General features: G+C 54.7%; 220 protein-coding genes, 7 tRNA genes, 3 rRNA genes and 3 pseudogenes (2 of these 233 only partly in view). 71 read left to right on the top strand and 162 right to left on the bottom strand.

Annotated elements, in window-relative coordinates; genetic code table 11:
• The 6 genes from ACNQFG_RS03995 to ACNQFG_RS03970 all read left to right on the top strand — a co-directional run.
• Positions 1–386, top strand: partial view of an ammonium transporter gene (locus tag ACNQFG_RS03995; protein ID WP_423406089.1) — the 3' end only. The gene continues 1,360 nt to the left of window position 1, outside the view; the window shows 386 of its 1,746 coding nt (coding positions 1,361–1,746); its start codon lies off the left edge, out of view; its stop codon occupies positions 384–386.
• A gap of 254 nt (positions 387–640) precedes the next feature.
• On the top strand, positions 641–1,918 hold the full coding sequence (locus ACNQFG_RS03990) for a chloride channel protein (protein ID WP_423406088.1): 1,278 nt from the start codon (positions 641–643) through the stop codon (positions 1,916–1,918).
• Complete coding sequence (locus tag ACNQFG_RS03985; RefSeq protein WP_423406087.1) at positions 1,915–2,295, top strand: hypothetical protein; 381 nt, start codon at positions 1,915–1,917, stop codon at positions 2,293–2,295. Before ACNQFG_RS03990 ends, ACNQFG_RS03985 begins: the two co-directional genes overlap by 4 nt.
• On the top strand, positions 2,279–4,069 hold the full coding sequence (gene thrS / locus ACNQFG_RS03980; RefSeq protein WP_423406086.1) for a threonine--tRNA ligase: 1,791 nt from the start codon (positions 2,279–2,281) through the stop codon (positions 4,067–4,069). Before ACNQFG_RS03985 ends, thrS begins: the two co-directional genes overlap by 17 nt.
• Positions 4,070–4,209: 140 nt before the next feature.
• Complete coding sequence (locus tag ACNQFG_RS03975) at positions 4,210–4,482, top strand: type II toxin-antitoxin system RelB/DinJ family antitoxin (protein WP_097793033.1); 273 nt, start codon at positions 4,210–4,212, stop codon at positions 4,480–4,482.
• A complete protein-coding gene (locus tag ACNQFG_RS03970; protein ID WP_423406085.1) occupies positions 4,479–4,760 on the top strand; it encodes a type II toxin-antitoxin system YafQ family toxin in 282 nt (93 codons plus the stop codon). Before ACNQFG_RS03975 ends, ACNQFG_RS03970 begins: the two co-directional genes overlap by 4 nt.
• Positions 4,761–4,820: 60 nt before the next feature.
• On the opposite strand, the gene ACNQFG_RS03965 is transcribed toward ACNQFG_RS03970, so the two are convergent.
• The 5 genes and pseudogenes from ACNQFG_RS03965 to ACNQFG_RS03945 form a co-directional block, all read right to left on the bottom strand.
• Entirely contained in the window at positions 4,821–5,384 is a 564-nt protein-coding gene (locus ACNQFG_RS03965; protein WP_423406084.1) for a hypothetical protein, read from the bottom strand.
• A 68-nt stretch (positions 5,385–5,452) separates the two neighbouring features.
• A pseudogene (trpS, locus tag ACNQFG_RS03960) lies at positions 5,453–6,516 on the bottom strand (tryptophan--tRNA ligase).
• 259 nt (positions 6,517–6,775) lie between these two features.
• Positions 6,776–6,852 (bottom strand) — tRNA-Asn (locus tag ACNQFG_RS03955).
• A 41-nt stretch (positions 6,853–6,893) separates the two neighbouring features.
• Positions 6,894–6,968 (bottom strand) — tRNA-Glu (locus tag ACNQFG_RS03950).
• Between the two features lie 96 nt (positions 6,969–7,064).
• The gene (locus ACNQFG_RS03945; RefSeq protein ID WP_423406083.1) at positions 7,065–7,688 is read right to left on the bottom strand and encodes a hypothetical protein; all 624 of its coding nucleotides are present in this window, start codon (positions 7,686–7,688) and stop codon (positions 7,065–7,067) included.
• A 526-nt stretch (positions 7,689–8,214) separates the two neighbouring features.
• On the opposite strand from ACNQFG_RS03945, the gene pckA reads away from it, so the two are divergent.
• Both pckA and ACNQFG_RS03935 read left to right on the top strand, forming a co-directional pair.
• Entirely contained in the window at positions 8,215–9,819 is a 1,605-nt protein-coding gene (gene pckA / locus ACNQFG_RS03940; RefSeq protein WP_423406082.1) for a phosphoenolpyruvate carboxykinase (ATP), read from the top strand.
• 168 nt (positions 9,820–9,987) lie between these two features.
• On the top strand, positions 9,988–10,653 hold the full coding sequence (locus tag ACNQFG_RS03935) for a helix-turn-helix domain-containing protein (RefSeq protein ID WP_423406081.1): 666 nt from the start codon (positions 9,988–9,990) through the stop codon (positions 10,651–10,653).
• Between the two features lie 416 nt (positions 10,654–11,069).
• On the opposite strand, the gene ACNQFG_RS03930 is transcribed toward ACNQFG_RS03935, so the two are convergent.
• From ACNQFG_RS03930 to ACNQFG_RS03880, 11 genes are all read right to left on the bottom strand, one after another.
• A complete protein-coding gene (locus tag ACNQFG_RS03930; protein ID WP_423406080.1) occupies positions 11,070–12,587 on the bottom strand; it encodes a sodium/proline symporter in 1,518 nt (505 codons plus the stop codon).
• Positions 12,588–12,874: 287 nt separating this feature from the next.
• Complete coding sequence (locus ACNQFG_RS03925) at positions 12,875–13,429, bottom strand: GtrA family protein (RefSeq protein ID WP_097793042.1); 555 nt, start codon at positions 13,427–13,429, stop codon at positions 12,875–12,877.
• A gap of 15 nt (positions 13,430–13,444) precedes the next feature.
• Positions 13,445–15,862, bottom strand: a complete 2,418-nt coding sequence (locus ACNQFG_RS03920) for a glycoside hydrolase family 3 C-terminal domain-containing protein (protein WP_423406079.1) — start codon at positions 15,860–15,862, stop codon at positions 13,445–13,447.
• A gap of 73 nt (positions 15,863–15,935) precedes the next feature.
• A complete protein-coding gene (locus ACNQFG_RS03915) occupies positions 15,936–19,010 on the bottom strand; it encodes a glycoside hydrolase family 3 N-terminal domain-containing protein (protein ID WP_423406078.1) in 3,075 nt (1,024 codons plus the stop codon).
• 354 nt (positions 19,011–19,364) lie between these two features.
• Entirely contained in the window at positions 19,365–20,648 is a 1,284-nt protein-coding gene (locus tag ACNQFG_RS03910; protein WP_423406077.1) for an ATP-binding protein, read from the bottom strand.
• Positions 20,645–21,355, bottom strand: coding sequence for a LytR/AlgR family response regulator transcription factor (locus ACNQFG_RS03905; RefSeq protein WP_423406076.1), 711 nt, complete (start codon positions 21,353–21,355; stop codon positions 20,645–20,647). The genes ACNQFG_RS03910 and ACNQFG_RS03905 overlap by 4 nt, the downstream gene beginning before the upstream one ends.
• Before the next feature lie 459 nt (positions 21,356–21,814).
• Positions 21,815–23,068 (bottom strand): hypothetical protein, encoded by a 1,254-nt coding sequence (locus ACNQFG_RS03900; RefSeq protein WP_423406075.1) that lies wholly within the window; start codon positions 23,066–23,068, stop codon positions 21,815–21,817.
• The gene (locus ACNQFG_RS03895) at positions 23,065–23,946 is read right to left on the bottom strand and encodes an ABC transporter ATP-binding protein (protein ID WP_423406074.1); all 882 of its coding nucleotides are present in this window, start codon (positions 23,944–23,946) and stop codon (positions 23,065–23,067) included. The genes ACNQFG_RS03900 and ACNQFG_RS03895 overlap by 4 nt, the downstream gene beginning before the upstream one ends.
• 12 nt (positions 23,947–23,958) lie before the next feature.
• The gene (locus tag ACNQFG_RS03890; RefSeq protein ID WP_423406073.1) at positions 23,959–24,690 is read right to left on the bottom strand and encodes a hypothetical protein; all 732 of its coding nucleotides are present in this window, start codon (positions 24,688–24,690) and stop codon (positions 23,959–23,961) included.
• Positions 24,687–25,229 carry an RNA polymerase sigma factor gene (locus ACNQFG_RS03885; RefSeq protein WP_423406072.1) on the bottom strand — a complete coding sequence of 181 codons (543 nt, stop codon included), beginning with the start codon at positions 25,227–25,229 and terminating at the stop codon, positions 24,687–24,689. The genes ACNQFG_RS03890 and ACNQFG_RS03885 overlap by 4 nt, the downstream gene beginning before the upstream one ends.
• 78 nt (positions 25,230–25,307) lie before the next feature.
• A complete protein-coding gene (locus ACNQFG_RS03880; protein ID WP_423406071.1) occupies positions 25,308–25,463 on the bottom strand; it encodes a hypothetical protein in 156 nt (51 codons plus the stop codon).
• A 399-nt stretch (positions 25,464–25,862) separates the two neighbouring features.
• On the opposite strand from ACNQFG_RS03880, the gene ACNQFG_RS03875 reads away from it, so the two are divergent.
• The 5 genes from ACNQFG_RS03875 (at position 25,863) to ACNQFG_RS03855 (ending at position 30,727) form a co-directional block, all read left to right on the top strand.
• Positions 25,863–27,182, top strand: coding sequence for a DNA primase family protein (locus ACNQFG_RS03875; protein ID WP_423406070.1), 1,320 nt, complete (start codon positions 25,863–25,865; stop codon positions 27,180–27,182).
• 400 nt (positions 27,183–27,582) lie between these two features.
• Positions 27,583–27,828: a hypothetical protein gene (locus ACNQFG_RS03870; protein WP_423406069.1), complete on the top strand. Its 246-nt coding sequence runs from the start codon at positions 27,583–27,585 to the stop codon at positions 27,826–27,828.
• Between the two features lie 180 nt (positions 27,829–28,008).
• Positions 28,009–28,923 (top strand): hypothetical protein, encoded by a 915-nt coding sequence (locus ACNQFG_RS03865; RefSeq protein WP_423406068.1) that lies wholly within the window; start codon positions 28,009–28,011, stop codon positions 28,921–28,923.
• Positions 28,924–29,002: 79 nt separating this feature from the next.
• Complete coding sequence (locus ACNQFG_RS03860) at positions 29,003–29,317, top strand: helix-turn-helix domain-containing protein (RefSeq protein ID WP_423406067.1); 315 nt, start codon at positions 29,003–29,005, stop codon at positions 29,315–29,317.
• A gap of 12 nt (positions 29,318–29,329) precedes the next feature.
• Positions 29,330–30,727 carry a site-specific integrase gene (locus ACNQFG_RS03855; RefSeq protein WP_423406066.1) on the top strand — a complete coding sequence of 466 codons (1,398 nt, stop codon included), beginning with the start codon at positions 29,330–29,332 and terminating at the stop codon, positions 30,725–30,727.
• Positions 30,728–30,829: 102 nt separating this feature from the next.
• On the opposite strand, the gene ACNQFG_RS03850 is transcribed toward ACNQFG_RS03855, so the two are convergent.
• The 15 genes and pseudogenes from ACNQFG_RS03850 to ACNQFG_RS03780 all read right to left on the bottom strand — a co-directional run bounded on the left by ACNQFG_RS03850 (position 30,830) and on the right by ACNQFG_RS03780 (position 45,148).
• On the bottom strand, positions 30,830–32,440 hold the full coding sequence (locus ACNQFG_RS03850; RefSeq protein ID WP_423406065.1) for a recombinase family protein: 1,611 nt from the start codon (positions 32,438–32,440) through the stop codon (positions 30,830–30,832).
• A 129-nt stretch (positions 32,441–32,569) separates the two neighbouring features.
• On the bottom strand, positions 32,570–34,297 hold the full coding sequence (locus ACNQFG_RS03845) for an ABC transporter ATP-binding protein (protein WP_423406064.1): 1,728 nt from the start codon (positions 34,295–34,297) through the stop codon (positions 32,570–32,572).
• A 3-nt stretch (positions 34,298–34,300) separates the two neighbouring features.
• Positions 34,301–36,070: an ABC transporter ATP-binding protein gene (locus tag ACNQFG_RS03840; RefSeq protein ID WP_179859046.1), complete on the bottom strand. Its 1,770-nt coding sequence runs from the start codon at positions 36,068–36,070 to the stop codon at positions 34,301–34,303.
• A gap of 74 nt (positions 36,071–36,144) precedes the next feature.
• Positions 36,145–36,921, bottom strand: a complete 777-nt coding sequence (locus tag ACNQFG_RS03835) for a hypothetical protein (protein WP_242651892.1) — start codon at positions 36,919–36,921, stop codon at positions 36,145–36,147.
• A 106-nt stretch (positions 36,922–37,027) separates the two neighbouring features.
• On the bottom strand, positions 37,028–37,882 hold the full coding sequence (locus tag ACNQFG_RS03830) for a helix-turn-helix domain-containing protein (protein ID WP_418265632.1): 855 nt from the start codon (positions 37,880–37,882) through the stop codon (positions 37,028–37,030).
• A gap of 566 nt (positions 37,883–38,448) precedes the next feature.
• Positions 38,449–38,883 (bottom strand): L-2-amino-thiazoline-4-carboxylic acid hydrolase, encoded by a 435-nt coding sequence (locus tag ACNQFG_RS03825; RefSeq protein WP_423406063.1) that lies wholly within the window; start codon positions 38,881–38,883, stop codon positions 38,449–38,451.
• 162 nt (positions 38,884–39,045) lie between these two features.
• The gene (locus ACNQFG_RS03820; RefSeq protein ID WP_423406062.1) at positions 39,046–39,708 is read right to left on the bottom strand and encodes an L-2-amino-thiazoline-4-carboxylic acid hydrolase; all 663 of its coding nucleotides are present in this window, start codon (positions 39,706–39,708) and stop codon (positions 39,046–39,048) included.
• Positions 39,705–40,631, bottom strand: a complete 927-nt coding sequence (locus tag ACNQFG_RS03815) for a ketopantoate reductase family protein (protein ID WP_423406061.1) — start codon at positions 40,629–40,631, stop codon at positions 39,705–39,707. The genes ACNQFG_RS03820 and ACNQFG_RS03815 overlap by 4 nt, the downstream gene beginning before the upstream one ends.
• A pseudogene (locus ACNQFG_RS03810) lies at positions 40,628–40,741 on the bottom strand (class I SAM-dependent methyltransferase); the annotation flags it as partial. The gene ACNQFG_RS03815 and the pseudogene ACNQFG_RS03810, both read right to left, overlap by 4 nt.
• Positions 40,734–41,219, bottom strand: a complete 486-nt coding sequence (locus tag ACNQFG_RS03805; protein ID WP_423406060.1) for a hypothetical protein — start codon at positions 41,217–41,219, stop codon at positions 40,734–40,736. The gene ACNQFG_RS03805 and the pseudogene ACNQFG_RS03810, both read right to left, overlap by 8 nt.
• A gap of 118 nt (positions 41,220–41,337) precedes the next feature.
• A complete protein-coding gene (locus ACNQFG_RS03800; RefSeq protein WP_291018872.1) occupies positions 41,338–41,832 on the bottom strand; it encodes an ABC transporter permease in 495 nt (164 codons plus the stop codon).
• Positions 41,833–41,894: 62 nt separating this feature from the next.
• Positions 41,895–42,692: an alpha/beta fold hydrolase gene (locus ACNQFG_RS03795; RefSeq protein ID WP_423406059.1), complete on the bottom strand. Its 798-nt coding sequence runs from the start codon at positions 42,690–42,692 to the stop codon at positions 41,895–41,897.
• A gap of 90 nt (positions 42,693–42,782) precedes the next feature.
• Positions 42,783–43,646 (bottom strand): MBL fold metallo-hydrolase, encoded by an 864-nt coding sequence (locus ACNQFG_RS03790; RefSeq protein ID WP_423406058.1) that lies wholly within the window; start codon positions 43,644–43,646, stop codon positions 42,783–42,785.
• Between the two features lie 101 nt (positions 43,647–43,747).
• Positions 43,748–44,515, bottom strand: coding sequence for an alpha/beta fold hydrolase (locus ACNQFG_RS03785; protein WP_423406057.1), 768 nt, complete (start codon positions 44,513–44,515; stop codon positions 43,748–43,750).
• A gap of 477 nt (positions 44,516–44,992) precedes the next feature.
• Positions 44,993–45,148 carry a hypothetical protein gene (locus ACNQFG_RS03780; protein WP_423406056.1) on the bottom strand — a complete coding sequence of 52 codons (156 nt, stop codon included), beginning with the start codon at positions 45,146–45,148 and terminating at the stop codon, positions 44,993–44,995.
• A gap of 586 nt (positions 45,149–45,734) precedes the next feature.
• Here ACNQFG_RS03780 and ACNQFG_RS03775 point away from each other — a divergent pair.
• The 3 genes from ACNQFG_RS03775 to ACNQFG_RS03765 are packed head-to-tail and all read left to right on the top strand — an operon-like array spanning position 45,735 to position 48,594.
• On the top strand, positions 45,735–46,190 hold the full coding sequence (locus ACNQFG_RS03775) for a plasmid mobilization protein (RefSeq protein ID WP_423406545.1): 456 nt from the start codon (positions 45,735–45,737) through the stop codon (positions 46,188–46,190).
• Positions 46,162–47,697 (top strand): relaxase/mobilization nuclease domain-containing protein, encoded by a 1,536-nt coding sequence (locus ACNQFG_RS03770; RefSeq protein ID WP_423406055.1) that lies wholly within the window; start codon positions 46,162–46,164, stop codon positions 47,695–47,697. The genes ACNQFG_RS03775 and ACNQFG_RS03770 overlap by 29 nt, the downstream gene beginning before the upstream one ends.
• 12 nt (positions 47,698–47,709) lie before the next feature.
• Positions 47,710–48,594, top strand: a complete 885-nt coding sequence (locus tag ACNQFG_RS03765) for a hypothetical protein (RefSeq protein ID WP_423406054.1) — start codon at positions 47,710–47,712, stop codon at positions 48,592–48,594.
• A gap of 410 nt (positions 48,595–49,004) precedes the next feature.
• On the opposite strand, the gene ACNQFG_RS03760 is transcribed toward ACNQFG_RS03765, so the two are convergent.
• On the bottom strand, positions 49,005–51,128 hold the full coding sequence (locus ACNQFG_RS03760; RefSeq protein ID WP_423406053.1) for a heavy metal translocating P-type ATPase: 2,124 nt from the start codon (positions 51,126–51,128) through the stop codon (positions 49,005–49,007).
• 73 nt (positions 51,129–51,201) lie between these two features.
• Complete coding sequence (locus tag ACNQFG_RS03755) at positions 51,202–51,558, bottom strand: ArsR/SmtB family transcription factor (protein ID WP_015536701.1); 357 nt, start codon at positions 51,556–51,558, stop codon at positions 51,202–51,204.
• 232 nt (positions 51,559–51,790) lie between these two features.
• Between ACNQFG_RS03755 and ACNQFG_RS03750 the strand changes: the two genes are divergently transcribed.
• The 4 genes and pseudogenes from ACNQFG_RS03750 to ACNQFG_RS03735 all read left to right on the top strand — a co-directional run bounded on the left by ACNQFG_RS03750 (position 51,791) and on the right by ACNQFG_RS03735 (position 55,092).
• Entirely contained in the window at positions 51,791–52,318 is a 528-nt protein-coding gene (locus ACNQFG_RS03750) for a DUF6921 family protein (protein WP_005935827.1), read from the top strand.
• The gene (locus ACNQFG_RS03745) at positions 52,306–52,845 is read left to right on the top strand and encodes a hypothetical protein (RefSeq protein WP_005935830.1); all 540 of its coding nucleotides are present in this window, start codon (positions 52,306–52,308) and stop codon (positions 52,843–52,845) included. Before ACNQFG_RS03750 ends, ACNQFG_RS03745 begins: the two co-directional genes overlap by 13 nt.
• Positions 52,842–54,394: pseudogene (locus ACNQFG_RS03740) on the top strand (FAD-binding protein). Before ACNQFG_RS03745 ends, ACNQFG_RS03740 begins: the two are co-directional and overlap by 4 nt.
• Positions 54,391–55,092, top strand: coding sequence for a succinate dehydrogenase/fumarate reductase iron-sulfur subunit (locus ACNQFG_RS03735; protein WP_015536699.1), 702 nt, complete (start codon positions 54,391–54,393; stop codon positions 55,090–55,092). Before ACNQFG_RS03740 ends, ACNQFG_RS03735 begins: the two are co-directional and overlap by 4 nt.
• A 44-nt stretch (positions 55,093–55,136) precedes the next feature.
• On the opposite strand, the gene ACNQFG_RS03730 is transcribed toward ACNQFG_RS03735, so the two are convergent.
• Positions 55,137–55,388: a DUF6061 family protein gene (locus ACNQFG_RS03730; protein ID WP_227613483.1), complete on the bottom strand. Its 252-nt coding sequence runs from the start codon at positions 55,386–55,388 to the stop codon at positions 55,137–55,139.
• 482 nt (positions 55,389–55,870) lie between these two features.
• Here ACNQFG_RS03730 and ACNQFG_RS03725 point away from each other — a divergent pair, with 482 nt between their 5' ends.
• The gene (locus tag ACNQFG_RS03725; protein WP_423406052.1) at positions 55,871–56,119 is read left to right on the top strand and encodes a DUF6061 family protein; all 249 of its coding nucleotides are present in this window, start codon (positions 55,871–55,873) and stop codon (positions 56,117–56,119) included.
• A gap of 83 nt (positions 56,120–56,202) precedes the next feature.
• On the opposite strand, the gene ACNQFG_RS03720 is transcribed toward ACNQFG_RS03725, so the two are convergent.
• The 7 genes from ACNQFG_RS03720 to ACNQFG_RS03690 form a co-directional block, all read right to left on the bottom strand.
• Entirely contained in the window at positions 56,203–56,742 is a 540-nt protein-coding gene (locus tag ACNQFG_RS03720) for a hypothetical protein (protein WP_412590688.1), read from the bottom strand.
• 9 nt (positions 56,743–56,751) lie between these two features.
• Entirely contained in the window at positions 56,752–57,150 is a 399-nt protein-coding gene (locus tag ACNQFG_RS03715) for a hypothetical protein (RefSeq protein WP_423406051.1), read from the bottom strand.
• A 2-nt stretch (positions 57,151–57,152) separates the two neighbouring features.
• Positions 57,153–58,136 carry a hypothetical protein gene (locus ACNQFG_RS03710; protein ID WP_423406050.1) on the bottom strand — a complete coding sequence of 328 codons (984 nt, stop codon included), beginning with the start codon at positions 58,134–58,136 and terminating at the stop codon, positions 57,153–57,155.
• Positions 58,137–58,283: 147 nt separating this feature from the next.
• Positions 58,284–58,973: a DUF4367 domain-containing protein gene (locus tag ACNQFG_RS03705; RefSeq protein ID WP_423406049.1), complete on the bottom strand. Its 690-nt coding sequence runs from the start codon at positions 58,971–58,973 to the stop codon at positions 58,284–58,286.
• A complete protein-coding gene (locus tag ACNQFG_RS03700) occupies positions 58,966–59,496 on the bottom strand; it encodes an RNA polymerase sigma factor (protein ID WP_423406048.1) in 531 nt (176 codons plus the stop codon). The genes ACNQFG_RS03705 and ACNQFG_RS03700 overlap by 8 nt, the downstream gene beginning before the upstream one ends.
• Before the next feature lie 64 nt (positions 59,497–59,560).
• A complete protein-coding gene (locus tag ACNQFG_RS03695; protein ID WP_423406047.1) occupies positions 59,561–60,226 on the bottom strand; it encodes a sigma-70 family RNA polymerase sigma factor in 666 nt (221 codons plus the stop codon).
• Positions 60,210–61,040, bottom strand: coding sequence for a helix-turn-helix domain-containing protein (locus ACNQFG_RS03690; protein ID WP_423406046.1), 831 nt, complete (start codon positions 61,038–61,040; stop codon positions 60,210–60,212). The genes ACNQFG_RS03695 and ACNQFG_RS03690 overlap by 17 nt, the downstream gene beginning before the upstream one ends.
• Positions 61,041–61,725: 685 nt before the next feature.
• Between ACNQFG_RS03690 and ACNQFG_RS03685 the strand changes: the two genes are divergently transcribed.
• The 3 genes from ACNQFG_RS03685 to ACNQFG_RS03675 are packed head-to-tail and all read left to right on the top strand — an operon-like array spanning position 61,726 to position 64,753.
• Positions 61,726–62,991, top strand: a complete 1,266-nt coding sequence (locus ACNQFG_RS03685) for a plasmid recombination protein (RefSeq protein ID WP_423406045.1) — start codon at positions 61,726–61,728, stop codon at positions 62,989–62,991.
• Positions 62,992–63,033: 42 nt separating this feature from the next.
• Positions 63,034–63,348, top strand: coding sequence for a helix-turn-helix domain-containing protein (locus tag ACNQFG_RS03680; protein ID WP_423406044.1), 315 nt, complete (start codon positions 63,034–63,036; stop codon positions 63,346–63,348).
• A 16-nt stretch (positions 63,349–63,364) separates the two neighbouring features.
• Positions 63,365–64,753, top strand: coding sequence for a site-specific integrase (locus tag ACNQFG_RS03675; RefSeq protein WP_423406043.1), 1,389 nt, complete (start codon positions 63,365–63,367; stop codon positions 64,751–64,753).
• Between the two features lie 162 nt (positions 64,754–64,915).
• Here ACNQFG_RS03675 and ACNQFG_RS03670 read toward each other — a convergent pair.
• The 4 genes from ACNQFG_RS03670 to ACNQFG_RS03655 form a co-directional block, all read right to left on the bottom strand.
• Positions 64,916–64,991 (bottom strand) — tRNA-Lys (locus ACNQFG_RS03670).
• Between the two features lie 38 nt (positions 64,992–65,029).
• Positions 65,030–65,146: ribosomal RNA gene (gene rrf, locus ACNQFG_RS03665) — 5S ribosomal RNA — on the bottom strand.
• A 123-nt stretch (positions 65,147–65,269) separates the two neighbouring features.
• Positions 65,270–68,104: ribosomal RNA gene (locus tag ACNQFG_RS03660) — 23S ribosomal RNA — on the bottom strand.
• Between the two features lie 267 nt (positions 68,105–68,371).
• Positions 68,372–69,884: ribosomal RNA gene (locus ACNQFG_RS03655) — 16S ribosomal RNA — on the bottom strand.
• The 16S, 23S and 5S rRNA genes sit together here with 1 tRNA gene alongside, the layout of an rRNA operon.
• Before the next feature lie 582 nt (positions 69,885–70,466).
• Between ACNQFG_RS03655 and ACNQFG_RS03650 the strand changes: the two genes are divergently transcribed.
• Positions 70,467–71,243, top strand: coding sequence for a type III pantothenate kinase (locus ACNQFG_RS03650; protein ID WP_423406042.1), 777 nt, complete (start codon positions 70,467–70,469; stop codon positions 71,241–71,243).
• Positions 71,244–71,300: 57 nt separating this feature from the next.
• On the opposite strand, the gene ACNQFG_RS03645 is transcribed toward ACNQFG_RS03650, so the two are convergent.
• Positions 71,301–72,248: a helix-turn-helix domain-containing protein gene (locus tag ACNQFG_RS03645; protein WP_423406041.1), complete on the bottom strand. Its 948-nt coding sequence runs from the start codon at positions 72,246–72,248 to the stop codon at positions 71,301–71,303.
• Between the two features lie 178 nt (positions 72,249–72,426).
• Between ACNQFG_RS03645 and ACNQFG_RS03640 the strand changes: the two genes are divergently transcribed.
• Positions 72,427–73,824 carry a S41 family peptidase gene (locus ACNQFG_RS03640; RefSeq protein ID WP_423406040.1) on the top strand — a complete coding sequence of 466 codons (1,398 nt, stop codon included), beginning with the start codon at positions 72,427–72,429 and terminating at the stop codon, positions 73,822–73,824.
• Positions 73,825–74,013: 189 nt separating this feature from the next.
• On the opposite strand, the gene ACNQFG_RS03635 is transcribed toward ACNQFG_RS03640, so the two are convergent.
• A tRNA-Arg gene (locus tag ACNQFG_RS03635) sits at positions 74,014–74,087 on the bottom strand.
• A 255-nt stretch (positions 74,088–74,342) separates the two neighbouring features.
• Here ACNQFG_RS03635 and ACNQFG_RS03630 point away from each other — a divergent pair.
• Positions 74,343–75,710 (top strand): MATE family efflux transporter, encoded by a 1,368-nt coding sequence (locus tag ACNQFG_RS03630; RefSeq protein ID WP_423406039.1) that lies wholly within the window; start codon positions 74,343–74,345, stop codon positions 75,708–75,710.
• Between the two features lie 61 nt (positions 75,711–75,771).
• Here the strand turns inward: ACNQFG_RS03630 and ACNQFG_RS03625 are convergent, their stop codons facing one another.
• The 5 genes from ACNQFG_RS03625 to ACNQFG_RS03605 form a co-directional block, all read right to left on the bottom strand.
• A complete protein-coding gene (locus ACNQFG_RS03625) occupies positions 75,772–76,800 on the bottom strand; it encodes an aldo/keto reductase (RefSeq protein ID WP_423406038.1) in 1,029 nt (342 codons plus the stop codon).
• Between the two features lie 123 nt (positions 76,801–76,923).
• Positions 76,924–77,949, bottom strand: a complete 1,026-nt coding sequence (locus ACNQFG_RS03620; RefSeq protein WP_423406037.1) for an ATPase P — start codon at positions 77,947–77,949, stop codon at positions 76,924–76,926.
• Between the two features lie 157 nt (positions 77,950–78,106).
• Complete coding sequence (locus tag ACNQFG_RS03615; RefSeq protein ID WP_423406544.1) at positions 78,107–79,612, bottom strand: carbon starvation protein A; 1,506 nt, start codon at positions 79,610–79,612, stop codon at positions 78,107–78,109.
• A gap of 437 nt (positions 79,613–80,049) precedes the next feature.
• Positions 80,050–81,555 (bottom strand): carbon starvation protein A, encoded by a 1,506-nt coding sequence (locus tag ACNQFG_RS03610; RefSeq protein WP_423406036.1) that lies wholly within the window; start codon positions 81,553–81,555, stop codon positions 80,050–80,052.
• Positions 81,556–81,852: 297 nt separating this feature from the next.
• Positions 81,853–82,773 carry a LysR family transcriptional regulator gene (locus tag ACNQFG_RS03605; RefSeq protein WP_423406035.1) on the bottom strand — a complete coding sequence of 307 codons (921 nt, stop codon included), beginning with the start codon at positions 82,771–82,773 and terminating at the stop codon, positions 81,853–81,855.
• 176 nt (positions 82,774–82,949) lie between these two features.
• Here ACNQFG_RS03605 and ACNQFG_RS03600 point away from each other — a divergent pair, with 176 nt between their 5' ends.
• Positions 82,950–83,156, top strand: a complete 207-nt coding sequence (locus ACNQFG_RS03600) for a hypothetical protein (RefSeq protein ID WP_423406034.1) — start codon at positions 82,950–82,952, stop codon at positions 83,154–83,156.
• 10 nt (positions 83,157–83,166) lie between these two features.
• Positions 83,167–83,706: a histidine phosphatase family protein gene (locus ACNQFG_RS03595; protein ID WP_423406033.1), complete on the top strand. Its 540-nt coding sequence runs from the start codon at positions 83,167–83,169 to the stop codon at positions 83,704–83,706.
• A 47-nt stretch (positions 83,707–83,753) separates the two neighbouring features.
• On the opposite strand, the gene ACNQFG_RS03590 is transcribed toward ACNQFG_RS03595, so the two are convergent.
• The 6 genes from ACNQFG_RS03590 to ACNQFG_RS03565 all read right to left on the bottom strand — a co-directional run bounded on the left by ACNQFG_RS03590 (position 83,754) and on the right by ACNQFG_RS03565 (position 92,620).
• Positions 83,754–85,103, bottom strand: coding sequence for an MATE family efflux transporter (locus ACNQFG_RS03590; protein ID WP_423406032.1), 1,350 nt, complete (start codon positions 85,101–85,103; stop codon positions 83,754–83,756).
• Positions 85,104–85,116: 13 nt separating this feature from the next.
• Complete coding sequence (locus ACNQFG_RS03585; RefSeq protein WP_097791306.1) at positions 85,117–85,356, bottom strand: hypothetical protein; 240 nt, start codon at positions 85,354–85,356, stop codon at positions 85,117–85,119.
• Positions 85,353–88,685 (bottom strand): ATP-binding protein, encoded by a 3,333-nt coding sequence (locus ACNQFG_RS03580; RefSeq protein ID WP_423406031.1) that lies wholly within the window; start codon positions 88,683–88,685, stop codon positions 85,353–85,355. Before ACNQFG_RS03580 ends, ACNQFG_RS03585 begins: the two co-directional genes overlap by 4 nt.
• On the bottom strand, positions 88,682–89,281 hold the full coding sequence (locus tag ACNQFG_RS03575) for a DUF4194 domain-containing protein (RefSeq protein ID WP_423406030.1): 600 nt from the start codon (positions 89,279–89,281) through the stop codon (positions 88,682–88,684). The genes ACNQFG_RS03580 and ACNQFG_RS03575 overlap by 4 nt, the downstream gene beginning before the upstream one ends.
• Positions 89,265–90,695, bottom strand: a complete 1,431-nt coding sequence (locus ACNQFG_RS03570; RefSeq protein ID WP_423406029.1) for a Wadjet anti-phage system protein JetA family protein — start codon at positions 90,693–90,695, stop codon at positions 89,265–89,267. The genes ACNQFG_RS03575 and ACNQFG_RS03570 overlap by 17 nt, the downstream gene beginning before the upstream one ends.
• Before the next feature lie 269 nt (positions 90,696–90,964).
• The gene (locus ACNQFG_RS03565; protein WP_423406028.1) at positions 90,965–92,620 is read right to left on the bottom strand and encodes a putative manganese-dependent inorganic diphosphatase; all 1,656 of its coding nucleotides are present in this window, start codon (positions 92,618–92,620) and stop codon (positions 90,965–90,967) included.
• Positions 92,621–92,840: 220 nt separating this feature from the next.
• On the opposite strand from ACNQFG_RS03565, the gene ACNQFG_RS03560 reads away from it, so the two are divergent.
• The 3 genes from ACNQFG_RS03560 (at position 92,841) to ACNQFG_RS03550 (ending at position 95,984) form a co-directional block, all read left to right on the top strand.
• Complete coding sequence (locus tag ACNQFG_RS03560) at positions 92,841–94,196, top strand: MATE family efflux transporter (RefSeq protein ID WP_423406027.1); 1,356 nt, start codon at positions 92,841–92,843, stop codon at positions 94,194–94,196.
• An 83-nt stretch (positions 94,197–94,279) separates the two neighbouring features.
• Positions 94,280–95,056 carry a hypothetical protein gene (locus ACNQFG_RS03555; protein WP_423406026.1) on the top strand — a complete coding sequence of 259 codons (777 nt, stop codon included), beginning with the start codon at positions 94,280–94,282 and terminating at the stop codon, positions 95,054–95,056.
• Between the two features lie 274 nt (positions 95,057–95,330).
• Positions 95,331–95,984, top strand: a complete 654-nt coding sequence (locus tag ACNQFG_RS03550) for a hypothetical protein (protein WP_423406025.1) — start codon at positions 95,331–95,333, stop codon at positions 95,982–95,984.
• 51 nt (positions 95,985–96,035) lie between these two features.
• Here ACNQFG_RS03550 and gluQRS read toward each other — a convergent pair whose 3' ends face one another.
• The 3 genes from gluQRS to ACNQFG_RS03535 form a co-directional block, all read right to left on the bottom strand.
• The gene (gene gluQRS / locus ACNQFG_RS03545) at positions 96,036–96,980 is read right to left on the bottom strand and encodes a tRNA glutamyl-Q(34) synthetase GluQRS (RefSeq protein ID WP_423406024.1); all 945 of its coding nucleotides are present in this window, start codon (positions 96,978–96,980) and stop codon (positions 96,036–96,038) included.
• On the bottom strand, positions 96,977–98,287 hold the full coding sequence (locus ACNQFG_RS03540; RefSeq protein ID WP_423406023.1) for a M18 family aminopeptidase: 1,311 nt from the start codon (positions 98,285–98,287) through the stop codon (positions 96,977–96,979). The genes gluQRS and ACNQFG_RS03540 overlap by 4 nt, the downstream gene beginning before the upstream one ends.
• 115 nt (positions 98,288–98,402) lie before the next feature.
• Positions 98,403–99,944 (bottom strand): PTS transporter subunit EIIC, encoded by a 1,542-nt coding sequence (locus tag ACNQFG_RS03535; RefSeq protein WP_423406022.1) that lies wholly within the window; start codon positions 99,942–99,944, stop codon positions 98,403–98,405.
• A gap of 256 nt (positions 99,945–100,200) precedes the next feature.
• Between ACNQFG_RS03535 and ACNQFG_RS03530 the strand changes: the two genes are divergently transcribed.
• Positions 100,201–100,803: a hypothetical protein gene (locus tag ACNQFG_RS03530; RefSeq protein ID WP_423406021.1), complete on the top strand. Its 603-nt coding sequence runs from the start codon at positions 100,201–100,203 to the stop codon at positions 100,801–100,803.
• A 53-nt stretch (positions 100,804–100,856) separates the two neighbouring features.
• On the opposite strand, the gene ACNQFG_RS03525 is transcribed toward ACNQFG_RS03530, so the two are convergent.
• The 3 genes from ACNQFG_RS03525 to ACNQFG_RS03515 form a co-directional block, all read right to left on the bottom strand.
• Complete coding sequence (locus ACNQFG_RS03525; RefSeq protein ID WP_423406020.1) at positions 100,857–101,981, bottom strand: DUF362 domain-containing protein; 1,125 nt, start codon at positions 101,979–101,981, stop codon at positions 100,857–100,859.
• A 173-nt stretch (positions 101,982–102,154) separates the two neighbouring features.
• Entirely contained in the window at positions 102,155–102,823 is a 669-nt protein-coding gene (locus ACNQFG_RS03520; RefSeq protein WP_423406019.1) for a hypothetical protein, read from the bottom strand.
• A gap of 36 nt (positions 102,824–102,859) precedes the next feature.
• Positions 102,860–103,690: an undecaprenyl-diphosphate phosphatase gene (locus ACNQFG_RS03515; protein WP_423406018.1), complete on the bottom strand. Its 831-nt coding sequence runs from the start codon at positions 103,688–103,690 to the stop codon at positions 102,860–102,862.
• 248 nt (positions 103,691–103,938) lie between these two features.
• Between ACNQFG_RS03515 and ACNQFG_RS03510 the strand changes: the two genes are divergently transcribed.
• The 8 genes from ACNQFG_RS03510 to ACNQFG_RS03475 all read left to right on the top strand — a co-directional run bounded on the left by ACNQFG_RS03510 (position 103,939) and on the right by ACNQFG_RS03475 (position 108,723).
• Positions 103,939–104,352, top strand: a complete 414-nt coding sequence (locus ACNQFG_RS03510; RefSeq protein ID WP_423406017.1) for a potassium channel family protein — start codon at positions 103,939–103,941, stop codon at positions 104,350–104,352.
• Positions 104,353–104,413: 61 nt separating this feature from the next.
• Positions 104,414–105,079 (top strand): potassium channel family protein, encoded by a 666-nt coding sequence (locus ACNQFG_RS03505; protein WP_423406016.1) that lies wholly within the window; start codon positions 104,414–104,416, stop codon positions 105,077–105,079.
• Positions 105,076–105,507 (top strand): PH domain-containing protein, encoded by a 432-nt coding sequence (locus tag ACNQFG_RS03500; RefSeq protein WP_423406015.1) that lies wholly within the window; start codon positions 105,076–105,078, stop codon positions 105,505–105,507. The genes ACNQFG_RS03505 and ACNQFG_RS03500 overlap by 4 nt, the downstream gene beginning before the upstream one ends.
• Complete coding sequence (locus ACNQFG_RS03495; protein WP_423406014.1) at positions 105,504–106,883, top strand: PH domain-containing protein; 1,380 nt, start codon at positions 105,504–105,506, stop codon at positions 106,881–106,883. Before ACNQFG_RS03500 ends, ACNQFG_RS03495 begins: the two co-directional genes overlap by 4 nt.
• On the top strand, positions 106,880–107,536 hold the full coding sequence (locus ACNQFG_RS03490) for an HAD family hydrolase (RefSeq protein WP_423406013.1): 657 nt from the start codon (positions 106,880–106,882) through the stop codon (positions 107,534–107,536). The genes ACNQFG_RS03495 and ACNQFG_RS03490 overlap by 4 nt, the downstream gene beginning before the upstream one ends.
• Positions 107,537–107,644: 108 nt before the next feature.
• On the top strand, positions 107,645–108,313 hold the full coding sequence (locus tag ACNQFG_RS03485) for a hydrolase (protein WP_423406012.1): 669 nt from the start codon (positions 107,645–107,647) through the stop codon (positions 108,311–108,313).
• A gap of 169 nt (positions 108,314–108,482) precedes the next feature.
• A tRNA-Met gene (locus tag ACNQFG_RS03480) sits at positions 108,483–108,559 on the top strand.
• 92 nt (positions 108,560–108,651) lie between these two features.
• Positions 108,652–108,723: transfer RNA gene (locus tag ACNQFG_RS03475), tRNA-Glu, on the top strand.
• Positions 108,724–109,002: 279 nt separating this feature from the next.
• Here ACNQFG_RS03475 and serS read toward each other — a convergent pair.
• From serS to ACNQFG_RS03155, 64 genes are all read right to left on the bottom strand, one after another.
• The gene (gene serS / locus ACNQFG_RS03470; protein ID WP_005937144.1) at positions 109,003–110,334 is read right to left on the bottom strand and encodes a serine--tRNA ligase; all 1,332 of its coding nucleotides are present in this window, start codon (positions 110,332–110,334) and stop codon (positions 109,003–109,005) included.
• Between the two features lie 86 nt (positions 110,335–110,420).
• Entirely contained in the window at positions 110,421–111,293 is an 873-nt protein-coding gene (locus ACNQFG_RS03465) for a ParB/RepB/Spo0J family partition protein (RefSeq protein ID WP_423406011.1), read from the bottom strand.
• 4 nt (positions 111,294–111,297) lie between these two features.
• Positions 111,298–112,149 carry a ParA family protein gene (locus ACNQFG_RS03460; RefSeq protein WP_423406010.1) on the bottom strand — a complete coding sequence of 284 codons (852 nt, stop codon included), beginning with the start codon at positions 112,147–112,149 and terminating at the stop codon, positions 111,298–111,300.
• 275 nt (positions 112,150–112,424) lie between these two features.
• Complete coding sequence (locus ACNQFG_RS03455) at positions 112,425–113,219, bottom strand: ParB/RepB/Spo0J family partition protein (protein ID WP_423406009.1); 795 nt, start codon at positions 113,217–113,219, stop codon at positions 112,425–112,427.
• 157 nt (positions 113,220–113,376) lie between these two features.
• The gene (gene rsmG, locus ACNQFG_RS03450; RefSeq protein ID WP_423406008.1) at positions 113,377–114,084 is read right to left on the bottom strand and encodes a 16S rRNA (guanine(527)-N(7))-methyltransferase RsmG; all 708 of its coding nucleotides are present in this window, start codon (positions 114,082–114,084) and stop codon (positions 113,377–113,379) included.
• Positions 114,085–114,202: 118 nt separating this feature from the next.
• A complete protein-coding gene (gene mnmG, locus ACNQFG_RS03445; protein ID WP_423406007.1) occupies positions 114,203–116,080 on the bottom strand; it encodes a tRNA uridine-5-carboxymethylaminomethyl(34) synthesis enzyme MnmG in 1,878 nt (625 codons plus the stop codon).
• 2 nt (positions 116,081–116,082) lie between these two features.
• Positions 116,083–117,453: a tRNA uridine-5-carboxymethylaminomethyl(34) synthesis GTPase MnmE gene (mnmE, locus tag ACNQFG_RS03440; RefSeq protein ID WP_423406006.1), complete on the bottom strand. Its 1,371-nt coding sequence runs from the start codon at positions 117,451–117,453 to the stop codon at positions 116,083–116,085.
• Positions 117,454–117,633: 180 nt separating this feature from the next.
• Positions 117,634–117,885 (bottom strand): phage holin, encoded by a 252-nt coding sequence (locus ACNQFG_RS03435; RefSeq protein WP_423406005.1) that lies wholly within the window; start codon positions 117,883–117,885, stop codon positions 117,634–117,636.
• Between the two features lie 19 nt (positions 117,886–117,904).
• Positions 117,905–118,675 (bottom strand): peptidoglycan recognition protein family protein, encoded by a 771-nt coding sequence (locus tag ACNQFG_RS03430; protein ID WP_423406004.1) that lies wholly within the window; start codon positions 118,673–118,675, stop codon positions 117,905–117,907.
• Between the two features lies 1 nt (position 118,676).
• Complete coding sequence (locus ACNQFG_RS03425; RefSeq protein ID WP_423406543.1) at positions 118,677–119,084, bottom strand: phage holin family protein; 408 nt, start codon at positions 119,082–119,084, stop codon at positions 118,677–118,679.
• A gap of 178 nt (positions 119,085–119,262) precedes the next feature.
• Positions 119,263–119,388: a CD1375 family protein gene (locus ACNQFG_RS03420; protein WP_423406003.1), complete on the bottom strand. Its 126-nt coding sequence runs from the start codon at positions 119,386–119,388 to the stop codon at positions 119,263–119,265.
• A 50-nt stretch (positions 119,389–119,438) separates the two neighbouring features.
• Positions 119,439–119,546, bottom strand: a complete 108-nt coding sequence (locus tag ACNQFG_RS03415) for a CD1375 family protein (protein ID WP_423406002.1) — start codon at positions 119,544–119,546, stop codon at positions 119,439–119,441.
• Positions 119,547–119,569: 23 nt separating this feature from the next.
• Entirely contained in the window at positions 119,570–119,806 is a 237-nt protein-coding gene (locus tag ACNQFG_RS03410; protein WP_423406001.1) for a hypothetical protein, read from the bottom strand.
• Positions 119,796–120,986, bottom strand: coding sequence for an RNA-directed DNA polymerase (locus ACNQFG_RS03405; RefSeq protein WP_423406000.1), 1,191 nt, complete (start codon positions 120,984–120,986; stop codon positions 119,796–119,798). The genes ACNQFG_RS03410 and ACNQFG_RS03405 overlap by 11 nt, the downstream gene beginning before the upstream one ends.
• Before the next feature lie 428 nt (positions 120,987–121,414).
• Complete coding sequence (locus ACNQFG_RS03400; RefSeq protein ID WP_423405999.1) at positions 121,415–123,241, bottom strand: phage tail protein; 1,827 nt, start codon at positions 123,239–123,241, stop codon at positions 121,415–121,417.
• Between the two features lie 30 nt (positions 123,242–123,271).
• Positions 123,272–123,973 carry a putative phage tail protein gene (locus ACNQFG_RS03395; RefSeq protein ID WP_423405998.1) on the bottom strand — a complete coding sequence of 234 codons (702 nt, stop codon included), beginning with the start codon at positions 123,971–123,973 and terminating at the stop codon, positions 123,272–123,274.
• Positions 123,970–125,193 carry a baseplate J/gp47 family protein gene (locus tag ACNQFG_RS03390; RefSeq protein ID WP_423405997.1) on the bottom strand — a complete coding sequence of 408 codons (1,224 nt, stop codon included), beginning with the start codon at positions 125,191–125,193 and terminating at the stop codon, positions 123,970–123,972. Before ACNQFG_RS03390 ends, ACNQFG_RS03395 begins: the two co-directional genes overlap by 4 nt.
• Positions 125,193–125,525 carry a DUF2634 domain-containing protein gene (locus ACNQFG_RS03385; RefSeq protein ID WP_423405996.1) on the bottom strand — a complete coding sequence of 111 codons (333 nt, stop codon included), beginning with the start codon at positions 125,523–125,525 and terminating at the stop codon, positions 125,193–125,195. Before ACNQFG_RS03385 ends, ACNQFG_RS03390 begins: the two co-directional genes overlap by 1 nt.
• A 68-nt stretch (positions 125,526–125,593) precedes the next feature.
• Positions 125,594–126,025: a DUF2577 domain-containing protein gene (locus tag ACNQFG_RS03380; RefSeq protein WP_423405995.1), complete on the bottom strand. Its 432-nt coding sequence runs from the start codon at positions 126,023–126,025 to the stop codon at positions 125,594–125,596.
• Complete coding sequence (locus ACNQFG_RS03375) at positions 126,018–126,998, bottom strand: XkdQ/YqbQ family protein (RefSeq protein ID WP_423405994.1); 981 nt, start codon at positions 126,996–126,998, stop codon at positions 126,018–126,020. Before ACNQFG_RS03375 ends, ACNQFG_RS03380 begins: the two co-directional genes overlap by 8 nt.
• 14 nt (positions 126,999–127,012) lie before the next feature.
• Entirely contained in the window at positions 127,013–127,693 is a 681-nt protein-coding gene (locus tag ACNQFG_RS03370) for a LysM peptidoglycan-binding domain-containing protein (protein ID WP_423405993.1), read from the bottom strand.
• Positions 127,693–131,220 (bottom strand): tape measure protein, encoded by a 3,528-nt coding sequence (locus ACNQFG_RS03365; RefSeq protein ID WP_423405992.1) that lies wholly within the window; start codon positions 131,218–131,220, stop codon positions 127,693–127,695. Before ACNQFG_RS03365 ends, ACNQFG_RS03370 begins: the two co-directional genes overlap by 1 nt.
• A gap of 194 nt (positions 131,221–131,414) precedes the next feature.
• Positions 131,415–131,825 carry a phage tail assembly chaperone gene (locus ACNQFG_RS03360; protein WP_423405991.1) on the bottom strand — a complete coding sequence of 137 codons (411 nt, stop codon included), beginning with the start codon at positions 131,823–131,825 and terminating at the stop codon, positions 131,415–131,417.
• Between the two features lie 127 nt (positions 131,826–131,952).
• A complete protein-coding gene (locus tag ACNQFG_RS03355; protein ID WP_423405990.1) occupies positions 131,953–132,432 on the bottom strand; it encodes a phage tail tube protein in 480 nt (159 codons plus the stop codon).
• Positions 132,433–132,459: 27 nt separating this feature from the next.
• The gene (locus tag ACNQFG_RS03350; RefSeq protein WP_423405989.1) at positions 132,460–133,767 is read right to left on the bottom strand and encodes a phage tail sheath family protein; all 1,308 of its coding nucleotides are present in this window, start codon (positions 133,765–133,767) and stop codon (positions 132,460–132,462) included.
• Positions 133,767–134,018 carry a hypothetical protein gene (locus ACNQFG_RS03345; protein WP_423405988.1) on the bottom strand — a complete coding sequence of 84 codons (252 nt, stop codon included), beginning with the start codon at positions 134,016–134,018 and terminating at the stop codon, positions 133,767–133,769. The genes ACNQFG_RS03350 and ACNQFG_RS03345 overlap by 1 nt, the downstream gene beginning before the upstream one ends.
• A gap of 2 nt (positions 134,019–134,020) precedes the next feature.
• Entirely contained in the window at positions 134,021–134,467 is a 447-nt protein-coding gene (locus ACNQFG_RS03340; protein WP_423405987.1) for a phage tail terminator family protein, read from the bottom strand.
• The gene (locus ACNQFG_RS03335; RefSeq protein ID WP_423405986.1) at positions 134,464–134,925 is read right to left on the bottom strand and encodes an HK97 gp10 family phage protein; all 462 of its coding nucleotides are present in this window, start codon (positions 134,923–134,925) and stop codon (positions 134,464–134,466) included. Before ACNQFG_RS03335 ends, ACNQFG_RS03340 begins: the two co-directional genes overlap by 4 nt.
• Complete coding sequence (locus ACNQFG_RS03330; protein WP_423405985.1) at positions 134,925–135,314, bottom strand: hypothetical protein; 390 nt, start codon at positions 135,312–135,314, stop codon at positions 134,925–134,927. The genes ACNQFG_RS03335 and ACNQFG_RS03330 overlap by 1 nt, the downstream gene beginning before the upstream one ends.
• A complete protein-coding gene (locus ACNQFG_RS03325) occupies positions 135,308–135,724 on the bottom strand; it encodes a hypothetical protein (RefSeq protein ID WP_423405984.1) in 417 nt (138 codons plus the stop codon). Before ACNQFG_RS03325 ends, ACNQFG_RS03330 begins: the two co-directional genes overlap by 7 nt.
• A 20-nt stretch (positions 135,725–135,744) precedes the next feature.
• Positions 135,745–136,755: a major capsid protein gene (locus tag ACNQFG_RS03320; protein WP_423405983.1), complete on the bottom strand. Its 1,011-nt coding sequence runs from the start codon at positions 136,753–136,755 to the stop codon at positions 135,745–135,747.
• Positions 136,756–136,782: 27 nt separating this feature from the next.
• Positions 136,783–137,403 (bottom strand): phage scaffolding protein, encoded by a 621-nt coding sequence (locus ACNQFG_RS03315; RefSeq protein ID WP_423405982.1) that lies wholly within the window; start codon positions 137,401–137,403, stop codon positions 136,783–136,785.
• A 150-nt stretch (positions 137,404–137,553) separates the two neighbouring features.
• Positions 137,554–137,862 (bottom strand): hypothetical protein, encoded by a 309-nt coding sequence (locus ACNQFG_RS03310; RefSeq protein ID WP_423405981.1) that lies wholly within the window; start codon positions 137,860–137,862, stop codon positions 137,554–137,556.
• 68 nt (positions 137,863–137,930) lie between these two features.
• The gene (locus tag ACNQFG_RS03305) at positions 137,931–138,149 is read right to left on the bottom strand and encodes a hypothetical protein (RefSeq protein ID WP_423405980.1); all 219 of its coding nucleotides are present in this window, start codon (positions 138,147–138,149) and stop codon (positions 137,931–137,933) included.
• A gap of 14 nt (positions 138,150–138,163) precedes the next feature.
• Complete coding sequence (locus tag ACNQFG_RS03300) at positions 138,164–139,876, bottom strand: minor capsid protein (RefSeq protein WP_423405979.1); 1,713 nt, start codon at positions 139,874–139,876, stop codon at positions 138,164–138,166.
• Entirely contained in the window at positions 139,876–141,363 is a 1,488-nt protein-coding gene (locus ACNQFG_RS03295) for a phage portal protein (RefSeq protein WP_423405978.1), read from the bottom strand. The genes ACNQFG_RS03300 and ACNQFG_RS03295 overlap by 1 nt, the downstream gene beginning before the upstream one ends.
• Positions 141,364–141,373: 10 nt before the next feature.
• Positions 141,374–142,651, bottom strand: a complete 1,278-nt coding sequence (locus ACNQFG_RS03290) for a PBSX family phage terminase large subunit (protein ID WP_423405977.1) — start codon at positions 142,649–142,651, stop codon at positions 141,374–141,376.
• Positions 142,632–143,525 (bottom strand): terminase small subunit, encoded by an 894-nt coding sequence (locus ACNQFG_RS03285; protein WP_423405976.1) that lies wholly within the window; start codon positions 143,523–143,525, stop codon positions 142,632–142,634. The genes ACNQFG_RS03290 and ACNQFG_RS03285 overlap by 20 nt, the downstream gene beginning before the upstream one ends.
• Before the next feature lie 117 nt (positions 143,526–143,642).
• Positions 143,643–144,065, bottom strand: coding sequence for a hypothetical protein (locus ACNQFG_RS03280; RefSeq protein WP_423405975.1), 423 nt, complete (start codon positions 144,063–144,065; stop codon positions 143,643–143,645).
• Positions 144,066–144,393: 328 nt separating this feature from the next.
• A complete protein-coding gene (locus ACNQFG_RS03275) occupies positions 144,394–144,567 on the bottom strand; it encodes a hypothetical protein (protein ID WP_423405974.1) in 174 nt (57 codons plus the stop codon).
• Entirely contained in the window at positions 144,527–144,847 is a 321-nt protein-coding gene (locus ACNQFG_RS03270) for a DNA N-6-adenine-methyltransferase (protein WP_423405973.1), read from the bottom strand. The genes ACNQFG_RS03275 and ACNQFG_RS03270 overlap by 41 nt, the downstream gene beginning before the upstream one ends.
• A 5-nt stretch (positions 144,848–144,852) precedes the next feature.
• Positions 144,853–145,050 carry a hypothetical protein gene (locus ACNQFG_RS03265; RefSeq protein ID WP_423405972.1) on the bottom strand — a complete coding sequence of 66 codons (198 nt, stop codon included), beginning with the start codon at positions 145,048–145,050 and terminating at the stop codon, positions 144,853–144,855.
• Positions 145,043–145,333 carry a hypothetical protein gene (locus ACNQFG_RS03260; protein ID WP_423405971.1) on the bottom strand — a complete coding sequence of 97 codons (291 nt, stop codon included), beginning with the start codon at positions 145,331–145,333 and terminating at the stop codon, positions 145,043–145,045. Before ACNQFG_RS03260 ends, ACNQFG_RS03265 begins: the two co-directional genes overlap by 8 nt.
• An 18-nt stretch (positions 145,334–145,351) precedes the next feature.
• Positions 145,352–145,612, bottom strand: a complete 261-nt coding sequence (locus ACNQFG_RS03255) for a hypothetical protein (RefSeq protein WP_423405970.1) — start codon at positions 145,610–145,612, stop codon at positions 145,352–145,354.
• Positions 145,613–145,663: 51 nt separating this feature from the next.
• Positions 145,664–145,834, bottom strand: coding sequence for a hypothetical protein (locus ACNQFG_RS03250; RefSeq protein WP_423405969.1), 171 nt, complete (start codon positions 145,832–145,834; stop codon positions 145,664–145,666).
• Positions 145,835–145,959: 125 nt separating this feature from the next.
• Positions 145,960–146,178 (bottom strand): hypothetical protein, encoded by a 219-nt coding sequence (locus ACNQFG_RS03245; RefSeq protein ID WP_423405968.1) that lies wholly within the window; start codon positions 146,176–146,178, stop codon positions 145,960–145,962.
• A 71-nt stretch (positions 146,179–146,249) separates the two neighbouring features.
• The gene (locus tag ACNQFG_RS03240) at positions 146,250–148,130 is read right to left on the bottom strand and encodes a phage/plasmid primase, P4 family (protein ID WP_423405967.1); all 1,881 of its coding nucleotides are present in this window, start codon (positions 148,128–148,130) and stop codon (positions 146,250–146,252) included.
• 12 nt (positions 148,131–148,142) lie between these two features.
• Positions 148,143–148,673 carry a hypothetical protein gene (locus ACNQFG_RS03235; protein WP_423405966.1) on the bottom strand — a complete coding sequence of 177 codons (531 nt, stop codon included), beginning with the start codon at positions 148,671–148,673 and terminating at the stop codon, positions 148,143–148,145.
• Between the two features lie 19 nt (positions 148,674–148,692).
• Positions 148,693–150,633 (bottom strand): hypothetical protein, encoded by a 1,941-nt coding sequence (locus tag ACNQFG_RS03230; RefSeq protein WP_423405965.1) that lies wholly within the window; start codon positions 150,631–150,633, stop codon positions 148,693–148,695.
• 80 nt (positions 150,634–150,713) lie between these two features.
• Positions 150,714–151,190, bottom strand: coding sequence for a DUF669 domain-containing protein (locus tag ACNQFG_RS03225; RefSeq protein ID WP_423405964.1), 477 nt, complete (start codon positions 151,188–151,190; stop codon positions 150,714–150,716).
• 34 nt (positions 151,191–151,224) lie between these two features.
• Positions 151,225–152,421, bottom strand: coding sequence for a hypothetical protein (locus ACNQFG_RS03220; RefSeq protein WP_423405963.1), 1,197 nt, complete (start codon positions 152,419–152,421; stop codon positions 151,225–151,227).
• A 21-nt stretch (positions 152,422–152,442) separates the two neighbouring features.
• Positions 152,443–152,730 (bottom strand): VVA0879 family protein, encoded by a 288-nt coding sequence (locus ACNQFG_RS03215; RefSeq protein ID WP_423405962.1) that lies wholly within the window; start codon positions 152,728–152,730, stop codon positions 152,443–152,445.
• A 4-nt stretch (positions 152,731–152,734) separates the two neighbouring features.
• On the bottom strand, positions 152,735–153,562 hold the full coding sequence (locus ACNQFG_RS03210; RefSeq protein ID WP_423405961.1) for a hypothetical protein: 828 nt from the start codon (positions 153,560–153,562) through the stop codon (positions 152,735–152,737).
• A complete protein-coding gene (locus ACNQFG_RS03205) occupies positions 153,538–153,894 on the bottom strand; it encodes a VRR-NUC domain-containing protein (protein WP_423405960.1) in 357 nt (118 codons plus the stop codon). The genes ACNQFG_RS03210 and ACNQFG_RS03205 overlap by 25 nt, the downstream gene beginning before the upstream one ends.
• A gap of 4 nt (positions 153,895–153,898) precedes the next feature.
• Positions 153,899–154,102 carry a hypothetical protein gene (locus ACNQFG_RS03200; protein WP_423405959.1) on the bottom strand — a complete coding sequence of 68 codons (204 nt, stop codon included), beginning with the start codon at positions 154,100–154,102 and terminating at the stop codon, positions 153,899–153,901.
• A complete protein-coding gene (locus ACNQFG_RS03195; RefSeq protein ID WP_423405958.1) occupies positions 154,092–154,310 on the bottom strand; it encodes a hypothetical protein in 219 nt (72 codons plus the stop codon). Before ACNQFG_RS03195 ends, ACNQFG_RS03200 begins: the two co-directional genes overlap by 11 nt.
• A 2-nt stretch (positions 154,311–154,312) precedes the next feature.
• Positions 154,313–155,065, bottom strand: coding sequence for a transglycosylase SLT domain-containing protein (locus ACNQFG_RS03190; protein ID WP_423405957.1), 753 nt, complete (start codon positions 155,063–155,065; stop codon positions 154,313–154,315).
• Positions 155,028–156,392, bottom strand: coding sequence for an SNF2-related protein (locus ACNQFG_RS03185; RefSeq protein ID WP_423405956.1), 1,365 nt, complete (start codon positions 156,390–156,392; stop codon positions 155,028–155,030). Before ACNQFG_RS03185 ends, ACNQFG_RS03190 begins: the two co-directional genes overlap by 38 nt.
• Entirely contained in the window at positions 156,385–157,422 is a 1,038-nt protein-coding gene (locus tag ACNQFG_RS03180) for a pentapeptide repeat-containing protein (protein WP_423405955.1), read from the bottom strand. Before ACNQFG_RS03180 ends, ACNQFG_RS03185 begins: the two co-directional genes overlap by 8 nt.
• Positions 157,423–157,426: 4 nt before the next feature.
• Positions 157,427–158,755, bottom strand: a complete 1,329-nt coding sequence (locus ACNQFG_RS03175) for a DNA cytosine methyltransferase (protein WP_423405954.1) — start codon at positions 158,753–158,755, stop codon at positions 157,427–157,429.
• The gene (locus tag ACNQFG_RS03170) at positions 158,752–159,174 is read right to left on the bottom strand and encodes a helix-turn-helix domain-containing protein (protein ID WP_423405953.1); all 423 of its coding nucleotides are present in this window, start codon (positions 159,172–159,174) and stop codon (positions 158,752–158,754) included. Before ACNQFG_RS03170 ends, ACNQFG_RS03175 begins: the two co-directional genes overlap by 4 nt.
• A gap of 32 nt (positions 159,175–159,206) precedes the next feature.
• The gene (locus ACNQFG_RS03165) at positions 159,207–159,422 is read right to left on the bottom strand and encodes a toxin-antitoxin system, antitoxin component, Xre family protein (RefSeq protein WP_423405952.1); all 216 of its coding nucleotides are present in this window, start codon (positions 159,420–159,422) and stop codon (positions 159,207–159,209) included.
• Between the two features lie 4 nt (positions 159,423–159,426).
• Positions 159,427–159,627, bottom strand: a complete 201-nt coding sequence (locus ACNQFG_RS03160; protein WP_423405951.1) for a hypothetical protein — start codon at positions 159,625–159,627, stop codon at positions 159,427–159,429.
• A 16-nt stretch (positions 159,628–159,643) separates the two neighbouring features.
• The gene (locus tag ACNQFG_RS03155) at positions 159,644–160,600 is read right to left on the bottom strand and encodes a hypothetical protein (protein ID WP_423405950.1); all 957 of its coding nucleotides are present in this window, start codon (positions 160,598–160,600) and stop codon (positions 159,644–159,646) included.
• Positions 160,601–160,795: 195 nt separating this feature from the next.
• Here ACNQFG_RS03155 and ACNQFG_RS03150 point away from each other — a divergent pair, with 195 nt between their 5' ends.
• Positions 160,796–161,194 (top strand): helix-turn-helix domain-containing protein, encoded by a 399-nt coding sequence (locus tag ACNQFG_RS03150; protein ID WP_423405949.1) that lies wholly within the window; start codon positions 160,796–160,798, stop codon positions 161,192–161,194.
• 533 nt (positions 161,195–161,727) lie between these two features.
• Positions 161,728–162,711 carry a tyrosine-type recombinase/integrase gene (locus ACNQFG_RS03145; protein ID WP_423405948.1) on the top strand — a complete coding sequence of 328 codons (984 nt, stop codon included), beginning with the start codon at positions 161,728–161,730 and terminating at the stop codon, positions 162,709–162,711.
• 211 nt (positions 162,712–162,922) lie between these two features.
• Here ACNQFG_RS03145 and jag read toward each other — a convergent pair whose 3' ends face one another.
• The 5 genes from jag to rpmH form a co-directional block, all read right to left on the bottom strand.
• Positions 162,923–164,065, bottom strand: coding sequence for an RNA-binding cell elongation regulator Jag/EloR (jag, locus tag ACNQFG_RS03140; protein ID WP_423405947.1), 1,143 nt, complete (start codon positions 164,063–164,065; stop codon positions 162,923–162,925).
• Positions 164,062–165,153 (bottom strand): YidC/Oxa1 family membrane protein insertase, encoded by a 1,092-nt coding sequence (locus ACNQFG_RS03135; RefSeq protein WP_423405946.1) that lies wholly within the window; start codon positions 165,151–165,153, stop codon positions 164,062–164,064. The genes jag and ACNQFG_RS03135 overlap by 4 nt, the downstream gene beginning before the upstream one ends.
• Before the next feature lie 152 nt (positions 165,154–165,305).
• Entirely contained in the window at positions 165,306–165,611 is a 306-nt protein-coding gene (gene yidD, locus ACNQFG_RS03130) for a membrane protein insertion efficiency factor YidD (RefSeq protein WP_423405945.1), read from the bottom strand.
• Complete coding sequence (gene rnpA / locus ACNQFG_RS03125) at positions 165,608–166,009, bottom strand: ribonuclease P protein component (protein WP_423405944.1); 402 nt, start codon at positions 166,007–166,009, stop codon at positions 165,608–165,610. The genes yidD and rnpA overlap by 4 nt, the downstream gene beginning before the upstream one ends.
• Before the next feature lie 213 nt (positions 166,010–166,222).
• On the bottom strand, positions 166,223–166,357 hold the full coding sequence (gene rpmH / locus ACNQFG_RS03120; protein WP_005924258.1) for a 50S ribosomal protein L34: 135 nt from the start codon (positions 166,355–166,357) through the stop codon (positions 166,223–166,225).
• A 378-nt stretch (positions 166,358–166,735) separates the two neighbouring features.
• Between rpmH and dnaA the strand changes: the two genes are divergently transcribed.
• The 9 genes from dnaA (at position 166,736) to ACNQFG_RS03075 (ending at position 177,933) form a co-directional block, all read left to right on the top strand.
• The gene (gene dnaA / locus ACNQFG_RS03115; protein WP_005937115.1) at positions 166,736–168,058 is read left to right on the top strand and encodes a chromosomal replication initiator protein DnaA; all 1,323 of its coding nucleotides are present in this window, start codon (positions 166,736–166,738) and stop codon (positions 168,056–168,058) included.
• Between the two features lie 396 nt (positions 168,059–168,454).
• A complete protein-coding gene (gene dnaN / locus ACNQFG_RS03110; protein ID WP_097776786.1) occupies positions 168,455–169,561 on the top strand; it encodes a DNA polymerase III subunit beta in 1,107 nt (368 codons plus the stop codon).
• Positions 169,562–169,572: 11 nt separating this feature from the next.
• A complete protein-coding gene (locus tag ACNQFG_RS03105) occupies positions 169,573–169,788 on the top strand; it encodes an RNA-binding S4 domain-containing protein (protein ID WP_423405943.1) in 216 nt (71 codons plus the stop codon).
• A gap of 3 nt (positions 169,789–169,791) precedes the next feature.
• Positions 169,792–170,913 (top strand): DNA replication/repair protein RecF, encoded by a 1,122-nt coding sequence (gene recF, locus ACNQFG_RS03100; protein ID WP_423405942.1) that lies wholly within the window; start codon positions 169,792–169,794, stop codon positions 170,911–170,913.
• A 45-nt stretch (positions 170,914–170,958) separates the two neighbouring features.
• Positions 170,959–171,210 (top strand): extracellular matrix regulator RemB, encoded by a 252-nt coding sequence (remB, locus tag ACNQFG_RS03095; RefSeq protein ID WP_423405941.1) that lies wholly within the window; start codon positions 170,959–170,961, stop codon positions 171,208–171,210.
• 144 nt (positions 171,211–171,354) lie between these two features.
• Positions 171,355–173,349 (top strand): DNA topoisomerase (ATP-hydrolyzing) subunit B, encoded by a 1,995-nt coding sequence (gyrB, locus tag ACNQFG_RS03090; RefSeq protein WP_097774101.1) that lies wholly within the window; start codon positions 171,355–171,357, stop codon positions 173,347–173,349.
• A gap of 164 nt (positions 173,350–173,513) precedes the next feature.
• Positions 173,514–176,114: a DNA gyrase subunit A gene (gyrA, locus tag ACNQFG_RS03085; RefSeq protein WP_423405940.1), complete on the top strand. Its 2,601-nt coding sequence runs from the start codon at positions 173,514–173,516 to the stop codon at positions 176,112–176,114.
• A 297-nt stretch (positions 176,115–176,411) separates the two neighbouring features.
• Positions 176,412–176,993, top strand: a complete 582-nt coding sequence (locus tag ACNQFG_RS03080) for a manganese efflux pump MntP family protein (protein WP_423405939.1) — start codon at positions 176,412–176,414, stop codon at positions 176,991–176,993.
• A gap of 340 nt (positions 176,994–177,333) precedes the next feature.
• Entirely contained in the window at positions 177,334–177,933 is a 600-nt protein-coding gene (locus tag ACNQFG_RS03075) for a hypothetical protein (protein WP_423405938.1), read from the top strand.
• Positions 177,934–178,051: 118 nt separating this feature from the next.
• Here ACNQFG_RS03075 and ACNQFG_RS03070 read toward each other — a convergent pair whose 3' ends face one another.
• From ACNQFG_RS03070 to ACNQFG_RS03060, 3 genes are all read right to left on the bottom strand, one after another.
• Entirely contained in the window at positions 178,052–178,735 is a 684-nt protein-coding gene (locus ACNQFG_RS03070) for a GntR family transcriptional regulator (RefSeq protein ID WP_423405937.1), read from the bottom strand.
• 85 nt (positions 178,736–178,820) lie between these two features.
• Positions 178,821–179,507 (bottom strand): RluA family pseudouridine synthase, encoded by a 687-nt coding sequence (locus ACNQFG_RS03065; protein WP_423405936.1) that lies wholly within the window; start codon positions 179,505–179,507, stop codon positions 178,821–178,823.
• On the bottom strand, positions 179,504–180,055 hold the full coding sequence (locus ACNQFG_RS03060; RefSeq protein ID WP_423405935.1) for an NUDIX domain-containing protein: 552 nt from the start codon (positions 180,053–180,055) through the stop codon (positions 179,504–179,506). The genes ACNQFG_RS03065 and ACNQFG_RS03060 overlap by 4 nt, the downstream gene beginning before the upstream one ends.
• 368 nt (positions 180,056–180,423) lie before the next feature.
• Between ACNQFG_RS03060 and nifJ the strand changes: the two genes are divergently transcribed.
• From nifJ to ACNQFG_RS03030, 6 genes are all read left to right on the top strand, one after another.
• Positions 180,424–183,969, top strand: coding sequence for a pyruvate:ferredoxin (flavodoxin) oxidoreductase (gene nifJ, locus ACNQFG_RS03055; protein WP_423405934.1), 3,546 nt, complete (start codon positions 180,424–180,426; stop codon positions 183,967–183,969).
• Between the two features lie 957 nt (positions 183,970–184,926).
• The gene (gene mgtE / locus ACNQFG_RS03050; protein ID WP_423405933.1) at positions 184,927–186,498 is read left to right on the top strand and encodes a magnesium transporter; all 1,572 of its coding nucleotides are present in this window, start codon (positions 184,927–184,929) and stop codon (positions 186,496–186,498) included.
• A gap of 210 nt (positions 186,499–186,708) precedes the next feature.
• Positions 186,709–186,900: a hypothetical protein gene (locus tag ACNQFG_RS03045; RefSeq protein ID WP_423405932.1), complete on the top strand. Its 192-nt coding sequence runs from the start codon at positions 186,709–186,711 to the stop codon at positions 186,898–186,900.
• The gene (locus tag ACNQFG_RS03040; RefSeq protein ID WP_423405931.1) at positions 186,857–187,108 is read left to right on the top strand and encodes a hypothetical protein; all 252 of its coding nucleotides are present in this window, start codon (positions 186,857–186,859) and stop codon (positions 187,106–187,108) included. The genes ACNQFG_RS03045 and ACNQFG_RS03040 overlap by 44 nt, the downstream gene beginning before the upstream one ends.
• A gap of 64 nt (positions 187,109–187,172) precedes the next feature.
• A complete protein-coding gene (locus tag ACNQFG_RS03035; RefSeq protein WP_423405930.1) occupies positions 187,173–187,811 on the top strand; it encodes a rhomboid family intramembrane serine protease in 639 nt (212 codons plus the stop codon).
• Positions 187,812–187,844: 33 nt separating this feature from the next.
• Positions 187,845–188,807, top strand: a complete 963-nt coding sequence (locus ACNQFG_RS03030) for a hypothetical protein (protein WP_423405929.1) — start codon at positions 187,845–187,847, stop codon at positions 188,805–188,807.
• 42 nt (positions 188,808–188,849) lie between these two features.
• Here ACNQFG_RS03030 and ACNQFG_RS03025 read toward each other — a convergent pair whose 3' ends face one another.
• Together ACNQFG_RS03025 and ACNQFG_RS03020 are read right to left on the bottom strand one after the other, a co-directional pair.
• Positions 188,850–190,136 carry a D-alanyl-D-alanine carboxypeptidase family protein gene (locus tag ACNQFG_RS03025; protein ID WP_423405928.1) on the bottom strand — a complete coding sequence of 429 codons (1,287 nt, stop codon included), beginning with the start codon at positions 190,134–190,136 and terminating at the stop codon, positions 188,850–188,852.
• A 25-nt stretch (positions 190,137–190,161) separates the two neighbouring features.
• The gene (locus ACNQFG_RS03020) at positions 190,162–191,136 is read right to left on the bottom strand and encodes a D-alanyl-D-alanine carboxypeptidase family protein (RefSeq protein WP_423405927.1); all 975 of its coding nucleotides are present in this window, start codon (positions 191,134–191,136) and stop codon (positions 190,162–190,164) included.
• A gap of 108 nt (positions 191,137–191,244) precedes the next feature.
• On the opposite strand from ACNQFG_RS03020, the gene ACNQFG_RS03015 reads away from it, so the two are divergent.
• A complete protein-coding gene (locus tag ACNQFG_RS03015) occupies positions 191,245–191,793 on the top strand; it encodes a gamma carbonic anhydrase family protein (RefSeq protein WP_423405926.1) in 549 nt (182 codons plus the stop codon).
• A gap of 301 nt (positions 191,794–192,094) precedes the next feature.
• Here the strand turns inward: ACNQFG_RS03015 and ACNQFG_RS03010 are convergent, their stop codons facing one another.
• Genes ACNQFG_RS03010 through ACNQFG_RS02995 form a run of 4 tightly spaced genes read right to left on the bottom strand, consistent with a single transcriptional unit; the run spans position 192,095 to position 194,596 of the window.
• Positions 192,095–192,862 carry a biotin--[acetyl-CoA-carboxylase] ligase gene (locus tag ACNQFG_RS03010; RefSeq protein WP_332375770.1) on the bottom strand — a complete coding sequence of 256 codons (768 nt, stop codon included), beginning with the start codon at positions 192,860–192,862 and terminating at the stop codon, positions 192,095–192,097.
• Positions 192,859–193,347, bottom strand: coding sequence for a YfcE family phosphodiesterase (locus tag ACNQFG_RS03005; protein WP_423405925.1), 489 nt, complete (start codon positions 193,345–193,347; stop codon positions 192,859–192,861). The genes ACNQFG_RS03010 and ACNQFG_RS03005 overlap by 4 nt, the downstream gene beginning before the upstream one ends.
• Positions 193,348–193,369: 22 nt before the next feature.
• Positions 193,370–194,221 (bottom strand): 16S rRNA (cytidine(1402)-2'-O)-methyltransferase, encoded by an 852-nt coding sequence (gene rsmI, locus ACNQFG_RS03000; protein ID WP_423405924.1) that lies wholly within the window; start codon positions 194,219–194,221, stop codon positions 193,370–193,372.
• Between the two features lie 18 nt (positions 194,222–194,239).
• Positions 194,240–194,596, bottom strand: a complete 357-nt coding sequence (locus ACNQFG_RS02995) for a hypothetical protein (RefSeq protein WP_423405923.1) — start codon at positions 194,594–194,596, stop codon at positions 194,240–194,242.
• Between the two features lie 56 nt (positions 194,597–194,652).
• On the opposite strand from ACNQFG_RS02995, the gene ACNQFG_RS02990 reads away from it, so the two are divergent.
• The gene (locus tag ACNQFG_RS02990; protein ID WP_423405922.1) at positions 194,653–194,847 is read left to right on the top strand and encodes a hypothetical protein; all 195 of its coding nucleotides are present in this window, start codon (positions 194,653–194,655) and stop codon (positions 194,845–194,847) included.
• 195 nt (positions 194,848–195,042) lie between these two features.
• Here the strand turns inward: ACNQFG_RS02990 and ACNQFG_RS02985 are convergent, their stop codons facing one another.
• Entirely contained in the window at positions 195,043–195,210 is a 168-nt protein-coding gene (locus ACNQFG_RS02985) for a DUF362 domain-containing protein (RefSeq protein ID WP_005937576.1), read from the bottom strand.
• 286 nt (positions 195,211–195,496) lie between these two features.
• Entirely contained in the window at positions 195,497–196,435 is a 939-nt protein-coding gene (locus tag ACNQFG_RS02980) for a PSP1 domain-containing protein (RefSeq protein ID WP_423405921.1), read from the bottom strand.
• A 291-nt stretch (positions 196,436–196,726) separates the two neighbouring features.
• Between ACNQFG_RS02980 and ACNQFG_RS02975 the strand changes: the two genes are divergently transcribed.
• The 6 genes from ACNQFG_RS02975 (at position 196,727) to ACNQFG_RS02950 (ending at position 207,140) form a co-directional block, all read left to right on the top strand.
• Positions 196,727–200,662, top strand: coding sequence for an efflux RND transporter permease subunit (locus ACNQFG_RS02975; RefSeq protein WP_423405920.1), 3,936 nt, complete (start codon positions 196,727–196,729; stop codon positions 200,660–200,662).
• A 254-nt stretch (positions 200,663–200,916) separates the two neighbouring features.
• A complete protein-coding gene (locus ACNQFG_RS02970; RefSeq protein WP_423405919.1) occupies positions 200,917–201,990 on the top strand; it encodes an aldose epimerase family protein in 1,074 nt (357 codons plus the stop codon).
• A 261-nt stretch (positions 201,991–202,251) separates the two neighbouring features.
• Complete coding sequence (galE, locus tag ACNQFG_RS02965; protein WP_005937424.1) at positions 202,252–203,277, top strand: UDP-glucose 4-epimerase GalE; 1,026 nt, start codon at positions 202,252–202,254, stop codon at positions 203,275–203,277.
• Between the two features lie 153 nt (positions 203,278–203,430).
• Positions 203,431–205,776 (top strand): ferrous iron transport protein B, encoded by a 2,346-nt coding sequence (gene feoB / locus ACNQFG_RS02960; RefSeq protein ID WP_423405918.1) that lies wholly within the window; start codon positions 203,431–203,433, stop codon positions 205,774–205,776.
• A gap of 139 nt (positions 205,777–205,915) precedes the next feature.
• Positions 205,916–206,359, top strand: coding sequence for a MarR family winged helix-turn-helix transcriptional regulator (locus tag ACNQFG_RS02955; protein ID WP_423405917.1), 444 nt, complete (start codon positions 205,916–205,918; stop codon positions 206,357–206,359).
• 1 nt (position 206,360) lies between these two features.
• Complete coding sequence (locus ACNQFG_RS02950; RefSeq protein WP_423405916.1) at positions 206,361–207,140, top strand: sulfite exporter TauE/SafE family protein; 780 nt, start codon at positions 206,361–206,363, stop codon at positions 207,138–207,140.
• A gap of 75 nt (positions 207,141–207,215) precedes the next feature.
• On the opposite strand, the gene tig is transcribed toward ACNQFG_RS02950, so the two are convergent.
• Positions 207,216–208,517, bottom strand: coding sequence for a trigger factor (gene tig / locus ACNQFG_RS02945; protein WP_423405915.1), 1,302 nt, complete (start codon positions 208,515–208,517; stop codon positions 207,216–207,218).
• Between the two features lie 184 nt (positions 208,518–208,701).
• Between tig and sdaAB the strand changes: the two genes are divergently transcribed.
• The 3 genes from sdaAB (at position 208,702) to ACNQFG_RS02930 (ending at position 210,468) form a co-directional block, all read left to right on the top strand.
• Positions 208,702–209,385: an L-serine ammonia-lyase, iron-sulfur-dependent subunit beta gene (sdaAB, locus tag ACNQFG_RS02940; RefSeq protein WP_423405914.1), complete on the top strand. Its 684-nt coding sequence runs from the start codon at positions 208,702–208,704 to the stop codon at positions 209,383–209,385.
• 3 nt (positions 209,386–209,388) lie between these two features.
• Complete coding sequence (sdaAA, locus tag ACNQFG_RS02935) at positions 209,389–210,264, top strand: L-serine ammonia-lyase, iron-sulfur-dependent, subunit alpha (RefSeq protein WP_423405913.1); 876 nt, start codon at positions 209,389–209,391, stop codon at positions 210,262–210,264.
• A gap of 127 nt (positions 210,265–210,391) precedes the next feature.
• Positions 210,392–210,468, top strand: a tRNA-Arg gene (locus ACNQFG_RS02930).
• A gap of 298 nt (positions 210,469–210,766) precedes the next feature.
• On the opposite strand, the gene ACNQFG_RS02925 is transcribed toward ACNQFG_RS02930, so the two are convergent.
• The 5 genes from ACNQFG_RS02925 to ACNQFG_RS02905 form a co-directional block, all read right to left on the bottom strand.
• A complete protein-coding gene (locus tag ACNQFG_RS02925) occupies positions 210,767–212,155 on the bottom strand; it encodes a site-specific integrase (protein ID WP_423405912.1) in 1,389 nt (462 codons plus the stop codon).
• A 15-nt stretch (positions 212,156–212,170) separates the two neighbouring features.
• Complete coding sequence (locus ACNQFG_RS02920) at positions 212,171–212,464, bottom strand: helix-turn-helix domain-containing protein (RefSeq protein WP_112091502.1); 294 nt, start codon at positions 212,462–212,464, stop codon at positions 212,171–212,173.
• A 24-nt stretch (positions 212,465–212,488) separates the two neighbouring features.
• Entirely contained in the window at positions 212,489–213,463 is a 975-nt protein-coding gene (gene mobV, locus ACNQFG_RS02915) for a MobV family relaxase (RefSeq protein ID WP_423405911.1), read from the bottom strand.
• A 190-nt stretch (positions 213,464–213,653) separates the two neighbouring features.
• Positions 213,654–214,970 carry a DNA primase family protein gene (locus ACNQFG_RS02910; RefSeq protein ID WP_423405910.1) on the bottom strand — a complete coding sequence of 439 codons (1,317 nt, stop codon included), beginning with the start codon at positions 214,968–214,970 and terminating at the stop codon, positions 213,654–213,656.
• 73 nt (positions 214,971–215,043) lie between these two features.
• Complete coding sequence (locus tag ACNQFG_RS02905; protein WP_423405909.1) at positions 215,044–215,646, bottom strand: CHC2 zinc finger domain-containing protein; 603 nt, start codon at positions 215,644–215,646, stop codon at positions 215,044–215,046.
• 416 nt (positions 215,647–216,062) lie between these two features.
• Between ACNQFG_RS02905 and ACNQFG_RS02900 the strand changes: the two genes are divergently transcribed.
• Positions 216,063–216,878 carry a helix-turn-helix domain-containing protein gene (locus ACNQFG_RS02900; RefSeq protein ID WP_423405908.1) on the top strand — a complete coding sequence of 272 codons (816 nt, stop codon included), beginning with the start codon at positions 216,063–216,065 and terminating at the stop codon, positions 216,876–216,878.
• A gap of 460 nt (positions 216,879–217,338) precedes the next feature.
• On the opposite strand, the gene ACNQFG_RS02895 is transcribed toward ACNQFG_RS02900, so the two are convergent.
• The 8 genes from ACNQFG_RS02895 to ACNQFG_RS02860 form a co-directional block, all read right to left on the bottom strand.
• Positions 217,339–218,217, bottom strand: coding sequence for a radical SAM protein (locus tag ACNQFG_RS02895; protein ID WP_423405907.1), 879 nt, complete (start codon positions 218,215–218,217; stop codon positions 217,339–217,341).
• A 31-nt stretch (positions 218,218–218,248) separates the two neighbouring features.
• Entirely contained in the window at positions 218,249–219,445 is a 1,197-nt protein-coding gene (locus tag ACNQFG_RS02890; protein ID WP_097778984.1) for an MFS transporter, read from the bottom strand.
• A gap of 394 nt (positions 219,446–219,839) precedes the next feature.
• On the bottom strand, positions 219,840–220,166 hold the full coding sequence (locus ACNQFG_RS02885) for a hypothetical protein (RefSeq protein WP_178513311.1): 327 nt from the start codon (positions 220,164–220,166) through the stop codon (positions 219,840–219,842).
• The gene (locus ACNQFG_RS02880; RefSeq protein WP_178513315.1) at positions 220,163–220,411 is read right to left on the bottom strand and encodes a DUF6061 family protein; all 249 of its coding nucleotides are present in this window, start codon (positions 220,409–220,411) and stop codon (positions 220,163–220,165) included. The genes ACNQFG_RS02885 and ACNQFG_RS02880 overlap by 4 nt, the downstream gene beginning before the upstream one ends.
• A 372-nt stretch (positions 220,412–220,783) precedes the next feature.
• Entirely contained in the window at positions 220,784–222,493 is a 1,710-nt protein-coding gene (locus ACNQFG_RS02875) for a DUF4368 domain-containing protein (protein ID WP_423405906.1), read from the bottom strand.
• A gap of 98 nt (positions 222,494–222,591) precedes the next feature.
• The gene (locus ACNQFG_RS02870) at positions 222,592–222,771 is read right to left on the bottom strand and encodes a hypothetical protein (protein ID WP_005927535.1); all 180 of its coding nucleotides are present in this window, start codon (positions 222,769–222,771) and stop codon (positions 222,592–222,594) included.
• A 386-nt stretch (positions 222,772–223,157) separates the two neighbouring features.
• Entirely contained in the window at positions 223,158–223,400 is a 243-nt protein-coding gene (locus ACNQFG_RS02865) for a helix-turn-helix domain-containing protein (RefSeq protein WP_020990051.1), read from the bottom strand.
• Complete coding sequence (locus ACNQFG_RS02860; protein ID WP_423405905.1) at positions 223,393–223,941, bottom strand: RNA polymerase sigma factor; 549 nt, start codon at positions 223,939–223,941, stop codon at positions 223,393–223,395. Before ACNQFG_RS02860 ends, ACNQFG_RS02865 begins: the two co-directional genes overlap by 8 nt.
• A gap of 373 nt (positions 223,942–224,314) precedes the next feature.
• Here ACNQFG_RS02860 and ACNQFG_RS02855 point away from each other — a divergent pair, with 373 nt between their 5' ends.
• Positions 224,315–224,644 (top strand): helix-turn-helix domain-containing protein, encoded by a 330-nt coding sequence (locus tag ACNQFG_RS02855; RefSeq protein ID WP_020990050.1) that lies wholly within the window; start codon positions 224,315–224,317, stop codon positions 224,642–224,644.
• A gap of 61 nt (positions 224,645–224,705) precedes the next feature.
• Here the strand turns inward: ACNQFG_RS02855 and ACNQFG_RS02850 are convergent, their stop codons facing one another.
• The 4 genes from ACNQFG_RS02850 to ACNQFG_RS02835 all read right to left on the bottom strand — a co-directional run.
• Positions 224,706–225,077, bottom strand: a complete 372-nt coding sequence (locus ACNQFG_RS02850) for a metal-dependent transcriptional regulator (protein ID WP_008982736.1) — start codon at positions 225,075–225,077, stop codon at positions 224,706–224,708.
• A gap of 11 nt (positions 225,078–225,088) precedes the next feature.
• Positions 225,089–226,837 (bottom strand): ABC transporter ATP-binding protein, encoded by a 1,749-nt coding sequence (locus tag ACNQFG_RS02845; RefSeq protein WP_020990049.1) that lies wholly within the window; start codon positions 226,835–226,837, stop codon positions 225,089–225,091.
• On the bottom strand, positions 226,830–228,611 hold the full coding sequence (locus ACNQFG_RS02840) for an ABC transporter ATP-binding protein (RefSeq protein ID WP_008982738.1): 1,782 nt from the start codon (positions 228,609–228,611) through the stop codon (positions 226,830–226,832). The genes ACNQFG_RS02845 and ACNQFG_RS02840 overlap by 8 nt, the downstream gene beginning before the upstream one ends.
• Before the next feature lie 125 nt (positions 228,612–228,736).
• Positions 228,737–229,573: the 3' portion of a helix-turn-helix domain-containing protein gene (locus ACNQFG_RS02835; protein ID WP_008982739.1), read on the bottom strand. It continues 123 nt past the right edge of the window; the window shows 837 of its 960 coding nt (coding positions 124–960); its start codon lies beyond the right edge, outside the window — the gene reads right to left on this strand; its stop codon occupies positions 228,737–228,739.

Genomic DNA, 229,573 nt, shown 5'->3' with positions numbered 1-229,573 from the left:
CGCCCGTGATCCACGATGGCGTGTACGACACCGGTATGCACAAGGTGTCCATCATTGCAAAGCTTTCCAAGTTCGATCAGCTCAAGACTGCCCTCAACGATCTGGGCGTTACCGGCATGACCGTCACGCAGGTGATGGGCTGCGGCATCCAGAAGGGCACTTCCGAAAAGTACCGCGGCGTGCCTGTGGATACCACCCTGCTGCCCAAGATCAAGGTGGAGGTGATCGTCTCCAAGATCAGCGTGGACGCTGTGGTGGAAGCCGCCAAGAAGGCACTGTACACCGGACACATCGGCGACGGCAAGATCTTTGTTTACAATGTGACCCGCGTGGTCAAGATCCGCACCGGCGAAGAGGACTTTGCCGCCCTGCAGGATGTGGAGTAAGTTCCACGCTCTCTTTTCTCCGCTGTCCCCGCTTTTTGAAAGCGTGTGATAGATAATTGTTCTCCTTTTTCTCCTTTTCCTTTTTTCTGATCCAAACAGCAAAAACGATCCCCGGTTCCTTCCGCACAAGGGAGCCGGGGACCGTTTTCGTCTGCGCCGCTTTTTGGGTTGACAACCCCGTCCCGCTGTGTTATGTTGGAGCGGTCTCGAAACACATCATGGACCAGACGTCAACGATACAGGAGTTTTCTTCTATGAACAATTTTGATACGTTCCAACGCGAAGCCAAAGCCGCCCTCCGGGTGGCGCTGCAATGGTTTTTTCTGGCGATCCCCACGGGCCTGGTCTGCGGGCTGGTGGGCACCCTGTTCCACCTTTCCGTCGAGTGCGTCACCGAGCTGCGGGCCGCACAGCCCTGGCTGCTCTTCCTGCTGCCCGCAGCGGGCCTGCTCATCACCGCACTGTACAAGATCACGAAGTGCGAGGGCGTGGGCACCAACAATGTCATCCGCGCCGTGCAGAGCGGCGAACCGGTCAGCATCCTGCTGGTCCCGGCCATCTTTCTGGGCACTGTGCTCACCCATCTGTGCGGCGGCTCGGCCGGCCGCGAGGGCGCAGCGCTGCAGATGGGCGGCAGCATCGGCTGGAACCTCGGCACCCTGCTGCACCTCAAAGACTACGACCGCCGCACCGCCACCATCAGCGGCATGGCCGCGTTCTTCTCGGCCCTGTTCGGCACCCCGCTGGCCGCGGCCCTCTTTGCCATGACCATCGAGGATGTGGGCCTGACCTTCACCTCTGCTTTTGTCCCGGCCTTCACCTCAGCCCTCATCGCCTACGGCTGCTCGCTGACCTTCGGCATCGCGCCCACCCGCTTTGCGCTCACCGCACCGGAACTGACGGTCTGGAATGCCTTCCTCATCATCCTGCTGGGCGTGGCCTGCGCGGCCGTCTCCCGGCTCTTCTGCGGCACGCTCCACTTCATGGAGCACACCGTGCCCAAGCGCATCCCGAACCCCTGGGTGCGGGTCCTGGCCGGCAGTGTGCTGGTCATTGGCTTCTCGTATCTCTTCGGCGTGGGGCGCTACAACGGCGCCGGCATGAACGTCATCACCGCTGCCGTGGAGCAGGGCCAGGCCCTGCCCTGGGATTTTCTGTGCAAGATCTTCCTCACCGCGCTGACCCTCTCCTGCGGGTTCAAGGGCGGCGAGGTCGTGCCCAGCTTCTTTGTAGGGGCCACCTTTGGCTGCGCATTCGGCCCGCTGCTGGGCCTGCCCGCCGGGTTCGCGGCCGCCGTGGGCCTCGTGTCCGTCTTCTGCGGTGCCACCAACGCCCTCATTCCCTCCATCCTGCTGGGCTTTGAGCTGTTCGGCGGGGCCGGGCTGGAGCTCATCGCGCTGGGCTGCGGCATCTGCTACATGCTCTCCGGCCACCACGGCCTTTACAGCAGCCAGACCTTCGTCACCAACAAGCTTCGCGCGGAGTATATGTCCCATAAGTGGCGTGTACGAGTGAAAAAAGGGGAAGAATGATCTTCCAGCCCTTGATTTTTCCCGAACGTCGTGCTACAATCAGCGTAGTTTCATCCTGTAAAAGCGATGATGCGGACAAACCGAAGTCCCGCCCCCTGCGTTGCAGAGAAGGCCGCCGCTCTGTTCAGAGTGTGCTGCAAGCGGCCCAGCGCACCCGGAGCTTCTACCACCGCAGAGCGCAGAGGAGAACCTCTGCCGGGTGCGCCCGTTACAGCACAGCGAGTGGCGTGCAGAAAAGCACGCAATTCGGGTGGAACCGTGGAACGTTTCTGATTTTTTCAGGCGCTTCATCCCGTGTATTGCTGCGGGGTGAAGCGCTTTTTGTTTTTCATTCTTTTCAGGTTCAAAAGGAGATTCATTATGAAGATCATCTATAAGGACGGTCATGTGGACGAGTGCCCGCAGGATCAGGAACTGCACGTTATCCGCCACACCGCAGCCCACATCATGGCGCAGGCCATCAAGCGCCTGTATCCGCAGGCTGATTTCGCCTTCGGCCCTGCCACCGAGAACGGCTTCTACTACGACGTCGATCTGGGCGACCAGAAGCTCAGCGACGAGGATCTGGCAAACATCGAGAAAGAGATGCGCAAGATCGTCAAGGAGAACCTGCCCATCAAGCCCTTCATCCTGCCCCGCGCCGAGGCCGTGAAGCTGATGGAAGAGCGCAAGGAAAACTACAAGATCGAGCACATGGCGGATCTGGCCGATGAGACCGAGTTCAGCTTCTTCCAGCAGGGCGAGTACGTGGATATGTGCATCGGACCCCACCTGACCTACACCAAGGCGCTGAAGGCCTTCAAGATCACCCAGCAGTCCGGCGCATACTGGAAGAACGACAAGGAAAACAAGATGCTCACCCGCATCAATGGCGTGGCCTTCCGCAATCAGGAAGAGCTGGACGCATGGGAGAAGGAGCAGCAGGAGGCCCGTGAGCGCGATCACCGCAAGATCGGCAAGGAAATGGGCCTGTTCATGACCGACGATCTGGTTGGCCGCGGCCTGCCCATGTTCCTGCCCGCAGGCTACACCGTCTGGCAGGAGCTGGAGAACTATATCAAGGAGAAGGAGCGTGCACGCGGCTACCTGCACGTTATGACTCCCTGCATCGGCACTGTGAACCTGTATAAGACCTCCGGTCACTGGGATCACTACCGTGAGAACATGTTCCCCGCCATGGAGATGGAGGGCGAGAGCTATGTTCTGCGCCCGATGAACTGCCCCCACCACATGATGATCTACGCAAATCGTCCCCATTCTTACCGTGACCTGCCCATGCGCATCGGTGAGATCGCCCACGATTTCCGTTACGAGTCCTCCGGCACCCTGAAGGGCATCGAGCGCGGCCGTCACTTCTGCCAGAACGATGCTCACCTGTTCTGCACCCCGGAGCAGATCAAGAGCGAGGTCGCAAACGTGTGCGACCTGATCTTTGAGGTGTACAAGGACTTCAACATTACCGATTACCGCTGCGTGCTGAGCCTGCGTGATCCTGCCGATAAGAAGAAGTACCACGACGATGATGCCATGTGGAACCATGCAGAGCAGGCCCTGCGCGAAGTGCTGACCGAGCTGGGCATCCACTTCACCGAGGAGATCGGCGAGGCTGCCTTCTACGGCCCCAAGCTGGACGTGAACGTCAAGCCCGCCGTGGGTGCCGAGTACACCCTGTCCACCTGCCAGCTGGACTTCTGCCTGCCCGCAAAGTTCCACCTGACCTACGTGGACAAGGACGGCACCGAAAAGACCCCCGTGGTGCTGCACCGCGCCATCCTGGGCTCTCTGGACCGCTTCATGGCTTACCTGATCGAAGAGACCAAGGGCAAGTTCCCCACCTGGCTGGCTCCCACGCAGGTCAAGGTGCTGCCCGTCTCCGAAAAGACGCTGGACTACGCCGAGGGCGTGACCGAAAAGCTGGTGGAAGCCGGTGTCCGTGTTGTGCTGGACGACGACAACCAGAAGATCGGCTACAAGATCCGCGAGGCACAGCAGGTGGACCGTGTGCCTTATATGCTGGTTCTGGGTGCCAAGGAAGCCGAGGCAGGCAACATCTCGGTGCGTGACCGCAAGGGCGAGACCACCACGATGGAGCTGGATGCATTCATCGCAAAGGTGACCGACGAAATCAAGAACCGCACCTACAATGCCTGAGTTCTGAACAAAACCTATAAAGGGAGACCGCTTCTAGCCGGAGGCGGGCTCCCTTTTTGTTTCGAAGCTATTCTTTTTTCGTGCATTGTATTGCATTTTTCGTGCAAAGCACTATAATAATGGTGAAGGAGATGATTTGTATGGCAACAACTAATATCAGCATTCGGATGGACTCCGACTTGAAAGCACAGGCCGATGCCCTGTTCTCGGAGCTCGGCATGAACCTTTCGACGGCATTCAACATCTTCGTCCGGCAGTCCCTGCGGGATGGCGGCATTCCCTTTGAAATCAAAATGGATCAACCCAACAAAGAGACCATGGCCGCCATGCTGGAGGCAGAAAGGATTGCAAAGGACCCGAACGTAAAACATTATTCTGATGTAGAAGAGGCTCTTCGGGAGTTGAAGCGATGAACCGCGATATCGTCTGGACGAACCAATTCAAGAAGGACTACAAACTTGCTCTAAAACGGCATCTCGACGTTGATCTTCTGGATAATATCATCCGCACCTTATCGCGTGGGGAACCGCTCCCGGAGAAAAACAGAGACCATGCTTTGACTGGCGATTGGAGCGGCCATCGTGAATGTCACATCCAGCCAGACTGGCTGCTCATCTACCGCATCGAAGACAATGTGCTCGTTTTGACTTTGGCCCGTACCGGCAGCCACAGCGATTTATTCAACAAATAATGCGAAACGAACAGCGCCGCTTTCCCATGACCGGGAGAGCGGCGCTGTTGTACTTCGAAATTAGGACATCGTTTTGGTCTTCTCGTCAATCAGCGAGAAAACCTTATCATATACATTGTTCGAAACTGTCTGACGCGGCATCCAGAAATCAACCAGTTTTTTTAGTCCTACCGAATCCCCGCAGATTTTCCGGGCCTGTTCATAGGCGAATCTATTTGCATCGACCTCATGCGGTTGGCCAAGATACAAATTGTTGAAATATTCTTCGTCTCCTTTTAATCTGCACTTCAAATAGCGATTTCCTACCAACTTGTAACACGTCCCGTCGAACATTATAATGTACTGAATGCTTCGTTTTATTGTTTCATTAAATCGTCCCGGTTCAAGATATTGAGACGCATGACGCAGTTCATGAAAAAGGTAAAACAGCTTGCTGTATTCAGGCTCTTTATTCAGCTTCTCCGCATTTATAAAAACAGTCCTGCTTGAAACATCAAATGTTCCGTTTGCGGTTTCGTATCCAACAGGCATCTCAGAAGATAACCGCAACTCTAAGTCGTGCTCTTGGCAATACGCTTCAAAATATTTTTTGTATTCCGACATTCTCTCACCGCCAGTTTCCAATCGTACGAAAAATGCCCCTACTAAAGTCATTTTTGAGCTTTCAGCAGAGGCATCATGTTTACAATTTGTTACTTCAGCAGATTGTTATCCGTAAAGTAATCGATCCGCATGGACTTGCGCACCTCGGCCAGCGTGGCGGCGGCAGTCTTTTCCGCGTAGGCGCTGCCCTCTTTCAGGATCTCCACCACCTCGGGCAGGCGCTGCTCCCACTCCTTGCGGCGGGTGCGGATGGGCTCCAGCTCGGCCTGCATGACGCTGTTCAGGAACTTTTTCACCTTCACGTCGCCCAGACCGCCGCGCTGGTAGTGTGCCTTCACCTCGTCGAGGTTCTGGTATTCCGGCCAGAACTCGGCAAAGTGCTCCGGGCGGCAGAAGGCGTCCAGATAGATGAACACCGGGTTGCCCTCCACCTTGCCGGGGTCCTGCACCCGCAGGTGATTGGGGTCGGTGTACATGGACATGACCTTCTTTTTGATGTCCTCCGGTTCCTCGGACAGGTAGATGCAGTTGCCGAGGCTCTTGCTCATCTTGGCCTTGCCGTCGGTGCCGGGCAGGCGCAGGCAGGCGGCGTTCTCTGGGGCAGCACGATCTCCGGCTCGGTCAGGGTATCGCCGTAAACGGCGTTGAATTTGCGCACGATCTCACAGCACTGCTCGATCATGGGCTTCTGGTCCTCACCGGCAGGCACGGTGGTGGCGTGGAAGGCGGTGATGTCCGCCGCCTGACTGATGGGGTAGCAGAAGAAGCCCACCGGGATGCTGGTCTCAAAGTTGCGCATATGGATCTCGCTCTTGACGGTGGGGTTGCGCTGCAGGCGGCTCACGGTGACGAGGTTCATATAGTAGAAGCTCAGCTCAGTCAATTCCGGCACCATGGACTGGATGAAAATATGGGTCTTGGCGGGGTCGATGCCGCAGGCCAGATAATCCAGCGCCACCTGCAGGATGTTCTGGCGCACCTTTTCCGGGTTGTCGGCGTTATCGGTCAGGGCCTGTGCATCGGCGATCATAACGTAGATCTCATCGTACTCGCCGGAGTTCTGCAGGCGCACCCGCTCCTTCAGGGAACCGACATAGTGGCCCACATGCAGGCGGCCGGTGGGACGGTCGCCGGTCAGAATGATCTGTTTCATAACTAGTCTCCTTCTTTTTCAGGCCCGCCTTTGTACAACCTCTCCGTCAATGCTTCGCATTGCCACCTCCCCTGGTAGGGGAGGCTCTGGCGTATCCAGATCATTCCCGATTTTGCCAAGGGCACCCTGTCCGGGGAACTGGACGCCGCAGGCAGCCTGAGCGGTTCATCTTTTTATAAGTATATCCCCTGTGCATTTTTCTGTCAACAAAAGGGTCAAAACAAAAAGAAAAAGCGATGGAAAACTTCCATCGCTTTGCTGGCGCCTCTTGCCTGACTCGAACAGGCGACACCCTGATTAACAGTCAGGTGCTCTAACCGACTGAGCTAAAGAGGCATCTATATAAAACGGCACATGACCGTTTTACTACTATAAAATGGTGACCCGTACCGGAATCGAACCGATGTTAAAGGCGTGAGAGGCCTCTGTCTTAACCGCTTGACCAACGGGCCATACGTCCATTTTGCATCGGGTGTTCGCTCCCGACTTGGCTATTTTAGCATAGCACGCCTGCTTTGTCAACACAAAAATTCAATTTTTTCAAAAAATCAGAAAAACCTCCGGGCGCTCGTCTTCACGGCTCCCAGCAGCACATCCAGATACAGCCCGACGACGCTTTCCACCTCGCCCATCTCCATGCTCTGGCGCTGGGGCAGACCGGCCAGCCGCCCGCTGTACAGACACTTGAGCTGGGGCATGGCCGCGTAATCGTTGGGGCGCATGAGGGTGCTGTGCCGGGGCAGATCCAGCGAGCCGCTCTTTTCCAGCACCTCGCTGACGAACTGGGAGCAGAAATAGTGCCGGCGGCGCTTCCAGCGGATATGCATCCCGCAGAGCAGCAGCCCCACCGAGTTGAAGCGGTAAAGCTCGCCGTGGTTCATCATGTGGTCGGCGCGGCGCTTGGCGCGGGCATAGGCCTCATCCGTCACCTCCAGCGCATAGAGCGCACAGGGGATATTCTCCCGCAGACGGAACACACCCCGGTTCAGGTATTCCCTGCTGGGCCCTGCCGGGAACATGGTATAGCCGTTTTTGCGGGTAGAGCTGTACAGGGTGGTCAGGTCCTCATCAAAGGCGAGGGAGATATGGGTATACTCCGCCCCGGTCAGTGCGTACACCAGATTCGAAACCAGCGTTCCCGAACGGGTCAGAAAGATATAAAGCGTTTTCATAGATGTACCGGTTCTCCCCCAAAAATTCCAGACTGCGGATGTGTTGATTTACGTCGTTTTTACAGTATAACATAAACTAAGTTTCTTTGCCAGTGAAAAACGCGAAAAGTCGGCGAAAATTTTTCTTTCACCGTTTGGAGGAGCCTTTCTATCTGGAATACGGTTCCGCGTTTGATTTTATTGCATTTACCGGCGCACTTTCCGGCGGCATCCCCTGCCGCCCGGCCGCCTCCATTTGTTAAAGTTTTATCAAAATTTCGTTTTTGGAAAAATCTCTTTATTTTCTTTACCGGGAAGGGACTGTTTTTTCATGAAATGTCTGCAATTCCATCCGATTCTTAATGAAATTTGTTGTTTCTAACCGAAGGATTTGTCCTATTTGGTTGATTTTGGAGTCAGTTTATGTATAATGGTACACAGGAGAATACGCATCTGTATTTCTTCATCGCCCGCGCTGCCTTTTGGCTGAGGTGCGCGCGACGCGCGATCAGAATTTGATCTGAACGAAAGAAGAGGTATAAGTATCATGGCAAAGGTAGATCTGAGCAAGTATGGCATTACCGGCACGACTGAGATCGTGTACAACCCCTCCTACGAGCAGCTGTTCGAGGAAGAGACCAAGCCCGGTCTGGAAGGCTACGAAAAGGGCCAGGTCAGCGAGCTGGGTGCTGTGAACGTTATGACCGGCATCTACACCGGCCGTTCTCCCAAGGACAAGTTCATCGTTATGGACGAGAACTCCAAGGACACCGTGTGGTGGACTTCCGACGAGTACAAGAACGACAACCACCCCGCTTCTCAGGAAGCATGGGCTGCTGTGAAGGCCATCGCTCAGAAGGAGCTGTCCAACAAGCGCCTGTACGTGGTGGATGCATTCTGCGGTGCCAACAAGGATACCCGCATGGCCATCCGCTTTGTCATGGAAGTTGCATGGCAGGCACACTTCGTCACCAACATGTTCATCAAGCCCACCGCTGAGGAGCTGGAGAACTTTGAGCCCGATTTCGTTGTCTACAACGCATCCAAGGCCAAGGTTGAGAACTACAAGGAGCTGGGCCTGAACTCTGAGACTGCTGTTGTGTTCAACATCACCAGCAAGGAGCAGGTCATCGTGAACACCTGGTACGGCGGCGAGATGAAGAAGGGCATGTTCTCCATGATGAACTACTTCCTGCCGCTGAAGGGCATGGCTTCCATGCACTGCTCTGCCAACACCGACCTGAACGGCGAGAACACCGCTATCTTCTTCGGTCTGTCCGGCACCGGCAAGACCACCCTGTCCACCGATCCCAAGCGTCTGCTGATCGGCGATGACGAGCACGGCTGGGACGACAATGGCGTGTTCAACTTCGAGGGCGGCTGCTACGCAAAGGTCATCAACCTGGATAAGGACTCCGAGCCCGATATCTACAACGCCATCAAGCGCAACGCTCTGCTGGAGAACGTCACTCTGGATGCCGAGGGCCACATCGATTTCGCTGATAAGAGCGTTACCGAGAACACCCGTGTGTCCTACCCCATCAACCACATCAAGAACATCGTCCGTCCCATTTCTTCTGCACCCGCTGCAAAGAATGTCATCTTCCTGTCTGCTGACGCATTCGGCGTTCTGCCCCCGGTCTCCATCCTGAGCCCCGAGCAGACCCAGTACTACTTCCTGTCCGGCTTCACTGCAAAGCTGGCAGGCACCGAGCGCGGCATCACCGAGCCCACCCCCACCTTCTCCGCATGCTTCGGCCAGGCCTTCCTGGAGCTGCACCCCACCAAGTATGCTGAGGAGCTGGTCAAGAAGATGCAGAAGAGCGGCGCTAAGGCTTATCTGGTCAACACCGGCTGGAACGGCACCGGCAAGCGCATCTCCATCAAGGATACCCGCGGCATCATCGACGCCATCCTGAACGGCGACATCAACAATGTGCCCACCAAGAAGATCCCCTACTTCGACTTCGAAGTTCCCACCGTGCTGAACGGCGTGGACACCGGCATTCTGGATCCTCGCGACACCTATGCTGACGCTTCCCAGTGGGAAGAGAAGGCCAAGGATCTGGCAAGCCGCTTCATCAAGAACTTCAAGAAGTACGAGGGCAACGAGCACGGCAAGGCTCTGGTCTCTGCCGGCCCCCAGCTGTAAGCGCTGACCCCCGCATTTTTCTTCTGAACTCCATATAAATGAGACCCCCGCCGCGTGTTCATTGACCGAGCACACGGCGGGGGTTTTGCGTTCCAGCGCGGGTAAACGAAGCGTCGGTTGCGTTTTGGAGCCGGGTATGCTATCCTGTCCTCAAAGGATGTGAACCGTATGAACGCCAAAGATTTTGGGGCCTTTCTGGCCCAGACCCGCAAGGCCTGCGGGCTGACGCAGGCCGACCTGGCCGCACAGCTGCATGTGACCGACAAGGCCGTCAGCCGCTGGGAACGCGGCATCGGGCTGCCAGACATCAACACGCTGGAGCCGCTGGCCGATGTACTGGGCCTGACCCTCGCTGACCTGATGCACTGCCGCGACCCGCAGGAGGCTCCTCTGCCAAACGCCGAACCCACACTGGAAGATTTCCTGACCATGCTCCGCCGTCCGCACAGCATCGACTGGCACTCCGTCCGGGCCGCGCTGCTCTGCCTGAGCATTCTGCTGGCCGTCTGGGGCGTATGCTTCCACCCCGGTGTTCTTGCCGTTCACTGGCACGGCCTTGGCAATGGAGATTTCCGAGCGGACGGCTGGATGCAGTCTATCCTGATCTTTCCGTTGCTTCTGGCACTGGAGTGTTTCTTCCTGAACCTTTGGCGTCTCTTTGAGCAGACCGGATATTTTCGCCACTGGGGCGAGTCGGATACAGTCCTTACAAATTCGCTGGCTCTTCTCTCCCCCGGTGTCCGCCTTGTAAAGTTCGCACTGGATTATTTCTTCTTTTTCTGCTGTGGACTGACGGTGCCGTTTTGTGAGTTCCTCCTGATCGTGATGAATTGATCTTCCAGATACAAAATGAGCCTTTGCGTTTTCTGCAAAGGCTCATTTCTTATTGCGTTCTGTCGGATTTTATGTTACTCTATCATTGCTGTTCAACAGCAGCAGGCACTGTGCTGTAAAATGCAGGTGGTCAAGCTCCCTCCCGGTGTCAAGTCCGGAGGAGTTCAATTTTTTGTCATCCTCCGGACGGTACGAATGTTTTTACATCAACGGCCCAAAGGAGGAGTCCATTATGGATGTGTTGAATATTGTTTTTAGTGTGCTGAATCTTCTGGCTACGGTCATCATCGGTGTCATTCAGGTGACATGGATGATCTCCAAGGATGTCTTTCGGGACAGACCCCGCGCAAAACATTATTCCTGCAATCAAAACGCCTGCCGAAAGCTCCGGCAGGCGCTTCTTTGTCTTTTCCTCTTTACTTCGCTGCCTCGAACTCGGCTTCGATCTCCGCCGAGGGAGCCGGGGTGACCAGGCTGACGACAACGCAGACGACGAGCGAGGTCAGGAAGGCAGGCAGCAGCTCGTAGATGCCAAACACGCCGCCCAGCGGGCTGATGATGTACTTCCATACAAAGACCATCAGGCCGCCGGAGAGCATACCGGCCAGTGCGCCCTGCCAGTTGCAGCGCTTCCAGAACAGGGAGCACAGCACCACTGCGCCAAAGGAGCCGCCAAAGCCGGCCCATGCAAAGCTGACGATGCCGAACACGCTGGAGTTGGGGTCGCGGGCCAGCACCACGCCCACCACGCTGATGCAGATGATGGTCAGGCGGGCAGCGAACAGGCTCTGCTTCTCGGTCAGCTTCATGTGGCCGAACTCCTGCAGGATGTTCTGGGATACGCTGGAGGCTGCTGCCAGCATCTGGCTGTCGGCGGTGGACATGGTAGCGGCAAGGATGCCGGCAAGGATGAGGCCCGCCAGCACGGCGGCCAGTGCGCCGTGGGCGCTGATGAGGCTGGCAATGCGGACGATCAGGGTCTCGCTGGAAGAGCCGCTCAGGAACTCCAGCGCGCCCGCCTTGGTCATGCCCAGGCCCACCATGCCGATGACGATGGAAGCGGTCATGGCAATGACCACCCACACGCTTGCAATGCGGCGGCTGAGCACCAGCTTCTTTTCGTCCTCAATGGCCATGAAGCGCAGCAGGATGTGGGGCATGCCGAAGTAGCCCAGACCCCATGCCAGCGTGGACGCGATGTCCAGCAGACTGTAGGAGGTAGCGGTGTTGTCTGCCGCATTGTGGCTTGCAGCCATGGTCAGGTAGCCGGGCAGGCTGCGGGCGTTGTCCAGAACCACGTCCCAGCCGCCTGCCACGCTGACACCATACACCAGCACTGCGATCAGCGCCATGCTCATGACAACGGACTGGATCAGGTCGGTGGTAGACACCGCGCGGAAGCCGCCCATGATGGTGTAGCCCACAATGACCACAGCGGACAGAATCATGGCCGCCATGTAATCCACGCCAAACAGGCTGTTGAACAGCTTGCCGCAGGCGGCAAAGCCGGAAGCGGTGTACGGGATGAAGAACACGATGATAATGACCGCGCCCAGCGCGTTGAGCAGGTTGCGCTGGTCATGGAACCGCAGGGAAAGGAACTGCGGCACTGTGATGGCATCCAGATTGGCCGAGTAGCGGCGCAGGCGGCGGGCCACGATGAGCCAGTTGAGCCATGTGCCCACAGCAAGGCCGATGGCCGTCCAGCCCGGCGACGCGATGCCGGTGAGATATGCAAGGCCCGGCATACCCATCAGCAGCCAGCTGGACATATCGCTGGCTTCGGCGCTCATAGCCGTGACCAGCGGGCCCATCGTACGGCCGCCGAGGTAGAAATCGCTGCTGTCCTCGTTGGATTTGCTGTAGACAAAGCCAACCAGCAGCATCGCTGCCAGATAGACAACGATGGTAACAATGATACAGAGATTGCTCATATTCCTTTCCTCCTCTACTTTCCCATTTGGAAGGATGCTCTGATTTTACCACAGTAAAGCATCAAAGTGCAAGGTTTTTTGAAAACTTCGGCCCTATTGGCAAAAAGTCCGCGTCCGGCGCACAGAAAACCCGCAAAACGACCACAAAGCGCCCGCCGTTCCCTTCTGCCCGTGCGCTCCTTCTGAGGGGCGGAACGGCCCGGCATAACAAAACGCCCGGTTCCTGTACGGCACCGGGCGTTTTGTCTTTATGGAGAAATGAAAATGATGAAGGTGGATGGCTGTTTTCAGTTCTTCTTGGCTTCGCCTTCGGGGAAGATGATCTTGTTGACGAAGAAGAAGATGATCATCGAGATACCGCCGTTGAGCACGGTGGTGCCGATGTTGTAGATGAAGTCGGGCACCAGCAGACCGGCCACCGCGACCCAGATGCAGTTGATGGAGTTGACGATGCAGGTGATGACGCAGAAGGCCAGCACGTACCAGCCGATCTGCTTGGCCAGATTGCCCTTGCTGCGGAACACAAAGCTGCGCTGGATGGGGAAGTTGATGCACTCGCCCACGATCATGGCGACCATGTAGGCGCAGAAGTAGGGCAGGCCGCCGTGGGCAGCGTCATAGCCGAGGATGTTCCACTTGAAGGTCTCGCCGAAGAGGGTGATGTCGATGCCCGGCCAGCCGAAGTCCACCACCGGCAGGCTTGCAAACGCCTTGGGCAGGAATTGCAGCAGCAGGTACTTGAACACCGTGATGAGGTTGGAGACGATGACGAACAGACCGCCCTCCCGCACCCACTTGGCAGCGGCGGGGTGCTTGGCCGCAAAGTTGTTCCAGAAATTCATAGCAGTTCTTCCCTTTCAGCTGTTTTTCAGGCGTTTTTCCATCGCGCCGTTCTGGGCGATGTTCTTCACAGCCTCCACGATGACCCGCAGCAGACCGATGATCCAGAAGCCCTGCGCTTCCATCACGATGCCGTCCACCATGCCCATGCTGATGGCGCCGTTGGTCATCTTGGCCAGCGCGCGCAGCGGCATATTGTACTGGAACAGGATGTTCAGGTCCGGCTTGCCGCGCTGGATGCTCCGCTTGAGCAGCAGGCCCAGCACCGCCGCCACGAGCCAGCCCAGCGGGCTGCGGCCGTGGCCCAGCTCGCCCAGCGTCATGTTGCGGTCGATCCGGATCTTGTCCTCCGGGATGGGACGGCCCAGCAGGGCGGCGAACTCGGCATCCGGAACGCTGGTGATCTCGCCCGTCCTGTAATGAGGCAGATCCACGCTCTGGTAGGGGTCCGGCGCATCGGAACCCAGCACCACGACCTCCGCCGTCAGGCGGATGTCGGCGCTGGAAGCGCCCACGCGGAGCTGATAGCTGCCGCCTTCGACCTCCCAGCTGTCGGTGGCCATGTTCCAGTAGCGGTAGGCCTTGTCGTCCAGCGGGATGGAGACGGTCTTGCTCTCGCCCGCTTCCAGCCAGACCTTGGCAAAGCCCTTGAGCTCCTGTGCGGGGCGGAAAACTTTGGCGTCGGGCTTGGCGACGTAGAGCTGGACGACCTCGGCACCGGCGCACTTGCCAGTGTTGGTCACGGTCAGGGTCACGCCTTCCGGTGCGGCCTTGAGGTCTTTGTAAGCAAAGGTGGTGTAGCTCAGGCCATAGCCGAAGGGGAAGGCCACGGGTCTGCCCGCCGTCTCAAAGTAGCGGTAGCCCACATACAGGCCCTCGCGGTACTGGACGGTGCGGCCCTCGCCCGCGAAGTGGTCTTTCACCGGGGAATCGCTGTAAGCATTGGCCCAGGTCTCGGCCAGCTTGCCGCCGGGGCAGACCGTGCCGGTCAGCACGTCCACCAGAGCGCCCGCACCAGCCTGACCGCCCAGGCAGCCGTAGACCAGCGCCTTGCAGTCTTTGAGCCACGGGGTCTCCAGCGAGGAGCCTGCGCTGAGCAGGACGACCACGTTGGGGTTGACGGCAGCGACCGCAGCCAGCAGATCCAGCTGGTTCTGCGCCAGCTTCATGTCCATCCGGTCGAGGCCTTCGCTCTCCTTGATCTCGTCCAGACCCATGCAGAGCAGGACGACGTTGGCGTTTTGCGCCAGCGCGACGGCTTCCTTCTTCAGATCCTCGTCGGCCTTGCCCTGGCGGTCAAAGCCCTGGGCATAGCCGACATTGGTCAGGCCGCTCTCGGTCAGGCAGTCCAGGAAGGAATCCACCTGGATGGAGTTGACGGCGCTGGAACCGGCGCCCTGATAGCGGGGCGTCCTGGCAAAGTCACCGAGGACAGCGATTTTCTCGCCTTTCTTCAGCGGCAGCAGCGCGCCCTCGTTCCGGAGCAGAACGATGCTCTGGGCGGCGGCGCGGCGGGCCAGCGCATGATGCGCAGCGGCGTCAAAGGTGCGGGGCGCCTTTTCGACGGCGGCCTTGGTGTCGAGCACCAGTTCCAGCAGCTCGTCCAGCCGGGCGTCCACATCGTGTTCCGAGATCTTGCCGCTCTCCACAGCCTTCATCAGTTCGCGGACGGAATCGTCGCCGGGGAACGGCATCTCCAGCGTGGAGCCGTTCTTCACGCCCAGTGCGTGGTCGTTGGAACCGCCCCAGTCGGTGACGACTGCGCCGTCGAAGCCCCAGTCCCGGCGCAGGATATCCTGTAACAGGTGGGCGTTCTCATTGGCGTAGGTGCCGTTGACGAGGTTGTAGGAGGACATGATGGTCTTGGGCTTTGCCTCTTTGACCACGATCTCAAAGCCGGTCAGGTACAGCTCGCGCAGGGTGCGTTCATCCACGATGGAGTCGCTGGCCATGCGGCGCAGCTCCTGGCTGTTGACGGCAAAGTGCTTGGGGCAGGCCGCGATGCCGTTCTTCTGGATGCCGCGGACGTAGCCTGCGGCCATCTTGCCCGCCAGATAGGGGTCCTCCGAGAAATACTCAAAGTTGCGGCCGCACAGCGGGCTGCGCTTGATGTTCAGGCCGGGGCCCAGCAGCACCGAGACCTCCTGTGCTGCGGCCTCTTCGCCCATGGCCTCGCCGACGGCCTCGCCCAAGGCGGGGTCCCAGCTGTTGGCCACGGTGGCCGAAGTCGGGAAGCAGGTGGCCGGCACACTGGGGTTCAGGCCCAGGTGGTCTGCCGCACCGGCCTGCTTGCGCACACCGTTGGGGCCGTCCGACAGGGTGATGGACGGGATGCCCTTGCCCGGCAGGGCGCGGGTGTCGAACACCGTGCCGCCGGACAGCAGCGCACATTTCTGCTCCAGATCCAGTGTTTGAATGATGTCTGCGTGTTTCATAAAATACTGCTCCTGCTCCAAAAAGAAGGGGGCGGGCGTTCTGCCCGCCGCCCCCTTCTGGCTTTAGTTTTGCTTAAGCGTTTTCGATGTTGTTTTCTTTCTTTTTGCGGAAGCGGAAGATGGTCAAGATGACCAGAACTGCAATCAGACTGCCGCAGATGCCATCCACCGCGTAGATGACCTTCTGGTAAGGCTCAATCTTTGCCAGATAGCGGCTGCCCGGCATACCGCCGTTCATTGCCTTGGAGTTTGCAACAGTGTACAGAATGTTGTGGATCGCTTCGCGGCCATAGTGATAATCCGAAACATCATCCTTGTTGAAGGTATAGCGTGCACCAGAGGGCAGATTCGTGAGCTTGCCGTCTGCGCCTGCCTGAATCATCTGGCCTGCGTCCATGAAGACACCGGTGTTTGCATTATCGGTGATGATGAAGCCGTGGAAGCCCCACTCATTGCGGAGGACACCGGTAACAAGGTTGTAGTCGCCGCCGGCCCATGTATAGCCAATGCGGTTGAAGGAAGTCATAACGCCGGTCACGGACGGGATCTCTCTGGTGGCATTGCTGTAAGTGCCATCGCCGTTGTCCTTTGCGTAATTCATCTGGACGTCATCGGTCTTGATGCACATTTCAAAGGGTTCCAGATAAATCTCGCGCGCAGCCTGCTCATTCAGGAAGGTTGCAATGCTGAACTGTCCCTCGCGGTCGCCGCGGTGGTTTTCCTGATCGTTGACGGCAAAGTGCTTGACAAAGACGTACATACCACGGGAAGCTACGCCCTTGCACTCAAGAGAAGCGATGTGACCGCCAACAAAGGGATCTTCAGAATAATACTCGCTGTTACGGCCGGAGAATGCAGTGCGGTGCATATTGACAGCAGGTGCATACCAGCCGTCAACACCCAGATAGTAGGATTCGTCGCCGATGTTTTCGCCATAGTGGTAGGCCAGATCATCGTTGTAGGTCTGTGCCAGAACAATCACGCCGCAGTGCGTGATGTTGCCCTTGAAGTAAAAGTTTCCGCTTGCATCAACGCCGTAGTTGACCAGGCCGGTGGCAGCGTCGCGGTCGGTCGTGGAGGGCTTATCCACCGACTTGATGGCAGCCGTGCCATAGCCGGACTGCGTGATCAGGGTCTGATAATCGCTGGGGGTCAGCTGGTCGAGCAGTTCATCCCACTTTTCATCATCGTAGTCCAGACCGCGCATATCGATCAAACCCAGACCGTTGTCCTTGCCGTAAACGATCTCATCGGTCAGGGCGGAGAAGTCGGTGGGGTTCAGGGAATCAAAAGAATCCAGCTTTGCAAGGTCCTCCTTGCTGATCGTCTTGCGGTAGGTATAGGATGCAGCCTTGCCGCTGGCATCGGTACCATTGATGGGGTTGCCCCAGGTGCTGATCTGGTCGCTGACTTCGCCGTCAACGGTCGGCCAGGTGCCAGTCCAGTCACTGCGGGAAAGATACTGCAGCCCGCCGTTTGCATGGTCGAGCTGATTGGTGATCTCCACACCGGTCGTGGTGTCGAGCTTGTAGGTCGTGGTATCCACGGTGCCGTTTGCCGGGGTGTAAGTTGCAACCAAAGCAGTGTCGCCGTCGGCGGTCATGCCGTCTGCCACGGTCTTGCCCTTGGCAGAGAGGATGTTGTTGACCGCTTCGTGTGCGTTTTTGGCTGCGGTGATATAATAATCGCCCGCATCCAGAATGTAGGTCTTGGCATTGACGTAGTCGTAAGACTTCAGCTGCTCCTGATCAAAAGTGACCGTTACGGTTTCGCTTGCGCCGGGAGCCAGTTCTGCAGTTTTGGCATAGCCCACCAGCTCCACAGCAGCCTTTTCTACCTTGTTTGCCTTGTCGTAATCGGTATAGGGGCTCTGTGCGTAGACCTGTACGACATCCTTGCCGGCCACATCACCCGTATTGGTGACCTTGACAGTCACGGTGCAGGTATCGCCATCCCAGCTGGTATCGTAATCAGACCACTCAAAATCCGTGTAGGACAGGCCGTATCCAAAGGGATACATCACAGCATCCGCATAGTTGTAATCACCGGCATTGCCCTGACCCAGCACCTTGTCCTCGTAGCGGGTCTCGTAGTAGCGGTAGCCAACATAGATGCCCTCTTTGTAGCTGACGTAGTTGTACTTGGTCAGGCTGCCGTCCTCGTCATAGTAGGCAAAGTCGCCAAAGTTCTGGGCGGCAGGGCTGTTCATGGCATCCATCTCGTAGGTGTCCACGGTGCGGCCGGAAGGATTCACCTTGCCGGAGAAGATCTCTGCCAGAGAGCACAGACCATAATCACCCATAGCGGGAGCCGAAATGACGGTATGGATGCTGGGGTAATTCTTGACCCAGCTCAGGTCTACCGCTGCGCTGGAGTTCAGCAGCAGCACCACATCGTCAAAGTTGTCGTTCAGATACTGAAGGATCTCCAGTTCCGTAGAATCCGGTTCCAGATAGGTTTTGGTCTTATCCTCTTCCACATCGGTGTGGTTGTACATGGAGCGGGGCATATCACGGCCTTCGCCCGCCACACGGCTGAACACAAAAACAGGAACCGTATTCTTCATGGAATCGGTCAGACCCGGCTCTGCTTTCATAACAGACAAGGGGCATTCGTTGATGGAAAAGTCCTCGTCATCACCGTAGGAAACGGAACCAACGCCCAGACCGTAGTCCTTGCCGTTGCCTTCGGAATAAAACTTCCAGAGCGCTTCATTAACGCCAAAGCCTGCATCTTCAAAAGCAGTTTTCATATCGACCTTATTGCCGCCAATGTAGCTGACTGCCGAATGGCTGACAAAACTGAAGGTCGTATCCGCGCTGTACGGCATCTTTCCCGCATCGTTCTTCAGTAGAACGATACCCTCGGCGGCGATCTTCTTATTCAGAGCGATCTCATCCTCAACCAGCGCAGCCTCTGTATCAAAACCGGGCTTGCTGTATTCCATATTGATGCCTTCGGTCTTTGCCTTGCTGTTGTCGATGCCGCCGCTCTTCAGACCCAAAATGCTCTGCACGCTGCTGGCATTAGGCGGGATCAGCACATTGGCTGCAACTATACCGCCCGCCAATGCGACACACAACACACCCGAAACGGCAGTTTTGATGATCTTGCCCATCATCTTACCGTCCTTCTTTTTCTGTGCCATAACTGTTAACTCCTTCTCTTTTGGGTACACGACCCGGTTCATGGCTGTTCTCAGGAGTGCGTCCACTCCTTTGCTTGATGTCATTTTATCATATAAACCGCAAAACGAACCGTTCTCCGCACAACCTGTCTTTTTGGATGCACAATTTGCAAAAAGCTTCAAATTGATTTCAATTTTTATTGTGCTAATACACAAACAAGAGGCGGCGTTATTTGTGCAGAATGCCATATCCTCTCCGTCCGTGCTGCGCACTGCCACCTCTCCCGAAGGGCGAGGTTTTACGCGTGCTTTCAGGCACAACAAAAGCTCCCCCTTTCGGGGGAGCTGTCGAACGAAGTGAGACGGAGCGGGTCGTCATTTTTCTTTGGGCAGGGGCATCAGCAGCCGCACCGTGAACCACCGGTTCTCCCAATGGACGGTCATGCTGCCGCCGTGCTGCTGCGCCACCAAACGCAGGCTCTTCAAATCGTAGCCGCCGTGGACGCTCTGCGCGGGCAGACCGTCCGCCCCCAGCTCCACCGGCTGGGCGCAGTAGTTCTCGAATCGGAACATCACGAACCCGTTCTGGACATAGACCGCCGTCCGGATGAGCCGTTTTTCGGGGTCCGGCTCTGCGGCGCAGCTCTCGATGGCGTTGTCCAGCGCGGTGCCCACGATGGTGCAGATCTCCCGCGTGGTCAGAAACCCCAGCGCCCGGCCGTCGGCCACGCTGGTCATCCGGATGTTCTTTTCCTGACAGTCCATGCTTTTGGCCGTCAATAAGGTATCCAGCACCGGGTTGCCGGTCTTGTTCTCGGCCTCATACTGCAAAATGCCGGACTCCATCCGGGCCAGCGCCGCGTCCTGCTTGGCGCGGTCCCGCTCGGCGCGGATGTCGGCGATCTGCACCTTCAGCTCGTGATACCGCCGGTTGATGAGCTTGATTCCCTCTTTGCTCCGCTTGTACTGCTCGTACTGACGGTGGAGCACACTGTCCATGGCGGTCAGCTCCTTGTGGAGCGCCTCTTCCCGCAGCTGCTCGTGCTCGACGGTCAGGATCAGAACGCCGCAGAAATCCACCAGCGTCCGGATGTAGAAAACGCTCATGGTCACTTCCCCGTTCAGGAAGTTCAGGTTGCTCACGGCAAAGGCCGTCGCCGCCATGACGACGGCCACCAGCGCCGCCGTATTGCTGACATCCAGATGCCCGGTCGGGTGGGGGCGCTTGCGCTCCAGCCCGTACATCACCCCGAACAGACCGCTGTAGACCAACAGCAACAGGAACAGCGCCATCGGCTCTCCCCCGCCGTGCTGCGGAAAAATGGTGCAGTGCAGCTGCCACTCGACACTGGCCGCAAATTCGGCCAGAATGAAGCTGCGGGCGCAGTCGTAGGCTGCTTCCAGCCAGTTTTCTTCCCGCGTGATCCAGAGGTAAAGGTACTGCATCCCCACTGCGATGCCCATGCAGGGGACCCACCACGCAATGGGCACCTCGCCGGTCGCTTCCAGAAAAACGCCCAGCATCACGGCCAGCATCCCGCTGGCGACCAGAGTGATCTTCCGCGCAAAGCGGGGCGGGCGGCTCTGGGCATACAGGACGACGGCCAGCCACTCGGCCAGCGCCGTGTACAGGCGTGGGATATCCGGCAGTGCCGTCACAGACCGTCACCCCCGATGTAGTCGGTCAGGGCTGCCAGAAAACTCTTCCGCTTGGGGCGGCTGACCTGCAATTCATAAGGCCCCACCTCCACCGTGTTCTGCTGCACAGCCTGCACCTGGGCCAGATTGACCAGATACCCGCTGTTGCAGCGGGCAAAGGGCCGGTCGGCCAGTTTTTCTTCCAGCGCCTTGAGCGCGCCGGGGGCCGCAAAATCGCCCTCCTCGGTGTAGAAATGCACCCGATGGCCTTCGCTTTCGATGTAATAAATGCGCGAGGTATCCAGCCGCCGCAGACCGCCCTCCACCGGCACCGCCAGATAGTGCCGGGTGCGGCGGCGCAGCTGTGCCTCTACCTTTTGCAGTTGCTGCGAAAACGCAAAGTACGGCACCGGCTTGAGGACGTAATCCAGCGCCCCCACCGCATAGCCTTTGATGGCATACTGCGCCATGTTGGTGATGAAGACGAGCATCACCTCCGGGTCCAGTTCCCGGATGCGCCGGGCCGTCTCCATGCCGTCCAGATGCTTCATCTCGATATCCAGAAGGATCAGATCATAGGCCGGGCGGTAATCCTCCAGGATCTCCAATCCGTCCGCGAAGGTCTTCACCTCAAACGCAGTCCCGTATTGCCGGGTGTACCGCTGAACGTATCCCATCAGCTGCTCCCGGATCTCCGCTTCATCCTCCACGATGGCTACCCGTATCATTTGCCGCACCTCCCCGCTTCTGGTTCCCCGGCCGGGCATCCAGCTCCGGCCCGGCATCTCATTTTATTATACAAAAGCGGAACCGTTTTTGCAACGTTTTTTGTTTTCCGGGGCTGATGCACACCGGTTTTACGGCACTCTTACCGTGGTCTGTCGTGCTTTCTTATGATAAGGTCTAGGACGTTTTTCGATGGAAGCAAGGGATTCGTTCTGTTTTCCAAAGAATACAAAAAAACCGAACCCTTCTCCTATTGGAAAAAAGTTCGGATTTTGTTGTTGTGGTGTACCTCCAGGGACTCGAACCCTGGGCCCACTGATTAAGAGAAACCAACGTGCAACAATCGTCAATTTTCAGAATTGCGCAAATTCGTCGCTTTTATCGTTTTACCGTAAATTTGCGTTTTGCATCCGATGCAGTTTTCTATGCATCCGATGAACTTTTTTCAGTAGCGTTTCCTTTTAAGCCACCCTGGTCTTTCGCAGATACCCCCATGCTGCCAATCCAACGAGCAGAACGATCTTGATCGGTGCCGATGCCAGCAGTACATCTGCTTGAAAGAAGGCATACCCGCCTGCATAGAGAAAATCAAAGCTGATCATTTTATACAGCAATGCATTGGAAAGCCCAATGCCCCCTGCCGGAATCAGGGTGGACAGCCATTCTCCAAAGGAGCCCGGCACGACCATATAAACAATCAGCGGTGCCACCACACTGATCAGCGCCACAGACAAAGCGGTCAGGTTGTTCTTGGCCCATACGGATGCCATCAGCACAAAGGCCACCTCCGCAAAGAAGATCAGGAAGTTTGCCACCAGCATGACCCACTCCATCTGGCCAACGGTATACGGCAGCAGGCTGGTCACAGAAAACAGCCATTGCACGGAAGTTTGGGTACTTTCCCAGCCAAATAGAGCATTCGTGACCAGGATCCACACCACGCCGCAGAGCAGATACGCCGCCCCTGTGATACTAAACGCCGCCGCCAGCTTTGCCGCTGCTAGCCGCAGACCGCCGTTTTTTGTGCACAGTTGGATGTCCTGCGCCCCGGTCTGTGCATCCGATGCAAACACCGGGGCCGCAATCACCGCGCACAGCAGGGTGAGCAGCAAGCTCAACAGGGTCTGGTAATCCATTGCGTCTGAACTGACCCCAAATGAATAGGTGAACGGTTTTTGTACAGCATCGAACTTTTTCTGTGCAATGGCCTGCGCCTGCTCATAGCCGGGCTTTCCGCTTTGTTCCAGCCAGATCACCGATTCCAGCCGTTTGGGGAGCTGGCTGTAAAAGTTCTGCATATCCTCTGCGGTCAGCCTCATCACGCCCGGTGCCATGCCGGTTTTCGGGTCGGCAAAGGCTTCCTTTGCGTTGTTCACAAGAGGCTGATACCGGGCAAGTTCTTTATAAAATACCTCGACCGGGATATCGTTGATGGAGCTTGCATCATACTGCCGGTACACCCGCTGATAGGCTTCCAGTGCTTCCTGCATGACATCCGGCGTGATGGTACCGGATACCTGCTGCTCCTGCCGTTTCCGGATTGCTTTCAGACCCGTGTAACTCACTTTGTTTCCGCTGGCATCCAGTTCCGTCCAGCCGATAAAGGTCACCGGCAGATGTGCCATGACCACAGCCAGCACCAGCGCAATGGCCAGCAGAATAGCTGTCATACGGGTTTTGCACACACGTTTCAATTCCAAACGATACAGGTTCATTTTGCTTCCTCCATTTCCTCCGGGAACAGCCACAGATACAGATCTTCCAGCCGGGGCTGTGCCGGGACGCTGTCCGGCAGCTGCGGTGCATCCGCCAGATACCGCAATGTTACCGTTCCGTCCGGCTCGTTGCGCAGGTTCACCACCCGCAGCCGGTGTTCCCACCGGGCAAGCTGTTCCATCGGGATATTTCCCTGCCAGACTTTGGCTTTGATCTGCTTTACCAGCCCTTCGGTGGTGTCCTGTGCAATGATTTTGCCAGCCTTCATCACGGCATTTTCGGCCGCAATGTATTCCACATCCGAAACGATATGCGTTGAAATGAGAACGATCCGTTCCTGCGCAAACTCCGACAGCAGATTGCGGAAGCGCACCCGTTCTCCGGGGTCCAGCCCTGCCGTGGGCTCATCTAGAATTAAAATTTCCGGGTCGTTGAGCAGTGCCTGTGCGATGCCTACCCGGCGCTTCATACCACCGGAAAGCTTTATGATCTTTTTGCGGCGCACCTCAGTGAGGCTTACCCGCTCCAGCAGTGTGTCGATCTGCCGGGCAGCCTCTGTGCGCGGCAGACCCTTGAGCGCCGCCATATATTCCAGATAGTCCTGCACCGTGAATTCCGGGTAAAACCCGAATTCCTGCGGCAGATACCCCAGCTTTTCCCGGTAGGCCGCACCAAGCGTCCCAATCTCCACCCCATCGCACAAAATCCGGCCACTGCTAGGCCGCAGAATGCCCGCCAGCATCCGCATTAAGGTTGTTTTGCCTGCACCATTCGCCCCCAGCAGTCCCCACACGCCCGGCGTGAGAGTGATGGACACATCATCCACCGCCGTTTTATCCCGGTATCGCTTTGTAATATTCTGAATTTTCAGTTCCATGGCTTGCTCCTTTCAGCCTTCTGCAATATATTCTGACCGGGCGGCAAGCCGGATGCACTGCAACACCATACAGAGCACCAGCACGCCCGCCGCCAGTGGCAGACCTTTCGGCAGTTCCGATAATTGCACGAACCGCAGCAAACACAGCTGCCCTGCAAACAATGGTACAGCCCCGGTCATCATCCATTCCGGGCGCACCCAGCGCAGCAGCAGAAGCAGCTCATTGTTTGCGGTCAGGAATGGCACGGTCAACACCGCCAGCAGTTGCCCGATGCTCCATGGCACGGCTGCCCGCACATTGAGTACCAGCACTCCCAGCAGGATTGTTTGCCCCGCCAGCAGCAGCAAAAACCGCATCACCAGCGGACGACCGATTCCTGCATATGTGGCTTGTTCCAGTTCAAGCATCTTATATTGACTTGCCCGGTATAAAAACGGCAGACCGAGCAGGGCTGTCAGCATGGCAAGTGTGCTCAGACCAAACAGTGCATTGCGTAATGTCCATGCCTTCTCCCACAGGGCAAGTTCCCGACCCACACTGTACAACGCCAGTGCCGCCATTGCTTCCAGCGCCCAGACCTTCCAGCCCAGCAATTTGAACTGGCAGTGCAGCAAATCACGCCAATCACTCCGTTGTTTTACGACATGTTCCGCCCGGCAGCGGCGCAGCAGCGTTTTCGGTGCGGCTGTGTCAAGCTCTGTCGCCAGTGCTCTGGACAGTTCTTTTTCAAAGGCTCGATTCATCTCCAGTCCTCCTTTTCCAATTGCATTTTCAAGGTTTTCAATGCGGCACGCAGGCGGGACTGCACTGTGCGCAGGGGCAGACCTGTGATCTGCGCGATCTCCCGCAATTTAAGCTGTTGTGCGAACCGCAGCAATACCAGTTCCCGCTGTTCCGGCTCCAGCTGGGCCGTCAGCGCTCGCAGGTTTACTTTCTCCTCTGCCGCAGCAAAGCCGCTTTCCTGATAGGCGGGTTCGCCCGGCAAGCTCTCCAGCGATACCTCCGTCCGCTCCATCGTACGGTTCAGATCGATGCAAATGTTTTTTGCGATTTTGTACAGAAAGGGACGGAATGCCCCCTGAAATCCACCACAGGAATCCAGCCAGCGCACCGCTTTCAAAAAGGTTTCCTGTGCTGCATCCTGCGCCTGCTGCTCGTCCGCTGTATGCCAACGGCAATAGTTCAGAATTTGTGGATAGTACGCTGTAATCAGAGTGTCCAGCGCACCCGTATCTCCGCTCTGCACTTTCCGCAGCAATAATTCTGTCTGGATACGGTTCACCCCCTTCCTGTCTATTAAAACGTCCCATATCATCAAAATGATTTCTGTTTTTTCAAAAATTTCAAATAATTGCCTTTATTATGTTCTTATAGCTTTATTATAATAAAGAGCCTTGTGTTTTTCCTTGTCAAGAGGGCTGGCACTGTCCAGCCCTCTCTCTTTTTGCCAAAGTTTCCCTCGTTTTTTCTTGCACACTGCCGAAATCAGCACATCTTCAAAGTTTTTTGTTGACACACTGCAATTTTTGTGGTAATCTATCCCAACAATTTAATATAACATATTTACTTAGAGTTCGAGCTCGGCTCCCGAAGGAGCCGGAGCAAGTTTTTAACTCTCTATCGCTACATAACGAACCCGAACCAAGGCCATCCCGGAAGGGATGGTCAGGTTCAGGTTGTTGTGTGGCGATTTTTTATTGCAAAATCAGCAACGAACCTTGAAAACCGCATGACCGTCTGCATGGGATACCCGGCGATGACCCTGAGAAGGAGAGCCGGAAAACGCCGCCGGAAGGGGGCAGGAAAGCCATGCAGGGAGAACGGCAGGACGTTGATTTCCCAGTTGCGGAGAAAAACGATGTGGTCAAATTGACCACATCGTTTTCCGTAGCGCCAACGAAAGGATGGAATGCCTATGAGTAATTTTACCCCCGCATGGTTCAAGAAGGGCTTTTTCAACGAATCCCTGTTCTGTGACGATTTTCTGAGCACCCACCAGCTGCTTTACTCGAACGGCGCATTTTTCACCCCGGACGGCAGAATGGTGGACCCCATGCCCCTGCGGCGTGAGATCTTCGAGTTGATGCGTGAATACGTTGGGGCGAACCTTGCCAAGAAAGTCACCAATGTGGTGGACGTGCTGAAGCTGGCGGCACAGGTGGAGGACTTTCCGCCTGTCACCGACCGCATCGCACTGGCAAACGGCACCCTGTATCTGGACGGTACCTTTCAGGAGGGCAAGCCGGAGATCGTGCGCAACCGCCTGCCTGTCAAGTATGACCCGAAAGCCGCCCAGCCCGTCCACTGGCTGCAGTTTCTGTCCGACCTGCTCTACCCGGAGGACATCCCCACAGTGCAGGAGTTCATCGGGTACTGCCTGATCCCCAGCAACAAGGGACAGTGCATGATGGTCATTAAAGGCAACGGCGGCGAGGGTAAGTCGCAGATCGGTGTGGTGCTGTCCCGGCTGTTCGGCTGCAACATGAAGGATGGAAGCATCGGCAAAATTTCGGAGAACCGCTTTGCCCGTGCCGATCTGGAGCACACTCTGCTCTGCGTGGACGATGATATGCGGATGGAAGCCCTGCGTCAAACCAACTATGTCAAGTCCATCGTGACCGCACAGGGGCAGATGGACTTGGAGCGCAAGGGCAAGCAGAGTTATCAGGGTTGGATGTACGCCCGCCTGCTGGCGTTTAGCAATGGCGATTTGCAGGCATTGTATGACCGCTCGGACGGTTTCTATCGCCGTCAGCTCATCCTGACCACCAAGGACAAGCCCCTGTCTCGTGTGGACGACCCGGACATTGCCGAGAAGATGGCGGCAGAGGTCGAGGGCATCCTGCTGTGGGCATTTGAGGGCTTGCAGCGGCTGGTGAAGAATGGCTTCCAGTTCACCGAGAGTGACCGTGCCAAGCGCAACCGGGAACTGGTGAAGCGGGACAACAACAATGTGTTCGATTTCCTCGAATCCGAGGGCTACATCCGCCTGAAGGCGGATGCCTGCACCAGCTCGAAAGAGCTGTATGAGGTCTACAAGATGTGGTGCGAGGAGAACAGCCTGAATGCGATCAAGGCACGAGGGTTCAGCGATGCGCTGATCGCCAACCAGCGCAGGTATAATCTGGAATCCACCAACAACATCGTCAACTCGTCCGGGCGGCGTGTCCGGGGCTTTGTGGGCATCGAAGCCCTTGTGCAGCCCGACCTCACCCCCAATAGCTGGCGGGCATGACCCGCTTTTGATCCCCCTATATGGTGCGTTTTCGGTCTTTCGCTGCGTACGTGCGTACAAAGAAAGCCGCCTGTTGCGTACGCACGTACGCAGCAAAACGCCAAAGTTCTCCTTTATAGGGGGGTGGCAAAGTGTCAGGTTGACAGTTTGCCAAGAGTGGTAAGTGACGGGAAACGGTACTTACCAGCTCCTACCCAATTCCCCAAAATGGGAATCAGGGTGGGATGGCCGTTATCAGACCGTCTATCTGCCTGTTACCATTTTGGGAACAGGCAAAATCAGTTGGTCAATTTGGCCAACTGAAAAAGCCGGACGAGCTGCGGGCAGGGATTCGCAAATCTTTGCCTGTCAGCTTGCCCGGAGCAAGAGTGCAGAGAGCGCAGCTCTTTGCCCCAGTGATATGATGCTGTGCGTCATATCCTACTGGGTATTATCTGGCGCAAAACGGCGGCAGATCCAGCAGCTCCGCTGCTGCGTTCTCCCCGCCAAGCTGTTGAAACGGAGGGATGTCTATCTGAAACTGACACGACACAACGGACGAGCCGGAGCACACGGCACTTACAACCCCAAGCACAATGACCGCAGTTTCAACCTTGCTAACAGTGAGCACATCGACCCGGAACGAGCCAAGGGCAACATCTACTGAGACTGCTTTCACGGCTTCCGCTCGGCTCTCGCCCCACAAGACCTGGATGATCTGGCTGCGACCTTCTCGGAGGTAGAACGGTAGTTCTACGAAACCCACTACACTGCCTTTGTCGAAAGCCAGAATGAGCGTAACGCCAAGATCCGGCACACAGAGCGCAACCGCTCCATTCCCGACCTGTTGTCCAGCCGCAAGACCTGCCCGGAGGAGAGCATCTACCAACTTGGAACGTTGGATGAACACGCTTCGGCGGAGGATTTGCTGAACATCGTCACCGAGTTCATCGAGGCGTTCAAAGCCAAGTATGGCGACCATGTTCATGTGCTGGACTGGGCATTGCATCTGGATGAAAGCACTCCCCACATCCATGAGCGTCATGTGTTCGACTGCGAAAACAAGTACGGCGAGATCGCTTCTCAGCAGGAAAAGGCACTGGAAGCGTTGGGCTTTGAACTGCCCGACCCGGACAAGCCCCTCAGCCGCCGCAACAACCGCAAGATCACCTTTGATGCCGCCTGCCGGAAGATGCTATTTGAAATCGCCAAGCGGCACGGGCTGGAATTGGAGGAAGAAGCGGAGTACGGAAACCGCAAATATCTGGAAAAGCAGGATTTCATCCTTGCAAAGCAGAAGGAGCAGCTTGCCGCCCAGCAGAACAAGCTGGACGAATTGACCCTCAAGGTCAGCGACATGGAAACGCTGATCGATGAAGTTTCGGCAGCAGCCTACGACAAGGCGGTGGAGGTCGTGACGGACGTAGTACGCACCGAAACCCGGAAGGAAGATATGCGGATGATTGAGGACACGAAGAAGTGGGTGCTGTCCCCGGAGCGCAAGGCTCCGCAGGCCACGAGGGAATATGCCGCCCACCGTTTGGATACCGTGTTGGACAAGTTTTTCAAGACCATGCAGACCACCGCTGCACGTCTGCAGAAAAAGCTGCTGAAACCGGAAGTTCGGCAGAAAGGCAAGGAACAGGTCAAGGAGAAAGCACGGGATTCCGTTCTGCAACTGCTGAACCGCTTGCAGGCAGAACAGGCACAAAACAAACCAGCGGCACAACCCCGCACACAGGAGGGGCACTCGGAAATCTGAACCTCATCGGGAACGTTTGGGGCAGAAAGCTGGCACTTTCTGCCACGACACCCGGTTACAAGGAAGTGGAGGTCTGCCTATGAATATGAATCGGCCCAACATGACCGAAGATGTGAAATATAAAGATTATACGAATGAGTCCTTGCAAATGGACTCGAACCCGGTTACAATGAAAGCGTCCAAAACCCCTGCCATTGAATCTTCTGACCAGACCAAAGCAGCCAAGCACGAACCTCTTGTTTACCGGGTGGAGGAAATCGCCCAGCTTTTGGCGATTTCTCCTCGTGCGGCGTACAACCTGTGCAACACCACGAAGGATTTCCGGGTGCTGCGCATCGGCACCAGCATCCGGGTGAACAAGCAGAGTTTCGACAGCTGGTTTGCGGCGGTCTGAGGGAGGTAATCTATGGCATCTATCATGAAGCGCGGAGATTCCTACTCCGTCCGTTACAAGTACAAAGACCATTCCGGCAAACCCTGCAAGGGCTGGGAAACCTTCAAGACCAAGGCCGAAGCGCAGGAGCGCAAGATCACGGTGGAGAAGGAACTGCTGGATGGTACCTTCCTCGTGCCCGACACCATGACGGTCGAGGAGATGCTGTACAAGTGGATCCCCATTCAGTCCAGCAAACACAAGTGGTCTCCCAAGACCTACACGCAGTCGGTAGCGATGGTGCAGAACCTTATCGTGCCCTATATCGGCAATCGCAAGGTGCAGGAGCTGCGAACCTACGACATTGAGAAGTTCTATGCAACCCTTGCCAAGACCCCCTGCGGGCAGTATGTGCACGGCGTAAAGCAGAAGCTTTCCGAGAAGCAGAAAAAGCGACTGCTGTCCAGCACCTCCATCCACGAAGTCCACACGCTGCTCAAGACCGCATTTTCCTATGCGGTGGAATGGGACTTGATTCACAAGATTCCCCTGCCCCGTGATGCCCCCAAGGTCAACGTCGAGGAACGCACCATCTGGGACGAGAAAACCATGCTGGCAGCCTTGCAGACCATCGAGAACCCTGCCCTGCATCTGGCGGTGCACATGAGCATGATCCTTTCGCTCCGTGAGGGCGAAATCCTCGGCTTGCAGCCGAGTGATCTGGACTTTGATGCAGCCGATGGTCGTGGTACCATCTCGGTCAGCAAAACCATGCAGCGAGCCAACAAGGACGCTCTGGAAAAGCTCGACCCTAAGCAGGTCTACTACACCTTCCCGGACAGGCGTGAGGGCAGCAAATCCTCTCTCATCCTGAAAAAGCCAAAGACCAAGAATTCCAACCGCATCCTGTATATGACCAAGCCCTTGAAAGAGGAGCTTCTTGCATGGCTTGAAAAACTCAAACAGGACGAGCAGAACGCCCCGGAAAAGTACAGCAACTGCGGGCAACTGTTCCGGCTCCCGGACGGCTTGCCCATTGCGCCAGAACTGCTGACCAAGTGGTATCGGCAATGGCGGTCAGCGCACCCGGAGTTCGAGCAGATCGTATTCCACGGTCTGCGGCACTCCAGTGCCACCTACCAGCTCTTGCAGTCGGATGGCGACTTCAAGTCGGTGCAGGGCAACACCGGCCATGCAACTGCTGCCGTCCTCATGGACACCTACGCCCACACACAGGACAAACCCCGGCTGGAACTGGCAGAAAAGATCGAAGCGAACTTCTACACCCAAGACCTGACCCCAGCAGCACCTCAGCCCCGGCAAAACGAAAAGCCGGCGGCAACAAAAATCTCCGGTAAGGAGATCCTTGAAGCCATCCGGCTGATGGACGCAGACGAACGCAGAGAATTGACGAGAGTTCTGTTTGCATAAAAGATTCACGTTTGCGAAGCAACAAAAGCCCCAGTGGGGCTTTTGAGTGACCGAGCGGTTTGCGCAGCAAGATGGAGGGGCCTTGCCCCGACAAGTGACTTTTTATGCAAAGGAAAGCAGGCTGTGCAAACCTTGCGCAGAAAAGCCCCCGATTCGGGCAAATGTGCAAACGGTGTGCAGAAAGTGTGCAGCCGCTTTCTTACATAAAGAAAGAACGCCAAATCTTACGATTTGACGTTCAATATCTGGTGCACCTCGCGCACTCATATCCGAACTTTTCTCCGCTTTCACGGCTTCCCCGAAAGCGACCGTTTCTGTACCTTCCTTATAATTAAAGGTAATGAGGACCTTATCATCGTAGAGATAGATGGCATTGATGAAGGTATCCACCAGTGCCTGCCGCTGCTCCGGCTGGGTCATGTCCAGCTTGCGGAAACGAAGCAGCCAAAACCGGACGAACTCTTCTTTCATCCTCGGCTTGGCAAGCCGCTCCTCTGCAATGCGGGCTTGCAGTTCTTTCCGCTGTTCTTCCAGCGCTTCCAGCCGCTCCTTGGTGGAGCTGGTCAGAATGCCCATCTGGATGGCATTCAGCATATTGGTGATGCCAACTTCCGTTTCTTTCAACTGCTTTTCGTAGATGGGCAAATCCGTGCTTTCCTGATTTTGCAGTTCCATGACCTTGGCAATAATGGCATTCATGGAAGCATCATCTTCTACCAGTTTCATGGTTTCGTTGACCACCAAATCTTCCAGCCATTGCTTTCGCACGGTCTTTTTGTCGCAGGTCTTTTTCTTCTTGGCGGTGGCGCACTTATAATAATGATGCGCCTTTCCGGTATGGCTGACACCGCTTTCACCGAACATCAATGCACCACACTTGCCACAGTACAGCTTGGTGGTAAGCAGATAGCTTTCCTCTGCCTTATGACGGGCAGGGGCTTTTTTGTTTTTCACCAGCTTTTCCTGCACCTTGTTGAACAAGTCCTCCGATACCAGAGCCGGAATCGCATTGGGCTGTACCACATCCCGCAGGCGTAATTCGCCGATGTATCGGCGGTTACTCAGCATCCGCTGAATGGTATTATAGGACATTTCCCCACCCAGCGTATTTTTAATGTTATGCTCTTTCAACCAATCACGCAGGTCAGTCATGGTCGCGCCATCTGCATACTTCTGGAATGTCTGCTCCACATACGGAGCCAGCAACGGGTCGGGCTGGTAATGCCGGGTCTCATCAATCATGTAGCCGAACGGAATCGTGCCGCCATTATAAATGCCCTTGAGAGCATTTTCGGTCATACCACGCACGACCTTTTCCGACAGATCAGCCGAGTAATATTCGGCATAACCCTCCAGCACCGATTCCAGAATGATACCCTCCGGGCCAGCCGAAATGACTTCCGTTGCCGATACTAACTTCACACCATTGCGTTTCAGTTGGGTCTTGTACCGGGCACTGTCGTAGCGGTTCCGGGCAAAGCGATCCAGCTTCCAGACAATGATGACATCAAAGATGCCGCGTTCGCTGTCTTTGATCATCTGCTGGAACTGCGGGCGGTTGTCCGTTTTTGCGGAGACGGCACGGTCAATGTAATGCTTCACCACCGTGAAGCCATTCTTTTCCGCATAGGCGGTGCATTCCCGGATCTGACCTTCAATGGATTCCTCGCGCTGGCTGTCAGTTGAATAACGAGCATAGATCACAGCAGTCATGGCAAGCACCTCCATTTATACATCATTGAACGGTGGAGCGTTCTTTCAAAATAGTGTTTCGTATAATGTATATACCACAGTTTTTAACTGAATGCAAGACTTTTTCCCAAATAAAAGCCGCCATCATTCTCAGATCGTCCAGTTCTGGCTTGCCGACTGCAGATCCACCATGTGGGTGTACAGTCCCTTCCGGGCGTACAGCTCTGCCGGGCTGCCCTGCTCGGCCACGATGCCACCCGACAGCACCACCACCTGATCCGCACCGGCTACGGTGCGCATCCGGTGGGCGATGATGAGGACGGTCTTGTTTTTTATGAGCCGGGATAGTGCTTCCTGAATGGCAGTTTCGTTTTCCACATCCAAGCTGGCGGTGGCCTCGTCCAGCAGGATGATGGGCGCATCCTTCAGGAAGGCGCGGGCAATGGAAATGCGCTGACGCTCACCGCCGGAAAGAGTGCAGCCATTCTCGCCGATGTTGGTGTTCCACTTGTCCGGCAGCTTCTCGGCAAATTCCTCGCAGTTTGCCAGCTTTGCTGCCGCAAGGACCTCCTCGTCGGTGGCGCCTTTGCGCCCCAGACGGATGTTTTCCAGGATCGTGTTGTCAAACAGGGTCACATCCTGAAAGACGATGGAATACAGGCTCATGAGTTTTTCCGGGTCGATTCGGGAGACATCCATGCCGCCCACGGTGATACTGCCCTTCTGGTAATCCCAGAACCGTGCTGCCAGCCGGGAAACAGTGGTCTTGCCGCTGCCGGAGGGGCCCACCAGCGCCGTAACCTCCCCCTGCTTTGCGGTAAAGGAGACATCCCGCAGCACCGCTTCACCGGAGTCATAGGCAAAGCCCACATGGTCGAACACGATATCGCAGCCCTGATTGGTCAGCTGCTCGCTGCCGGTCTGCAGGGGAGCGTCCAGAATCTCATTCATCCGCCCCACATTGGTACGCATGGCGATGACCGCCGCCAGATTCTGCAAAGCCCCCTGCATGGGGTCGTACATCCGGGATGCCGCCATCAGGAACAGAAACAGGGTCAGTACATCGATGCTGCCCTGCACCAGCAGCACCGAACCGGTGAGCGCCACCGATGCAATGCCCAGCTTGAGCACCATGCCGGCGGAGGACACAAACAGCGCTGTTTCCAGCTCTGCCACAATAGACTGCTTTTCCACTGCCCGAATTTTGCCGGAAAGGCCGGACAGATACTGCTGCTCCGCATTGCTGGCTTTCAGGTCCCGGAGAGTCTCGATGTACTCCTGAATACCGTCCGCACAGGCCATTTTCGCCGCCATGGTCCTGGCCTGCACCTTATCCTGTACCCGATAGCTGCCCACCACGATGGCAGCGGATACCGGAATGACCCACAGAGCCGCCAGTGCCATCCGCCAGTCGAACGCAAACAGGCTCAGGGCAATGAGCACGGTGGAGATGAGGGAGCCGAACAGACCGGGGATGAAGTGGGAGCAGTCCTTTTCCAGTACCTCGCAGTCTGCCATGATGGTGCTGGTCAGGTCGGCAAGGTCTCGCTTGCCGAAAAAGGACAGAGGCAGCTTCCGCAGCCGCTCTGCAAGGGTCAGGCGGCGGGTGCCGCTCTCTTTATAGGTGGTAAAATAGGTGCCGTTGTACTGGAACCATGTGGTCAGTAAAATCAGTGCAAAGCAGGCAACGCATCCCAGCAGATAAAAGGTACTTCTCTCACTCGTAGAGCCTGCCAGCAGGTCTTTTACCAGAAGATACAGCAGCCCGGTGGGCAGCATGAACGCCATGTTCTGGAACGCACAGGCCAGAACGCCCTTTACAAGCCCCTTTGCGCCCTCCGGGGAGCTGGCTGTGGCGTGTTGAATTTTTTCGATCATTCCTTACCCCTCCTTTGCGACCTTCCACTGCACCGAGGCCTGATAGTCCTGCCACATCCGAGCAAACAGGCCGTTCTGCGCGCACAGTTCGTCCTTTGTGCCGGATTCCACAATCTGCCCATCCTGCACCACATAGATGCAGTCGGCGTTGGCTACGGTGGACAGACGGTGTGCGATCATCAGCACGGTTTTGCCCTTGGCAAGCTGAGCAAAGGCTGCCTGCACCTTTGCTTCATTGTCCGGGTCGGCAAAAGCGGTGGCCTCGTCAAGCAGCAGGATGGGCGCATTTTTCAGCATGGCGCGGGCAATGGCAATGCGCTGCTGCTCGCCGCCGGACAGATACACGCCTTTTGTGCCAATGACGGTATGGATGCCCTCCGGGAACTTTTCCACGATATCCATGCACTGTGCAGCTTTCAGCGCCGCCAGCACCTCGGCTTCGGTGGCCTGCGCTCTGCCCAGCCGGACGTTGTCCAGAATGCTGCCCTTGAGCAGGCGGCTGTTCTGGAACACAAAGGAGATGGTGTCCATCAACTCTTCCTTGGGGATGTCCCGCACATCCGCTCCGCCCACCCGGACGCTGCCGCTCTGCACATCAAAGAACCGGCAAATCAGGTTTGCCAGTGTGGATTTGCCGCCGCCGGAGGGGCCAACGAAAGCCACCATCTGACCCGGCTGAATTTTCAGCGAAACGCCCTTGATAACATCCGTTTTGCCATCATAGCTGAAATGCACATCCTTCAGGGACACAGAGGCATCTTTCGGATGCCGCGGATGATCGTTTTCTGGCACAGGTTCCGCATCCAGAACCGAATCCACACGAGCCAACGCATCTGCCACAACGAGTTCATTTTCGCTCATGTACATGATGCGGGTCAGGGTCAGGGAGATTACCGGGGTAATGATGATGTAGAACAGCAGGTTCAGCAGAAATTCCGAAGTCACACCGTTCCGGGTGAACAGAAGCCCACCTACAATCAAGAAAGCAAACACACCGTTGATTGCGGCAGTATAGAGCATCATCGGCATCCGCAGCTCTTTGGTGTAGGCAATGACCCACTTTTCGTACTCATCAATGGTCGCTTTGAATTTTTTGAACGAAAAGACGGATTGCCCGAAGGTCTTGACTACCGGGATGCCGCGGACATACTCCACGGCCTCGTTAGACATTGATTCCAACGCATTACCGTATTGCCGCATTTTGTCTGCCATCCGCCTTCCTGTCATGGCGGACATGATGACGAAGCCCAGTGCCACCGGAACGAGACTCAGCAGACCCAGCCGCCAGTCGAACACAAGCAAAAGAACCAACAGACCTATGGGTGTTGCCATTGCATTATATTTGTCCGGCAGCTGATGGGCGAGAAATGTCTCCGCTGCGCCAGTACTCTCGTGGATGATCTTGCGCAGCTTACCGCTGCCAAACGTCTCCGTAAAGCCCAGCGGCAGTGTGGCAAGGTGTTCGGAAACCTCCAGCCGCAGATTGGTCGCCACCCGGAACGCCGACAGATGGGAGCACATCAGTGCCGCAATGTAAATGAGGTAAGCCAGCACCGCAAACAGCACTGCCATCCAGCCGTAATGGGGGATGTTCACCGCCTGCGCATAGTCCGGCGCGGCGTTCAACACATCCCGCAGGATCTTCCAGATGTACACAAAAGGCACCAGCGCCACCAGCGCACTGACCGCAGACAGCACCCACGAAGCGTAGGTGAAATATCGGTAGTTCCCGGCGTAGCCCATCAGCCGGGAAAGATCGGACTGTTTTTTCACGGAAAGACCTCCTTCAAATCAGATTGCGGCAAAAATGTGCTGTGGTATTTCAACTCCACAGCACATTCTGCGTTTTAACCCGCCAGATTTTCGGTGCAGAACAGCTCAATGCAGTTGTCGATCATCGTCTGGTCACAGTCGGTGGAAATGCCGGAGGCCAGCCAGTAAGCATATTCGCCTGTATCGTACTGGCTCAGAGCTTCTGCATCCGAACCATAGCGAAACTCAATATGGTAAGTTTCCGCACTGGTGTCCGGCGCAAGGAAGAAGTAGGTGAACTCGCCGGAATCGGCATCATCGCTTTGAAACTCATACAGCCCACGCACAGGCTCCATGCCAATATAGTGATAGGTATGGGAGAACAGCACATTGCCGTCCTTATCGGTGCCGGAAATGGTAGAAGTTTCACCATCGAAGGTCAAGATCGCAAGGCTATTGGTAAAGCCGCAGAAATAGGCTCCGCCGCCGTTGGCATACGCTTTGACTGCATCTTCGCCGTAAACATCACCTGTCACCATAGAGGACAGCTTCTCAAAAGCAGCTTCGGCATTGTCCTCGCCCACGAGAGCGGTACAATCATCCAGCCATGTCTGCTTATATTCGTCCGCCAGAATCACCGGCCACAGTTCCTGATAGCTGCCCGTTAGGTCGTTCAGCAACTGTGCAGCGGCAGCTTCGTTTTCATCCACAGCAGAAGAGGCGGTCTCTTCTACGGAAGAAACAGTGCTTTCTGCGGCAGAACTTGCAGAAACGGGAACAGAGCTCGCCGTGCCGCTGCTGCAGCCAACCAGAAGAGAAGCAGACAGAGCTAGCACAGCAGCTGCACTCAGAATTCTTTTCATCAAACGCATTATCAATTTCCTCCACAAAATCAGAATATCGGCGTTAGTTTCAACTAATCGCGATACTGATTTTACTGGAACCGGACTTTCTGCGCAAGAACCAAATCGACAGAATCTATCCAATCGGACGCATCTTCCGATACTCCGTAGGCGTCATGCCGGCTGCTTCCCGAAATGCAGAAGAAAACTTATTCGGATTTTCGTACCCGACCCGATGGGCGATTTCAGCAACCGTGCAATCGGTTTCGAGTAGTAGCTTCTGTGCCAGCTGCAGCCGGTACTCTTTCTGATACGCATAGACCGAGCTTCCGTAAATGCCTTTGAAACAGCTTTTTAATGCCGTAGGCGAAAGGCCGACCTCCTGTGCAAGCTGTTCGATTGTACGGCGAACTGTCAGTTCCTGCGTGAGAAGAGCCGCAGCCTGCTTCACACACTCCACCTGATGCTGATTGAAATACTCTGTCTGCTGCACATCTTCCCTGTTTTTCAGCCGGGTCAGAATATGCAGCAACTCCAGCACTTTCAGCCGAAGATAGCCAGTGTCCGGCACAGAATGCGCTGTGTAAAGCTCTGAAAAAATATGGGCAATGGTCGGTTCTGACCGCAGGATACAGCAGCGGTTTTCCGTGCAGATGTACCGCCGTATGACATCAAGGTCTACGCCGTACCATTCCATTTGTTTCCGCATTTCCGGCGAAATCGCATCCAGATCCAGTAGGATGGTGATGCCGTGGTAGTGCCGCAGCGGAAAGCAGGAGGACGACTTTTTGCGCGCCGCTGCACACACCGCAAAATCCCCTGCTGCCAGATAGCAGCAGCTATTTGCCCCAAAACTGCACTCGTAACGCCCCACGCGGCAGTGGTTGATCTCAATGACATTCCGCATTGGTGCCGTGGCTTCCTCAAAGAATGCAAGGTGCATATCGTTATAATACAGCTCTGCACCCAAAAACAGTGGACAGATAATCATACTCCCAGTTCCTGTCTCATTGGAAAATTTCACGGTGTGAGGCATTTCAGTCGAGGTCGTTTCTTCTATGGAAAGATCAAAAAGTGATTTATGCATAGCCATTCTCTTTTCCTGAAGATTCGCTTTTTCTTACTGATTCGCAGACGTGAACTGTCAAATTCCATTTCTCTGCAAAAATGTTTCCATCAAATCAAGATACCGTTCCGCCTGAACGATAAAGCCCACATGACCGCCCGGAACTGTGCGGATCTCCGCATCCAGTTTCCGGAACAGATCTGCGAACCGTTTCTGATCTTCCTTTTTGAAAATGTCATTTTCCGGGAGGAGGATCAGTATCCTCCCCGCAGATATTCAAAATCATTTGCTTGGAAAGGCGGGTAATCCTTCAGCATATATACACACCGGAAGCTATGGATGCACTTTCTGCAAAAAACACAGACAATTCAGCAATCGCTGTCAGCCTGCGAGGTGCGCAGAGTGCTTTTTCTCATACACCGCAGCCGCGATGCACCAGCAGATAAAACGCTTTGTTTCTTCTTTCTTCATTTTCTTCGCTTCCTGTGCATCTATTTTATGGTTTTCATGCAAAAATCGCAGTGGTCATTTCCGCGACCTAGCGTCATGCTTCTCTCCCAGATCAGCTTCGGATGCAGCCCGGTATAGCTGATGTCATCACTGTCACAAAAGCAGCGGCACAGCTCCGGGCAGCCGTATTCTGCGCAGGTGTCGTGATAGGGACACTTCATCATATCCACACGCCAGACGCCGTTACCGGTCTGCAGTTCTTTTGGGGCAAAGCCCGCCGCCGGGCCGAAAACGCTCCGGGTGGATTTGACGAAAACGCCGGGAACAAGGCGGTAAAGCCCCGGTATGTGCAGCAGGGCGGCAAGCTGTTTGTGGCTCGTTCTCGCCAAGTGCTCCACATAGCCGTGAACGGTTTGCAGTGCCTCCTCTTTCGGCATGACCCGCTGCAAGGTCTCGTAGGCCGAAATGCCCGGCAATATCTGCCGCTTGAGGTGAATATTGCTTTTCCTTGCTTGCACCCGCATTTTCAGCCAGCAACGCACTCAGGCGTATATCGAAAGCGGTGTTCAGTTCCTTTGCCCGCGCGGGAAAGCGCAGTGCCACAGTCTCCCGGAAATCACGGGAGAGATAGGTTTCCTTCATCGTCCTGCCTCCGTTCCAGCTTTCACGAAGCCCTTCTTTTTATACCCGCAGTCGCAGTATGGGCCGCCGGAGGCGAGAGTGTACTGCCGCACAAAGTTCGTCGCAGCGCCCGCTTCGCTCATGGTGTAGTCCAGATGGCACAGGGCAGGGGTCAGATCGTACAGACCCAGTTCCTTCATCAGCACACAGATGCCGCACTTGGTAAAGCGTCCCTCGTAGCCGCTGCCATCCGGGTATTCGTAAAATCCCATGTTCCACGAGTAGGGGTTGCGGTCGGCGGCTTTCAGAGTGGCGGTTGCCTTCATAGCGGCAATGTCCTTTGCGGTGAACTTGCTTTTTCCGCTCTTGCGGCAGAACCACTGCATGGGCTTTGTCATCATGGCTTTTGCATAGTAATCCGTCAGCCTGTCCACCTCTGGGCGTTGCGGCATGGAGAGAATGAACGCGCCGAGCATTGCGCAGTTGACGATGTTCATTTTGAAGCGGTCGGCCTTTTCAAACTCCGGCAGCCTGCGGATGATCTGCCGGTATTGCGGCTTTGCCTTTTTCGTGATGGCTCTTGCGGTGGCTGCATCATAGCCCAGCACAGCGGTCAGTTGCTTTTGAAAGGAACCGGCAAACAGCATCCACATCCCAAAGGGCATCCCGGTATACTTCATTGCAGATACCTCCCGGCTTCCGCTTCCAGTGCCTGCCATACCGGGTAGGCTGCGCCGTTCGCATCGAAAAACTTTTTGAGATCCCGGTTCAGTGCGCTCATTTCGTCGATAGCGTTCATGGCATGGTCGGAGGCGCAGAGCTTGCCCAGCGAGGTGGCACACATCAGCTTGAAAAAACGCAGGCAGGTCTTGCGGTATTTCTCCCCTTCAAAGTCTGCATCCTCCTTGGGCAGAATGGTGTGCCCGGCATCCCGGATGGCGCGGTATCCCTCGATGTTGGCATCCAGCACACGGTTCAGGTACGCGGTATCGCCCCGGAGCTTTTTCAGGTCGCCGTCCGTTTTATAGCAAGCAAAAGCCGCCGGCATCACAAACGCGGCATGGCAGAGCAAATAGTCCTCCATGTTCGGCTCGTAAACGACCTTGTATTTTGTGCCGTGGAAGATGCGCCCGATCAACTGTTTATTGGACTTTGCACCCGTCAGCTGCCCGATGGTGATCTTTTTCAGGTCGATGGAGACCACCCGGTCAGCCTCCCGATGCCCGGCAGAAAGCGCAAAGGCAAACAGGACGTTCTTTTCCGGCAGTGCCGCCGCCAATGCTTTTGTCTGTACGTTGTTGCCCACAAATACGATGTTTTTCGTCCGATTCGCCCGCAGCGTGTCCAGAGCGGAATCCAGCTGTGTATAACGCAGGACCACAAAGATCACATCGTACTTTGCATCCGGCGCAAGCTCCGTCACCACCGGAATGCGGCTGACCGAAGTGCAAAGCGAAAACTTATCCTTGATCCGCAGGCCGTTCTGCTTGATCTCCGCTGCCCAGTTTCCCCGCGCAAGCAAGGTGACATCCTTTCCGGCGCGCAGCAGATTTCTTGCCAGATTGCACCCCAGGACGCCTGCACCATATACCAGAATTTTCATAGCTTGCCTCCAAATCCGATCTTCACGATCTGCATTTTCATTCCGTTGTCTCCAACCTTTGCAAGGAATCGGAAAAAGTCGCTGACGGAAGGGTCTTTCCGATTACTGTACTGTCATCATTGTCGCCAGTGCCGCCGCTATGACTGCCATGCCCACCGTGCCGAACAGCCACTTTTTCTGCTTGTCTTTTGCGGTGATGTAGGGCTTCAGATCTTCTGTTCCGGGAATCGTCCATGCGTTCGTGTGCCCCACCCAATAGCTGTCAACCAACAGGCGGTCCATGAGATTCATAACGGACAAGATGACGAGTAACTGCCAGAAACCCTGAACAAAGCCCTTTGCACCGTTTATTCCATAGACACAGACCAGCACATAGGCGATGTAGCCGGGAATGCAGACTGCTTTGAAAAGTAGAGAATTTCGCTTGATTTTCTCGTGTGTTGTAAGTCCCAGCGTAATGCACCGCTCCTGCACCTCCGGGCTGTAAAGATGCACCATCCCAACAGCCCCTTTGCGGATGCCCACGGCACAGACAAGAAATAGCAAAGCCCCCAACCCAAGACCTTCCAAAATCACCTGTAAAAGCATTACTTGTTCCTCCTGTATCCGTTTTCGTCCCGGTATTCGGGATGTTCCTTTAAGTATAGATCCTGATCGCCGCAGATGGTGTAATCACACTTACAGCCATCCCTCTACGATGTATGGTTCAAAACGCCGTGACGATCAAGGCTGACAGTGCAGCGACTGCGGCAAACAACGGGATACCTCGCCAAAACGATTCGATATGCTTTTTCGGATTTTGATAGTATTTCTTCTCCGGCAGGAAAGAGAAGCGGGTACGTTTTGTGTTGCGCCACCAGAGAAGATCGATCACCAAAAGATCGAACAACCCAAGCCCCTCGCTGAACGCAAGAAAGTACCAAAATGCCGACAGATAACCGTCCAAGTTCAGCACGCCTCTCAGCGCAAGTCCTAAAGCGGAAAACACGACTGTGAAAAGCAAAAGATTGCTGAGCCAAACGGCAGCGGTGGATTTCCCCTTCGGAACAGCCTTTCCAAGCTGATGGTCGCTTCGCACACGGTTTTGAACTTCTTCGGGATAAGAACGCAGCCCCATGAGATTTTTCTTGTCCGTGCCTGTTCCAAGAAAACATACGCCCCAATACAGAAAACAAAAAGCAATTGCAACGATGATTTTCATCAGCCTATATCTCCGTTGAATCCAAAAAGCTGCGGATAGAGCATTCTGATTTTTCCTTTCTTTCAGCTTCTTTTGTTTTGAGCTGCCGATGTGTGTGTCAGGAACTCCATGATTCTCCGATAAAAATCCTGCGGATACATCATCACAAGCTCCGCGTGATCCATCTTCGGAATTTCATGCAGTTGCGCCCGTGGAAAATATTGCTTTATAAAGCAGATATTGCTGTGTCGCGCCTGCTTTTCCTCTTCGCCGTACCAATATGTGATTTGGCAGCCCATTTCAGCCGGCTTCGTCGGCAGAGTATAATTGTTCGCCGACCAGAAAATGTTGCGGACGGTGCGTTTTGAATAGGTTTTCAGATACGCCGCCAGCGCATCATACTCCTTCACTGGATTGCGCCCCGGCATCGTCCAGCGCTCTGGCGGATAGACCGTCTCAAGGACCTTGCGGCTCTTCGCTATGAGCCTGAAACCAAGATCGTCTCGCAGGCAGGCGAGACGGCGCAAAATCAGCGGCATCCGATACGGCGTAATGCCTGCATCAATAACGGCGCGCTCGACCGGGATTTTTCCCAAGGCGAGAAAGCGTGTCAGACACGCACCGCCCAGAGAACAGCCATATGCCGCGTTCAAGTGGGTAATGCCGCGTGCTTGCAGCCAATCTGTTACCTCGTCTACTGTCGTCTCCACAGAGATAAAGTCTTCTCCCGTTTCGCCGTGACCGTCATAGACGATCTGAATCACATGGTAATCCTGCGAAAGCAGGCCAACCGAGTCGGCGAACGCCCACTCCGGCTCCGCCGTGCACGGCAGAAACAGCAGCGTCTTTTCATGTTCTTTTCCATATTCCAAAGTTCTCATACCATCCGCCCCTTGGTTTTTGCAGCATTATTTTTTCGGATTACGCTCCGTCATCGCGCCAAAGAATGCCGGTGCGCCGCCTGCACTTCCTTATCTTCCCACGCCCTTCAAGTACCCGCTTTTTGAGTTTTCCTCAGTATCATCGGATTCATCATAGGCATCGTAAAGCGCATTGGGGTCGTGGGCTCTTTTCTTGAAAGGCGAGCACAGCTCATTTTTGTGCGCAAAGGCAAACTCCATGTTGTCCGTCCAACCTGTGTGACCGGTAATGAACAGCGGATGCAGCCCACGTTTTCTCAGCTTTTTCTCCAGCAAAGCCAAAGACTTCACCGCCAGCTTGTTATCCTCTGCCAGCGAAGAAATAAAACTGTATCCGCCGTCCGCACCGAACCAGAGGGTATCGCCGGTAAAGAGATATTTCCCGTCCACAAGGTATACCATGTGCCCCCATGTATGACCGGGAACGAGAAAACACTCGATCCTGATGCCGTCAATATCAAAGACCTCACCATCGTGCAGCAGCACTTTTTCATTGTTAATCGTCACCTGCGGCAGCTTATAGAGATGATAAATGACCTTGCGGCGTGCTTCTCCGGTCAAATACCGGTTCTCGATCTCGCCAATGTACAGCTTCGCATTCCGGAACAGCCCCGGACTGTCTGCTTCCACCGCACCCACATGGTCGGTGTCCTGATGGGTGATAAGGATATGGTGTATCGACTTCGGATCAATCCCAAGCCAGCCCATTTTTTCGGCAAGGCGGTCGTAGTTATATCCCGCATCGACCATAATGGTCGTATCGCCTTTGCGGTAGAAGAAGATGTTCGCCACCCATTCGCGCACGCAGGCAACATTCTCGTCGATCCAGCCGGTGTTCAATGGCTTGAAGATCTCCTTGCCCCGGTACGTCCAGCTCATTGCTTTTCTTTGAAATTCCGTTGCCTTTTTCGACATGATCGCACCTCATTTCTGTGCTGTGATGCACAGCCAGCCCTTTTTATTTTTGTGGTTCTGGATCTTACAAAATCCTGCTTGCTCCAGATACATTTTACCGTTCACAATGCAATACTTTTTACCAGATGCGCCCACTGCTCCGGGTGACAGGCCAGCAATTCCTCGTGCTGCAAGTTCTGCTCATGGAGAACAGGATGTGCAAAATGCTGCTGATACCGGGCACGGTATTTTTTGCCCATCTTCAGGGCGTAAAAGATATGGATCTCGGTACCGGGCACATGGATCTTATCCGGCAGCGGAGTGATAAGATCGGAATAGAACTGATTTTTACAGCTCTGCATGGTCACATAAGGGCGGGCCTCACCGAACATTTTCAGAAAGGCTTTGACATAATCCCCCGACTCTCTGGCACGCTGATCCAGACGCTTTTGGAGAAATTTCGCCTTAATCTTTCCATCCCGCACCACAGGGTAGATCAATGGCAGCAGAAAATCCGTTTGCAAGCTTGCCGTCAGCGGCGACGCCTGATCCAAATCGGAGCTGCTCAGAATGCCATAGTCCATGTGGATGTTCTGCCGCGCCGCCAGCAGCCCCACAAACGAGCCGCCCAGAGAGCAGCCGTAGGCCGCCCGGATGCGACCGCCGCAGTGGGTCTTGAGGTAGGTCTCGATTTTTTCGGTCTCTTCCAGCATGGTTGGAAATTCAGTCTGTTCAGTCTCATCAAAACCATCGTAGCTGACGCACAGCACCCGGAAGCTGTCAGCCAGAAGCGGGATCACCGCACCGAAATTGCTTTTCCAATGGCAACAGGTGCCCGGCAGCAGCAACAGCACCGGGGCATCCTCTGCACCAAATGTGTAGATTTTCATCGTGATACGTTCCTTCTCTATCTTTATTTTCCACCTGTAAATAGAAGAGATATATTTCTTCGTATAGGGCAGAGTTTTGAGTTAGGTAAATCTAACTTTCTGTTCTATAAAAAGCCGCTTCTCAGCGGTTCTTCTGCCAAAATAATACGCCCTGCCGTCTCCTCTGTCAAGGAGTTTAGGCATTTTCGGAGATTTTGAAAAAGATTTCGTTATTGGAGCTTCCCCTGCGGCATAGAGGAGGCAAAACGTTTCTCGCATCGAAAAAATTTCGCCCCTGTAAACTTGTCTGTTTCTGCTTGACAACGCCCGGTGGGAGCGCTATTTTTACTTCGTGAATTTGTTTTGCCTAACCATCTGAGGGGTTTTGCCCCTGCATTTTTTTGCATCGATTGTTAGACAATTGTCAAAAATGCAACATCCTGTTGCTGCCGGCAATAGAAAGATCTACCGCAGACAGAAAATGGGGTTTGTTCTGATTCAAATAGCGTATTTTTTCCTAAAGCTACAAGATGTGTCATACTTTTCTTGCTTCACTTCAATAAATTTTCCAAAACCCTCTTGACGCATTCTACATGCCGTGGTATTTTTCTTGTAAATCCCATTGATTTTGTGGATTGGTTCAAATTCATCCACAAGATGTGGTCGTGTTCATTTTGAACACAGCCACAGAAAGTGGTTGGTTATCACCGTGAGACCCACCACTTCAGTGAGGAAAAGTCCACGAAAGAATTTACCGCCCCGCAACACACCCGATTCATTTTGCCGCCGATTCACCCGACAAAATCATCGCTGCGCTGCATGGGCGGTATTTTTCTTTTTCGGGGAAAATTGCACTTTGAAAATTTCATGAGCCGACCGAACGTGATACCGACTTTTCGTCAACGCCGCTGCAAAACAGGGGCAGGAACTTCGTTCGGAGCAAACGGCGACCCCATCACATGAGCAGAGCCCCGCTACTTATTTTTGCGCCTTAACAATTCGGAAACAATTACCCAGAAACGGTTTTGAGCGCAGCGGTAGAGGGCAAGAACCGTCCCGTGGCCACAAATTTTCAATTCTTGAAAATTTCCTGTCCATCCGGGACTTCACTTCTCAAACTCTTGCGAGTTTTCCAAGTGATCTTGTTGGGGCGTGCCTGCCCCAAACCCTGCTCATAGTTCGCGCCTGATGGCGCGAACAGCAACGGCGTGTCGTGCTTACATAACTTCACCGAGGAGTTATCGAACAGACAGGAGGTACAACGACCAAAACGAATGTTCAATCGACCCCTAGCAATTCCCAGCACCACGACACGCCGAACAACAAAACGCACGTCATCAAGTTCCGTGTGACAGCGGAGGAAAAAACGTCACTGGAACTCACTTGCAAACTCCTAAATCTCTCCCTCTCCACTTTTATCCGCCGTGCCATCCACAACGTCAAGATCGAGAAAACAATCATCGTTGCCGGCGGCGGAGAAGAAACCCTGACCGCTGTTTCCACTTTGCTTGCCCAGTGCAGCAAGGTGGGCAGCAATCTCAACCAGCTTGCAAGGCACTTCAATTCCGGCGGTGCGGACACCGAGCAGATCCGGGCGAAACTCCTTGACGAACTTGCAGACCTGACCGCATTTCGGCTCAACGCCGAGAAAGTTCTGGGTGAACTGTATGGCAACGCTCAAGCATATCGCCTCTAAAAACTCGGACTACTCTGCCATCGAAGCGTACCTCGTTTACCAGCACGATGCGTTCACCGGGAAGCAACTTCTGGATGAACAGGGCAGACCGAAGCTGCGAGAATCGTACATCCTCGATACACTTGAGTGCGGCGATTTCTCGTTTGCAATGGCCTGTCTGTTGGCAAACCGCAAGTATGGCAAGAACACCCAGCATGGTGATATTAAGAGCCATCAATATATCATCAGCTTTGACCCACGAGATGCAGCCGACAACGGCTTGACCATGGAAAAGGCACAGGCACTTGGCCTGAAATTCTGCGAAGAAAACTTCCCCGGTCATCCCGCCATCGTCTGCACTCACCCCGATGGGCACAACCATTCGGGAAACATCCATGTCCACATCGTGATCGGCAGCGTCCGAACACGAGAAGTGGAGCGCAAGCCCTATATGCAGAAGCCCCGCGACTGGCTAGAGGGTATGAAGCATTCCAGCACAGCCCAGACCATGCGGCACTTGCGTGTCGAGGTCATGGAGTTGTGCGAGGGTGCCGGACTGTACCAGATCGACCTGCTCAACGGCTCGAAAGAGCGCGTAAGCGAAGCTGAGTATTGGGCGCGTAGGCGTGGTCAGTTGAAACTTGACCTTGCAAACGCAGCCCTCACCGCAGCCGGACAACCGTCCCAGCAGAAGAAGTTTGAAACCGTAAAAGATACCCTGCGGAAGCAGATTTCTTCGGTGCTGTATCGCGCTGTGAGCCTTGAAGATTTTTCTGACAGGCTCATGCAGCAGTATGGCATTGCTGTCAAGGAAAGCCGTGGGTGTCTGAGCTATCTGCCCGCTGGCAGAACGAAGTTTATCCGGGCAAGACATCTCGGTGACAAGTTCGATAAGGCAGCAGTGCTTGCCACGTTGCAGGCAAAAGCCGAACGCAAGCCCACGGCGCAGTTCAAGCAGGATACCATCGGGAAACTGATCGACATCCAGTCGAAGATGACCGAGGGCAAAGGCATCGGCTATAAGCGTTGGCTCACGAAACACAATCTCAAAATTATGGCACAGACCGTGAAGCTTCTGCAGGAAAAGGGCTTGACCGACGAGGACGCCCTGAACCAGCGCATCGCTGAACTGGAAACCAAGTATCACGACTCGCTGGCGGTGGTGAAAGACCTCGAAGGCCGCATGAAAACCAACAAAGAGCTGCGCTATCGCATCGCAGCCTACGCCAGCACCAAGGGTATCGTACAGCAGTTAAAGACCGCCAAGCGACCCGCAGCCTTTGAAGAACAGCATCGTGCAGAGCTGACAGCGTACCGGGCGGCAGCAGCCTATTTCAAGGCAAACAACATCACCAAGCTGCCCAGCCCGAACAAGCTGGAAGCCGAGTATGCGCAGCTGGCATCCGAAAAGGCAAAGTTCTACGAGCAGTACAAGGAAGCCAAGAACGAACTGCTCAAGCTGAAAACCGCAAAGCAGAATGTTGCGTCCTTTTTCCGGGAGGAAGAACAGGCGCAGCAGGAGAGATAAAGGAGTGTGCGTATGATCAACTTGAAAATCGACCCAGAGTTCCAGTCTCAGATTCCTCCTCTGACCGATGATGAATTTAAGCAGCTTGAAGAAAATATCCTGAAAGAGGGCAAGCTGATTTCTCCTTTGATTGTCTGGGGTAATACCCTTGTTGACGGCCACAATCGTTATGAAATCGTTCAGGAGCATCCCGAAATCTCTTTCTCCACCATGCCGCTCCCGTTTGAAAGCAGAGAAGAAGTCCTCGCATGGATCTGCAAGAATCAGCTGGGGCGGCGTAATCTCACGCCGGAGCAGAAGAAGTTCCTTGTTGGAAAGCAGTACAGCATCGAGCATCGGAAGCCCGGTGGAAACGGCAACAATCAGTACACGACAGCCACGCAGGAAACGGTTCCGGAGGAATTGTGTCAAAATGACACAATTCCTCCCACTGCCACAGAAGCAAGCGTTCGTAAGCAGATTGCAGAGCAGCACCATGTCAGTGAATCCTACGTTTCCCGCTCCGAAAAGTTTATGAAGGGCGTGGAGATCATGGAGCAGATGATGCCCGGTACAAAAGAAAAGATCCTGTCCGGGCAATTCAAAGTCCGTGATGCCGATATGCACCGCCTCGCCAGAGCTGATTTTCCGAACCGCAAGCAGATCGTGCACGAGATTCTGCACCCGGAAGACCGTCCCGCTCCGCAGTCGAGCTACTCACACTACTCTGGAATCAACTACTCTGCGCTGGAAGTCGCCGTCCGGCGGATTCAGCAGGACTTTGATTTTTTGATGAGATACTTGCCTAAGCTACCGGACGATTCCTACGCCAAAACTGAAACGCTAAAAATCCTCAAGCAGCACAAAGCGTATATGGCACAGTTTGAAGAAATGCTGAACGATGAAAAAATCGCATAACGACAGGCACTTGTAAGCCATCAACGAGCCACCAGCCGCAAGTGCAGGGCGGAAACTATCCGCGCCCTTGCGCCTGATATGAAATTGGAACTTTGATTTTCTCGCCCGGCTTTGCCACGGTGGGACGATCAAAGGAGCGTGCGTTTGAACAAAAAGAAAAAGTCCACAAACATTTCCCCTTATCCAGATGAAGTCATCGACCGTCTGGCACGGGCATTCTACCCGGCCATCCTTGCCTGCTGGAACAGCGAGGAAGGTCAGCGGGAATTTGCTGCATGGCAGGCGGAACAGGCTCATATCGCAACCAAAGAAAAACAGGAAGTTCCCGTCGGGGAACTCCCTGCCTTACTTATCGTGTGTGGATTTTTGCAGGGTGCGTCCGGCAGGGCGCACCCTGTTTTTGTTTGTGCTTATTTCTTCAGAATCCGCATTGCGTTCAGAACAGCGATGATCGTGACACCCACATCACCGAACACGGCTTCCCACATACCGGCCATGCCGAGTGCGCCCAGAACAAGGAACACGCTCTTGATGCCAAGAGCAATCACGATGTTCTGCATCACAATCCGTTTCGTAGCCTTTGCAACATCAATGGCTTCTACAAGTTTCGATGGTTCATCTGTCATCAGAACAACATCCGCAGCTTCAATCGCGGCATCCGAGCCAAGACCTCCCATGGCAATGCCGACATCTGCACGGGCAAGAACAGGGGCATCGTTGATGCCATCGCCCACGAAGGCGAGTTTGCTGCCCTGCCGTTTCTGCTTATCCAGCATTTCCAGCTTTTCGACCTTCTGGTCGGGCAAGAGCTGTGCATAATACGCATCCAGACCAAGTTCGTCTGCCACCGACTTGCCGATTCGCTCATCATCGCCGGTAAGCATAACAGTTTTTTCCACGCCGATCTTTTTCAGCTCTGCGATTGCGCACTTGCTGTCCGGCTTCACTTCATCTGCGATCAGGATACAGCCTACATAGCTACCATCCGCTGCTACATAGAACTTTGTTCCGGCTGCATCGCAAGCGGCATAGGCAATCTTTTCAGATTCCATCAGCTTACTGTTGCCAGCCAGTACCTTCTTTCCCTGCACCATAACGCTGATGCCGCGTCCTGAGATTTCCTCAAAGCCAGAGAACTGCTTCTGGTCGATTGGCTTTCCATAAGTCGCAAGAATCGACTTTGCGATCGGGTGGTTGGAATAACTCTCTGCCTGTGCAGCATACTCCAATACCTGCTCTTTTTGGTATCCGGCTGCCGGAATGATATTTGCGACCTCAAAAACACCCTTTGTTAAGGTGCCGGTCTTATCAAAGACCACCACGCTCACTTTGTTCAGTGCTTCCAGATAGTTGCTGCCCTTTACCAGCACACCGCGCTTGGATGCGGCACCAATACCGCCGAAGAAGGTCAGGGGAATAGAAATGACCAATGCACACGGGCAGGAAACGATCAGGAACACAAAACCTCTGCGCAACCACTCAGACCAGCCGCCGCCAAGGACGAGCGGCGGAATGATCGCCAACACAGCCGCCATTCCAACAACGACCGGCGTATAGTATCGTGCAAAGGTCGTGATGAAGTTCTCGGTGGGAGCTTTTCTTGCAGAAGCATTCTCCACAAGGTCAGTGATCTTCGATACCGTGGATTCCCCGAAGCTCTTTGTGACTTTCAGCGTCAGCAAACCGCTCTGGTTGATGCAGCCGGACAGGGCTTCATCGCCTTTGCGGATGCTTCTCGGCACAGATTCGCCGGTCAGTGCCTTGGTGTCCAGCATGGATTCGCCATCCACAACGATGCCATCCAGCGGGATTTTTTCACCGGGTTTTACCACGATGATCTCGCCCACCGCAACGCTTTCCGGAGAAACGACCTGCAATACGCCATTCCGCTTAACGGTCGCCGAATCCGGACAGATGTCCATAAGGTCAGAGATGGACTTTCTGGAACGCTTTACCGCCAGCGACTGGAAGAACTCTCCGACCTGATAGAACAGCATAACTGCAACAGCTTCCGGGTATTCCCCGATGGCAAATGCGCCGATCGTGGAAACACTCATCAGGAAATGCTCGTCAAACACCTGTCCTCTGGTGATATTTTTCACTGCCTGCCATACGACATCCCAGCCAAGAATCACATACGCCACAATCAGAAACGCCAGTTCCGCCAGAGTCGGCAGCTTTGCGAATACGGTCAATGCCATACCGATTGCATAGACCACAGCACTCACGGCAAGCCGTATCGTGCGCTTCTTATCCTCATCGTTATAGACCGCCGCTTTTTCATCCTTTTTGACAGGTGCAGTCGCTTCCAGCTGCTTTTCCGACACTTCAACATCCGGCTCATGGCTGTGTACGATCGTGGTAACGGTATCCAGCAAGGAAGCAGCTACCGATGTTCCAGCCTGAACAGTCAGCGTCTGGTTCATCAGATTCACGGTCGAAGAAGTCACGCCATCCAGCTCACCGACTTCTTTCTCGATCTTTGCTGAGCAGTTCGGGCAGTCCAGACCTTTCAGGATGAATACTCTTTTCATTTTGACCTCCACTACGTTTTCTTAATTGTTCAATCGCTCAACTTAAAAGACAAAAAGATAATCGCTTGCGCGATCATCCTCTTAAATGCTCAAATCCCTTGTCGATGATCTCCTTTACATGATCATCCGCCAGCGAATAATACACGATCTGGGCCTCTCTGCGGAATTTGACCAGTCCGGCAAGCCGGAGTGCTTTCAGCTGGTGAGAGATCGCCGATTTGGTGACGCCCAGCAGAACCGCAAGGTCGCATACACACATCTCGCTCTGTTCCAGAGCATGAAGGATCTGCACTCTTGTGCCATCTCCGAACAGCTTGAAAAGCGATGCAAGCTGGATGTAGTCGTCTTTCGGCTGCATTTTGCCTTTTACATCGTTCACGATGTCCTCATGGATCACATCGCAATTACAGGTGTATAAAGAATTTGACATCAGACGTTCTCCTTGTTTTGTAGTTGAACAACCGTTCAATCATATTATATCTGCTTTTCCTCCGTTGTCAAGAGGAAAAGTTAGCATCTGCTTCCTGCGATTTGTCGTCTAACAGACCTTGACAGCCTCCTTATTTCGCATACAATATAGTTGAGCGTTTACTCAACTGCCGTATTTTGCGCAGAAGATTTTTCATTTGAACAACCATGCAATAAATAAAAGAGGTCTGCCTGTGAAAGGAAAATTCATCACTCTGGTTCTGACATTAGGATTTCTTGCCGCGTTTGGCGTATTTATGCACTCGCCGCCCTCTATTCTGGATGGGTTGACCGGTGCGACCCCGAAAGCGAAACGTGCCGCACAGATGGCCGCACCGCTGGAGGGCAACTATCTGTTCTGCATCAACCCTGCGCTGGAACCGTTTTCCGATGCGGATTTCCGGAATGATCTGAAAGCATTTGTTTCCGGTGAGACAGAAGTCCTTTCCGATGCCGGACTGCCGCACATGACGCTTTCGGTCTGCGAAACAGACTATCCCTTGCTTTGCTATGCAACGGCTCTTTGTGAACGCCTGACTGCTGCCGGAGCAGATGTCACGTTGAAGCAGTACAGCGAAACCATGCTGCGTTCCCGTGCAATCAATGGGCGGTATCAACTGCTGCTGGTTTCGGAAAATACGCTTGATGCAACAGCATTGCCGGATGCAGACATCCTTCTGCTCTCCGCAGAAGAAATGGAGGACCCCTCATGCGAAAACTGAACACCATTCTCTCCGTTCTGCTACTTTTCATCTGTCTGCTTCATGGGCTGATGGGCAGTTTTATGTTGCTGGGCATCAGTTCCGGGGCAGGAAAGTTTCTGGCATGGATCGGCGTTGGCATTCTGGCGGCGCACACCGTCCTTGGGCTTTTGCTGACCGCACAGACATTCCGGGCTTCCCGGTCCGGCGGAAAACTCTACGGAAAGCAGAATGCTCTGTTCTGGGCAAGGCGCACCAGTGGGCTTGCTATTTTGCTCATGCTCTTTTTCCATATTGGCGTGTTCGGCAGAGTGCAGGACGGCGTATACATTCTGTTTCCGTTCACAACGGTCCGGCTGCTGACGCAGCTTTTACTGGTTGCTTCGGTATTTGTGCATCTTCTGCTCAATCTCCGACCCCTTCTGGTATCGCTGGGCATCGTCCGGGATAAGGAGCAGCGCGGCGACCTCTATCTGATTCTTTCTATACTGGTGCTGTTTGCTGCCGGTTCGATCATTCTATATTATATCGGGTGGAACAATGTATGAAACACACTTTGGTGATCGTGGGTGCAGGGCTGGCAGGGCTTTCCGCTGCTTTGACTGCTGTGAAAAACGGCTGGACGGTAAAGCTGGTGTCCTCCCTTGCCTCCGAGCGGGCGCAGTCTGTTATGGCAGAGGGCGGAATCAATGCAGCCTTGAATACCAAGGGAGAGGAGGATAGCCCGGAGCAGCATTATACAGATACCATGACCGCTGCCTGCGGACTTGCTGACCCGAATGCAGTCTGGGGATGACGCAGGCTGCGTCCGAACTGGTGCGCAGCCTGCACCATCTGGGAGTACAATTCAACGTGACAGATGACGATGAACTCGACCTGCGGAATTTTGGCGGACAGAAGAAAAAGCGGACGGCCTTTGCACAAAGCGATACGGGAAAGCAGCTAATGACCGCTCTGATTGATGCTGTGCGCCGGGAAGAAAGCGCAGGAACGGTCGAACGCTTTCCACACCATAAGTTCCGCACCCTGCTGCTTTCCGGGAACATCTGCGGTGGCTGCACAGTGCAGGACACCTATACTGGCGAACTGCTGCGGTTTGTATGCGATGCCGTCCTGATTGCCACAGGCGGGCTGCATGGCTTATTCGGTGATACGACCGGCTCTCTTGCCAATACCGGAGAAGTCACCGCAGAACTGTTCCGTCTGGGCGTTCCGATGGCAAATCTTGAAATGATCCAGTACCACCCTACCACGGTCGAACTGGGCGAAAAACGGATGCTTCTGAGTGAGGCCGCCCGTGGTGAGGGCGGGCGGCTGTTTGCATTACGGAACGGGAAGCCGTGGTATTTCATGGAAGAAAAATATCCGGAACTCGGCAACCTGATGCCGCGTGACATCACCGCGCGGGAAGTCTGGACGGTCAGCCGTGACTATGAGGTGTTCCTTGATATGACAGAGCTTCCTAAAGAAGTCATGGAGCATAAACTTGCCGGACTGGTGGATGATTGTCAGACCTATCTGCACAAAGATATTCGCAAAGAACCCATTCCGATTTTGCCGGGTATCCACTACTTTATGGGAGGCATTCAGGTGGACGAGCGGCACCGCACTTCGATGCGGAATCTGTACGCTGCCGGTGAATGCTGCGCTCAGTACCATGGCGCAAACCGTCTGGGTGGAAATTCTCTTCTGGGTGCGATCTATGGAGGACAGATTGCTGCGGAAACTGCCTGCCGGGAAACAGTCAGTTCCCCCAATATGCCCTGTGCCGAAGAATCCCTTCTGCCCGAACTTTCCCCGGACGCTCAAATGCAGATGAATCGTATTCTGCTGAACGCACTCGGTGTCGTGCGGGATGCACAGACATTGGAAGCGGGCATTCAGGAAATCCGCAAACTGTCTGGCACCCTTCCGCTTCTGGGCTGTGCCATGCTGGAAAGTGCCCTCGCCCGAAAAGAAAGCCGGGGTGCGCACTGGCGGGCAGATTATCCCCAACGCAACGATGCCGTTTACTGCAAAACCACCGTGGCACACTGGAACGGGCAGCATATCGCCATCAGCTTTGAATCCATCCCCGAAAGGCGGCATGATTTATGAACTACACCATCCGAATCAAACGGCAGGAAAACCCGCAGGCTTCACCCTGCTGGCAGGAGTTTTCCTTTGAGGGAAGTGCGGACACCTCGATTGCTTCGGTGTTGAACGAGCTGAATCACCGCAGCCCTCTGTGCGAAAAGAGCGGAACGGTCGTTTCCCCCATTGCGTGGGAATGCGGCTGCATGATACGCAAGTGCGGTGCCTGTGCCATGCGGATCAATGGTCTGCCTCGTCTTGCCTGTTCCGTTTTTCTGCGGGACTGTAAGGGAAGCGTTGTTACTCTGGAGCCTTTGAGCAAATTCCCACTGGTGAAAGATCTGGTCGTAGACCGTTCCGTGATCTTTGAAGCACTGAAGCGGACAAAGCTGTGGCTGGAAGGAGATGCGTTCCAGACCAGCTATACGCACAGCCAGCGGTATCGATCTGCTAAGTGTCTGCTCTGTGGCTGCTGCTTGGAGGTCTGCCCGAACTTTGACCCGAACAGTGAATTTGCTGGAGCTGTTCTGCCCGTCAACGCTTACCGTATTCTGAACGAAGAACAGGATATTGCCCATCAGACAGAACTCGCAAATGCGTATCGTCAGCTTTATTTTGAAGGCTGCGGAAAATCTCTTGCGTGCCAGGACATCTGCCCAGCCGGAATCCCGGTCGAAGAACTGATGTCACGTTCCAATGCCGCAGCGGTCTGGAAGCGATAAAGTGTAAAAGGGTATGCGGTTTATAGCCGCATACCCTTTTATGCTTAATCTTCTAATCCGTGACTTCCCGCCACATTCTTCAGATACTCCTCTGGTTCGCCGTTCAGAATCAAGTCTGCATAGCCAAGCGGGTCATTGTAGATAAGATAATCCAGTTCTGACCTCTGCGCCATGGTCACATCCAATGCATCCTCGACCCCGGTGCAGTCAATGGAAATTTTTCTCCCATCCCGGAGCAGCAGTTCCACGCAGCCGGTGTCCATGTTGAATTTGCAGGTTCTTTCATCGTACTTCATACTCGTGTCCTTTCTACCTTACGGCACTCTTACCGTGGTCTGTCGTGCTTTTTTGTGATAAGGTCTAGGACGTTTTTCGATGGAAGCAAGGGATTCGTTCTGTTTTCCAAAGAAAACAAAAAATCCGAACCCTTCTCCTATCGGAAAAAAGTTCGGATTTTGTTGTTGTGGTGCACCTCCAGGGACTCGAACCCTGGGCCCACTGATTAAGAGAGCAAGCCGCCGGTTCGTCTCAATTTATGGAAGTTTCGAGCTATCGTTATTTTTAATCAAAGCAACGTGATTTTTCACCTGGTAATTTCTGCACTCTTTGTCGGATTTTGCAGCGAAAAGTACCCTTTGCACGTTTTGAAACCGTGCAAAATCCGTGCAGAAACCGTGCACTTACTCTCTGACAAACAAAATCGACCTATCCCCCATCGACTTGACGGCATTGGTTTGAGTGGCCGCACACCAAAAATCAAGTCTAGGAGGACACTACTATGATGAAACTACTTTCCTGCCGCTACAATATGGACACCAACCGGGTGGAAGCCCGGTTTGAGGATGGCACTGTCCTTTCCCTTGACTGCATCGCCATTGAGGACGAGTACGGCAACACCCCGGCACAGCGGGCAAAACTGGACGCGCTGCTGTATAATAATCCTTTGGAGTACGCCCAGCTTGTGCTGATTGGTGAGATTGAGCACTATCTCTCACTTGGTTGTGACCACGGTAGAATGGAAGACTAACCTTTAATTAAAATATCCAAGGCAAAACAACAGCCCTCTACTTGCAGTCGTTGCAAATAGAAGGCTCATGGTTAGTTAGTAGTTCAACCTATTATGGTAACCATCTGGAAGTATTGATACTGATATTCGTCTTCTAATACAGCCTGCATCTCTTCCATGTATAACGGGTCTTTCAACAGTTTGAGATGAAATGCTCGCTCTCTCCAAAGTCGGACTCCAATTTCAGGGAAAAGATATTCCGTTCCCAGTTGCAAGTCCTTTTCGTTGCAAACAACGTTGTCCTTTTTCATTAAGCTATCAATAATACACTCGGCGGTTGTATTAAACATATCCAGCCCGAACAATTTTATTGATGCCACTTTAGACAACTCTCTCTGGATGCCGATTTCAGTAGCTTTTCCGTTCCGATACTGCACCAGAAAGAACGAATCATTATCCATATATCGTCCTGTTATCAAATTAGGATCACCAGTTTCAGCACAACGCTCCATTTGCATTGCTTCATCAGAAGAATTCGACCACTGTTTCTTCATTTGTAGAAGAGCATTTTCTAGCTCATCTGGTGCCATACCTAATTTTAATTGTCCAATTCCAATATGTGGTATAATAATTATCTCTTTCATAACAAAACCTTATACCAAAAAGGTAAACCACACAAATGCAGCAGTTGCACATATCATCAGAACCAGTAGTATCGTACTTGCAAGTTTCTTCTCAATGGAAACTTTCTGATTTTCGCATAGGACAATCTGCTGAAGATTGTGAAATTCGGCTTCGCTGACATTTCCATTTAATGCTTTCCATGCAGTGCAGCGATCTGTAACCAGCAAAAAATCGGACAGCATTTCCATAAAGATGACAGCGAAAAATGCCAGAGAAAAGAACCACATACCGCTCCATTGGCTTGCTGTCAAAGTATCTCGGAGCGTTGCCGGTTTCAAGGACTGTACCGCAATGACATAAAGTACGGTACTTTGTTCACAGTTGTTCTCCTTAATCTGCTGGCACCTATACACCGTTATTCCCATCATGTCTAAAAGCGAATTGATTTTGCAATTTCCAATGCCTGGCTTTCCGACACAGAACTTGCTTCAAGTTCAATTGCAACAAAGCATTCTTTCTCGTTATCATAAGCGAGAACGCCTAAATTGTTTACTGGTTCTGAATTTGCACCATCCTGATAAACTACCGTTGTAAGTGCAGTCGTTCCGCGTTCCGTGGTTTGTATCACATCGTATTTATTATCCGTGTCAAACCTGTAAACCGATCCTAGCCGAAGTGCAGAGTAAACAATCTGCACGGAATCTCTATCACCTTCATATGGCTCATAGGTACTGTATCCAACCGCGCCAACCAACACATGATTTTTGTCATAAATATCATATACTGGATAAGACGGATTCAGGCTTGCAAGAACAAGCGGTTTATTATCAGCACGTTGCGTTTGTTCTCTCTTTTGAATTTTCCACCCTTGCGGAAGTTCGATTGAAATAACACTGCTCGCTTGTCCTGATTCTTCAGGTTGAAATTCAATTTGCCGATTTGGTTTCTCCTTGTTTTCAGCTTGTTCTCCTAAAATATCTGATGCGATTTGTCCATATTCTTTATCAGTGGTGATGGATTCCAGATACTGATAAATCGTATTTCTTTCTTCATCCGACCCACTATAGGGAAGCTCTGTTTTTATGCCGGATAAAACAAGCTGCTGAAAATCTTTATCATTCATCAGTTTGTCATATTTCAACACATACAGTGTGTCTTGAGGGAATTTGATAAGGCGATTTGTCAACACCGAAAAGCAATCTTCTGTATACCCACCATCCGATTCTTTAAGCTTTTGCAGTACTTGGCTTGTGCTGGCATTTTCAAGATTAGATAAAAATTCCTGCTCGCTTGTCACCGATGTCGATATAGGAGAGTTCATAGAAGTTGAAGAGGATACTTTTGTTGAGCAAGCTGACAATCCTATGATTGTCGCAACCGAAATTGCAATGAAGCTCCTTTTCATATAGAACATACACCTCCCGTTTGTTTCCATCAGAAGCTTTTACTTAGACAACGCAGCAACCAACACATTTGTTGCAGGATTTTCCAAATTTGTTTACTTAAACAAAAATCCATCCTCGCATTTGTGCTCATCTACAAATATCTAGGCATTTTGCTGTTAACAAATACTTTCTGCAACCTTCATCAACTCATCCAATGAACCATCGCCCATAATTGTGCAGGAAACACCAGCATCCTCCCAAATCAAAATATAACAGGTGACCTGCCCCGGAATCTCACTTGTTCCAAGTGTTGCTTCCTTATCTCCAATCTTTACAGTTGTATAAACGGTATGTTCATTATCGAATGTTTCAATCTGTCCGTATGCGGTTATAATTGAACAATCCACAAAATAGATTTCTCCGGCAGCATTAACATACGCATGAGAGAATGTTTCCTTTTTATCATAGCCTTGCGTATAGTCACGCCAAAATCCGACTTGTACATAATGTTCACTATACGCATCGGGAAGCTGCTCTAATGGTTCTCCCTCAACTTTATAAGTGACTTGCATCTCAATTGGTAAGAACTTCTGAATCATCGTATAGACTGTCTTGCGGAAGTCTGCGCTTACTGCAAGCGCACCGAGAGTTAAAATTACCAGCGTCAGGGCCGCAACAAGCACTCGTTTCAGCACTGGGCGGCGTTTATGCAACGCCGCTTTCAGGCGAGCATCCCATCGGGAAGTATCCGGGTAGCGTTCCTTAAGCTGTGCTGGAGTTGGCAGTTCGTCCAGTTCTTTTTGTGCATCTGCACGGAGTGCCATCATCAATGCAGCGTCAAAAGAAACTTCTGTCCACTCACTCATGGCTGTTTAGCTCCTTCCACAATAGTTTTCTTCCACGGAAAAGCCGCATCCGAACCACTTCATCCGTCAGTCCAAGCGATTCGGCAATCTCCCGGTTGGTGTAGCCCATTGCTAAAAGGTGCAGTGGGTCACGGTACATCGGTTTCATCTGTCCGATTAGTTCTATCAACCGTTCGATGTTGTCGGTGCTGACTGCTGCATCATCCGGTATCGGGGCACCATCTGGTGCGTCTGGGATTTCTTCTAATGGTTCTTCTCGCTGCTTGCGAAGCATATCGTATGCACGGCTTCTACTACAACTAACGAGATAAGCGGCGAGTTCGTGACAGTTTTCTCGATGAATTTTAGAAAAATTTTTGGCAACGTACAAAAACACTTCTTGCAGTACGTCTTCTGCCAGATACGAATCGCCCATAATTTTGTAAGCGGTATGGTAGACCAGCCGCTTGTAGGTATTATATACATCTATAAATTGTTCTTCGCTGCTCCGGTCATCCAGAACTGCCAGATACATTGCCAGCATTTTCGCCCACATCCCTCTTATCGGGAGGAATTATGTCAATTTGACACAATTCCTCTCTGCCCATTCAGATAAACCACCACGGCAGTTCCAGCCACAGGTTATCCACGGCCTGTTCCTCGGTCTTTTTGGCGCGGCCTTTTGTCAGGTGAAAGTATATCGCCGTGCCGATCAGCGGATGCTCCTCGCCATCGGTGAAGCCATAGCGGTACAGCAGATAGGTCTGCTCCCGCTGGGTCAGCCGTTTCAGGCCATCGTACAGTTCCCGGCGCGATTCCTGCTCTTCCATAATACTCTGCGGCTGCATGGCGTAGGGGTCGGCTATGGCTTCGATGCGCCGCAGTTGTTCCTCTCCCGGCAGAACCTCATCCAGCGAAACACACTGATAGCACACACCATCCTTGTCCTCCGTTACCATCCGCTGCTCAAAAGCAGCAAAGGCATCCCGCACCATGTCCATCATGGCGTTGCGGATGGCAGGAGCCGCATAGGTCAGGAACTTCATGCCGCGCGCTGCATCGAACTTTGGCACGGCCTTCCACAAGCCCAGATTCCCTGCCTGTTTCAAATCGTCCGTGTCAAGGTTCAGGCCAGCCTGTGCCAGATTCATGCTGCGGAAAAGGTCATTTGCCACCTTGCCAATAAAGGACTTGTTGTTGTCGATCAGGCTGTCCAGCGCAGCTGCATCGCCTTTCTGTGCCAGCGCACAAAGCCGTTCATTCGTCTGCTTCATGGGCGTTTTCCTGCTCTGCGGCAGACTGCAAGATTCCCAATAGACCGCTCCGCAGCTGTTCCAGTGCTTCCGGCGTAGCTCCCTCCATGCCCGAAACACTGTCTAACATTGCATCCGTCAACTGCTCTGCCGTGATCGTTGGGTGCTGCACATCCTGCCCTTTGGTCAATTCGGTGAACATCTTCTCCGCCACTTTCTTGCTCATGGCTTCCTGTTCGGCGTAATGGCTCCCGATGCCCTTTTTGATTTCCTTGACCGCCGCCATGAAGTACATCTCAATGTCATCAAGGTCGCCTTGGTACACCGGCTTTCTCCGAAGGCTGATGTCCTTTGCGGCTTTGGCTGCTTCCGGAGTCTTGACCCTTGTACGCAGCAGGGTGCTCAATGTCGTGAGCATGGCGTTCTGTGCTGCGATGCCGGATGCAAAAGTATCGTCAAAATACTGCGCTATGCGGTAAGTAAGCTCTGCAAAGCGGGCGTTTTCCAGCAGCAGATTGACCACCTCTGTATTGACACGCCCTGTGTAGAGGCTCTTTGCGGCTTCTACGGACAGGCCAAGTTCGGCAATGTCGTAGTTCTTGCGGTCGGGGATGTTGGTTTCTCCCAGCAGAAAATCCGTGGATACGTTGAACAGCCTTGCAATTTTCAGCACCTGCTCATGGGTCAGGGTTCCCTTTGCACCGCTGATAAAGCGGTTGATGGTGCTCTTGGAGCAGCCGAGTTCCTTGGCAAGTTCTGGTTGGCTGATGTTGCGTTCTTTCATCAAGTCCGCAAGACGGATGTTGGATGGTGCGGGCAGATATTCCTGTGCCATGTGGTCGGCCCTCCTTTTTGATCTTTTTCCTCATTATAATACGCTCTGCCGTTTTGTTCAATATACGGTTACCTCTCCGCCCTTGCTGTTGCAAATCTGCAACCAGTAAGGGCTTTTTTCTTTTTCCGTTGCAGTTTTGCCGCTTTTTTGCTCTTTCTGCAAAATTTTCCGTATATTCAGGCAGGAAACAAAAAAACACCAGAGTTCCCACGCTAGGGACTCTGGTGCAGTACATAACATCGCCCTGCCCGGTGGCCGCAGGGTGCGGGGATTCGTGGGCATTGAGCCGCTTGTCCACCCCTGCCCGTAAAAAGTGCATTTTTTCACAGAAGAAGTTCGTACAACCTGTACGGTCTGTACTTGTACGCACCTGTACGGTAGATTTTAAGAAAATCAAGCGTTTTATCGCTTGTATTTTGCTTGCCTGTACACCGTACGAACCGTACAGGTTATTTGAAGTCCGTACGCAATTTTTTCAGATGCGTACGGAGCAATCAAGTTCGCATTGTGCGAACTTGATCGTAGCTCTCCCGCAGGAGACGTTCCCCCTCGGAGAGTCCTCGAAGAGCCCACTACACTTTGCAGCCCATAGGGATGAAAGTGTTATAGTGGGTTATTACACTTCCGAAGAAGTGCATCTTCGTTCCCGTCACCTTCCTCTGAACCCCGAAAGGAGGGATGCCCTTTGGCAAGAAATGATGGCATTGACCGCACCAGTGTTCGAAATCTCGCCGTTTCGGACAAGGCCGTTGGCAACACTCAGCAGCACAACGAGCGCGAAAAGGACAGCTACCGGAACCCCGACATCATCCCCCAGCGCACTGCATGGAACATCCACTTCAAAAAGCCAACCGCCAGCTACACCGACCTGTTCTCCCAACTGGAAACCGCTGGCACGATTTCAACGCGCGGCTTGAAGCCGGATGCCACCCATTACTGCGAGCTTGTCTTTGATGTCAACTCGGCCTACTTTGACAACCACGGCGGCTACGAGTTCGCCAAGCAGTTCTATGAGGATGCCTACCAAGCTGCCGTTCAAATCGTGGGCGGTGAGCAGTATATCCTCTCGGCAGTCATGCACGCCGATGAGATCAACCGTGCCATGACCGAAGCATTAGGCCGCGAAGTTTACCACTACCACCTCCATGTGGTCTATGTACCTGTGGTGGAAAAGCAGATCCTGTGGTCGAAACGCTGCAAGGACAAGGCACTGGTCGGCACCGTCAAGGAGACCGTCATGCAGGTCAGCCGGAGCAAGAAGTGGGCATCCAAGCCCCTGCTGGACGATGCCGGAAAGCCCGTCCTGCAAAAGAACGGCAAACCAGTCCTGAAGAAGTCATACAGCATCCTGCAAGACGATTTCTTCGACTATATGCGCAACGCTGGGTATACCGATGTAAAGCGCGGTGAGCGTGGCAGCACTGAAGAACACCTGACCGTCACCCAGTTCAAAGTCCAGCGGGAGCAGGAACGGCTGGACAGCCTGACCGCCCAGATTGACCAGAAAGAGCAGCACCTCACCCAAACCAACAAAACCCTCTCCAAGACCGAAAAGGAACTTGCCGCTGTGCAGAAAAAGGCCACGCTCACAAAAGAAGCCCTCATTCATGCGCGCGATCTGGATTATATCGGCAAGCGCACCTTTCTCGGTAACTACTCGCTGACCGAAGAAGAATTCTCCAAGCTGAAAAAACAGGCCGACCACGGCTATATGATGGATGTGGAGAACCGCCGCTTGAAAGAAGAACTTTCCACCGCCAAGAAAGAGGCCGTTCGTTGGAGCAACAAGTACCACGACCTGTGGTACGACGTGAAACCCTACCTGGATGCTCTCCACCGTGCGCCCGAACTGGTGCGTGGCTTTCTGGAAAAGATTCTTGCCCCCAAGCAGGAGCACACCATGAATGTGCCGCAGCAAAACCGTAAGCGTGGGCAAGATGTAGAACTTTAAGCTGAATTTTTAGATGATATGACAATATAAGGAGCAATGCTTATGGATTTTGACCGTAATTCTATGACCGTCCCTGTGCAATCTTCCGATTATACGAAAAAGTTCTTGCAAAAGGACTCGAATCCCACTACAATGAAAGTGGTCACTCAAACCAATGCCGTCAAGTCTCCAACTGACAGCCCGGCAACCACGAAGCTGGTGTACACGGTGGAAGAGATCGCGCGAATGCTGGCCATCAGCCTGCGCTCTGCTTACAACCTGTGCAACAGCACTACCGAATTCCGTGTCCTGCGAGTAGGCGGAAGCATCCGTGTGCCGAAGGACAGCTTCGATGCGTGGCTCTACCGGGCAGCTTGATAAGGAGGCAAACAGTATGGCATATATTACGAAGCGCGGCAACTCTTACAGCGTCCGCTACACCTACGAAGATGAGCACGGCAAGAGCTGCGACAAATGGGAGAGCTTTCCCACAAAAGAGGAGGCAACGAACCGAAAAAAGCAAATCGAGCATGAACTGGCCGCTGGCACTTTCCTGATTCCGTCCTCGGTAACGGTGGCAGAGTTCCTGATGGACTGGCTGCCGAAACAGTGCAGCAAGCACAAGTGGGCACCCAAAACCTACGAATCCAACCTTTCCACCATTCAGAATCTCATTATCCCCTATATCGGTAGCATGGAGATGCAGAAGCTCAAGCCCTACCACATGGAGAACCTCTACACGACCCTGAGCAAAACGCCCTGTGGTTCGTATATCGAGGGCAAGAAGCAGGAACTGACCGAAAAGCAGAAGCAGCGTTTCCTTTCCGGCACAACGATCCATGAGGTGCACCGGCTGCTGGGCACTGCCTTCCAGTATGCCGTAGAGTGGGGCATCCTTGTCAAAAGCCCTGTTCCCGTGGACAGCCCCAAGAAGTCTACGCAGGAGCGCACCATCTGGACGGTAGAGGAAATGAGGGCGGCTCTGGACAGCATGGAGGACCCCATCCTGCATCTGGCAGTCCACCTCACACTGGTGGGCGCACTGCGAGAGGGCGAGATCGTAGGTCTGACCCCGGAAGATCTGGATTTTGATGCTGCGGATGGCATCGGAACCTTCCGTATCAACAAGTCCATGCAGCGAGTGCGAAAAGAAGCCCTAAACCAAGTGGACGATGGCTGCATCATCAAGGTATTCCCGGACAAGCTGGAGCGCAGCACCACTTCCCTCATCCTGAAAAGCACCAAAACCGCATCCTCCTGCTGTACCATCTTCATGACTTCTGCTCTGAAGGAGGAACTGAAGAAGTGGCTGAATCAGCTGGCGGCAGACGAGAGGAAAGACCCGACACGCTACCATGACAGTGGAATGCTGTTCCGTCTGCCTAACGGTCTGGCGGTGGAGCCTGTGCTGATCCGCAAGAAGTTCCTCAAGTGGCAGGATGCCCACCCGGAATTCCCCCGCATTGTGTTCCACGGTTTGCGGCATTCCAGTGCCACCTATCAACTGATGATCTCCGGCGGTGATGTGAAAGCCGTACAGGGCACCACAGGGCACGCCACGGCGGATATGCTGGTGAACACCTACGCTCATATCCAGCAGTCCTCTCGTGTAGAACTGGGCAGGAAATTTGAGGAAGGGTTCTATGCTAAACAGGAAAGCCCCAGCCCGCAGGCTGTACCCGCCGCAGGCGAACCGACCATCTCCGTGTCGGCACTGTTGGAGCTTCTGAGGGACGCAGACCCTGCCGTAAAAGCGCAGCTTCGCCTGGCTCTGCTGACCTGATGCAAAATTTACCACGCATTTCAAAGCAATTCCAGCCCATGCAGAGGATTCCCACGAAAACGCCGACCGTGCAAAAACCGTGCATTGACCGTGCAAACCCCGATTTTTCGGGGTTACATAACAAAAAAGAACGTCAAATCTTACGATTTGACGTTCAATATCTGGTGCACCTCCAGGGACTCGAACCCTGGGCCCACTGATTAAGAGTCAGTTGCTCTACCAACTGAGCTAGAGGTGCATATTATCAGAATGCGGTTTCTTCATTCTGATAACTCAAGTCGGCGACTACCTATTTTCACGCGCCGTTTCCAGCGAACTATCTTCGGCACAAGTGAGCTTAACTTCTGTGTTCGGAATGGGAACAGGTGGAACCTCACCGTCATCGACACCGACCATCTGACTGAACCAGTATAACATGTTTGTTGTTTGTCCAGTATTTCTTAGAAGGACGTGCCTTCAAAACTGAATAATCACTGCTCACATTTTTTCGTTGACTCTCAGAGTCTCAAGCGAATTGTGGTCAAGCCCTCGACCTATTAGTACACGCTTGCTGAATGGATCGCTCCACTTACACATCGTGCCTATCAACCTTGTAGTCTTCAAGGGATCTTACCTAATCAAATCAGTGGGATATCTTATCTTTGGGTCGGCTTCACGCTTAGATGCTTTCAGCGTTTATCCGATCCGTACATAGTTGCCCAGCTATGCTCTTGGCAGAACAACTGGTGCGCCAGAGGTACGTCCGCTCCGGTCCTCTCGTACTAGGAACAGCTCCCATCAAATATCCTGCGCCCACGACAGATAGGGACCGAACTGTCTCACGACGTTCTGAACCCAGCTCGCGTACCGCTTTAATTGGCGAACAGCCAAACCCTTGGGACCGAATACAGCCCCAGGATGCGATGAGCCGACATCGAGGTGCCAAACCTCCCCGTCGATGTGGACTCTTGGGGGAGATCAGCCTGTTATCCCCAGGGTAACTTTTATCCGTTGAGCGATGGCATTTCCACTCACATACCACCGGATCACTAACTCCAACTTTCGTTACTGCTCGACCCGTCAGTCTCGCAGTTAGGCTCGCTTCTGCGTTTGCACTCTTTTGCTTGATTTCCGTTCAAGCTGAGCGAACCTTTGAACGCCTCCGTTACTTTTTAGGAGGCGACCGCCCCAGTCAAACTGCCCACCTAACAATGTCCCCCGCCTTGATTCAAAGGCGCAGGTTAGAATTCCAATATCGCAAGGATGGTATCCCAACGGCCACTCCACAAGCGCCAAAGCACCTGCTTCCCAGTGTCCCATCTATCCTGTGCATGCAACATCGAAACCCAATATTAGGCTACAGTAAAGCTCCATGGGGTCTTTCCGTCTTGTCGCGGGTAACCGGCATCTTCACCGGTACTACAATTTCGCCGGGCGGGCTGTTGAGACAGTGCCCAAATCATTACGCCTTTCATGCGGGTCAGAACTTACCTGACAAGGAATTTCGCTACCTTAGGACCGTTATAGTTACGGCCGCCGTTCACTGGGGCTTCGATTCAATGCTTGCACATCTCCTCTTAACCTTCCAGCACCGGGCAGGCGTCAGCTCGTATACGTCATCTTTCGATTTAGCACAAACCTGTGTTTTTGGTAAACAGTTGCTTGGGCCGATTCTCTGCGGCTGCATTGCTGCAGCACCCCTTCTCCCGAAGTTACGGGGTCAATTTGCCGAGTTCCTTAACAACCCTTCTCCCGTTGGCCTTAGAATCTTCTTCCTACCTACCTGTGTCGGTTTGCGGTACGGGCACCGCAGAAATACACACAGCTTTTCTCGCCATCTTCCATCCCGGACTTCGGTACTAATTTCCCTCGATCGCTACCGGAACCAACACCCGGCTCCGAGACTTCTTATGTGTCCCTGTGCTTAACTCTTTTGGTGGTGACGGAATCTCTACCGTCTGTGCATCGGCTACGCCGTTAGGCCTCACCTTAGCTCCCGACTGACCTGGAGCGGACGAACCTTCCTCCAGAAACCTGAGGCTTTCGGCCATGCAGATTCTCACTGCATTCGCGCTACTCATTCCGGCATTCTCACTTCTATACACTCCACAGCCGCTTGCGCTACTGTTTCACCGCGTATACAACGCTCCCCTACCCAATCCATTACTGGATTGCCTAAGCTTCGGTGTCAGGTTTAGCCCCGTTAAATTCTCCGCGCAAAGACGCTCGACCAGTGAGCTATTACGCACTCTTTGAATGAGTGGCTGCTTCTGAGCCAACATCCTGGTTGTCTACGTATCTTCACATCGTTTTCCACTTAACCTGACTTTGGGACCTTAGCTGTAGATCTGGGCTGTTTCCCTTTTGACAATGACATTTATCTGACACTGTCTGACTCCCAAGCATCAATACTCTGGCATTCTGAGTTTGATAAGCTTCGCTAACCTCTCGGCCGCTAGGCTATTCAGTGCTTTACCTCCAGGTATCTAACTTGAGGCTAGTCCTAAAACTATTTCGGGGAGAACCAGCTATCTCCGGGTTCGATTGGAATTTCTCCGCTACCCACAGTTCATCCGCCGCCTTTTCAACGGAGGTCGGTTCGGTCCTCCATGGAATTTTACTTCCACTTCAACCTGACCATGGGTAGGTCACCCGGTTTCGGGCCCATTATATGCAACTTAACGCCCTTTTCAAACTCGCTTTCGCTTCGGCTCCAGACCTTAAGTCCTTAACCTTGCTGCATACAATCGCTCGCCGGACCGTTCTACAAAAAGTACCCTATCACACATTGACGTGCTCTAGGTGCTTGTAGGCACAGGGTTTCAGGTTCTTTTTCACTCCCCTCCCGGGGTGCTTTTCACCTTTCCTTCACAGTACTATACGCTATCGGTCACTGGGTAGTATTTAGGGTTGGAGGGTGGTCCCCCCGTATTCCGACCAGGTTTCACGTGTCTGGCCGTACTCTGGAATTCGCTCAGCTCTTGTCATTTTCACCTACGTGGTTCTCACACTCTCTGACCGGCCTTCCCATGCCGTTCGGTTAACAACTTAAGTCCTAAATGCAGTCCGTACCCCGGAAGTCTTTCGACTCCCGGTTTGCCCTCGTCCGCGTTCGCTCGCCACTACTTACGGAATCTCGTTTGATGTCTCTTCCTCGCCCTACTTAGATGTTTCAGTTCAGGCGGTTCCCTCGATATACCTATTTTGAAGTTCAGTATAACGTACCTGAGTATGAACCCAGGTGAGTTTCCTCATTCAGAAATCTCCGGATCAATGCTTATTTGCAGCTCCCCGAAGCTTATCGCAGCTTATCACGTCTTTCATCGGCTCCCAGTGCCAAGGCATTCGCCCTGCGCCCTTGTTCGCTTGACCTTTCAAACGTTCTCTTGGAACATTTGGTATCCTCTTGATTCTCTTTTGCCAACGAAGATTATGTTACCCTTCCTTTTGAAATTGCAATATTTCTTAAAAAGAACTTACTATAATCTTTGTTTCGCAGTTATTATTCAGTTTTCAAGGTACGTCTTTGAGTGTCCTTTTCAGGGCCCTCAAAATCGAACAATATCTACTCTACTTGTCTCTGTCACCTGTTCCAGGAAGAAATCATCTTCGATGCTTCCTTCCTGCCTGACTCCTTAGAAAGGAGGTGATCCAGCCGCAGGTTCTCCTACGGCTACCTTGTTACGACTTCACCCCAATCACCAGTTTTACCTTCGGCGGCGTCCTCCTTGCGGTTAGACTACCGACTTCGGGTCCCCCCGGCTCTCATGGTGTGACGGGCGGTGTGTACAAGGCCCGGGAACGTATTCACCGTGGCATGCTGATCCACGATTACTAGCAATTCCGACTTCGTGCAGACGAGTTGCAGCCTGCAGTCCGAACTGGGACGTTGTTTCTGAGTTTTGCTCCACCTCGCGGTCTTGCTTCTCTTTGTTTAACGCCATTGTAGTACGTGTGTAGCCCAAGTCATAAAGGGCATGATGATTTGACGTCATCCCCACCTTCCTCCGTTTTGTCAACGGCAGTCTGGCCAGAGTCCTCTTGCGTAGTAACTGACCATAAGGGTTGCGCTCGTTGCGGGACTTAACCCAACATCTCACGACACGAGCTGACGACAACCATGCACCACCTGTCTCCTCTTGCTCCGAAGAGATTACATATTTCTATGTCTGTCAAGGGATGTCAAGACTTGGTAAGGTTCTTCGCGTTGCGTCGAATTAAACCACATACTCCACTGCTTGTGCGGGCCCCCGTCAATTCCTTTGAGTTTCAACCTTGCGGTCGTACTCCCCAGGTGGATTACTTATTGTGTTAACTGCGGCACTGAAGGGGTCAATCCTCCAACACCTAGTAATCATCGTTTACGGTGTGGACTACCAGGGTATCTAATCCTGTTTGCTACCCACACTTTCGAGCCTCAGCGTCAGTTGGTGCCCAGTAGGCCGCCTTCGCCACTGGTGTTCCTCCCGATATCTACGCATTCCACCGCTACACCGGGAATTCCGCCTACCTCTGCACTACTCAAGAAAAACAGTTTTGAAAGCAGTTTATGGGTTGAGCCCATAGATTTCACTTCCAACTTGTCTTCCCGCCTGCGCTCCCTTTACACCCAGTAATTCCGGACAACGCTTGTGACCTACGTTTTACCGCGGCTGCTGGCACGTAGTTAGCCGTCACTTCCTTGTTGGGTACCGTCATTATCTTCCCCAACAACAGGAGTTTACAATCCGAAGACCTTCTTCCTCCACGCGGCGTCGCTGCATCAGGGTTTCCCCCATTGTGCAATATTCCCCACTGCTGCCTCCCGTAGGAGTCTGGGCCGTGTCTCAGTCCCAATGTGGCCGTTCAACCTCTCAGTCCGGCTACCGATCGTTGCCTTGGTGGGCCATTACCTCACCAACTAGCTAATCGGACGCGAGGCCATCTCAAAGCGGATTGCTCCTTTTCCCCCTGCTCGATGCCGAGCCGTGGGCTTATGCGGTATTAGCAGTCGTTTCCAACTGTTGTCCCCCTCTTTGAGGCAGGTTCCTCACGCGTTACTCACCCGTTCGCCACTCGATCGAAGAAGCAAGCTCCTTCTCTCTCGTTCAACTTGCATGTGTTAGGCGCGCCGCCAGCGTTCGTCCTGAGCCAGGATCAAACTCTTTATAAATGATATTTATCACTTAAAAAGTGTTAAATCTTTTTCGCTCAGCACGCAATCGCTTGCGTCCTGTGTGAATTACTTTGTTTGGAATTGTTTACCGTGTTTTTCCAACACGAAAATAGGTTCCGTTACAAGTTTTTCGATATTGTTCAATTTTCAAGGTCCTGTAGCGCCTCAGCCTTGCGGCTGACGACCTGTTTATTTTACCACCGAAGTGGTTTTTTGTCAAGCACTTTTTTCGAAGCGTTTCGAACGTTTTGAACTTGGACCGCTTCAAGTTTCTCGGAACAAACCGGAACTTCTCGGCGTCTATTGGTTCTTTTCTTTCGCTTCTCAGCTGGGACTTCGGAAGTCATTCTTTTGCCTCAGCGCTTGGCGCTCAAGTATAATACCATACACCGGGGTGGATGTCAACACTTTTTTACAAGTTTTTTCAAAAAACTTCAAATTGCTACGTCTGGACAGAAAATTAAACCCCTCCGGGACGGCCACGGCCGTCCCGGCTCCCCTTTTCCAAGGGGAGCTTGCAGTTTTGCAGGCACTGTTATATTATATAATTACATTATAGAGGCAGAGGAGGCCCCGACCATGATCCTGACGGTCAACATCGGCAACACACACATCACCATCGCCGGATACGAACACGACGCCCTGCAATTCAGCGGGCGTCTGCACTCCGACGCAGCAGCGACTATTGACGAATATGCCATGGATCTGCTGAATCTGCTCTCTCTGTACCGCGTCCAGACCGAGCGCATCGAGGGAGGCATTCTGGGCAGTGTCGTGCCCGCGCTGACGGGCCGCGTCCTGGCGGCGCTGCGGATGCTCTGCTCCGCCCGCTTCCTGACCGTTGGTCCGGGCCTGAAAAGCGGCATCAAGCTTCGGCTGGACAACCCCGCCCAGCTGGGCGCCGAGCTTTTGTGTGGCGCCGTTGCCGCGCTGGCCGAGACGCCCGGCCCGCTGGCCGTCATCTCCGCCGACACAGCCATCTCCATCATGGCCGTGAACGAGAAGCAGGAGCTTGTGGGCGGCATCATCCTGCCCGGCCCGCAGCTGTCGCAGGTAGCGCTGGTCCAGAAGACCGCCCAGCTGCCGCAGATCGACCTTGCCGCAAAGGCTCCTGCATCCATTCTGGGCAAGAGCACCTCTTCCTGCCTGCAGAACGGCTTTGTACTGGGCACCGCCAGCCTGCTGGACGGTCTGGCTGAGCGCTTCCGCGCCGAACTCGGCCCGGAGCTCAAATTCTACGCCACCGGCAATCTGCCCCGCACCATCCGCGAAGCCTGCCACACGAACATTCTATACCGGGAGACCCTCATCACAGACGGGCTGTACCGCATCTGGATGAAAAACAAAAAAGGCTAAAGCATGACCCCGGCAAAGTTCCATCAAAGCTTTGCCGGAGTCCTCTTCTGTTATTCTCTATTGGAACTCAATGTTCAGATATTTCTTTGCTTCGGCTTTGGTGATCTCGATATCTTCTTTTCGTCCGATCAGTTTGCAAAGATAGTAGGCCTGATGATACGCTTCGGTGCTCTCCTCCGTTTTTCCCAGATGATAGCAGCATTCCGCATAAACTTCGAGGCAGCCGGGCAGTGTTTGATAATGCCCATATTTGATGCACGAGTCGCGCCCTTCTTTCGCAATTTCTGCACCTTCTGCATAGCGGCAGCTCAAGTCCAGAACACGGGCATAGTTATATAAGATCAAAATAGAAAGCCCGCCGGATGTAATGATCTCCTGATGGTGTTGACGCGTGTAGCGGAGCAATTGTTCGAACAGATTCGCAGCCTGTTCATTGTTTTCAAAGTTCGAATACACATTGGCGATCTGGATAATCGTTTTCAGTTCATCAAAGGAATACAGCCACTGCTCGATTCCTTTCAAGTCAAACTCCGGGATCGTCAAGTGGATCGCATCCATCAAAAGCTGGATCTGCTCATCCAATCCATATCGCTTATCCAGTGCGCCCAGCACTGCTTTTGACCGCAGGATGAATTGCTGTGTCGGCCGGTCATCAGCATCCACTATATTTTTCAAACGTTCGATCTGTTCAAACCCATGTTGAACATCACGGGTCACATTGCATCCGACGATCTCTTTCTTCAATGCTTCGATCTCCAGCTCATGCTTGGACGAAAGCGCATAATAACGGGTATCCGGAAGGCCCAGCCGTTGGAGCAGGGCATTCATGATGCTGCGGCTGGGCATCTGCTTTCCATTTTCGATTCGGGACAGGCTCACCGGATCACAAATGCCATCACACAAGCGCTCCTGTGTCAGCTTCAGTTCTTTCCGCCGCTGCTTGATAATCGAACCGATAAAAATGTTTTGCATAGAGAGACCCGCTTTCCCATCCAAATCCGGCATCTGACATTATTTTCAACTTACGCAGGATGCTATGGTGCTCCTTCGGATTCGGTGCTATGATACGTTCATTAAGAGGTTTTACAGCCATTATAAGCATTCCCGCCGCAAAAATCAACGGGCGGCCATTTGCTCCTGCACAACGTAAAAACAGCACAATACTTGAAAAGAGGTTCCTGCGATGAAATCCCGAATCCTATCGTTTCTCTGCTGCCTGGTGGTTCTGGTAAGCACCTGCGGCTGTACCAAGGTCACACAGCTTGTAAAAGACAATCAACCAACCAAAGCGGAACTGCTCGCAGAAATCAACGAAGAGCATCAGCGTTGGGAAGCGGCTCCTGCCGCCGACCCGACACCCTATCTGCGACATTACGATGACCCCGCCGATGCACAGAAATATTTTGATTACATCACCGATACCTACAGCGAATACGATGCCGAAAAAGAACTGACCGTAGATGAAGCGAAAGCAGATGTGAATTACCTCTTCGACGCGCTCTACTATGATTATGCTCTCTACGATTATTTTGGCGGACACGCTGTATTCGATCAGGCAAAGGCTGATACTCTGCAGGAAGTCCAAAGCAGGGACAGCCTGACCTGCGAAGATTTGCAGAAGATTCTGGTAAGTCATCTTACCTTTATCAAGGACGGTCACTTCAACATCAATCAGGACTATCCGTCGGAAAAAGACATTCCGTTTTTCTTCCGTCAGGTGATGTTCGTAAAAACGGATTCGGGCTATCAGAATGCCAATGGAAAAGTCGTTGCATCCGTGGACGATCATCCCGATCTGGATGAACTGTTCAAGCGTTCAATCTCTGAGCAGGGGTATCTGGTGTATTATCCTGTTCTGCTGAAGCCTGCCCCATTTGATGGGACGGAGTGGGAAAAGCACACCTGTGATGAAACGCTGACGGTGCACTATACAGACGGCAGTACCGACACACTGACAGCAGACGCATGGAGACAGTATTATAAAGAGCTTCCCAAAGACCAGAATACCGATCTTCGCCAGACAGATGGAATCCCGGTATTCCAGTTCAACAGCTTTGATGGCTCTTTCCTGCAGGAGGTCAATGCTGCGGCGGCACAAATGAGTGATGCTGCGATCTCCATGCTGGATCTGCGCTCCAATGTCGGCGGATATGAAGAAGTAGCTCATCAGTGGATCACCCGATACAGCCGCCAGCGTATACAGGGCAATGGAGTCCGCTATGACGTTGTTAATCCGGTATCCGTAGCGATAGCTCATCGGTGGCAAACGCACGACAACATTCTGATTCTTTTAAGCGGAAAATGCTCTGCCTCTTCTGCAGAAATCACAATGGACCTTGCCTATAATCTGGAAAACAGCCTGATCATCGGAGAAAACACAAATGGATGTATGATCGGAAATGGTGGGCATGTGGAACTGCCGAACAGCAAATGCTCGGTTATAATGACATCCGTATGTGTCTATCTGCTGCCGGAGGGTGCAGATTATTTTGAAGAAATGCGTGGCCTTTCTCCGGATATCTGGGTCCCGGCCAAAGAAGCCGAGACGCTGGCGGCAAAACTGATGGAGAATTTGAAATGAAATTCGAATCCTCCCGGCCGCAAATGAACACCAGTCCTCTTGTTAGACGTTCCTATGGGTCCAGGAACCGCGCACTAAGCAACAGCCCACTGGGCTGATTGCTTACCCTGCTGCGCAGGGCCGTGCTGTTCGAATCCTCCCGGCCGCAAATAAAAATCCCCAGTACACGAAAGTGTACTGGGGATTTTATGCGACCGGGAGGATTCGAACCTCTGGCCTTCCGGGTCGGAGCCGAACGCTCTATCCAGCTGAGCTACGATCGCACATCTTCTGAATGGATTCAGTATAAGGTAGTATAGCACAGCCGGACAGAAATTGCAAATAGAAATCTTCGCCATTGTCGGCCCAATTTCTGCATCCGAAGCATCCTTCTGAAAAATCATCGGGCGGCGCGTAAAAAATTCACCTCTGCTTTTTGGGTTTTCCATCTTGCAAAAGCGCCGCTGGGCCTTATAATAGAGCTTGTGCCCCGGTGTGCGCGGGCACAGTTTCGGATCAGGAAAAGGAATCATCAAGTTATGAAATCAAATACCAAAACACTGACCGAAGGCCCTCTGGCCAAACAGATCTTTCTGGTCAGTCTGCCGCTGGCGCTTTCCAACCTGCTGCAGGTGCTGTTCAACATGTCGGACGTGGCCGTGGTAGGCCGGTTTGCAGGCTCTACAGCGCTGGGCGCGGTGGGTTCCACCAGCATCCTCGTCAGCCTGTTCACCGGCTTCCTGATCGGCCTGAGCGGCGGCATCAACGTGCTGGTGGCCCGCTTCTATGGGGCCAGGCACACCGATGACGTCCGCCGCACCGTTCACTCGGCGCTGGTGGTCAGCCTGATCGCGGGTGTGGTGCTGCTGTTCGTCGGCCTGCTGGGTTCCCCCTTCATGCTGCGGCTGCTGAACACCAAGGACGACCTGCTGCCCGGTGCCATCCTGTACCTGCGGGTGTACTTCCTTGGTATGCCCGCTCTGGCCTTGTACAACTTCGGCAACGCTGTGTTCAGCGCCATCGGCGACACCAAAAAGCCGCTGTACTTCCTGAGCATCGCGGGTGTGCTGAACATCCTGCTCAACCTCTTCTTCGTCATCGTCTGCAAGCTGGATGTCGTGGGCGTGGCGCTGGCCAGTGCCATTTCGCAATGCGTTTCCGCCGCGCTCATCCTCCACGCGCTGACTCAGGTGCAGGACTGCTACGCCCTGCATTTCCGGGAAGCCCGGCTCGACCCGGCCATGACCCGAAGCATTCTGGCGCTGGGCCTGCCTGCCGGTTTCCAGAATGCCATTTTCGCCATTGCAAACCTGTTCATTCAGGCAGGGGTCAACTCCTTCGACTCTCTCATGGTCAAGGGCAACAGCGCCGCCGCCAATGCCGATGCCATGATCTACGACTGCATGGCCGCATTCTATATGGCCTGTGCAAGCTTTATGAGCCAGAACTACGGCGCTGGCAAGCCAGACCGCGTAAAGAAGAGTTATTTCATCAGTCTGGCCTACTCCTTTGGTGTGGGCCTGATCCTGGGCGGAAGCCTGTTCCTCTTTGGCCGCACCTTCCTTGCCCTGTTCACCACCGAGAGCGCCGTCATTGATGCCGGCATGAAGCGCGTGGGCGTGATGGGCTTTGCCTACTGCATCTCCGCCTTTATGGATTGCACCATCGCCGCTTCCCGCGGACTTGGCAAGACTGTGGTGCCCACCGTCATCGTCATCCTGGGCTCCTGCGTCTTCCGCGTCATCTGGGTGTACACCATCTTTGCCCACTTCCACACCATCCCCTCGCTTTATCTGCTCTATCCCTGCTCCTGGATGCTGACCGCTCTGGCGGAGATCGTCTACTTCATCCACTGCTATAAGCAGGCCATGAAAATTTTCCGGGAGCCGGTCCCTGCGTCGCTGTAAAGCGTTCAGACATAAGAAAAGGCAGATGCCGTTCGATGCGGCATCTGCCTTTTTTGTTTCATTACACCTTTACTTCTCCCGCCAGCACCCGCTTATAGTCCTCATAGTTGCGGGCCAGCAGGGCGGGGGTATCCAGACCATATGGGCACCTGGCCTTGCACCGGTTGCAGTGCAGGCAGCCCTCGATCTTTTTCATCTTGGCCTGACCTGCGGGGCTGAGATGCTCTGCCGAGGGCGAACGCCGCAGCAGCAGGCTCATGCGGGCGCAGTTGTTGATCTCGATGCCTGCCGGGCAGGGCATACAATAGCCGCAGCCGCGGCAGAACTCGCCGCACAGTTCAGCGCGGTCCTTCTCGATGACGGCCTGCAGTTCATCGTTCATCCGGGGCGGGTTGTCGATATAGGAGAGGAACTCGTCCAGTTCCCTTTCACGCTGCACGCCCCAGATGGGCAGAACTCCATCGAACTGCGCCTCAAAGGCATAGGCTGCGGCACTGTTGGTGATCAGTCCACCGGACAGGCCCTTCATGGCGATAAAGCCCATCTTTTTCTCCTTGCAAAGTTCCACAAGTTCCAGTTCCTGCGGGCCGGAGATATAGCTGAACGGGAACTGCAGCGTCTCGTACAAACCGCTGTCAATGGCCTCGTGGGCCACCTTCAGGCGGTGGTTGGTGATGCCGATATGCCGGATCATGCCCTTGGCCTTCGCTTCCAGCGCGGCATCGTACAGGCCGGAGGCGTCTCCGGGCCGGGGGCAGAAGGCCGGGTTGTGGAACTGGTAGATGTCGATGTAGTCGGTGCGCAGGTTTTTCAGGGAGGTACGCAGATCCTTCCAGAAATCCTCTGCGGTTTCCGCCGCCGTCTTGGTGGCAATGTAGACATCGCTGCGGATGCCGTCAAAGGCTTCGCCCAGCTTCACCTCGCTGTCGGTGTAGGCGCGGGCGGTATCAAAAAAGCGGATGCCTGCCTTGTAAGCCTTGCGGGCCAGATAGACGGCATCTTCCTGCGAGATGCGCTGGATGGGCAGTGCGCCGAAGCCATTTTTGTTCACCGTGATGCCGGTGCTGCCAAGGGTGACCATATCCTTCATATCAAGACCTCCTCGTGTTTTCAAACCTGCTCTCTGTCCTCATTATAAACCGACCTTCTGCGCCGTGCAAGAAGTTTGGCACAACAAAAGCTCCCCGGAAACGAGGAGCTTTCGTTGGTTCTCTTATGCGTATTGGTGGTTCAGGAACATCGCTTTGATGACCACCACCTCGTCGTATTCCTCCTGTTCCACCTGCACGTCTGCATTCAGGGACTTCAGGCGGGCCTTGACAGCCTCCAGCGCCTCCGGCACGGTGACGGCGCGGCCCTCTTCAATGGCATCGGCCATCTGCTTGAGCACGATGGGATGTGCGTAATGGCTGGGCACCGGGAAGGCACCGTTCGGGTAGTGCTTCACGTATTCTGCCATAGCAGCTTCGGCCTTCTCGGCCCGGTCTGCCCGCTTCATGATGGCGCTGTGGTTGTTGTGGGCAGTGGGCAGCATGTTGTAGCTGGAGAACAGGAAGATGGCTGCAAAGCCAAACAGTGCAAAGTAGATGCCGTAATTGCCCACATGGTTCGTGATGGCATAGAGGCCGTAGGCTGCGGCCACAAGGCCGAACAGGAAGATGGCCAATGCCACATAGCGGTACACCGGCTTGCTTTGCAGCTGGGCGCGCTTGCGGCGCTCGGCTGCACTCAGCTCATCGGCGATTTCCGGCTTTGCTTCCAGATATTCCTTTGCCCTGCGCAGCACCGTCAGGCTGTGCTCGGCGTCTTTCGTCAGCTCCGGCAGCTTGCGGGAGGCCTTTTCGGCTTCCTTCTTCTGCAGCATCTGTTCACCGGCTGCGCTGAGCAGATGGATCTGCGGCTGCTCTTTGGCCAGCACCTCCAGCAGCTTGTCCACATCCCGCTCGTCCTTGAAGTTGCACTGCTTCTGCTTGCCGCCATCGTACTCCACCACAAGGTAGGCCATGGAGGCAAACATGCCCTTGCCGGTAAAGCCGCCGGAGCTCATAGCCACCCGCTTGAACACGCGGCTGATGCTGCCATAGGGCAGATAATAGCGGCGATCGATGTAAAAGCTGTTGAGGTACAGCGCCTTTTTGCCAACGCCGCAGGGGCCGATCTTTTTGCAGGCTTTTTTGTCTGCTTCCAGCTCGGCAGCGCCGAGTTTTGCCATACCCAGCTGTGCAGGTTTGAACAGCATAGTGTATCCCTCTTTTGCGTTTTGTTTGTACCCATTGTCCCACTGTCTTTCGCAAAATGCAAGAGTCTTTTCCACTCTTAGCCAAAAGCAAGACCGGCCGCTGGTGTGGGCAGCGGCCGGTCTTGAGATCACAGGGGGTTATGCCGCCTTGAATGGGTTATGCGGCTTTCTTCTCCGTGTGCTTCTTGGTAGCGTGGATAAACAGGGCCAGCATTGCAACGGCGAAGATGATACCCACAGGGTATGCGACCGCCGTATTGTAGATGGTGGCGCCTTCTGCGGTCTTGCTGTTCAGCAGGCCGCCCAGGCACTCGGGAGCCAGCACGAAGTAGGTGCAGGACACAGCGCTCATGAAGGTAGCGGGCACAGCGGTGATCCAGTAGTTCTTCTTCTCCTTGAACAGGTACATGGATGCAGCCCACAGAACGATCATGGCCAGCGTCTGGTTGGTCCAGCTGAAGTAGCGCCAGATCACGGTGTAGTTGATGAAGCCCAGTGCGTTGCCGATGCCCAGGAAAGCGCCAACGCCCAGAACCGGAATGCAGAGCTTCAGGCGGTTTGCGTAGCTGTCCTGATCGATCTTGAGCCAGTCGGCCAGAGTCAGACGAGCGGAACGGAACGCGGTATCGCCGGAGGTGATGGGGCAGATGACAACGCCGATCATTGCCAGAGCAATGCCAACGCCGCCCATGGTCTTTGCACACACGTCGTAGATGGCAGCAGACTGACCAGCAGCCAGAGCAGCGGCCAGACCGGTGTTCAGGCCGCCGGTCACCTCGTACAGGCTGCAGCCGGCAGCGGCCCAGATCAGAGCGATGACGCCCTCGCAGACCATTGCGCCGTAGAACACGAAGTGGCCCTGCTTCTCACTCTTCATGCAGCGAGCCATCAGAGGCGACTGGGTGGAGTGGAAGCCGGAGATAGCGCCGCAGGCAACGGTGATGAACATGAAGCTCCAAATGGGAGTGCCCGACGGATGCATGTTGCCGAAGTTTGCCCAGATCTCGGGGATGGTGTAGGCGGGGTTGGTAAAGATGCCGAAGATAACGCCCACAGCCATGATGATCAGGCAGATGCCGAACACGGGGTAGATCTTACCGATGATGGCATCAATGGAAATAAAGGTTGCGATGAAGTAGTACACCAGAATGATGATCAGCCAGAACAGGGTGGTGGTCAGCAGACCGGACATGCCGCTGTTCTTGCACAGGGTAACGATCAGGCCTGCGGGGCCCACTGCGAACACGGTACCAACCATGATCAGCAGCACAACAGAGAACACACGCATGATGTTCTGCATGACAGGTCCGAGGTATCTGCCGGTGACCTCAGCGATGGATGCGCCATCGTTGCGCTCGCTCATCATACCGGAGAAGTAGTCATGCACACCACCTGCAAAGATGGTGCCGAAGGTGATCCACAGGAACACCACGGGACCCCACAGAGCACCCTGCAGTGCACCAAAGATGGGGCCCAGACCTGCAATGTTCAGCAGCTGGACGAGGAACAGCTTCCACTGGGGCATCACAACGTAGTCAACGCCGTCGTTGATGCGCACAGCAGGCGTTTCGCGGTCGTCCGGTCCGAACGTGTTGTCAACGATCTTGCCATAGACAAAGTAGCCGATGATCAAGAGCGCCAGACAGAGTAAGAAACTAATCATACCAGAAACCTCCTTTTTCAGATCCACGCCCACGGCCCCATTCTGCCGTGCGTGGTCCATGTCTGGCTTCATGTTAACACTTTTTTCATAACTCGAATAATATCTTTCCTGCATAGCCCTCATATCAAAAAGTATATGGTGGGGTTTCAGGCGTTTCTTTTGGCAAAGATTTTTAGCGTTTCCTCGGCAAATTTTCTTTTCCGAAAACGTTCTCTGTGCGATTTTGACCGACGAAAGTTGCAGCTTCCAAACTTTCCGCCTGTTTTTTGTGCAGTTTGACCACGCCTGCAATTTTTGCGCGATTTTCAGTGCTTTTTTCGTGTTATTCAGCCGAGTTTCTCCCGTTGCAAACGAAGACCGGCCGTCCGGGAATTTCCCGGCGGCCGGTCTTCTGTGAATGGGCAAATATTAGAAGAGGAACTCAGGATCGCATCGGATCATGCAGCTTTCCTGACGCCAGCCTTTTTGGTGGCGTGGATAAACAGGGCCAGCATTGCAGCGGCGAAGAGGATACCAACAGGGTATGCGACCGCCGTATTGTAGATGGTGGCACCCTCCGCGGTCTTGCTGTTCAGCAGGCCGCCCAGGCACTCCGGAGCCAGCACGAAGTAGGTGCAGGACACAGCACTCATGAACGTTGCAGGCACAGCGGTGATCCAGTAGTTCTTCTTTTCCTTGAAGAGGTACATGGAAGCGGCCCACAGAACGATCATAGCCAGCGTCTGGTTGGTCCAGCTGAAGTAGCGCCAGATCACGGTGTAGTTGATGAAGCCCAGTGCGTTGCCGATGCCCAGGAAAGCACCAACGCCCAGCACAGGAACACAGAGCTTCAGGCGGTTTGCGTAGCTGTCCTGATCGATCTTGAACCAGTCGGCCAGAGTCAGACGAGCGGAACGGAACGCGGTATCGCCGGAGGTGATGGGGCAGATGACAACGCCGATCATTGCCAGAGCAATGCCAACGCCGCCCATGGTCTTGGAGCAGACATCATAAATAGCCTTGGACTGGCCCATGGCCAGTGCTTCGGCCAGACCGGTGTTCAGGCCGCCGGTCACCTCGTACAGGCTACAGCCAGCAGCGGCCCAGATCAGAGCGATGACGCCCTCGCAGACCATTGCGCCGTAGAACACGAAGTGGCCCTGCTTCTCACTCTTCATGCAGCGTGCCATCAGAGGCGACTGGGTGGAGTGGAAGCCGGAGATCGCACCGCAGGCCACCGTGATGAACATGAAGCTCCAGATGGGAGTGCCCGACGGATGCATGCTGCCAAAGTGATCCCAGATCTCCGGGATGGTGTAGGCGGGATTGGTGAAGATGCCGAAGATGACACCGATGGCCATGATGATCAGGCAGATGCCAAAGATGGGGTAGATCTTGCCAATGACGGCATCAATGGAGATAAAGGTTGCAATAAAGTAGTACACCAGAATAATGATGAGCCAGAACAGCAGCGAGGTGAGCACGCCGGAAGCGCCGCTCTGACTGCACAGCTCCACGATCAGGCCTGCGGGACCCACCGCGAACACAGTACCCACCATGATGAGCAGCACCACCGAGAACACGCGCATGACGTTCTGCATCACAGGGCCTAAGTACTTGCCGGTGATCTCGGCGATGGAAGCGCCGTCGTTGCGCTCGCTCATCATGCCGGAGAAGTAGTCGTGCACGCCGCCTGCAAAGATGGTGCCGAAGGTGATCCACAGGAACACCACAGGCCCCCACAATGCGCCCTGCATGGCACCAAAGATGGGGCCAAGGCCGGCGATGTTCAGCAGCTGAACGAGGAACAGCTTCCACTGGGGCATCACAACGTAGTCCACACCGTCATTGATGCGCACAGCAGGCGTTTCGCGGTCGTCCGGGCCGAAGGTGTTGTCCACGATCTTACCATAGACAAAGTAGCCCACGATCAGGATCGCCAGACAGAGTAAGAAACTGATCATACCAGAAACCTCCTTTTTTCGGTGCTGTCCGCGGCCCCATTCCGCCGCCGGGCAGCTCCCGATCTCTGGCCTCATGGTAACATATTTTTCATCATCTGCACAATATTTTTCCAGCATAGGGGTATATCGCATCCGATATACCCGCTAAGGATTTTTACCATTGTCCGGTCTGTTTTTTGTCGAAAAACCAGCAAAAAAGAAACGAAACCGAATTTTCGGTTTCGTTTCTTTGCCACATTTCTCTATTTTTGTCGATTCCGGAACCAAAACTTTAGCCGCTTCTTTGCCGGCGGCTGCTCATTTCACAGTCTGGGCCGCCTGTTTGTGGAGCAGATCGACAAATGCCTGCTCCTCTGCCCGCAGGCCTCCCTTGTCCGGATAGACCAGAACATCCTTCATGCGCTGGCGCTGGGCCGGGCATTTCCTGAGCACCAGATGATACTGCTCCAGCGCCCGCCGGGGCATGGGCGACGCCCACATATACGCGGACGGGAGCCGCTGCAAGATCGAAAACTGGCTGCACCGCTCATACACATGGATGCGCCGGGCTTGGTTCACATGCCAGCGCACACCGTCGCCGCCCTCCTCGCCGGGCAGCTGAAAGTCGTCGTGCAGGATCTCCATATACTGGTTCAGTTCGGTCAGGTCGCGCACCTCGTGCCGGGCCAGCGGGCCTTCGCGGTTGGTCAGCAGCCGGTATTCAAACTCCATCACCGGCTCCATCTTCAGCCCCCGCCGGGCGCAGTAGTGGGTGTAGTGCTCATCGTCCTCCTCCGCGTAGCGCAGCAGGGCCAGATGATAGCCCCGCCGCAGCACGAAATCCAGCGCCTCCATCGAGCCGCCCTCCCGGATGTGGATGTGCACCCGCTCCAGATGCACCGCCTGTTCCAGATAATCCACCGTCGCGTAGGAAGCGTAGGTAGCGTGGGGCAGCACCACCCGCAGCTCCGCGCAGCGCTCCTGCTCTTCCTCAACGCTCCGGCTCAGGCGGTCCACCTCGTCCAGCACCCGCTCTGCCTGCCGGATAAAATGCCGTCCCTGTTCGGTGGGGATCATGCCGGTGGACGAGCGCTCAAAGATGCGGATGCCATATTCCTCTTCCAGGTTCTTGAGCGCCTTGCTCACATTGGGCTGGGCCGCATACAGCTGCTTTGCCGCCGCGCTCACGGAGCCCCACTGCATGATGGCGACCAGATAGCGCAATTCTGTAATGTTCAAGCTCTTCTCTCCTTTTGGCGTCGTGTGGAACCATTTTGTCCTATTGTATCAGCCCCGGCGCCGGGCTGTCAAGTTGACGGCAGCGCATCGGGGCTTTATAATAAGAATGCCACGTTCTCCCCTGCCGGGAGAATCATCTGTAAAACGAGAACACTGTATTTTTCGAGGAAGATCGTATGACATACCGCGTTCTGCGCATTGAAGAGCAGATGTATGGCTGCGAGGAGCTGCCGGAAGGGCAGCCCGTCTGCTGCGATGTCTTATTGGAGGACGAGACCGGTGAACGCCGGGTCATCGCCTACCCGGACGCTGAGCTCACCCGCCTTGGCATCGACGAGGGCGACACCGTCCGGCTCGACCACCATACCCTCATCAAACTCTGAAGGAGCCTCTATGCACAACTTATATTTCACCCGCCACGGAGAGACCGTCTGGAACGTTGAAAACAAGATCTGCGGCATGACCGACAGCCCGCTGACCGCCCGCGGCCGGGCGCAGGCCGCTGCGCTGGGGGCCCATGTCCGGGACAGCGGGGTGCACATCGATGAGATCCTGTACTCTCCCCTGTCCCGCGCCGCCGACACCGCCATGGCCATTGCCGAGGCCACCGGCCTGCCCGCCCGGTGTGAGCCGCGCCTGCGGGAGCAGTGCTTTGGCAAATACGAGGGCACGCCCCGCAACGGCGGCGAGTTCCGCGTTTCCAAGACCCACTTCGCCGACCGCTACGACGGCGGCGAGAGCATGATGCAGCTGGCCCAGCGCATCTATAACCTGCTGGACGAGCTGAAGGCCGACACCGGCAAGACCTATCTTCTGGTAGCCCATAACGGCATCGCCCGGGTGGTGCAGTCCTATTTCTACGATATGACCAACGAGGAGTATGCCGCCTTCGGCATCCGGAACTGCGAGTTCGTCGAGTATACATTTGAATGACAACGAAAGCCGCCGGTGGCCCCGGCGGCTTTCGTTGTCCTAGCGCGTCACACATGACGGTACTGGAATTTCTGATCTTTGGTCACGAACATATACACGCTCACCCCCAGCGCGGCAAGCTCGGCGGCGGTGACGGCCAGCCAGATGCCATCCATCCCCATGAGCGCCGGCAGTGCGAAGACCGCCGCCACCTGAAACGCCAGCGTGCGCAAAAAAGAGATCAGTGCGCTGGTCACGCCGTCGCCCAGCGCCGTGAAGAAGGAGGATGCATACACGTTGAAGCCCATGATGAGGAAGCTCAGCGCATACAGCCGGAAGGCCCGGCTGGTCAGGGCCAGCAGCTCCGCGTCGTAGCCCACGAAAATGCGCGCCACATGCGGGATGAGGAACATCGAACCAATGGTCATGACGACGGCCACCACGCCGATGAGGCGGAAGCTCATGGAATAAAGGTTGTGGACCTCCCGGTGATTGCGGGCACCGTAGTGGAAACTGACGATGGGTGCACTGCCCACGGCATAGCCCACGAACACCGCCACGAACAGGAAGGCCGCGTACATGATGACACCGTAGGCGGCCACGCCGTTCTCACCGGCCAGACGCAGCAGCTGGTAGTTGTACAGGATATTGACCAGCGACATGGAAAGGTTGGTCATCAGCTCGGAAGAGCCGTTGATGCAGGCATCCCGCAGAACGCGGCCATGGAACTTCGTCCGGCTCAGATGCAGGCGGCTGGTGTTGTTCCGGTCCAGGAAATAGAACACCGGCAGCAGGCCGCCGACGATCTGGCTGAGGAAGGTCGCGACCGCGGCACCCTCGACGCCCCAGCGGAGCACCCCCACCAGCACAACGTCCAGCACCATGTTGGTGCAGCCCGCGCCCACGGTGAACCAGAAGCCGAGGTGCGGCTTTTCGGCGGTGACGAAAAAGCTCTGGAACATATTTTGCAAGATAAAGGTCGGCAGGCTGACCAGCAGGATGCGGCCATACCGCAGCGCATAGTCCAGCATCTCTCCCTTTGCGCCCAGCAGCTCCGCCACCGGCTCAATGATGACCAGACCAACGGCGCTGAACACAATGCCCGCCGCAAGGGCCGAACTGAGGAAGAGGCTGAAAAGTTCGTCCGCCTTTTTTCCATCGCCCTCGCCCAGCGTGATGCCCACGATGGCGCTGCCGCCGGTGCCCAGCATAAAGCCGATGGTGCCCAGCAGCATAGGCAGCGGCATGATGAGGTTGACCGCCGCAAAGGCCGTCTTGCCCACAAAGTTGGAGACACACAGGCCGTCCACGATGCCGTAGATGGAGGTGAACAACATGGTACCGATGCAGGGCAGTACGAACCGGATCAGCCGGGAACAGGTAAAGTGATCGGACAATTGGATGGGGTGCTTTGGCATGAGATCTCCTTTTTCACATCATCCCGCCGGGGCGCCAGCCGGTGCAGTAGCGGGCATAATCGCGGTCGGCCTGCTTGACGTAGAGGACGAGTTCTTCCTTGCCCTCTTTGTTTTTCATCGTGCGGACCTTGGTGGGCAGGCTCTGGCGCTGGAGCAGCTCCAGTTCGTCGTTCAGCTCGTCCTCGTTGTCAAAGGTGTCGAGCTTGGTCCAGTGGGTGGCAAACAGCCAGAATTTTGCAAGGGTATCGCTCATGGTTCAGTCTCCTTCTCCGGCGCGGGCTGCGGGGCCGTCAGCCGGTAAAACGGCGCTATTGCGTTGGTGTCGCCGTGGCGGACGATGGAGTAGGTGATGTCGCAGTAGGGCTGGATGGCGGTACTCTTTTCCACGGTGGAGATGAGCAGCACCTGCAGCTGCAGGCGGCGGAACAGCTCCATCATGGGGCGGATGCGGTCGCTGGTCATCTTGCTGAAGGCTTCGTCCAGCAGCACAAGACGGATGCTGTTCTCGCTCTTCTCATAAATTTGCAGCAGAGACGCGCAGATGGCCACATAGAAGGGGGCCTGATTCTCGCCGCCGGAGGAGTCGCGGCTGACGCGGGACAGGTATGCCTGCTGGCCGGTGACGCGGTTCGTCACTTTGATGTCATAGTCCAGATAGGTGCGGTAGTCCACATAGTCCGAGAGAGTCACGCCGCCGGTGCGGCCCTCCTGCCGGGCGCGGGTGTTCTCGTCCACATCCGCCATGATTTTTTCCATCAGCTCGTCCACCTGACGCTCATAAGCAGGGTCGGCGGTGGCGGCAAGGTTGTCCAGCGAGTCGCCCTCGGTCATCTGCTGGTTGCCCTTGTCCACGATGACCTGATAGAAGGCCGCCAGCTGCGGGTCGCGGCTGGGCTCCAGCTCAAAGCGGTAGACCTCCTCGCCGTAGGTCAGCTGTTCCATCACCTTGTTCAGCTCCCGGAACTGCCGCCGGGCGTTGAAGATATCGTCCTTCATGCGGAACAGGATATCTTTGCGGAAGCGGTCCTTGCAGTCCCGCTGGGCCTGCTCCAGACGGGCGGCGTAGCGTTCCAGATCGATGCGCACAAGGCTCTCGTGCTGGGCGCGGTACTGGTCCAGCCCTGCAAGGCCCAGCGGATAATCGCACACATAGTGCTCGTTGTAGGCTTTCTGGGCCGGTTCCAGCGTGGCGGTGAGGTAGCTTTGCAGGGTGTCGTCCAGCTTGGTCTGCGCTTTTTCGGCCGTCTGGGCAGCGGCGCGGGCTGTGCGGCCCCCGGTCATGAGGCCCTTTTTGCGCTCCTGCGCCAGCGGCTCCAGCAGCGGGTATTTTTCAAAGAAGGTTTGGGCCGCCCCGGCGCTCTGCTGCGCTGCGGCCACGGCCCGGCCCTGCTCTGCTTCGCAGGAGGCGATCTGCTTTTGGCACACGCGGATGTCGCCGCCCGCCTGCTCCACCGCCTTGCGGGCCGCTTCCCAGGCAGCTTCGCGGGTCTCCTCTTCCCGATACAGCTCCTGCAGCAGCGGGTTCTCGCGGCAGTCGGCCAGCTTCTGGGCCTGTGCCGCATAGTCGGCCTTGGCGGCAGCAAGGGCGTCCCGGCCTTCCCACAGGCCGGCCAGCGTTTCCAGTGCGCGGCCGCGCAGGATGTTCTGGTACTGGTCGTAGGCCGTTTTCAGCGACCGTTCGGCCTGCACGGCCTCGCGGCGGCGTTCACCGAGGGCCGTCAGCTCCTCTTCCAGCGTACCGGCGCGGGCGCGGCGTGCGTCCAGACCGATATACCGCTGGGGAGTGCGCAGCCGTTCCAGCCGGAAGGGATGGTGGCGCAGAAGGTCGCGGGTGGCGCTGTCGGGATGCTGTTCCAGCGTATCGGGGGTGTCGCAGCAGACGATGCGGCCCAGAATGGTCTGGGCATACTGTGCAGCCAGCGGGTTTTCGCTGCTCACCTGCGCGGCAAGGCTGTCCGGGCCGTACTTGTCGGCGCGGCGGTTGGCCTTGCGGATGCCCGGGGTGTCCAGCAGGCTGATGGGGCCTACCTTGTCCTTCAGAGCCACAAAGGCGCTCTTGGCGGCTTCGTAGTGGGCGGGCGGCACAAGGATGTCAAAGCGGCGGTCGCCAAGGCAGGCTTCCACGCAGTCCTGCCAGCTTTCGTCCTCCACGTTCAACAGTTCACAGAAAATTTTCGCATCCGGCTGCATGCCCCGGCTCTTGAGTTCCGCATTCACGGCATCCCGCACCCGGGTGGCGGCATCGCCGTGGGGGTAGACCCACTTGCCGCCCGAAACCGCGTCCAGCTCAGCGCGCTTTTCTTCCTGCGCGCGGGCCAGGTCGGCGGCGTTCTGCCGCGCGGCAAAATACTGCTCTTCCAGCGGCTTTTCGAGCCGGTCCAGCGCTTCGGTCAGCGCGGGCAGCTGTTCCGCGGTCAGAGCGACCGGCCAGAGCGCTTTTTCGACCCCGAAGCCGCTGCGGGCCAGCACCGTCAGCAGGTTCGTGACGGCATCCGCCGTCTGTTCCAGCGCCGCCATCTTCCGGGCGGCGGCATCCAGTGCGGTCTTCCTGCGGGCCAGTTCCTCGGTCATGGCGTCCAGCGCACGGCCCTCGCCGCTGGCCGAAGCTGCTCCATGGGCGGCCAGATAGGCCCGGCGGGCTTCGGCCTCGGCGTTCTTGGCCGCTTCATAGGCGGCGTTCCGCTCGGCCAGCTGGCGGCGTCCGGCGTCGAGATGCCCCTGCCAGACGGCGTCTTCTCCGGCGTCGGCCTCGGCGCGGGCCAGCAGCGCCGCGCCCCGGTTGACCAGGGCGTCCGTCTCTCTGGATGCGGCTTCCCGGCCGTATTCCACGATCTCTTCCAGCGCGTTGGCGCGGGTCTGTGCTTCGGCCAGCACGGCGTGCAGATTTTCCAGTTCCAGCCGGTCGCCCTGCAAAGCGTCCAGATCCAGCTCCGGCTGGGGCAGGATGTACTGGTACAAAAACTCCCGGAAGTTGGGGATCTCGTCCATGCTGGTGCCCATCTGGAACACCTCGTTGAACTTTTTGCCCAAGGGGCTGGAGGCGCGCCCGATGCCCAGCGCACGGCAGATGCGGTCCCGCGCTTCGCTGGGGCTGCGGGTGTAGGAGAGACGGCCCGTTGCGGGCTTGAAGTCCTCCTTTGCGCTGGGTGCACCGGTCTTGGGGTCGATGAAGGGCAGCTGTTCCAGCGTGCAGCCGTCCTCCGAAAGATACCATGTCTGATCGCCGGGGTGCAGCTCCTGCATGGGGCCTTCGGACTCCACCCGCACCGCGATGACGAAGGGGGTGCGCTTGACGCTGTCCCAGAACTCCGCCCCGATGTAGGCCACGGTATGGCCCGGGCGGCGGTAGGCGTTCTCGCCGCGCTGCTTTGCGTGCACCGAACCCTGCAGGGTGCGGCCGCTCTTTTTATTGCCCAGCGCATTGAAATTGCGGTTGGTGGTCAGGCAGTAGCGGATGGCGTCCAGAATGGTGGTCTTGCCCACGGCGTTCACGCCGATCATATAGGTGAGCCGTGCGCAGTCGAAGGTGACGTTTTCAAAGTTGTGCCAGTTGATAAGCTTCAGCCGTTTGAGTTTGATCATTCTTCACCCTCCCCTGCTTCTTCCGGTCGTTCATAAAGGCCAAGCTCTGTGCGGGTGCGGGCAGATTCTGCCGCTGCATCCGCAAGGTCGGCATCCGGCAGAGCCAGCAGCACGGTGGGAAATACTTCAATGCGGCTGTCCAGCCCGGAAAGCCGCCCCACAGGCCGCGCCAGATTGTACCGGCGCAGGGTGCGCATGAGGTTTTCCAGCGTTTTCTGGTCCAGACGGCGGGGCAGATTCATCTTCTGCAGTTCGGTCTGCACCTCTTCCACCGTCACCAGCACCTCGTCGGCATTGGCCGCAAGGCTCTCGCGCTTTTGCAGGTACAAAAGCCGCAATACCAAAAGCAGGATGCTCTCGTATTTCAGCAGCCGGGCCTGACTGCCCTCGTGGCCGTTGACCAAAGCCGCCGCCTGCAGGGGTGCCGGGTACAGCAATACAGAATAGCCCAGCGGGGCGAACACAGCGCGGACCTCGTCCAGATGGTCCTGCACATAAAGATATTTTGCCCGCTGATCCTCCACGCCGCCCAGCACGAAGCAGTGGTTCAGCAGGTAGTTCGCGGTTTCTTCCAGCAGTTTATTCGTTTCGGCCATGGGGTTCCTCCTTGCGGGGCATCAGGATAAATTCTTCGAACCGGAAGCCGCCCCGCTCGACCCACTTCCCGGTCCGTTCGATGTCATAATCCCGGTGCGGCGACTGCGAGTAGGTGTGCAGGCCGATGATGCGGGCAAAATCGTTCGGGTATTCGTCTGCCAGCAGTGCCGCGTTCACCTGCGGGCGGGCGGCAAGGGCCTGCCGGGCCAGCAGGGCCACATTCTCCTCGGTAACGGCCATCCGGGCGTACTCCAACAGGAGCTGCTGCTCCTTTTGCAGCTGTTCCGGGTCCAGCGTTCCGGTCTCCACCGGCCTGAGCGGCACCTCGCTGCGGGGCGCGGCGGGCGGGTAGAGCGGCTTTTCGCCGAAGACCTGCACCGGGTAAAGGTGCAGATGCTTTGCCACCGGGCCGTCGTCCGGCTCAAACAGCTGCTCCGGAGTGCGGATGTCCTCGGCGTAGCGGCGCAGCAGGGCGGTGACGCTGCCCTGCGAAGAACGGTCGCTCAGCAGCAGGAACTGTGCCCGCTGCACAGCCCGCTTGCGGTAGCGGATGTGGCTTGCATCGATCTCGCGCATGAGCAGGCTCATCTCTTCCAGCGCGTCCCGCTGCTTCTGGATGAGGGCCCGCACCGCCGGGGCGGCCTCGTTCGGCGCGCAGCGCTCCACCCGGGCATAATCAAAGGCCAGCTGCGGCAGGTAGTTCTCCTCGCAGTCGTCCAGCTCCTCTTCCAGATAGGCGCGGTAGTTGAACAGGTTGTCGCTGGTCTTGAAGCGGTGGTAGGCCGCCGCCACCACCTTTTCCTCGTACTGGTCGAACAGTTCCAGCACCTCCTGCGGGGTGCGGTTGCGGGTGAGCCGGTCGATATAGTGGCCGATGGAGGCATTGAGCGCCCGGAGGGAGCGGTTCAGCGCGTCAAGGTCTGCGTCCACCTCCCGCAGAACGTTCTCATAGGGGCTTTTTTCCTGCCCGATGCTGCCCAGCAGCTGCCATGCCTTGTACAGCTTTCCGGTATAGGTAACTACGCGGGGGTTCAGGATCTCTTCCAGCGCTTCCAGCAGCGGCGTTACCTCCGGCACAAAGGCAAGGGACGCTTCTCCCTCGTAGCTGCCGGGCTGCTCTTCCAGCCAGCCGGTGCGGCGCAGCCGCAGCAGAAAGCCCACGGCCAGCGTGTGAGGGTCGCGGGTGGGCTGCTCTTCTTCATCGCCCGCACCGTCGGCATCCAGCGCAAGGGGCTTTGCCAGTGCGGCAAAGTAATCCTCGGCACGCCAGACGGCCTCCGCACGGGAAATGCTGTAATCCGCCGTGTGGCGGCACTCCTCCCAGAGCAGAAGCAGCAATTCCGCATAAAAAGCCCGGTTCGGCCCCGCCAGCGGGCGGAACAGCCGCGGGGACACCAGTTCAAACAGCTGCATCAAAAGATCCTTTCTTTCGCAAATTTCCGCCTCTATTGTACCACAAAAAACAGGCCCTCTCAACCGGTGGCCGAGCGCATCTTCCGGAACGATCTGCACACGAGCCGCCGCAGGCTGTGAAAATTCATCCCGAATTTACACAATTTCACCACGATTTTGTGTTATGCTTCTTATAAAGAAATGAAAAAGGCATCGCAGGCTGAACTCCCACTCAACACAATGCCCCCCGGAATGCAGGCTTCCGGGGGGCTTCGTGTTTGTTCGGGGTTTTACAGCTCCTGATAGGCGGTCATCAGCGCCGGGATGAACTGCTTTTTGCGGCTCACCACACCGGGCAGGGTAAAGCTGCCGTCCTCGGCAGGCTGGGTCTCAAAGCCGTCCGAGAGCACCTCGGAAGCATAGCGGCCATCGCTGATGACCACGCTCTCCTCCTTGGGCACGTCGGTGAGCAGCATGTAGATATCCTCCACGTTCTGCTTGTTGCGGGCTTCTTCCAGATAGGGGCGCAGCAGATTTTCGGCGGCAAGCAGGTTCTTGCGGGTCATGTAGCTGCCCTGTGCCACGCCAAAGCGGATATCGCCGCACATGAACACCTTGAAGTCCTGCAGGAACACCTCCTCGGCGGTCTTGCCGTCCAGCTTTTCGCCTGCTTCAAACATCTCGCTGGCAAACTCGTCAATGTCCACACCGGCAATTTTTGCCAGACGCTTTGCAAGGGCCTCATCCAGCGGGGTGCAGGTGGGGCTGCGGAACACCAGCGTATCCGAAAGGATGGCCGCCAGCAGAAGGCCTGCGATCTGCGGCGGGATCTCCATACCGTTCTCGTCGTACATCTGGGTGATGATGGTGGCCGTGCAGCCCACCGGCTGGTTGCGGAAGTACACCGGGCCGCTGGTCTCCAGACTGCCGATGCGGTGGTGATCGATGATCTCCAGAATTTCGGCCTGATCGAAGCCCTCCACGGCCTGGGTGGCCTCGTTGTGGTCCACCAGGATGATGCGGCGTTTTTGCAGATTGATGATGTTGCGGCGGCTGACCATACCGCAGTATTTGCCGTCCTCGTCGAGGATGGGGAAATAGCGGTGGCGCACCTTGGCCATCACACGGGTGACGTCTGCCACCGGGGTGACGAGGGTGAACTTCATGATGTCGCTGCGGGTCATATAGTAGGAGATGGGAGCGCACTGGCTGATGAGCTTACCGGCAGCATAGGTATCCACCGGGGTGGTCATGATGGCAACGCCGGTCTCCTCGGCAATGCGCTGGATGGTGCGGCCCACCTTGGCGTTGTTGCACAGGATGAGCAGAGACGCTTCCTTCTCGATGGCGCACAGCTGGCTTTCGTAGCGGTTGGTCAGGATGACGATGTCGCCTTTTTCCACGGTATTTTCCAGCATTTCGGGCGTGGCGGTGCCGATGCGGATGTGGCCGGTGGTGCACACGTCGTCCTCGCGGCCCACCACCATGGTGCCGCCCAGCGTTTCCAGAATATTGCGGTAGGTGGTCTGGCTCTTGGCCAGGATGCCGGTGTCGAACACGTCCATGTTGGCTGTGGCGATATCCTTCACGGTGATGACACCCTCCAGCTCGTTGTCCGCATTGGTCACGGGCAGGGTGTCGATCTGCTTGTCACGCATGATCTCCCACGCCTTGCGCAGGCTGGTGGAGCCGGGGATGCCGGGCATCTCGCGGTAGTCCACATCGCGGATCTTGGGGTTCACGTCCGTGCACATACGCGGGGGCTTTACCCCGAACTTTTTGAGCACGAACTCGGTCTCCTGGTTCATCTTGCCTGCACGGCGGGGCTCACAGACCAGATCACTGGTCTTGTTTTTCAACTCTGCATAGGCAATGGCCGAGCAGATGGAATCGGTATCCGGGTTGCGGTGGCCGATCACGACCACCTTATGGGCTGCTTTTGGCATAATCTTTCCTCTCTCTATGGAATCGTTCATTCATTTACCTTCTTCTGTGCTGCACACAGAAGTCCGGTTTCATTCTATCACATCCCACCGCAGGGGTAAAGGGAACCGACGGCACTTTGTTTCTTAAAATTTTGCGAGGTTCTTGGATACAACATCTTGATTTTCCTGCGATTCCGCGTTATGCTTAGTTCTATGACATTCCGGAGCAAGAGGAGGAACTATGACAACCACAACAACCAAGCCGCTGTTTACCCGCAAACAGCTCATTGCCCTGCTGCTGCCGCTGATCGCAGAGCAGGCGCTCAGCGTGACCATCGGTCTGGCCGACACGCTGATGGTCTCCTCGGTGGGGGAAGCCGCTGTTTCCGGCGTGAGCCTTGTGGACTCGTTCAACGTGCTGATGATCCAGCTGCTCAGCGCCCTTGCCACCGGCGGCGCGGTGGTCACCAGCCAGTACATCGGCCACCGGGAACCGAAGAACGCCAAGGCCGCCGCCGCCCAGATCCTGTTCATCATGATCTCGCTCAGCGTCGTGGTCGCCGCCGTGGTAGCGGTAGGGCGGCACGGCATCCTGCGCGGCATCTTTGGCTCCATCGACGTGGACGTGATGCGCTATGCCGAGACCTACTTCCTGCTCTCGGCCCTGAGCTACCCGTTCATCGGCCTGTACAACGCCGGTGCGGCCCTGTTCCGGGCGCAGGGCAACAGCAAGATCAGCATGATGTCCAGCCTTGTAATGAATGTGGTGAACATTGGCGGCAACGCCGTGCTGATCTACGGCTTCAAAATGGGCGTGATGGGTGCCGCACTGGCCAGCCTTGTGTCCCGGATGATCGCCTGCTTTGCGGTCATCTACCTGCTGGAAAAGCCCGGCTGCCTGCTCCGCATTGAGCACCTGACCGACCTGAAGCCCGATCTGCCCCTCATCCGCCGCATCCTGCGGGTGGGCATCCCTGCCGGTATTGAAAACGGCATGTTCCAGATCGGCAAGCTGTCCGTTTCCAGCCTGACCTCCACTCTGGGCACCGCCGCCATTGCGGCCAACGCCGTGGCGGGCAACATCACCACCTTCCTGAATGTTCCGGCCAACGCGGTCGGCATGGCAGTGCTCACCGTCATCGGCCAGTGCCTTGGCGCAGGCGAAAAAGATCAGGCCAAACACTACGCCCGCCGCTTCCTTCTGGTGGCCTATGCAGGTGCCTGGATCATGAACCTGTCGGCCTTCTTCTTCCTGAACCGCATCACCCTGTCCTGGTTCAACCTCTCCCCGGAGTCCAACGCCATGGCGCTGGAAGTGATGGTGTGGTTCAACATCGTTTCGCTGTTCATCTGGCCTTCCAGCTTTACCATGCCCAACATTCTCCGCGCCGCCGGCGACGCCACCTTCACGATGACGGTCAGCGTCTTCTCCATGTGGGCCTTCCGGGTGGGCTTCTGCTACCTGATGGTCCTGGGCCTGCATCAGGGCAATCTGCTCAGCATCTGGGGCGGCATGTTCCTGGACTGGCTGTTCCGCTCCCTCTTCTTTGCCATCCGCTTCTTTAAGGGGAGCTGGCTGGAAAAGAAAGTCATCTGAGCCTGCGCTTCCGGATTGCTTTCCTGCCCGAAAACGTGTAGAATAGAAAGCAGGAAACGATTGGATGAAAAGGAGGCGCTCTGATGAAACATTCTCTGACCGCACTTTTGCTCACGCTGGCACTGTTCTGCTGCCTGCTGACCGGCTGCGGCCCGACGCCCGATGTTCCGGGCGGCAGCGAAGGCAGCAACGGCTCTTCTTCGGGCAGCACCAACTCCGGCACCGAACCCGATGACTCAAACAGCGGCGGAGTCTCCGCCCCGAAATTGCAGCCGTCCATTGTGATGGAATCGTTCAGTGCCTATCACGATGCAGCCGGTGAGGACGTTGCGCGTTGTGTTTTCCGGGCGACCAACCCCAATACGGCATACAGCGTTTCCCGTGCACGTGTCGACCTCACCCTGAAGGATGCTGCCGGAAATGTGCAGGAGACCACGTATTTCATGCTTCAGACCATCGCACCGGGCGATACGGTCCGCTTTGCCTATACCTACAAATGCAAGAAGGGTGTTCCGGCCAGCGCGGCCTACACACAGCCCAGCACGACCGCTTCCAGCTTCCAGCCTTCTGCGGAGGCTGTCCGTTCTTCCGACCTTCATGCTGTCGTAACGGGCCATTCCACGACTTCCGGGCTGAATTATACAGTCATTTCCGGCACGGTGCGCAATCTGAGCAAATACACCTGCAACCGCACCCGTGTATCGGTCATTCTGAAAAAGAACGGCAAAGTCGTTTCTTCTGACTTTGTCCTGCTTACGACTCCCATTCCATCCGGAAAGGAAAGCTCTTTCTTCATTTCCCACGCCAGCGATATCGGGTTCGACCCCGCTGAGACCGAAGTCGTTGCCATCCCCTGGTAATATCTGTTTTTCCGGCCAGCCGCGCAAGCGGCTGGTTTTTTTGTACCCTTTTGCAGGAAAATCCGGTTCTGGATCGTATTCCTTTCAGAGAGGGCGGTTCCGGAGCCGTTCTCTCTCCCCAAATTTCCCATGTCGCACAAATTTTTCACAGATATTTTAGAGAAGTTGTCCTGTTTAGGGCTTGTTTTTGCGCGATGACCGGCGTATAATGAGACGCTGCTAAGAACTTTAAGAAGGCTCTGCCCTCCAACTCCAAACAAAGGAAGTGTGTTCCATGCGAAACTGGTTTTCCCGCCATCCCATCTGGTTCATGGCGTTCTATCTTGTGTTTTATCTCTCGGTGTTCCACTGGCTCGAAGTCAACATCACCGTGCCGGAAGTCTGGGTCCACTGCCATCTGGATGACCTCATCCCCTTCTGCAAATATGCGGTCATCCCCTATTTTGCATGGTTTCCGTGGATCCCGTTCACCCTGTTCTTCCTTCTGTGGAAGGCACCCCGGGAGGACTTCTGGCGGCTCTGCCTGCCGCTCTTCGCGGGCATGACCATCGCGCTGGCGGTCTATGTCATCCTCCCCAACGGGCTGGACCTCCGCCCCTACCGCGTCTACGGTTCGGACATCTTCGCCCGGATCGTCCGTCAGCTCTACTCCACCGACACTGCCACCAATGTCTGCCCGTCCATCCATGTGTTCAACTCGGTCACGCTGATGCTGGCCTATCACCGCTGCCGCATCTTTGAGCAGCCCCGGTTCCGCTGGATGCGCCCGGCCGCTGATGTGCTGTGCATCTCCATTGTATGCTCCACCATGCTGCTCAAGCAGCACAGCTGCATCGATGTGGTCATGGGCATCCTGCTGGCCATGGCAGTGGACAGCGCCGCCTCCTCGCTGGAGCGGAGCGAGTACCGCATTTTGCAGAATCCCTGAGCTTCATACAGCAAAAAAAGCACCTGTGGCGCAGGTGCTTTTTTTTGCTGCTTAAAACAATCCTTCCGGCAGGCAGATGTCGTGCCGGGGGACTTTTTCCCATGAAAAGTCTGCCACGAGGCTTTCCGGTGTGCGGGGCGCAGGCTCCGGCTGCAGGCCGTAGGCGTAGGCAAGCTTGCCCACGATCTCCTGCGCGGTATACTTTTCCCGCAGGTTTTCCAGACTCTGGTCGCCATCGCGCTTGGAGAGCCGCCGCCCATCCGAGGCCAGCAGCAGCGGGCAGTGGGCAAACCCCGGTGCCTGCAGGCCCAGCAGGCGGTACAAATACAGCTGCCGTGCCGTGGACGAAAGCAGGTCTGCACCGCGCACCACTTCGGTAACGCCCATGCGGGCATCGTCCACCACCACGGCCAACTGATAGGCGAACACGCCATCCGCCCGGCGCAGGTAGAAGTCACCGCAGTCCCGCAGCAGGTTCTCGCTGTGGGGGCCCATGCAGCCATCCCGGAAGGTGATGACCTCATCGGGCACTCTGAGCCGGTAGGCCGGTGCCTTGACCCGGCTCTTTTCCGCGATCTGGGCAGGCGTCAGATCCCGGCAGGTGCCCGGATAGACCACGTTGCCGTCCGAGGTATGGGGCGCGCTGGCCGCGTGCAGCTGGGCGCGGGAGCAGAAGCAGGGGTAGACCAGCCCCTGCGCTTCGAGCATCTGATACGCACGGGTGTAGATCTCCGCGCACTCACTCTGGTAATAGGGGCCGTTCGGCCCGCCGGTGCTGCCGCCCTCGTCCCACGCAAGGCCCAGCCAGGCCAGGTCTTCTTCCAGCAGGTCTGCGTATTTCCGGGGGCAGCGCTCGGCATCCAGATCCTCAATGCGCAGCACGATACGCCCGCCCGCATGTCTGGCGCTGAGCCACGCCAGCAGGCTGCAGGCCAGATTGCCAAGATGCAGCCGCCCGCTGGGGCTGGGTGCAAACCGCCCGACGACCGGGCTCACAGGCCCAGCTTCCACTCGCCATCCTTCGGCTGAGAGATGGGGGTGTTATAGAATTCGGCCACGGCCTTGGCCATGTACTCGGCGTCGATGCAGCTGGCGGTCTCCATGGAAGAGTGCATTGCCAGCTGGGCCAGACCGATGTCCACCATCGGGATCAAAATCTGGTGGCCCAGCAGGTTGCCCAGCGTGGAGCCGCCGGGAACATCGGCGCGGTTGGACGCGAACTGCACCGGCACACCGGCCTTCTGGCAGATGGCGCTGAAGGCCGCACCGGTCAGGCCGCTGGTGGTGTAGGTCTGGCGGGCGTTGGATTTCAGCAGGACGCCGCCGCCCAGCGTGGCCGGATGGGCGGGGTCGCTCTTTTCGGGGTGGTTGGGATGGGTGGCGTGGCCGTTGTCGGCGCTCAGCAGCAGGCTGTTGGTGCAGGCGCGGATGCTCTGCTCACGGATGACGCCCAGCTTTTCTTCGATGCGGGCCAGCACATCGGCCATGAGGGTGCCCTGTGCGCCCTGACGGCTGGAAGAACCGACCTCTTCGTTGTCGAACATGACCCAGATGTCGCCACGGCCTTCCTCTTCGCCGCGGCCCTGCAAAAAGCCCCACAGAGTGGTGTAGGCACACTCCAGGTCGTCGATGCGGCCGGACATGAAATACTCGCCCTTCAGGCCCACGCGCACGGCCTGCTCACAGGTGCAGAGCATGAGGTCGCTGTCGAGGATGTCTTCGGCCCGGACGCCGGCCTCCTCGGCCAGCACCTGCCGCAGGGTGGTGCCCGCCGCACCGAAGATGGGCTGCAGATCGACCTGCGGGTTATAGTTCTTCCCCTTATTGACCTCGTGGTCAAAGTGGATGCAAAGGTTCGGGATGCAGGCCAGCGCACGGTCCGGATGGACGAGAATGCTCTTCACGCCGTTCTCCGTCCGGACAAGGATGCGGCCCGCCACGCTCAGGGGACGGTCCAGCCAGGTGGGCATGATCATGCCGCCGTAGCCCTCGGTCTCGGCGCGGGCAAACACGGCGTCCTTGCCGCCGTCCAGCTCCTTGATCTTCCAGGTGGGGGAATCGCTGTGGCTGGCCGTGACATGCCAGCCGGTCAGCTCCCCTTTGGGCATCCGCCAGGCCAGCACCGCCGAACCGTTGCGGGTGGTGTAGTATTTTCCGCCGGGCACCAGCTCCCAGGCTGCGCTTTCGGGGCGCTCCTCATAGCCGTTGGCCTCCAGAATGGCCGCTGCTGCGGCGGCAGAGTGAAAGGCGCTGACGCCTTTGTTCAAAAAATCAAACAGACCCTCTAGTTCAAACTTCTGCATCTTGGGTTCTCCTTCTGTTTCTTTTACGCTTCAGCCTCTCCGCCGCTCCCCGCATCGCGCGGCGATGCCGGAGAAGTCTGCTCCAATTATAGCCGCTCCGTTTCCAAAAAGCAACTCAGACCGCCGCACACTGTTCCAGCTCCCGGTCCACGGCCCGGCGCACCCGTGCTGCCTGCAAGCCGCAGACCAGCTGCAAATAGGGGCCGTCCTGCACCAGCCCTTTATGGGGCATGGCCAGCAGCGCCGCCGTATCCAGCCGGTCGGGATCTTTCACGGTGATGCGCAGGCGGGTAAAGCAGTTGTCCACCGTGCGGATGTTCTCCCGCCCGCCCAGCGCCGCCAAAAGCCGCCGGATGCCTTCCGGGTCGATCTGCCGCGCGGCTGTTTCCCGCTCCGGTGCCCGGCCGGGCGTGGGCAGGTCGAACACACGGATGATGACCGAAAAGACCACCACATAGGTCAGGATCTCCAGAACGCCCAGCAGGTAGAGCAGCGGGACGCGATGCATCTGCTGCGGGGCGGCGCTCAGGTTGAACACCAGCGAACCCAGCAGGTTGGAGGTGAACGCCCGGACCTGCAGCGCATTCAGCAGGACCATGAAGCCGCCTGCAAGGGCCGCATGGAGCACCCACAGCACCGGCGAGACGAAGCAGAACAGGAAATCGACCGGTTCGGTGATGGACGCCAGCGACGCTGTGACCGCCAGCGGCAGGATGGCCGCAGCCGTGCGCTTCCGGCGCTCCTTTTTGGCAGTGAGGATGAACGCCGCCGCGATGCCCAGATAGCCGAACGTTTTGGTGAAGCCGGTGTACATCCACACGATGTCATCGGTCAGGGGCAGGCCGTAGGAGTATTCCGCCATCGTGACCATATAGGCTCCCGTGTAGGTCACCGAACCCACAGTCATGGAACCGCCCAGCTGCGAGAACTGGAACGGCATATACACCAGATGATGCAGCCCTGTAGGGATGAGCAGCCGTTCCAGGAAGCCATACAGAAAAATGCCCGCATAGCCCGAAGCTGCGATCCAACCCGTCATGGCGCGGATGCCCTCCTGCAGGGGCGGCCAGACAAAGCAGACCGCCATCCCGAACGCCGCCGCAAAAGCCGCGATGCACAGGAACGACCACCGCAGACCCGAATACACCTGTGTGACAAGCCCGGTGAACTGCGTTTCGCAGGTGCAGTCAAAGATCTTCGCGGCGGCAAAGCCCAGCAGGATGCCGCCCGTCACACCGGTGTCCATGACCTGGATGCCCAGGATGCTCGTCTGACCCGTGGCGGCAAGGCCGGTCAGGCCGTCGGACTCGGCTAGGCGGCCCAGGATCTCCAGTGTCGTGTGGTTGGCCGTCAGGAAGACGAGATAGGCCATGAGGGCCAGCAGTGCGGCCTCCTGCTTTTCGGTGCGGGTGCGCGCAGCGGCGATGCCCACGCAGAGGAAGATGCTGAGGTTGTTGACGATCACCATCATGCTGTTGTACAGCAGCCCGCCCGCAAGGCGGATCGGCGTCCAGTTCAGCACCGGGAGCAGCTGGCGCAGCGGGCTGCTGGTGAGCAGTGCGCCCACCACCAGCAGCAGGCCCGCCGCCGTCAGATAAGACAGCGGGTCCAGAAGCGCCTGCGAGACTCCTTCGAGCTTTTGCAGGAATTTCTGCACTTGTTTGTCCTCCTTTCCGGCACGGCACACCGGCCAGCTCATTTTATTTTACGAATGAATTATACGATACAGCGCAAAAATTGTCAATCCTGCCCGAAGGCAAAAATTACTGTCAAAGTTTGTACAATTTGCACAGGACGGGTTGAAATTCGTCCTGCACACGACAATTGACAACCGCGCAGCGGAACAGTATACTAGAACTGTACCCAGAGACTCCCCGGCTTTGGCCGGGAACCGATAAAAGGAGGAACACGCTATGATCCGCAACCGTATCCTTTCCCTGCTGGTGTGTGCAGCCCTGCTCGCCTGCCTGCTGGCCGGATGCAGCACTTCGTCCGGAACCGACGGCGGCGATGCCGCTTCGTCGTCCAGCTCCGCTGCTTCCAGCGAGAGCATCCCTTCTTCCACGACGCAGGCCAACACCGGCAAGCTGACCCCGAATCTGGATGAGAGCGACAACTCCATCTTCTCCCCCGCCTCCACGCAGGACGCCTTTGCGCCCTGCCTGGGCTGGGGCCCCGGCGTTTCGGGCTGTTCGCTGAAGTCGGTCATCGCGGCGGATTCCCTGCTGAGCTGGGCCGAGAACGGCAATCTGGCCATGCAGACCACCGATGTCATCGAAGACGCCTATACCGAGTGGTACGACAGCCTCTCCACCGATGAACAGGACAGCTTTGCAGACGCCTGGCCCCTCATCAAGGAGGACGCCAACGCCCTGCTGACCGACACGTCCAGCATGACCGGCCGCATCGAGGATGCCGGCCTGAACGCCAAAGAGCTGCCCGACTGCTCGGAAGAGAACTGGCAGGCCCTGCAGGACGTCATCGACGCCCTCGTCCCGGCATCCAGCGAATATTAAGTCCAGCAAACAGAACGAGCCACGGCGAAACGCCGTGGCTCGTTTGCGTTATCTCAGACCTTTTTCAGGGTGTACCGGCGGGTGCCCATGCCGATCTTTTCGGCCTGATCCAGCGTGGCCTTCCACTCGATATTGGGGTTGGAATCCTTGAAGTTGTCGTGGTGGCAGTTCCAGCCGGGCTTTGCAAGGTTCTGGCCCAGCTGGCTGTTCGGCAGCGGCTGTGCATTCAGGCAGGCGTCCGCGCAGGCCTGATCCAGCGCCACCGGGTCAAAGGACGCAAAGATGCCGATATCCGGCAGGATGGGAGCATCGTTCTCGCAGTGGCAGTCGCAGTTGGGGCTGATGTCCTGCACAAGGCTGATGTGGAAGGTCGGGCGGTCATAGCAGACTGCGGCGGCGTATTCGGCCATCTTGCGGTCCAGCATCTCATTGGCGCTGTCGCACTGGGAATAGATGGCGTCAAAGTTGCAGGCACCGATGCAGCGGCCGCAGCCCTTGCACTTGGTCTGGTCAATGACGGCCTTGTTGTTTGCATCGTAGGTAATGGCATCGGAGCCGCACTCCTTGGCGCAGCGGTGGCAGCCGCGGCACAGGCTCTGCTGCACCTCCGGGTGTCCGGCGGCGTGCTGTATCATCTTGCCCGCGCGGGAGCCGCAGCCCATGCCGATGTTCTTGAGAGTACCGCCGAAGCCGGTGGATTCGTGGCCCTTGAAATGGGTCAGGCTGATAAAGATATCCGCATCCATGATGGCGCGGCCGATCTTTGCCGTCTTGCAGTATTCGCCGTTCGGCACCGGCACCTCTGCCTCATCGGTGCCGCGCAGACCGTCCGCAATGATGACCTGACAGCCGGTGGTCATGGGCCAGAAGCCGTTCAGCTGGGCACAGGTGAGGTGCTCCAGTGCGTTCTTGCGGCTGCCCGGATACAGGGTGTTGCAATCGGTCAGAAACGGCAGACCGCCCTGCTCCTTGCACAGGTCAGCCACCACCTTGGCGTAGTTGGGGCGCAGGAATGCCAGATTGCCCAGCTCACCGAAATGCATCTTGATGGCAACGAATTTGCCATCCATATCAATGTCCTTGATGCCGGCAGCAATGCACACGCGGCGCAGCTTGTCCAGCAGGCTGGTGCCCACGGGACAGCGGAAATCCGTAAAGTAAACAGTCGATCCTTCCATTGCAGTCTCCTCTTGTTTTGGTTGAATCCTGCGGCGCTTCCCCGCCGCCGGGGTCTCTCTTATGTTTTCTATGTTCTCAGTATAGCACAGCCGGTGGATGGGTGCAATTCTGCACAGCAAAGATCCCCGCCATGGAGCTGCTGCTTCCACTGCGGGGACATTGCTTTATTGCCTCAATAACGCTCCTGCAGTTCTTTCACCCGCTTTAGTTCTGCGACCTTGGTGTACTGCTCCGGGAACCCGGCGATGTTCATCTCGCCGGAATCGAACGAGCTGCTCATGCTGTCGATGCGGAGAACGACCTCGTTTTCCATGAGCGTTGTGCGGATGTACTTTAGCTCCGCTCCATCGAAGATGCAGGTCGCGACCAGCTGATCTCCGTCGTAGAGCTGCTCACAGTTCTCGTACCAGTCATCAATCAGTTCTCGTGTCAGCGTCACCGTTCCGCTTCCGCCGGTCGTCAGAATCTTAGCCACATGAAGCATGCCTTCCCCACTGGACATTTCCTCGGTATAGGTCTTTTCATTCACGTCCAGTGTGTAGCAGGTCATGCCCTCTTCCCGCTGATAGAAATCATACGAATTTCTCACCGCATGGATCTGTACGCGGTTGGAACCCAGGTCTGCATAGAGTTCTCCTTGGATCACCTTCCACCAGATATCCGACGTGTAGGTAATCTTGATCCGCCCATTTCGAAGCCCACTAAAAACAGCTGCTGTCCGGCTGTTTGCATAGGGAATATGCGTCGTATCTATTTCCGGCGGCAATTCCTCGCATGCTGTAAACACAAACAGCGAAAGCAGCAGCACCGCCAGAAGACCCCATTTTTTCATCCTGCTCACCAGAAGACCTCCTTTGTCTGAAACGATCCGGTTTTCTTATGCAATGGCGCTGACCGCAGCAACGGCCAGCACGATGATGCCCAGCACGATGCGGTAGGCACCAAAGAACTTGAAATCGTGGCGCTTGACGTAATCCATCAGGAAGCGGATGGCGGCAAGGCTGACCACGAAAGCCACGACGCAGCCCGTGACGAGGACGGCGACCTCCGACCCGGTGATGGCTGCGCCGGAAAGGGCGAACTTGACCACCTTGAGCAGGGATGCGCCCGCCATGACCGGGATGGCCAGATAGAAGGTGAACTCTGCCACACAGGCGCGGGACAGGCCCAGCAGCAGGCCGCCCACGATGGTGGCACCGGAGCGGGAGGTGCCCGGAATGATGGCCAGACACTGCCACAGGCCAATGATGATGGCATCGCGGTAGGTGATCTGCTCCAGCCGGCTCACGTGCGGCGCGGCGCGGCGGTTCTCCACAACAAAGAACAGCGCGCCGTACAGAATGAGCATCGCGGCAACCGTGATGTAATTGTAGAAGTGAGCTTCCATCCAGTCGTCCAGCGGGCTGATGACCAGCACGGGCAGGGTGGCAGCCACCACCTTGAACCAGAGCTGCCAGACTTCCGGCTTGGACGCCACCCGGCCGTGCCGGATGCCAAAGGGCCACAGCTTGCCCCAGAACAGCACCACCACGGCCATGATGGCACCCAGCTGGATGACCACACGGAACATGGACATGAACTCTTCGCTTGCGTTGAATTTGATGATCTGTTCCAGCAGGATCATATGACCGGTGGACGAAATGGGAAGCCACTCGGTAATGCCCTCCACAATGCCCATCAGGATGGCTTTCAATATTTCAAAAAACATTTGGTTCCTCCTGTGCAGCGCAAAACGATGCGCTGATCTTTTGTCGATTTCGGACTCTCCGTTCAGTATACCATACTATGCGGTCTTCCGCACGGAAATTTTCAAATTTTTACAGTTCCGCCCCGGTGACAGCTTCTCTATTTATCTGTGCCGGGAAATATGCTATACTGAGGGCAGCTCCATTTCCCCTTTGTGGGACCATTTTGACGCAGGATCTTCTGCGTTCTGAAAACAGCGAGGTATCATCCATGAACATTCTTGTCATCGGCTGCGACCAGGTAGGTGCCGCCCTGGTGCGCGATCTGGAACGCATCGGCCATGATATCTCGCTGATCGAAAAGGATCCCGAACAGCTCAAGCGTCTGGATGCCTTTGACGACTACAGCTTTGGCGGCACGGCTCTGGTGGGCGACCCCACCGACCCGGATACCCTGCGGCAGGGCGGCATTGACAGCTGCGATGCCGTGGCCGCTGTGAGCGAGGACGACTCGGTAAACCTGATGGCGGCACAGATCGCAAAAAGCATCTTCCGCCGTGAGAAGGTGATCTGCCGCGTGTCCGACCCGCACCTGCAGGTGCTGTACCACAAGGTCTACGGGCTGGAGACCATCTGCCCCACCATCCTCACAGAACAGGCCGTGTTCCGCGCACTGGCAAAGTAAGGCCTCTCCGGCCGTTTTGCGGCGGCAAAAAGATAAACTTTAAGTAATATCGAGGTTTTGTATGAAAGTTTGTATTGCCGGCGGCGGGCGCGTGGGGCGGTATCTGGCCCAGAGCCTGCTGGCCAACCACCATTCCGTCGTCATCATCGAACCGGTGGAAGCGCAGTGCCGGATGCTGGCCGACCAGCTGGATATCCCGGTGATCTGCGGCGATGCCATCAGCTTTGACACCATGCGCACGGCCGACGTTGCCAGCTGCGATGCCTTTGTGGCCGTGACCGGTGCGGACGAGAACAACCTTGTTGCCTGCCAGATCGCAAAGCGGGAATTTGGCGTGAACCGCACCGTGGCCCGGGCCTCCAACCCCAAGAATCGCGAGCTGCTGCACACCTTAGGTGTGGACACCGTAGTGTGCGGCACCGACAACCTGAGCCACATCCTTGAGCGCGAGATCGAGACGGATACCATCCGCCAGCTGCTCTCGTTGGGCGGCGGCACTGCCAGCCTGAACGAAATTTTGCTGCCGGAGAACTTCCTCTACGCAGGCAAGGCCATCATGGACATTCCCATCCCCGGCGATGCCATCCTGGTCAGCATCACCCGCGATGCGGAGTTCATCATCCCCCACGGCAACACCACCCTGCTGCCATGGGACCGCATCCTCTGCCTGACGCAGGATGACACCCTGCACCTGCTGATGGATGCCTGGGGCCTTTCCGACAAATGACCGAACGTGACCTGCTGCGCACGGCGCTGATCATCCCGCCCAAGGGCCGGGCCGTGCTGTGCGTCTGGGCAGCAGCCGCTGGGCTGTTCCTTGCGCCGTTCGCCTTCTGGCAGAGTGTACCAGCCGGGGCAGTCTTCTGCCTGCTCTGGGCCATGCTCACGGCCTTGCTGCGGGCGCGGGCCTGCAGCTATGCTGCCGTGCTGGGGGAACACACCCTGACCATCTATGCCGGCATCACCTTTCCGGTGCGGCGGGTGGTGCCCCGCCGGGCCGTGACCGGTGTCCAGCAGTTCCGCTCGCCGCTGCTGCGGCTGGCCGGAGCCACGGTGCTGGTCATCTCGGCTCCCGGCGCACGGGTGCTGCTGCCTGCCGTGCCCGCCACGCAGGCGGCGGCGCTGGCCTGTGCCCTTGCGGAGGACGCCCCATGACCGAACATCGTCTGCACCCCTTTGCCGCCCTGCGGGTCCTCCGCAAAACGCTGGTGCTCTATCTGGTGCCGCTCCTCCGTGTGCTGTTTGCCCGCAACTGGGCGGCGCTGCGGGCAGCGCTCCGGCAGGATCTCATCCTCTTTCTGCTGGTCTGTGCGCTGAGCTGGCTCATCCTCCACGCAAGCAGCTGGTCTTTGGATGAAAGCGGCACCTTCTGCCTCCACTGGAAGCTCCTGTTCCGGTTCGACCGGACGGTGCGGGGCGCTTCGTTGGCAGCCCTGACCATCGAACGGCCGTTTTATTACCGGCTGGCCGGTGCCAGCCGGGTGACGCTCTATCCTGTGGGCGAACCGAAACAGCGCACCCTGACCCTCTGCCTCCGCCGGGCCGATGCGCAGCATCTGGCCGACCAGCTGCTCCCCATCGAGGCCCCCAGCCTGCACCGGCCCAAAGGCGGCGAGCGGGCTGCGCTGGGGCTGCTGGGGGCCAACAGCCTTTCCACGCTGGCGCTCTTTCTGCTGGCCATCCGGCAGACGCAGCAGGGCCCGGACCGCTATGAGCTGGCCTTTGCGCAGATCAACTTTCTGGCCGGGCTGGCGGCGCGGTGGCTGCCCGCCGGTGCGGCCTGGCTGCTGGCCTTCTCCGGCTTTCTGCTGGGGCTGAGCCTGCTGCGCAGCTTTGTGCAGACGGTGCACTACGAGGTCTGGCACACCAGCACCCAGATCGGCAGCCGCGGCGGCTGGCTGGACCGGTTCGAGTGCCGGGTGAAGAGCGACCAGATCAGCTTTGCCGACGTCCGCCTTTCCCCCTTTGCCCGGCTGATGCGGCGCTGGCCGGTCTTCGTGACGGCGGGCAGCTGCTCGCCGGAGCTGCCGCTCTTCGTTTACCGTTCCGGGGAGGAAGCGCTTTTCCGGGAGCTTCTGCCCGAATTTCGGATGCCGCCGGACCTTCTGGCCCGGACAGAACAGCGCAGTCTCATCTTTTTTGCTCCCGCCGGAGCACCCTTTGCCCTCTGCGCCCTGCTCACCCTCATCTCCCGCTCCACCCTGCCCGGCCTGACCGTGACCCTGCTGTTCCCCACCTTTTTCTTTGCGGCAGGGCTGGCGGGCGGCGCGATGGGCTACCGCCGGGAGGGGGTCTGGCTGCGGGAGGGGCGTCTGACCCTGCGGCGGCAGCGGGGCATCTATCTGCACAGCATCTGCGTCTTCCATCCGGACATCTGCCTGACGGCCCGGCAGTCGCCCTGGGCCGTCCATGCAGACCGCACCAATCTGACCGTCGCCTTCCCCGGCTTTGTCCGGCTGACGGTGCGCAGCATCCCGTGGCGGGACGCACAGAAATGTTTTGAATTTTTGGAAAGAAGTCGAATCTTATGATAAAAACGATCCTTTTTGATCTGGACGGCACCCTTCTGAACACCATCGACGACCTTGCCGATGCAGGCAACTGGGTGTGTGCACAGCATGGCTGGCCCACCTTTACGGTGGAACAGTTCAAGCACATGGTGGGCAACGGCATCCCGAAGCTGGTGGAGCGCTTCTCGCCGGAAAATGCCCGCACGCCGGAGCAGCTGGCGGCCACGCTGGCCGAATTCACTGCCCGGTACGACGCCCACAAGGAGGACAAGACGGCCCCCTATCCCGGCATCCCGGAGCTGCTGGACGCCCTGAAGGCCGAAGGCATCCAGACCGCCGTCTTTTCCAACAAGGCCGACCCGCTCTGCGGCAAGATCATCGCCCACTATTTCGGCACCGGTCGGTTCGAGCTTGTCCGGGGCAGCCGCCCGAATGTGCCCACCAAGCCTGACCCCACCGGCGTCTATGCCCTGATGCAGGACCTCGGTGCAGAGGCCGCCAGCACCCTTTTTGTGGGCGACAGTGATGTGGACATCCTCACCGGACACAATGCCGGACTGCCCGCCATGGGCGCGCTGTGGGGCTTCCGGGGCGAAGCGGAGCTTACCGCAGCCGGAGCCGACGCTCTGGCCGCCGTGCCGATGGACATTCTGGAATTTGCCCGGAGAGGGTGATCTTTGTTTTCATAAAGTTTACGGGCAGTTCATTGCATTCCGGGGCCTTCTTTCTTATAATTTGATTCAAATTTGAATCACATCGGAATCATCTGGAGGTATCCCCCTATGGCAGCTGAAAAGAAAGCATCCCCCAACGTCGAGAGCCGCCTGCGCCACAACATCCTGAAAATGCCGCAGGAGGTCTATCAGGCCAGCGGCATCGTCATCAACGGGCGGCGGCTGAAGAGCTTCGTCTTCACCACCGACCTCGCCATCATCCGCAACTGCGATGCCGACGCCGTCTTCGCCGTCTATCCGTTCACGCCTCAACAGGCCATCAGTGACGCCATCATCAAGGCCTCTTACATCCCGGTGTTCTGCGGCGTGGGCGGCGGCACCACCCACGGTGTGCGCACCCTGAACCTGGCCCGCGACGTCGAGAGCCAGGGTGCCATGGGCGTCGTGCTCAACTCCCCCATTTCCGACCTGAATCTGCTGGCGGTCTCGCGGGTGGTGGACATCCCGGTCATCATCACCGTGACCAAGGCGGACACCGACATCCGTACCCGCCTCGATTCCGGTGCATCCATCCTGAATGTGGCTTGCAGCACCGACACGCCCCGCATCGTGAAAAAGATCCGCGATGCGTTTCCGGATGTCCCCATCATCGCCAGCGGCGGCAAGACCGGCGAGAGCATCTCGGCCACCATCGCCGCCGGTGCCAACGCCATCACCTACACTCCGCCGTCCCCGGCCATCCTGTTCAAAGAGATGATGGAAAAGTACCGGGAGTGACGGCACGGAAAACGCCCCATGTTCGAGCGGCTGCGGCAGTGCAGCCGCTCGTTTTTCGGGCTGTACCGGAGATCTGAAAAAAATTTGATTTTTTTAGAAATAATTGTTGACAAACAGGCGAGTTCTGGATATAATAATAGAGCACTGTTCAAGTGCACAAACAATATGTGGCGGTATAGCTCAGTTGGCTAGAGCATTCGGTTCATACCCGAAGTGTCACCGGTTCAAATCCAGTTACCGCTACCACTTTTACAGAGTTTCGCTAAGGTTAGGGGGACGGTCGTCTGCAGTAGTGGACGATGGAAGTCGGAGGTTTTAGCGAAGCTCTGTATTTCTAAGGCCCGTTGGTCAAGCGGTTAAGACACGGCCCTTTCACGGCTGTAACATGGGTTCGATTCCCGTACGGGTCATAAAAGCGTTCAAGCAAAGGCTTGAACGCTTTTATTTTTTGCCCGCACGGGAATCGAACAGGGCGGCGGTGCGAAGCACCGTAAGCAATCAGCCCAGTGGGCTGTTGCTTAGTGCGCGGGTCCTAGCGTACCAGGAATATCTACGAGGCGAGACTGCCGTGAAGAAATCGTCCCCCATCAACAGCAAACACCCCGCTCGATCGTCTGCGTCAGCAAACGGTAAAGCGGGGTGTTTTCAACATCTTATTGCGTTGCTGTGGAAAACTGTGTGGTCAGCTCTCAGCCCTTCTTGTGGGTGGGGACCATGACCTTCAGGCCGCCCATATACGGCTGCAGCACTTCGGGGATGGTCACGGTGCCGTCGGCCTGCAGATGGTTCTCCAGGAAGGCGATCAGCATACGCGGAGGTGCCACGCAGGTGTTGTTCAGGGTGTGGGCCAGATAGGTCTTGCCGTCCTTGCCCTTCACGCGGATGTGCAGGCGGCGTGCCTGTGCATCGCCCAGATTGGAGCAGGAGCAGACCTCGAAGTACTTCTGCTGGCGGGGGCTCCATGCTTCGATATCGCAGCTCTTCACCTTCAGATCGGCCAGGTCGCCGGAGCAGCAGTTCAGCTGACGCACCGGGATCTCCATGCTGCGGAACAGCTCCACAGAGTTCTTCCACAGCTTCTCGTACCAGTCAGCGCTCTCGTCGGGGCGGCAGACCACGATCATTTCCTGCTTCTCGAACTGATGGATGCGGTAAATGCCGCGCTCCTCGATGCCGTGAGCGCCCTTTTCCTTGCGGAAGCAGGGGCTGTAGGAGGTCAGGGTCAGGGGCAGAGTGGCCTCGTCCAGAGTCTGGTCGATGAAGCGGCCGATCATGGTGTGCTCGCTGGTACCGATCAGGTACAGGTCCTCACCCTCGATCTTATACATCATGGCATCCATTTCCGGGAAGGACATGACACCCTGCACCACGTTGCCGTGCATCATGAAGGGAGGGATCACATAGGTGAAGCCCTTGTTGATCATAAAGTCGCGGGCATAGGCCAGCACAGCCTCGTGCAGGCGGGCGATGTTGCCCAGCAGATAGTAGAAACCGTTGCCGGCCACGCGGCCTGCAGCGTCCATATCGATGCCGTCGAAGCTCTCCATGATCTCGGTGTGGTACGGAATGGGGAAATCGGGCACCACAGGCTCACCAAAGCGCTGTGCTTCCACGTTGTAGGTATCATCCGGGCCGATGGGCACGCTGGGATCGATCATCTGCGGAATGGTGTACATGATCTCCTGAATGCGTGCGGACAGGGTCTCTTCTTCCTTTTCCAGTTCAGCCATCTTGTCGGCGTCGGCCTTGACGGCGGCATTGTTGGCATCGATCTGAGCCTGCAGCTCAGCCTTCTGTGCCTCATCGGTGCACTTCTTCAGCTGGCCGAACAGGGGGCCGTTGGCCTTGCTCAGCTTGTTGCGGGCAGCCTTGAGGGCTTCCACTTCCTTCAGGCATGCGCGGTACTTGGCATCCTTCTCGATGACCTCGTCCACCAGCGGGAGCTTTGCATCCTGAAACTTCTTCTTGATGTTTTCCTTGACAGCGTCCGGGTTTTCACGGACAAATTTGATATCAAGCATGATTGACTCTCCTTGCTCTATTTCGGTTCGCACAGAAGATCCCCTCCCCTGTGCCGTTCAAAGACGGTCGCCCGCCTTGGATCGCTTTATTCTTCGTTCTGGTACTGTCCCAGCAGGTTGGCAAAGGCCCGCAGCTGTTCATCGGAATAGAAATGCACGGTCAGCCTGCCCTTGCCGTCGTGGTAGGCCACGTTCACCTCGCTGCCCAGCACCTGCTTGAGGCTTTCTTCCACCTCCACCGGCAGGGTGCCCCGCGGCTGGGGCTCTCTGGGCTCCTTTGCGGGCTTTGCCAGCTTTTTGCACAGTGCCTCGGCTTGACGCACATTCAACTGGTTGTCCGCAATGATCTGCGCCGCCTGCTCCTGCAACTCCGGTGTGGGCAGGCTCAGGATCACCTTTGCGTGGCCGATATTGATAAAGCCGCTTTTCAGCAGTTCCAGCACGTTTTCCGGTAGGTTCAGCAGGCGCAGGCTGTTGGCCAGTGCGCTGCGGCTCTTGCCCAGCTTCTGTGCCGCCTGCTCCTGCGTCAGGCCGCAGCGGGTCATCAGCTCCCGGATGCCGGTTGCTTCTTCCACCGGGTCCAGATCCTCGCGCTGCAGATTTTCCACCAGAGCCAGCTCCATGGCCTGCTCGTCGCTGACTTCCTTAATGACCACCGGCACATCGTTCAGCCCTGCCATGCGGCAGGCACGCCAGCGGCGCTCACCCGCCACGATGCTGTAGCCGCCGGACACCTTGGGCCGCACCGCGATGGGCTGGATGAGGCCATGTTCAGCGATGCTGGAGGCCAGCTCGGCCAATGTCTCGTCATCAAAGGTCTTGCGGGGCTGGTCGGGGTCAGGCTCGATCTCCCGCAGCGGCAGGGTCTCGATCTTTGCATTGTCGGGCTCAAAGCTGGGCGAAACGTCCTCGAACAGACTTTCCAGCCCTCGGCCGAGGCCCCCTCTTTTCTTTGCCATCTCCTTATACTTCCCCCTGCTTTACTTCTTCCAGCGCATTTTTCGGTTCGGCGGGTGCACTGCTGCCCTTGCCGCGCCGTTTGGCAGGCTCGTGCGGGCGGTTGTTCTTGACAAATTCGATTGCCAGATCCATGTACGCTTCGCTGCCCTTGCCCTTGGGTTCATAGAAATTGATGGGCTGGCCGTAGCTGGGCGCCTCCGAAATGCGGATGGAGCGCGGGATGGTGGTCTTGTACACCTTGGAGCCGAAATACTTCTGCACCTGCTCCACCACCTGCACGGTCAGGTTCAGGCGGCCGGAGAACATGGTGAACACCACGCCCTCGATATCCAGATACGGATTGTACTTTTTGCGAATGGTCTTTAAGGTGCTGATCAGCTCCGAAAGACCCTCCAGCGCGTAATACTCGCACTGCACCGGAATGAGAACGCTGTCGCAGGCACTCAGGCCGTTCAGCGTGAGCAGGTCCAGACTGGGCGGACAATCGATAAAGATGAAGTCATAGTCCTTCTGCACCTCGGCCAGCGCCTTGCGCAGGCGGCTCTCACGAGCGGGCAGGTCGATCATTTCCAGACTGGCACCGGCCAGACGGGTGTTGGAGCCGATGACATCGGTGCGGTACTCGGTCTTACGGATGGCCTGCCGGGCGCTCGCCTCGCCGATGAGCATCTCATACGTCCCCAGCTCGACGCTGCGCTTCGGGATGCCGTAGCCGGTGGTGGTATTGCCCTGCGGATCAAGGTCTACGATGAGCACCCGCTTGCCCAGCGCCGCAACGCAGGACGACAGGTTGACGGCGGTGGTGGTTTTGCCAACGCCGCCCTTCTGGTTCGCAATTGCTACAATTTTTGCCACGCGCGTTTTCTTCCTCTCAGGAAAACTTTTTGTTCCACATGGAACATTCGAGGTCGGGCCGCCGTTTTCCCGTCTGCGGACCCCTTTATTCTTTAGTATAGCACATCAGCGCGGCTTTTTGAACCCGATTCTTTATAATTTTACGCGAAAACGGCCCCGCATTCGCAGATTTTGCTTCCTCCGTTCGATTTTTTCAAATTCTTTCGCTTCCCGGCGCGTTTTTGCTATTGTTTTTTCGGCTCCGGATGTTCCACATGGAACAATTCTGCCCTCCCCTATTTCTGGGCCGCAGCAGTTGGGATGCGGACGGTGTACTCAATGTAGCCGTCCCGCTCCTCCCGGTGGGCAGTGGCGGGCACACCATTATCGGTCATCAGACGGATGGCATGGTCGATGGTGTTCACAAAAATACGCACATCCTTGACCATCGAGATGCGGTGCTTGCCCTGCGACGTCTCGTTCAGCAGTTGGTCGATGTAAAGGTCGGTCGCGCGGGCGTTCATCTTCCGCTTGGCGATCATGATGAGGGCTTCACTGCGGCGGTTCTCCGGCAAACGCAGCACCGCCCGGGCATGGCGCTCCGTGAGGTTGTTGTCCAGCACGAACTGCCGCTGATCGGCGTTCAGCTGCAAAAGCCGCAGCTTGTTGGCAAGGGTGGGCTGCGCCATGCCCAGACGTTTGGCGGCCTCGGCCTGGGTGCAGTCCCACAGCACCATCACATCCTTTAAGCCCTGCGCCTGCTCAAAGGGGTTCAGGTCTGCGCGCTGGATGTTTTCCAGCAGGCCCAGCGCGGCGGTGCGCTGGTCGGTGAAGTTGCAGACGATGGATGGAATGGTCCCCATCTTCGCCAGCTTGCAGGCGCGGAGCCGCCGCTCACCCGCAACCAGTTCATAGCCGCTGTCGGTCTTCCGCACCGAGATGGGCTGCAGCAGACCATTTTCTCGGATGCTCTGGGCCAGCCCCGCAAGCTCCTGTTCATCGAAGGTCGTGCGCGCCTGATACGGCGAGGGATGGATGTCTTCCACCGGGAGCTGCACGATCTTTCCAGCGGATCTTCTACGTTCAAACATAAAAATACCCCTTTCACCAAAGTATGCGCTTGTTTTCAACAATTTCTCAGGAAAAGGTGGAAAACAAGCCTCGTTCTATCCCCAGTGTACCAGAAAACAAAACACCCTGCCAGAAGTTTCGTTCGGCAGGGTTTTACAAAATTCTATCGGTATTTCGTTATTTCAACGGGCTTTTCGCAATTTTTCCGCCGTTTCTGGGGTAGGCTGTCGGAGTCTGCGAAATCTTTTTGCACAGGATCAGGGTGCGGGTGTCGCCGCCCGGAAGGTGCAGAGTGCGGGTCTCTTTGTACTCGCCGCCCAGCTTTTTGATGGCACCGCGCGCTGCGGCCAGTTCTTCCTCACCGGAAGAGCCTTTCATGGCGAGGAAATTGCCGCCCACCTTTACCAGCGGCAGACAGTATTCGGCCAGCATGGGCAGCGCGGCCACTGCACGGGCCGAGGCCAGATCAAACTGTTCACGCCACGCCTTGCGGGCGGCTTCCTCGGCGCGCTCCTTTGCAAACTCCACGCCGGTCAAGCCCAGCTGTGCACAGGCGTACTTCAAAAACTCCACCCGCTTGCCGGTGGGCTCCATCAGGGTCAACTCCAGTTCCGGCTTGTAGATTTTGGTCACGATGCCCGGGAAGCCTGCGCCTGCACCCACATCCACCATGCGGCCCGCCACTTCCGGCTGGCTGGCAAACAGCAGGCTGTCGAGGAAGTGCTTATCCTCGATCCCCTCGGGGTCGGTGATAGCGGTCAGGTTGACCTTCTGGTTGTAGTCCACTAGAATTTCGGCAAAGGCATCCAGCTGGTCCAGCTGGGTGCCGGTGAGGGTGATGTTCCATGTGGAACATTTTGCTTCCAGTCTGTTTTTGTCGATCATCGTTTGTTCCTTTTCGTTTCAGGTGTTTCGCGTGTTCGGACGGGTCATTCCCCGGCGAGCTTTACGTAGGTCGGTGCATGGTGGCTTCTCCTTTTAGGAGAGGCCCTGGCATTCTCTCTCAATCTTTCCGGGGGCCTGCGGCCAGCGCGATGCTCAGCTGCGCCACATCGGAGGGCGATACGCCCGGGATGCGCCCCGCCTGACCGAGGTTCTTCGGCCGGATGCGGGCCAGCTTTTCGCGGGCTTCCAGTGTCAGGCCGGTCAGGTCGGAATATTCAAAATCATCTGGGATCAGGGTCTTTTCGTGCCGGGCCACGTCCCGGATCATCCGGTCCTGCCGGGCAATGTAGCCCGCATACTTAATCTCGGTCTCCAGCCGTTCGGCCAGCATGGGGGTGATCTCCTCGCCCCAGCCGATGACACCGGCCAGCAGCGGATAGCTGATCTCCGGTCGGCGCAGCAGCTCTTCCGCAATGCCGCCCTCGGCAGCAGGGGCAAGACCGGCCGCTTCCATGGCGGCGCGCAGGTCTGCGGTGCGCAGATGCGTCTCGTGCAGGCGGCGGCGCTCCGCTTCCAGAATGCTCTGGGTATGCTGGTACTTGGCCCAGCGGTCATCCTGCACAAGGCCGTATTCCCTGCCGATGGGGGTCAGCCGCTGGTCAGCGTTGTCCTGACGCAGGGTCAGGCGGTACTCGCTGCGGCTGGTCATCATGCGGTAGGGGTCCATGACCCCTTTGGTGACCAGATCGTCCACCAGCGTGCCCAGATAGCTGGTGTGGCGCGGCAGAATGAGCTGCTCTTTGCCCAGCGCATTGCGGGCGGCGTTCAAACCTGCCAGCAGGCCCTGTGCGGCGGCTTCCTCGTAACCGGAGGTGCCGTTGAACTGGCCCGCACCGTACAGTCCCCGCACCACCTTGCTTTCCAGCGTGGCTTCCAGACTGGTGGGGTCCACGCAGTCGTACTCGATGGCGTAGGCCGGGCGCATGATCTCGATGTTCTCAAACCCTTTGATACTGCGGTAGAAGGCATTCTGCACATCCTCCGGCAGGCTGCTGGAGGCACCCTGCAGATACATCTCTTCGGTGTTCTCGCCGCAGGGTTCCACAAAAATGGGGTGGCGGTCCTTGCCCGCAAAGCGCACCACCTTATCCTCAATGGAGGGGCAGTAGCGCGGGCCGACGCCCTCGATCATGCCGCCATAGAGCGGGCTGCGCTGGATGTTATCCAGAATGATCCTGTGGGTCTCGGGGTTGGTATAGGCGATCCAGCACTCCACCTTGTTGTGCATGGGTGCATCGGTCATAAAGCTGAAGGGCTGCAGCTCATTGTCCGGGTCGCCGGGCTGGCATTCCAGCTTGGAAAAATCGATGCTGCGGCGGTGCACCCGGGCAGGGGTGCCGGTCTTGAACCGGCGCAGCGGCAGCCCGGCAGCCTTCAGGCTGTCGGTCAGGGCGTTAGCGGCGTGCATCCCGTCCGGGCCGGAGGCGTACCACGCATCGCCCACAAAAATTTTGCCGCCAAGGTTCGTGCCGGTGGCAATGACCACGCATTTGGCGCTGTATTCCCCGTTCAGCTGGGTCACAACGCCCTTCACACGGCCGTTCTCGGTCTCGATGCTCACAACCTCAGCCTGATGGATGGCAAGGCCGGGCGTGAGTTCCAATGCATGCTTCATATATTCATGGTAGCGCTTGCGGTCGGTCTGCACACGCAGGGCGTGCACCGCCGGGCCTTTGCCCTTGTTGAGCATCCGGCTCTGCAGATAGGTGGCATCTGCAGCAAGGCCCATCACGCCGCCAAGCGCATCCAATTCACGTACCAGCGTGCCTTTTGCCGTGCCGCCAATGCTGGGGTTGCAGGGCATGTTGCCAATGGCATCCAGACTCATGGTAAACACGGCCGTTCTCGCGCCCAGCGTTGCAGCCGCATGGGCCGCTTCAATGCCCGCATGGCCTGCGCCGATCACAATGACGTCATAATCTCCTAAGTGGTTCATTTTTACTTTCCCACACAAAATCGTTCAAATACTTCGTTGATGACCGCTTCCGACGCATTTTCGCCGGTCAGGTCACACAGGGCATCCAGTGCATCATCCACGCAGACCGATACGGCATCCAGCCCGAATCCGCCCGCTGCAGCCTCCAGCGCACCGGCGACCGCTTCCCGCGCACGGGTGGCGGCGGCAAGCTGCCGCTGCCCCGAAAGGCTGGCAGCGTGGGGGTCGATCTGGTTCGTGCCCAGCAGCCGCGCCACCGCCGAGGCGATGAGCTTCCGTGCCCCCTCCTCCTGACAGCACACCGGCAGCACCATCGCGAAATAGGGCGCGATGACCTCCGCGTCGAACCGGGTCGGCTTGTCCTCCTTGTTGATGAGGGCAATGGCCGGGCGGCCCGCACACTTCCGGGCCAGCGCAAGGTCCTCCCGCGTCAGCGGCTCCGAACCGTCGAAGACGGCCAGCACCAGCCCGGCCTCCTCCAGCTTTTTCCAACTGCGGCGGATGCCCTCGGCTTCAATGGCATCTTCAGTCTCGCGCAGACCGGCGGTATCGAACAGATTCAGCTGGATATCCCCCAGCTGTACCGCCTGCTCCACCACGTCACGGGTGGTGCCAGCCACCGGCGTGACGATGGCCCTATCGAACCCGGCCAGCAGGTTGAGCAGTGTGGATTTGCCCGCATTTGGTCTGCCCACAATGGCGCAGTCCACACCTTCGCGCAGAACGGCCCCGGCATCGTAGTTCCGGATGAGGACATCCAACTCGTCCTTCACGCTGCCCAGCACGGCTTGCAGATGGTGTTCATCCAGCTCCGGCACATCCTCTTCGGGAAAATCCACCCATGCGGCCAGATGGGCCTGCAAGCTGGTCAGGGCCTCCTTTTCGGCGGCGATCTTTCTGGCCAGCGCACCGCCCAGCGCGGCATTGGCCAGCGCGGCACCCTGACGGCCATCCGCCGAGATCAGATCCATCACCGCTTCGGCCTGCGTCAGACCCAGCTTGCCGTTCAGGAACGCGCGGCGGGTGTACTCGCCGGGCGCGGCAGGCTGAGCACCGGCAGCAAGACAGGCTTCCACCAGACGGCGGGCCACGGCGCTGCCGCCATGGCAGGAAAGCTCCACCACGTCCTCGCCGGTATAGCTGTGGGGCGCGCGGAAAAGCAGGGCCACCCCCTCATCAAAGGCTTCGTCCCCTTCCAGAAATGTTCCGAACAGGGCAGTATATCCTTTGGCCCCGGCCACAGTCCGGTCCGGGTTCGCGGGGCGGAACACCCGCGCCGCCACGGCGTAGCTCTCCGGCCCCGAAAGGCGCACGACGGCAATGCCGCCTGCGCCCGGTGCTGTTGCAATGGCTGCAATGGTCGAATCCTGCATCTGTGTCCCCTCCCGCTGGTTTGAATCAAAATTTATTGTACCATAAATTTGCTATCTTGTACACACCGCACACCGCCTGAAAACACTGAAAAGTTCAGTGTTTCAGTTGCCGTGAATCGGTGCATTTCGGTGGTATTTAGTAACAAATTAGAAACACGGCACAGACATCAAACGTGCAGATCAGTGAACCTGATTCTTCAGGCGTTCCAGTTCTGCGTCTGCCTGGATTGCAGCCTGAGTGAAGCTGTTGTTGTTCCACCAGCTGATCAGCGCGGCCACGGTGGTGATGCCGGCGGTCACCAGCTGTTCCACAGTCTGACTTTCGATAGGCAGAACCGGCTTGCCAAGGGCAGACAGTACCTGATTGGTCAGTGCCAAAAGCAACACGGCAGTCCGTGCCAGAGTGCCAGTAGAAATTTTGTAATTGAACATTGTGTCCTCTCTTTCTCTTTTAACCCACGGTATTCAGAACCGTGCAGTAGTTGCTATTCTTCAGCCAGATCCAGCCAGCACCAGACTTCAGCTTGCCCCAACCATCTTTGACTTTCACGATGGTGAACACGCCGGTTCCGGTGAACTTGCCGGTGGTGTTGTTTCCCATACTGGGATTTTTGCGGATGTTCAGATCTGACACAGTGACCTTGACCTGAAACGGAACTGCCGGGAATCCGGTCTGACTGTTAGTGGATCCACTAAGCTGTGCAGTGACCTGTGCAGCCAGATCACCCAGTCTGCTATAAAGCCAGTCACCAGGACAAGACTTGTTTGCAAACCAGCGGTGAACGGTGATGACCATTTCATCCGCTGCCGGGTTATAGGCAAGGGTCTTTGCCTTGTCCCCAAACCACAGCAGTTTCTTCTTGCCATTACGCTTGCAGATGTCCACACACAGCTTGACCAGGGACGTATAAACAGCGTTGGTCATAGCGAAGGGTTCAGACTTGTCTGAAGCACATTCGATGGTCACAGCCCGCTGGTCATTGGCATTGCTGGAACTGCACCAGGAACGGTTCTTTTCCTCAACACACAAGGAAATGCGTCCATCCTTACCAATGCCATAGTTGCAGCTTGCGTTCCTTCCTGCCGGGAAGCAGTCACAGATGGTTTCACAGGACAGCTGCCCAACAACACAGTGCGGGGTGATCCGGTCAATGGCATGGGTGCGCTGACCGGAATGGTTTGGTGACAGTTTGGTGTAGCAGATCAGTCCTGAATTTCCCATATCAGTCACCTTCCTTTTCAGACTTCTGCTTCAGCACATCAATAGCCTTGGTCAGTGCTGCCGGAATCGGCAGTCCCATCAGACCGGCATTTTCAATGATGCTGATGCACTCATTCACAATGTAGGCAATGACCACAGCATCACGGACAAAGCTGGTTCCCATGACAAGATCCAGTCTGCAAGCGATCAGCACCATCAGAAGGGTCATGCCCTTCCTGCAAAGTCCCTTCCATCCGGCACGGCTTTCCAGTGCGCCGGTCTTGGACTTTCCGCTGTTGTGAAAAACACCTGCCACGATCAGACCGGTGATGTAGTCAACACCCATGAAAATAAGTAACGTAGTCAAAGCAGAATCCCACCCCCCAAACAAGGAAGCAACGAAGCTGCCAACAATCCCAATGATCACCATAAAATCATATTTCATATTGCACCTTCCTTTTCATTGTCTGTGAACACATAGAACAGCACTGCAATCAACAGATCACAGTGCTGTTCATGTTCACCTTGTCGTTTTGCCGTCTGGTGGCTTCATATAAGCCCATATAACGGTCTTTGTGTGTTACCTGATAGTTTCCTTGTCTTGCTGTTTACTCAGCCAGTTCAGGGCAATCCAGGTCAATCAGGACTTCCTTCACCTTGTCCTTGATCTTGTCAGGGACATCAGCAAAAGTCTTTTTGCCTTTGATGATCAAAGTTGCATAGATGACTGCCATTGTGTTCACATCCTTTCCGAATAAAATTTTTATGATCAGCTGATGAAGCATCAGTTGTCACCGTCCAGAAGTGCCTGAACTGCATCCTTCAGCTTGTCCGGCACATCATCAATGGTCTTGATACCCTTGCGGATCAGATCTGCATACACCTTTGCCATATTGGTTCACCTTCCTTTCTGCATTACGCCATCAGTTCATAGACTTCACACAGGGCAAGCTGGGTGTCCGTGATCTGGGTTTCCAGGGACGTGTTCTTGTTATCCAGCAGCTTGATATACTCGTCCTTGTCGTACTGGATCAGATCGTATTCGTAACCGCTGAACCCCGGCTGTTCGTTCGTACCGGCTTCAGTGACCGGCTTGATGTTGGATGCAACCCAGACGCTGAAGTCATCAATTTCAACGGCTTTAGGCTGCACACAACTTCTGACAGTTCCATGATTTTTCATTGTTTTTTCCACCTTTCTTGACGTGTATTTTATAATAGCTGTCCGCATACGGAAGCAGCGGATCAATATACTTTTCACTAAGACGGTTGCTGTCACAGTATTTCAACCAGCCTTGATAGGAATTGATTGAACACCATTCTGAATAGTTCATTTCCTGACCGGCTTCCACCTTGATTCTGATTGCAGTCATCTTCTGCTTCATCTGTTCAGCAGTGGATTTCCTCAGAAGTGTGTAGTGTCTAAATATCCGATAGCCGACAAAATCAACACCACGGATGAACGTGGGGAAGATCTGATAGTTGTCTTTGATCCTCAGATTCAGTTCAGTGTTCAGGTAGTTCCCCATGATAGCAAGGATTCTGTGAAGTTCTTCTTTGCTGTCTGCAAAGACACAGATGTCATCCATGTATCTGTAATAGTGCTTGACATGGACAACTTCTTTCATGAAATGGTCAAAGTCTGACAGGTAGAAGTTCCCATCATACTGTGAAAAATAGTTGCCTATTGGAATGCCGACATCTTCAATGAACTGTTCACCGTTGATGGTGATCACATTGACCGGCTTTCCTCTTGAGATGTAGAACGCAATATTTTCATCTGTTGCAGGACAGGTGCTGATGCTGTCAATGATTTCATCAATCAGTTCCAGAAGGAACGGATCCTTGTATTTCTTCCTGTACTTTGCTTTCAGGATGTCGTGGTCAATACTTGGATAGAACTTCCGGCAGTCGATTTTGCAGCAGTAGGTCATTTCATCCGGCACGGTGTCAACTGCATTTCTCAGTTTTCTGAATGCTGCATGAATGCCCTTGTTTGGTATGGCTGAATAAGTATCATCCGTGAAGTATGACAGCAGCTGTGGTTCAATGACCTGAAGGATTGCCCATTGTGCGATCCGATCAGGGAAGAATGGTAGCTTGTAGATTTCACGGACTTTCTTTCCTTCCTTACGGAAGAAGGTTTCATATTCAGAAGTGTGATAGTTGTGGGTCAGCATCATTTCCTGAAGCAATCCCAGGTAATACCACGGATTCTTTTCTATTTCCTTTACTTCTTTGTACCAACCTTTTCCTTTCTTGGCATTCTTGTATGCTCGGAACAGGTTTTCCATTGATACGATCTTTTCAAACAAATGTCCATAGCGTTTCACATCATTACCTTTGTATGCACTAAAGCCGATTCTTCAACCTGCCTGTTTGGGCAGTTTACCAAAACAGCCTATTGAATTTTTGAATGTTTTGCCAAGTGGCACGGTGAAAGGATTGCAGTTCAAAAAAACGGATATAGCCGAACTATATCCACGATAAAAAGAGACACCCACCTGAAGATGTTCCCACAGGTGGGTGTTTTTAGTGCATGTACTGACTGCCTGGAGATATTACGATTCCGATTACCTGCCGAATTATTCAGATTCAGATAAAAGACACTGGTATTCGTGCCATTATTCCAATTCGTGCCTGATTTAGCAACGTGCTAAATGGTTTTTTTTGGTTTTTGCACGATGTACCATTATCCTTCACGGTCTTTGATCTAATTCGTAAGCTAAATTCTTTCACCTAAGTCTTGGGTTATGCTGTTTTAGGCAGCATCGTCAAGTTCCTTCTTGCGGGAAGGGATATACACCGACCGCCCGGAGATACCACGACTCCGACCACCCGCCGAACTACTCAGACCCAGAGAAAAGACACCGGCATCCGCGCCATAACTCCAACTCGCGCCCGACCTAGCAACGCGCCAACCAGGATTGACGTTCTGAACACAGTCACCAACAGGGACGGAACTGTTGCCCTTTCCTTCCACACCGACAAACAGCCAGTCATAGGCTTCAGAATAGCCGAATGCGCTGATGTAAGACCAGGTGACATAAGGAACACGGATGCCGGTGTCCTCATACGGTGCAGCACCGGTGTCATCAGCAAAGCCGTGATCAGCTGCGTACAGGACACCAACCTGACCGTCATCAGCAGCAAAGGTGGAAGGGTTCTTGATGTTCAGACCATCTTCCCACTTCCAGATGTTGCCCCACAGGTTTTCTTCACCACGATAGGACACCACGTTGTAGCCGTTGGCATTGGTGACAGCACCGGACGCATTGCCCAGGTTTACGGTTGCACCGGTCAGTTCAGAGTAGTTGACACCATCTTCCAGCCAAGGCTTATTGGTGACACCTGCACCAATGTTGTTCTGACTGTTGAAGTTGCCATATTCGATCAGCATCAGAAGCTGAGTGCCAGCCAGAACAGCTGCATACTGCTGTTCCCAACCATGACCACGGTTCTGGGCAAGTTTGCGGGTGTTGGCACGGGTCAGGTTCTGGGTCTTGCCGGATGCAGGCTGTGCATTGGCAATGCTGGAAAGCATGTCATTGGCAAAGTCTGCAACCTGGGCATCATCCATGATGTAGGCAGCAGCGGACTTGTCCCACAGGCAACCTTCATAAGCGGACTTGTAGATGTAGTCATTTTCCTTGCCATTGCAGATGAACTGCGGATGCACCTTGAAGCCAGCCTTGGGGGTATCAGAAATGTAGTAGCGGACTTTGCGGGTTTTCCAACCCTGATCAGCAGTGTCAGAAGTGCGTTCCAGCACCATGGGAACCACTTTGTAGTAGAATTTCGGCTGTTCCACCATGACCTGCACCTTGGTTCCCACCGGGTAGGTGGTATCACCCACGGTTGCAGCCTGGGTCAGAACACCGGAAGAACTGAATGCCGGATCACCCTGATAGGCAACCACAACACCGTCATCCGTCAGGTTGCAGCGTTTTCTGCCACCCATTGCACGAACCTTGTCGAACGGCTCACCACCAGCCATGCCCACAGCACCAGCAAGGCGGGTGAACTTCTTGTTGGCAAAGTCCACTTCCACGCCGTAAATGTCACCGTCCGTGTAGCCCACATAGGCACGAAGGTCAGCAATTTCAGCTTCCATTGCGCTGATGTCCTCAACAGTTGCGTATGCGCCGGAATAGACAGCCAGGTTCACGTTGTCACTGTTGCCCACGGTGGTGTAAAGCTGGATGTATGCGCTGGATACAGTAACACCGTTATATGCAGGCATATAGCACAGACCGGAAGTTTCCACACACACAGCATACAGGATTTCACCCAGATCCGGGTCTTTTGCATACAGACCCAGGCAGCGGAGATAATAGCCAGCGGTCAGCTTTTCATTGGTGAATGCCGTTTCCACACGGACGCTGGTGTTGTTGGAAATAGTCACCTTGGTGACATTGTTGGTCTGCTGCACATTTTCCAGGGCAGTCAGGGCTTCCAGTGCGCTTTCTGCATACACCTTGGAAGAAGTGCTGACCTTGGTGAACTGAATGTTGGTTGCACCTGCCATGATCTTTGCAACCAATGCCTGACCACGCTTGGTCAAATAAAGTTTAGAAAATTCAGCCATTTCAAAATTCCTTTCTTTGATAGATGGTTTTTATATTTTAATGACATCAGTGTAAGTGACACCGGATGCAGCATTTGCATCACCACTAATCACAGATTTTTCATTAAAATCATGTGTGATCCGAACCTTTGCGGTGTCCGAAGGATAACCAACAAACGAAAATGCCGGATCTGCTTTCAGTGTTCCGCACCAGTCATGGGTCAGAATCAGATCAACGTGGGTGGTCAACCGTCCGCTGAAGAAGATGCTGTTGTTCGCCTTGACTGGAATTTCATTCCTGGAATTGATGACCAGGTTCATGGGCAGGATCCCCTGAAACAGATTGTTCAGTTCATCCACTTGACCCACGTTTTCCAGCTGAGTGACCACAGACAGTTCATAGTTCTTGCGGAAGTTTCCGCTGACCACATAGGGGGTATCACCACACAGAACCTTCAGCTTCTGAATGAAGGTTCTGATGGTGTAGGGAATCAGGTTCACCCATTGGACTTGCACCCTGGATCTTCTGGATTCAAGGTTGTCATCCTCTGTGGGTCTGATGCCCAGGATCTTTTCATATCTGCTGATGCCGTATTCATTTGCAGTGGAAATGAAATGATTGTACAGGATTCCATTTGCTGCATCCCACACAAGCAGAAATTCAGGATCTTCAGCAGCCAGTGCTGCAACCTGTTCCCTATAATTCTGCAAGTATGGTGGAAGGTAGGACACCAGATCAACCTGTCTGATCATACGCTCACACCCCCAAACGTGGGGATCTGATACTTGGTCAACGTCAGATTGCTGGTGCTGCCGTTGATGGTTGTTCCGTCAATGTCAACCACCCCTTCCAGTGCAAGGATGGTTGATTCCAACTGTGCCACACGAACCACCGTGTAGTCATTGGATTCCCACGACTTCCGCAAAGTCAAAAGGTAGTTGGACACAGCGTCCTGAATGGTGGACTTCATGTCTGCCCAGGAATAGCCGGTGTTGAAGGAAATATTGGTTTTGACCTGCACCGTAACCGGTTCAACACTGTGAACAGTGACAACGTGTCCAATGGGTGCAAGACCATAACCTTCACCGGCATTTTCTTCAGGATCCAGCGTCTGCTGCACCGTGTCTACCAGACCACCAGGGGAAGTGCTGGCTTCACCGTAGTCACTGGCATTGGTAATGGTGATCAACACCGTCCCACCCACGGTCAGCAGCTTCTGAAGTGCTGCTGTATAAACAGCGGTCAGCCACTTGTTCACGTCATCAGGAAGGGATTTCTGTTCATTGAACCAAGACTGAACAGATTCACTGGGAATCATTTCAGCCGGTTTGATGTTTCCATTCCATACCCTTTCTAATTTGACACCACCAACACCCTGGATGCTGTGAACTTTGTTCAGATAGTCTGAGCGATTGCCACCAAAGGCAAATTCACCGAAGCTGTCAAAATAGCGTTTTCTGAGAACTTCAGTATCTTCTTCATTCTCACCAGGAACCAACACTTCTGTCAGTGTGGCGGTTTCCAGTCCCTGAATGTATTCCATAGGGATCATAGTTCCCATGTGCCGGTTTCCAATTTCACCAGGGGTTTCACACTGCACCCGGTAGGTTCCGGCAGCTTCATCAATCGCACCGATGACCACATAGTTCAGATCATCAATGTTGAATCGCTGTCCAATCAAAGCGTTTGCGCTGATGGTGGTTGGTGTGAAATGCGCCTGAAGAACTGCATTACTTGCCGGTTTTGGTGTGATGCCACGATCCTTGCACAGAAGGATCAGAAATTCCCTTGCAGCTGTGTCACCATAGCCGTTGTTGATCAGTGCATCCAGTTCAATGTACAGGTTCTGAAGTTCAATAGCGGTTGGGGAATGCGTGTCCCAGATGACGCTTCCTTCACGCTTGTCCAGGGTGTCAGGAACCCTGGCAAGCATTCGATCCAGTATCACATCATAAGTTGTGCTTTCATACATTAGAAGTTCACCGTCCTTTCTGATTGCACATCCCCGAAGATGGTGTGAACCACAAAACACACATGAACAACACCCTTCTGGGACAGATCGAAGTCAAAATCAGTCACACTGTCAATCCGGTCATCCCATGTCAGTGCTTCTGTGATCCTTCTTTCCAACTCAGGGCAGACCCAGGAAACAGGTTCACCATATAAGTCCATGGTTTCAATGCCGTAGTTCCAGGAATACATTGGGTAGACATACCGTTCAGTATTCAGGATCTTGAACACCGCCTGTTTCATAGCGTCCAGTTCATCTGTGAACCCTCTTGTGGTGTTACCTTCCAGGTTCATTTTATAGGTTCTGCTTGGTTGTCTTTGAAGTTCCAGATCTGTGGTCAGGAACCCACTTGTGGACGGAATCATGATGTTCCAATCCTATCCAGGACAACAAACTTCTGACCACCAGCTTGCCGAACAAGAATGACCTGATCACCGACAACCAAGCTATTGTGAATAGTGATGATCAGCTTTTCCTTGTTGATTTTGTGCTTGTGGGTATGGGTTTCAGAAGTACCGTTTCCTGTAAAAGTATCGTGAATAACGTGGTTGTGGGTATGCTCCACGGTTTCCCATCCGTCAGACTGAAGCATGGAAATTTTAGTCTTGAAGTCCGTGACATTCCGGGAAAGAACCAGCTGTGCAGCACCCAGTTCCATCTTCTGTTCCACGTTGATCTTCAATGGTGAAACAGATGTAACCTTTCCAAACATGATGTTGGAAGGTTTTGCAGCAAGGACTGCATCCAGTGCAGTCCGCTTCAACAGTTTTACCAGTTCAGTTGCATCAGGCAACAAATTCACCCCCTCTTAATGTCAGGGTCATCCAGTGTTCAGATTCCTTGTAGGTGTGAATACACTTTTCCACCAACATGAAGTTCTTGACGGACATATCCCCCAGGGCAAGATTCACCACGATCAAAGATCCAGCACGGACACGGTTGTCACCAAAGGCGTTCTGAATCTTTAGGTTGCGGGTCTTTTTGTTGTACAGTTTCAACAGGGCATCTGCTTTTGCTTGACCGTTTTCACCTTTTTGCAACGTGTCGAAGTATTGCAAGATGCCCCACTTGTTCATATTTTCACCAGATTGGGCTATATAGACTTCTCTGGTTCCGGTTTTCTCATTATCATAGGTCAGTTTTACCTTGTTGTAGGTTTGACTGTCTATGGATGACTTATAATCAAAGTTTTCACCGGTTTCTTCATCTATCATCAGATAGTTGTCACCCTCACCAACACGCATCTTGTCCAAGGACTTCAGTGTCAGTTTTCCGAAGTTGTCAAACAGGACAAACATGTTGCCGGTGTTGGTCAATGTCAGATCCAGTGCGTTCCCGATCATGTCAAACAGGGAAGAATTTTCTTCCACTCTGGATGCAATCACATAGCCTGTATCTTCCATGTCACCAACATTCAGCCGGTAGTCAGCAGCCAACATCTGAATGAACTGTGTTGCTGTTTTGCCCTCATAGACCTTTGTGTCCTTGTTATTCAAGTATCGCAACTGATCATAAGCGGTGACTGTGATGATCTGGTCTTTCTGTCTGGACTTTGTAAAAACAAAGCCATAAAACACTTCATCTCCATCCACCTTCAGCCGGACAGCTGAACCTTCAGTGAAGTCCAGAATGTCATCCTTCAGGACTTTGAAGGTCAGTTTGCCCGGTGTCCCGGCTCTCTGGGTAGTCCATTCAATCCCTTCTTCAACAGCTGGTTGATAGACTTTGGAACCAGATTCATTTGCAACCAAAAGTTCAACATTCATGGTCATCCCCCCCCTTATCCTGTCGGGATAGTCAAGACCTGACCAGGATAGATCAAATTGGGGTTGCCACCAATGACACCCTTGTTTGCATTGTAGATGGTGGTGTATTTTGCACCAGATCCATAAAACTTTCTTGCAATAGCCCACAGACAATCACCCTTTTTTACGGTGTATGTCTGATTGGATGTAGGTGCAGGGGCAGATTCCGCTGCCCTGGGTGCTTCAGGTGCAGCAGTTGTTTTTTCCTGCTGAACACTGACCTTGACAGTCTTTGTTCCGTAGTTTCTCCATTGCTTCAGCTTGATCTTGACCATGCAGTCAAAACCTTCATCCGCACTTTCTTCAATCGTGTAACTTTCCAAGGATACCTTCATGTTGGTGTTGAAGATACCCTTGCCGTTTGGAAAGGATCGTGTGACGATAAACTGAAACGGTAACTTTGACACCTTTAGGATTTTGAAATAGCTTAGAAAATAGGAAGCACCCACAAAACCGAACTTATAGACTCCAAACGGATATTTCACATTCGGGATCATACAAGTAAATTCAATGTCTGTCAGACCTGCTTTCTTCAGGATGTTGATTTCACCTTCATCAATCAGGTTGACGGTCTTGTTGTTACCATTGATTTTGATGGTCAGCTTGTCGGGTGTGACCGGCAGCAGACACTTCTTCAGATAGAACATATATGCCATCAGTCATGCACCCCCTCTGTAATTTCATCCACAGCTTCATTCACAGCGGAAGTCAGACCATCCACCACACCATCCAGATCCATATCAGAATTGATGGTGTTGTTGTTCGTCTGTTCAATGTGAATTTCAGCCGTAGTATAACGGTTGATAGCTTCTTGTTCTGCAATATCACGCAAATACTTCAGATCTTCCTGGGTGATGTCCAGGGAATCCTTGATTGCGCCTGTTTTTCCAGCAATATCATTGACACCATTACCAATTCCAGAATTGGCAATAGCATCACTGAAGCCGGACACATAGTCATCCACCTTGGGAATGTTTGTCTTGCCGAAAATGTCGGACAGGCTAAAGTCTGCCACCTTGTCAGCAATCCCATCACCCCACGCTGCACCAGCCTTGAAAGCATCCGATGCCCAACCACTCTGAAAAGAATCAAAGGTGCTGAACCCTTCACTGAATGCTGCGCTGATGGACTGGTATTCCTCTTTGTTTCCAGCTGCTTCAGTTGCCTTTGCAGCATAGCTGTCAGCAGCAGCGGAAATGCCGGAATAGTCAAATTCCACAAACGGCAGCTTGTTCAGGGCTGCACAGATGCCCTCTATGACAGACAGGGCTGTGGATAACAGGTTATAGAACCAGGACTGCACATTGCTGATTGCATTGTGGAATGCAACCATCATGTTGGAAGCCAGTGCTGCGATTGCAGTCCCAATTCCAAGGGCAATGTTCGCCACGGTCAGACCCAGATTTCTGAAGAACTGGATCACAACATTGATGCCACCGGTCATGACACCAAAACCGGAAGTTGCAATTCCGGTCATCTTTGCTATTGCGTTGCAGACAGCAAAAATAATGGCAATCAGGGCAATGATCATCATGATGACCCACACGATGGGGCAAGCGTACAGTGCGCCGTTGTAGCCCATCTGTGCAGCCGTTGCTGCCATGGTGGAACCGGTCAGTGCAGCTGTGATGCCGATCTTGGCAGACATAGCCACAGCATGGATTGCAGTTGCTGCTGCGGATGCAATTTCCATGCCTTTGACAACTGCCAGGTATGCAGCATAGACAGCCAGCGCACCAACTACACCGTAAACAATCGGACTGATCATAGACCAGTTGTCAGCAATGAAGCTGCCCACATTTCCGATCAATCCGAAGATTTCAAGGACAATGTTTGCCAGGGTTGCCATTGCTTCAATAGCACCGCTGACAAAAGACTGGAACGCTTCACTGTTTGCAATTTCATTCAGCCGTTGAAGAACCGGCTGGAATGCAATGATTGCGGTATTCTGCATGGATTGCCAGATCTGACCCCATGTCATGGGCATAGATTCAAACTTGCTGTTGATGTCATCAGCTGCTGCAAAGATTGCAGCCTTGACCACATCAGCGGACAGTTCACCATCTGCTGCCATTTCACGGATCTGACCAATAGGCACATCCAGATAGTCAGCAATGTTCTGGATCAGGTTCGGTGCTTGCTCAAAGATGCTGTTCAGTTCGTCACCACGAAGCACACCAGAACCCAAAGCCTGGGACAGCTGAAGTTCAGCGTTCGCTGCTTCCTGGGTGGATGCACCTGCAATGGTCATCTGTTTCTGAATCAGGTCTGCAAAGGCAACGACTTCTTCAGAAGAACTAAAAGCGTCCTTTGCGTTGTTGCCGAATCGGGCAACAACATCAGCCATGTCAGAAAAAGAACCTCTTGCGTCCTGGGCTGCTGCATAGACCATGTTGACCAGTTCAGCGGTAGACTGAACACCATCATTCATCATGTCCAGGCGAGATGTGGTCAGGGTCAGCTGGTCAGACATATCCAATGCCTTACCAATAGACTGCACACTGATATAGGCTGCAACCGCACCCTTGATGGTGTCCATCAGCTTGTCAGCCTGGGACACACCTTCCTGGATGCTCTGGTTGAACTGCCCCTGTTCGTTCGTGTTGTCACGGATGAACCGTTCAGTGTTTCCAACCGTCTGGGACAGCTGCAAATAAGCAGCGTTTGCTGCACTGACATCCATGCTGTCCAGTGCAGTGTTTAGGTCATTCTGGGCATGAATAGCAGCGTCCAACTGGGATCTGATCTGTTCAAGTCCTGCATTGGCTTCATCCGTGCCAAAATTCAGCCGGTTGTTCTGGATCTGCTGAAGTTTCTGCGTTACCCACTCCAACCGCTGACCAAGGCTTGTGATGTCCTGTGCAGCACCATCAGGCAGAACGTCCATGCCGGATGCTGTTTGTTCAATGTTGCGCTGGGTTTGGTTCAGTGTGTTCAGTTCAGCATTTGCAGACTGAACTTCTGCATTGAACCGTTCAATCCCGGTAGAAGTAAAAACTTCAAGATCACCCTGCCATTCCACCGGGACGGTGACAGGGGGCTGGTTGGGATCAACCAACGGATCAGGAACATCCGGCTGAACAGGTACATGGACAGGGGGAACATCTGCCTGGGGGACTTCCACAGGTGGAACGTCCACAGACGGTGCTGTCATCCCCTGAAGCTGTTCATCCAGTTCCTTCTGTGCTTGTAGTGTCTGGTTGATGGACGTGTTCAGACGGTCAATCTGAAGGATGACCGCTTCTGCATCCAGATCCAGCGGGTTGTTCTGCATAAAATCCAAAGCAGCTTGCATCTGCTGGATTTCAGTGTTGACTTTACCAATCTTGGATTGTACGTCATCCGGCAGGACATTCACTTCAGCACTCTGGCTGTTGATCCGTTCCTGTATGGACACAATCTGTTGCAGTGCAGCACCTGCAAGATTGATTAAATTCGTGTATTGCTCAACCCCGGACAAGTCAGGTTCCGGGATCTGGGGTTCAGGGATTTCAATGTCAGGTTCAGCTGTCACCACAGGGGTGACAGGGACTGTGATGGGATCAGGAACATCAATTTCAGGCTGTTCCGTCACCTCTGCCATAACCGGCACGGTCAATCCATCAGGGACTGCAATGTCCGGCTGACTTTCAACCACCGGTGTGACAGGCACAGTCACTTCTTCCGGGACATCCAGTTGGGGCTGTTCAGCAACAATCGGTGTGACCGGAACGGTAATATCATCATAGATGATGGGTTCTTGTTCACTTACTTCAGGTGTGACCGGAACAGTGATGCTGTTCGGCACATCAATGGTGGGTTGCTCCACCACAGGGGTGACAGGGACTGTCACAGGGGACTGAGTGCTGATGTCCGCATCCACGGCAGGGGGTGGATTAGCAAGCTGCTGTGGGGGTACTTCCTGCCTGACTGGGGCTTCCACAGATCTGGGAACAGCGGGCTGATCCAGATTGATCACCGGTGCATGGATGTCCTGCAATGCTTCAGCCAGTTCCCTGGCAGCAGCGGTTGCAGAATCAATGTCACTGGCTGCGCTTGCTATTGCGGAAGTATCAACACCGGCATCCATGGTGTGCTGCATCTGTTCCATTCCGCTGACCGCTTCAGAAACAGATGTCATGATACCATCAAGCACAGGACTGAAATTGTCCTGAAGTTCGATGCCTGTTCTGATACTTGACATGAATTATTTTCCTTTCTTTTTGGCTTTACGCTGAAGTTCCTTTTCCTTCTTCTTGTCATTCTCTGCCTTGATGTCAATAGCAGCTATGACAAAGGCTTTTTCAGCTTCTTCCATAGCCAAAAACTGTGACGGTAAAATGTGCAACTTATGCAAACAGTAGTAGGCATAGGTTGCTTCAGCATCACCGTCATTTATCAGTTTTTTGCTTCACCCACCTTATCTTCCAGGGTCTTGGTGAAACCCTGGAACTTCTGAACCCAGACGCACAGATCCTGGTATTCACCAGCATCATCCACCAGGGCAAACAGCAGATCTTCAGTGGTCTTGACACCATAGCTGTCCTGAAGATCCGCATCATACAGATCCGGGCAGACGGTGGATGCAACGATCATCTGGGTCAGGTACTTGGAAGTGTTCAGCTTGGGACGGTACATGTTCGGCTTGCCGGTGATCTGAACATCCACCGTGCAGCCCTCACGCATCTGTTCATTCTGCTTGGAAGTGATGTGCTTGAACTCCCAGGGGATGGGGCTGCCCTTCTCATCCAGCAGGGATGCAGTAGGTGCGTAGAACTCATTGGTTTTGACTACCTTGTTAGGCTTCATAAATCTTGCGAATTTAGACATTTTTGATTCATCCTTTCAAGTTATTCAAGCACAAAGAAAACACCATTATATGGGCTTATATGAAGCTATATAATGGTGTTTATGTACTTGTTAGGTTGTTGGTTGCTTAGAAACCATCCAGTTCAGTGAAACCTTCCGGGATGCTGAAGTCATCAAACGTGCCTTCAATCGGTTCATCCAGGGATTCACCGTCTGCGTCTGCATCGAACTTGGACAGGACACCACCGTCAGTCAGACAGTCATAGAAGATCACAGTCTGACGCTTGGCATCAGAAGCCGGGTCATCATTGGTGATCTGAACTTCAAAGTAGGTGTCAACACCGGTGTTCTTGAAGTCAGCCATCAGCTGACGCATGACAGTAGTGTTGTAGTGCATGGTTCCGCTGAAGGTTCCTTCCATGCCGTAGGACTTATGACCAGCCATGACAGCACCCAGGCGGGAAACCTTACCCTTGGTCTTGTCAATGGTGAACTCCACATTAATCATCTGCATGAAGTTGTAGCGTCTGCCATTGATGGTCACATAGCATTCAGCCAGACGTGCAGAAATTGCATCCTTGGCTTTCATGATGGTAACATTACCCATGATTTACTTACCTTCCTTTCTTCAAATTTAGGACACCACGGTGGTCATGTACAGCTTGCCCATAGCATTGACCACAGTAACAGCATCCTGAACGGCAACAGCCTTTTTGCTGTCACCCTGGCTGACCACCACATCACCATCTTCAAAGCCCTCAATGGCACGAATGGTCAGAAGCTGCTGGTGATGCTTCACAATGTCAGACCACAGGGAAATGCGTCCGGCTTCATCATTCGGAACGCTGCCCAGGTACTTGGTTGCAAACAGGACAGCAATGTCATTGCCGATCTGGTCAATGACACGGATGGTCTGGTTGTCACAGAAGATTGCACCCTCAGTGTCAGACACAGTGACCTTGGTGTTGATGTCATCCAGAATGCGGACATCACCGTTGACGTTGTGGAACGTGAACTCACCGGACTGAATAGCCTTGGTCAGATCAGACTGATTGTAGTCCACACCCACGGTATATTCACCATCATACTGCTTGTTCTGAAGGGACTTATTCACAGCACAGCCAGCCTGTGCGCCAGTAACCCAGTAGACCAGATCAGCCTTAGACGCACCGTCCAGGGCTTCATTCTTGACGCTGATCACGCCCATGTAGTCTGCGGACTGGTAGTCATGCAGAACCAGCTGGAACTTGACACCAACGTCATCACGCATACGCTTCACGAAGGAAGCCATCAGACCCTTGACAGTCTTTTCCGTAGTGACCACGCCCATGGTGTTGAACCGATAGGATTCAATCTTATCCAGATAGTCCTGATATGCGCTGCCGGAAACCGTGCCAGTAGTGCCACCGGTCAGCGGGGTGGATGCAGTAACCAGAAGGTTTGCATCCTTCTTGAAGGTCACATAGTCGTTATCCTTCAGATCAGCAGCAGCGGAAACGGTCTGCATATCCACGGCACTGGTGTCCATGTAGGTGTAGCAGTCGAACATGGAAGAATCATCCACGTTTGCCTGAATCACGATCTTCAGGGCATTGCCACGGATGCCGGGATATTTTGCGGTTGCAAAGTTACAAGCTGCCTTAGTGCCACCGGTGTTCAGCTTGTAGGCATACAGGGTCTTTGCGTACTTGAACAGATCACGCAAACCCTTCATCTTGTCATGGGTGTAAGGATAACCGAAGAACTTCATACTGTTCTTCTGGAAGTCACCAACAGTGACTTCAAAGATCTGACCTTCAACGCCCCAGTCCAGTTCAAGGGGCATAGTCACAACGCCACGGTCAGAAAGCGTTGCGCTGGCAGATGCCACGGACACAAAGTTGATGTATGCGCCCGGAAGCACCTTGTTCTGAGTGATAAAAGAACCACCGCCAAGTGCCATTATTCGTCACCTTTCCTTTCTTTGTTTTCGGTGAAGTCACCAGTGTCAAAGTCCTGAATCATCTTGTCCACCTGACTGAAGGTGTACTTCTGCCCATCATCCAAAAGGGCATTGACCAGATCCTTTCTGCCGGAATACTTCTTGCAGCCGACAAGCTGCGCTTTCTCAAAAGTGGGTTCAGTCATCGTCTGAACCTTCACTTCATCAGAACCAGTGGGTGCAACAGGGGTTGCAACCTTCTTCTGTGCCATATTCAGTCACTTCCTTTCTTCACGGTTTGTTTTAGATCCATGGTCTGCATGGGGTCACAACTTTCAACCTTGCGGATGAAAAATTCATAGTCCACAAAGAAGTTTAGAACCCCATCAACCACTTCATAGTGCATATTGCTTCCACGGATGGGTCTGTCATCATCTTTACAGGTGATCCACTCCACAATCCAGTTCAGCTGTTCCCCAATGGAATTGCATTCCGTCTGATATGCTTCAGACTTGGGAAAATACTGAATCAGAATGTGAACGTGTTGCAGATACCGCTTCCCCAGAAACAGGCTTGTGGATGGGTTGATTGACTGTACAAAAAAAGCAGGTTCACGAAGATCCTGCTTGATTTCTTCATTGTAGATTTCATAGGCATCCGATTCAGCATTGAACGCTGTGTCCAACGCTTTCACGATTGCATTTACAATTTCATTGATCATTTCACCAACCCTTCCATGTATTTTTTGACTTTGCGTTCCAGCACCTTGGGTGCGATTTCCTGAAGTTCCTGTTCTGAAATGGTCATCATGAACACACCAGAAACCCAACCCTTGTGATTGGCTGTCCTGTGTCCGTATTCCACATAACTGGCATACTCAACCGGGTTCACAATTTCAATGACATAGGTGTCACCAAAATGATGGACGGTCAGGGAATCTGCATAAGCTAACGCTGATGCACGTTTTTCACCTGTCCAACCACGTCTTAGGGTTCCACCCTTTTTGCCGGAACTCTTGGGATAATCACCAACCGGTGTGCGCTTGATGACCTTTGCCAGCAGTCTTGCTGCCAGTTCCTTTGCACAGGATTCTACAAAAGCATCCGGGTCTTTCATGGACTTCAGCTTCTGTTCAAAGTCCTTCAGTTCCCGGAAGTTGAATTTTCCCATCTTGCCCATTATGCAAACTTTTCAAACAGATCCAGCAGGATTTCCTGATGGGTGTCATACACGGTGGATTTTCCGCTATGGGTGTACATATCAGTGATCCCCGCCTGTGTCACCGTGATCTTGGATCCTGCCTTGATCTGGATGTCTGGTGCAATAAACAGCTTGACGGTCTGTGAAACCTGTGCAGCAGAAACGGTCTGATCTGCTGCTGCATCCCTTTCCTTTGACAGATGACAGGGTTGATTCTCCAAAAGGATCACTTCACCCTGTTTTGTCAGTCCTGATTCCCTGTCCTTGACCTTGCCCCACTCAGACACTGTTGCAGTGCCGTCATAGTGGTATTTCTCAAATGCTGACCGGGCTGCTTTTCGTGCAGCCTGAACCGTAGCGTTCACCATTTCACCCTTCTGTGGGAATGCAGTTCATGCTTCCCATAGGTCATCAGATAGCTGATGAAACTGTTCAGCTTCTGTTCATCAGTCTGCGAACCCTCACCGGTTGCAAACACCGTGGTGGTGTCACCGGTGGTGATCTGTTTGACTGCAAGGTCAAGATTTAGGTTGGTCAGGTCATCAGGTGCAAAGGTCTTTTTATGCTGAAGGAAGTCACCCACAGCATAGTCAGCAGTCACATACTGCAAGGAACTGGGAATATCATCAGGGCAGTGGGGAAAATTGCAGAACGTGCAGACATACTGGGCAGCACGTCCGGTCACATAGGACAGAATCTTCTGATCTGCTTCAGTGACCGTATAGCCGAAGGTCAGCAACCGCATTTCCACCAGACTGTTCAGTTCTTCAATGGTCATGCGATTCACCAGCCTTTCGCTTAGCCGATCTTGTGCTTGAACGCCACCATGCGGATCTGCTTAGGCTCATAGACCATCTTCCAGTTCTTGGCGTTAGCAAGCTCTGCTTCCGTAGGGGTTTCCACATGCTCACGCGCCAGATTCTGCCATGCAATACCACGGGGGTGCATGATGAAGGTTCTGCGGTTGATCAGGAAGTCCACGCCAGAACCCTTCTTCTTGTCACGGTCAACCTCAGTCGGGATAAAACCAACAGGGTTGCCGTTGCCGTAGGCAAGCGCACCCTGACCGAACAGGTAGGTGGTATAGACACCACCCGCAACCGGGCAACCGTCATCCACGATGACACGCCGACCCTGATAGGTGTCGAACTCCACAGAAGTGCTGTCACGCTCAGTCTGAATCAGGTTCTGCTTCTTCAGATATGCCTTGGTTGCGCTGTGCATAGCAACAGCGGTCAGCTGGGACTGAGCATCACCCAGCAGCTGGCAAGCATCAATGAATGCCGATGCAGAAATGTTCTTTGCAGCAGCACTAGACATGGTGGTGATGTCCAGGATGTGGTCAGCCAGCGGGGTCTTGTAGTCGTGACTGTCAGAAGAACCATTGTCATAAGTGCCAAAGACACCGGACAGGATCTTGATCAGAATGCGCTGGTTCTCACGGCTCCAATAACCAGCAACCAGGTTGCCGATTGCAGCCATAGGATCAGCACCAGCCAGGGCAGCAGACAGATCAGTTGCAGACCACATTGCAGCCTTGCGGATGGTGGTGGACACATCCTTGTTGCTGGTGATCTTCTTGGCGGTCAGATCCTCACCTTCCAGAATGTCCTCAGAATCACCGTGCAGATCCTCAAAGAACGGCATATTGTGGACAGGTGCTGCTTCAGAAGCCAGCTTGTCAAATTCGGGGTTGTTGGTGATGATGCCGGACTGGAACAGTGCAGACAGTTCCATGGTCTTGTTAATCACATACGGATTAAACAGTTCAGGCACGATCACATCAGAAAGAGTAGTACCGTTTGCCATATTGTAATTTCCTTCCTTTCATGGTTTTTAGATAGGCAACGTGACACCGGCAGCAGCTGCAAGCTGTTTTGCCTGTGCCGGATCGGATTTCAGGATCTTGCCCTGTTCAGTAAGGTTGAAAGATTCCTTCTTCCAGGGATTGGTCACACCACCGGCAGATCCTGCGCCACCGGCAGCGGGGTTATACCCACCCTGTCCATTGGTCTTGAACAGATGGGGTGCGGATTCCTTCAGGGGCTTCAGAACATCGTCCACACCAACGGGGGAACCATCCTTGTCAAAGGTGAACTTGTCCAGACCGCCCTGCTTATAGATCAGGTAGTCCGGGTCAATGGCTCCCGCTTCCGTCAGCTTGGCTTTCAGGGCATAGGTCTTTGCCGTTTTCACCTGATCAGCCTGAAGGGTCTTGATCTGATCTTCATACGCCTTGATCTTCTTCTGAAGTTCCTCATTGTCACCAGCATCCTTCTTCAAGGTTGTGATGGTGTCCGTTGCGGTTTTCAGTTCAGTGACCTTGGCATTGAAGTCATCCTTGGGAACTGCGTACTTGGGGAACTCAGTTTTCACAGTGTTCATGACCGCTGTGACATCCAGCTTTCCATCAGTAACGGCAGCACCTTCCAAAATTGTTTGTAACCATTCCAACATTTTTGATTTTCCTTTCTTTTTCCTTTTTATTCAGGGTGGTTCCTGTCAAAGAAGGATGCCAGTTTATTCACATAGCGGTGTATTTTGTCGGACTGAACAGTTTAATGCCGTGTTCAGGGCAATAAAAAAGCACCCGAAGGTGCTTAGTTATCAATGCTTGTAGTCCTCAATGACCGTGATGCCGTATTCAATGGCACAGGTGTTTTCAATCCTGCAACCACGATACTTTTCCCAGTCCTTGACGAAATACACCACATCAGCGGTTGCCAGCAGTTCCAGGGACTTTGCCAGGAACCACAGCGGTTTAGCGTCATGCGGTGCGTCCTGGAAGAAGGAATCAATGACTTCCACGTCCTCACCAAGCAGATTCTTTGCAGACTGGATTGCCTGTTCACGAACTGCCAGGATTTCAGCGTCAGTCTTGTCCTTCATGGGCTGACTGATGAACAGCTTCTTCATGCCGGTTCACTCCTTTCCTGATTTTTGGGTAAAAAGAAAGCACCCATTTCTGGGTGCTTGCAGCATATTTAGTTCACAGGGGTTGCTTTCAGGAATGCCGGGTGTGCAGGTGGAAAGTATTCATCCAGCTGACCAGTTTCCTTGTTCACCCCAATGGGGGACAGATCAACGTCATTGGTATACCCGAAGATGAAGTATTCACCGTCATCCAGCACGTTCCCGATTTCCAGACCTGAATCTTTCAGTTCCAGTTCAACCAGATCCATTGCTTTTTCAAAAGTGATCATCCTGTTCACCCCTTTCACTGGGGAAGTTCATAGTCACAGCAATCCTGAATCAGATCCGAAAATTCCTTGTCATCAATACGCAACAGGTGTGTCTGATTGACTTTTGCAGACTGGAAATAATATCCCACGTCCGCTGCACCACTCTGGGGATCCATGAACACGATGTCACCGGCATGGTTTTCAGCTATGAAAACATGACCACCTGCGCCACCTCTCCATTGTACTCTAACAATGGCTCTTGCACCGTCACCCCAGGACTGCATCTGACTGATGACCTTGTTCTGGACACCTTCAGCTGTTCTGCTGAAGCACTGAACCAGTGAATCCCGACCATTGACATAGACATTCGCCCAACCACGATCATTCATCATGTAGGGCAAGGTGTCATTTCTCAGCAGCCGTGCATGGGCTGTGACATCATAACCCCTTCTTCTGGCTTCATAGGCATTGACACACCGCTGACAGTTGTGGGTGTAGTAGGTGTCACGCTTCTGTCTGGATTCAGCATACTTGGGGTTGGTTGCCTTGATGTCATCCAGTGCAGAATGAACACCTTCAATGACCGGGTATCTGTCCAGGATCTTCTGAACTGCCGGATCAGAAGCTGGTTGTGCCTTGCTTCTGTCCTGTACCTTCATTGTACCACTTTGCACCGGGTCTTGAACAGGCTGAACTGGTTCAATCTCTGTTTTATTTCCCTGAACAAAGGCTTTTTCCCAGTCAGCATATTTCATGTTGGCTGGTACATAGTAGGTTTTACCATCTACACCCCTTGCAGCACGTTCACCCACGTCAAATTCATCATCGAAGTGGGGAACGGTTGTGGTTCTGCACCATGGGTGGAAAGGTGGTGCTGTGACACCAACCTTCCATTCAGACATCTTGAACACCTTTCCGTCCATCATCCGGCAGATCTCAGAAGTTCTACTGTCCAGCGTTGCCACAATTTCATATTGTTCAACGTCCAGTTCCTTGAAGCAGTCATTCTGGGCTTCAGAAGCAAAATAGGCTTCTTCCGTCATGACCAACCGTCCTGCATTGGCTTTTGATACGCCTAGACGGTGGGAAATAGTGTCAATGGCTTTCTGTGGATCCTGACCCAGTACAATGTTCTGTGTCAGGGTGCTGTCCAGTTCAGACAGCAGCTTCTGCTTGTCTGACCATATACGGTTAGAAAAGTTTGTACCATCAACAGCCCAGGGCTTGTTGATGATCTTACTGATGGTCTTGCTGTCCAGTGTGGCAAAATCCCACCCAACACCCACACCCCTATGAATTTCAAAGGCGGTGCGGTAGTATGCGGATCTGTACACATCAGACATTACCTGATCAAAGACATCCTTCTGACCACCAAACAGGACTTCAATGTCTTGCTGGCACTGGATCTTCAGGGCTTCCAACCGGCTGATATGGAACCGGGCTGAAGCGTTTTCCAACTGTTTCACCCAGGTTCCATTGACTGCGTTTTCCTGACCATAGCGGATGTATTGGTTCACATCCCACTTAAATTCTTCCAGATCTTTCCCGGACAGCCATTTCTGGGCTTCCTGAAGGGTGATGCCGTTGTTGTCAGCAAAACGCTGATACCACACAGCAATCTTCCGTTCAATTTCCCTTTCTGCTGTCCTATATTTTCGTTCAATCTCTGAAAAAGCTGCTGCACCCCGGTCATGCTGTGACTGTTCCAGCAGATTGAACCGTTTTGCCCAGTATTCAGGGGTTTTCATCAGCTGTCAACCTTCTTGGGGTCAGTACCAGGATCATCCGGGTCATCAGGATCCTGTTTCTGCTTCAGCTGCTGATTCCCAAACGGATCATAAAGCTGTTTCTGTTCAGCCTGTACAGCAGCCTTTTCTTCCTTCAGCTTGTCAAGTTCATCCTGGACATTCTCAACCCACGGATGATTGCGGACAATGGTTTCCTGACTGATGATGCCGGTGGACTGCTGTGCAATCTGGGACATTTCCTGATCATTCTGCACCATGGTTCTGATCCAGGTCTGAAGAACCACGTCATCCTTGATAGTGATTCCCAGCACCCGGCAGACACACCGGATGAACCGACCAAAGGACGGTTTGAACTCTGTTTCCATCAGACCGGACTTCAGTTCCAGCAGCGAATACAGGAACTTCAGTGCCACACCGGAAGAATTGCCAAAGTTCTGGGGATCCGGGTCAATACCCATGCCCTGTTCAAAGATGCACTTCCTGGTGATGGTCAGAAGTTTTTCCCTGGCTTCAACAGGCAGGTCAATGGTCAGGGTGGAAACACCGGACTTGTCACCGTCCCCATCGTTTTCCACCTTGATGGTCTTGTAATACTTCAGATCAGACAAAAATTCATTCAGATCTGCACCGCCGTAGTTGGTCAGCACGAAGATCACTTCCTGAATATCTTCCAGATCATTGACAAAACCACTAAACACCTTGCAGTAGACATCAATCAGGGGTTTGATGTTCTTCAGGTCATCCGTGTGGACGTTGTTGTTGTCGAATGCGAAGAACGGAACTTCACCCATGCCGTGCTGATAGGTGTTCACTTGCGTGGACTTCCCGCCTTCCACCAGGATGAAGTTGCAGTAAGGTTCCAGACCGTCCATGACAGTCCGTCCGGCAGGAACCTTGTAGGTGTCACACTCTGTTTCATTCCACAGTTCATAGACATCAAATTCAGATCCTTCATCATCAATGTCATGATAGATCCGAAGAACACCCATCAGCTTCCGGTCAAGGGACTTTGACCAGATGGGCTGAATCTGTTCAGATGGAACAACCGCATAGTGGATTGCACCATCTTCAGCAGACTTCCACACATGGATCCAGCCGGTTTTCTTGTTGGACGCTTCCACACACAGGTCTTTGCACACCTTGGGATACTTGTCACCCAGGAACGCATTCAATGCCTTGTTGGAAGCATCAGATCCAATGTCAATCATTGGGGGAACCGTGAACATGTAGGATGCTTTCTGATTGACCAGTAGCCCATGAAAATTGAAGGGAATGCGGTTGTCAGCGTTCCGCATGGGGGAAGCAATGTCATGGGTGACAAGTTCACCGCTGGCATCCTTTTCAGCCTTTTCCCTGGACTTCTTGGGTTCAAACATGATGTCCGTTTCGTTTTTGTAGTATCTTTCAGCCGTCATTGCTTCCTTCAGATACACGGCATGTACATCTGCATAAGCATTGATGACCTTTTTCACATTTTCCAGATCCATAATCAATCACCTATTTCATGACAGACAAGCCGTTCGGCTTTCTGATAATCGTATAGCCAAAGTATCTGATGCTGTCCATTGCATGGTCAAACACCTTGACCGGTTTGTCCTCTCCATGCTCAGATGCTTTTGCATCCCAGACATAGGAAGAAAATTCCCTTAGTGTCATCTTGCATTCAGAACTGAACTTCACTGAACAGTTCATCAGCAAGGATGCAAAGAACCGGATGCCATCAAGGACATCATTCTTTGCTTTCTTGATGCTGAACTTGCGCTTCTTCAGTTCAGCAATAAAAGAAGCAGCCGAAGGGTCAACCACAATCTTCTGCGGTTTGATACCATCCAGCCACTTTTCAAGATCGTCTGCATATTCGGTATCTGTTTTCTGAACAGCTGCATCCCTGCCGGAATAGTAATATTCCCGGATGCAGTACCACACACCATCAATTCCCTTCCCCCACAGATGAAAGACTGTGGCGTTCTGTGTGCCGTAGTCACAGGAAACGTAGTAGGAATTGGGCTGAATCGCCGGTATGTCAGCCGGATCCACAACATGCTTGTCCAGATCGAACATGTCATAGATGACACCTTCAGCCATCACCCACAGACCCAGGATGTAACGCTTGAAGAACACGCCACTGTACATGCTGCGGTATCGGTTCTTGATCTTCTCAGACAAGGAAGGGTTGTCATCCATGGTGAAGTGCAGGTGCAGCAGATTCTTTTCATCAGCCTTGTCCAACCAGTTCAGTTTGAACCAGTGGTATGGTGATTCAGGGTTGCAGTTGAACCAGAACTTTGAACCATCCACAGAACAGCGTCCGGTTGCCTGGTTCACAAAGGATTCAGGCATCAGGGCAACTTCATCAAAGAAAGCACCAGCTGCTGTGATGCCCTGGACAAGATCCTGTGATGCTTCATCCTTGCCACCGAAAACGTAATAATAGTTTTCCTTGCCGTTCTTGCGGATGGTCAGATAATTGTCAGACCGGTGATCTTCCACCACATAGCCCAAAGATGCAATCATCTTCTTCAGCGGGGTGATCACGTTTCGTCTGCAAGATCCAACCGTCTTGCCAGCAATGATGAAGTTTTCACCGTCAAAGTTTTCCATTGACCAGGTGATGTAAGTCATGGACATGCACATGGTTTTGCCTGAACGGATAGCACCATCAGCAATGATGCCGTCATGATCCCGGACTTTTTCAGCCAACCACCACGTTTGCACCATCAGCTGCTTTCTTGATGGTGGAATGAACTTGAACGGTTTAGTCCTTTTCTTCCTCATTCGTCCACACCTTTGCAGCCAGGTCTTTCAGGGCATCCACATAGGAAGTATCAATATCTTCCGGTTCATCACCGGCAGACTTCATCTTCAGAACAGCAATCCGGGCTTTCTGTTCCTCTGTGGCAATGTCCATGTGTTCAGCCAGCCATTCAAGGGCTTTCATTCTGTCTGCCAGCTTGATGGATGCACCGTTCTTTCCGTTCTTGACCTCAGTGATCAGTGTTCCATCAATGCTGTCAGATTCCCTGAAGCGGACGGTGTTGACCTTCTGCTTCAGGGGTGCTTTTTTTCCGGTGACAGGATCTTCAACCTGAACCAGACCGAACTGACCGATGACATATTCTTCTTCCTGACCGAACTGCACAAAGTCAGTGATGTCAGCAAAGGCAATGTCCATGTATTTCTGAAAGATGTCATGTTCATCCAGCAGTTCACGGTTCAGCCTGGACTGCTTCAAACTCTGGATTTCAGTTCTTATATCAACAAATGTCAACATCCTGGAACCGCTTTTTACAGCTGCTTCATAGCTGCAACCGTAGGCTTTTTGATACGCCTTGGTTGCATTGAAGCAGCGCACATAATACAGACAGAAAAGCCTTTGTTTATCAGTCAATTCAGGATTTTCAGTCACAGATGCAACATCATGTTTGACACGCTGCACCTTTTTCTTTTCCGAACGCTCACTATTAACCGAACGCTCGTTTTCTTTCCGAACATCCGAACAGTCAGCAGACTGATCCCATTTGTATGTACTTTTCCAGCGTCTGATTGTCCCCTGGGGAACATCAAGCTGTTCTGCAATATCCTTCAGCAGAATCCCTTGTTCATATAGCTTCCGGGCAACTTCTGCTTTTGCATTCTTTGCCCTTGGCAAGAAATTCACATCCTTTCAGAAATTCACAACAAAAAGTCCCTGAAGGATCGGAGTAGGAACCCTTCAGGGACACGGAAATGTCATATCAAATTTTTCACGATACTATTATAGCACAGGTCATTGTAAGATTGTGTATGTTCTTTCAAAGTCCTGCAATGCGTGACCGTGCAGCGCACGAACATAAGGGTATGTATAGCCCATTTCAACGGCTATGACCTCTAAACCCTTATATTCAACATACCGTTTGAACAGCACCTGAACATAATTCACATCCTTCAGTGCCTGGATCTGATTGATGATCTGGTTCTTCAGGTCAACGAACTGGTCAATCTGCTGATCAACTTCTTCTTCAAGTGACAGATACCTGATTACAGCATTAGACATAGAATCCCCGGAAGCAGAAGTCTGCACCCTGTCCTTGGAATAATCTAAAGCACCTGTTGCCTGTGCCATTTGCCGAAGATCCCCCACTTGCTTCAGCTTCTGGTCAATCTTCACATCAAGCAGCTTCAGCTGCTGCAAATATTCTTTAGCTTTCATCTGCTGCATCACCTCATTCTAAAATTTTTATAAGGTAACGGTTTAGGTATCGGATAGGTAACAGTTCAACAGGATCATCCGTTACCCTAAAAATCCTTGATTCATGCTGACTTTTTTCATCAGGTAACACTTGGTAACGGTAACGCTTGGCACTCTATTACTATATATTTTCTTTTTTCTACTTGTTTAGATATATAAAAAATATATTTATAAAAGAAATTGAATTTAACCGTTACCAACCGTTACCTTTAGGATTCATCAGGATTTTAACCGTTACCTTTAACCGTTACCCAAGTGTTACCAACCGTTACCATTCCACCAACAACCACTAATCTGCATCACCGGTGTCCGGTTTTGACCTGAACACCACAACCATGGATGGAAATGGTGCAGGATTTTTGGAATCACCAAACTTCAACCGACCACGAATGAAGCGGACTTCATGCTTCTGGTAGATGTAGTCATGAAACCATCTGGTGTCTGTCCGTGCTGGAATAAGCATGACAACCAGTGTGTGTGTGTGTGTGTGCAACTGAATCAAATGCTTTATGCACCCAGTCACCAATGCAACGCCCATAGGGTGGATTGCAGAAAACACGTTCACCTTCCCAGGACTGAACCAGTCCATCCTGTTCCTTGGTGAAATACCGATCACACTTGTGGTTCTGTGCATCAGCGCACGGATCCAGCGTGAAGTGAAATTCTTTGTTCAGCTGGTCAAAGAATGCCTGTGGGGTTGCCCATTGATCTGTTGCGCTGCTGAACATCAATTCAGTGTTCATTCTGTTTACCGTCCTTTCAGTGCTGACCACAGTTCATGAAGGGCAAACTTCAAGCAAACCATGCAGTTCTTCAGACGCTGGATCCGTCTGTTCTTCCGTTCCTGTTTCAGAAGCCACTTCCGCTGATGTTCCAGTGCCCAGTTCCTGCACCACTCAGCTTGCGCTTCATCCTCCATCCGGTCAAGTTCCTTCCGGTCAATCATGGGTTTCACCATCCTTCTGATCAGCAGCCTGGTCAGGCTTCTTTTTGTCCGGCTTCACATCAGGCTTCTTATTTTCAGCCTTGGCATTCTGAAGCAGGGTGGACAGAACCAGCAACGGATTGTTCTGCTGCATTGTCTGACTATTTTCTTCCTTCATCAGAATCATAGTGACTGCTGTTGCAGTCTGTACGGCAAAAGTGGGATCCTGAAACTGATTCAACACCAGTTCATAGGACTTCAGATAGATGTTCACTGCCGTGGCAATATTTTTGTCCGTGATCATTTTTTACCATCCTTTCTTTTAGTCAACCGCTTCAATCTCAAGCTGAACCTTTTCCATGGGAACAGTGGGGTTGTGCTTGTGATAGACCCACTTTGCACGGTTGGAAGCGTCATCCACGTTGACAGCATCCACAACCAACACGGTTTCTTTTGGGAAACCATCTGCACCCAGGTTGACCAGATACCGCTTCTTATTGGCTTCTTCCAGCCGTTCTGCCCACCGCTTCATCTTGGCTTCACCAATGTCCCCAATTTCATCCATCAGGGAATCAAAATCCACATCAAACGCTTCAGCAAAGACGGTCAGACAAACCAGAACGTCAGCAAATTCTTACGTCAGGTTATCAGAACATTCGCCCACGTTCTTGGGTGTGGGGTTCTTCTTGTCAATCGCACGGCGCAACTTTAGCGCAGCCTGTACCAGTTCAGCACCTTCTTCTGCCATCTGTGCCAGAATTTCAGAAGGGGTCAGGTATTTGGTCACTTTACGTTCATAATCCATAATTCAGATCCTTTCATCTGTTAAACGGATCAACCATATATAGAACCGAAACTTCCACCCACGGCATCTGACATATTGGTTCGCCTTGGTGCGGAAGCACCGGTTCAGCATCTTCTGAAGGTGTATCATCTGTACACCCGCCCGGTGCGCTTGTCCTTCAGCTGAATCCGTTCAGTCAGTTCAAAACCAGCTGCCCGGATGATGAACTTCAGCACACCAACCAGTTCAAACGCCCGCTTGTCAGCGTCATCTTCTTCCCTGACAACCTTCTTCATACCGTTGTAGGCAGTCAGATCAGCATACCCTTCAGCGTTCTTTCTAGGGTCTTTGACCACATCAGTCACCTTCCTTTCTACTTTTCCACATTTTCCACAATGGAAGTGTTGATAATTCATCTACCATCAGGTCAAAAAAATTATTCACGAATGAACAGTTTTTTGACCTGACCGCTGATCTTTCGTTGCTTTACTGTAAGCCCTAACCGCTTGTTGATCTGCTTGCTGAACACAATGTTAGACATGGGGGTCAGGGAATTGTCAGCACAGAACACCTGATAACGCTTATAGACATCAGCTGTCAGCTGATTTTCAATCATGTCCAGACCCTGATCTTCAATGAAGCCAGCAATGGGGTTGTTTTCTTCCTCATACTCTTTGATCTCACGGTCAACACGTTCAGACTGGGTGAAGTGGTTCTGTTGGATGACACGCCGAAGTCCTTCAATGCCCACCCGGATCAGGTATTCAATGGATCCCTGTTCCACCAGCTTGTACTTGATATAGGGGTCAAAATCTGGATCATTCACCGTGAAGGTTGCATTGAATGGGATGATGACCAAACGCCGGAGAACAGCACCGGTCTTGTCCTTCATGCGGGGGATGTCATTTGCACTGAACAACATCTTGATGTAGGGGTTGAACTCAAAAGGATCTTGCCCCTTCCGTTCTGCCTTGATACGGTTGCCGGTGACAATCTTCTTGAATGTGGACACTTGTGTTCCTGACAAAAAATCATCACCAATATCATCACCCAGGTTTGCCAGTTTGCCGAACATCATTGACGTGCTGAACCTGTCACCTAGTTCCTTCAGATCCAGTGCGCTGATATTTTCGTCACCCAGCATGTACTTGATGACATCCAGGAAGGTGGACTTGCCGTTTGACTTGTCACCGGTCAGGATAAAAGCCTTGCCTAACTCATTTCTGCGATAGAAGCAGTAACCAATACATTCCTGAAGCAGTGCCACAATGGACGGATCATCACAGGCAAGTTTGTTCAGTGTGCGTTCAGCAAGTTCAGACTGTGCATCCGGTATGTAGTCCCAGGGGATCCGGTTGGTGATCACATATTCCGGGCTGTACGGAAGCAGCGTATCCGTCACCAGGTCATAGATACCGTTCTTAAAAGCAATATACCGGGCATCAGATGGGGTGACTTCCTCTGCAATCAGTTCCATGTAGTCAAGAACTTCCCTGCGCTGTGTTTTCTTCAGGTTCGGGATCATGTCAATCATGGTCTGTTCAATGTGCTTATAGCCGTTGATGTAGATACCATCCTGATAGATGTGCAGCTGACTGTTAATCTTCACCACATGACTGTTGTTCTTCAGGTAGGTTGCAAACTTATCAAACAGGAATGTTGACCCAAGGAAGAACACAGGCTTCTGAAATGCTTCATCCCTCAGAATGACTTCCAGTTCTGCTGCATCCAGCGGATCCTTCATGACATACTGGTTCAGGATTCTGATACATTCCCGGCAATCATCCACGCTGAAGTCATTTGCCTGTAATGTCAGGATATAGTTGAACAGTGCCTGATTCCTTCCATCACCGGCAGACATGTCCAGGAAGTCAGCTGCTGCCCTGACAGGCTGCAACCACTTTGGAAGTTCATCATACTTTTCCCCAGGCTCAATATCCCATTCTACAAACCGTTCTTCACCGTTGACCTTCAGAACTTCATAAGATAGCTTAGATCCAACCTTGATGTCAGCAGTCAAGCCAACAGCAAGCGGAACGTGTGTCCGGTTCCGGTCAACTGTGTGATTCTTGAACAGGAAGTGCTTCCCCCTGGATGTCTGTACCACCTTGCAGTTCAGCTGAAGGGCTTCCACAATGTTCATCAGGATTTCAGCTTGATCACCGTCATCCAGATCCACCAAGATGGTGTCATTGGCAAGCACACCACCATAACCGGGACGGTCTTTGACTTCATCAAGAGTTTTCCAGGTGGTTCTGTTCTTCAGCTTTTCAATGCTTGCTTTGCCCTTTGTTTCAACATATCCCTTGTAAAGCATGACAGCCCCCCCTTACTTCAAAAGTTCAAGCACCTGATCCAAAAATGCCTTGTCTTTCATGCGCTTGTTGTTTTCAGATATTTCAGACCGCTTCATCCGTTCAAGCACCTTCAGATCTTCCTTGCCAATCTGAACACGGTCATTCATCCGTTCCCAGTCAGGGTTCAGTTCACCGAAGGTGATAAACTTCTTCAGACGGTCACGGTCTGCCTTGTACCTCTGAAGGTTGATTTGTGCCTTGCAGATTTTACCTTCCAGACTTTTAATCATCTCCATAGACGAATGAACCAGCGTTTCATAATCCTGATCGAACCTGTCAATGAACCGCTGAACACGTTCAATCTGTTCCGGCTGATGACTGTGCTGGATGTACTTGATCAACTTCTTTGTCCGGGTGATGCCTCTGCCTTTACCAAGCAGAAAGTGTTCCAGACGAACATACATTGTCCCACCACAACCACTGCCCACAGATGACCCACATGTGATATTGATGTTGTCCTGGTCATTATCTGCCAGAATTGACATCACTTCTTCTGCCTTCATGTTGTTTGTCCTTTCCGGCTCAAACCTTCATGCCGAAGGATTCAAGCCTTTTTTTCGCTTCCGTGATATACCATGCACGGTCAAGTTTATCCGGTACACCAACGCTGTCCACAGAATCATTCCAGATGAAGCAGTGGTCAGGGGTTCCACCGAACTTTTCACCCTTGCCACGGCTTCCACCAAACTTCATCAGTCTGCCATCCGTAGACGCTCTGGATGCAAATACCCTGTAAGACTTGTAGGTGAACCGTTCACTGTCTGGGTACGTCCAGACCTCTGTGACCGATCCGTCCCGGTGTCTGGTGGACTTGATGACTTGTCCCTGTCCACATTCGTGTTCCACCCACTTGTATTTGCTGGACAGCTTCACGATCTTCTGAAACATGATCAGGTCATCACACTGGTTGATGGTCTGTTCCACCGGAACACCCTTGACCATGAAGTCCACCAGTGCCTTGTTCAGAATGGGAAGGTCATTGTCCACCTTGGACAGTTCTTTCAGGTATGCACCGATCCGCTCAACACCACCATCCATGTCAACCCACAGATAGTTGTTGACATCCTTCTGGTAGATCTCACTGATGTTATCTAGGGCAAGTAAGATTTCACACTTGGAAGTGCTGCACCGGCTTTCCCATTCATAGCAGATGTCATCCACCATCTGGAACGCTTCATCCGTGTCCGGGATCCAGATGATCAGACCATCCGTGTTTGACTGGATCAGCTGGAACCCAGGGATGACTTCCAGATGTTCAATCAGATCCAGCAGCATCAACTGACCATTGACACACATGATATTGTTGTTCCGTGGGTCATACGCCGGATTGGTCTTGTCCTTCATAGCACCAGACAAGGCATTCAGCATCTTCTTATAGGGCAGCTGCTGCTTCTTGTATTCCTTGGCAAGTTTCTTGTCACCAGCCTTGGCTGCTGCCTGTTGCTTCAGCTTTAACTGCTTTCGGGTCATATAAACCTTTGTGTAGTTGTCATTGGATGCAGACCTTGTGACCAGATCCCAGGCAATCAGCATAGACGGATAATAGTTGTTCACGTCAACATGAAGGATCTGCCCCTTCTGGTGTACCGGCTCCACAGGCGCACCATGCAGACCACCAAAACCAAAGGTGTGGGGAACCCCTGCAACCACGGTTTCCAGTGACCGGGAATAAAAGAACTTTGACCACCAATACAGGTCATGAACGTCATACTTGAACCGTTCACCCGGCTTGGTCTTAGGGTCATTGAACTTCTGCTGCATTTCCCTGGTGCAGTCCCTGACAGCGGATGCAAACCAGTCCATGACGTACTTGTATTTTTTGATCTTCAGGCACGGCAGGAAGTAATAGGCAAATTCATCATCCCAGTCATGTTTGCTGCACCCCAGCACCTTTGCAGTGATCCTAGCTGAAGAATCCCCAATGTTGGACAGGCTCACCATGTCCGGGAATGCCCGGATGATGCCATACATTGCATTGAAGTCATCAATCTTTTCCAGGAACACCTTGATGGTTTCTTCAACATCGTGTGTGCAATAGAACACCGTCTGCTGAAGTTCTTCCTGGGTCAGCTTGCGGTCAATGTTGAAGTCCACTTCCGTTTCCTTGATGTTGGAACCAAGGAACCCTTCCAGAGTTTTCAAACCAATGGGTGGGTTGGGCATGACATCATAATTGATCATGGGGATCTGGTTGAATGCGTTGCTGAACTGCCAGCCCTCACCACCCTGAACAATGATATAGTCATTGATCTTCTTGGGATCCATGCCCAACAGGATGCCCTTCATGATGTACTGGTCATAGTGCTTGTTGTTAAACCCACACCAGACTTCATTCCTGTTGGCTTCATATAAGGCTTTCAGCTTATCAGGGTTATTGATGACCACATGTGTCTTTTTCTGGGTCATGTCAATGAACACAGCAAGCCAGTCTTTGGCGAACACCTCAAAGTCATAGAAGATCATTCAGTTCACCGTCCTTTCTGTTCATTCTAAAAAAACAGCGGTCAGACAGCTTGACCATCTGACCGCTGCCTATTTATTTCTTAGATGTCGTAGACCTCATTGATGCTGACCGGATTGAAGTCAGATGCCTTGTAGGTGACATCCAGTTCAACCTTGCCCTGGATCTCCTGGAAGATGTCCAGAACCAGTTCCGCAAAGTCGGAATAGTTCACGAACTCAGGGATCAGATCCGTTCCCAGCTTGTCCAGCCAGGTGATGACCGACTTGATAGCCTTGCCGTCATTCCAGCTTTCGCTGACACGGTTGCCGGAAATGACACGGTTGAAGAAGATCTTGCGCCCCTTCTGGTTGGACTTGCTGCCATCGCTGTTTTCCTTGATCGACATCTGGACAGCAAACATCAGCTTGTCACCTGCCTTGGTGGTCTTGACTTCCATCTTGTCCACGCTGACGATGTAGTCACCGTTGGGTACATCCTCATATTCCTTTGCGTTCTTCACATCATCCTGAAGATTGGGATCCATCTTTGCATCAAATGCGCTAAAATCAACAGCCATAGTTATTCACCTATTATCCTTTCAAAGTTGTTTATCAGTTGCGGGTTCTGCGGACTCTGCGGGTTCTGCCATCAGCAGCCGGTGCGGGTGCTTCAGACTGGTTCATTGCCGGTGCTTCCGGCTGTGCGGTGGGTTCTGCGGTTGCAGGTGCTGCGCCGGTGCGCTCTCTGCGGGTACGGCGGGGAACCTTGTCCAACTGGGGTGCAGGTACGCTATCCATAGCCTGAACAGCTTCATCCCAAGGAACATCATCATGATCACCAGCAACGGCATTTACGGCTTCCTGCTGCTTCTCCATGTACTCTGCAACCTTCTTGTCATTCTCTGCCTGAACTTCATCATGGGTCTTGCGTTCCCCATCAGAAGGGCAGCCACTTGCAGTCAAGGAAGTGTTCACACTCTGAGCATGGGAAGGAAGTGGGCTTTCCACACCCCCATCCTGATGGGGATCCGTAAAAGTTTCACCACCAGCCTTTTCAGCCGGTGCTTCCTGCTTCTGTGCAGAACGTGCGGTTCTGGCACGTCTGCCGGTGCTGCTGTCAGGCTTCTGGACATTGGCAGACACTGCCGTGTCCTGTGCAGCCATTTCAGCGTCAGACTTGAAGCTGCCGATCTCGTAGTAGTTGCGGATCTTGTCCACCACATACGCCAGATCATTGTCAATGGCATAAGCCGGGAACATACCCATGGGGGACTTCACCGTGTCCTTACCGCTGTTCTGGGTAAAGAAGTAATATTTGCCCTCATTTACACCGGTACGAAGCACCACGGTGAACAGACCTTCAATGGTGATCTTCTCACGAAGCAGCTTGCCGATCAGCTTCACGGTGGTCAAACCGGTGTCCAGGGTTTCCAAGTGTGTCATGTAGGCAACCACAACGTCTGCCGGAAGATCATTGCAGACCTGAATGATGTCAAAGTAGTTTGCACCGAAGTCATTGTATTTGTCCCAACCAGATTCTTTGATCCGGTTCATGTACGGCACAGCAAGGATATACTGGAAGTCATCCACCACCAGCAGCTTCTTCCCGGCTGCTGCCTGTTCCTTCATCCACCGGCAGATCTTCCGGGCATCCGTTTCACCGTCCAGCATGGTGAACTTGTTGGAACCCTTGAAGGGAAGCGGTTTGCCAACAGGATTGACCACAGCAGTGGTCTGGGGGTCACAGTTACGAAGGGAAGTGGACTTTCCGGTTCCACTCTCACCCATGATCAACAGTTTTTCAGCCATAGTTGTTTAACCTCTCTTTCTTTATTCCACCGGTGCAAATTCAAACACCGGCTGACCATCAACATGCACTGTGCAAATATCGAACAGACCGTATGCAGCCCAGTCACAACCCTTGCCAGAAACATGTCTGCCGATACATTCACAATACATTGCATTGGGGTTCTGACCTGCATCCTTAAAGTCCTGACCGCTTGCAACATTGCCACACTTAGGGCATTTGAAGCGGTATTTGGTATAATCATCACCGAACAGCTTCTGACCTTCAACAAGCCATTCTTCCTTTGTATAGTTCTTTCCTTCTTTCACCATAGCTTTAATCATCCTTTTCGCCGGTGGTGTTACCTTCCAGCACTCTGGATGCCCACATATCTGCCCAGTGCAGGATCAGCAGCAACTGGGTTTCATGACCTTCAATAACATAACGGTTGGAAGGTTCATACAGACCATCATGGTAGATGATTGCATATTCTTCTTCTTCTGTCAGTTCAAAGTAGCGTTCTGCAATGATTGCAGATCTGACACCGTGCGGAACATTGGTCAGATCCGGGTTCCGCTTCCAGGGCTTTTTCTCGCTCTGCTTGTACTTCTGAACCGGGTCAGCCTTGGTGGGTCTGCCATCCTGCACCATGTTGGGAACATAGAACCGTTTGTCATAGTCACCAACCTTGCCCAGATCATGCAGCAAGGTGACAATGGTGACAGAACCCTGAATCCGGTTGTAGGCTTCACCGCCCAGCAAGCAGACACCGATCTTTTCAGCCATCCGAAGGACGTTCAGGGAATGCTGTGCCAGTCCACCACGCTGATTGCTGTGCAGCCCACCAGATGCCGGTGCTGTGAAGAACCCATCTGCTTCCAGTTCTTCAATGATGATGTCAATGCGATCCCTGCCAGTGTTCTTCAGAAGCGTGGTGATCAGCTGACGGTTCAGTTCAATCTGAGCATCAGCCGGGTCAGGCTTCTGTTCCTCACTCTTTACAGGTTCAGTCTGTTCAGTGTCCTGTTCAGACTTCTGTGCATCCAACTTTTTCTGTTCAGTCGGATTCTGAATGATGTCCTGTTCAGCTGCTGCAACAGCTGAATCTTCTTCTTTTTTGCCATAGCCGTTCATTCCTTTCATGAATTTTTTATATGATCCCATTCGGTCAAGAATGGATAATCACCAACATTGATGTCCGTGCCGGACTGAATCTGTTCAATCATCTGCTTGAACAGTGCAAAGTGCTTGGGGTACAGCAGACATCCAAAACCACCAGCAGACCGGATCTTCCGTAGGTTGTACAGCTGAAGGTCTGAAGGTCTGCCGTTTGCAGCTTTCAATTCCACACCCAGGAACTTGCCGTTGCAGCATACCAGCAGATCCGGGATGCCGGACTTGGTATAGGTTGCACCGCCCCAATATTTCAGGAACCAGCACCCTTGCGCTTCCAGGAACTTCTTGACACGGTTTTCAAAGTTCTTTTCTGCTGCCATTTGATCACCGCCTTACCTCATAGTTCTTGAATGTGCTGATTTCCGTCATGGTTGAAACATTGGTTGCAAAGTAGTCCATAGCGTTGTCACGGTCAACATTGTACTTGTCTGCAAGGGCAATCACCTTATCAACACTGACCGCCACGATTTCTGCAAACTCTTTGACCCATGCAGCGTGTTCTTTCTCGCTCAGTTGTTCACGTTCCATCTTCATCACCACCTTTCATGTACGGAACTTTCTTGTATTTGCACCAGTAGCCTTTCCGTTTCGCTCTGCTATACGATGACATCACGGAATCTGCATCCAGTCCCAGAACCTCTGACAGCTCTGCTGCTGAATCTGCAACTGCTACCGGAAGTTCATATTCATCCTTGGTCACTTCCAACCACAGGAACCGTGGTGTCCGTTCGCTCATAATCAGCCCAGTTCCAGGGTATACTGTTTCTGAAGGGTGATGATCTTGTCCGTGTAGCTGGTAGAATAGACCCCCTGTTTCCACAGGTTGGCTGCACCGGTTTCACCCAAGTTGTATGCCATCAGCACCAGGTTAGGATCCTGATACTTTTCAAATAGTTTGCGAAGGGTGAAGCATCCGGCACGGATGTTCTGATATGGATCCAGGAAGTCAGTCACGCCCAGGATCTGGGTCAGTTCATCGTGGTTGACCTGATTGATCTGCATCAAACCATAGTCATTTGTGGGGCTGACAGCGGATGCTGTGAAGTTGCTTTCACAGGACATCAGTGCCATGACCAGGGGGAAGTCAATGTTGTACCCTTTGCACAGGTAATATGTAAATTCCTGAAGGTCACTGTCCAGCGGACAATCCAGCGGTTTGAAGTCCACGTCCCCCGGTGTCCAGTCCAGGGAAATTTCACTGGTGAAGCACCGGTCATCATACGCCCCATATACCGTGTATATGACATTTTCGTCCTCTGCCTGGTAACTTGTCCCACCCACATCAGAAAATGCCTTGTTGCCGTTTATATGAGTTGTCACGGCACTTGCAACGATGCAGCCCAGGAAGAACCCAGTCACAGCAGCACCTGCAAGGAACATCATGATCCGCTTGAACTGCTTGTTCATGCGCTGCTGCTTGCTGCTGACAGGGGATTTTTTTACATGCTTTCCATCAGTCTGACTGATGGGTTTGATCTCTGAATAGGTCATCTGTCAATTCCTTTCCGACCTTCAACATCTGAAGGTTCCTTTCTTCAATGCTGCCCTTCACCATCAGGTAGTAATAAAAGCAGATGTTCTGCTGACCAATGCGGTGGATCCGTTTCTTGGACTGTTCCCACAGGTCACAGGATCCTTTGCCCAGGGGAAGGGTAAAATAACAGATCCGGCAGGATTTCTGGTAGTTGCCACCCATTGCACCCGCTTGATACTGGATGAAGGTGATGCTGTCACTTCTGTGTTCGTAGGCATTCAGATCACGGTCATGACCGTTTACTTCAGATGTCGGTCTGTTCAGGGCTTCAGCAATCTTCTTCAGCCTGATCAGTTCGTCATTGAAGTTATAGAAAACGATCCACCTTTCTTCACTGGATTCAATCAGATCCCTGAAAGCATCCAGCTTGTCCTTGTGGTATTGCCCACACAGCTGTCTTGCACACAGCAGCTTAGTCAGCTGGTTGTCACCAACCAGTTCCACCCTGGGGGTGACATCCTTTCCGTCAAAATCGGATTCATCGTGAAATTCCTGAAGGTTCAGTGTGTCCAGCATCAAATAACTGTTCTTCATGAATTTCCGGTATTCCTTTGTAGCAGGAACGAAGATCTTCTGTTCCACCTTATCCGGCAGTTGGATAACTTCTTCTGTTTTCATGAAGATGCAGCCATGTTGTGCAAGTTTCCGCTTCAGGTGATCCACGTTCTTGTATCCGGTGATCACCTGACGCTTGAAGGTTCCATCTTCCACCCAGGTGGTCTGCACATAAGACCCCCAGAAAGCAGTCTTTGTGATGTTCCAGCCCAGCAGCTGGCACTGTGACCACAGTTTTTCATACTTTCCAGCCGTAGGTGTGCCGGACAGCAGGATCACAGATTCAGGGTGCATCTTCAGGATGTACTTTGCCCTGCTAGTGCTTTCGTTGCTAATCAGACTGGATTCATCCAGCATTAGGGTGAAGCCGGAATATTTCTGATAGATGGAACGCCTGAAGATCAAGTCATAGTTGATGACACCAATCAGGGTGTCATCCTTGGTCAATGCCTGGGCATCAATCAAGTTGTTGAAGGTGATGGATTCTGACTTCTTGGTCAGATCACAAGTCTTTACCTGTGGATAGTAGGTTCTGAAGTGATCCAGCCAGTCATCAACCTTGGACTTCTGGCAGACCACAATGTTGATCGGGTTATTCAATTCCCACAGCTTTTCTGCACCAACAAAGGTCTTGCCCAGTCCCATGTCCAGATAATACCCAACATGATTGAACTGTTCAGTAGTGTTCAGCACCTTCAGCTGATGGGGCATGAACTTCAGATCAGGCATTATCTTCACCCTTCACATTGATGCCGGTACACTTGAAGAAGATGTCTGCATCAAAGTTGGGCAGATCCAGAATGATGTCACGCTTGCGCTGATCCAGTTCATCCCACCAGGTCTGTGCAGCATCTGCTTCATCCAGCGTTTTCAGATAACCACCAGTTGTCTTGTGTTCAGGGTGGTCTGCCTTTTCCTGATCGGTCATGTCACAGGCATAAATCCAGGTGGTGACATTCTTGGGGATGTGGTTCAGTAACCACCGTGCATCAGAATCAAGCCACTTGCGGAACGTCCAATCAGACGGTTTATTGAACATCATGATGGGCTGTTCCTCAGTCATGAAGCAACCAGTGTTAAAAGAAGAAAGGTTCCAGTCCCCGGTGTTCCTGTTCCCGGTGTTCCAGTCCCCGGTGTTCCTGTTCCCGGTGTTCCTGTCCCCGGTGTTCCAGTCCCCGGTGTTCCAGTCCCCGGTGTTCCTGTCCCCGGTGTTCCTGTTCCCGGTGTTCCAGTCCCCGGTGTTCCTGTTCCCGGTGTTGCAGTCCCCGGTGTTCCAGTCCCCGGTGTTCCAGTCCCCGGTGTTCCTGTTCCCGGTGTTCCAGTCCCCGGTGTTCCTGTTCCCGGTGTTCCTGTTCCCGGTGTTCCAGTCCCCGGTGTTCCTGTTCCCGGTGTTCCAGTCCCCGGTGTTCCAGTCCCCGGTGTTGCAGCGTCCTGTACAGGCTTTTCCGGTATTAACCATGGTCAGCACTTCCTGCCAGCTGATTTCACGCACCACTTCCAGATCGTTGGTGCAGCACTTGTCATCACCCTGGATGACCTCACCGTGGGCAATAACTTCTGCAACCTTGTTGTCCGGGTTGAACGAATAGTAATTGAAGCAGTCTGCCAGGTTCAGGCAGAAGTGCATTCCGTTCCCACACATATCCAGATCACCGTCCTGCTGGAACCGACCAGGGCAGGAATACTGCTTGAAACCACCGGAAGGGCTACACGTCCAGTCCGGCTGAAACACTTTGAAACCATGAACTTTTTCAGTCATTTGTTCAGTCCTCACTTTCCAAATTTGCCTTTGCAATCTTCATTGCCATGATGGGAACCACGCTGTTCCCGATTTTTGCAACCTGATCCTTCACCGGGTATCTGTGACCTTCAGCGTCATGGTCAATCACATATTCCTTGGGAAAACCCTGTGCAAGTTTCAGTTCTTCAGGCTTCAGCATCCTGAACCAGATGTCACCAATCACATAATGTTCACCCTTCTGGGTCATGATAGTGCTGACCATCCCAAACCTGTCCTTGGTGGTGATGGTTGCAAGCGGTTCATCCACCGTCTGCCCACAGCCTGTGCCATAGTATTTGATCAGGAACACAGACACCAAACCGAAGTGACCGGGTGAAGTGGTGATTGTGTGAAGCGGTTCAGTGACTTCCTGCCCTGTGCCGGTCTTGTAGAACTTGGTGATGAACAGCGTCACAAATGCGTACCGGTTGGACGTGTCAAGGGTCTGAATGGGTTCAGTCACCGTCTGACCTCTTGCATCACCGGTCTTGGTTTCGCTGTGATACTGGATCAGGAACGGCATTGCCACCTTGTCAGGCAGTATGTAGGGATCCGGGTTCTTGATGATGAACTTGTCAATGCCATTGGCAATGCGCTTCAACGTAGCTTCTGCCAAGGGTTTCTTTCTCTCAAAGATCGAAGAACCCAGATCTGTGAAGTCCAGCTTGTCAGCGACAGGAACCCATTTCTTCAAGCCATCTGTCCCATACCGGTTGTGTGTCTGAACCGGGAAGCGGATGGACTTTCCATCACTTCTGAATACTGCGTACCAGCGTTTCCGGGTTGTAGGTGCGCCGTAGTCAGCAGCAACCAGTGTCCGGCAGTCAAAGGTGAATCCCAGGTCTTTCATTGCCTGAATGAACTTCCGGTAGTCCTCACCCTTCTTTTCCGGGATCGGATGCCCTTTGTCATCCAGTGCGCCCCAGTCCTGAATTTCTTCCACGTTCTCCATGAACAGCATCTTGGGAAGATGACCGGTCACTGTCAGGATCTGCTTGCACAGTTTATGAACCGCCCACGGCAGGATCCTCAAACCGGCTTCCCTGGGCTGTCCACCCTTTGCCTTGCTGTGGCTGGTACAGTCCGGGCTTGCCCACATAACATCAACCACGTCATCCGGCTTCAGGTACTTAGACAGATCCACCTGAAAAATATCTTCCGTCAGGTGCAGGGTCTTGGGATGGTTGACGGTGTGCATCCGAATAGCAGCCGGATCATGATTGATTGCAATGCTGACTTCCACGCCAGCCATCCGCAACCCTTCAGATGCACCGCCACCACCGGCAAAGCCGTCAATGGACACATGGTTCATACCGCCACCCCCTCAATCCGGGAAAAGCTGTCCGCATTGATGATATACGTCCAAGACTTGTCAGTGGTCTTGATGCCATAGCCCCAGGGGAACACACCCTGCTGAAGTCCCTTGCTGACGGTCATCTTGTCAACACCCAGAAGCGTTGCAGCTTCCTTGACGGTCAACCGCTTGATGACACCAGACTTCCGTGCTGCCGGTTCTACGACAGCAGCAGGAATGTCATCATCCGGTTTGGTGAAGTAGTCAGGATCCAGACCCAGTGACACTGCAATGTCACGCTGTACGTCCTCAGACGGAACCTGCTTGCCGGACAGATACTGACTGATAGAACCCTTAGACTTGCCGGTCATCCCAGCAACCTGGGACTGTTTCAGGTTCAGGTCTTGCATAGCCTTTTTCAACTTTTTCTCAAACATTCCTTGATTCTCCTTTCTGTGAAGTAGATATTTTATCTACTTTCAGTGTAAAAAAATATCTCGTCCCTTTCTTCATCGGACAAGCCCAGCAGCCCCTTCAGGATGACCATTTCAGAAGCCTTGAACTCAGTTTCATTGTTCAGCTTCTTCAAAAAACCATAGTAGGTCAGCCCACACTTAGCTGCAACGAACGCCAGCTTATAGCCGGATTCATCAATCTTCTGCCTGAGAAGTACAGAATTGGTCATGTTATCACTCCTTTTCTACTTTTATATACATCGGGCTTTTATTGTAAGCCTTTTTGACATGGACAGTGACTGTTCCGTCCGGTTCCATACTCACACTTTCAATGTTGAACACACCGGTCAGCGTGTTCTTCCAGGCATCAACTTCAGCTTGATTGTCAAACTGAAACACCTGGTCAATGCAAGCTGCAAGGATCTTCTTGGGCATCTGCATCACCTCACTTTCATGTGATCTGACCAATGATGTCACGGATCATGGATGTTCCAGAATCCATTGCTACATTCGCCCGCTTGGTGTGTCCGCTGGAAAATGTAGCAGTCACCAGTTCAGTCACCGGATCAAAGTCCAGATCCACCAGATCATACAGGTTCCGGGTCATCTGAAGCACCGGGATCAGTGCCTTGCAGATTTGCTGCTTGTTTTCAACCTTGGGGTCAGTCTTTGACTGTTCACCAAGGTTGTCCCATTCTTCTTTACTGTACAAAGCACCCGGATCCATAGCAAAGTAATAACCACGATCCGCTTCATTATCAGGTGCATACTGGGAATGATATTCCCAAGCAACCAAGCTTTCAACCTGAACCTGACCAATCACATTCAGGTCATGATCCATGATTTCATGATTCTGGATGATGACTTCACCGGTCTGAACGCTTCTGTCATCAGAAGTATCTTCATCGAAAACATACTGAATCAGGTTCCCGGAACGTCCAATCACGGTGATCCCATATTCACCACCACACAGACCACAGCACTGATATTTTTTGCCAACCTGGAACTTGATTGTCTTTGCTTCCTTCTGATCCTGAACTTCTTCAGCCTTGTGTTCAGCAAAGAAGTCAACCAGCAGACACGATCCGTTTTCATACCGCTTGCGAATGCAATCCATCATGAAGGTGATGTCACTGGGCTTCCCATCTTCATCACTGTTGGTGAACGGACAGTTATAGTAGCCATTCACAATGACTGCATTGGAATCCATGTTCAGGATTTCTTCAACCCTGTCCATATCCTCAACTTCAAACTTGTCACCATCCAGCCAGAACGCTTCAGCGTTCCAGGATCTTCCGTCCTTCCAGAAGATCACATCAGCGATGCCATCACGAAGTTCTTCCCGGTACGTCCCGACCATCTTTCTTAAACTTGCCATGTTATAGCCCCTTTCCTTGGTTTGGTTCATCCTGCCTGCTGCAACAGGTGGTTCAGGATAACTGGTCTTTGTTCCGTGGTAGATAATTCATCTACCATGAATAGAATACCATTGGGTAGATAGAAAGTCAATATCTTTTTATGAAAAAATCAAAAAAAGTTGATATTTCTTCAACCCTGCATTATAATAGAATTGCCCAACCAAACAGAAAGGGGAAACATAATAATGACAGAATCTGACGTAAGGATTGGACTAAGGATTAAAATGATCCGTGAACAGCTTGGTATGTCCCAAGAAGAACTTGCCCATAAAATTGGTTACAAGTCAAAGTCATCTATCAATAAGATCGAACTGGGTATCCAAGGACTGACACAATCCAAAATCAAAAAGATTGCTGATGCCCTTCAAACTGTTCCGGGTGACATCATGGGGTGGGCTGATGAAGTCCCACAGATGACACAACCCTGTGAACTGTTTGAACAGTGCTATGGAAAAGAAGCATTTGCTGCCGTGAAGATGTTCGTTCAGCTGGATCAGATTGACCAGACCAAGATCACCACCAGAATGGAAGTCATGCTTGAAGATGAAAAGTATGCTCTGAAAAAAGAATCAAAGCACGCATAGGCAACATGATCATTGTTGATTTTTCGCCAAGGTAACGGTTGGTTACGGGTAACGGTTAAAATCTCTATTACTATATATTTATTATTTTTCTTTTTTCTATAAATACTAAAATATTAAATAATAAGAAAATAAGATTTAACCGTTACCAACCGTAACCACCGCATGAATACTAGGTTTTCAACCGTTACCGCAACCGTAACCCAACCGTTACCGAACCGTAACCAACCGTTACCTGAAGCACTTGAACAGGGTCTGAAGGACACCAGCAGAAAAATCATCAGGTTGGAATGGTTAAAATTAGTGTATGCTAACCGTAACCGAAGGGATGTAAGTGCATCCTAACCGTAACCAAACCGTTACCGCAAAACAGGCATAAAAAGAGGACACCAGCAGTTGCAGCTGCCGGTGTCCGATGCTAAACCAAACCAAGGAATGTTGATCTGGGCTATGCGCTCCCATTTTATCACATCTTCCTTGGTTTTACAAGGAAAGGGATGTTTATGGGAAAAAGAAACCCTAATAACTATGGATGTGTGACCAGGCTGAAGGGCAACAGATCCAGACCATGGATGGTCAAGGTCACAATATACGATGAAGAAGGTCATGGGAAACAGGTTCCCATTGACTATGCGGAAACTGAAGAACAGGCAAACATCATTCTTGCCCAGTATAATGACAACCCATGGAACATTGACCGAAACAAGGTCACACTGGTTGAACTCTATCAGCGTTGGGCAAAGATCAAGCTGCCCAAGCTGGGCAATTCCAGTCAGGGATCCCTGAAGTCAGCGTTCAAGCACTGTCAAAAATACTATGGCATGAAATACCGGAACATCCGGGCATACCAGATGCAGGACTGCATTGATAACTGTGGACGTGGGTACAGTACCCAGGCACAGATCAAAGCCCTTTGGGGTCATCTGGACAGTTTTGCATTTGAATGTGACATCATCAACAAGATGTATTCACAGCTGACTTCAGCACCACCTGTCCCGGACACCAACAGAACGCCTTTCACGTTGGAACAGATTGATGCACTGTGGAAGATTCAGTCTGAACCATGGGTTGACACGGTGCTGGTGTACATTTACACAGGGTTCAGATTGACTGAACTTTTGAACATGGAAACTGAACAGGTGGATCTGGAACAGCAGATCTTCCAGGGTGGTGTGAAAACAGCAGCTGGAAAGGGACGCATTGTCCCGATCCACCCCCGGATCCTGCCTTTTGTCCAAGCCTGGGTGCAGCAGGGTCACAAGTATCTGCTGACCTATGAAGGGAAGAAGTTCAAGCTGTCAAAATACTATGCGTGCTGGGCTGAAGTCATGGGGAAGATAGATGCTGACAAGACCCCGCATGAAGCCCGGCACACCTTTGAAACCAACCTGGACAACGCCAAAGGCAACCGGAAGTGCATTGATCTTTTGATGGGTCACAAGTCCAAAGACGTGGGCAACCGTGTCTATAATCACAAGACGCTGGAACAGCTGAAGGAAACAATTTTGCTGCTAAAATAATAAAGTTCAGACTGAACTAGTAACAAATTAGAAACAAAAAATCCCGGAAGTGCAGTAAAATCAAGCACTTCCGGGATTTTAGTATTTATTGTACCACGAACCGACGAAAAAGGGAAGTTTTTCTTCGCAGGCGGCCTGTGCGCAAAACAAAAGCTGCCCCTCCCCGGCAGTTTTCCACCAGAAAGGGGCAGCATAGTTCAAAACTCAGCGATCAGATCTCGATCTTGCCAAAGCTGAAATCGGCAAAATCGTCCACCCGCTCGGTGCGCTTGGGTGCTACCGGTGCTGCATTCTCTGCATCACGGGGTGCATAGGTGCGCTCCGGCACACTGGAGCCGCGGCCACCGCGGCTGCCTGCCGGGCGGGGTCCGCTGCGGTAGCCGCCGCGATTGCTGCCATTGCGGTCGCCATTCCGGTTCCCGCGATAGCCGCCATTCCGGTTCCCACCGTTCCGGCGGCCGTTGCCGCGCGGGCGGCGCTCGCCATAGGTGTTCTCGGTCTGTGCATCGGGTGCGGTGGAGTAGATGACCACACGGCGGTCACGGCCTTCGCCCTTGCTCTCGCTGCGCACGCCCTCCATCTTGCTGATGGCAGAGTGGATGATACGGCGCTCGTAGGGGTTCATGGGTTCCATGGCAAAGCTGCGGCCGGTCTTGCGCACCTTGGCACCAATGCGCTGTGCCAGTGCGGTCAGGTCGCTCTCGCGCTTATCGCGGTAGCCGGCCACATCCAGACCCAGCTTGATGTAATCGCCCTCCAGACGGTTTGCCACAAGGCTTGCCAGATAGGAAAGGCTCTCCATGGTCTCGCCGCGGCGGCCGATGAGGGCACCCAGCTTTTCACCGTCCAGACGGATGATGGTAGCTTCGCCCTTCTGCACAGCGCTGAAGGTCACGTCATTGACGCCCATCCGGGTGATGACTTCCTGCAGGTATTCCACAGCGGCCTTGACCTTGCTGTTCTCTTCGATGTTGATGGGCACTTCCACCTCTTCGGCTTCCTCTGCGGGAGCAGCCTCTGCAACCGGTGCGGCCTCCTCGGCCTTGGGTTCCTCGGCCGGAGCAGCTTCCTCCGCAGCGAGTGCGGCGGGCGCTTCCACCTTCTCCTCTACGGGAGCAGCTGCCGGTGCCTCTGCGGCGGCGGGTGCCTCCGGAGCCTTGGGTGCATCCGGCTCCTCCACGCTCACGCACACCTTAGCGGGGGTGAGCTTCAGTCCCAGAAAACCAGTCTTCTGGGGCATTTCCAGCACTTCGCAGCTGACATTCAGATCATCGGCCTGCACGCCCAGCAGAGCGCAGGCTTTTGCGCGGGCTTCATCGACCGTTTTGCCGGTCGCTTCCTGCTTACGGATCATAACCGTTCATCCTCCTCTTTTTCTTTATCCTGCTTGTTCAGCTCGCTCAGCGGCACGGTACGCTCGTCCTTGTAGCGCTCCTCGTCCAGCTGGCGGGCATACTCCAGACGGCGCTTGTTCATCTCGCTGGCAGAAATGTTCTTCTCGACCGTCTTGCCGGTCTTCTCGTCGGTGACCTTGACGGTAGTGTTCTTCACACCGCGCTTCTGCTCCTTTTTGCGGGCTGCCATCTCCGCCAGAACTTCAGCCTTCACCTTTTCGGGGTCGTAGATCTTCTTCATGATGATGCTCTGCACAGTCATGAGGATGTTGGAGACGACATAGTACAGGGAGAATGCGCAGGGGACCGTGAAGCAGAAGAACAGGTACATCAGCGGCATCATATACATGGTCAGCTTCATGCTGCCCTGCATCTGCTGGCCGCTGGCCTTCATGCTGATATGGGTGGAGATGAACATGGTCACGATGGCCAGGACGGGGAAGATCAGCAGGGGCAGGTTCTCTGCGGCCAGGCTGTACTGGGGCACACGGGTCAGGTCGATGCCGAGGAAGTTCATGTGCTGGCTGAACTCGGTAATGGTGCTGACCTGATCCGGGGTGAAGCAGCTGGTGACGGTGCTCTCGCCCGCGATGACCTGTGCGATGATGTTGGTATCGCGGGTCACGGTGGTGAAGCTGATGCCAAGGGTCGTCAGGGCCTCACCGGCGGCGGTCAGAGCCGCAGCGCTGATGTGGAAGATGCGCTCCAGCGGATTGTACACGACACCGATAACGCCGAACATGACAAGGAAGTTCAACAGCATGGGCACGCAGCCTGCGGTGGGCTTGTAGCCCTGCTCCTGCAGCTTCATCAGCTCTTCCTGCTGCTTTTCGGGCTTGTCGCGGTACTTTTTCTGGATGTCGGCGACCAGAGGCTGGTAGGCGGACATCCGGGCCATGCTCTTCTGCTGGCTCAGCTGCAGAGGGATCTTGACGATGTTGATGAGCAGCGTGAAGATGATGATGTCCCAGCCGTAGCTCGGGAGCAGCTTGTAGATCCACTCCATGACATAGCCGAGAGGACCGCTCAGGATGTAAAAGAAGTTCATACCTTTGTCCATTCTGCCCCGTCTGTGGCACGGGACGATAAATTTTTTATGAGAAGGACACACCGCCCACAGTTCGGTGCGTCACAAGAAGCAAACCTCTCCGTCTCGCTTTGCCCGCCAGGCCGTGCTGGCTGAAAAAGCGCGACGGTTTTTCAGGAGCGATGGCTCCGTCTGGCCCGGAAGAGCCGTGCGGCCGAGAGCTTCCGCTCCGGGCTGACCCACCTTCCCTTCGGGGGGACGGGGTCGTACCCCCAGCGGCCCAGCGGATTGCACCGGGCGATGCGGGCCGCACCCAGCAGCAGCCCTTTCAGGCAGCCATGGGTCTGGATGGCCTCCAGCGTGTACTGGCTGCACGAGGGCGAAAAGCGGCAGTTGCGCCCAAGGCCGGGGCTGATGAAGCGCTGGTAAAATCGGATGGGCGCGCAGAGCGCGTTCCGGCATCCCTGCGAAAAGCTCATTCCTGCGGGGCCGGCTTCTGAGCCGGCGGAACGGTGGCCGGGGGCTTGGCTCCCGGCCGTTTGGCCTTATCGGGCAGACCGGCCTGTGCAAACAGCTTTGCCACAACGCTGCTCAGCTGCCAGCTCTTCAGCCGCGGGGTCATACCGCGGGCTACAAAGATCAGATCGTAGCCGCCGATGTTGTAGTCCAGATGCTCGTCGATGGCCGCCTTCATCACACGGCGGGCGCGGTTGCGCTGCACGGCGTGGCCGATCTTTTTGGTGGCGGTCAGACCCACGCGGGTCTTTTTGCTGCGGGTCTTGAGCACATACATCACAAGACCGGGGTTCACATAGGATTTGCCGCGGGCATACACTCTGCCAAACTCGCTGTTGCGGCGGATGGGACGATAGCGCATGATTCCGCGCCTCCTTTCTGTGGCTGAGAACACGCCCCGAAGGGTGCATTCTTCAGCCAGTATATCAAAAATTTTTCGACTTTGAAAGCCCATGCGGGCATTTTTACGAAAATTCTTTCAATTTTCAAAAAAAAATAAGACCGCTAATCCAATATCAGCGGTCTTTTGTGCGCATATTCATTTCTGCGCCGGATCCCGTCATAAAAGGCCGGATCAGACAGTCAGGCTCTTGCGGCCCTTTGCACGGCGAGCATTGATGACCTTACGGCCGTTCTTGGTGCTCATGCGGGTCAGAAAGCCATGAACTTCCTTGCGCTGACGCTTCTTGGGCTGAAAAGTTCTCTTCATGGTTGTATCCTCCGTAAAAACTTATCCCCGGTATGGGGTCTGATGTGGTCCCAGATTGGGGACAGGCTTGCAATTCAACAGTATATCGCATAGTATGGCGTTCTGTCAAGCATTTTTTTCGCTTTCCTTCAAACTTTTTTCAAAACCGGGTGTGAAAAATCTTTCAACTTTTTCACTCATTCCCCGTGGAAAACTTTTCTTCCACCATATCTTGTGGCTGATTTGGGTGTTGAACACAAGCCTTGCAGACGGACGCAGGTGCGTCTTTTCTTATGTATTATAAATTACATTATAGAAATATGGACGCACAGCGTTTTTTGTGGTATACTAACCTAGTATCAGCAGCATTGTTGAAAACTTTAACGGAGTGGATGTTTTATGGATTCTTTTAAGGACGTTTTAGAGGCCGCCCAGGCGTACTGCAAAACGCAGATGGCCGAGCCGACCTATAATCTCTATATCGATGGACTGGAGCCGATCAGCTTTGAGGATTCCAGCCACATCACCCTTTCGGTGCGCAACGACTTCATCTGCAAGATCGTGACGGACCGCTACCTTGGCCTGCTCAAGGAAGCCTTCAAGACCGTGCTGGGCTTCGACGTGGACATCACGCTGGTGGTGCCCAGCACGCCGCCGCACGAGGTGGTGCTGGCCCAGCAGTACGAGGCGAACCCCGCCTCCCCGCAGGGCAACTACGAGTTCACATTTGAAAACTTCATCAAAGGCCCTTCCAACCAGTTTGCGTTTGCTGCTGCACAGGCGGTTGCGGCCAATCCCTCCGGCGCATACAACCCGCTGTTCATCTACGGCGGCTCCGGCCTTGGCAAGACCCATCTGCTCACGGCCATCCAGACCGAGATCAAGCGCACCCACCCCGATTTCGTCATCATGTACGTTACCTGCGAGCAGTTCACCAATGAGCTGATCGCCGCCATCCGCGCCGGCAGCACCGAGGACTTCCGCATGAAGTACCGCGTGGCAGACCTGCTGCTGGTGGACGATATCCAGTTCATCGCCGGCAAGGAGTCCACGCAGGAGGAGTTCTTCCACACCTTCAACTCCCTGCACGATGCCCACAAGCAGATCGTCATTGCCTCCGACCGCCCGGCCAAGGAGATCAAAAGTCTGGAAGAGCGTCTGCGCACCCGCTTTGAGTGGGGCCTGACCGCCGATGTGCAGCCGCCGGATTTTGAGACCCGCGTGGCCATCGTCAAACGCAAGGCAGAGCTTTTGCATCTGGACCTGCCCGAGGATGTGGCCGAGTTCATTGCCAACCACCTGAAGAACAACATCCGCCAGCTGGAAGGCGCTGTAAAAAAACTGAACGCCTACTACATGCTGGAGGGCATCCAGCCGGTCATCAGTGTGGCCCAGAATGCCATCAAGGACATCCTCAACGAGACCCAGCCGGTGCCCGTGACCATCGAGAAGATCATCGGCGAGGTGTCCCGCACCTTCAACGTCTCCCCTGCCGACATCCGCGGCACCAAGCGCAACGCCAACGTTGCCTCTGCCCGCCGCGTGGCCATCTACATCCTGCGCGAGGTCACCGGCATGAGCATGGAAGAGATCGGCCGTGAATTCTCCGGCCGTGACCACTCCACCATCGTCTACTCCCTCAAGACCATGGAGCGGGACATGAAGAACGACCAACACCTGCGCGAGACCGTGAGCGACATCATCAAGAACGTGAAGGCCTGACCGCAGAAATCGTGCAAAAGTCGTACTCATTTATGGGTGAAACCCCAAAATATGGGGAGAAAACGGAACAAAACGGGGAAAAAGAACCTATATCTTGTGGTAAAAACGCAAACCTTTCCACACTTTCCACAGAGTTTTCAACATTCAACCTCCGTTCTCCACATGGTCTGTGGAAAGAAAGACCTATCCCAACCTTTCCACGATCCATTCACAACACATTCACAACCCCGTGGAAACCAAAACCCCCGCATTCCGACAAGGCTTTTCGGGGTTTTCCACAAGTTCCCCACCCCCTACTACGGTTACTACAACAAGTTCAATAAGATAGACCGGTTCTGAAACTGTTTTCAAACACAAAACAACATCAGAAACGAAAAACAAAGGAGAGAATTCAGTTTGAACATCGTATGTGATAAAGTTCTGCTGAGCGCAGCCATCGATGGTGTGTCCAAAGCCGTCACCATGCGTTCTGCCATCCCTGTGCTGGAAGGTATCCTGCTGAAAGCCGAAGGCTTCCAGCTCAACCTCACCGGCTACGATCTGGAAATGGGCATCGTGACCACCATCGAAGCCAATGTCAAGGAAGCCGGCGAGGTAGTGCTGAATGCAAAGCTGCTCAGCAGCATGATCAGCCGGATGCCCGCCGGTCAGGTCAGCATCCTCTCTGCCGAGAACGGCAAGACCACCATCCAGAGCGGCGTAGTCCAGTTCGAGATCCAGTCCATGCCGGCCAACGATTTCCCGGAGCTGCCCAATACCGGAGCGGAAGAGACCCTGACCATCAAGACTGGCGTGCTGAAAGATATGATCGATCGCACGTTATATGCTGTCAGTCAGGACGAGAAAAAGCCCGCCCACACCGGTGAGCTGTTCGAGATCCTGCCCGACAAGCTGACTGTAGTGGCACTGGACGGCTACCGTCTGGCCATCGTGGAACGCCCGGTGACGGCGGTAAAGGACATCCGCATCATCGTGCCCAGCAAGACCATGACCGAGGTCGCCCACCTGCTGCCCAACGACGACGAAGAGCCGGTGCATATCAGCGCCAACCGCCGCTATGTGGTCTTTATGGCCGGCGGCTACACCATCATGAGCCGTCTGATCGAGGGCGAGTTCCTCAACTACCGCAATGTGATCCCCGCCGACAGCCGCACCCGCGTGACCATCGACACCAAGGAATTCATCGAGACCATCGAGCGTGCTTCGCTGATTATTACAGAGCGTTTAAAAAATCCTCTCCGCATCTCCTTTACAGAGGGTAGAGTCGTGGTGCGCTGCCAGACCAACCTTGGCCGCGTGGTGGACGAGTTCAACGCCGACTGCGAGGGCGACGAAGTGGAGATCGGCTTCAACAACCGCTATCTGCTGGATGCGCTGCGCAACGCCCGCACCGAGAAGGTCCGCATGGAGATCAGCGGCCCTCTGAGCCCGGTCAAGGTGCTGCCTGCCGAGGGCAACGACTTTTTGTATCTGGTGCTGCCGGTGCGCTTCAAGAACGATTAAGAGGGCGAAATATGCAGAAAATTCTCATCCATACGGAATTTATCAAGCTGGATGCCCTGCTGAAATATGCAGGCCTGTGCGAGACCGGCGGCGAAGCCAAGGAGCTGGTGCAGGGCGGTGCCGTGAAGGTGAACGGCGAGGTGTGCACCATGCGCGGCAAGAAGTGCCGTGCCGGTGATGTGATCGAGCTGGACGGCCAGAGCGTGACCATCGGCCAGGGACAGTAAACCATGCGTCTGCTTTCACTGGAAGTTCAAAATTATCGCAACATCGCCTCGGCTAGCCTGACGCCGGGCCGGGAGCTGACCGTGATCTGCGGCAACAACGGTCAGGGCAAAACGAACCTGCTGGAGGCCATTTGGCTGCTGACCGGCGGCAAAAGCTTCCGGGGCGGCAAGGATGCCGAACTGGTGCGGCGGGGCGAACCCTTCGCTGTGCTGGAAGCGTCCACCCTCCGGGCACAGCAGGAAGAGCAGGAACCGGACACGCCGAACCGCGTCCGGATGACCATCGGGATGCCGGATTCCGCCCGGCCGGGGCGGTACGCCGCCGTGAACGGTGCCCCGCCCAAACGGGCGGCGGCATTGGCAGGCAGCTTCCCGGCCGTCGTCTTTGACCCCGGGCACCTGAGCCTTGTAAAAGGTGCACCGGAAGGACGGCGGCGGTTTCTGGACGCGGCGCTGTGCCAGCTGTACCCCGGCTACCTTGCCACCTACCGTCGCTATGTGCGGGCATTGCAGCAGAAAAACGCGCTGCTGCGCCATTCCAGCACCACGCCGGAACGGCCCTACGCTGAAAAGACGGCCCTGCTGGAAGTGCTGAACGTGGAGCTTGCAGCGCAGGGCGAGGCCATCCAGAAGCGGCGGCGGGCCTACCTGGAACAGCTGGGCCCCCTCGCCTGCGCCAACTATGCCGAGCTTTCCCACGGGGCAGAGCGCATGGCGGTGCGGTATGCCGCCCAGTTTGAGCCGGGTGGTCTGGCCGCTCTGCTGCGGGCCCGGCAGAACGAAGAGCTGCGCGCCGGGCAGAGCCTGTGCGGCCCCCACCGGGAGGACCTGGAACTTCTTCTGGATGGTCAGCCTGCCAAAGTGTTCGCTAGTCAGGGACAGCAGCGCAGCGTGGTGCTGAGTTTGAAAATGGCCGAAGCGGCTGCCGCTGCCCGGATCACCGGAGAGCACCCGGTGCTCCTGCTGGACGATGTGCTCAGCGAGCTGGACGAGGGCCGCAAGCAGTATCTGCTCACCCGCATGAAGGAAAAGCAGACCTTCGTGACCAGCTGCGATGACACCGCGTTCCTGAAAACGGACGGCGAAGTGTACCGCATGAACGGAGGCGTGCTGACCAAACTGTAATTGGCACTCTCGCAATCACAGTGCTGAAACTGGAGATGATACGAAATGTATATTCATCTGGGCCGTGACTACGTGCTGAATGACCGGGACATTATCGGCATCTTCAATCTGGAAACCACCACCATCACCCCCCGGGGCCGGGAGTTTCTGAACTACGCCCAGAAGAACGGCGCGGTGGTGAGCCTTTCGGACGAGCTGCCCCAGAGCTACGTGCTGGCCGATACACCGGTGGATACCGTGTATCTTTCGGAGCTGTCCAGCACCGCGATGAAAAAGAGAACGGAAGCGCCGTTCTGAACGGCCCGGCTGTGAAAATGAGCCGAAGGCAAAATGAAATCAACGAATCCGGCCTGCCGGAGGCTCCCGATTTGGGGAGCCGGCATTGCAATGCAATGCCGGAAAAGCAGGCCATTCAAATCTAACGATAAAGGGAGAAAGGAAATGGCAGAAGAAATCATTACCAGCACAAATGCCGAAACCGCTACCGACCATGAGTATAATGCCAGCGAGATCCAGGTCCTGAAGGGTCTGGAAGCGGTGCGCAAGCGCCCGGGCATGTATATCGGCTCCACCGGCGAGCGCGGCCTGCATCATCTGGTCTACGAGATCGTGGACAACGCCATCGATGAAGCACTGGCCGGCTACTGCGACCACATCGAGGTCAAGATCCTGAAAGACAACATCATTCAGGTCACGGATAACGGCCGCGGCATCCCTGTGGACATTCAGGCCGACACCGGCCTGCCCGCCGTCACCGTCGTTTACACCATCCTGCACGCCGGCGGCAAGTTCGGCGGCGAAAACTCCGGCTACAAGGTGGCCGGCGGCCTGCACGGCGTGGGCGCTTCGGTGGTCAACGCCTGCTCCGAGTGGCTCACCGTCAACGTGCGCCGCGACGGCCACGAGTACGAGCAGACCTTCCGCCGCGGCGACCCGGACGGCCCGCTCAAGTGCATCGGCACCGTAGCCGACGGCGTCACCGGCACCCGGGTCACCTTCAAGCCGGACCCGGAGATGTTCCGGGATACCACCGTGTACGACTTCGACACGCTGGAAAAGCGCCTGCGGGAAGAAAGCTTCCTGAACGCCGGTGTCAAGATCACCCTGACCGACGAGCGCGAGATGTACACTCCCGTACTGGAGGACGGCAAGGAGGGGGAACCCTGCTACCGCACCGAGGTCATGTGCTACGAGGGCGGCATCAAGAGCTTTGTCACCTATCTGGGCGAAAAGCGCAAGCTGGACGTGCTGCACCCCAACGTCATCTACCTCAAGGGCCAGACCGACCGCGGCATGGCAGAGATCGCACTGCAGTACAATTCCAGCTACAACGAGCTGCTGCTGAGCTTTGCCAACAACGTCAACACCCCGGACGGCGGCACCCATGAGGAGGGCTTCAAGAACAGCCTGACCCGCGTGTTCAACGATTACGGCCGCAGCCACGGCCTGCTGAAGGATAAGGACGAGAACCTGTCCGGTGCGGACGTGCGCGAGGGCCTGATCTGCGTGATCTCTGTCAAGCTGCAGGAGGCGGAGTTTGAGGGCCAGACCAAGGCAAAGCTGGGCAATACCGAGATCCGCACCCTTGTTTCCAACATGGTCTACTCCAAGCTGATGGAATTCTTTGAGGAGAACCCCGGCGTGGCAAAGGCCATCTTTGAAAAGGCCACCCAGGCCGCCCGGGCCCGCGCCGCTGCCAAAAAGGCCCGCGAACTGGTGCGCCGCAAGAGCGCATTGGAGACCAGCCGGATGCCCGGCAAGCTGGCAGACTGCCGCGAAAAAGACCCCAGCCGCACCGAAATCTTCATCGTCGAGGGCGATTCTGCAGGCGGTTCCGCCAAGATGGGCCGCGACTCTGCCATTCAGGCCATCCTGCCGCTGTGGGGCAAGATGCTGAACGTGGAAAAGGCCCGCGCCGATAAAATTTACGGCAACGACAAGCTGATGCCCGTTGTGCTGGCATTGGGCTGCGGCATTGGTGACGAGTTCGATATCTCCAAGCTGCGCTACGATAAAGTGTTCATCATGGCCGATGCCGATGTGGATGGTTCCCATATCTGCACCCTGATGCTCACCTTCTTCTTCCGCTATATGCGCCCGCTCATTGAGCAGGGCCATGTGTATGTGGCCCAGCCGCCTCTGTTCAAGGTGCAGAAGGGCAACACCATCAAGTACGCCTACAACGACGCCGAAATGGCCGTGCTTTCGCAGGAAATGCCCGGCGCAAAGGTGAACCGCTATAAGGGCCTTGGTGAGATGAACCCCGAACAGCTGTGGGAGACCACCATGAACCCCGATAACCGGGTCATCGTACAGATCACCATTGACGATGCCGAGAAGGCCGATGAAGCCTTTACCATCCTGATGGGCGATCAGGTGGAGCCGCGCCGCCGCTTTATCGAGACCAACGCCCAGTACGCAAAGCTGGACGTGTAAAAGAAAACCCTCTCAGGCGCTGACGCGCCAGCTCCCCCGAGGGGGGGAGCTTTAGGCAAAAAGATAAACTTTTCCTTCTCACGCAAAAAAAGCTCCCCCTTTTCGGGGGAGCTGGCAATGCCGTAAGGCATTGACTGAGAGGGTATGATCCTACGGAGGAAACAATGGAAGAAGATTATGTGATGATACCGGGCAGCGGAACCAAAAAGATCATCCGCGATGTGAAAAAGGAGATCGAGACCGCATTCCTGGACTACTCCATGTCGGTCATCGTGTCCCGCGCCCTGCCCGATGTGCGCGACGGTCTGAAACCCGTCCACCGCCGCATTCTGTACACCATGCACGAGCGCGGCAACGACCCCAGCCATCCCTACCGCAAATCCGCCGACACCGTTGGTGCGGTGCTGGGCTCCTACCATCCCCACGGCGACGCATCGGTCTACGATGCCATGGTCCGTCTGGCACAGGACTTCTCTCTGCGCTATCCGCTGGTGGATGGTCAGGGTAACTTTGGTTCTGTGGATGGCGACCCCCCGGCTGCCTACCGTTACACTGAGGCCCGCATGAGCCGCATGGCGGTGGAGATGCTGACCGATATCGAGAAGGACACCATCGACTGGGACCCCAACTTTGACGAGACCAAGAAGGAACCCAGCGTGCTGCCCTGCCGCTTCCCCAACCTGCTGGTCAACGGCAGTCAGGGCATCGCAGTCGGCATGGCCACCAACATCCCGCCCCACAACCTGAGCGAGGTCATTGACGGCTGCATCGCCTATATCGACAACCCGGACATCGACCTGCCCGGCCTGATGGAATACATCAAGGGCCCGGACTTCCCCACTGCCGGCATCATCATGGGCCGCAGCGGCATCCGCGCCGCCTACGCCACCGGCCGGGGCAAGATCACCCTGCGGGGCCGCGCCACCATCGAGGAAGCCAAGAACGGCCGCACCCAGATCATCATTACTGAGATCCCGTATATGGTCAACAAGGCCCGCCTCATTGAGAACATGGCCGACCTTGTCAAGGAGAAGCGCATTGAGGGCATCACCGGCCTGAACGATGAGACCAACCGCAAGGGTATGCGCATCGTGGTGGACATCCGCAAGGATGCCAACGCACAGGTCATCCTGAACCAGCTGTACCAGTACACCCAGCTGCAGGATACCGTGGGTGTTATCATGCTGGCCATCGACCACAAGGTGCCCAAGGTGCTCACCCTGAAGCAGATGCTGCAGAAATACGTGGAATTTCAGGACGAGGTGGTGCGCCGCCGCACCCAGTACGACCTGAAAAAGGCCAAGGAGCGCGCCCACATTCTGGAAGGCCTGAAGAAGGCCACCGACATCGTGGACGAGCTGATCGCCACCATCCGCGCCTGCAAGGGCGGCATGGCAGAGGCCAAGGCTGCCATCATGGAGCAGTTCGGCTTTGACGACCCGCAGGCAGATGCCATCGTCAAGCTGCAGCTGGGCCGTCTGGCAGGCCTTGAGATCCTGAAGATCGAGGAAGAGCTTGCCAGCCTGCAGGCCAAGATCGAGAACTGGGAAGCCATTCTGGCCGACGACGCCCGTGTGCTTGCCATCGTCAAGGAAGAGCTGCTGGAAATGAAAAAGCGCTTCGGCGACGAGCGCCGCACCGAGATCCAGTCCGTGACCGGTGAGGTGGATATCGAGGATCTGATCGCCGAGGAGCAGTGTGTCTACACCCTGACCGAGGCCGGCTATATCAAGCGCCAGCTCAAAGCCACCTATCAGGCACAGCGCCGCGGCGGACGCGGCATCTCCGGCATGACCCGCAAGGAAGAGGACATCGTGCAGGAGATGTTCGTCGGCTCCACCCACGACTATGTGCTCTTTGTTACCGACCGGGGCCGTCTGTTCCGCATCAAGGGCTACACCATTGCCGAGGGCAGCCGCACCAGCAAGGGCAGCAACATCGTCAACCTGCTGCAGCTGGCCGAGGGCGAAAAGGTCACCAACATGATCTGCCAGTCGAAGGAAGCCGACACCGAGGGCGGCTTTGTGACCATGGTCACGAAGCAGGGCCTCATCAAGCGCACCCCGCTGGAGCAGTATGCTAACATCCGCAAGTCCGGCCTGATCGGCATTGCCCTGAACGAGGGCGACGCTCTGGCATGGACCCGCCTGACCTCCGGCCACGATATGCTCATCGTTGCCACCCGCAACGGTCAGGCCATCCGCTTCAACGAAGCCGATGCACGTCCCATGGGCCGCAGCGGCCACGGCGTGCGCGCCATCCGTCTGGCCGAGGGCGATGAAGTTGTGGGTGTGTGCATCTGCCGCGAGGGCGGCACGGTGCTCACCGTCACCGAGAACGGCAAGGGCCGCCGGTCGGACATCGACACCTACCGCATCACTGCCCGCGGCGGCAAGGGCATCCGCAACTACGATGCCGCCAAGGATAAGGTGGCTGCGGTCAAGATCGTGGACGACGTGGACGACGTGCTGCTGAGCAGTCAGGAGGGCATCATCATCCGCCTGCACGCCAACGAGATCCCGCTGCAGAGCCGCTACGGTTCCGGCGTGCGGGTGATGCGTCTGGGCGAGAACGACAAGGTGATGGTGCTTGCCCGCACCGACCACGACGACGAGGCCCAGACCGCAGCCATCGAGGCCGAGGAGGGCGATGAACCCACCGCCGAGCAGCTTGCCGCCATGGAAGCTGCCGACGAGGCTTCGGTCTGGAGACCCCCGAAGCAGACCCTGAAAATTGAGTACGAAGCCCGGAAGGCTTCGGCCTGAGAGGGAAAGTTAGTCTGGACTTCGCCCGGAACGTGTGATAAAATAACCAAACAATCACAAATACCCGTGGGGGAGTAGCAGGCGCTTTTGCAGGGCGCAGCAAGTCAACATGATGACCGTTGGTTCCGGTCTGGCTTGCTTTCATTTGCGAGACTCATGTGTTTTGGTGCGAGTACCACGCCCAACACATGGAGTCCGGATGTAGAAAATGACCCGGAATCGGACGTGTACGCGCGCCGATTCCGGGTTTTGTTTTTGCCGCACCAGATTCCGGTCAGATTTAGGAGGCATGTTTGTATGGAATGGAATTTCTTGTTTTTCTTCAACAGTGGACTGCTGGGCGTGGGCCTTGCAATGGATGCGTTCTCGGTGTCCATGGCAAACGGCTTGCACGACCCCAAAATGTCCGTCAGGAGGATGTGCATCATCGCAGGCACTTTCGGTGTGTTTCAGGCCGTGATGCCCATGACGGGCTGGGTGTGCGTGCACACCATTGTGGAGCTGTTCTCTTCGTTTGAAAAATTCATCCCGTGGATCGCGCTGGCACTGCTGGGCTACATCGGCGGCAAAATGCTGGTGGATGGCATCAAGGGCGAAGAGACCGAGGAGGCCATTGAGCTGAGCGCCGGTGCCCTCTTCGTGCAGGGCGTGGCCACCAGCATCGACGCCCTTTCCGTCGGCTTCACCATCTCGGAGTACGACTGGACGATGGCGCTGGCGGCAGCGGTCATCATCGCCGCAGTCACCTTCGTCCTCTGCATGGCGGGCCTGCGCATCGGCAAAAAGTTTGGCACCAAGCTCTCCGGCAAGGCATCCATTCTGGGCGGCATCATCCTCATTGGCATTGGTCTGGAAATCTTCCTCACCGGCGTCCTCTGACGGAAACGTTTTCACTGAGCCTTGTATTCGTAAAAAATCTTTCGTACATGCGCCGCAGCACGGCCCCCTGCATTTTCGGCACAGTGGCCAAGAAATGCAGGGGGCCTTTGGAAAAACTGCTGTGTTTTACGCCGGTTCGTGCGCAATTTCTGCGGCTTTGGAAAAACGGCAAAGTTTCTTTACTGAAATTTCGTACAAAGAAACGCAGCCCGGCCGGTTTTTGGCGCAGATTCTGCTTGCAAAACCTCCGGAGATTTGATATGCTCAGGGCAGAGAACAATATTTCCAACAATGGTCGGAAATGTTGCAATACCAGACCATTCATAAGGAGGTACCGAATATGGCAACCAATATGAGCCGCCGCGTTTTTCTGAAGTGTGCAGGTGCTGCTGCGCTAGCTGTGACTGCATCCGGCATCTTCGCAGGATGCTCCCCATCGGGCGGGGGATCGAAAGACACCGTGTACGGTGTGGGTGAGTCCACACAGGTCAATGGAGTGAACGTAAAGCTGTTGGGCTATCGCCAGGATCCGATTTCGGGCATGGTCGGGAACTATGCAGGAAAAACGTTCATCACCGTGTGCATCGGGCTGGAAAATCAGTCGGAGCAGACGGTCAAGATGGGAAATACCACGGAGACCGAACTGGCCGAGGTGCTGAAGGCAATCTATAACAACCAGTATGAGACGCTGGGCAAGAGCGATTTCAAGATGACATCGGACAGCGGCAAGATCGGCCATGCGGAGATCGGTTATCTGACGGACGAGACCGGCCTGAAGACCTACGGTGTGCAGGATAACCTGAAACCGAAGGAGACGGGCTGCATCAAGATCTATGCGGTCGTTCCGAGCAACTGGGAGCAGATCGGCATCCAGTATACGCCGTACTTTGCCCAGAACGAGACCCGCAGCTTTGTGCTGAACCGCGCCAACAAACTGTAACCATGCCTACGGCCCTTCCCCCAGGGCCAGGCGTTTTCTCCGACCCCACAGAAAAAGGACCCGCGCCGCAGAGTGAATGCCCTGCGGCGCGGGTCCTTTTGTGGTTGAAGCGCAAGTTTTATGGTTCCGGCTCAAAATAATCGGCATATTCCTCGGTCAGCTTGGAGCCAAGCCGCCGGATGCCGCCGTACAGGTGCCGTTCCACCAACGGTTCAAAGGCGGAAAGGTCGCACCGCTCGATGGCGTTCATCAGGTTGCGGTGGTCTGCGATCACCTCGGCAAGGCCGCCGGTGGTCATGGTGTCCAGCATCCGGAAGCGGCTGTAGTCGGCGTGGGCGTTCTGCAGGGTGCTCCACAGGTACATTTTATCCATGGCGGCAAACCAGGTCTCGTGGAGCAGGCGGTCGGCCTCATACAGACGGTTGAAGTCTGGGTGCTCGGCATGGGCCAAGGCCTCGTAAGCGGCAGCACGCTTCCGGATGAGCGCCCGCTGCTCCGGGGTGCACCGGGGCGAAAAATCCCGCAATACGCGGGCTTCCACGGCGGTGCGCTCGTAGATCAGCTCGTCCACGATGCGGCGGTTCAGCCGGGTAACGGTGGTGCCCTTGTAAGGCACGATCTTTACCAGCCCGTTTTCCTGCAATTTCTGCAAAACGACCCGGATGAGCGACCGCGGTGCCCCGAACCGGGTGCAGAGTGGGTTCTCACTCAGCGAGCTTCCGGGGCGGATGGTCAGGTCAATGATCTCCCGCTCCAGCACAGCATAGATCGCGGCGTCTGTTTTGTACGTTTGTTGTTCCATAGCTTCGTTCCCCAGACAACAAGGCCCGGCTGTGTTCAAGCCGAAGGCGAAAAAATAGAGTGGACCGACCGGCCGAAGGAGGATGCTAAACGTTCCATGGTGCCGTGTCCGGCTTTTTCAATGCGAACTCCATCGGCTCCCCGGTCTCCGGGTGCAGAAAACAGAGCCGTGCGCTCTGCAGTGCAATGGTTCCCTTGAAATGGCTGCCGTATTTGCCGTCGCCCCAGAGCGGATGCTTCCGGGATGCAAACTGCACCCGGATCTGATGGGTGCGGCCGGTGTGCAGCGTGATCTCAGCAAGGCTCAGTGTTCCGTTCGAGGCGGTGATGCGGTATTCCAGCACGGCTTCCCGCACGCCCTTGCGGGGGCGGCTGACCGGGAACACCCGGCCCCGGCGGCTGTCCTTGAACAGCCAGTCCCGCAGGATGCCGTGTTCCGGCAGCGTTTCGTCCGGTGCCCCGGCAAGGACGGCCCGGTACTGCTTGGTGAAGACCGGTGCGGGCAGCGTATTTTGGGCGGGTGCAGCCCGGCCGTCCTGCACAGCGTAGGCGTTCTGGCTCTGGGTGATCTGCCGTGTCAGCGCGGCGGCGGCCTTCGGAGTCCTGGCACAGACCATCAGGCCGGAAACGCCGGTGTCCAACCGGTGCACCACGCCTACAAAGGCATCCGGCTGGCCCCACAGCTGCCGCAGCCGGGCGGGCAGGCCGGCCTCACTGGACAGGCCTGCCGGTTTGTTCACGACCACAAGGGCCGCATCCTGATAAAGGATCACAGTCTGCCCTCGTCCAGCAGGGCCTTCAGCTTGAGTACGCCTGCCACAGTCTTGCCGTCCCGGATCTCGCCGCTCATGACCATCTCATAAGCTTTATCCAGCGGCACACGGTCAGGGGTCAGGAATTCATCGGCATCCAGATGCATCTGGGTCTTGTGCAGGCCGGTGGCGACCCATGTATAGATCACTTCGGTGTCATAGCCTACGGTGGGGTAAAATTCGCCCAGCGAGGTGTAGTGCTCGGCGGTCAGGCCGCACTCCTCGCCCAGCTCCCTCTTGGCGGCTTCAAAGGGGTCCTCACCCTTTTCCAGCTTGCCGGCAGGCAGCTCCCACAGCTCCTGCTGCATGGCGTAGCGGAACTGGCGCACCATGCAGATGGTGCCGTCCTCAAAATAGGGCAGGATGCACGCACCGCCGTGGTGATGCACCACTTCGCGTTCGGCGGTCTTGCCGTTTTCCAGCAGAGCAGTGTCTTTTGTCAGGGTGATCACCCGGCCCTCGAAGAGCACCTCACTGGTCAGTTTCTTCTCAAAATGTGCTGCGTCCATCGTTTCTGCGTCCTTTCTGAACGAGCCGGAGCAGGCTCCGGCCCGGATAAATCACTGGTTCCAGTTTACGGCATTTCCTGTACGATTGTCAATTCAAAATTAAGGAAAAGTTAAGAAAAAATCGCTCCATTGGCCAAAAACTTAAAATTCTGCAAGAATGAATCCTAACAAAAACACAAGCGTAAAAAACCAACAAAAAAAATCGTGAAATTTTGTTGCGTTTTGCCAGTGGGTTTGCGTTTACTTTATGGGCGGAATTTGCTATTATAGTATACAAGCAATAGTGCCTTTATGGGGTTCTCCGGTCCCATGTGGGGCATATTGCCCCGCGCAAAAGGTACCAAATTCTGAATAATGGAGGAAGAAAAATGCCTAGAGCAAAGCAAACTATGGATGGCAATACCGCTGCCGCCCATGTAGCGTATGCCTACACGGACGTGGCTGCCATCTACCCCATTACCCCGTCTTCTCCGATGGCTGACTCTGTGGACCAGTGGTCCGCAGCTGGCCAGAAGAACATCTTCGGCAATCAGGTCAAGGTCGTCGAGATGGAATCTGAGGCCGGCGCTGCTGGCGCTGTGCACGGCTCTCTGGGTGCAGGTGCTGTTACCACCACCTTCACCGCTTCTCAGGGCCTGCTGCTGATGATCCCCAACATGTACAAGATCGCTGCTGAGCAGCTGCCCTGCGTGTTCGATGTTTCTGCACGTACCGTTGCTACTCAGTCCCTGAACATCTTTGGTGATCACAGCGACGTTATGGCATGCCGTCAGACCGGCTTTGCAATGCTGGTCGAGAGCAGCGTGCAGGAAGTCATGGATCTGTCCCCTGTCGCACATCTGTGCGCCATCGAGGGCAAGGTTCCCTTCCTGAACTTCTTCGATGGCTTCCGTACTTCTCATGAGTACCAGAAGATCGAGAAGTGGGATTACGCCGATCTGAAGGAAATGTGCAACATGGAGGCTGTGGAGGAGTTCCGTAAGAAGGCTCTGAACCCCGAACACCCCAAGATGCGCGGCTCCCACGAGAACGGCGACGTGTTCTTCCAGCATCGTGAGGCATGCAACAGCGTTTACAACGCTCTGCCTGCTGTTGTTGAGAAGTACATGGCCAAGATCAACGCAAAGCTGGGCACCAACTACGATCTGTTCAACTACTACGGCGCACCCGATGCTGACCGTGTGATCGTGGCTATGGGCTCCATCTGCGACGTTGCTGATGAGGTCATCGACTACCTGAACGCCAAGGGCGAGAAGGTCGGTATCGTCAAGGTCCGCCTGTACCGTCCCTGGGTCTCCGCTTCCCTGCTGAAGGTCCTGCCCAAGACCGCCAAGAAGGTGGCTGTGCTGGACCGCACCAAGGAGCCCGGCTCTCTGGGCGAGCCCCTGTACCTGGATGTTGCCGCTACCCTGCGTGAGGCTGGCCTGAACGATGTCGTTCTGACCGGCGGCCGTTACGGTCTGGGCAGCAAGGATACCCCGCCGTCCTCCATCTTTGCTCTGTTCAAGGAGCTGGAGAAGGATCAGCCCAAGGAGCGCTTCACTCTGGGTATCACCGATGACGTCACCTTCCTGTCTCTGCCGGAAGTCAAGCCCGCTCCCATCACCGCAGCTGCTGGCACCAAGGAGTGCAAGTTCTGGGGTCTGGGCGGCGACGGTACTGTCGGTGCTAACAAGAACTCCGTCAAGATCATCGGCGACCATACCGACAAGTATGTTCAGGCATACTTCCAGTATGACTCCAAGAAGACCGGCGGCGTGACCATCAGCCATCTGCGTTTCGGCGACAAGCCCATCCGCAGCCCCTACTACATCAACCAGGCTGACTTCGTGGCCTGCCACAACCCCGCTTACATCCACATGGGCATGAAGATGGTCCAGGATGTCAAGCCCGGCGGCGTGTTCATGATCAACTGCCAGTGGTCCGATGAGGAGCTGGGCCAGCACCTGAACGCCGAGGCAAAGAAGTATATCGCTGACAACAACATCCAGCTGTATACCATCAATGCTATCGATAAGGCTATCGAGATCGGCATGGGCAAGCGCACCAACACCATCCTGCAGTCTGCATTCTTCAAGCTGGCTGACGTCATGCCCATTGAGGATGCCGTCAACTTCATGAAGCAGGCAGCTCAGAAGAGCTACGGCAAGAAGGGCCAGGACGTCGTTGAGATGAACTGGAAGGCTATCGATGCAGGCGTTGACGCCATCCACAAGGTGGACGTGCCCGCATCCTGGTCCAACCCCGAGGCTGATCCCGCACCCAAGGCTCTCACTGGCCGTCCGGAACTGGTCAAGCAGATCCGCGATGTCATGGAGCCCATTGCCCGTATGGACGGCGACAGCCTGCCTGTCTCTTCCTTCGTGGCAAATGCAAACGGCGAGTGGGAGCAGGGCGCTTCTGCATACGAGAAGCGCGGCACCGCTGTCAACGTCCCCGAGTGGGATGCTGCAAAGTGCGTTGGCTGTAACCAGTGTGCATTCGTCTGCTCTCATGCTACCATCCGTCCCTTCCAGCTGACCGCCGACGAGCTGGCAGCTGCTCCTGCACAGACCAAGAGCCGCGACAACAAGCCCGCAAACGAGTACAAGTTTGTTATGGCTGTGTCTCCTCTGGACTGCATGGGCTGCGGCGAGTGCGTCACCGTCTGCCCCACCAAGGCTATCACCATGGTGCCGCAGGACAGCCAGGCCGATCAGCAGGCAGTGTTCGACTACTGCGTGGCCAACATCTCCAAGAAGCCTTCCAAGTTTGCTGACGATACCGTCATCGGTTCTCAGTTCAACCAGCCGCTGCTGGAGTTCTCTGGCTCCTGCGCAGGCTGTGCCGAAACTTCTTACGCTCGCCTGATCACTCAGCTGTTCGGCGAGAAGATGTACATCTCCAACGCTACCGGTTGCTCCTCCATCTGGGGCGGCACCGCTTCCATCTCTCCGTACACCGTCAACAAGGACAGCGGCCATGGTCCTGCATGGTGCAACTCCCTGTTCGAGGATAACGCAGAGCATGGTCTGGGCCTGTACATCGGCCAGAAGACCATCCGCGAGAACCTGATCAAGGAGATCGCAGAGGTTGCTGGTTCCGACAAGGCTTCTGCTGAGCTGAAGGCTGCTTACGAGAAGTTCATCGCAACCAAGAACAACACCAAGGCCAACGACGAGCCCGCAAAGGCCCTGATCGCTGAGCTGGAGAAGGCTGCTGCTGCCGGCTGCGAGAAGTCTGCAGAGATCCTGAAGAGCAAGCAGTACATCGCCAAGAAGTCCGTCTGGATCTTCGGTGGTGACGGCTGGGCATACGACATCGGCTTCGGTGGTCTGGACCACGTTCTGGCTTCCGGCGAGGATGTCAACGTGATGGTCTTCGATACTGAGATGTACTCCAACACCGGTGGACAGGCATCCAAGGCTTCCAACATTGGTGAAGTCTGCCAGTTCGCTGCTGCTGGTAAGGAAATCAGCAAGAAGAGCCTGTCCGAGATCGCTATGACCTACGGTTACATCTATGTTGCTCAGATCGCACTGGGTGCTAACCCGGCTCAGGCTGTCAAGGCCATCGCTGAGGCTGAGGCTTACCCCGGCCCGTCTCTGATCATCGGCTACGCTCCCTGCGAGCTGCACGGTGTCAAGGGCGGCATGACCAACTGCCAGAACGAGATGAAGAAGGCAGTTGAGGCCGGTTACTGGAACCTGTTCACCTTCAACCCGGCAAACAAGGCTCAGGGCAAGAATCCGTTCACCCTGACCTCCAAGGCTGTGGATAACGAGAAGTATCAGGCACTGCTGGCTAACGAGACCCGTTACAGCCGCCTGACTCGTGCATTCCCCGACCGTGCTAAGGAGCTGTTCGCACGCAACCAGGAAGTTGCAAACGACCGCTACGAGCACCTGACCCGTCTGGTCGACCTGTACAAGTAATCTTTCTCCCCTGTTTTGGGCCGGAACGCGCCGCAGCGGCACCCTAGTCCGAAAGGCGGCTGCCCCGTACCGGCGGTTACTGCGCAATGCAGCAGTGCGAAACTGTGGCTGATCTGGCCCCGGCAGCGGCAAAAGAAGAACGTGCACAAAAGTGACAATGCTTTCCGCACAACAAGTCTCTGATTTCATTTTCCCGCGCCCTTGCTGCGGCAGTGATCCGCAGCGGGGCCGGGTGTTTGAAATACCAAAGCGCCCGCGAGGGTCCTTGAAAGCACACCCCGCGTGTGTCAGGAGCATAAGGTCTGCTTGCAGATACCTTGCTCCGCCTGCTGCATAAGACCTGCTTTGCAGGGATCTTGCCGCAGTAAAAACGAACTTCGTTTTAGCGCCCCGTTCACCGTAAGGTGACCGGGGCGTATTTTTTGTGTGCGGCGGGCTATTTTACACTTTCTTCATAGGTTTTTCATGAAAAACCGCGCATTCGGTGCTATACTACGAACATAAGGAACCGGGGCCGCAACCGATTCCTTGTACATGATTCCTCCTCACACCAAGGCAATATCCGAACAGAAAGTCCTTTCCAGTGTTCCGCAAGCGCTGGAAAGGGCTTTCTGCGTTTTTGACGGAAATTTCCCTCTGCTTTCGGCGGTTTTAGGGTTGACCGGCCTTTTTGCGGACGCTATAATAAAAAGTGGATAAGATTTTTAGGAGGTGAACGCAGGAAAATGGACCCGGATCATAGTCGAAGACACGGATCAACTGCGGCACAGCAGAACCAGAAAGCAGCTGCGTTCGCCTTTTTTGCCCGGTAAGAGGTGCTGTACAGGTACTTCTCAGCGGGGAGAAAGGGCGCAGCTTGGTGCGCGCAGCGGGCAGAACGGCTCGCTGCGGGAAGCAGGCGGCGCTTTTTGTTTTGTGTGCTGTCCGATCCGCCGGAAACGGTAAGGAGGAACACAAATGGAACTGGAAGAAACGAAGAAAACGGCCCCGGAAGCGTCGCTCCCGATGCCCGAACTGCCCGCAGATATCCCTGCCGAGGTCCGCCAGAAGCTGGCTGAAGATCTGAACGAGGAAGCTACTGAAGACCTCAAGCAGGACATGCGCGAGGCCGAAAAAGAGGAGGCCAACGACGAAGAGGTCAAGGCCAACCCTGAGATGCTCACCAAGAGCCGCCTGCTCAAGCTGCTGATCAAGAAGCAGTACGTCAAGCTGCGCGAAGTGACCGAGGAAGAGCAGCCCGCCGACCTTGCCGAGCTGCTGGAAGAGCTGGACGAAAACAACCGCCTTGTGGTGTTCCGCCTGCTCAAAAAGGAAGTGGCCACCGAGGCATTTGCCTATATGTCCGACGAAGCCCGCGACGATCTGGTGAACGCCTTCTCAGATGTGGAGCTTGTGGGCGCTATTGAAGAGATGAGTCTGGACGATGCCGCCGACCTGCTGGAGGATATGCCGGCAGGCGTGGTGAAGCGGGTTCTGGAGAAATCCTCCAAGCAGACCCGTGAGAGCCTGAACAAGCTGCTGAACTACCCCGAAAGCTCTGCTGGCAGCCTGATGACCCCCGAATATGTCCGTCTGCGCAAGGAGATGAACGTCAGCGATGCGCTGGCCGCCATCCGTCGTCAGGGCGAGAACGCCGAGACGGTCTACACCAACTACGTCGTCGAGCGGAACCGTCTGCTGGGCGTTGTTTCTGCCCGCAGCCTGCTGCTGGCAGACCCCCAGACCCCCATTGCCGACATCATGGACGACAACGTCGTTGCCGTGAAGGTCACGGACGATCAGGAGTACGTGGCCCGTGAGATGCAGCGCTACGACTTTACCGCCATGCCTGTTCTGGACAACGAGGGCATGTTCGTGGGTATCATCACCATCGACGATGCAATCGACGTTCTGACCGACGAGAGCACCGAGGATATGCAGAAGATGGCTGCTATTCTGCCGGACGACGATGCCACCACCTACTTCGGCACCAGCGTCTGGACCCACGCCAAGCAGCGCATCCCTTGGCTGCTGATCCTGATGCTGTCCGCCACTTTTACCGGCATGGTCACCACCCACTATGAGGAGGCCTTTGTCAGCCTGCCGCTGCTGGTCTCCTTCATGCCCATGCTGATGGATACCGCCGGCAACTGCGGCAACCAGATCAGCACCCTGATGGTGCGTGGTCTGGCTCTGGGCGAGGTGGAGCCCAGCGACTTTTTGCAGGTGCTGGGCAAGGAGCTGCGGGTGTCTGCCATCGTGGGCGCGGTGCTGGGCATCGTGAACGGCCTGCGCATCTACCTGATGTACACCTTCCTGTTCCCCGGCCAGTACGCCAACGTGATGGGCTATGCCATCGTGGTCAGCGTTTCGCTGTTCTTCAGTGTCATTCTGGCAAAGCTGGTGGGCGGTATGCTGCCGCTGGCCGCAAAGAAGCTGGGTGCAGACCCGGCCATCATGGCAACGCCGTTCATCACCACCATCGTGGATGCCTGCAGCCTGATCCTGTATTTCCAGATCGCACAGCTGGTGTTCCACAATATGATGTAAAATAGAAGTCACTGTATCAACTCCCCCAGTCACGGCGCTGCCGTGCCAGCCCCCTCCCGGAGGGGGCCTTGGCGCAGCGGTTTTGCTGTGAAAGCCTCCCTCGGTGAGGGAGGTGGCATCGCGTCAGCGATGCCGAAAGGAGTTATACAGTGGCTTTTTTCTTTGAAAAAAGCCGGGTTTTCAACACGAAGAAATTCCGTCTCATCCGATGTGGAAAACTTGCACGGCCTGCATTCCAGCGGGGAGAAAGCACTTTACAGCTGGGAAGAGCCGGTGAAAAAAGAAAAGAAAACGGCTCGACTTTCTTTTGGAAAAAAGAAAAAGCTTCCGGATTTCTCCCCAGAAACCACCATGGAAAATGCCGGAAAATACTTCACGTATAAAAACCAAACGGTGGAGTAGTGGAAAACCCGGTGGAAAAAGTGGAAAACCTCATGGAAAACTTGCCCTTTTCTTCACAAAAACGGTGGAAAACCCGGTGGAAAAAGTGGATAAGTCCATTTGGAAGGCACAAAAATGGATACAACCGGCTGTTTTAGCAGAAGGCGGCAGCGACAGCCAGCCGCCTTTTGTTCACAGGGATTTTCTTGAATGGCCCTGCCAAACATGATACAATGAAAAACAGCGGCCCCTAAGCCGGGGCCGGAATCTTACGAGCATGGAGGCGTTCCCCTATGAACTGGCTAACCAAACTGGAGCGGAAGTATGGCCGCATCTGCATCCCGAACCTCATCTCGATCCTGGTGGGTGCGCAGGTCCTGGTCTATGCCGTGGAACTGTTCGTCAATCAGTATGTCTCGCTTTATCTGAGCCTGAGCCGCACGGCCCTGTTGATGGGTCAGGTCTGGCGGGTCATCACCTTTGTGTTCGTGCCGTTTTCGGGCGGCGGGCCGCTCAGCGTCATCCTGGGCATCTACTTCACCTGGTTCATCGGGAGTGCGCTGGAAAAAGAATGGGGCGACTTCCGCTTCAACCTGTATCTCCTGCTGGGCATGGTGGGCGCAGTGGCGGCCTGCCTGCTGACGGGCTATGCCGATACCTACTGCCTGTCGCTCTCGCTCCTGCTGGCCTTTGCGATGCTGTATCCGGAGGTGCAGGTGCTCCTCTTCTTCGTCATCCCCATCCGGGTAAAATACTTTGGCTTTTTTGCGGCAGCACTGTGGGTGCTCAGCTTTCTGGGGTCCGGCATGATGGGAAAACTGAACGATCTGCTCTGTATGCTGAACTTCGTCGTCTTCTTCGGCCCGCAGGCCTGGCGCAGTGTCCGTGCCTGGGTCCGCCGGGAGCAGTGGAAACGGAAAAACCGCCGCTGAGTGCGGGAGAAAACAGGAAAGACAGAGGACAGCATGTTAGAACGCATTGCGGGAAATGAAGAACTGAAGTCCAGCATCCGCCGGATGCTGGAGGGTCGGCGTCTGACCCACAGCGTGCTGCTGGTGGGAGAAGAGGGCCTTGGAGCCGGTTTTGCGGCCCGCTGTGTGGCAGCGGATTACCTCTACCCCCAGGGAGGTGCGCCCGCAGAGGCCCTTCTGCGGGGCGAATGCTGCCGTGCTGTGGGTAAGCCCGGCGACCGCGACAGCGGCCATGTGGAGACCGGCATCGTGCGGGAGGCCATTTCCGTCACCGGCATGGGGTCCGGCGGGCGGTATCTGGTCGGTCAGGTCACGGCCATGCGGTCGGAGATCTTTAACACAAGCCTTTCGGCCGAGGGCCGTGCCGTGCTGCTCTACCATGTGGAAAAGATGAACGAGGAATCTGCCAATGCCCTGCTGAAGGTGATGGAAGAGCCGCCGGAGGGGGTGCTGTTCCTGCTTACGGCGGATTCGCTGGCAGGCGTGCTGCCCACCATCCGCAGCCGCTGCGTCAGCTTTGCAGTGGCTCCTGTCTCGCCGGAGCAGTGCGCCCGCTACTGCGCCGCACAGGGCGTGGGCGCAAAGGATGCGGCCCTGTACAGTGCGCTGTTCGATGGGCACATCGGCACCGTGCTGGCCGCTGCGCGGGACGAAGCCCGCCGCGAGCAGGTGGACCGGGCGCTGGCGCTGGCCAAAGCCGCGGCGGCCAGAGACAGCTATGCGGCGGCGGTGCTGCTGGCCGCTTATGAAAAAGACAAGGCCGGTGCATCGGCCCTGCTGGCCGATTTCCGGGCCGTAGCCGCCGCCGGGCTGCGGGGCAGCTCTCATTCCCCGGTGGAGGGTGAGACCGCCCGGAAGGCCCTCGGAGCCGCCGATGCGGCGATGCAGCAGATCGGCGCGCAGGTCAACCCCAAGATCGTGCTGTCGGTGCTGGCGGCGAAGTTCCGGACGTTTTGAAAAAACAAAAGCAGCCGCATTGCGGCTGCTTTTGCATCGTTCTTATTTTCGATTGGCTCTCCGCTTGCGGTTCCGGTTCAGGGAGCTGCCGCTGGAGACGAGGGTGACACAGCTCAGAACCGCGAGGAGGAGCACGAGTGCGGCCATCAGGAGCAGGGTGCTCTTGAGGTCGGTGCGGAAGTCCGACACGTATTCCTGATGGGTCACAAGGTCTATGGTGCCGACCTCGTAACCGTCCAGATAGACGGTGGCCTGGCCGAGGACTGCATCGGCCTTGACGGTGGCGGAGACGCGCTCCGGCAGCGCAAAGCTGTAGGTGACCTTGTCGTCGGCGTGGCCATAGCCGCTGACCGGTTCGGCGGCGTAGAGCTCGACGGCCTCCGCACTGCGGCACTTGGTCAGGGGCACGGTGGTCAGCGGGGTGGTGGTGTCCACCAGTCTCCGGTCTGCAAAGCTGGCGAAGGCCCAGTCCAGCAGCTCGGAGGCTTCTTTGTAAATGTTGTCCAGGTCCGAGCCGAGGATGACCAGACCATAGGTGTGGCCGTTCTTCTGGGCAAAGGTGACATAGCAGCGGCCAGCCAGCGTGGTGAATCCGGTCTTCATGCCCCGGATGTAGTCGCGGTAGTAGGGATATTCGGGGTTCAGCATCAGGTTGGTGGAGGTGATGCTCCGCTCGTTCTGGTGCAGGTTGGTGGCCGGGAGGGTGTAGCTCAGGGTGTTGGCGACCTTCATATAGGTCTCGTTGGCGGCGCAGGCCGAGGCGATGAGCGCGAGGTCGCGGGCTGAGGAGACGTTGCCATAATCGTACAGTCCGTGCACACAGGTGAAGCTGGTGCTGGTGCAGCCCAGCTCCTGGGCCTTCTGGTTCATCATCGCGACAAAATTGGGCAGGCTGCCCGCCACATCGTAGGCAATGACGCTGGCGGCATCGTTGGCGCTGACGATGAGCATGGCGTTCAGCAGGTCGATGCGGCGCACCGTCTCGCCGATGCGCAGGCCCATAGTGGTGCCGTTGGCGTTCTGGATATCCCGGAACTCCTGGGTCAGGCTGGTGGGAATGGTGATCTCTTCGTTCAGATCCTTGCCGCTTTCCAGCAGCAGCAGGGCCGTCATGAGCTTGGTCAGGCTGGCAACATACTGCTGCTGGTCAGCATTCTGGTTCAGGATGGTCTTGCCGGTGTCGGCGTTGAACAGGTACACCGCCTCGGTCTCGCTGGCGGTCTGGATGGGCATTTCGTACACGGCCAGACCGGGCAGCGCGGCCGAGACGGCCAGCACGACCGTCAGCAGCAGAGCCGCCATCCGGCGGAAGAGCGTAGTGTTTTGCATGAGCGTATCCTCCCAAAATTTCAAATCAGCTGAACAGGAGCTGCCAGAAGGTCAGCGGCTTTTCGGGCTGGGCCGGGGCGGCGGCTTCCGGCTGCGTGGTGGTCTGCACGGGGTGCAGCTCCGGGCTGGTGAAGGCCCAGTCCAGCAGCTCGGAGGCTTCCCGGAAAATATTCTGGCTGTTCGAGCCGAGGATCACCAGCCCGTAGGTGTGGCCGTCCTGCTGGGCAAAGGTGACGAAGCAGCGCCCGGCCTTGGTCGTGAAACCGGTCTTCATGCCGTGGGCGTAGCTGCGGTAGGCCGTGCTGCCCGGCTGCAGCAGCTTGTTCGTGGTGGTGATGGTCCGGGTTTCATGTACATTGGTGGCGGGCAGCTGGTAGAGCACCGTGTCGGCCACCTGCCGGTAGATCGGGTTCGCGTAACAGGCCAGTGCGATCTTCGCCAGGTCCCGCGCGGTGGAATAGTTGTTGGCATCGTACAGGCCGTGCGGGCAGGAAAAATGGGTGGTCGTGCAGCCCAGCTGGCTGGCGCGGGCATTCATCCGGGCCGCAAAGGCGGCCAGGTCTCCCCCGGCGGCATCGCTGGCCAGCACACTGGCCGCGTCGTTGGCGCTGGGCAGGAGCGTGGCATACAGCAGGTCGATGCGGCGCACGCTCTCCCCTGCCTGCAGGCCGATGGTGTGGCCCCGGTTGGCCTTGATGGACTGGAACTCCGGTGTCAGACTGTCCGGGATGGTGATGCTGGCGTTGAGGTCTGACCCGTTCTCGATCACGAGCAGGGCCGTCATCATCTTGGTCAGGCTGGCCACATGCCGGACCATATCCGGGTTCTGTTCCACGAGGGCTTCGCCGGTGTTGGCATCGAAGAGGTAGATCGACTCCTGCGGATAGGTGGTCTGGATGGGCATGGCGTAAACGGCAAAGCCGGGAAGCGCTGCGGCCACCGCCACGGCGGCGGTCAGAACCAGCGCGAGCACCCGGCGTACAAAAGCAGGATGGTTCATGAAAGAATGCTCCTTTGGAAGTTTCGGGCTTCCCTGATCCCCAAAATCAAAACGAACTATTAAAAGAATACCATAAATGAGCGAAAAGAGAAAGGTGGTTTTTCAACAATGATGATCCCATTTCGTGGAAAAACGCCCCAGGACTGCGGTGCGGCCTTTGTGGCCCCCAACGCAACGGTGCTGGGCGACGTGGTGCTGGAGAAAGGCTCCAGCGTCTGGTACGGGGCCGTGCTGCGCGGCGACGACGGCACTTTGACCATTGGCGAAAACTCCAACGTGCAGGATAACGCCGTGCTGCACTGCGACCCCGGCGGCGCGGTGACGCTGGGCAAAAGCGTCACCGTGGGCCACAGTGCGCTGGTGCACGGGTGCACGGTAGGGGATGGCAGCCTCATCGGAATGCACGCCACCCTGCTCAACCACTGTGTCGTGGGCAAAAACTGCATCATCGGCGCGGGTGCGCTGGTGCCGGAGGGCATGGTGATCCCGGACGGCTCGGTGGTGGTAGGCGTCCCGGCGAAGATCATCAAGACCATCCGCCCCGACCAGGCCGCGCACAACATCGAAAATGCCGTTCACTATGTCGGCGATGCCGAGACACATGCCGAGGCGGTGAAACAATGCGAAATCATCGAAACGGAAGCGAAAACGAAATGAACTTTCATCGAACCGGCTCATACCGGATGATTTTTCGGGAAAGCGACGAAATTTCAGGGCCGGATGCTTAACAAAATTTTCACAAGATTTCACAAGAATGTAATGACTTTTGTTCGGAAATCGGGTATACTATGAATTACAAGGGAGCGGGGCCGCAACCGTCTTTCCGCACATGATTCCTCCTCACACCAAAGCAATACCCCAAACAGAAACTCCCTCCGGTGTACCGCAAGCGCCGGAGGGAGTTTCTGTTTGTTTTCAAAAAGATATTCTTAAGACACTCCCGCCTTTTGGGAGAGGGTCATACAGCGCCGTAGATGCCGTGCACCGATACTTCGCCGGTAAAAACGTGCACTTCGCCGCTGTCGGTGCGCACCACCAGACGGCCCTCTTCGTCCACATCAACGGCTTCGCCTGCACCCTGCCCGCCGTCCGGCAGGTCGAAGGTAACCCGGCGGCCCAGATTGACGCAGGCGGCTTTGTATTCCTCCCGGAAGGGGGCAAAGCCATCGCGGGCAAACACATACATGTTGCGGTCAAAGCCAAAGTCGGTCAGGCCCTCGGCCAGCCATGCGGGGTCGGTGGAAAGATCCACCTTTGCGCCCTGCAGCGCCAGCGAGGTGCCGTTGGGCAGACCGGCGGCATCAAAGTAGCTCTGCGGCTGGGCCAGATTGATGCCGATGCCGCACAAAATGCCCCGGCCCTGCTGCTGGTAGCCGTAGCTCACGCCCTCGCACAGGATGCCCACGATCTTTTTGCCGTTGAGCAGAAGGTCGTTGGGCCACTTGATCTGGCAGTCCACGCCGTAGCGCAGCTTGAGCTGGGTGCGCACGGCAAGGCTTGCCAGCAGCGGCAGGGTGGCAGGCTGGGCCAGCGGTTCCCGGATGGCTACCGTATAATACAGGGCCTTGCCCTCGGCGTTCACCCAGCTGCGGCCCAGACGGCCCCGGCCTGCGGTCTGGTTCTCGGTATACACCGCACCCACCGGGCCAAACTCTTCAAAATGCTCCTTCACGTAAGCGTTGGTGCTGCCGCATTCCGGCAGATAGCGCACCTCATTGATGCTCATTGTTTGGGTACCTCTTTATGTTCATAGGCGGTCACTTTGCCTTCGTCCAGCGTCAGGATGCCGTAGGTGTCCGGCCCGGTGTAACACCGGCCGCAGGAGCCGGGGTTGAACAGGAACACCGATCCGTGCTGTTCGGCCACCGGGACGTGGGTGTGGCCGAACAGGGCCACCTCCGCGCCGCGGGCCTCGGCGGCATCTGCCAGCGTATCCAGATCGTATTTCACACCGTACATATGACCGTGCGTATAGAAAATGACGACCTGATCGAAGGCGGCCAGGCCGTCCAGCGGTTCCAGCGCACCAAAATCGCAGTTTCCGGCCACGGCGTAGACCTTCATCTTCGGGTAGAACGTCAGTGCTTCTTCCAGGTCGCGCAGGCCGTCCCCCAGAAAGATGACGGCGGTCGCATCGCTCTCCGCGTGAAGGATGCGCTCGACTGCGCCGGTGCTGTTGTGGCTGTCACTCAGGATCAAAAGTTTCGTCACGGGACCAAGTCCTCCTCAAAATTTATTCTTCCGTTTCGCCGGCCTGCAACGCCAGCATCTGTTTGTAGACTTCGCTCTTGGAGTAGGGGGTGCCCTGCGCGGCCGCCTTGGCTGCGGCGGTGGGGCCAAAGCCCTGCCCGGTCAGCTCCAGCGCCCGCTGCGCTGCCTGCTCCAGCGTCAGGCTCTCTTCGGCCTCGGCAGCGGGCGCTCCGGCCATGACCAGAACGTATTCGCCGCGCGGCTCGTTCCCGGCGTAGTGGGCCTGTGCCTCGCCGAGGGTAGTCTTCCAGATATCCTCGTGCAGCTTTGTCAGCTCCCGGCACAGGGTGATGCTGCGGTCTGCGCCAAAGGCATTGGCCAGATCGTCCAGCGTGGTGCGCAGCTTGTGGGGCGCTTCGTAAAAGATGACCGTCCGCTTCTCGCCCTGCAGCTCGGCCAGCCGCTCCCGCTTCTGCTTTTTGTTCACGGGCAGAAAGCCCTCGAACACCCAGCGGGAGGTGTCCTGCCCGGACACGGCCAGCGCTGTGACGCAGGCGGAAGCCGCCGGTACTGGCACTACCTTGATGCCCCGGGCCAGCGCATCCCGCACGATCACCTCGCCCGGGTCGGAGACGCAGGGCATGCCCGCATCACTGCACAGGGCACAGCTCTCGCCTGCTTCAATGCGGCGCAGGATGCCCTCACCCTTCTGCAGGGCGTGCTCATAGTAGCTGACCATGGGCTTTTTCAGGCCCAGAAAGTTCAGCAGCTTCATGGTCACACGGGTGTCCTCGGCGGCAATAAAGTCTGCCGCGCCAAAGGTGGCCGCTACGCGCGGCGGCATATCGTCCAGATTGCCGATGGGGGTCGCGACGATGTATAAGGTTCCTGCCATGGGGAGTACCTCCAAAATTTATTGTTTCCCGTACAAGGCCGCTCCGGTCGAAAGGAGCACGTCCGGCTCAATGCGCAGGCCGGTCTTGCGGTTCTTCTGCGCTTCCACAAGGAAGAGCCATGGCGCGCCGTCCGCCTTGTTCTTTACAAAGGCCAGCCGCTTCGGCTCCAGCCGGGAAGCCCGTAGCACCGCCAGCACCTCCGCCAGCCGTTCCGGCCGGTGGCACAGTGAGAGCCGCCCGCCGTCTTTGAGCAGGCGGAACGCGCAGCGGCAGACATCTTCCAGTGTGCAGTCCGTCTCGTGGCGGGCTGTGGCACGGGCGGGGTCGCTGCTCTGGAAGCCCGCTGTGAAATAGGGCGGATTGCACGCACACACGTCAAAACTGCCCTCCCCTTCGCGGAAGGTGCGCAGGTCGGTGCGACGGGGGTGATGTGGTCGATGTTCTGGGCCGTCAGCGCCTCGGAGAGCAGGGCGCTGGCTTCCGGCTGCAGCTCGATGGCTGCGCAGGGGCCGCGGTGGCCGCGGTCGTGCCATTCCAGCGCCACGATGCCGCAGCCGGAGCACAGGTCTGCCGCGCGCTGGAGCCGCTTTGGCTCGGCAAAGCGGGCCAGCAGCAACGCGTCTGAGCCGAACCGGTGGACCGCAGAACAGAAGACTTCTGTTTTATTATACAAAATCTCGGTGGAATGTTCCATATCTGCAAGCTGCATCCTTTACCAAAATATCGGGGCCGAAAAGCCGGGAAAATTGTGCATGAAAGAAAAGCAGCAGACCTGTTTTGGACAGGCCTGCTGCTTTTGATGCGTTTTTAGCTGCTAAAATTATTCAGCAGTGATAGCACCGGTGGGGCAAGCACCCTCGCAAGCGCCGCAGTCGATGCAAGCGTCTGCGTTCACAGAAGCAACACCATCAACGGTGATAGCGCCAACCGGGCAAGCGCCCTCGCAAGCGCCGCAGCCAACACATGCGTCAGAAACCTTGTGTGCCATAATAAACTCTCCTTTATTTCCCGTGCCAATGTTTAGGAGACGCCTGCCCTCGCACGGTACCAGCATGCCTCTCCGGAATTCTTCCTTGTCTGCATTCTAGCAAACCAAAAATGAAAAGGCAAGACTAACCGTGCCAACGAAAAGACGTTTTTTTGTTTTTTGTTGGGTTGCACAAAAGCACAGGCTAACTTTGGGGGAAAATTGAGAGAGATTTTTAGCGAAAATCACGAAATACAGTTAGTTTTATGATACTAACTACCGTGATTTCCCACTGTTTTTCTGGGAATTATTTCTCTTTTTTGGGGCAGTTTCCACAGCCGGTGCGGCCATTGGCGTCGGCTGCGGCCACCACCGGGGCCGGGTTGCGCACGCCGGAGTAATCGTCGTCCGGGTCCGGGCGGCGGGGCGCACGCTTGCCGCCGCTGATATATTCGCACACACCCACCTTATAGTAACGGGGCGAAAGGCTCTCGGTGCCGCAGCGCACCCGCAGATAGCCGGAGACCGGGTTCACCTCCAGCACGGTGCCAAGACCGTCCGGCGTGCGCACGGTGCTGCCCACCATGGGCATGATGCTGTTCAGGTACTCGTAGGCGTTTTCCTCGTAGGCAAGGCAGCACATCAGCCGGCCGCAGGCACCGCTGATCTTGGTGGGGTTCAGCGAAAGGCCCTGCTCCTTGGCCATCTTGATGGAGACGGGCTGGAAGTCCTTTAAAAAGCGGCTGCAGCAGAAGGGCTGGCCGCAGATGCCAAGGCCGCCGATCATCTTGCTCTCGTCCCGCACGCCGATCTGGCGCAGCTCGATGCGGGTGTGGAAGATACCGGCCAGATCCTTGACCAGCTCGCGGAAGTCCACGCGGCCATCGGCGGTAAAGTAGAACATGATCTTGGAGCGGTCTAGGGTATACTCGGCCTCCACAAGCTTCATTTCCAGGCCGTGGCGGGCAATGCATTCCTGACAGGTGCGGTAGGCGCGCTTTTCGTCCTCACGGTTCTGGCGCATCCGGCGGATATCCACGCTGTCGGCCATGCGGGTAATGGGCTTGAGGGCCTTGGGCACTGCCGCATCGGCGATCTCCCTCACGCCCTGCACCACCTCGCCGCACTCAACGCCGCGGGCGGTCTCCACGATCACATATTCGCCGGTTTTGATGTCGGCCCCGGCGGGATCAAAATAATAGCTTTTGCCGTTCTCTTTGAAACGGACGGAAATGACTTTTTTCATAGTTGTCCTCGTTCTATTTTCTGAAACGCTCAGAGATCTGAGCCTGAAGAGCCATTCTTGAAACAGTATAACATACTTGAGTGCAATTTTCTATGAAAAATCAAATTCCTCTGCAACAATCCCGGCGGCTGAGCCGTATCTCTAGCGAAAACTGACTAAATTTTGCAAAAGATTCACCCGGCACCCTTGCAACCCCTCAGACCTTGTGTATAATAGAAATTATGTAAGACTGCCCTTTTGAGGGCGCTGGCCGTGGAGCGCACGGCGCAAGCAAAGAAACGGTAGGAGAAAATGGAAAAATTCAGTGTCAAAAAGCCGTTTACGGTGCTGGTGGCGGTCATCATGGTGCTGATGCTGGGCTTTGTGTCCATCAGCAACATGCAGACCAACCTGCTGCCCAACGTGAACACACCGTATCTGATGGTGGTCACCGTGTATCCTGGTGCAAGCCCGGAGCGCGTGGAGAGCGAGGTCTCGGATGTGCTGCAGAACGCATTGGGCACCGTGGCGGGTGTGGAAAAAGTCACCGCCACCTCGGCAGAAAACTACAGCCTGCTGCTGATGGAGTTTACCGAGGATACGGATATGAACAGCGCGCTGGTCAAGGTGTCCAACAAGCTGGATCAGGCCAAAAGCGACCTGCCCAGCACCTGCCTGACCCCCTCCATCATTGAGTACAGCCTGAACATGAACGCTTTCATGACGGTGGCTGTCAGCCGCGAGGGCAGCGATGTGTATGACCTGTCGGAGTTCGTCAGCGACACCCTCGTGCCCTACGTGGAGCGCAAGGGCGGCGTTTCCAGTGTGTCCACCAACGGCCTGATCGAAAAGCTGGTGCAGGTGCAGCTCAATCAGGATAAGATCGACGAGATCAACGCAAAGCTGCTGGAATTGATCGACGTCCAGCTGGCCGATGCGCGCAAGCAGCTGGAGAGCGCCGAGGCCCAGATCGAAGCGGGCCGCAAGGAATACAACCGCCAGTTCAAGAATTACAGCAATACCGTTTCGGATACCATGATGCAGGAGATGAGCGGCCAGGTCGGCGACGCCATCGAGGTGGTGCGCAAACAGGCGCAGGCTCTTCTGGAGAGCGTGAACAGCCTGATCGCTGTGGTCAAGGAGCCTGAGATCCAGCAGGCCCTGATCGAGGTGCGCGACGGTCTGCAGAAGGTCATGGACAAGTTCAACGAGACGGGCATGAAGGACATCGACTCCCTCATTGAGATCGTGACCGAGCTGCGGGATATCACCGATAAGCTGACCGGTGCGCTGCAGAAGCTGCAGGAGCGCGTGAACACCGAGACCGGCACTGAGGGCAGCACGGCGGCAGACCTGGCCGATGATCTGCAGGTGCAGCAGAGCCTGAACACGGTCTACAATACCCTGAACGACGTCATCAAGGCCATGGACAATGTGCCGGGCCTGACCAAGACCTTCTCGGACGCCATCGGCAACTTCTCGCAGCAGCAGATGCAGGCTTATATGAAGTTTACCGAGGCCCGCGAGATGCTGAACGAGTACGAAAAGCAGCTCGCCGAGGCAAAGCAGACCTACGCGGACGCTGAAGAAAAGGCGATGGCCAGCTCCGACGTCTCCAAGCTGCTGGACATCGACACACTGGCCCAGCTCATCTACGCGCAGAACTTCTCCATGCCCGCTGGTTACGTCAAGGATTCCAGCGGCAAGAGCTGGCTGCTGAAGGTCGGCGAGGAATACGACAGCATCGAGGATATCTCCGGCGCCCTGCTGCTCCATGTGGACGGCTTCGGGGATGTCCGCCTGTCGGACGTGGCCGACGTTGAGGTCATCGACAACGCCGAGGCCAGCTACACCCGCCTGAACGGCGAGCGCGCGGCCGTGCTGAAGATCTACAAGGGCGCCACCTCCAGCGCCAGCGAAGTGTCGGACAACTGCCTGTCCGCTTTCCAGGAGCTGGAAGCCCAGTACGACGGCCTGCACATGGTGGTGCTATCCAATCAGGGCAACTACATCACCATTGTCATCAACAGCATCCTCACCAGCATGGTGGTGGGCGCTGCACTGGCCATCATCGTGCTGGCCATCTTCCTGAAGGATATCAAGCCCACCCTCGTGGTCGGCATCAGCATCCCGCTGTCCGTTCTGTTCGCAGTGGTGCTCATGTATTTTACCGGGCTGGACCTGAACGTGATGACCCTGGCCGGCCTTTCCCTCGGCATTGGTATGCTGGTGGATAACTCGGTGGTCGTCATTGAGAACGTCTACCGTCTGCGCAGCCGCGGCGTGCCTGCGGCCCGCGCTGCCGTGCAGGGCACAAAACAGGTGGGCATGTCGGTGGTGGCGTCTACCCTGACGTCCGTCTGCGTCTTCCTGCCCGTCGTCTTCTCGTCGAGCATCGTCAAGAGCCTGATGATGCCCATGTCCCTGTGCATCGGTTACTGCCTGATGGCTTCCCTCATCGTGGCGCTCACGGTGGTCCCGGCGGCTGCTTCCACCGTGCTGAAAAAGGCCGAGCCCAAGCAGCTGAAGTGGTTCGACAAGATCCAGGACAAGTACGCCAAGAGCCTGGAGTGGTGCTTCCGGCACCGTGCCCTGCCCCTGATCGCGGCGGTGGTACTGCTGGTGTTCAGCGGCTGGCAGGTGCTGAACATGGGTGTGGAGCTGCTGCCCAGCATCACCAGCAACGAGGCCATCGTGACCCTGAGCACCACCAAGGACCTCAGCAAGGAGGATTCCTACGCCATTGCCGGCAAGGCCGTGGAGGCCATGCTGGAGGTGGACCATGTGGAAGAGGTGGGCATCACCACCGACACCAGCATGGCCGGTCTGGATATCAGCCAGCTGGGCCTGCCCACCGCCATTACCGACCTGCTGAACGCGGCCAACAGCTACGGAACCTATCAGGTCAACGTCATGCTGGATGAATCCCTCTCCTCTTCCGAGATCGAGACGGCCCGGCAGGCGCTCGAAGATGCCCTTTCCGGCATCGAGGACTGCACCGCCAAGGTCGAGATCAGCGGAATGCAGGAGCTGACCAGCCAGCTGGCCACCGGCCTGAGCGTGAAGATCTACGGTGCCGATGCCGAGACCCTTTCCCAGCTGTCGGAGAAGGTCGTGGACATCGTCAACGATACCGAGGGCTTTGCCAATGCGGACAACGGCCTTGGCAGCGGCGATGCCACCATCATCCTGAAGGTGGACCGCGACAAGGTGCGCGCCTACGGCCTGACCGTTGCGCAGGTGTACCAGCAGATCGCGGCAAAGCTCACCACCACCGCCACGGCCCAGACCCCCGTCACGGTGAACGGCACCACCATGGATGTCCAGATCACGGACAATCTGGACCCCGTCACCAAGGAAAACATGATGGAGCTTACCTTTGAGACCACCGTCATGTCTGCCGACGGCACCACCAGCACCGGCACCTGCACCCTGGCCGATATGGCCACCTGGGATACCGGCAGTGCGCCGGACTCCATCACCAGCGAGGATCAGACCCAGTACGTCAGCGTCACGGCCGACACGCTGGACGGCTACAACACCACCGTGCAGGCCCGTGTTCTGGAAAAGAAGCTGAACGAGTTCGCCCTCTCCGATGAGATGCCGGAGGGCTGCTCCTTCTCGATGGGCGGCGAGTCCGACTCCGTCAACTTCATGGTGAACGAAATGGTGCAGTGGATGGCTCTGGCCCTGCCCTTTGTATATCTGGTCATGGTGGCACAGTTCCAGAGCCTGCTGTCCCCCTTCATCGTGCTGTTCACGGTGCCGCTGGCCTTTACCGGCGGCCTGCTGGGCCTGCTGATCACCGGCCAGCAGCTCACCATGATCTCCCTGATGGGCTTCATCGTGCTGATGGGCACTGTTGTCAACAACGGCATCGTGTTCGTGGACTATGCAAACCAGCTGCGCATTGGCGGCATGGAGCGCCGCGCTGCGCTGGTGGCTACCGGCAAGACCCGTATGCGCCCCATCCTCATGACCACCCTGACCACCGTGCTGGCTATGCTGCAGCTGGTGTTCAGCGGCGATATGGCAAGCCAGCTGATGAGCGGCATGGCCATCGTCATCATCTGCGGCCTGAGCTACGCCACCCTGATGACCCTGTATATCGTTCCGGTGCTGTACGATATCCTGTTCAAGAAGCCGCCGCTCAACGTGGATGTTGGCAGCGACGATGATCTGGACGACATCCCGGACGATGCAGCCGAGTATATCGCCCAGTCCTCCTCCGCACAGCCGGAGGGCTGAACCTGAAGTTCCCCAGAGCCGTCCGCCGTTCCAGGCGGGCGGCTCTTTTGCTGCCTGCGGCCCGGCCGACCGGGGCATTCCCCTTCGGATCGGCCGGAGCGGGTCATTTTCACCAAAAAATATCTCGAAATATTGGCTGATAAACCTAAAAAGTTGTCCACACAGAAGATGCAAATTGTGATATAATCATAATAATAAAGGATATAACCGAGAGTGTGGTATCCAAACATTTCGAAAAAGGAGGCGAATGCCCAATGGCACAGATCCGCTCCAAGCCCTTCGGTGTGACCAGAGACGGCGAAAAGGTCAATGAATACATCATGTCGAATCCTGGCGGGCTGGCGGTCAGTGTGCTGAATTATGGCTGCGTGATCAAAAACATCTTTGTCCCCACAAAACAGGGTCCGGTGGATGTCGTGCTGGGCCACGATACCTTTGCCGACTACGAACAGGATTTCAACTCTTCCGGCAGCACCTGCTGCGGCGCGTTCGTGGGCCGCTATGCAAACCGCATCGAGAATGCCACCTTCAGCGTGGGCGGCAAGACCTACCAGCTGGAAGCCAACAACGGCAGGAACCATCTGCACGGCACCTTCCCCAAAAAGATCTACGACGTCAAGGCCTTTGGCGATACCCTGCTCATGGAGGCCGAAAGCCCGGACGGCGAGGACGGCTTCCCCGGCAACCTGAAAGTTTCGGTGCGGTACATCCTCACGGAGGACAACGCCCTGCGGATGGACTACCGTGTCTCGTCCGACGCCGACACCATCCTGAACCTGACCAACCACACCTATTTCAACCTCGACGGCGGCGGGGATGTGCTGAACCAGAAGCTGCGCATCTATGCCTCCAACTATCTGGAAGGCAACAATCAGACCTGCCCCACCGGCAACATCCTGCCGGTGGACAATACGCCCATGGACTTCCGGGCGGGCAAGATCATCGGCCGGGATATCGATACCGGCTTTGCCCAGACCACCATGGTGGGCGGTGGCTACGACCACTGCTTTGTGATCGACCGCGCCCGCGGCTCCAGCCAGAGCATCTGCGCATGGGTCACCAGTGAAAAGACCGGCATCAGCATGAAGCTGTACACCACCCAGCCGGGCATCCAGTTGTACACCGGAAACTTTTTGCAGGACTGCCCCACCCCCGGCAAGGGCGGCGTGCCCATGCAGAAGTACGGCGGCTTTGCGCTGGAGACCCAGCACTACCCCTGCAGCCCTTCCCACCCGGAGTTCCCCACCACGGTGCTGCGGGCAGGCAAGGTGTTCCGCGCCACCACCACCCTGCGCTTTTTCACCGGCAAGCAGTGCGGGAAACTGTAACCAGCAGAGCGTCCGGCCTGCATAGAAGGCCCGACGCTCTGTTTTTGCTTTTCTCCTATTTGCACAAAGTGCGGCGTCTCTCCATGGGCAACATGCGAAAAATCATGCGTCATCAAAAAGTCGAAAACTGTCAGGCAACAAAAATCCAGAGGAATAGAAAGATGGATACTTGATTCTGCCCGCAAAACGCGGTATGCTTTAGGCAGATGGAGACGGGGAAACGCCCCGCTCACAATACGGTGAGAAGTGAGGTATTTTGCTATGGCAATTTTGGTTTCCGGCGGCGCCGGTTATATCGGCAGCCACACCTGCATCGAACTGTTGAACGCTGGCTACGACGTTGTTGTGGCAGATAACTATTATAATGCATCTCCGGTGGTGCTGGACCGCATCAAGCAGATCACCGGCAAGGACTTCCGCTTTTACAAGGCAGATATGACCAAGCACGAGGATGTGGAGCACATCTTCTCTGAGTGCCCGGACATTACTGCTGTGATCCAGTTTGCAGCCTACAAGGCCGTGGGCGAGAGTGTTTCCAAGCCCATTGAATACTATTACAACAACCTCAACTGCACGCTGGTCATTCTGGACGTGATGCGCCATCACAACTGCCACAACTTCGTGTTCAGCTCTTCCGCAACCGTCTATGGCGACCCCGCCAGTGTGCCCATCACCGAGGACTTCCCCACCGGTGCCACCACCAACCCCTACGGCACGACCAAGGTGTTCACCGAGCGCATCCTGCAGGATGTGTGCAAGGCAGACCCCAGCCTGAACGTGGCCCTGCTGCGCTACTTCAACCCCATTGGTGCGCACAAGTCCGGCCTCATCGGCGAGGACCCCAACGGCATCCCCAATAACCTCATGCCCTATATCGCCAAGGTGGCCGTGGGCAAGCTGGAAAAGGTGCATGTCTTTGGCAACGACTATCCCACCCCGGACGGCACCGGCGTGCGCGACTACATCCACGTGGTGGATCTGGCCCGCGGCCATGTGTGCGCCATCAAGAAGCTGGAAACGAACTGCGGTCTGTTCATCTGCAATCTGGGCACTGGCAAGGGCTACAGCGTGCTGGATGTGATCCACGCTTTCTCCAAGGCCTGCGGTAAGGAGATCCCCTATGTGATCGACCCGCGCCGCCCCGGCGACATTGCCGAGTGCTATGCAGACCCCACCAAGGCAAAGAACGAGCTTGGCTGGGTGGCGGAATACGGCATCGAGGAAATGTGTGCCGACAGCTGGAACTGGCAGAAGAACAACCCCGATGGCTACCACACTGTGAAGTAAAAAACCAACGAAAATGCAAGGCCCGCTTCGTCCGTTCCACACCGGATGAGGCGGGCTTTTTTTCGCTGTCTGCCTTGACAATGCCGGGCAGTTAGCATATATTAAAACTGTTTCTATAAGCTAACAATCTGTCGAAACAGAAAGGCATTGGCCATGACATTAAAAGAACTGAAGATCGGCGAAAGTGCCGTTATTGACGCAGTGGGCGGGGCGGGAGCCCTGCGCCAGCATTTTCTGGATATGGGCCTGATCCCGGGGGCGGAGGTCACGCTGGTCAAGCTGGCACCCATGGGCGACCCCATGGAGCTGCGCATCCATGGCTATGAGCTGACCCTCCGGCTGGACGACGCAGCACAGATCGAGATCACCCCGGCAGCGGCCGCGCCCGCCGCTGCACCCGCCCGGCGGGAGAACAAGATGGTGGAGCATCCGGGTCTGGGCGAAGGCGGACGCTACCACATCAAAAAGGGGGAGAATCCCCTGCCTGAGGGCAGGACCCTCACCTTTGCGCTGGCGGGCAACCAGAACTGCGGCAAGACCACCCTGTTCAACCAGCTCACCGGCTCCAACCAGCATGTGGGCAATTTCCCGGGCGTGACGGTGGACCGTAAGAGCGGTGCCATCAAGGGCCACCCGGAGACCGAGGTCACCGACCTGCCGGGCATCTACTCCATGTCCCCCTATTCCAGCGAGGAGATCGTCACCCGCCAATTCATCATCGGCGAAAAGCCCACCGGCATCATCAACATCGTGGATGCCACCAACATCGAGCGCAACCTCTACCTGACCATGCAGCTCATGGAGCTGGACACCCCCATGGTGCTGGCGCTGAACATGATGGACGAGGTGCGCGGCAACGGCGGCACGGTGCGCATCAACAAGATGGAAGCCATGCTTGGCATCCCGGTCATTCCCATCTCTGCCGCCAAGAATGAGGGCGTGGATGAGCTGGTAGACCACGCACTTCATGTGGCAAAGTATCAGGAGCGGCCCGGCCGCATGGATTTCTGCAGTGAGGACGACCACGGCGGCGCGGTGCACCGCTGCATCCACGGCATCATCCATCTGATCGAGGACCACGCCAGGGCGGCGGGCATTCCGGTGCGGTTTGCCGCCACCAAGCTGGTGGAGGGCGACCAGCGCATTGAGGAAGCCCTGAAGCTGGATCAGAACGAAAAAGAGATGATTGAGCATATCATCGTGCAGATGGAGCAGGAGCGCGGGCTGGACCGCGCCGCCGCCATTGCGGATATGCGGTTCTCCTTCATTCAGGAGCTGGTAGCCAAGACGGTGGTCAAGCCCCACGAAAGCAAAGAGCAGCTGCGCTCCAACCGCATCGACAAATTCCTCACCGGCAAATACACCGCCATCCCGGCCTTTATCGCCATCATGGGTCTGGTGTTCTTCCTCACCTTCAACGTCATCGGCCTGTTCTTCCAGAACCTGATGGAAACGGGCATCGACGCGTTGACCGGCATCGTGGACACGGCGCTTACCAACTGGAACGTCAATGCGGCGGTGCACTCCTTGCTCATCGACGGCATCTTTACCGGCGTGGGCAGCGTGCTGAGCTTTCTGCCCATCATCGTGGTGCTGTTCTTCTTCCTCTCCATGCTGGAGGATACCGGTTACATGGCCCGCGTGGCCTTTGTGATGGATAAGCTGCTGCGCCGCATCGGCCTTTCGGGCCGCAGCATCGTGCCCATGCTCATCGGCTTTGGCTGCACCGTGCCCGGTGTCATGGCAAGCCGCACCCTGCCCTCGGAGCGCGACCGCAAAATGACCATCCTGCTCACCCCGTTCATGAGCTGCTCGGCAAAGCTGCCCATCTACAGCCTGTTTGCCGTGACCTTCTTCCCGGATCATGCGGCGCTGGTCATGGTGGGGCTGTATTTCCTGGGCATTGCGGTGGGCATCCTGGCGGCATTTGCCCTCAAGGGGACCCTGTTCCGCGGCGAGGCGGTGCCCTTTGTCATGGAGCTGCCCAACTACCGCCTGCCCGGCCTGAAAAACGTGGCACAGCTGCTGTGGGAAAAGGCCCGGGACTTTTTGCAGAAGGCCTTCACGGTGATCTTTGCGGCCACCATCGTCATCTGGTTTTTGCAGAACTTTGACCTGCAGCTCAGCCTGACTGCGGACCCGCAGGAAAGCATCTTGGCCTTTGTGGCCAGCGGCATCGCGCCTCTGTTTGCCCCGCTGGGCTTTGCGGACTGGCGCATCTCCACCGCCCTCATCACCGGCTTTATGGCAAAGGAGAGCGTCGTTTCGACCCTGACCATCCTGTTCGGCTCGTCCGCTGCGCTGGGCGCGGCGCTGTCCCCGGCGGCAGCGGCCCCGCTGCTGGTGTTCTGCCTGCTGTACACCCCCTGCATCGCGGCAGTGGCCTCGGTCAAGCGGGAGCTGGGCGGCCGCTGGGCAGCCGTCATGGTCCTGAACCAGTGCGTGGTGGCATGGGTGGCAGCCTTCATCGTCCGGATGCTCGCGCTGGCGCTCGTGTAAAACATCTGTTCTTTATAATAAGAGCCTGTACCCGAAGCGATTTGGGCACAGGCTCTTTGTTTGTGTGAGGCTCTTGACAAGGCACAAAAATCGTGCTAAAATACTTCAAAAATGAACGATTCAAAAATGGAGCGATAAAATGAGAGAGAAAAACCCCAGCATGGAATTTGCAAACAAGACGGCGCTGGCCTACAGCGCGGTCTGCAAGCCGCTGTGCCAGGAACTCGGCCTGCCCCAGACGGCGTTTGATATCCTGCTGTTTCTGGCCAACAACCCTACCTACAAAACGGCCAGCGACATCGTGGAGGTGCGCCACATCAAAGCGAACCTCGTCTCGGTGAATGTGGACAAGCTCGTGCACGAGGGCCTGCTGACCCGCTGCCCGGTGCCGAACGACCGCCGCAAGACCGAGCTGCTCTGCACCGAAAAGGCTCAGCCCATCATCCAGCGGGGCCGGGCGCTGCAGGAGGCTTTCTTTGACCGACTGCTGAACGGCATCGACGAAGCACGGCTGAATGTATTTTATGGGACCCTGGAACAGATGGGCCGGAACCTGGATAAAATTCTGGAAGGAGAACTGTAAGATGAATGTATTGTTTACGATCGTTGTGACCTTTTTTGCCGGCATGGGGGCCGGCCTTGGCACCGGCTTTGCCGGTATGAGTGCGGCTGCAGTTATCAGCCCCATGCTCATCACCTTCCTGCACATGGACCCTTACATGGCGGTGGGCATCGCTCTTTCTTCGGATGTGCTGGCAAGTGCCGTCTCGGCCTATACCTATCATAAGAATAAGAATCTGGATATCAAGAATGGCCTCATCATGATGGCCAGCGTTCTGGTGTTCACGGTCGTGGGCAGCTACCTTGCCAGCCTGCTTCCGTCGGCCACCATGGGCGGCTTCTCGGTGTTCATGACCTTCCTGCTGGGCATCAAGTTTATTGTGCGCCCGGTCATGACGACCAAGGAAGCTATGCAGGGTGTCAGCGCCAAAAAGCGTGCCATCCAGTCCATCGTGTGCGGTGTGCTCATCGGCTTCATCTGCGGCTTCATCGGCGCAGGCGGCGGCATGATGATGCTGCTCATCCTCACCAGTGTGCTGGGCTACGAGCTGAAGACCGCCGTGGGCACCAGCGTGTTCATTATGGCCTTCACCGCCCTGACCGGTGCCATTTCCCACTTCGCCATCGGCGGAATGCCCAATCTCTTCGTTCTGGCGCTGTGCGTGGTGTTCACCCTGCTGTGGGCGCGCATTGCCGCTGTGTTTGCCAATAAGGCAGACCCCAAGACCCTGAACCGTGCCACCGGTATTGTGCTGGTGGTGCTGGGCATCGTGGTCATGGGCTTCAACTTCCTGACCAAGTAACGCACAAGACCCCCTTCGGAGCGGCCACTCGGAAGGGGGTCTTTTTTGTATGAATGGGATGAGATTTTGAAAAAATCAGGCGTCTTTTTCTTCAATGGTGGAGTGCTCGATCACCCAGTCGGCGGCGCGGCGGATGGCCTCATTGCGCTGAATCATCGGGATGTTCATACCGGCCTTGACCTCTTCGAGGGTCTTCTTGGTGCGGTCTGCACGCTCCTGCAGGTTCTTGTTGATCTCCTCATCGGTGGGGACGAGGTTCTCGTTCTGGGCGACCTGCAGCAGGGCCATCCGGGCGCGGGTGTTCTTCTCGGCGGCAGCGTGCACGTTGGCCGTAAAGCTCTCGCGGGTCTCGTGGATCTGGCTCAGGTAGCGATCCAGGCTCAGGCGCTGCATCTGCAGCTGCTGCTGGATCTGCTCCATCTGCTGCTGGTAGGTGGTCTCCACCAGCACGCTGGGCAGTTCGCCCTCAGAAGCATCGGCCAGCTGGGTCAGGATCTGATCCTTGGCACGGTTCAGCGCACCGGCATGCTTTCCGTCGTGCAGCTGCTTGCGGACCTGTTCCCGGAAGGCTTCCATGGTGTCCACATTGGCAACCTTCTTGGCAAAGTCGCTGTTCAGAGCAGGGATCTGGCGCACACATACGTCGATCAGCTTGATCTTGAACACGACGGGTTTACCGGCCAGATCCTTTGCGTGGTAACGGTTCGGGAAGGTGACGAAGACCTCGAATTCCTCGCCTGCCTTGTGGCCCAGAATGCCCTCTTCAAAGCCGGGAATCATGCGGCCGCTGCCCAGCTGGACGGCCTGGTTCTTTGCGGTGCCGCCCTGGAAGGGCTTGCCCTCCAGCAGACCTTCGTAATCGATATGTACGATGTTGCCCTTTACGGCCGGACCCTTGTGCGGCACCAGCTCAGCGGCAGCAGCGCGGCGGCGCTCCAGCACATTGTCGATCTCTTTGTCGGTCACTTCCGGGGTGACGCACTCGGCGGTAAAGCCGGTGGTCTTGGTCAGGTTCAGCTCAGGCTGCAGGGCAACCGTGGCAGTGGCCACAAAGCCCTCGTCCTTTTTCACGCTCACAAGATCGTAGCTGGGCTCATCCACGGCGTGGAAGCCGTGCTCCTGCATCGCAGCATCGTACAGTGCGGGAACGTCCCGATCCATCAGATCGTTGATGGCATCGTACCAGAAGGTGTGCTCGCCGCGGTCAGCCTCGATCTGTGCGCGGTCCGCTTCGCCCTTGGCAAAGCCCTTGATGGTGTAAGAAGCGCGGGTGCGCTCATACACCGCATTGGATGCGGTCTCCAGCTCCTCAGCGGTCGCGCTGAAGGTCATTTTGCAGACACTCTTTTCGGGAGTTTCCACGCTTACCAGTTTCATAGAAATCGAACCTCCGTGTTGCCCCAAAAGGAGCGAATTCAAACATTAGTAAAGTTATTATAGCACAAGTGGGGCAAAAGCGGTATAATAAAAAAGAGAAAAAGTGCGAAGAGAACACTTTTGCCGGCCAGAGCAGGCCGGAATGAGGGGCTTTTTGCAGGGAATACGAAAGGATGTGCATCGTATGCGCTTGTTTGACGTTCTGGGGCCGGTCATGATCGGGCCCTCTTCCAGCCACACGGCGGGTGTAGCCAAAATTGGATACACGGCACAAAAGCTGCTGGGCGATATCCCGGTGGATGCCGACATCGGTCTGTATGGCAGCTTTGCCACGACGGGCCGAGGCCACGGCACCGACCGCGCACTGGTAGCCGGTCTGCTGGGCCTCCGCCCGGATGATCCCCGCCTGCCGGACAGCTTTGAGCTGGCCAGAGAGCAGGGCATGAAGTTCAGCATCCACCCGGTCGAGCTGCGCTCGGCCCACCCGAATACCGCTGTGCTGCGGCTGACGAGCCGGACCGGCCGGGTCCTTTCGATGAAAGCGGCCTCGGTGGGCGGTGGACGCATCCGCGTCACCGAGATCGACGGTGTGCCCGCCGATTTCGGCGGCGACAGCAACACCCTCATCATTCATAACGAAGACACCCCCGGCTGCATCGCAGAGGTCACGACCTCGCTGGCGCTGCGGCGGATCAACATCGCGTCGATGCAGGTGTTCCGCGCCGGGACGGGCAGTTACGCCGTCATGGTGCTGGAATGCGATTCTCACATCCCCCACCCGCTGGAGCAGCAGCTTGCGCTGATGCCCGGCATCCTGAAAGTGACCTGCCTGAACGTAGACGAACCCGAAGAAAATGCGGAGGACTGAGCGATGGCTTTTTTATCCTGTGAAGAAATGCTGGCAGCAGCCCGTACCCAGAACATCTCGCTGGCCGAGGCGGTTTTGCGCAGCGACCTGGCGGAGAGCCGCCTGACCGAGGAGCAGAGCCGCCATGGGATGCGGCATCTGTGGCACGTCATGGAGGCCACCAGCCGGGATTACGACCCCGCCCAGCGCAGCCGCAGCGGCCTTTCCGGCGGCGACGCCGCCAAAGTGGAACAGGCGCATCGGGCAGGCCGGAGCTACGGCGGCGATTACCTGGCCGAGGTGACGGCCGAAGCGCTCAAGACCGCCGAGTGCAATGCCTGCATGAAGCGGATCGTGGCCGCGCCCACCGCAGGCAGCTGTGGCGTTCTCCCGGCGGTGCTGCTCCCGCTGGCCCGCGCGGGCGAAGCCGATGAGACCGCCATCTGCGAAGCGCTCTACGTGGCCGCAGGTTTTGGTCAGGTCATTGCGGCCCGCGCGACGCTGGCCGGTGCCGAGGGCGGCTGCCAGGCCGAGGTCGGAGCCGCCAGCGCCATGGCTGCGGCGGCGCTCTGCCACCTCAAGGGCGGCACACCGGAACAGTGTTCCGCAGCGGCCGCCATGGCGCTGGGCAACCTGCTGGGCCTGGTCTGCGACCCGGTGGCGGGTCTGGTGGAAGTTCCCTGCATCAAGCGGAATGTCGTTGGCGCAGTGAATGCCGTCTCCTGCGCCAATATGGCGCTGGCCGGGGTGGACTACGCCATCCCCTGTGACGAGGTCATTGACGCCATGGGCCGCGTCGGAAGCCTGCTCTCCCCCGACCTCCGCGAGACCGGCCAGGGCGGCCTTGCCGCAACGCCCACCGGCATCCGCATTGCCGAGCAGCTGTCGGAAGAAGCGTAAAAACGAAACGGCGTACTTTTTTCAAAGACGAAAATAAAATTCTGAAAAATCCAAAGAAAATTTCAAAAAACGGTTGACAAAACCCAGTCTGAGTGATAAAATACATCATGTTCCGAACGGAACGTATGCGTTGGTAGCTCAGCTGGATAGAGTGACTGACTACGAATCAGTAGGCCGGGGGTTCGAGTCCCTTCCATCGCACCAAGAAAAACCAGTACACATTGTGTGCTGGTTTTTCTTTTTGTCTGCACGATGGAAGGGCTCGAACAGGGCGGCGGCGCATAGCGCCGTAAGCAATCAGCCCGGTGGGCTGTTGCTTAGCCCGCGGGTCCCAACGCGTAGGAATGTCTACCGTGGAAGCTGTGAATCGAAAGATTTCATGGCTTTTTTGTTTTGTAAGCCATGAGTGCACGGTTTCTGCACGGTTTTTGCACGGTCGGTGTTTTCCATGTCCGATGATGTAGGGCGCTGTATTGCATTGCAATCAGTGCCCTTTTTTGCATCAGGTGAGCAGTGCCAGGCGGAGCTTTGCCTTCATTTCCGGGTCGGCATCCTTCAGCAATTCCAAAAGAGCCGTCATGGAGATGGTGGGTTCGCCTGCGGCGGGTACAGCCTGCGGGCTGGGGGTGTCGGGCTTGGCATAAAAGCCGCTTTCAAACTTCTTGCCCAACTCTACACGGGAGGACTGCTGGATATGGGCGTAGGTGTTCACCAGCATATCCGCACTGGCGTGACCGGTAGTCCCCTGCACCGCCTTGATGTCGCCGCCGGAGATCATCAACTGGTAGGTGGCGCTGGAGTGGCGCAGACCGTGAAAGACGATGCGCGGGAACTCCGGGTGTGCATCCTGCCATTTCAGGAACTTTTTGCGGATGAGCACCGGCTCTACCGCCAGACCGTTGGGGAGCCGCAGCAGCATCCCGCTGTTGCGGTATCGTTCCGGGTCGAGGGTTTCTTCCCGTTTCAGCCGTTCCAGCCACTGCTTCAGCTCCTCCCGCAAGGCAGCGGTCATAAAGATGGTGCGGCAGGAGGCTTCGGTCTTGGTGTCCTTCAGGATAAGGGAGGTCTTGCTGCCCTCCAGCTTGTCCGGGAAGATGCGGAGGATGCAGCCCTTGTCCACCTGCGCCAGCGTGTCCTTCTGCACCCGCTGCATGGAACGGTTGACGGTGAAGGTGCCCATGCCGTTGGCGGCATCAAAGTCGATGTCCTCCGGGGTCAGACCTGCCACCTCCCCTTCCCGCAGCGCACCCACCAGCGTCAGGTGCACCGCCAGATGGAGGATGGGGTCCTCCATGCTGTCCAGTGCTGCCCGCATCTCCTCCACCTCCCAGATGCTGCGCTCTTGGGTGGTCTTTTTGGGCGCTTCCACCGGAACGGGGCTTTTGATGAGGATGCCCCACTCCACCGCCAGCAGAAAGGAATTGTGCAGCAGTTGGTGGACCTCATGGAGGGTAGTGCCGGAGAGGGTGCGCTTTTGCTGCTTGGGCGAAAGGTCTCGCCGCTTGCCGCCCACATACTGCCCGCAGGGGGTCTTGCTCAGGGTGTCGTACAGGGCTTCGATGTGGTAGGGCCGCAGCTTCTGCATCTGCATCTCCCCGATATAAGGGATGATGAGGTTCTGGATGAGCGCCAGATTGGACTGGTAGGTTTTCGGTGCCCACTTGTGCTTGCTGCACTGCTTGGGCAGCCAATCCATCAGGAACTCTGCCACCGTCACGGTGGACGGAATCAGGAAATTGCCGGTCGCCAGTTCATGCTCGATCTGCTTCTGGCGTTTGACCGCCTCCTCTTTGGTGGGAAAGCTCTCCCATTTGTCGCAGCTCTTGCCGTGCTCGTCCTGATAGGTGTAGCGGACGCTGTAAGAGCTGCCGCGTTTCGTGATATATGCCATAGATTTGCCTCCTTATCAAGCTGCCCGGTAGAGCCACGCATCGAAGCTGTCTTTCGGGATGCGGATGCTTCCGCCTGCCCGCAGGACACGGAACTCGGTGGTGCTGTTGCACAGGTTGTAGGCGGCACGCTGGCTGATGGCCAGCATCTGCGCGACCTCCTTCACCGTATACACCAGCTTAGTGGTCTCAGGGCTGTTGGTCGGAGACTTGACGGCATTGGTTCGAGTGACCACCTCCATTGTAGCCGGATCAGAGTCCGACTGCAAGGACTTTTTCGTATAATCAAAAGATTTCACATTCTCGTACATTTTATTACACATAGGCATTGCTCCTTACTTATCATGGCGCATCGCAGGCTCCTGCGTGCGGTTCTCATAAAATCGAATGACCTCCGGCGGGATGCTGTCCAGCGTTTTCAGGGCGGCTTCATAGTCCTGCCGCAGCTTGGTATCCTCCAGACGCTTCAAGACGCTCCCTTCCGTCGCTTTGTCCAGCGAGGCAGAGAGCGTCTTGTTCTTCTCTTTTAACTTTTCATTTTCGGTGGCGGTCTCCGTAAAGGCGACCTGATAGCGGTTCAGTTCGGTGCGCATTTTGGACACTGCCGGGATATAGCTGTCCAGCACCTTGCTGATCTCCGCCGCACGGCTCTTGCCGTTGAAGGGGGTGATGCCCACCAGCAGGGCATCCAACTGCTCCTTCTGCTTGGTCAGCTGGGTCATCTCTTTGAAGATACGAGGCGGGATATGCTCCCGTCCAGTCTGGCTGGCGCTTTCGCCACGCTCCAGCTCCGGGTACTGCTTGACCATGTGCTGCCAGAACTCGTCCTGCCACCTCACAAGATTCTTGCGGTTGCCAATGATCTCCTTGGCGCTCAGCCGTCCGTCAGCAGTCAGGGGCACGAAGCAGAGGTGCAGGTGGGGCGTTTTCTCGTCCATGTGGACAACAGCAGAGAGAAAGGTATCCGGGCACTGTCTGCCCTCCAAAAATTTCAGGGCGTACGCAAAGTACGCTCTGATCTCCCGGTTGGTCTTGTCCTTGAAAAACTCCGGGCTGGCGGTGATAAGAGCCTCTACCACCCGCACGCTGTCCTTACGGACACGGCAGTGGGCGGCGGCTATCATGCGGTCGGCTTCTTCCCGGTACCTGCCCTGCGGCTGCACCAGATGGAGGTTGTAGCGGCTCCGGTCTGTGTCGATATCCGGGTTGCTGGCGTACTGCTCCTTGGTGCGCTCGTTGTGGGCTTCAATGGGGCTGATGGCAGGCCCCTTGTACTTTTTGAACCTTAAAATGCCGTATTGGGCTTTCATAGATCACGCTCCTTCTTGGGGTGTACAAAAAATCTGTACGGACTTCAAATAACCTGTACGGTCTGTACGGCGTACAGAAATCTGAAATATAAACGATAACACGTTTTAATTTGCTTCAATTTGCCGTACAGGTGCGTACAAGTACAGACCGTACAGGTTGTACGAACTTCTTCCGTGAAAAATGCACTTTTTACGGGCAGGGGTGGACAAGCGGCTCGATGCCTACAAAGCCCCGCACCCTGCGGCCACCGGGCAGGTAGATGTTGTTGGTGGCTTCAAGGTTGTAGCGGCGGTCATTCTGGCGCAGTTCTGCGCTGAAACGGATCGCCGATACGCTGTGACAGGCGTTATCCTCGCACCACTGTTTATAAATGTCATAGAACTCCTTGGAGCTGATGGAGTAGTCCGCCTTAAAGCGGAAGTAACCCTCGGACTCCATGAAGTCGATGACATTGTTGCTGCTGCGTTTGATGGTGTCCACGTTGGCGGCGGCTCGTTCGCTGACCGTGAAGCGGAAATCGTTCTGCACCAGCCGGTGCAGTCCTTCCAGACACCACAGCAGGATGCCTTCCAACTCGGCGCACATCTTCTCCACAAGGAAGGGATCATCCGTGCGGTCGGCAGGCTTGTCTTTGGTGGTCAGGATGAGCTGACGGCGGAAGAAGCCATCCGAATGGTCGTACAGCGAGGTCAGCGCACCGTTGCCGAAACAGAGGAATCGGGCGTAAATATCCCGCTGGTAGCTCTGGACACCCTTGCGCTCCAAGTCCAGCTTGGCTTCGGCGGTCACGATGGTCTTGATATAATTGGTCTTGGGCAGGGCGTTCATGTCCATGTCATCGTCGATCATCAGCAGGCGGCGTTCCAGATCGGCACGGGCAAAGCGATTGTTCTCCACTTTCTGGACACTGCCGTTGCTGGCGGCATCCCCCATGAGCCGTTTCAGTACCAGCCCGATTCTGGATTTACCCTCGCCGCCCTTGCCAACGATGAGCATCATCTTTTGGCCTTTGGTGCTGGGGATCAGGCAGTAGCCCAGATACTCCTGCAAGGTGGGAATGTCAGCATCGTCCAGCAGTTCGTGCAGAAAGGTCAGCCAGCGGTCAGGCCTGGCGGCTTTGGGGTCATATCTCACAGGTAAGCGGTTCTGACAGAACAGGCGGCTCTCCTGAAAAGAGCCGTCCGGCAGATGGTACACGCCGTTCTGGAGGTGGATGCAGTCCTGTTCGATGGGGAACGGGTCGGAAAAAGCCAGCAGCTTGATGGTCTCCAGAATGTTGGTGACCTTTTTGGACAGGCCGGAGGTGACATATTCCTCGATGTTTTCCAAGATGCGCTGCTTGATCTCGCTTTCGTCCTCTACCGGGCCGTCCAGCGTGTACAGCGTACCGTTGACGCATTTCAGCGGCCACTGTTCCAGAAAGGCACGTCCAAACTGGACTTCGTCAATTTTCTTGCCGTTGTACCAGTCCGGCCATAAGGGGTTGCGGGAAATGTTTTTCTTCATAGGGTGGTTCTCCTTTAGAAAAGTGAAGTGGTGGGTCTCACCGTGAGACCCACCACTTCGGGTGAATAAATTATTAGGCGCACTTTGCCAGAGCAAGGCGGTCGGTGCGCTCCTCCAGCATCAGCAGGTACGACCCGGACAGCAGCTGTGCGGCGGCAGCGGCCTTCTGCTGGGGCGTCCCAAAAGCAACGCAGTCCGTCAGGTGCTCGATGGTCTCGGTCGTGTGGAGGGCTTCTTCAAACCGTGGGTCATGCGGCTCCTCCGGGGTGGCGGGCTTGTAGCGCTCCTGCCAGTCGTGCAGCAGGTCAAGATAATCGGTCAGCACCCGCAGGCAGTAGGCGATGTCTGCCCACTGCTCATCTGTCAGGCCACGCTTGGGCGGCAGCAGGGCGATGGCATTGGCGGGCGGCTTGTCCGGGTCAAGCCCGAAGTCGTGTATCAGCTTCTCGGCGGCTTGCCGGGGGTTCAGGTCAAACAGCTTGGCGGTGAGGTCGATGGCATCTCCATTGGCTCCACAGCCAAAGCAATAATAATAGGTGTCGTTCAGCTTCATGCTGGGGTCGCTGTCAGAATGGAACGGACAGCACACCATGCCATGGCGGTCGGGCTCCATGCCGTACATCTCTCCCACCTGCCGAATGGTGATGGCGGACTTAATCTTTTGATATAAACTCAAAATTTCTCCTTTGGTCAAAGGTTTTGGCACGGATCAATTTGATCCCTGCCACGTTCAAAGCCGGTCTCCCTTGCTGCCTTCCGACAGGAAATCTTTTTGGACTCTGTGTCGGCCCCATGCAGGGCGCTCGCTCCCCCGATGGGAGGTCTTGGCGGTCTGGGCAGTTCGGACGGTCATTCTGTTGTCAAGGTTCTGTTATGAAAGATATTTCAGAGGGCTTTCGCGGGAAGCCCTTAATATGTTCGCTGCTGGGGAGTTAATATGTTTTCTTTCTGTCTATAGGATAGCACCGCAATGGCCGCTGTGCCGTATATCCATAATGTCGGAAAACAGGTGTAGAAACTGCAAAATTCCACGCTTATGGACAGGAACCGCCGGAAGTGGTATACTGTGCAAAAAACATCGGAGGTGCGACCATGAACATCAAGCTGACACTGGGAGAACGGCTCAAAGACCTGCGTGTGGAGCGGAATCTGAAGTTGGAAACGCTGGCAGAACAGACGGGTCTGTCCAAATCGGCATTGTCGAAATACGAAAGCGACGATGTGACCGACCTCAGTATTTATGCGGTGATAACGCTGGCTGAGTTTTATGGTGTGACCACGGACTACCTGCTGGGTGTGACGGAAAACAAAAAACGCCCAGATGCAGTCCTTTCGGACTTGCATCTGAGCGACGGCGCAGTGGACGTATTAAGGAATGGAAAATTCAATCATCGGCTGCTGTGTGAACTGATCGTGCATGAGAATTTTCGGCGGTTCATGACCGATCTGGAAATCTATGTGGATGGATATGTCAGCGCAAACATTCAAAACCTCAATGCTGGTCTGGAAGCGACCCGGCAAATGCTGAAAAAGAAGTATGCAGCAGATGAAAACGATCTATACATGAGCACCTTGAAGCTGGGGCAGATCGATGAAGATGAGTACTTTGGTCGGGTCTTGTATGACGAGTTGGTAGCTATCCTGAAGAACATCAAGACGGAACACCGCAAGGACAAGACCACTTCGGATGGTGCGATGGTCGATAACTTGATGAAGGAACTGGAGGATGCACAGAAACTTGAAGGGTCTGCGGATGAAAAGAAGATCCGAACGGCATTGAAGGCAATCGGCATCAACTACGATAAGCTGACAGAGGATGAAAGAAAGCTGATAAAGAAGATCCTTTATAAAACGGCAATGCTGAAACCGGGGACACTAGCGGGAAACCGGGGCAAGCACAGACGTTGATTATTTACCTTGCGGCTTATAGGGGAAAAACGCTGCTGCGGCAGGACGGGAGAACGTACACCATTGGTTCCTCTGAAAGCCTGCGCTGGGTGGGCAGAGACCGTCAACTGCCACGCCCATCCGCGCATCCTTCTGCCGCAGAACAGGTGCTTGCCGGAGCCTTTCGCAGCCCCTTTTCCGCATCAGCCGGAACCAAGGTGTAACACACTAGACTTTGTAACCAAAGTCGTGTGCCACGAAACCCCGGCGCGGTTTCTTTGGATTCTTCCGGCTATCGCGTTGCCTCCCGGCTTCAGGCAATAGCAGATGCGGGCGTCAACTCGTACACATGATCGAACTGAGCTTTGCGCTTATCACCAAAACATTCTGGTTGCCACAGCAATCAGGTTTCAGGGCAGAAGACATCTAAAGATGCTGAACTTCTGGATCGATCATACCGTCTTTTTTGAACGGCTTCATTCTAACTGGGGTTGAGGACGGTTAAGAGCCGCAGTACATTTTCCAATTTTCCCGTCGGGCCAGAATACAAGACGATTTGGACGGGAGACACAGTACATTTGATTATAACGCAGCATCCCGATTTTATCCAGATATGCAATATGCTTCGCAACCAACACCTCTTGAGTATCCTGGTGAAGGGGTGACAGATCGTGGAGCCTTTGCCGCCCCAGTCACCAACTGCACAAACAAGTACATCGAAGCGTTTATCCTGTCCAAACAAACGGTAAAGGTAATCGTACCAACTGTAGTCCTCATCGCCGGCCAGAAGATTACGGCGTAGCGTGATATGGAAGGAGTACTCTTCCGGGGGCAACTTGGAAAGAGCGACCAGATTGTCAATGATGGTCCGCAGGGTTCCTTTGCCAGATACATGGGGCCGAGTCTTGTCATGGTTCCAACCATCAAGTGTAATTTGGTAGCTGGTAATTCCTGCCTGACAAAACTGACGGAACAGCTTTTCGTCCAGCAGATAACCATTGGTGGTCATCTTGGCAGTATACTGAAAGCCATGCTGTTTCTGCAAGTTCTGAATCATTTCAGAGACTTCCAATACAGTGTCTTTGCAAAGGATCGGTTCGCCTCCAAGCCATGCAAGCACAACCTGCTTATGCCGTGGGGCCTGCGCAGTGATATACTCTTCGATCTGATCCAGTGTGTCACGGGTCATACTGGCTGCCGGGTGGTTTTTGTGGCAGTATGAACACTGAAAATTACACCCTTCAGTAGGAATCAGTGTGGCCATGAAGACATCCCAATTGAATTTTTGAGGTAATATTGGCTTGGGTTGAATACAACTGAAATTTTCTCCTAGGCAATCGGAGATGTATCCAGACATCATATATAAGCCCTCTTGATATTGTAGACTAAAATTAGTTGCCGTTCTTTTTTTCTTGAAGTGAAAGCAACCATGCGCTCTTCACAGAAAGACAGATGCCAATTCCAACTACGGTCATAAAAGCACCGAGGATGACAAAACAAGCCGTTGACCCGGCGCTCACCAGTAGTGATGAGCCAAACAGATAAAAAATTTCAGTAACATTGACGCCCATGTTGAAGACGGAAAGCAGCTCGGCGCGATTGTCTTCCCTGCCGGCAGCATCTACAATGCTGTTTTGGACTTCTCCCAGCAGATAGGATGGAATATCCAAAAAAAGCGGAAGGATCAGCATAAATAGGATAGTCCAAACCGGCACATTGACCAAGCCCAACACACCAAGGGCTATTCCACTCAGAATGAAAAACAGTGCCATCATTTGATTATAGTGTTCAGGCTTGGTACGGGCGAGAATCCGTTCGGACAGCAACTGAATTGCAGAATAACCCATAATAATTGCGGCGAGCCAGGTTTCATTGATCCCGCACAACTGCAGCTTCTCCGCATAGAAGAAATTGATCAGAATGCGGCCAATGTTCAAAGCTGCCAAAATCATTAGAAGCATCCATATCTTTTTCTGCTGAAACAACTGCGGATAGGGAATGTTTTTCTTTTGGCGCGTTTCACTTCTGGGCTGCACTGTTTCCTTGGGGATTTTTAAAGAGGTAAAGACAGCAACAAGGTTTGCGGCAATCGTTGCCAGAAGCAGACCCTTGATGCCAATCAGCGTGTACAGGACCGCATAAGCTAGGGTACTGGCAAAAAATCCGACAGTTCCATAATTGGCGACATGTGCAGATTTTTCAGCGTAATGTTCCTTTGAAAACATAATATAAATATAGCCGCTCTGCGTCCCAGAAGAAAAGGAAGCCGCTGTGCCTTCGAGGATAGCCTGTAAAATAAACAGACTATAATTGCAGCTTACATGAGCCAGCAAGAGGCAGGTTCTCGAAATGAGCAGCGCGATCTGGTATAGTACCAACGTGGATTTATAGCCAATGCGATCGGTCAGCTTTCCGAGAGGAATCTCTGTGAGGAGGACCATAGTAGCCATAATTGCTTGCAAAATGAAGAATTGGCTGAGAGAGATTCCTGCAGTGGTTCGTACCAGTAGAGAGACTGGGGAGAAAAACACCAGCCCATTGAGCAGAGAGGTAAGGTCAAGTGCATCTGTTTTCAGCTTTGCGTTCATTTTGATTCACCTCGTTATATTTGGATTTAATATAAGGAATAAACAGTGTTTTCATGAAGTGAGAAAAAACTTCTTCTTCATATGTACAGCACTTTTTGAAATCGATGTAGACTTGCTTCCATACGACCTAAAGATAGCTAAGGCCAAGCATTTCAGAATTCATGTTGAACCTCCTGTGTAGCGGTTACAAAGTGAGTAAGAAATCGATGTGTCTTGATTATACACCCGAAATCACAGAAAGATCAACTGGATAATAAAAATTCTTGAGAATCAGAAAATGAATCGAAAGAAAACGCAAGATGCTTGCCTACGAGGTTTTCTGGATAGATAGACGGGCATTGTCGGTAGGATTTGCGCTGAGTCTTACACTAAAGGAGCGTTTTACGCTGACATTTCAGGATTTACGCTGAAAATACGCTGACTTGGTATGGTTTACGCTGAATTTGCGCTGAAAACGCGCAATCGCGCGAACAAAGCGCGAATAAATCCGGCTGACCGCGAATAAACCGCGATCAAAAATCGCACGGCGTGCATTCTTCATGTGTGGGAAGATGCGGCGTGAAGGTGAGAACTTGTAAAAATAAACTGTAATACGATTGAATTTTGGAAAGGCGGAATCGCACGCTGGAATGCACGCGTGCAATGTTGCCTGAATAAAAGCCGGCAATAAAAACGCGCGCCGCGCGATTAGCGGTTTTACCGCGCGTTTTCTGTGGCTCAATCCTCCAGCCTGCCGTGGTCACACCCCAGCGACAGGTAGTGCTCCATCTCCCCTTTCAGCACCATCTGGGCATACTCTAGTGGCTTATTATAGAGCAGCCAGTCCAGTTCTGCCCGCTGTGCCGGGGTATTGCCGTACTCGTCCTCCACGGCGATGCAGTCGATGGCAAGAGTGGTGCCATCCTCGAACCGGGCTTCCACCCGGTTGGTGTCCATGTTGTAGCGGCAGGAAAGCAATTTCGTCATAGTCGTATCCTCCAAGACTTGATTTTTGGGGTGCAGTCACGCGAACCAATGCCGTCAAGTCGTTGTCGGATGAAGTGGTTTTTAGTTTGTCCGGGAGTAAGTGCACGGTTTCTGCACGGTTTTTGCACGGTTTCAAAACGTGCAAAGGGTGCAAATCGTTGCAAAATCAGACAAAGGGTGCAGAAACTCGAAGCTCAAAACCTGCGATGCTTCGCAAAGAATTGACGTTAAAACGTAACTTCCAAAAATTGAGGGAATCGCCCGGCGTGCGCTACGAATCAGTAGGCCGGGGGTTCGAGTCCCTTCCATCGCACCATGACGAATGTTCTTACAGCATTTAGCTGTCAAAGAGCATTCGTCATTTTTTATTTGCTAAATAGCGACATCACAGGGGGCGTAGTTCACAACTACGCCTTTTCTTGTATTCACCGACACATCGGGTGTCGGCAAAGGAAGTGCGCTTGGAATCTCGATGGTGCCCACGCAGTTGTAGTGAATGCGGAGCCGCTGCTCCCACACACCGTTGACCTTTTCTGCATTGAACACTTCGATTTTTTCAACCAGTTCATTCAGCATCCGGGGTGTCAGCTTTTTTGCTCTGGTGTACTTGCGAACCAGACTGATGAACATATCCGTTGTCATAGTACGGCTGCTCTGCTTTTCGATTTCGGAGCGGAGCTGTTTGATTTTCTCGGTCAGCTCCTTTTGTTCGTCCTCATATCTCCGGGACATTCTGGAAAAGCGTTCGTCAGAGATTTTGCCGGAAACATTGTCCTCATAGATGCGCTCAAAAAGGCCGTCCAGTTCTTCATCACGGGCAAGGAGTGCTTTCAACTCTTTCTCTTTCAGCTTGCGGTCGGCTTCGTCCGCCTGCTGGGAGTGCCCGATAATAGCCTTCAAAAAGTCGTCCTCATAGAGGCTGGCAAACTTGGTCAGCCGCCGAATCTCGCCCAGCACCACTTCTTCCAGAAAGTCTACCCTGATGTAGTGGGTGGATTGGCAGGTGCCACGGTTGCCCTTGTAGTTGGAGCAGTTGAAATACTTGATTTCCGGGTTGCCCTGATTGAAGTGGAAATGCAGATTGCAGCCGCAGTCTGCGCAGACAAGCAAGCCAGAGAACATATTGTGTTCTCCGTTGTTGGTACGGCGTTTGCGCATTTTTCCGCGCTTCTGCTGTACCTGCTCAAACACGGCACGTTCAATAATTGGCTCGTGAATATTTTGGAACACAACCCAATTTTCCGGGTCGTTATGAATCCGCTTCTTATTCTTGTAGGACTTGGAGTAGGTTTTGAAGTTCAGAACATCACCACAATACTCCTGCTGGTACAGAAGATGGGTAATCGTGGAGCCATTCCACTTGGTGGCGGGGCGCGTCTTGGTCTTTCCGGGACGGCCGATGCCTTTCTGAATCCAGTAGGCCTGCGGCGTCAGGATGCCTTCCTTTTCAAACTGGGTGGCAATCTGTTCCGTGCCAAAGCCCTCCAACGTCATATCAAAAATGCGCCGGACAACTTGTGCAGCTTCTTCATCAACGACCCAATGCTTGGGATTGTTCGGGTCCTTGATATACCCATAGGGAGGAAGTCCCATCGGTTCGCCAGAGTTGCCTTTGATTTTATTACTGATACGGCGTTTCTTGCTGATGTCGCGGGCATACCACTCATTGAACAGGTTTCGGATGGGTGCCAGTTCATTTTCTCCCTCGGCCGTGTCGATGTTGTCCGAAACGGCAACAAGTCGGATGTCATGGTCCGGGAAAAATTCTTCTGTCAGCCGTCCGACCTCAATATAGTTTCGGCCCAGACGGGAAAGGTCTTTGACGAACACAGCGGAGGCTTTCCCTTGTTCGAGCTGCTGCATCATTTCAACGAAACCGGGACGGTTCATGGTCACGCCGGAAATGCCATCATCCAGAAAGTGAACCAGATTGGTATAGCCTTTTTCCTTTGCAACTTTGGTGAGCAGTTTCTTTTGGTTGCCGATGCTGTAACTCTCGCCCTCCAAATTATCATCACGGGAAAGACGCTCATAGAGAAAAGCGGTTGCTTCACGGGATTTCTTGTTACTCGACTGTTTCATACTCGCTCCTTTCTTGGGACAGTCGAATAGCAAATTCACTTGTACACCTATATTATAACACAATCCGCTTTCTCTGTCCGCTGCCTCCCGAAAGGTCATTATAATTTTTCGCTTTCGGATTTCATCAGCCGGAGAAGAACTTCTCCTAAGGTCTGGGAACTTTCTTCTTTGAACACCGGCTCAACGATAAAGGAGCGATTGCCAATACGATAAGTTGAATCCAGAGTAAGCATCTCTGGATTTTTTGTTTTTTCAGGGTTTGTCTTTTTCGCTTGCATCGTAAAAATCCCCTTTCTTAAAAATCAAAAAATGAGCCAACGGACGGCTGCTGGCAGCAGCCCACGGGAATCTCACCCCTGCATTCCTCATGCAGCCCTACTCATTGCCTGCGACGCTCTGAACGCTCGGACTTTGACGGTAAGGGAGTATCAGCCTGCCTGTATGTCATAGCCCGCAAGCAGCCGCGCTTGCATTGCGGCGTGGTGGTGATCGCTCCACTTTTCAAAGAAAAGCATCGTGGCGCACCCGCCGTCCGGCTCGATACAGACAGCAACGTATCCGTTTGCCCTATAATGCACCGCCATTGTCCTGCGGGCTTTCTTTGTCAAAGAACTAGAAAAGGCATCGTATGGAAAGGGGAACAGCACACGATGCCTACGTTGAATCAGGTCAAGTCAAAATCAAGGATAGCAATTATCAGTTTTGCTTCCAGACGATTGCGCAGTTCTTCATCAACTTGCAGACGAGGATAGCCGTCAGAGCCATAGCTCGTCCGAGTTGACAGTGCAGCAATGTAGCTAGAATAATGCCGGACTACCCGGCTCACTGCTTCGGCGTCTCCTGCAACAGCGGCAGCGATTATCGGGTAAGGAAGCAGCGATGCCCGTGTGTGCGCAGATTTAGTCATCCGCTTCACCTCCCATCAGCTTTTTCAGCAGCCGATAGGCTTTATACCTGCGAGTATTGACCGTTCTTCTGGCCATGCCCATGCACTTTGCTATCTGTTCGTCTGTCATCCATAGAAACCAGTGCATCATAAAAATTTCCCGGTCTTTTGGTGACAGCCGTAGAAGTGCTGTGGCCAATCGGTCGTTCTCGATTAGCACAACAGCATTTCCCACGGGAAAAGCCGTATACTCCCATGAGTAACGATCGTAAACTGCAAGCTGGGCCACGTCTGCCTTGGACAGTTCTTCCAAAGATGCAAAACGTTTTTGATGACGGCTGATCTGCCGATAGCCGTTACATGCCTCGCATTTCAACACCTTTTTGCAGTAGCTGTCAAAGGCGTGCTGCTTGTGTTCGTAGTAGCGGTTTGGTTTCAAGTTTTCACCTCCCCTCGTGCTGGGAGGCAGCTCTTTTCTTCCCCTTTCGCTCACTACTCGTTCACCAACGGGTTCATTTGGCTGATTTTTAAGATTGATATGAAAATTTTTCCTGCCGTTCATAGAATTGTTCCTTTCGTTCTGTTCGGGTTTATAGGCCGGAGCAAAACGAGGCGGAGAACGGCATCCGATACCCAATCGTAGGTTGTAAAAATGCGGGGCTTTATCGGATGTGAAGTGAAGTATATAAAAAGCGAGCCATAACTCACTTCTATGAGTATGGCTCGCCCCTAGGTTATTTGAATATTTTTTTAATTGGTGTTAGGGCTTTTCGAGTGGGCGGTAAGCCCCATTTTATTTTGTGCTCCTTTATTTTGATACTCTTATCCATATAGCTCTTTGCTTCAAATTATGAGCTATAACTCACACAATGTGAGTTGTATGGTTATTTATATGAGCGATAGCACACCCTACAATGAGGTAGAGGTGATGTATAGTGAACAATCCTCTTGACTTGTTTGCATGGAAAGTGCGGTCAGAACGTAAGCGGCAGCATTTGACACAGAGAAAATTGGCTGAACGGCTCAATATGAACGCCCGTACAATCATAGATTTGGAAACCTGCCAGAGTAACCCCAAATTTGAAACGGTGGCTCTTGTCGCCAAAGAGTTAAATATCAGCGTGGATGCTGCCATTTTTCCAGACATGGTAAATCAGACGGTTTCAAAAACAGTTGTAGACTTCTTTGCCGGGAAAAGTGAGGCGGAAATTGAAAAATATATTGCGCTTTGCAAACAGGCGGAAGCATTTCAAAAAGACGAATAACGCGGCCGGGTTCGATGTGCCCGGCCGCGTTACTGTTTTACCCGTTTGCTATGCGGGCGGATCATTCCTTTTTGGTTTTATAGGCATCGCGCAGACGCTCGAAGGATTCCTGGCTGATGACATGCTCCATCCGGCAGGCGTCCTTTTCCGCCGTTACCGGGTCTACGCCGGCCTCGATCAGCCGGTCGGTAAAGAAGCGGTGCTTTTCGTAGATCTGCTCCGCCACTTCCCGGCCCACATCGGTCAGATGGAGAAAGTGATCTTCGTCCATCATAAGAAAGCCGCCGTCCCGCAAGGTAGCCACTGCATGGCACACGCTGGGCTTTGACACCTCCATGTGCCGGGCCACATCTACGGAGCGCACCATACCGCGTTTCTTTTGGAGAACAAGGATGGTTTCCAGGTAGTCCTCCCCGGACGCATGAAGTTTCATCAAGACCTCCCTTACTGTATTCGCCAGCCTTCGGCTTGTTCGCGGATCTGGATGAACTTTTTATAAGTCCCTTCCTGTTGCAGCAGTTCCTTATGCGTACCCCTCTGAGCCACAGTTCCGCCATCAATCACAAGGATTTGGTCGGCGTTCTCAATCGTGGCCAGACGATGGGCAATCGTAATAATAGTTTTACCGTGTGTTAGAGCAGAAATCGCTTCTTGGATCAAATGCTCATTCTCTGGATCAATACTTGCGGTTGCCTCATCCAAGATAACAATGGGAGCATCCTTGAGCATCGCCCTGGCGATAGAAATTCTTTGCTTTTCACCGCCGGAAAGCGAAGAACCCCCTTCACCAATCACTGTGTCATAACCGTCCGGCAAAGCCATTATGAAGTCGTGGCAGCGGGCTGCTTTTGCGGCGGCGATAATCTGTTCATCCGTAGCGTCCGGGCTGCCGAATTTAATGTTATTCTTGATGGTATCCCGGAACAAATAGACATTCTGAAAAACCATACTGATATTTTTTAGCAAGCTATCGCAGGTAAATCGGCGAATATCCGTTCCACCAATGGTAATCGTTCCGCTGTTCACATCATAGAAACGGGCAATCAGGTTACACAGCGTAGATTTTCCGCTGCCAGATGGCCCCACGATGGCCGTTGTGCTATTTTGCGGAATTTTGAAGTTCAGGTCATGCAGAACAATCCGGCTGTCATATCCGAAACAAACATCCCTAAACTCAATATCATAGGTTGCCGGTTTTATATCGGTGCCATCCTGGTCGATATAGTTTACATTCTCTAATGCTTCCAACTTGTTCATGGCAGAATCAATAACCCCAAGAGTGTGCGCAGCATCATTGATATTTTCCACGCTGCCAAAAAGAACAAAGGAGAAAAGAACAAACATCAGAAAAACAGATATACTCATTTGCCCTTGCAATGCTTGCCACGCGCATACCAAGACGATCCCCATAGATGCCAGCTTCAACACAAACAGGTGTAGGCAGTTATATGGTGTATAGCCCTTTTCTACCTTGATGTGAATATCTTTCAATTCCTTACTGGCATTACGAAAATTCTCAATAGAAGCACCTTCCTGTCCAAAGGACTTCACAATGGAAAGCCCCCGGATGTATTCAATCGCTGCGCCGGACATATCTTCCATTGCTTTATGGGTTGTTGCAGCGGTTTTTTCACTGTGTCTGCTAATCCCCTGCAAAGCCAGCGCCGAAAGAGCAACGCCGACAATGGAAATAACCGCCGCAACAGGGCTGAAGAAGATCAGGCATAAAACGATGGCAATAAATTTTGCATAACCGTTGATGATGACATCCACCATTTTCATGCCCTGTAATTCCAAAGTAGATAATTCCGTGGTAACTCCGGCCAGAATGTCACCGACACTGTTCTGTGAAAAGTACCCAAGGGGAACCCGTTTCAGTACATCGCCCAAATGAATGCGCTGGCCAGCGGCCACTTCATAGCCGATACTTTCCTGCAAAATCGCCCGTAGATAAGAAAACAGGAAATTCAATGCAATAGAGCCAACAATAATCCACAGCATTTTCCAGATCAAAGAAGCGTCAATTGTGGTATGCGCCCAATATGCCTGAATAGATTTATCCAGCGCATAAGCAGCAGCCATTGTCGGGATGGCTGTAGATAAACTACTGAAAAAAGAGAATACAGAGCCAAGATAAAGACGACCTCTGTACTTGCCAGCCCATCGAATGATGCGTTTCATTGACTTAAACATTACCAGCCACCTCCTTTTTCTCGCCCACAGACCAGTTCTTTGCGCCAATATGCGCCTGCCACATATCTGCATAAAGCGGGCAGCGTTCCAAGAGTTCCCCCTGCTTTCCGCAGTCAACAATCTGCCCTTTTTTCAGAACAACAATCTGATCTGCGTTTTGAATGGTAGACAGACGATGTGCAATCACCAGCAGGGTCTTTCCTTTGGAAAGGGCCATGATGGATTTCTGGATTTTATCTTCATTCTGCGGGTCAGTGAAGGCAGTTGCCTCATCCAAAATCACAATAGGCGCATTTTTCAAGATTGCTCTCGCAATAGCAATTCGTTGCTTTTCTCCGCCAGATAGCCGCTTGCCGGCATCACCGGCAGGGGTATCATATCCTTTTTCCAGCCGAGCAATGAAATCATCGCAGCAAGCCGCTTTTGCGGCGGCATATACTTCCTCATCCGTAGCATTTGGATTACCCAGGCGGATGTTCTCTTTGAGCGAGCAGTTGAACAGGAAATTGTCCTGTGTCACGAAGCTGACCAATTCAGAAAGCTGGTGAATTGAAAGCTCTTTTATATTTTTGCCGCCAATGGAGATGCTGCCACCAGTTACATCCCAAAACCGTGCAATCAGGCGAGCCACCGTTGATTTTCCTCCTCCAGACGGTCCGACCAGTGCAGTGAAACTCCCCTGTGGCATATTTAAGCTGATACCATGCAACACTTCATTTTGTGTTGTACCGTCATAAGAAAAGGACACATCCTGCAAGACAATATCGGTATGATTGATTGGAACAAATTCCCCGGAATCCGGCAAATTTGGAAGATTCAAAAGCTCATTTGCTGCTTCAACCGCATACTCCATAGATTTTGCTTCGTTGATAAAGGTCGTAGCTTTCATCAGTGGCCCCACAATACTAAGTGAGAGGATAATTCCCATTGCAAGTTCAGCGGGAGTAATACTTTCACCACGCACCAGCAGCAAACCAACAGGGAGTACCCCAAGCAAGGTAGTCGGCATAATCGCCATCATTAAATTCATGGTTTTCCATGTGCTTTTGAACCAGTTGAGAGTAAAATCCTTAAAGGACTTCACAGCGCCTACAAACTTTTCGTAGGAACTGGTACTTTGGTTGAACGCCTTAACAACCTCAATGCCCTCTACATACTCGATAATAATGTTGTTGACATGGTTATTTGCCTCCATGTAGGCTGCATACTGGCTGTTATAATTTTTCATAAGGAAGAACATCGGAATCATAGCCAACGCAGGAGCAATCAAAATCGAAAGTCCCATACGCCAGTCTATTGCTAGCATCCAGACGAAAATAGCCAGCGGCAGGAGCAGATTAGAAGTCAGTTCTGGAATTACATGCGCCAAGGGCGGCTCTAAGTCCTCTACCTTATCCATGATGATGTTTTTCAGATAACCGATTCTCCGTCTCATTACCTCGCCAAGCGGGGCTTTCATTAGACGATTTGCAATTTTTAGACGAATACCTTCCAGTATCGTATACGCGGATATGTGCGCCAAAATTGTGGAGATACCAAAACAAAGCACACGGATCAGGTACCCGCCTACGCCAACCAAGCACCATAACAGAATATCGTTTCCTGTGGCAGTACGGTTGATAAACAGAAGCAGAATTTTATAAACTGCCCAAAACGGAATAAATCCACCAGCGACACTAAAAATAGCGCATAAAACCGAGAGGATCATCTTTCCCTTGCAGGGTTCTGCAAAGGAAAGTAGAGTTTTGACCCAACTCTTTTTTTGTTGTTTCATAGTAATTCACCTCTTTCGTTCTATTCGGTCAGTAAAGAAAAAAGGATGGCTAAGTCCTACTAACCATCCTTAATTTATCATGATTCAGTTTTTTCTTCCGCTCCACGCGGCCTTTTCTGTGCCAATCAGATAATTGATTTCCGATATTCCAATGGCGTTTTTCCCATCGTCTGATGAAAAGCAGCGGTAAATTTGCTGGGACTGTCATATCCTACAAGACCAGCAACATCAGCCACCTTCAACGACTTATCTGATTTCAGCAAAGCCGCTGCATAGTTCATTCGGTAGTTCCTCATGTATGTAAAAATCGGACTGCCATAAACAGACTTAAAGCAATTTTTCATCGGTGTCAATGCAATATCAAACTTTGCGGAGAGTTCTTCCAGCGTGTAGTTCTTTGTCAAATCTTGTGTTAAAAGTGATTGAATTGCCTTAATTTTTTCGACCTGACTCTTATAGAAATATGGACGTTCCTCTGTATGTCCCGACAGCTCTAACGCATCCAGATATAGAAGCAGTTCCAGCACTTTGATCTTGAAATAGTCTTTTTTGATTTTGACCGGCACATTGTAAAGTTCGGAAAAAATATGCTCAATGGCCGGTTCTCCTGGAATGACATAAGGTGTACGGTCACTGCAATATTTATTTTGTAATTCGTAAAGGTCAACAGAAAAGCCCTTCATATAGGCTGGAATTTCTTTTGCCGCGGTTTCCACCTGAAAGCCAATGGAAATACCGTGGTAGTGGCAAAGGGGAAACTCCACCTTGCCCGAATGATGGATGCGGCGATCCACCCGAAGATCGCCAGCCTCTAAATAGCTAAAGGCATTCTGGCCGACTTCCTGCTCAATGCGTCCTTCCCGGCAGTGATCTATGCAGAGCAGGTCCATATCTGTCTGGAAGCCCGAAATGCACTCCTTCATGTGGAAATCATTATACATGAGAAATACACCGGGAAAGAC

This window comes from Faecalibacterium prausnitzii, assembly GCF_049532945.1.
GTDB lineage: Bacteria > Bacillota > Clostridia > Oscillospirales > Ruminococcaceae > Faecalibacterium > Faecalibacterium prausnitzii_N.
This window is presented reverse-complemented; position numbering and strand designations above follow the sequence as displayed.

Bases quoted from the DNA above. Each gene is read 5' to 3' on its own strand.
- gyrA (WP_423405940.1), top strand. From the start codon at position 173,514: ATGGAAGAAGATTATGTGATGATACCGGGCAGCGGAACCAAAAAGATC.
- ACNQFG_RS03230 (WP_423405965.1), bottom strand. From the start codon at position 150,633: ATGATCTTCTATGACTTTGAGGTGTTCGCCAAAGACTGGCTTGCTGTG.
- ACNQFG_RS03730 (WP_227613483.1), bottom strand. From the start codon at position 55,388: ATGAAGTACGATGAAAGAACCTGCAAATTCAACATGGACACCGGCTGC.
- ACNQFG_RS02890 (WP_097778984.1), bottom strand. From the start codon at position 219,445: ATGAACGCAAAGCTGAAAACAGATGCACTTGACCTTACCTCTCTGCTC.
- recF (WP_423405942.1), top strand. From the start codon at position 169,792: ATGCGTCTGCTTTCACTGGAAGTTCAAAATTATCGCAACATCGCCTCG.
- ACNQFG_RS03625 (WP_423406038.1), bottom strand. From the start codon at position 76,800: ATGAAGGATATGGTCACCCTTGGCAGCACCGGCATCACGGTGAACAAA.
- ACNQFG_RS03015 (WP_423405926.1), top strand. From the start codon at position 191,245: ATGATGATCCCATTTCGTGGAAAAACGCCCCAGGACTGCGGTGCGGCC.
- feoB (WP_423405918.1), top strand. From the start codon at position 203,431: ATGACATTAAAAGAACTGAAGATCGGCGAAAGTGCCGTTATTGACGCA.
- ACNQFG_RS03415 (WP_423406002.1), bottom strand. From the start codon at position 119,546: ATGGCAAAGGTGTATGCAGATCTGATCCGCAAGGGTATCAAGACCATT.
- ACNQFG_RS02970 (WP_423405919.1), top strand. From the start codon at position 200,917: ATGGCACAGATCCGCTCCAAGCCCTTCGGTGTGACCAGAGACGGCGAA.
- ACNQFG_RS03430 (WP_423406004.1), bottom strand. From the start codon at position 118,675: ATGGGAAATTCAGGACTGATCTGCTACACCAAACTGTCACCAAACCAT.
- ACNQFG_RS03345 (WP_423405988.1), bottom strand. From the start codon at position 134,018: ATGGCACAGAAGAAGGTTGCAACCCCTGTTGCACCCACTGGTTCTGAT.
- ACNQFG_RS03365 (WP_423405992.1), bottom strand. From the start codon at position 131,220: ATGTCAAGTATCAGAACAGGCATCGAACTTCAGGACAATTTCAGTCCT.
- ACNQFG_RS03835 (WP_242651892.1), bottom strand. From the start codon at position 36,921: ATGCGTTTGATGAAAAGAATTCTGAGTGCAGCTGCTGTGCTAGCTCTG.
- remB (WP_423405941.1), top strand. From the start codon at position 170,959: ATGTATATTCATCTGGGCCGTGACTACGTGCTGAATGACCGGGACATT.
- ACNQFG_RS03790 (WP_423406058.1), bottom strand. From the start codon at position 43,646: ATGTCGAAAAAGGCAACGGAATTTCAAAGAAAAGCAATGAGCTGGACG.
- ACNQFG_RS03855 (WP_423406066.1), top strand. From the start codon at position 29,330: ATGGCATCTATCATGAAGCGCGGAGATTCCTACTCCGTCCGTTACAAG.
- ACNQFG_RS03555 (WP_423406026.1), top strand. From the start codon at position 94,280: ATGAAACATTCTCTGACCGCACTTTTGCTCACGCTGGCACTGTTCTGC.
- sdaAA (WP_423405913.1), top strand. From the start codon at position 209,389: ATGGCTTTTTTATCCTGTGAAGAAATGCTGGCAGCAGCCCGTACCCAG.
- ACNQFG_RS03695 (WP_423406047.1), bottom strand. From the start codon at position 60,226: ATGAAGCAGACGAATGAACGGCTTTGTGCGCTGGCACAGAAAGGCGAT.
- ACNQFG_RS03975 (WP_097793033.1), top strand. From the start codon at position 4,210: ATGGCAACAACTAATATCAGCATTCGGATGGACTCCGACTTGAAAGCA.
- ACNQFG_RS03220 (WP_423405963.1), bottom strand. From the start codon at position 152,421: ATGGCTGAAAAACTGTTGATCATGGGTGAGAGTGGAACCGGAAAGTCC.
- ACNQFG_RS03870 (WP_423406069.1), top strand. From the start codon at position 27,583: ATGATGCTGTGCGTCATATCCTACTGGGTATTATCTGGCGCAAAACGG.
- ACNQFG_RS03490 (WP_423406013.1), top strand. From the start codon at position 106,880: ATGATAAAAACGATCCTTTTTGATCTGGACGGCACCCTTCTGAACACC.
- serS (WP_005937144.1), bottom strand. From the start codon at position 110,334: ATGCTTGATATCAAATTTGTCCGTGAAAACCCGGACGCTGTCAAGGAA.
- ACNQFG_RS03150 (WP_423405949.1), top strand. From the start codon at position 160,796: ATGACAGAATCTGACGTAAGGATTGGACTAAGGATTAAAATGATCCGT.
- ACNQFG_RS03205 (WP_423405960.1), bottom strand. From the start codon at position 153,894: ATGGCAGCAGAAAAGAACTTTGAAAACCGTGTCAAGAAGTTCCTGGAA.
- ACNQFG_RS03725 (WP_423406052.1), top strand. From the start codon at position 55,871: ATGATGAAACTACTTTCCTGCCGCTACAATATGGACACCAACCGGGTG.
- ACNQFG_RS02920 (WP_112091502.1), bottom strand. From the start codon at position 212,464: ATGTACGAGAATGTGAAATCTTTTGATTATACGAAAAAGTCCTTGCAG.
- ACNQFG_RS03860 (WP_423406067.1), top strand. From the start codon at position 29,003: ATGAATATGAATCGGCCCAACATGACCGAAGATGTGAAATATAAAGAT.
- ACNQFG_RS03395 (WP_423405998.1), bottom strand. From the start codon at position 123,973: ATGATCAGACAGGTTGATCTGGTGTCCTACCTTCCACCATACTTGCAG.
- ACNQFG_RS03925 (WP_097793042.1), bottom strand. From the start codon at position 13,429: ATGAATTTCTGGAACAACTTTGCGGCCAAGCACCCCGCCGCTGCCAAG.
- ACNQFG_RS03915 (WP_423406078.1), bottom strand. From the start codon at position 19,010: ATGGCACAGAAAAAGAAGGACGGTAAGATGATGGGCAAGATCATCAAA.
- ACNQFG_RS03760 (WP_423406053.1), bottom strand. From the start codon at position 51,128: ATGAAAAGAGTATTCATCCTGAAAGGTCTGGACTGCCCGAACTGCTCA.
- ACNQFG_RS03595 (WP_423406033.1), top strand. From the start codon at position 83,167: ATGCACAACTTATATTTCACCCGCCACGGAGAGACCGTCTGGAACGTT.
- ACNQFG_RS03240 (WP_423405967.1), bottom strand. From the start codon at position 148,130: ATGCTTTACAAGGGATATGTTGAAACAAAGGGCAAAGCAAGCATTGAA.
- ACNQFG_RS03325 (WP_423405984.1), bottom strand. From the start codon at position 135,724: ATGACCATTGAAGAACTGAACAGTCTGGTGGAAATGCGGTTGCTGACC.
- ACNQFG_RS03845 (WP_423406064.1), bottom strand. From the start codon at position 34,297: ATGATCGAAAAAATTCAACACGCCACAGCCAGCTCCCCGGAGGGCGCA.
- ACNQFG_RS03375 (WP_423405994.1), bottom strand. From the start codon at position 126,998: ATGAATGTTGAACTTTTGGTTGCAAATGAATCTGGTTCCAAAGTCTAT.
- ACNQFG_RS03920 (WP_423406079.1), bottom strand. From the start codon at position 15,862: ATGAAACACGCAGACATCATTCAAACACTGGATCTGGAGCAGAAATGT.
- ACNQFG_RS03010 (WP_332375770.1), bottom strand. From the start codon at position 192,862: ATGAGCATCAATGAGGTGCGCTATCTGCCGGAATGCGGCAGCACCAAC.
- ACNQFG_RS03800 (WP_291018872.1), bottom strand. From the start codon at position 41,832: ATGAAAATCATCGTTGCAATTGCTTTTTGTTTTCTGTATTGGGGCGTA.
- ACNQFG_RS02925 (WP_423405912.1), bottom strand. From the start codon at position 212,155: ATGGCATATATCACGAAACGCGGCAGCTCTTACAGCGTCCGCTACACC.
- rsmI (WP_423405924.1), bottom strand. From the start codon at position 194,221: ATGGCAGGAACCTTATACATCGTCGCGACCCCCATCGGCAATCTGGAC.
- ACNQFG_RS03200 (WP_423405959.1), bottom strand. From the start codon at position 154,102: ATGGAACGTGAACAACTGAGCGAGAAAGAACACGCTGCATGGGTCAAA.
- ACNQFG_RS03570 (WP_423406029.1), bottom strand. From the start codon at position 90,695: ATGCAGCTGTTTGAACTGGTGTCCCCGCGGCTGTTCCGCCCGCTGGCG.
- ACNQFG_RS03275 (WP_423405974.1), bottom strand. From the start codon at position 144,567: ATGCTTATTCCAGCACGGACAGACACCAGATGGTTTCATGACTACATC.
- mobV (WP_423405911.1), bottom strand. From the start codon at position 213,463: ATGAAAGCCCAATACGGCATTTTAAGGTTCAAAAAGTACAAGGGGCCT.
- ACNQFG_RS03030 (WP_423405929.1), top strand. From the start codon at position 187,845: ATGTTAGAACGCATTGCGGGAAATGAAGAACTGAAGTCCAGCATCCGC.
- ACNQFG_RS03935 (WP_423406081.1), top strand. From the start codon at position 9,988: ATGAACGCCAAAGATTTTGGGGCCTTTCTGGCCCAGACCCGCAAGGCC.
- ACNQFG_RS03310 (WP_423405981.1), bottom strand. From the start codon at position 137,862: ATGAAGAAGCTGTTCATCAGTCAGCCCATGAAGGACAAGACTGACGCT.
- ACNQFG_RS02850 (WP_008982736.1), bottom strand. From the start codon at position 225,077: ATGAAACTTCATGCGTCCGGGGAGGACTACCTGGAAACCATCCTTGTT.
- ACNQFG_RS03485 (WP_423406012.1), top strand. From the start codon at position 107,645: ATGGCAGCTGAAAAGAAAGCATCCCCCAACGTCGAGAGCCGCCTGCGC.
- ACNQFG_RS03170 (WP_423405953.1), bottom strand. From the start codon at position 159,174: ATGTTTGAGAAAAAGTTGAAAAAGGCTATGCAAGACCTGAACCTGAAA.
- ACNQFG_RS03025 (WP_423405928.1), bottom strand. From the start codon at position 190,136: ATGCAAAACACTACGCTCTTCCGCCGGATGGCGGCTCTGCTGCTGACG.
- ACNQFG_RS03425 (WP_423406543.1), bottom strand. From the start codon at position 119,084: ATGGTGATCATTGGGATTGTTGGCAGCTTCGTTGCTTCCTTGTTTGGG.
- ACNQFG_RS03560 (WP_423406027.1), top strand. From the start codon at position 92,841: ATGACAACCACAACAACCAAGCCGCTGTTTACCCGCAAACAGCTCATT.
- ACNQFG_RS03735 (WP_015536699.1), top strand. From the start codon at position 54,391: ATGAACTACACCATCCGAATCAAACGGCAGGAAAACCCGCAGGCTTCA.
- ACNQFG_RS03355 (WP_423405990.1), bottom strand. From the start codon at position 132,432: ATGGGTAATGTTACCATCATGAAAGCCAAGGATGCAATTTCTGCACGT.
- mnmE (WP_423406006.1), bottom strand. From the start codon at position 117,453: ATGCAGGATTCGACCATTGCAGCCATTGCAACAGCACCGGGCGCAGGC.
- ACNQFG_RS03550 (WP_423406025.1), top strand. From the start codon at position 95,331: ATGCGAAACTGGTTTTCCCGCCATCCCATCTGGTTCATGGCGTTCTAT.
- ACNQFG_RS03675 (WP_423406043.1), top strand. From the start codon at position 63,365: ATGGCATATATTACGAAGCGCGGCAACTCTTACAGCGTCCGCTACACC.
- ACNQFG_RS03495 (WP_423406014.1), top strand. From the start codon at position 105,504: ATGACCGAACATCGTCTGCACCCCTTTGCCGCCCTGCGGGTCCTCCGC.
- ACNQFG_RS03720 (WP_412590688.1), bottom strand. From the start codon at position 56,742: ATGAAAGAGATAATTATTATACCACATATTGGAATTGGACAATTAAAA.
- ACNQFG_RS03530 (WP_423406021.1), top strand. From the start codon at position 100,201: ATGATCCGCAACCGTATCCTTTCCCTGCTGGTGTGTGCAGCCCTGCTC.
- ACNQFG_RS02870 (WP_005927535.1), bottom strand. From the start codon at position 222,771: ATGCAAGCGAAAAAGACAAACCCTGAAAAAACAAAAAATCCAGAGATG.
- thrS (WP_423406086.1), top strand. From the start codon at position 2,279: ATGAAGATCATCTATAAGGACGGTCATGTGGACGAGTGCCCGCAGGAT.
- ACNQFG_RS03680 (WP_423406044.1), top strand. From the start codon at position 63,034: ATGGATTTTGACCGTAATTCTATGACCGTCCCTGTGCAATCTTCCGAT.
- tig (WP_423405915.1), bottom strand. From the start codon at position 208,517: ATGAAACTGGTAAGCGTGGAAACTCCCGAAAAGAGTGTCTGCAAAATG.
- ACNQFG_RS03575 (WP_423406030.1), bottom strand. From the start codon at position 89,281: ATGGCCGAAACGAATAAACTGCTGGAAGAAACCGCGAACTACCTGCTG.
- ACNQFG_RS03615 (WP_423406544.1), bottom strand. From the start codon at position 79,612: ATGATTAGTTTCTTACTCTGTCTGGCGCTCTTGATCATCGGCTACTTT.
- dnaA (WP_005937115.1), top strand. From the start codon at position 166,736: ATGGATTCTTTTAAGGACGTTTTAGAGGCCGCCCAGGCGTACTGCAAA.
- ACNQFG_RS03645 (WP_423406041.1), bottom strand. From the start codon at position 72,248: ATGCCGGATTTGGATGGGAAAGCGGGTCTCTCTATGCAAAACATTTTT.
- rpmH (WP_005924258.1), bottom strand. From the start codon at position 166,357: ATGAAGAGAACTTTTCAGCCCAAGAAGCGTCAGCGCAAGGAAGTTCAT.
- ACNQFG_RS02985 (WP_005937576.1), bottom strand. From the start codon at position 195,210: ATGGCACACAAGGTTTCTGACGCATGTGTTGGCTGCGGCGCTTGCGAG.
- ACNQFG_RS03500 (WP_423406015.1), top strand. From the start codon at position 105,076: ATGACCGAACGTGACCTGCTGCGCACGGCGCTGATCATCCCGCCCAAG.
- ACNQFG_RS03185 (WP_423405956.1), bottom strand. From the start codon at position 156,392: ATGCCTGATCTGAAGTTCATGCCCCATCAGCTGAAGGTGCTGAACACT.
- ACNQFG_RS03060 (WP_423405935.1), bottom strand. From the start codon at position 180,055: ATGGACGCAGCACATTTTGAGAAGAAACTGACCAGTGAGGTGCTCTTC.
- ACNQFG_RS03265 (WP_423405972.1), bottom strand. From the start codon at position 145,050: ATGATTGACCGGAAGGAACTTGACCGGATGGAGGATGAAGCGCAAGCT.
- ACNQFG_RS03295 (WP_423405978.1), bottom strand. From the start codon at position 141,363: ATGGATCTGGAAAATGTGAAAAAGGTCATCAATGCTTATGCAGATGTA.
- ACNQFG_RS03190 (WP_423405957.1), bottom strand. From the start codon at position 155,065: ATGACCTATTCAGAGATCAAACCCATCAGTCAGACTGATGGAAAGCAT.
- nifJ (WP_423405934.1), top strand. From the start codon at position 180,424: ATGCCTAGAGCAAAGCAAACTATGGATGGCAATACCGCTGCCGCCCAT.
- ACNQFG_RS03590 (WP_423406032.1), bottom strand. From the start codon at position 85,103: ATGCCAAAGCACCCCATCCAATTGTCCGATCACTTTACCTGTTCCCGG.
- ACNQFG_RS03650 (WP_423406042.1), top strand. From the start codon at position 70,467: ATGATCCTGACGGTCAACATCGGCAACACACACATCACCATCGCCGGA.
- ACNQFG_RS03075 (WP_423405938.1), top strand. From the start codon at position 177,334: ATGGCAACCAATATGAGCCGCCGCGTTTTTCTGAAGTGTGCAGGTGCT.
- ACNQFG_RS03260 (WP_423405971.1), bottom strand. From the start codon at position 145,333: ATGATCACGGACAAAAATATTGCCACGGCAGTGAACATCTATCTGAAG.
- ACNQFG_RS03465 (WP_423406011.1), bottom strand. From the start codon at position 111,293: ATGGCAAAGAAAAGAGGGGGCCTCGGCCGAGGGCTGGAAAGTCTGTTC.
- ACNQFG_RS03195 (WP_423405958.1), bottom strand. From the start codon at position 154,310: ATGAGCGAACGGACACCACGGTTCCTGTGGTTGGAAGTGACCAAGGAT.
- ACNQFG_RS03180 (WP_423405955.1), bottom strand. From the start codon at position 157,422: ATGACTGAAAAAGTTCATGGTTTCAAAGTGTTTCAGCCGGACTGGACG.
- ACNQFG_RS03705 (WP_423406049.1), bottom strand. From the start codon at position 58,973: ATGAGTGAGTGGACAGAAGTTTCTTTTGACGCTGCATTGATGATGGCA.
- sdaAB (WP_423405914.1), top strand. From the start codon at position 208,702: ATGCGCTTGTTTGACGTTCTGGGGCCGGTCATGATCGGGCCCTCTTCC.
- ACNQFG_RS02895 (WP_423405907.1), bottom strand. From the start codon at position 218,217: ATGATGTCTGGATACATCTCCGATTGCCTAGGAGAAAATTTCAGTTGT.
- ACNQFG_RS03320 (WP_423405983.1), bottom strand. From the start codon at position 136,755: ATGGCAAACGGTACTACTCTTTCTGATGTGATCGTGCCTGAACTGTTT.
- ACNQFG_RS03610 (WP_423406036.1), bottom strand. From the start codon at position 81,555: ATGATCAGTTTCTTACTCTGTCTGGCGATCCTGATCGTGGGCTACTTT.
- mgtE (WP_423405933.1), top strand. From the start codon at position 184,927: ATGGAACTGGAAGAAACGAAGAAAACGGCCCCGGAAGCGTCGCTCCCG.
- ACNQFG_RS03795 (WP_423406059.1), bottom strand. From the start codon at position 42,692: ATGAGAACTTTGGAATATGGAAAAGAACATGAAAAGACGCTGCTGTTT.
- ACNQFG_RS03175 (WP_423405954.1), bottom strand. From the start codon at position 158,755: ATGAACCATGTGTCCATTGACGGCTTTGCCGGTGGTGGCGGTGCATCT.
- ACNQFG_RS03135 (WP_423405946.1), bottom strand. From the start codon at position 165,153: ATGAACTTCTTTTACATCCTGAGCGGTCCTCTCGGCTATGTCATGGAG.
- ACNQFG_RS03225 (WP_423405964.1), bottom strand. From the start codon at position 151,190: ATGGCTGTTGATTTTAGCGCATTTGATGCAAAGATGGATCCCAATCTT.
- ACNQFG_RS02865 (WP_020990051.1), bottom strand. From the start codon at position 223,400: ATGACTAAATCTGCGCACACACGGGCATCGCTGCTTCCTTACCCGATA.
- ACNQFG_RS03070 (WP_423405937.1), bottom strand. From the start codon at position 178,735: ATGGAACAACAAACGTACAAAACAGACGCCGCGATCTATGCTGTGCTG.
- ACNQFG_RS03420 (WP_423406003.1), bottom strand. From the start codon at position 119,388: ATGGCAGTCATCTATGCAACTTTGATCATCAAAGGCAAAAAGACTTTT.
- ACNQFG_RS03335 (WP_423405986.1), bottom strand. From the start codon at position 134,925: ATGGGCAAGATGGGAAAATTCAACTTCCGGGAACTGAAGGACTTTGAA.
- mnmG (WP_423406007.1), bottom strand. From the start codon at position 116,080: ATGAACCACTTAGGAGATTATGACGTCATTGTGATCGGCGCAGGCCAT.
- ACNQFG_RS03850 (WP_423406065.1), bottom strand. From the start codon at position 32,440: ATGACTGCTGTGATCTATGCTCGTTATTCAACTGACAGCCAGCGCGAG.
- ACNQFG_RS03280 (WP_423405975.1), bottom strand. From the start codon at position 144,065: ATGAAAGCTAAAGAATATTTGCAGCAGCTGAAGCTGCTTGATGTGAAG.
- ACNQFG_RS03435 (WP_423406005.1), bottom strand. From the start codon at position 117,885: ATGTTCAATTACAAAATTTCTACTGGCACTCTGGCACGGACTGCCGTG.
- galE (WP_005937424.1), top strand. From the start codon at position 202,252: ATGGCAATTTTGGTTTCCGGCGGCGCCGGTTATATCGGCAGCCACACC.
- ACNQFG_RS03510 (WP_423406017.1), top strand. From the start codon at position 103,939: ATGAACATTCTTGTCATCGGCTGCGACCAGGTAGGTGCCGCCCTGGTG.
- ACNQFG_RS03305 (WP_423405980.1), bottom strand. From the start codon at position 138,149: ATGATCACTTTTGAAAAAGCAATGGATCTGGTTGAACTGGAACTGAAA.
- ACNQFG_RS03080 (WP_423405939.1), top strand. From the start codon at position 176,412: ATGGAATGGAATTTCTTGTTTTTCTTCAACAGTGGACTGCTGGGCGTG.
- ACNQFG_RS03985 (WP_423406087.1), top strand. From the start codon at position 1,915: ATGATCTTCCAGCCCTTGATTTTTCCCGAACGTCGTGCTACAATCAGC.
- ACNQFG_RS03385 (WP_423405996.1), bottom strand. From the start codon at position 125,525: ATGAACCTGGAAGGTAACACCACAAGAGGGTTCACAGATGAACTGGAC.
- ACNQFG_RS03690 (WP_423406046.1), bottom strand. From the start codon at position 61,040: ATGGCACAGGAATATCTGCCCGCACCATCCAACATCCGTCTTGCGGAC.
- ACNQFG_RS02900 (WP_423405908.1), top strand. From the start codon at position 216,063: ATGAACATCAAGCTGACACTGGGAGAACGGCTCAAAGACCTGCGTGTG.
- yidD (WP_423405945.1), bottom strand. From the start codon at position 165,611: ATGAGCTTTTCGCAGGGATGCCGGAACGCGCTCTGCGCGCCCATCCGA.
- ACNQFG_RS02880 (WP_178513315.1), bottom strand. From the start codon at position 220,411: ATGACGAAATTGCTTTCCTGCCGCTACAACATGGACACCAACCGGGTG.
- ACNQFG_RS03035 (WP_423405930.1), top strand. From the start codon at position 187,173: ATGAACTGGCTAACCAAACTGGAGCGGAAGTATGGCCGCATCTGCATC.
- ACNQFG_RS02975 (WP_423405920.1), top strand. From the start codon at position 196,727: ATGGAAAAATTCAGTGTCAAAAAGCCGTTTACGGTGCTGGTGGCGGTC.
- ACNQFG_RS02875 (WP_423405906.1), bottom strand. From the start codon at position 222,493: ATGAAACAGTCGAGTAACAAGAAATCCCGTGAAGCAACCGCTTTTCTC.
- ACNQFG_RS03930 (WP_423406080.1), bottom strand. From the start codon at position 12,587: ATGAGCAATCTCTGTATCATTGTTACCATCGTTGTCTATCTGGCAGCG.
- ACNQFG_RS03270 (WP_423405973.1), bottom strand. From the start codon at position 144,847: ATGAACACTGAATTGATGTTCAGCAGCGCAACAGATCAATGGGCAACC.
- ACNQFG_RS03990 (WP_423406088.1), top strand. From the start codon at position 641: ATGAACAATTTTGATACGTTCCAACGCGAAGCCAAAGCCGCCCTCCGG.
- ACNQFG_RS03875 (WP_423406070.1), top strand. From the start codon at position 25,863: ATGAGTAATTTTACCCCCGCATGGTTCAAGAAGGGCTTTTTCAACGAA.
- ACNQFG_RS03350 (WP_423405989.1), bottom strand. From the start codon at position 133,767: ATGGCACTTGGCGGTGGTTCTTTTATCACTCAGAACAAGGTGCTTCCG.
- ACNQFG_RS03630 (WP_423406039.1), top strand. From the start codon at position 74,343: ATGAAATCAAATACCAAAACACTGACCGAAGGCCCTCTGGCCAAACAG.
- ACNQFG_RS03745 (WP_005935830.1), top strand. From the start codon at position 52,306: ATGCGAAAACTGAACACCATTCTCTCCGTTCTGCTACTTTTCATCTGT.
- jag (WP_423405947.1), bottom strand. From the start codon at position 164,065: ATGATCCGTAAGCAGGAAGCGACCGGCAAAACGGTCGATGAAGCCCGC.
- ACNQFG_RS02955 (WP_423405917.1), top strand. From the start codon at position 205,916: ATGAGAGAGAAAAACCCCAGCATGGAATTTGCAAACAAGACGGCGCTG.
- pckA (WP_423406082.1), top strand. From the start codon at position 8,215: ATGGCAAAGGTAGATCTGAGCAAGTATGGCATTACCGGCACGACTGAG.
- ACNQFG_RS02860 (WP_423405905.1), bottom strand. From the start codon at position 223,941: ATGAACGGCAGGAAAAATTTTCATATCAATCTTAAAAATCAGCCAAAT.
- ACNQFG_RS03565 (WP_423406028.1), bottom strand. From the start codon at position 92,620: ATGCCAAAAGCAGCCCATAAGGTGGTCGTGATCGGCCACCGCAACCCG.
- ACNQFG_RS03330 (WP_423405985.1), bottom strand. From the start codon at position 135,314: ATGGTGAACGCTACGGTTCAGGCTGCACGAAAAGCAGCCCGGTCAGCA.
- ACNQFG_RS03105 (WP_423405943.1), top strand. From the start codon at position 169,573: ATGCAGAAAATTCTCATCCATACGGAATTTATCAAGCTGGATGCCCTG.
- ACNQFG_RS03215 (WP_423405962.1), bottom strand. From the start codon at position 152,730: ATGGTGAAAGAAGGAAAGAACTATACAAAGGAAGAATGGCTTGTTGAA.
- ACNQFG_RS03580 (WP_423406031.1), bottom strand. From the start codon at position 88,685: ATGATCAAACTCAAACGGCTGAAGCTTATCAACTGGCACAACTTTGAA.
- ACNQFG_RS03785 (WP_423406057.1), bottom strand. From the start codon at position 44,515: ATGAAAATCTACACATTTGGTGCAGAGGATGCCCCGGTGCTGTTGCTG.
- ACNQFG_RS03300 (WP_423405979.1), bottom strand. From the start codon at position 139,876: ATGAAAACCCCTGAATACTGGGCAAAACGGTTCAATCTGCTGGAACAG.
- ACNQFG_RS03820 (WP_423406062.1), bottom strand. From the start codon at position 39,708: ATGAAGTATACCGGGATGCCCTTTGGGATGTGGATGCTGTTTGCCGGT.
- ACNQFG_RS03515 (WP_423406018.1), bottom strand. From the start codon at position 103,690: ATGTTTTTTGAAATATTGAAAGCCATCCTGATGGGCATTGTGGAGGGC.
- rnpA (WP_423405944.1), bottom strand. From the start codon at position 166,009: ATGCGCTATCGTCCCATCCGCCGCAACAGCGAGTTTGGCAGAGTGTAT.
- ACNQFG_RS03715 (WP_423406051.1), bottom strand. From the start codon at position 57,150: ATGATGGGAATAACGGTGTATAGGTGCCAGCAGATTAAGGAGAACAAC.
- ACNQFG_RS03770 (WP_423406055.1), top strand. From the start codon at position 46,162: ATGGCAACGCTCAAGCATATCGCCTCTAAAAACTCGGACTACTCTGCC.
- ACNQFG_RS03525 (WP_423406020.1), bottom strand. From the start codon at position 101,981: ATGGAAGGATCGACTGTTTACTTTACGGATTTCCGCTGTCCCGTGGGC.
- ACNQFG_RS02950 (WP_423405916.1), top strand. From the start codon at position 206,361: ATGAATGTATTGTTTACGATCGTTGTGACCTTTTTTGCCGGCATGGGG.
- ACNQFG_RS03455 (WP_423406009.1), bottom strand. From the start codon at position 113,219: ATGTTTGAACGTAGAAGATCCGCTGGAAAGATCGTGCAGCTCCCGGTG.
- ACNQFG_RS03040 (WP_423405931.1), top strand. From the start codon at position 186,857: ATGCCGGAAAATACTTCACGTATAAAAACCAAACGGTGGAGTAGTGGA.
- ACNQFG_RS03970 (WP_423406085.1), top strand. From the start codon at position 4,479: ATGAACCGCGATATCGTCTGGACGAACCAATTCAAGAAGGACTACAAA.
- ACNQFG_RS03815 (WP_423406061.1), bottom strand. From the start codon at position 40,631: ATGAAAATTCTGGTATATGGTGCAGGCGTCCTGGGGTGCAATCTGGCA.
- ACNQFG_RS03390 (WP_423405997.1), bottom strand. From the start codon at position 125,193: ATGTATGAAAGCACAACTTATGATGTGATACTGGATCGAATGCTTGCC.
- ACNQFG_RS02840 (WP_008982738.1), bottom strand. From the start codon at position 228,611: ATGAAACAACAAAAAAAGAGTTGGGTCAAAACTCTACTTTCCTTTGCA.
- ACNQFG_RS02980 (WP_423405921.1), bottom strand. From the start codon at position 196,435: ATGAAAAAAGTCATTTCCGTCCGTTTCAAAGAGAACGGCAAAAGCTAT.
- ACNQFG_RS03315 (WP_423405982.1), bottom strand. From the start codon at position 137,403: ATGTTGGAATGGTTACAAACAATTTTGGAAGGTGCTGCCGTTACTGAT.
- ACNQFG_RS03755 (WP_015536701.1), bottom strand. From the start codon at position 51,558: ATGTCAAATTCTTTATACACCTGTAATTGCGATGTGATCCATGAGGAC.
- ACNQFG_RS03585 (WP_097791306.1), bottom strand. From the start codon at position 85,356: ATGAGCGATACCCTTGCAAAATTCTGGCTGTTTGCCACCCACTGGACC.
- ACNQFG_RS03155 (WP_423405950.1), bottom strand. From the start codon at position 160,600: ATGAACCAAACCAAGGAAAGGGGCTATAACATGGCAAGTTTAAGAAAG.
- ACNQFG_RS03830 (WP_418265632.1), bottom strand. From the start codon at position 37,882: ATGATTATCTGTCCACTGTTTTTGGGTGCAGAGCTGTATTATAACGAT.
- gyrB (WP_097774101.1), top strand. From the start codon at position 171,355: ATGGCAGAAGAAATCATTACCAGCACAAATGCCGAAACCGCTACCGAC.
- ACNQFG_RS03505 (WP_423406016.1), top strand. From the start codon at position 104,414: ATGAAAGTTTGTATTGCCGGCGGCGGGCGCGTGGGGCGGTATCTGGCC.
- ACNQFG_RS03900 (WP_423406075.1), bottom strand. From the start codon at position 23,068: ATGAACCTGTATCGTTTGGAATTGAAACGTGTGTGCAAAACCCGTATG.
- ACNQFG_RS03290 (WP_423405977.1), bottom strand. From the start codon at position 142,651: ATGAGGAAGAAAAGGACTAAACCGTTCAAGTTCATTCCACCATCAAGA.
- ACNQFG_RS03620 (WP_423406037.1), bottom strand. From the start codon at position 77,949: ATGCTGTTCAAACCTGCACAGCTGGGTATGGCAAAACTCGGCGCTGCC.
- ACNQFG_RS03890 (WP_423406073.1), bottom strand. From the start codon at position 24,690: ATGAATCGAGCCTTTGAAAAAGAACTGTCCAGAGCACTGGCGACAGAG.
- ACNQFG_RS03360 (WP_423405991.1), bottom strand. From the start codon at position 131,825: ATGAAGCCTAACAAGGTAGTCAAAACCAATGAGTTCTACGCACCTACT.
- ACNQFG_RS03945 (WP_423406083.1), bottom strand. From the start codon at position 7,688: ATGAAAACGCTTTATATCTTTCTGACCCGTTCGGGAACGCTGGTTTCG.
- ACNQFG_RS03905 (WP_423406076.1), bottom strand. From the start codon at position 21,355: ATGATACGGGTAGCCATCGTGGAGGATGAAGCGGAGATCCGGGAGCAG.
- ACNQFG_RS03640 (WP_423406040.1), top strand. From the start codon at position 72,427: ATGAAATCCCGAATCCTATCGTTTCTCTGCTGCCTGGTGGTTCTGGTA.
- ACNQFG_RS03400 (WP_423405999.1), bottom strand. From the start codon at position 123,241: ATGGCTGAATTTTCTAAACTTTATTTGACCAAGCGTGGTCAGGCATTG.
- ACNQFG_RS03710 (WP_423406050.1), bottom strand. From the start codon at position 58,136: ATGTTCTATATGAAAAGGAGCTTCATTGCAATTTCGGTTGCGACAATC.
- ACNQFG_RS03540 (WP_423406023.1), bottom strand. From the start codon at position 98,287: ATGCAGAAGTTTGAACTAGAGGGTCTGTTTGATTTTTTGAACAAAGGC.
- ACNQFG_RS03805 (WP_423406060.1), bottom strand. From the start codon at position 41,219: ATGCTTTTACAGGTGATTTTGGAAGGTCTTGGGTTGGGGGCTTTGCTA.
- ACNQFG_RS03370 (WP_423405993.1), bottom strand. From the start codon at position 127,693: ATGGCATATATGTTCTATCTGAAGAAGTGTCTGCTGCCGGTCACACCC.
- ACNQFG_RS03700 (WP_423406048.1), bottom strand. From the start codon at position 59,496: ATGCTGGCAATGTATCTGGCAGTTCTGGATGACCGGAGCAGCGAAGAA.
- ACNQFG_RS03160 (WP_423405951.1), bottom strand. From the start codon at position 159,627: ATGCCCAAGAAGATCCTTGCAGCTTGCATTGACCAGGTGTTTCAGTTT.
- ACNQFG_RS03340 (WP_423405987.1), bottom strand. From the start codon at position 134,467: ATGATCAATGAAATTGTAAATGCAATCGTGAAAGCGTTGGACACAGCG.
- ACNQFG_RS03765 (WP_423406054.1), top strand. From the start codon at position 47,710: ATGATCAACTTGAAAATCGACCCAGAGTTCCAGTCTCAGATTCCTCCT.
- ACNQFG_RS03210 (WP_423405961.1), bottom strand. From the start codon at position 153,562: ATGGGATCATATAAAAAATTCATGAAAGGAATGAACGGCTATGGCAAA.
- rsmG (WP_423406008.1), bottom strand. From the start codon at position 114,084: ATGATCGACAAAAACAGACTGGAAGCAAAATGTTCCACATGGAACATC.
- ACNQFG_RS03600 (WP_423406034.1), top strand. From the start codon at position 82,950: ATGACATACCGCGTTCTGCGCATTGAAGAGCAGATGTATGGCTGCGAG.
- ACNQFG_RS03020 (WP_423405927.1), bottom strand. From the start codon at position 191,136: ATGAACCATCCTGCTTTTGTACGCCGGGTGCTCGCGCTGGTTCTGACC.
- ACNQFG_RS03165 (WP_423405952.1), bottom strand. From the start codon at position 159,422: ATGACCAATTCTGTACTTCTCAGGCAGAAGATTGATGAATCCGGCTAT.
- ACNQFG_RS03235 (WP_423405966.1), bottom strand. From the start codon at position 148,673: ATGAAGGCAGAAGAAGTGATGTCAATTCTGGCAGATAATGACCAGGAC.
- ACNQFG_RS03895 (WP_423406074.1), bottom strand. From the start codon at position 23,946: ATGGAACTGAAAATTCAGAATATTACAAAGCGATACCGGGATAAAACG.
- ACNQFG_RS02845 (WP_020990049.1), bottom strand. From the start codon at position 226,837: ATGTTTAAGTCAATGAAACGCATCATTCGATGGGCTGGCAAGTACAGA.
- ACNQFG_RS03250 (WP_423405969.1), bottom strand. From the start codon at position 145,834: ATGGATTATGAACGTAAAGTGACCAAATACCTGACCCCTTCTGAAATT.
- ACNQFG_RS02910 (WP_423405910.1), bottom strand. From the start codon at position 214,970: ATGAAGAAAAACATTTCCCGCAACCCCTTATGGCCGGACTGGTACAAC.